Source organism: Pseudomonas pisciculturae, from assembly GCF_015461805.1.
GTDB lineage: Bacteria > Pseudomonadota > Gammaproteobacteria > Pseudomonadales > Pseudomonadaceae > Aquipseudomonas > Aquipseudomonas pisciculturae.
Genome location: NZ_JACVZE010000001.1, coordinates 458,892 through 689,577, shown reverse-complemented (window position 1 = coordinate 689,577; position 230,686 = coordinate 458,892). Strand labels below are relative to the sequence as shown.

Genomic DNA, 230,686 nt, shown 5'->3' with positions numbered 1-230,686 from the left:
TGTGCCAGGCCTCGGTGCCGTCTTTGTCGGCGGTGCCGGCCCACAGGTCGACCACGGTTTCGCCGCCGATCTGGATGCAGAGCCCGGCGCCACGCTCTTGCGGGTCATCGAACAACGCGGCAAAGGCTTCGCGTACCGCTTCGAACTGAAGTTCGTAATGACCCTGAATCTGCACCTGAACGCCCTCAGAAAACACGCTAAAAAGTGGTCGGCATTGTTCCAGCCCTTGTAGGATTTGTGAACCCATCAAGCCTTAATCAATGGCCATTGCCGGAGTGCCCACCGGCATGCCCAGCGCCCTGCCCCGCGCCCCTGCCTTCATGCCCGCCTTTGCCGCCTTCACCCTCACGCACGGCGCTGGCAGCCTTGGCCTTCTCGGCCTCCTTGCCCAGTTGGTCGACCGCCGCCAGGTTGCTCTTGCGCACGCTATCGACAAAGCCTTGGAACGGCACATCAGTAATACCCACGAGACCGAAATGGCCGTTTTCGCCGTCCAGCAAGCGACCGGTCACAGGCTGGTCCAGGTACTGGAACCAGTGCACGCCGACAATCGACGGTTCGGCCATGGCCTGCTTGAGGAAATTGCCATAGGCCACACCGCGATCATCTTCACGCGCCACTTGCGTGACGCCGCCCCAGAACGGCCCACGGTCGGCCGAGCCGAAGTTGAACTCAGTGATCAGCACCGGTTTATCCAACGCACGCAGGGCGGCGAAGTCGTAGCCGTCTTGTGGCTTGAGTGTGTACATGTTGAAGCTCAGCACATCGCAATATTGCGCGCAGGAGGCTACGGCTTCCGGGGTACTCACCGCATAGCGACCCCCCAGCAGCAACTGGTTGGGCGCATGCCATTTGAGCGAGTCGGAAATGGTCTTGAAGTAGGCGTCGGCGAAGGTCTTCTGGAAGTATTTAAAGTCGGCTTCGATTTCCGGATGCTCGGCACTCGGCATCGGCGGCTCGAAGCCTGGGTCTTCCATCAACTCCCAACCCGCCAGTTCGATACCCCAGGCTTTCGACAAGCCCTCTTCGTTGCGGTATTTGTCGCGCAGTTGCTTGAGGAACGCACGCTTGGCCGGCACGTCGGTGGTCATGCGCAGCGTGCCGTAAGCCAAGGCGTAGCGGGATTTAGGGTCATCCCCAGGGCCGGCCCAAGCCAGTTCGTTATCGGCAAAAAAGCCGATCAACCAAGGGTCATCGCGGTGATCACGAGCCGCAATAGCTACGGCGCGCTCGGTGGCCATGGCGAAGCGCGGGTCGAACGGGTCCGGCATGCCACCCCACCAGTCGGTGCCGGTGCTGATGCTGGCGTAGTCACCGACAATCGACAGCGGCATGGTGTACGGCACGCGGTCGGCACGGGCCAAGTCTTCGTCGCTCCAATTACCGACGGTGTTGAAACCCCAGGCTTGCAGGCGGTCGAGGGTGTGGTTCACCCAGCGCTGCAGGTCAAAACCGTCACCGCCGTAGGTGCGCTGCAAGTTGGCGCCGTAGAAGTCATACCAACGCCCGGCACCAAAACTACGACCTTCGCCTGCACCGTTGCCGGTACGGTTATCGCCGCTGCCATAGTATTTGTCGAAGGGTTCGCCACCCTTGGGCAACGCGGCAAACATCCATTCACGGCCGGCCACGTAGGTCTGGCTGTTGTCCGGCGCCACAGTGTTCACGCCCAGCGAGTAGAACGGATGCCCCTGCGGCGTCACCAGGTACCAGCGACCGTCGCGCTTCTCGGTGCGAAAAAACCCAGTGGCGTCAAACGCGGGGCCTTTGTTCCAGCCGCCGAACTTGTCTAGGGCGGATTTATCCCGCGTGGCCAACCAGCCTTGGAGCTGTTGCTGCTCCTTGGCAGCCGCCGCCTTGAGTTGTTCGTCGCTGCTAACCTTCTCCGGCCAGCGCGCACGGGTGGATTGGCCGTAAGCATCCACCAATTCGCTGTAGGCCGCCTTGAACACCGACTCGCTGTCCTGCACGCCAAAGCGTTCCAACAAGATGCTTTGGGCGGCGTTGGGCTTGATCATCGACAAGGTGACCGAGACCACCTGGCTGCGGTCGACTTCCCCGGCGCTACTGCCCAGCAATACGCGCTGGCCGTCTACGGTGATGGGCATCGGCGGGCCGGCTTTCATGCCCTGGCTGAGCGGTGAGTTGGCTTGCAGCGGGATGAGCAGGGTCTGCGCCGGACCCGCCGGCAGATCAACCCGGCTGACCAACGTGCGACCGTCATTGCTCTGCACCTTGATATAGAGGGTCAACGCCCAATCCATGGCGCTCTGGATACGCAGGCTCATGGCACTCGATTGCGACCAGTCCCACGCGCCGGTCTGCGGGCTGAGTACCAGGCTCGGTTCGGCCGCCGGGTTGAAGGTGATGCGGCGCAGCACTTCGCCTTCGGGGGTTTGTTCGGCGTTGTATTGGGGCAAGCTGGCGTCCAGGGTCGCCACCTTGACCACATCGGCAGGCCGGACGAAGTTGAACAGTGTCTGTTGCCCAGTGGGCGCGGCCATCAAGGGCGCAGCGAATAGCAGGGCAAAAAGAGCGGGCAGCGTGCGAATCATACGAACAAGGTTCTCCCAGACGGCCGGTGAATGGCCTGATGACATGATTGAGATAGACCACGAAGTGGGCGAAACCGCCCACAGTGGTTTAAGAAATTTCGCGCCTGAACGGCGGCAAAGCATTAAGAATAGCTTTGCCATAACGTTGCGTGACCAAACGGCGGTCGAGCAAGGTGATGGTGCCCCTGTCTTCCTCGGTACGCAGCAAGCGCCCGCAGGCCTGCACCAGCTTCAATGAAGCATCCGGCACCGAGATTTCCATGAACGGGTTGCCGCCACGTGCTTCGATCCACTCGGCCAGGGCCGCTTCGACCGGGTCATCCGGCACCGAAAACGGGATCTTGGCAATTACTACGTGCTCGCAGTAAGCGCCGGGCAAGTCCACGCCTTCAGCGAAACTGGCCAGGCCGAACAGCACGCTGGAATCGCCGCCGTCCACCCGCGCCTTGTGCTTGTTGAGGGTTTCCTGCTTGGACAGGTTGCCCTGGATAAACACCTGCTTGCGCCAGTCGCGATCAAGGCCGTCGAATACGTCCTGCATCTGCTTGCGCGACGAGAACAGCACCAGGGTGCCGCGTGAACCTTCTACCAACTCCGGCAGGTCACGGATAATGGCTGCGGTGTGGGCTGCGGCGTCCCGTGGGTCGGCTTTGAGGTCGGGCACCCGCAGCACACCGGCGTCGGCGTGATGGAAGGGGCTCGGCACCACGGCGGTGACGGCCTTTTTCGGCAGGCCGGCTCGCATGCGGAAGCGGTCGAAGGTGCCCAGGGCAGTCAGCGTGGCCGAGGTCACCAGGCAGCCGTAAGCCACGTTCCACAGGTTGCGGCGCAACATCTCAGCGGCAAGGATCGGGCTTGCGTTGACCTCGATATCAAACAGCGCACCGCTTTCAGCCAGGGTCAACCAGCGCGCCATAGGCGGGTTGTCTTCCGGGTCTTCGACGGTGAAGGCGGTCCACAGCTCCCAGTTGCCTTGGGCGCGAGACAAGAGGCTACCAAACAGCGGGTACCATTCTTCGGCCTGGTTGCTGGCGATGCCGATATTGACCTCGCCGTCCATGCCCTCTTTGAGCAGGTCGGTGAGGCGGGTAAACAGGTCGGTCAAGCGCGAGAAGCCCTTCTTCAACTCGATGCCCATTTCGCGCATATGCTCGGGGATCAAGCCGCCGACGAAACGATGCCGTGGCCGCTCGCGGCTCTCCACGTCTTCGCCGGGCTTGAAGTCGGCCACCTGCTCGCACGCGCTGAACATGAACTGCTGCTGGGTCTTGATCTCGCGCGCCAGCTCCGGCACCTGCTCGATCAGCTTGCCCAGGTCGCCGGGCAGCGGGTGCTGGGCCAGCAATTTGGTGAGGTTCTTGGCGGTGGACTCCAGCCAATCGGCAGTGGAGCGCAGCCGGGTGTAGTGGGCGAAGTGGCCGATGGCCTTGTCCGGCAGGTGATGGCCTTCGTCGAAGACGTAGAGGGTGTCGCGTGGGTCGGGCAATACCGCACCGCCCCCCAGGGCCAGGTCGGCCAAGACCATGTCGTGGTTGGTGACGATCACGTCAACCTTGCCCATGCCTTCGCGGGCCTTATAGAAGGCGCACTGGCCAAAGTTGGGGCAATGACGATTGGTGCATTGGCTGTGGTCGGTGGTCAGGCGTGCCCAGTCGGCGTCTTCCAGGGCGGTGGGCCAGCTGTCGCGGTCGCCGTCCCATTTATTGCCCGCCAGTTTTTCGATCATGCTGGTGAACAGCTTCTGGCTGACTTCATCGACTTCGATCTTGAAGCCTTCTTCTTCGAACAGCGATGCCGTGGCGGTCTGTGCGTGGCCTTCTTGCAGCAACACATCGAGCTTGGACAAGCACATGTAGCGCCCACGGCCCTTGGCCAGGGCGAAGGTGAAGTTCAGGCCGCTGTTGCGCATCAGGTCGGGCAGGTCTTTGTAGACGATCTGCTCTTGCAGGGCCACGGTGGCGGTGGCAATCACGAGGCGCTTGCCGGCAGCCTTGGCGGTGGGGATCGCGGCCAGGCTGTAGGCCACGGTTTTGCCCGTACCGGTACCGGCTTCGACGGCCACCACCGCAGGGTCGCCACTGCGCCGGCCTTCGTCGTCGGTGTCGATATCGCCGAGGACTTTGGCCACTTCAGCGATCATCAGGCGTTGACCGTAGCGCGGTTTCAAGCTCTTGGCTTCGAGAAAACGCGAGTAGGCGCCCTGGATCGTGGTTTTGAGTTCAGTGCTGATCATGGATAGTCGGGCGCAAAAAACGCTGGATAAATTTTCAGTGGTTCGGATCGGCCGCTATCATACCCCGCTAATGAATCCCGCGCAGAACGGAGTACCACAATGACCGCGTTTAGCCTCGCTTACACCCTGCATGTACTGGCCGCCCTGATCTGGGTCGGCGGTATGTTTTTCGCCTGGATGATCCTGCGCCCCGCTGCTGTGGCGGCACTTGAGGGCCCTGCCCGGCTCAAGCTATGGGCAAATGTGTTTCAACGTTTTTTCGTATGGGTATGGGTCGCGGTAGCCGTTTTGCCGATCAGCGGCATTGGCCTGTTGCAGCTGCGCTTCAGTGGGTTTGAGACAGCACCGCGTTATGTGCAGGTGATGATGGGGTTGTATCTGGTGATGACGGCGTTGTTTATCCGTATCCAGGCGTTGAAATTCCCGGAGTTGCGCGCGGCGGTAGCGGCTGAGGATTGGCCTGTGGGGGCTGCGGTGCTGGGGCAGATTCGGCGCTTGGTGGGGATTAATTTGATTGTGGGGTTGGTGGTGGTTGCGATTGCTTCTGCTCGGCCGATGTTCTGATGGTGTTTGTCATGGCCTCTTCGCGAGCAAGCCCGCTCCCACATTTGGAATGCATTTCAAATGTGGGAGCGGGCTTGCTCGCGAAGACGTCAGACCAGACGACTCAGAGCCGCTGGATAGTGACAGAACCTGCAGGCCCCGCAGGCCCCGGCTGCCCTTCCAACCCGGCACGGCCCTTCTCGCCGCCATCGGCCTGATACACCAGGCAGCCCTTGGACTGCCCGCCACGCCCAGGTTTACCCGCCGTGCCGGCCAACCCACCGGCACCGCCGTCCACCCAGACCTTGATCTGCTCGGCCGGGAAGCTCTGCGGCAGTTCTACCCGCACCAGCGCACCGGCACCGCCTGGCAGGCCGTCACCGCCGTTATCGCCATTGGCACCGCGCCCCGCCGAACCCCAGGTGCAACCGGGGTCTACGCCATTGGCGCCGTCCAGTCCGGCATACCCCTGGGCACCGGCGCCGCCACGGGCGTCCACCGAGAGTTCTTCTGCCGCCAAAGAATTGATGCGCAACGTCAGGTCACGCCCAGCCTTGGCGGGTTTTTCATGGGTGCCGGGGGCGCCACGCGAGGTGATCTGGCTACCGTGATCCAGTTGCGCATGGCGTACCTGCAATTGCAGTGCGCTGTTGCCGGGGACGATGGCGATACGGGCTTCGCGGCCAAGGTGCAGTTCATCCACGGTGACCTGGCTGATGGTCGCCGGAATCAGCAACGTGCCGTAGTCCGCCACGTCCAGGCGTTCCAGTTGCAGCACGCTGGTGCTGCTGGGCAGTCGCATCAACGAGTTGGTTTCAACACTGACGCTCTGGGCCAGGGCAACGGGGCTGACCAACAGGGCCAACAGTAAAACCTTATGCATCGTGGAGCTCCCCTGAATTTTTTTCGAAGACTGCTTCTAATTTTTTCTTTGGACGCACAGTAACGACTTCTAACGGCGATTTGCCAGTGAAGCTTCAAAAAACTTGAGATGGGAGACGTTCAGCGAGGTTCGCCGGCAATGCCCCTGTGGGTTACACAGGGGCAAGGGCTATCAGCGGTTGATCTGGATTTCCGTACGGCGGTTCAATGCGCGGCCATCTGCGGTTTTGTTGTCTGCTACCGGATGGCTTTCGCCCGCGCCGGTTACCGACACAAAGTTGCTGCGAGGTACGCCTGCACTAATCAGGTAGTCGGTAACGGAATGGGCACGTTTTTCCGAGAGCCTCTGGTTGTAGGCGTCATTACCGACGCTGTCGGTATGCCCGCTGACCCGCAGTTGGGCACTTGGGGCTTCCTGTTTCAGGCGGGTGGCGATGGTGTCGAGCGTGGTTTTATCTGCCGCCGTCAATTTGGCCGAGTCGAACTGGAAGTGCACATCGCGAATCACGATGGTTTCTTCCTTGACCACCACGACCTCCTCGACAACCGCAGCAACCACAGGTGGGCATCCATCGGCATCCACCGGCACGCCTTTAGGCGTGCCCGGGCACTTGTCGCGACTGTCCGGTACGCCGTCGCCGTCTTCGTCACCATCGCCGTGCACCCAGCAATAGGCACCGGCCAAACCGCCGACCACCAACGCGCCGCCGCCGGCCCACGAAGAACTTTCGGTGGCACCCAACGCCGCGCCAGTCACACCACCCAAGGCGGCGCAGGTGGGCCAATCGGTTTTTTGCAAGCCTGCGCAACCTGTCAATACTCCGGTTAGCAGAATCAAGGGTAGAGCTGTTCGCATGATGCTCATCTGATTTCTCCTGAGGGGATCGGCGGGGGCCGATGGGTGGAGTAAAGACGGCTCTTTTCATCTGCGCCAGTCAGCCATACCCCCGGATTCATTGAGGATGACACCGCAAGGCTGGCTTTTCGCGATTACCCGCTCTAGGCCCACACGCTTAGCCGCGCTAGTCTCTACGGTCCTGATGTGAGGATCTCTGATGACCGCCGGTATTTCTGCCCGTACACCCCAGCAAGCGCTGGCCGCCTTGCTCGACCAACACCGGCCCAAACGCCTGCTGCTATTGGGTGCCAGCCAATTCCCGGCGTTGGACGCCTTTCACGCGGCGCACCCGGACACCCAAGTCGCCATCGCCCCACCCGGCCCGTTGCCTGCCGAGCTTGCCGCGCAGCGTTTTGACCTGGCGCTGGTGGTCGATTGCCTGGAGCACCTGTCAAAAATCCAAGGCCTGACCTTGCTCGGCGGCATTCGCAATCTCAATGCCAGCAAAATTGCCGTGCTGGTAGACCTGGGCGCCTGCGACTGGAAAGACACCGACTTCTTCTCCCTGGCCCTGCAGGCCGGCGAGCGCTTCCAACGCGACGAGCAGGTACTGACGCTGTTTACCTACGATCTGCTTGACTATAAACAGGTGCCGGACTGGCTCAACGCCCGTTTCTGGGCCAACCCGGAAAATTTTGGAAAGTATTGGTGGTAACCCAATGAGTACATCCATTTGCCCCTGCGGCAGTGGCAACCTGCTGGATGCCTGCTGCGGCCATTATCACGCCGGCCACCCGGCACCCTGCGCCAGCGCGCTGATGCGTTCGCGCTATAGCGCCTACGTGCTGGGGCTGGTGGACTATCTGGTCGCGACCACCTTGCCTGCGCAACAGGCCGGCCTGGACCGTGATGCCATCAGCGCCTGGAGTGCCCAGAGCACCTGGCTGGGCCTGGAGGTGGAAAGCTCCGAAGTGTTCGGCGGCCAGCCGGAACATGCATTCGTGACCTTCACCGCCCGCTGGCATGACAGCGCTGGCGAACATAGCCACCGCGAGCAGTCTTCTTTCGTACAGAATGAGGGGCGCTGGTACTTCATCGACCCGACCGTGGACGTGAAGGCCGGGCGCAACGACGCGTGCTTGTGCGGCAGCGGGCAGAAATTCAAGAAGTGCTGTTCCAGCTACCTCTAAAGCTCACAGAATTAATAGTTCACAGGACTAACGCCATGCTCCGGATGTACAGCTTGATGCTGGCGTTAACCTTCGGCCTGACCGGGTGCGCATCCTGGTTCGAAGACGACTCACCGCCGCCCCATGTGTCGCTGGTGAAGGTCGAAGTGGTACGGGCCAAGTTGCTGGAGCAGAGGTTCAAGCTGTTCTTTCGCGTCGACAACCGCGACGACTCGGACCTGACGGTGCGCGGCCTGATCTACAAGGTGAGCCTGGGGGACTTCGTGTTGACCGAAGGCGAGTCCAACGAATGGCTGACCGTACCGCCGCGCAGTCATAAGTTTTTCCGGGTGTCGGTGCGCACCAACCTGTGGCCACAGATCCGCGATGTGGTGAAAATGCTGAAAAATCCTGACCGCCCCGTGCCTTATCGCTTGGACGGCGAGCTCAAAACCGGATTATTCATCGGTTATGACGTGCAGGTGGCCCACAATGGCGAGATAATCCCCGGCGATTTTATTCCGGAGCGACATCGATGACCCAGCAACCCCATGTCCATGGTCCTGACTGCAACCACGATCATGATCATGATCATCACGATCACCATGATCACGACCACGGTCATGTCCACGGCCCGAACTGCGGCCACGCTCACCAGGAGCCAGTGCGCAATGCGTTGAAGGACGTTGGCCGTAACGACCCTTGCCCATGCGGCAGCGAGAAGAAATTCAAGAAGTGCCACGGGGCTTGATGGCCTGATCCTGCCAATGCAGGAGCTGGCTTGTGTGGGAGCTGGCTTGCCTGCGATGCAGGCAACTCGGTCTTTCAGTGATACCGAGGTGATGCCATCGCAGGCAAGCCAGCTCCCACATTTGGACCGTGTTTTATCCGTTATTCTTGCGTTGGAACAGCAACTCCACTTCCAAGCCCCCGCCCTCCCTATTCCTCAAGCTCAACCGCCCCTCATGCGCCCTGGCGATGGTGTGAGCAATGCTCAACCCCAACCCATACCCGCCGGTCTCGGCATTGCGTGACCCTTCCACCCGATAAAACGGCTCCATCACCTGCTCCAGCTGTTCCTGGGGAATCCCCGGCCCTCGGTCGCTGATGGTGATCGTCAAGCTGTCCGCCACGTCCTCAACCCGTACCACCACATCGCTGCCATAGCGCACTGCGTTTTCCAACAGGTTCTGCACACACCGCTTGAGACTGCGGGCATACCCCGGTAACGGTTGTTTCGCCCGGCCTTCGATTCGCACGCTCTCGCCCACGTCTTCCAGATCCGCCTGCAGGCTTTGCAGCAAGGCATTGATGTCGATGTTCTGTCGCGCCTCGTTGATTTCGCCGCTGCTGACAAAATCCAGGGTGCTGGCGACCATGTGCTCCATTTCTTCCAAATCACTGCGAAAACGCTCACGGGTGCGGGTGTCGTCAAGCATCTCGGTGCGCAGGCGCAGGCGTGTGATGGGTGAACGCAGGTCGTGGGAAATCGCCGCAAGAAAACGCGTGCGCTCGGCGATGTTGGCGATCAGGCGTTGTTGCATTGCGTTGAACGCCTGGGCTGCGCGGCGCACTTCGGTGGGGCCATCCTCCGATAATGGCGGGCGCTGGATGTCCCGGCCCAGCGCTTCGGCTGCCTTGGCCAGGGCGTTGAGCGGGCGGATGGCCAGGCGCACGGCCACCAGGGCAATCACCACCAGCACCAAGACCCGCAGCAGATAAATGCGCATCACATAGTCGAACAATAGGTCCAGCGGCGAGGTGCTGGTCCAGCCCTGTTCCTCGCGCGCATCCACTTGCAACCAACGCCCATCCGGCAGGCGCAGGTCGATAAGGAATTGCCCCACCACCGGCTTGGAGCCGAGCAAGGTGGAGAGCCCAGCGGTTTGGCCTTCACCGTCCACCAGGGACAGCTGCAAAAGAATCAGGGTCTGGGCGTAACCGGTTTTCTCCGACAGCACCTTTTTGAGCAACCGCTCAGTGGGCCGGTCACTGTCGTGCAAGCTACTGGGCACTGCGCTCGCCTGCTCGCTGAGGGTCAGATGAAAGTGTGGGCTGTCGAGCAACTTGATCAGTTGATCAGCCTGCTGCGGGTCGCTGTGCACCAACCGCACCACATCCGCCAGCCGCGTGGCGATCAGCCGCGCAGGAATCTCCAGCACCTGGCCATGGCGCCGGTCGTACCAGATGCTGCTGGTCAGGGCCTGGGCCGCGAGCATGCCGCTGACCAAAATCAGCACCAACCGCCCAAACAGCGAACGCGGCAGCAGTCTCACGACTCCAGCGCCACGTCGTCGGCGGTTAGCATGTAACCCTCGTTGCGCACGGTCTTGATCAACCCGGCCGGCAGTTGCGAGCGCAAGCGGCTGACGCACACGTCGATGGAACGGTCGAACGGCGTGCTGTCTTTGTCGAACACATGGTTAAGCAAAAAGTCGCGGCTCAAGGGCCGATTGGGGTGCTGCAACAACAAGCGCAGCACGCGGTAATCCGAGTTGCCCAGGCTGACCACCACCCCGTCCGGCGACAGCAATTGCCGCGCCCGCGTGTCGAGTTGCCAGCCAGCAAAACGAATGCTCGGCGCCTCATCCAAACGCGCACGGTCGGGAAAACTCTGCACCCGGCGCAGCACCACCTTGATCCGCACCAACAACTCGCGGGGGTCGAACGGCTTGGGCAGGTAATCGTCGGCACCGATTTCAAGCCCGACGATGCGGTCGATCAACGAGCCCTTGGCGGTGAGCATCACCACCGGCGTGTTGGAACTTACCCGCAGTTCGCGGCACAGGCTCAGGCCGTCTTCGCCGGGCAGCATCAGGTCGAGGACGATCAGGTCGATAACATTCAACTCCAGGCGCCGGCGCATCTCCTTGCCATCGGCGGCGGTGGATACCTGAAAGCCCGCATCGCTCAGGTAGTCGCAGAGCAACTGGCGAATTTGCGGGTCGTCATCAACGATCAGGAGGTGGTCTTGCTTGGCCATGGGCAGTCAATCCGAAAAACTATAAAACGCAGCAAATAGCCGAAAGTTCAGCCAGCCGTGTACGCAAATGTAATGGAATGTTGTAGGAACCGATAATCACGCATTAGCGATACAAAGCCAGGGCATGGCAGGGGAAATCGCTCTTTAGACTACCGAACCTAAATGAGAGTAATTGTAATTTAGACTCGGATGTATCCTATGCCACCGTCCATCACATTGCCCACACCCCGTAGCCATGCGCTGCAAAATACCCTGGCGCCGATGTTCGGCTTGCTGGCCGCCGGCAGCGTAACCCCGGTTGCCTGGGCCGACGCGAGCAGCGCCACCACTAACGATTCCGTGCTGAGCCTGCCGGAAATCAAGGTCGACGGCGAAGCCACTTCCACCTTCAAGGTCGACCGGGTCACCTCGGCAAAAATCAGCCAGCCGCTGTTGGATGCGCCACAAAGCGTGACCATCGTGCCCCAACAAGTGCTCAAGGAACAAAACGCGCAAACCCTGCAGGAAGTGCTGCGCAACGTGCCGGGCATCACCTTTATGTCCGGTGAGGGCAACCTGGGCTGGGGCGATCTGTTTTCGATCCGCGGCTTCTCGTCCGAACAAAGCCTGACCGTGGACGGCGTGCGCGATGCCGGCATGTCCACCCGCACTGACACGTTCAACCTGCAACAGGCCGAAGTGTTCAAGGGCACAGGGTCCATCGAATCCGGGGTTTCCGCCGTGGGTGGCAGCGTCAACCTGGTGAGCAAAGAAGCGCACCTGGGTGACGCCAATCGAGTGTCCGCCGGTATCGGCACCGACGCGTACCGTCGCCTCACCGCCGACCTGAATAAACAGCTGAACGACACCACCGCCGTACGCGTCAATCTGATGAAGCACTACAACCAGGTGTCCGAGCGTGACGACGTGGACTACGACCGCTGGGGCATCGCCACCTCGTTCGGCTTCGGCTTGGGCACCGACACGCGCTTTTTTATCGACACCTTCTACCAGAAAGACACCAACACCCCGGACGGCGGCGTGCCCATCCAGCGCGGCACTCACGGTGACCGCATGCCCGGCGTAAAGCGCTCCAATTGGTACGGTGACTCCAGCCTCTACACGCAAGAGAACGAGACCACCTCGCTGACCGCACGTTTCGAGCACGACTTCGACTGGAACGACGCCAACCTGCGCAACCAGACCCGCTGGGAACGCAGCGACAACTTCGCCGTGCTGTCCCCGGCGCGCTTCTTTGCCGCCAGCGCCAGCGGCGATAAAACTTGCACCGGCGCCCGCTGTGCGACGTTGGGCTACACCGGCGTAGGCCCGATCAGCCAAGTGCCGGGCAGCACGGTAAACGCCTACACCGATTACGTGAACAGCAGTAACACCGCCTACGGCATCCTGCGGGGCAGCGACTTCGGTTTGTCCAAGCGCTACACCATCCTGGATAACCAGACCGACTTCAGCTTCACGTTCAATACCGGCAGCCTGCAACACGCCGTGGTCTCGGGCCTGGAGTTCTACCACGAGACTTACGGCGGCCTGAAACGCAACGCCGAAGTGCCGGACGGCAACATGCTGTTCGACATGAGCAACCCCAGCCATAGCTTCGCCAGCACCTATGTCACCAAAGGCGTCGGCGAGCCACGCTCGGTGATCGACAACGCTGGCATCTACCTGGGCGATACCGTCACCCTCAATGACCAATGGCAAGTGTTGGGCTCGCTGCGTTACGACAACTGGCAGGCCGAAACCCGCCAACGCGGCAAGGCCACTACCCGCAGCAGCGACGGTGCGGTCAGCGGTCGGGTGGGCGCAGTGTTCAAGCCGTTGCCCAACGGCAGCATCTACGTGTCCTACAGCGAAGCGGCACAACCCTCGGCACTCGGCGCGTCCACCAACAACCAGATCTACGGCGCCGCGAGCACCAGCAATTACAGCCCGGCCAAATCCAAGACCTACGAGTTGGGCACCAAGTGGGACATTGCCCACGACATGCTCAATGTCACGGCGGCGATCTTTCGCACCGAGCTGGAAAACTCCTGGGAATATCAGGACGGCGAATCCGCCCCGGTACGTGCGCTGCCGGCCAAGCGTGTAGACGGTATCGAGTTGGGCCTGCAAGGCAATATCACCCCGCGCTGGACCGCCTACAGCGGTTTCTCGGCGCTCAAGAGCGTGCAGACCAAAGGCATCAACAAAGGCGCCGAAGCCAAGAACGTGCCTGACCTGACGGCCAACCTGTGGACCACCTACGCCGTCACCGACGCCCTGAGCCTGAGCTATGGCGAGCAATACGTGGGCCGACGCCGCTACACCGACAACAAGTACGTCGGTGGCTTGAACAACAACAGCAGCTATGCGAGCGGCGCCTCCGGTGTGTACGCGATCTACACCCGCGACCACGAAAAAGCCCCCGGCTACTGGCTGAGCAACGTGGCCGCGCAATACAAGGTGAATAAAGACACGACGGTCAACCTCAACCTCAACAACCTGTTCAACAAGTTCTATTACAGCCAGGTCGGCGCCTCCCTCGACGGCTTCCAGCTTTACGGCATTCCGGGCGCCGGGCGCACCCTCACCGCCAGCGTCGATTATGAATTCTAAATTTCCCGTCTCAGGAGCCCTCGCCATGTGCACACCCCGTCAACTGCTCAAACTCGGCGTGCTGTTTGCCGCGCTGGTCCTTGGCCATACCGAAACCGCTGCGGCCCAGCAAATCACCGATGTGCTGGGCCGCAAGGTCGAAGTCACCGACAACGTAAAGCGCGTTGTCCTCGGTGAAGGCCGGCTGATTTCGGCCTTTGCCTTGCTTGACCGCGATGCGCCGTTCCAACGCATCGTCGGCTGGCAGAACGATATGAAGCTGCTGGACCAGCACACCTATAACGCCTACGTCGCGAAATTCCCGACAGTGAAAGACATCCCCCTGATCGGCCAGGCGTCGGAACAAAGCGTGAGCGCCGAGGAAATCCTCTCGCTTAAACCGGACCTGGCGGTGTTCAGCATTTCCGGCCACGGCCCCACCGAACACAGCCCGGTCGCCGATGTGTTGGCCAAGGCCGGCATTCCGGTGTTGTTCGTCGACTTTCGCATCAACCCGGTGCAAGGCACCCACGCCAGCATGAACGCCCTGGGCCAGGCATTGGGGCGTGAAGATCAGGCCAAGACTTTCTTGGCGTTCTATGACCAACACATCAAGGTCATCACTGAGGCTGTCGCCACCTTGCCCTCTGGCACGCGCCCAAGCGTCTTTCTTGAGCTGCTGGCCGGTGTCTGGCAAGCGCCCGGGCATACCACGGGCAAGAGCGGCATGGGCGAACTGATCACACTGGTCGGCGGGCGCAATATCGCCGCCGGCGTGGTGCCGGGTGCACTGGGGGATATCAGCGTGGAGTACGCGCTCAAGGCCGACCCGGATGTGTACATCGCCACGGGAAACCGCAAGCCGGGGTTGATCCTGGGGGCTGGCGTACCCACCGATGAAGCACGCGAAGCGTTTGACCGGGTGCTGGCACGGCCGGAGTTCGCCAACCTTCGTGCAATCCGCGAAGGCAATGCCCACGGCCTGTGGCATGACTTCTACAACTCGCCGTACAACCTGCTGGCGATTGAAGCGTTGGCCAAGTGGGTGCACCCGCAGGTGTTCGCCAAGCTCGACCCGCAGGCGACCATGGAGCAGATAAACGAGCAGTTTTTGGGGATGCCGTTGCAGGGTGCTTACTGGATTGACAGTAAGCACCCTGTAGAAACGCGGTAAAAACTGTGGGAGCGGGCTTGCTCGCGAATGCGGTGTATCAGTCGATATATCCAGTGACTGACACCCCGCATTCGCGAGCAAGCCCGCTCCCACATTTGGACCTTCATCGTTCTCGAAAATGTGTGAGTTAAATGACCACTCAAACCCTCGACCTCGCCAGCGCCACCCATGGCTACCGTCGCCTGCTGGCGAGGCGCGCCTGGCTGCTGGCGCTGCTCGGCACCGCACTGGTCTGCGCCATCCTGGTGGACCTGGCCAGCGGCCCATCGGGCATGGGTCTCTTGGCCTTGCTCGACGGAATCCTGCACCCCTCCCACCTAAGCCCCACCGACCAGGTGATCATCTGGAACGTACGCCTACCCTACGCGCTGATGGCGGTGCTGGTCGGCTGCGCACTGTCGTTGGCCGGGGCCGAGATGCAGGCGATCTTGAATAACCCGCTGGCCAGCCCCTTCACCTTGGGCGTGTCGTCGGCAGCCGCGTTGGGCGCGTCCCTGGTCATCGTATTTCCGGTGACCACGCTGTACGTGTCGGCCAACACCGCAATCTCCATCTCAGCCTTCATCTTCGCGGCGGCCTCAGTATTTTTGCTGCAAGCCATGTCGCGCCTGCGCGGTGCCGGGGTAGAAAGCCTGGTGCTGTTCGGCATCGCCTTGGTGTTCAGTTGCAATGCGGTGGTGGCCTTGCTGCAACTGGTGGCCACCGAAGATGTGCTGCAACAACTGGTGTTCTGGACCCTGGGCAGTGTCACCCGCGCCAACTGGGACAAACTGGGCATCCTGGCCCTGGTGGTGGCGGTGGTGCTGCCGTTCTCCTTCTGCGCCGCGCCACGTCTGACCCTGTTGCGCATGGGCGAAGATCGCGCCCAAAGCTTCGGCGTGGATGTGAAACGCCTGCGTTTTTTCTCGTTGCTGCGCATCAGCCTGTTGTCAGCCACCGCCGTAGCCTTTGTAGGCACCATCGGATTTATCGGCCTGGTAGGTCCGCATATCGCGCGGATTCTGGTGGGCGAAGACCAACGCTTCCTGCTGCCGGCCAGCGCCTTGACCGGGGCGTTGCTGCTGTCGCTGTCGTCGATTGCCAGCAAGTTGATCATGCCCGGCGTGATCGTACCGGTGGGCATCGTCACCGCGTTGGTGGGCGTGCCGATTTTTGTAGTGCTGGTGTTCAAGCGCGGGAGGCAGTTATGAGCAAAGGGTTGAGCATCCACAACGCCAATGTCAGTTATGGCCGTCGACAGATCGTGCATGACCTGAGTTTGCCCACCCTGCCCCACGGCAGCCTGACCGCCTTGATCGGCCCCAATGGCGCTGGCAAGTCGACCTTGTTACGGGCGGTGGCCGGGCTGGAAAAGATGCAAGGCGCTGTGCGACTGGGTGACCTCGACCTGTCGGCCATGTCCGTGGCCGAACGTGCACGGCGCGTCACCTATATGCCGCAAAACTTGCCGCCGGGGTTGAGCCTCAGTGTGATGGAAAGTGTGATCGCCGCCTTGCGCGTAGCCAATGTGGACGGCATTCCACTGTCCAGCGACGCGTGCCTGCGTGAAGCGTTCGAGGCATTGCAGCGCATCGGCATTGCCCATCTGGCCGATCAACTGTTGAGCACGTTATCCGGTGGCCAGCGCCAACTGGTCAGCCTTGCCCAACTGATCGCGCGCCGCCCCCAAGTGATGTTGCTGGACGAGCCCACCAGCGCCCTCGATCTCAATTACCAATTGAAAGTCATGGACTGCGTGCGCGACCTGGTACGCGAACACAACCTGATCGCCGTGGTAGTGCTGCACGACATCAACCTCGCCGCGCGTTTTGCCGACCGTATCGCCGTGCTGCGCCAAGGCCGCCTGTACGCCAGCGGTACAGCAGATGAGGTGCTCGACCCGCTGCTATTCGCCGAGGTCTATCGCGTACGGGCGCGCATCGAGCACTGCTCCCAGCAGTCGTTGCAGGTGTTGGTGGACGGCGCTGTGTGAATTGCTTCTAAGGGTATGCGCAAATGTTTCATTGAATTTTCTTACACCCAGCATCACCTATACCTACAGGCATTCGCTCAATTGGAGAGCTTCATGATCGACCTGTATTACTGGACAACCCCCAACGGTCACAAAGTATCGCTGTTCCTGGAAGAAGCCGGCCTGCCCTACGAGGTACACCCGATCAACATCGGCCAGGGCGACCAGTTCAAGCCAGACTTCCTGAAGATCGCTCCCAATAACCGCATCCCCGCCATCGTCGATCACAAACCGACCGACGGTGGCGCGCCGATTTCACTGTTTGAATCCGGGGCGATCCTTTTGTACCTCGCGGAAAAAACCGGCCAGTTCATTCCACAAGACCTACGGGGTCGTCAGGAAGCGCTGCAATGGCTGTTCTGGCAAATGGGCGGGTTGGGGCCGATGGCTGGGCAAAACCACCACTTCAGCCAGTTCGCACCGGAGAAGATCCCCTACGCGATCAAGCGCTACGTCGATGAAACCGCCCGCCTGTATGGCGTGCTGGATCGGCGTTTAGCAGATCGCGCATTTGTGGCGGGCGAGGCCTACAGCATTGCCGATATGGCGATCTACCCGTGGATTGTTTCCCACAAGTGGCAGAGCCAGCGGCTGGAAGACTTCCCACATTTGCATCGCTGGTTCAATAGCATCAAGGAGCGGCCGGCGACGGTGCGGGCGTACGAGTTGGTGCAGAAGGTCAACCCGCCGAAGTCCTGATCTCCAGGCAAATGAGATCCAAATGTGGGAGGGGGCTTGCCCCCGATGAGGGTGTGTCAGTTGAAACATCTGTGACTGACACCCTGCGATCGGGAGCAAGCCCCCTCCCACATTGATCTGCACAAGTCTTAAGTTCTCACGTTTATCCAAAAACTCCCGCTTGCGTCGTATCGCCGCGCTCACTAACGTAGCGCCTTTACTGACGCTACCCCCGCAGGAGCTTTGCCATGGCCTCGCCAGCCCTCTCACATTTTCTTCCCCGGTTCGGCGTTGCCGCGGCAGTGGCCAGTGCGTTAAGCCTGGCCGGTTGCCAACTCCAGAGCACCCAGGACACCCTGCCGCCGGTTGCCGGTGTGCAACCGCTCAAAGGCCTGGCACAAAACGTGTTGGTGCGTCGCAATGCCCAGGGCATGCCGTTGATCGAAAGCAACACGTTCCACGACGCGCTGTTCAGCCTCGGCTATGTGCACGCCAGTGACCGCATCACCCAGATGGTCACCCTGCGCCTGCTGGCCCAGGGCCGTCTGGCAGAGATGTCGGGGCCTGAGGTGCTGGATGTCGACCGTTTCATGCGGGCGGTCAACCTGAAAAAAAGCGCCGGCGAGCTGTACAACGCCTCAAGCCCGCGCCTCAAGCGCTTCTTTGAGGTATACGCCCGTGGCGTCAATGCCTACCTGTTCCGCTACCGCGACAAGCTGCCGCCAGACCTGGCCCAGACGGGCTACAAGCCTGAGTACTGGAAGCCAGAAGATTCGGCGCTGCTGTTCTGCCTATTGAATTTCAGCGAGTCGGCCAACCTGCAGGAAGAGATTGCGTCTCTGGTGCTGGCGCAAAAAGTCGGTGTCGACAAACTCGCCTGGCTCACCCCAAGCGCCCCGGATGAAGCGATCCCGCTGGCCGAAGCTGACAAACTCAAAGGCGTGGCCCTGAGCCAGATCACCGGCCTGGCCGGGTTGGATGCGGTCACCCAGCAACTGAGCGGCCTCAATTCCCTGGCGGTTACCACATCGAGCAACTGGGCCATCGGCCCGCAACGCAGCCGCAGCGGCAAAAGCCTGTTGGCAGGCGACCTGGCCGCCCAGCCGCAAGCACCGTCGCCATGGAACTACGTGCAGATTCGTGCGCCGAAATACCAGGCCGTCGGTGCCTCGATTGCCGGTTTGCCAACCCTGCTGTCCGGTTTCAACGGCAAAGTGGCCTGGAGCATGAGCACGGTCAAGGGCGACACCCAGGACCTGTTCCTGGAAAAGGTCAAACGCCAAGGCAGCGCGTTGTACTACGAGAACAACGGCAAATGGCTACCGGCCGGCGTGCGTAACGAAACCTTCTTCGTCAAAGGCCAACGCTCGATTCGCGAAGTGGTGTACGAAACCCGTCACGGCGCCCTGCTCAACAGCAGCCAGGCGCTGACCACCGGCTTGGGCCTGGCCCTGCAAACCGCCGACTTCAAGGACGACAAGAGCCTGGATGCGTTCTTCGACCTGTCCCGCGCACAAAACGTCGCCAAAGCCTCGGACGCCACCCGCGAAATTCGCGCGATCCCGCTGAACATGCTGTTCGCCGACGCCAGCAATATCGGCTGGCAAGTCACCGGTCGCTTCCCCAACCGCCGCGAAGGCGAAGGCCTGCTGCCGTCGCCGGGCTGGGACACGCGCTTTGACTGGGACGGCTACGCCGACGCCATGCTGCACCCCTACGACCAGGACCCGGCCCAAGGCTGGATCGGCACCGCCAACCAGCGCACTGCGCCACGGGGTTACGGCATGCAGTTGTCCAACTCGTGGGATGCACCGGAGCGCAGCGAGCGCCTGGCCCAATTGGCCAATGCTGGCAAACATGACAGCCGCAGCATGATTGCCATGCAGTACGACCAGACCACCACCTTTGCAGCCAAACTCAAGACCATGTTCCAGGCGCCGGGCATGGCCCAGCCGCTGAAACAGGCGATTGATGCGCTGCCAGCGGCCGAGCAGGCCAAGGCACGCGAGGCGTTTAATCGCCTGATGGCCTTCGATGGCCGTCTGGTATCGACCTCGGCCGATGCCGCGCTGTACGAATTGTTCCTGCAAGAAAGCACCAAGCAGATTTTCCTCGACGAACTCGGCCCGGAAAACAGCGCCAGCTGGAAAGCGTTTGTCAGCAACGCCAGCTTGTCCTACGCCGCCCAGGCCGACCACCTGCTGGGCCGTGAAGACAGCCCGTTCTGGGACGATGTGCGCACAGCACAGAAAGAAGACAAACCGACGATCCTGGCCCGCAGCCTGGCCGCCGCGATCACCGCCGGCGACAGCCAACTGGGCGCTGATCACAAGGCCTGGCAGTGGGGCAAGTTGCACACCACCACGTGGAAGAACAGCAATGGCCAAGTGATTCGTGGCCCGCTGGCTTCCGGTGGCGATCACAACACCTTGAACCCGGCGCCGTACAACTGGGGCCAGGATTTCACTACAAGCCAGGTGCCAGCACTGCGCATGATCGTCGACTTCGGCCAGGTAGAACCGATGATGGGCCAAGGCGGCATCGGCCAGTCCGGCAACCCGGCCAGCCCGAACTACGCCAATGGCATCGACCCGTCGCTCAAGGCGCAGTACCTGAGCTTCCCGATACAGCCGCAGAACTTTGAGAAGGTGTATGGCAAGGCTCGGTTGACACTGACCCCCGGTAAGTAACTGCATAAACCGGATCAAAATGTGGGAGCTGGCTTGCCTGCGATGAGGCCCTGTCAGTCACTCTTTCAGTGACTGATACACCGCCATCGCAGGCAAGCCAGCTCCCACATTTGTTCTGCATGCAATCAGATAGAACTTCTCAAGTCTCACTCCCCTCATACCTGATAAGCCCATCGCCCCCGGCACGCCCATGGACCTTGTCATCGCCCGCCCCGAAGGCCTCTACTGCCCCGCCGGCGATTTCTATATCGACCCCTGGCGCCCGGTGGATCGTGCGGTCATCACCCACGCCCATGGCGATCACGCCCGCACCGGCAACCAGCACTACTTGGCCGCCGCCCCCGGCGAAGGCATCCTGCGCTCGCGACTGGGCCAGGACATCAACCTGCAAACCCTGGCCTACGGCGAACGGTTGGTGCATCACGGCGTCACCCTGAGTTTTCATCCCGCCGGGCATGTCCTGGGCTCGGCCCAAGTGCGCCTGGAATATCAAGGCGAGGTCTGGGTGGCCTCCGGCGACTACAAGGTCGAACCCGATGGCACCTGTGCGCCGTTCGAACCGGTGCGCTGCCACACCTTTATCACCGAATCCACCTTCGGCCTGCCGATCTATCGTTGGCAGCCTCAGGCGCAGATCTTTGCCGGGATCAACGATTGGTGGCAGGCCAATATCGCCGCCGGCAAGGCCAGCGTGTTGTTCTGTTATTCCTTCGGCAAGGCACAGCGCATCCTGCATGGCATTGATGCCAGCCTCGGCCCGATCCTCAGCCATGGCGCGGTCGAGCCCTTGAACCGGGTGTACCGCGAAGCTGGCATCTATATCCCCGAAACCCTCTATGCCAGTGACTTCCAAAAAAACGACCCCCTGCTGCGCCAAGCCCTGATCATCGCCCCGCCTTCCGCTGGCGGCAGCAGTTGGATCAAGCGCTTTGGCGACTACAGCGATGCCTTCGCCAGCGGTTGGATGCGCCTGCGTGGCACGCGCCGACGCCGTGGCGTCGACCGTGGCTTTGTGCTGTCGGACCACGCCGACTGGCCCGGCCTGCTGTGGGCCATCGAGCAAACCGGCGCCGAACGAGTCATGGTTACCCACGGTTCTGTGGGGGTGTTGGTGCGCCACCTGCGGGAAAAAGGCTTGGACGCCCAGGGTTTTACTACCGAATACGGCGATGACGAAGAAGAGGCCAGCGTATGAAAGCCTTCGCCGAGCTGTACGCCAACCTCGATGCCACCACCTCCAGCAACGCCAAGCTTGCCGCGTTGCAGGCCTATTTCCGCCAGGCGCCGCCGCAAGATGCCGCGTGGGCGGTGTACTTCCTCTCCGGCGGACGACCTCGGCAACTGGTGCCCACGCGCTTGCTACGGGATATGGCCACCGAAGCGTCCGGTATCGAGCCGTGGTTATTTGAAGAGAGCTATCAGTCGGTAGGTGATCTGGCAGAGACCATTTCCCTGCTGTTGCCGGAATCCCCCTACACCTCGGAAGACGGTCTGGCCGTCTGGCTGGAAGAAAAACTGCTGCCGCTGCGCGGCCTGCCGCCCCTGGAATTGGCCGAGCGCTTGCCTGCGCTGTGGGCACAGCTGGATCAACCGAGCCTGATGGTGTGCATCAAGTTAATCACCGGCAGCTTTCGTGTAGGGGTGTCCAAATTGCTGGTCACCCGCGCCCTCGCCGCCCTGGCCGACCTCGACAGCAAGCGCGTGGCCCAACGACTGGTGGGCTACACGGATTTGTCCAACCGTCCTACGCCTGAGGGTTACCTCAAGCTGATCGCCGCTGAATCGCCGGACGAGCATGCGCAACGGGGCGGGCAGCCGTATCCGTTTTTTCTCGCCCATGGCCTGGCGCAACCTGTGGAGCAGTTCGACACGCTGCTCGGCTCCCCCGCCGACTGGCAGGTGGAGTGGAAGTGGGACGGCATCCGTTCACAACTGGTCAAGCGAGACGGCCGCCTGTGGATCTGGTCCCGAGGCGAAGAACTGGTGACCGAACGCTTCCCCGAACTTCACGGCCTGGTCAGCGGCCTGCCGGATGGCACGGTGATCGACGGCGAAATCGTGGTGTGGAAAAACGCGGTGCAACCCTTTGCCCTGCTGCAACAGAGGATCGGGCGCAAGACGTTGAGCAAGAAAGTCCTCGAAGAAGCGCCGGTGATCGTCCTGGCCTATGACCTGTTGGAGCATCAGGGCGACGATTGGCGCAACCACACCCAAGCCGAACGCCGCACCCAGCTTGAACAGGTGATTGCCCAGTGCAACCAACCGGTGCTGCAACCCTCACCACTGTTGAGCGGCGCTACCTGGGACGATCTGGCCGAACAACGCGAAGCCTCCCGCAGCCTGGGCGTGGAAGGCATGATGCTCAAGGATCGCAAAGGCCTGTATGGCGTGGGCCGCACCAAGGACATGGGCCTGTGGTGGAAGTGGAAGGTCGACCCGTTCAGCGTCGATGCCGTGTTGATCTACGCCCAGCGTGGCCACGGTCGGCGTGCCAGCCTCTATAGCGACTACACCTTTGCCGTGTGGGACGGCCCGCCCGGCAGCGAACGTACGCTGGTGCCGTTCGCCAAGGCTTATTCCGGGCTCACCGACGAAGAAATGCGCAAGGTCGATGGGATTGTGCGCAAGACCACCGTGGAAAAATTCGGCCCGGTGAGCAGCGTGACGCCCAGCATGGTGTTTGAGTTGGGGTTCGAGGGGATTGCCCTGTCCAAGCGGCATAAGAGCGGGATTGCGGTGCGGTTTCCGAGGATGTTGCGCTGGCGGCAGGATAAGCCGGTGGAAGAAGCCGATAGCCTGGCCACACTGCAAGACTTACTGACCTGACACAAAACACCTGTGGGAGGGGGCTTGCCCCCGATTGCAGTGTGTCAGTCAAAATATCTGGTGGCTGACACACCGCCATCGGGGGCAAGCCCCCTCCCACATTTGGATCTTCAACTGAGCTGAAATGGTGCGCTGGATTTTCAGTGCCCACTTTCGGGCATCTCCTACACTCAGCTTTCCTTATTCCCACCTTTTAAAACGATCATTCGGAACTACTTTCGGAACTATGGTGCAGAAATTGCTACCTGTGTTGCGTCTGACACCGTTCAGTAACAGTCCTAAAAACGCGCCACAAGCGCTTATCTTGGTTTCCAGGGATTACATAATGAAAAAAGCATTGCTGACCCTTTCTGCACTGGCTCTGTGCATGGCCGCAGGTTCTGCGCTGGCCAAGGAATACAAGGAATTGCGTTTTGGTGTCGATCCGTCCTACGCGCCGTTTGAATCCAAAGCTGCCGACGGCAGCCTGGTGGGCTTCGATATCGACCTGGGCAATGCCATCTGTGCCGAGCTGAAAGTGAAGTGCAAGTGGGTCGAAAGTGACTTCGACGGCATGATTCCAGGCCTGAAAGCCAACAAGTTCGACGGTGTGATTTCGTCCATGACCGTGACCCCGGTGCGTGAAAAGGCCATCGACTTCTCCAACGAACTGTTCTCCGGCCCGACTTCGCTGGTGTTCAAGAAAGGCGCGGGGTTCTCTACACCTGAGTCGCTCAAGGGTAAATCGGTGGGCTACGAGCAAGGCACCATCCAGGAAGCCTACGCCAAGGCCGTGCTGGATAAAGCCGGTGTGACCACCAAGGCCTACGCCAACCAGGACCAGGTGTACGCCGACCTGACTTCCGGCCGTCTCGACGCCTCGGTGCAGGACATGCTGCAAGCCGAACTGGGCTTTTTGAAGTCGCCAGCCGGCGCCGGCTACGAAGTCAGCGCTGCCATTGACGACCCGTTGCTGCCGTCGAAAACCGCCATCGGTATCAAGCAAGGTAACACTGAGCTGAAGGCGCTCCTGGATAAAGGTATCAAAGCGTTACACGATGATGGCACCTACGCCACCATCCAGAAGAAACACTTTGGCGATCTGAACCTGTACAGCGGCAAGTAATGCCCTGGGCGCCCCTTCGAAGGGAGGGGCGCCTTTTTATCGCCATAGGTCCTGATTTATGTTCGAAGAACTGTTGCAAACCCTCGGGCTGAGCGCGCTCAGCTTGAAGGGTTTCGGCCCGCTGTTGCTGCAAGGCACCTGGATGACCATCAAGTTGTCGGTGCTGTCGTTGGCCGTCAGCGTATTGCTGGGCCTGCTCGGCGCGAGCGCCAAACTGTCCAGCCTGCCCTTCTTGCGCATCCCCGCCCAGCTCTACACCACCCTGATTCGCGGTGTGCCTGACTTGGTGCTGATGCTGCTGATTTTCTACAGCCTGCAAACCTGGCTGACCGGTCTTACCGACTTTATGGAATGGGAATACATCGAGATCGACCCGTTCAGCGCCGGGGTGATCACCCTGGGCTTTATCTACGGTGCGTATTTCACCGAGACCTTTCGCGGCGCGATCCTCGCGGTGCCCCGTGGCCAACTGGAAGCCGCCACGGCCTATGGCCTCAAGCGCGGGCAGCGGTTTCGCTACGTGACCTTCCCGCAGATGATGCGTTTTGCCCTGCCAGGCATCGGCAATAACTGGATGGTGATGCTCAAGGCCACGGCCCTGGTGTCGATCATCGGCCTGGCCGACCTGGTCAAAGCCGCCCAGGATGCGGGCAAGAGCACCTATCAACTGTTTTATTTCCTGGTACTCGCCGCGTTGATCTACCTGTTGATCACCAGCGCGTCGAACTTTGTGTTGCGTCGTCTTGAACGCCGCTACTCCGCAGGCTCACGGGAGGCGGTGCGATGATCGAACTCTTGCAGGAATACTGGCGCCCGTTCCTTTACAGCGACGGCCAGCACATCACCGGCCTGGCCATGACGATGTGGCTGCTCAGCGCCGCGCTGGTCATCGGCTTTCTGGTGTCGATCCCGCTGTCCATTGCCCGTGTATCGCGCAATCGCCTGGTACGCTGGCCGGTGCAGTTCTACACCTACCTGTTTCGGGGCACACCGCTCTATATCCAGCTGCTGATCTGCTACACCGGCATCTACAGCATCGCCGCCGTGCGCGAGCAACCGCTGCTGGATGCGTTCTTTCGCGATGCGATGAACTGCACGATCCTGGCCTTCGCCCTCAACACCTGCGCCTACACCACGGAGATTTTCGCCGGGTCGATCCGCAGCATGGCCCACGGCGAAGTCGAAGCAGCCAAGGCCTACGGCTTGAGCGGCTGGAAGCTATACGCCTACGTGATCATGCCGTCGGCATTGCGCCGCTCGCTGCCCTACTACAGCAACGAAGTGATCCTGATGTTGCACTCGACCACAGTGGCCTTCACCGCAACGATCCCCGACATCCTCAAAGTGGCGCGGGATGCCAACTCGGCCACCTTCATGACCTTTCAATCATTTGGCATCGCTGCGCTGATCTACCTGACCGTGACCTTTGCGTTGGTCGGGCTGTTCCGCCTGGCGGAGCGCCGCTGGCTGGCCTTTCTCGGGCCGAGTCATTAAGGAGTTTGTATGCGTCATCAGGTACATGAACTGATCGCGCCAGTGCCAGGTACGGCGCGGCAGATTCACAGTTTTCACTTCGGCCCCGAACAGGCCGCAGGCAAGATTTACATTCAGTCGTCGCTGCACGCCGATGAGCTGCCGGGCATGCTGGTGGCGTGGCACTTGAAGGTGCGCCTGGCCGAGCTGGCAAAGGCCGGACGCCTGCGCAGCGAGATCGTGCTGGTGCCCATCGCCAACCCGGTAGGGCTGGAACAGGTGTTGATGGATATCCCGCTGGGTCGTTATGAACTGGAGAGCGGGCAGAACTTCAATCGCCTGTTTGTCGACCTCAGTGAAGCGGTGGGCAACCAAGTCGAGGACAGACTCGGCGATGATCCCCAGCGCAACATCAAGCTGATCCGCGACGCCCTCTGCACTGCACTTGCCGCGCAAACCGCCAGTACTCAATTGCAATCCCAACGCCTGGTACTGCAACGCCTGGCCTGCGACGCCGATATGGTACTGGACCTGCATTGCGACTTCGAAGCAGTGGCGCACCTGTACACCACGCCTGAGGCCTGGCCCCGGGTGGAGCCGCTGGCGCGCTACATCGGCTCGGAGGCGAACCTTTTGGCCACCGACTCCGGCGGGCAATCCTTCGATGAGTGTTTCACCCTGGTGTGGTGGCAGTTGCAGCAACGCTTCGGCGAGCGCTTCCCTATCCCCATGGGCAGCTTTTCGGTGACCGTCGAGTTACGCGGTCAGGGCGACGTCAACCATGGCCTGGCCGCCCTCGATTGCCAAGCGATCATCGACTACCTGATTCACTTCGGCGCAATTGCCGGCGACGTGGCACCGCTGCCCGACCTGCCCTACCCGGCCACGCCATTGGCCGGCGTTGAACCGGTGGCCACGCCCGTAGGCGGCCTGCTGGTGTTCAGCGCGCTACCGGGGGAATACCTGGAAGCCGGGCAACTGATCGCCGAAATCATCGACCCCATTACCGACCGCGTAACGCCGGTGCACTGCCAAAAGGCCGGCCTGCTTTACGCCCGTTCGCTGCGCCGCATGGCCACTGCCGGGATGGTCATCGGCCATGTCGCAGGCCTTGATGCCTACCGCAGCGGCTATCTACTTTCGCCTTGAGGATGCACGCCCCATGTACAAACTGACCGTTGAAGGCCTGCATAAAAGCTATGGCGACAATGAGGTGCTCAAAGGTGTCTCGCTCAAGGCCAAGACCGGTGACGTGATCAGCCTGATCGGCGCCAGCGGCTCGGGCAAAAGCACATTTTTGCGTTGCATCAACTTCCTGGAAACCCCCAACGACGGCGCCATGACCCTCGACGGCAAGCCGATCCGCATGGTCAGCGACCACCATGGCATGCGCGTAGCCGACGACGCCGAGTTGCAGCGCCTGCGCACACGGCTGGCGATGGTGTTCCAGCATTTCAACCTGTGGAGCCACATGAGCGTGCTCGAAAACATCACCATGGCCCCACGCCGGGTGCTGGGTTGCAGCAAGAAAGACGCCGAAGACCGTGCCCGTCGCTACCTGGACAAAGTCGGCCTGCCGGCCCGCGTGGCCGATCAATACCCGGCGTTTCTCTCCGGCGGCCAGCAGCAACGGGTGGCCATCGCTCGCGCGTTGGCGATGGAGCCGGAGGTGATGCTATTCGACGAACCCACCTCGGCCCTCGACCCCGAGCTAGTGGGTGAAGTGCTCAAGGTAATTCAGGGCCTGGCCGAGGAAGGCCGCACCATGATCATGGTGACCCACGAGATGAGCTTTGCCCGCAAGGTATCGAGCCAGGTGTTGTTCCTGCACCAAGGCTTGGTAGAGGAGCAAGGCGCGCCGGAGGATGTGCTCGGCAACCCCAAGAGCGAGCGCCTGCAACAGTTCCTCAGTGGCAATTTGAAGTAAACCTTTGCGCTGCCTGAAGGGTCTCTGCAATAGACCCTTCAGAGCGTCAGCGCACGCATGGCAAAACCTCACGACTTCGCCAAGCAATGGTTTGCCGCCAAAGGCTGGAAGCCGTTCGCCTTTCAGAAAGCCGTGTGGGCGGCGGTCAAGGCTGGCCAATCGGGTTTGCTGCACGCCAGCACCGGTGCCGGTAAAACCTATGCGCTGTGGTTTGCCGCCCTTAACCGCTTCGCCATCACCCGCCCACCCACCAGTGGCAAACGCAAACCGCCCACCGAGCCCCTGACGGTGCTGTGGATCACCCCCATGCGCGCGCTGGCGGCCGACACCGCCCGCGCCCTTGAAGCGCCACTGGGGGCGTTAGAGATTCCCTGGAGCGTCGGCCTGCGCACCGGCGATACCAGCAGCAGCGAGCGGGCACGCCAAACACGGCGCCAACCCACTGCCCTGGTCACCACCCCGGAAAGCCTAACCCTGATGCTCGCCCGCGCCGACAGCGAGGTGAGCCTGGCGAACGTGCGCATGGTGGTGGTGGACGAATGGCACGAGCTGATCGGCAATAAACGCGGTGTGCAGTTGCAACTGGCCTTGGCGCGGCTGCGGCGCTGGCACCCTGATCTGATGGTGTGGGGGATTTCGGCGACGCTGGGTAATCAATCCCACGCCTTGGACGTCTTGATCCCACAAGGCGATGGCATCAACGTGCAAGGGCAGACGGCCAAAGAGCTGCGTGTCGACACCTTGTTGCCGCCGACTGCCGAACGGTTTCCCTGGGCCGGGCATATCGGCTTGAAGATGCTGCCCAACGTGGTGGCCGAGGTTGACGCCAGCAGCAGCTGCCTGGTGTTCACCAACACGCGGGCGCAATCGGAAATCTGGTACCAGGCACTGCTGGATGCCCGCCCGGACTGGGCAGGGGTGATTGCGCTGCACCATGGCTCGTTGTCGCGGGAAACCCGTGACTGGGTCGAGCGGGCCTTGAAAGAAGGCCAGCTCAAAGCGGTGGTGTGCACGTCGAGCCTGGACCTGGGGGTGGATTTTCTGCCGGTGGTGCGGGTGTTACAGATCGGCTCGGCCAAAGGCGTGGCGCGCCTGATGCAACGTGCCGGGCGCTCGGGGCATGCGCCGGGGCGGCCGTCGCGGGTGACGCTGGTGCCGACCCATAGCCTGGAGTTGGTGGAAGCGGCTGCCGTTCAGGATGCAATTGCCCTGCGACATATCGAGGCGCGGGAATCGCCTTACAAGCCGCTGGATGTGCTCGTACAACACCTGGTAAGCATGGCGCTGGGCGGTGGCTTTACGCCCGATGCGCTGCTGGCCGAAGTGCGCGGCGCCTGGGCTTATCGCGACCTGACGGATGAGGATTGGGCCTGGGCCTTGGGTTTTGTGCGCCACGGCGGTCTGTCGCTGACCGCTTATCCGGATTACCGACGCGTGGAGCCCGACGAACACGGCATCTGGCGCGTGCCCGATGCACGGCTGGCGCGCCGCCATCGCATGAGCGTGGGCACCATCGTCAGCGATGCCAGTATCCAGCTGAAATTCTGGAGCAAGGGCGGTGGCGGCAAAAACCTCGGCAGTGTCGAGGAAGGGTTTATCGCCAGGCTCAAGCCCGGTGATGGGTTCCTGTTTGCCGGGCGTTTACTGGAATTGGTGCGAGTGGAAAACATGACCGCCTACGTGCGCCGCAGTACTGCGAAAAAAGCCGCCGTACCGCGCTGGAATGGCGGGCGCATGCCCCTTTCCAATGAACTCGCGCAGGCGGTCGTGGAGCGCTTGGATGCGGCAGCCCACGGCCAGTTCGCGGGGCCGGAGATGCAGGCGGTGCGCCCCTTGTTGCAGACGCAGTTGCGCTGGTCCGGGCTACCGACGCGCGAGCATCTGTTGGCTGAAACGTTGAAATCCCGTGAAGGGTGGCACTTGTTTCTCTACCCATTCGCCGGGCGTCAGGTTCATCTTGGCTTGGCCAGCCTGTTGGCGTGGCGAGTCAGTCAACAGCAAGCGGTGACCTTCTCGATTGCCGTGAATGATTACGGCCTGGAGTTGTTGAGTGCCACTGAGGTGGAATGGCCTGCATTACTGGTAGACGGTGCGCTGCTGAGCCCTGACCACTTGCTGCATGACGTGGCTGCCAGCCTGAATGCCGGGGAACTGGCCTTGCGCCGCTTTCGCGAAATCGCACGCATCGCCGGGCTGGTGTTTGCCGGCTACCCCGGCGCGCCAAAGAGTACGCGGCAGGTGCAGGCATCCAGTGGCTTGTTCTTCGAAGTGTTCAAGCAATATGACCCGCAGAACCTGTTGCTGACCCAGGCCGGGGAAGAAGTCCTGCGCGATGAGTTGGATATTCGCAGGCTTGAAGAGACGTTAAGCCACCTGTCGGCGCTGAAACTCGACCTGCGCCTGATCGAACGACCGACACCGCTGGCCTTCCCACTGCTGGTTGAGCGTATGCGCGAGAGTATGAGTTCGGAAAAGCTCTCAGAGCGCATTGCGCGGATGGTCAAAGACCTGGAAAAAGTCGCAGATAACGGGAAGCGTTGATGCACTATTCACTGATACTTGAGGGCGAGGAGCTGTGGTTGCTGGCGGACAAGGCCATCTACTGGCCCGCGCGCCGCTGCCTGCTGATTGCCGACGCGCATTTTGGCAAGGCCTCGGCCTATCGCAGCCTCGGGCAACCGGTGCCGCAGGGCACCACTGCCGCCAATCTGGAGCGCCTGGATCGGTTGCTGTCGGCGTATGCCTGTGACCAGATGATCTTTCTCGGGGACTTTTTGCACGGCCCTGGCTCACACGCCAGCGGCACCTTGGGCGCCCTGCGCGCCTGGCGTGAACGTCATTCGGGGCTGGTGATGACCCTGATTCGCGGCAATCACGATAAACGCGCAGGCGACCCGCCCGCAGACTTGCGGATAGAGGTCGTGCCTGAGCCGCTGCTGATGGGCCCCTTTGCGTTGCAGCACGAACCGCACGCACATCGTAGCCACCACGTACTGGCTGGGCATGTGCATCCGGTGTACCGCTTGCGCGGCAAGGGGCGGCAGAGCTTGCGGCTACCGTGCTACCAAATCGGCACGCAGATAAGCCTGCTGCCGGCATTTGGCGCGTTTACCGGGGGGTACGCAGTGGAACAGGGCAATGACCGCCGAATCTTTGTGATTGGCGATCATGATGTCTGGCCGATAGCCTAAGAATCAGGCGACTGGAGCGGGAGGTGGCTCGTCCGGCAGGGTTGGCTCACCGGGCTCGGTAGGCTGTGGGTAATCCGGCTCGGGTTGGCCGGGAATGCCGCCCGCGTAGGCGGGATCGGCCATCAGGGACCAGGCCAGAACACCAATCTGGTTGGGTTCAAGCCGAGCAAGTTCTGCGCTGATTCGCGGGTCGATCTTCATACGGTACTCCTCAAGCGTGGCTCGACGCGTTTTGCACGCGCCGAGGCAGTACACCCAATAGAGTCACTTCCCGCAGACAAATTCCCTTCGCGTGTAAGACCTTTCGATCAAGCGCGCGGGAGAGTGACGCCGCGCTGGCCCTGATACTTGCCTGCACGATCTTTATAGGACACTTCGCAGGCCTCGTCAGACTGTAGGAACAGCATCTGCGCCACGCCCTCGTTGGCATAGATCTTCGCCGGCAAGGTGGTGGTGTTGGAGAATTCCAGGGTCACGTGGCCTTCCCACTCGGGCTCAAGCGGCGTCACGTTGACGATAATGCCGCAACGCGCGTAGGTGCTTTTACCCAGGCAGATGGTCAGCACGTCACGGGGAATACGGAAGAATTCCACGGTGCGCGCCAGGGCGAAGGAGTTTGGCGGGATGATGCACACGTCGCTCTTGACGTCGACGAAGCTCTTTTCGTCGAAGTTCTTAGGGTCGACGATCGCCGAGTTAATATTGGTGAACACCTTGAATTCATCGGCGCAGCGCACGTCGTAGCCGTAGCTGGAAACACCGTAGGAGATCACCGGGGCATCGCCCTGGCCACGGATCTGGCGCTCGACGAACGGTTCGATCATGCCGTGCTCTTGCGCCATGCGGCGAATCCACTTGTCCGATTTGATGCTCATGGCGGGTGTCCTGAATAGCGAGGTGGAAAAATTCTGTGGGGCATCTTACCGGGGCCGGCGTTGGGGTTCAAAGGCCATACGGCTTTTCTTGACGAATGCGCCGCTGGCTATAAGCCACAGCCCGCGGGGCGGGCACTCGTATTGCCCCGCCAGGGGACGGTAAATACCACCGCCAGTCACGAAAATAGAGAAACCTTCGGAAATACCATTGGCACGTTCCGGAAAAAGGGTTAAGGTGGCGCCACTGTGCTGCTTGTGTCACTGAGAATCTCTACACGATATGTTGAATTTCGATCCAACCATCTCCAAGAATTTTTCCTGCTCTTTGCACTCAGTCTCGGCCAGGGCTTTTCCTGAGTCGCAGTTAACTTTGTCCAAGGAGATACACCATGTCTAATCGCCAAACTGGTACCGTTAAGTGGTTCAACGATGAAAAAGGCTTCGGCTTCATCACTCCACAATCCGGTGACGACCTGTTCGTTCACTTCAAAGCTATCCAATCCGACGGCTTCAAAAGCCTGAAAGAAGGCCAACAGGTTTCTTTCATCGCTACCCGCGGTCAGAAAGGCATGCAAGCTGAAGAAGTTCAAGTTATCTAACTTGTACTGACTTAGTCGAAAAAACCCCGCCCTTAAAAGCGGGGTTTTTTTATGCCTGGGATTTGGCTTTGCGCCAATAGATCGCCAGACACAAAACAATGTGGGAGGGGGCTTGCTCCCGATAGCGGTGATTCAGTTGATACTTTCATCACTGATACACCGCTATCGGGAGCAAGCCCCCTCCCACCTTTTGTACTGCGTCGTTCTTGCTCTTATTGGAACAACGACTCACTCGACAAGCCATTCTTCTCCAGGATCTCACGCAAGCGCTTGAGCCCTTCTACCTGGATCTGCCGCACCCGCTCACGGGTCAAGCCGATCTCCAGGCCTACATCCTCCAGGGTGCTGCTCTCATGGCCGCGCAGGCCGAAGCGGCGAATCACCACCTCACGCTGCTTGTCGGTGAGCTCAGACAACCACTGGTCAATACTTTGGGAAAGATCATCGTCCTGCAACAGCTCGCAAGGATCTGTAGGCCGATCATCGGTGAGGGTGTCCAGCAGGGTTTTATCCGAATCCGGACCCAGCGAGACATCGACTGAAGACACGCGCTCATTCAAACCGAGCATGCGCTTGACCTCCCCTACCGGCTTCTCCAGCAGGTTGGCGATTTCTTCAGGCGAAGGTTCATGATCGAGTTTTTGCGTAAGCTCACGCGCTGCCCGCAGGTAGACGTTGAGCTCCTTGACCACATGGATCGGCAAACGGATCGTACGGGTCTGATTCATGATCGCCCGTTCGATGGTCTGGCGGATCCACCAGGTGGCATACGTTGAAAAGCGGAAACCCCGCTCAGGGTCGAACTTCTCCACCGCCCGGATCAAGCCCAGGTTGCCCTCCTCGATCAGGTCCAGCAGCGACAGCCCACGATTGACGTAGCGTCGGGCGATTTTCACCACCAGCCGCAGGTTGCTTTCAATCATGCGCTTGCGCCCAGCCGGGTCGCCCTTTTGCGACAAGCGCGCAAAATGGACTTCTTCTTCGGGGGTAAGCAGAGGGGAAAAGCCGATTTCATTGAGATACAGCTGGGTCGCGTCGAGCGCCCGTGTGTAATCAATGTACTTGTGTTGCTTTAACGCGGTGGAGTTCTTGGATTTGGTGCGAACTGAAGGTACAGCAGGTCCCTCATTCGACATCGAATCCATATCGATACCGGTCTCCACAAGGAGAACCTCATCGTCGATGTCAAACTCCGGCGCTTCTTTACTGAGAGCCATTGTTATAGTCCTTTGGTGAGTTCGACCTCAAGCTCTAGCGACGCCTATATCCTTGGCAACGCTCGAGCCTGTTCCTTCTACGTGAGGGAACAGGCTGGCAACACATCAACGACGGGGTAGGAATTGCAGCGGATCTACAGGCTTCCCTTGGCGGCGAATCTCAAAGTGCAGTTTCACCCGGTCTGTACCCGTTGAACCCATTTCGGCAATTGTCTGTCCGACTTTGACCTGCTGCCCCTCCCGAACCAACAGCCTACGGTTATGACCGTAAGCACTGACGTAGGTATCGCTGTGTTTGATGATGACCAGCTCGCCGTAGCCCCGTAAACCACTCCCGGCGTACACCACTGTCCCATCAGACGCAGCTAAAACAGGCTGTCCCAAATCCCCGGCGATATCAATGCCTTTATTCAAACTACCGTTTGAAGAGAATTTTCCAATCAGCACCCCGTTTGAGGGCCATCCCCAACCTGTCGGAGCAGGCCCGGCAGGGGGCAAAGGAGCCGGTGCCGGCTTGCTCGCAATCGTTGGCGAGGCAGTGCCTGCGGGCCTGGTGATGATCGTGGTTTTGCTCGAAGACGACGGCGAAGACGTGCTGTTTGTCACGACCGCAGGGGGCGTTGAACCGGTGCGCCCGTCGAAGCGAATTGTCTGACCCGGATGTATCGTATAAGGCACAGGAATATTGTTACGAGCTGCAAGCGCCTTGTAGTCCCAGCCATAACGGAAGGCGATCGAGAACATCGTATCGCCCTTGCGCACCACATATTGGCCGGTGGTCACCGTGGGCTTTTGCGGCGCAGCATTATTGCGGTCAACCACCCGCGCGCCGCTGCTCGGCGAGCTGGAACACCCTACCAACACGGAGCTGAAGACGAGGCCAAGCACCAGTCGCTGAAAGCTTGTTTTACTCATACGCTGCGCAAGACCTGTGAGACTCACCCGCCGCTCCCTTTATGGTGGCTGAACATGAACGCCTGTATCAGGCTTGAAATATGACGCAAGTATAACTGGGCATTGACGTTTTACCGGCACACGACTGAAACGAAAAATTCATCATGTTTAACGCCGGCGTTCGACCATGTTGACTCAATAGACCCCGCCGTAAGACACATCCCCACCCACAGAATTCACTGCCAGCGAAAAATGATCATGCCAGCGGGCCATTGAGCAACGGTACAAAGCGCACGGCGCCCAGCACATGCCGTGAAAAGCCTTCGGCCTCACGGATAATGAGCATCAATTGTTGCACTTCGCCGGAGCCCACCGGGATGACCAGCCGCCCGCCAGGGGCCAGTTGGTCGAGCAACGCTTGCGGCACATCGGTGGCCACGGCGGTGACGATGATGCCGTTGTAAGGTGCCAGCGCCGGCCAACCCTCCCAGCCATCACCCCAGCGGAATACCACGTTGCGCAGGTTCAGCTCTGTCAGACGTTCCTTGGCGCGATCTTGCAGCACCTTGATACGCTCGACCGAGAACACCCGCTCAACCAATTGCGACAACACGGCCGTCTGGTAACCGGAGCCGGTACCGATTTCCAGTACCTTGTCCAACGGGCCCGCCGCCAACAGCAGCTCGCTCATGCGTGCCACCATGTACGGCTGGGAGATGGTCTGGTTATGGCCGATAGGCAGCGCCGTGTCTTCGTAGGCACGGTGGGCCAGGGCTTCATCGACAAACAAGTGCCGAGGCGTACGCCGGATGACTTCCAACACCTGGGCGTTGGACAAGCCCTCTTCGTACAGGCGCTGGATCAAACGCTCACGGGTTCGCTGGGAGGTCATCCCGATGCCACGGCGCAACAGGTCGTCTTGTTCGCGAGCCATCAGTTCAGCGCCTCCAGCCAGCCATCGAGACTACTGAAGGCATCACTGAAGGTGCGATCGAGTTGCAACGGGGTAATCGAGATATAGCCTTGCATCACCGCATGAAAGTCTGTGCCGGGGCCACCGTCCTCGGCGTCGCCCGCCGCAGCGATCCAGTAGCCTTCCTTGCCACGCGGGTCAACCAGCTTCAATGGCGCAGCCGCGCGGGAACGATGCCCGAGGCGCGTCAATTGAAACCCGCGAATGTGTTCAAAGGGCAAGTTGGGGAAATTAACGTTCAGCACCGTGCGCGGTGGCAGGTCCAGGGAGCTATGGGCCTCCACCAGCTTGCGTGCGAAATAGGCAGCGGTGGGCAGGTTGTCCAATTGGCGCGAAGCCAACGAGAAAGCAAACGAGGTTCGGCCCAGAAAACGTCCCTCAAGTGCAGCCGCAACAGTACCGGAATACAGCACGTCATCGCCCAGGTTGGCGCCGAGGTTGATGCCCGATACGACCAGGTCCGGCTCCCGATCCAACAAGCTGTTGATTGCCAGGTGCACGCAGTCGGTGGGCGTACCGTTCACGCTGATAAAGCCATTGGCCAGAACCTGCGGGTGCAGGGGACGGTCGAGCGTCAGCGAACTGCTGGCGCCGCTCTTGTCCTGGTCGGGGGCAACCACCACGCACTCGGCGTAATCTTCCAGCGCTGCATGGAGCGCGGCAAGGCCGGGTGCGGTGGCACCGTCATCGTTTGATATCAGAATACGCATGGGCTGTCCGTCTGCCCCACCGGCACCAGATCAACAAGCTCGCGCACCAGTACAGTGGCGAAGCATCCGGCCGGCAGGACGAATTCCAATTGCAGAATGTCAGGACCGGGATAATGCCACGTCAACCCGCCAATGGGCAGTCGCAGAATGCGCCGTTCCTGGCTCATGCCGGCATTCACCAGCCAATCGCGCAGGTCAGCCTCACCTGCGGCAACCGCTTGTTCCAACGCGTGGGTGGCACCGCTGGCCGGCGAGTCGCCTTCGCCCCACTGCGGGCCGGTGGGGTGCAGGTCCAGGATCGCCAGGCGCGGGTCGCTGCATTCAGCCTCCCCCGCCGGGAAAAAACTGCGACTGTCAGTAAACGCCAGCAGGTCGCCGACCTGGGCGCGCTGCCAGGAGCCGTCGGCAACCCGCGCCGCCAGCACTTTGTTGAACAGAAAGCTGCGGGCGGTGGACAGCAGACGCGAACGCACATTGCGCTGCTCCGGCAAGGCCTTGCGGGCAGCCCATTCGCGGGCATCCACCACATTGCCGCCGTTATGGCCAAAGCGCTGGGCACCGAAGTAATTGGGAATGCCCTGCTGTGCAATCAGTTGCAAGCGCGCGTCGATGGCGGCGGTATCACCAGCCAGTTGCGTCAGGCGCAAGGTGAAGCCGTTGGCCGAATGCGCACCGCGTTGCAGCTTGCGCTTATGGCGAGCGGTCTTGAGGATCTTGAGGGTGTCGTTTTCAGCCGCACTCATGTCCGGGTCGGCCTTGCCTGGCAGCTGTACGCTGAACCACTGGCGGGTCAACGCCTGGCGGTCCTTGAGCCCGGCATAGCTGACGGTGCGCAACGGCACGCCAGCAGCCTTGGCGATACGCCGCGCCGCCTCTTCAGTGTTAAGGCCGCGCTTCTCCACCCACAACCACAGGTGCTCACCTTCGCCGGTCAGCGGGATGTCGAGTACTTCATCGACCTGGAAGTCTTCAGCGCTAGCTTTCAGTACAGCGCTGCCCAAGGCCTCGCCATAGGCCCGCGGGCCCAGCAGTTGCAGGTCGTTCATGCGCGCAGCAACAGGGCGACGGAGTGCACCGCAATGCCCTCTTCACGACCGGTAAACCCGAGCTTTTCGGTGGTGGTTGCTTTCACGTTCACTTGATCCAATTCAATGTGCAGATCCGCAGCGATCAGCGCGCGCATCGACTCAATATGGGGGGCCATTTTCGGCGCCTGGGCGACGATGGTGTTATCGACGTTGCCAACCTTCCAGCCCTTGGCATGGATCAGGCCGACCACATGGCGCAGCAATACCCGGCTGTCCGCACCCTTGAAGGTTGGGTCAGTGTCCGGAAAGTGCTTGCCGATATCGCCCAACGCCGCCGCGCCGAGCAAGGCATCGCTCAAGGCATGCAGCACAACGTCGCCGTCGGAATGAGCCAGCAACCCATGGTGGTGTGCAATGCGCACGCCGCCCAGGGTGATGAAATCGCCTTCGGCGAAACGGTGCACATCATAGCCGTGGCCAATACGCATAAAAAAACGCCCCGATTTAATTCAGGGCGTGATTCTACCTACTTTTGCCTCACATTAACCGAGCAAAGCACGGCCATGGTGTCGCAAATGGTCTTCGATGAAGCTGGCGATAAAGAAGTAGCTGTGGTCGTAGCCGGGTTGCAGGCGCAGTTCCAGCGGATGGTTGGCCGCTTTCGCCGCTTGCTGCAAGGCTTCTGGCTTGAGCTGCACGGCGAGGAAGTCGTCGCGATCGCCCTGATCCACCAGCAGCGGCAGCTTTTCGGCGGCTTCGCTGATCAGTACGCAGGCATCCCATTCGCGCCATTTCGAGCGCTCTTCTCCCAGGTAACGGGAGAAGGCTTTCTGGCCCCAAGGGCAATCCATCGGGTTGTTGATCGGCGAAAACGCCGACACCGACAGGTAACGCCCCGGGTTGCGCAACGCACACACCAACGCACCGTGGCCGCCCATGGAGTGGCCGCTGATACCGCGCTTGTCCGAAGCCGGGAAATGCGCTTCAACCAATGCTGGCAATTCCTGCACCACGTAGTCATGCATCCGATAATGCTTGGCCCAGGGTTCTTGGGTGGCATTCAGATAGAAGCCCGCGCCAAGACCGAAGTCCCACGCGTTGTCCGGATCACCCGGCACGCCGGGACCGCGCGGACTTGTGTCCGGCGCGACGATGATCAGCCCCAGCTCGGCGGCCATGCGCTGGGCACCGGCCTTCTGCATGAAGTTCTCATCGGTGCAGGTCAAGCCGGACAGCCAGTACAGCACCGGCAACTTGCCGCCCTGCTCCGCTTGCGGCGGCAGGTAGACGGCGAAGGTCATGTCGCAGCCGAGCACTTGCGAGTGATGCTTGTAGCGTTTATGCCAGCCGCCGAAGCTCTTCTGGCACGACAGGTTTTCCAGACTCATGGCCGACCTCAGAAGTGGATGACGGTACGGATGCTCTTGCCTTCATGCATCAGGTCAAACGCTTTGTTGATGTCTTCCAGGCCCATGGTGTGGGTGATGAAGGTGTCCAGCGGGATCTCGCCGGTCTGGGCCATTTCAACGTAGCTTGGCAATTCGGTACGGCCGCGCACGCCGCCGAACGCCGAACCGCGCCAGACGCGACCGGTGACCAGTTGGAATGGGCGGGTAGCGATTTCCTGGCCGGCACCGGCCACGCCGATGATCACCGACTCACCCCAACCTTTGTGGCAGCACTCAAGGGCAGCACGCATCAGTTGCACGTTACCGATGCACTCGAAGGAAAAGTCCACGCCGCCGTCAGTCAAGTCGACAATCACGTCCTGGATTGGGCGATCGTAGTCTTTCGGGTTGATGCAATCGGTGGCGCCCAGTTGCTTGGCGATTTCGAACTTGCCTGGGTTAATGTCGATGGCAATGATGCGACCTGCCTTGGCTTTCACCGCACCGATGATGGCCGACAGACCAATACCGCCGAGACCGAAGATGGCCACGGTGTCGCCCGGTTTGACCTTGGCAGTGTTGATCACTGCGCCGATACCGGTGGTGACGCCACAACCCAGCAGGCAGACTTTTTCCAGGGGGGCTTCTTTAGGAATCTTGGCCACGGAGATTTCCGGCAGCACGGTGTACTCGGAGAACGTCGAGGTACCCATGTAGTGGAAAATCGGCTGGCCCTTGTAGGAGAAACGCGTAGTGCCGTCTGGCATCAAGCCTTTGCCCTGTGTGGCGCGAATGGCCTGGCAGAGGTTGGTCTTGCCCGACAGGCAGAATTTGCACTTGCCGCATTCCGGGGTGTACAGCGGAATCACATGGTCGCCCACGGCCACCGACGTCACGCCTTCACCGATGGCCTCAACCACCGCACCGCCTTCATGGCCGAGGATCGACGGGAAGATGCCTTCCGGATCGGCGCCCGACAGGGTGTAGGCGTCGGTATGGCACACGCCGGATGCGACCACGCGCAACAGCACTTCGCCAGCCTTGGGCATGGCGACATCCACTTCAACGATTTCCAGAGGCTTCTTGGCTTCGAAGGCTACAGCAGCGCGGGACTTGATCATCCGGGTTTCTCCAAGGAATTAAAAACTGAGGCGCAGAGTGTAAAACATGGCCCAGTGATTAATAATCCGAACAAAAGCAAAACATTATTGCTGTACAGGGATAATCCTCATGCTGGAAAACCGCTGGGAAGGCATCGATGAGTTTGTCGCGGTGGCTGAATGCAGCCAATTCACTGCGGCGGCGGAGCGCTTGGGCGTGTCTTCGTCCCACATCAGCCGGCAAGTGGCGCGCCTGGAAGAACGCTTGCAGACTCGCTTGCTGTATCGAAGCACTCGCAAGGTGACCCTGACCGAGGCCGGGCAGACTTTTTTGCAACATTGCCAACGCCTGCAAGACGGCCGCGAAGAAGCATTGCGTGCGGTGGGCGACCTCACCAGTGAGCCCAAGGGCATGTTGCGCATGACTTGCGCCGTGGCTTATGGCGAGCGTTTTATCGTGCCGCTGGTCACGCGGTTCATGGGGCAATATCCGCAGTTGCGGGTGGACATTGAGCTAAGCAATCGCCAGTTGGACCTGGTGCACGAAGGCCTCGACCTGGCGATTCGCCTGGGGCGCTTGCAGGACTCACGCATGGTCGCCAGCCGCCTCGCGCCGCGACGCATGTATCTGTGCGCGTCGCCGTCCTACCTGGCACGGTACGGTCGGCCACATAGCTTGTCGGAACTGAGTCGGCATAACTGCCTGATTGGCAGTACGGATATCTGGCAACTGGCCCAGGACGGGCGCGAATTTTCCCAGCGGGTGCAGGGAAACTGGCGCTGCAACAGTGGGCAGGCGGTGCTGGATGCAGCGTTGCAGGGGGTTGGGTTGTGTCAGTTGCCGGATTATTACGTGCTGGAGCATCTGCACAGTGGCGCGCTGGTGTCGTTGCTGGAGGCGCACCAGCCGCCGAATACGGCGGTGTGGGCGCTGTATCCGCAGCAGCGGCATTTGTCGCCGAAGGTGAGGAAGTTGGTGGACTTTTTGAAGGAGGGGTTGGCTGGGAGGCCGGAGTACAGCCGGTGATTATGGGCAGCCTGGTCGGGCCCCATCGCGGGCAAGCCCGGCTCCCACAGTTGACCGAGTCGTCAGGGGAAAGGGCGATCCAATGTGGGAGCTGGCTTGCCTGCGATGAAGTCGACTCGGTGTCACGAACTAGCGCCGGTTAGCCCACCGCAACCGCAACCACTCCAGATCCTCGGGCCGAGTCACCTTGATATTGTCCGAGCGCCCTTCGATCAAACGCGGCGCCTGCCCGGACCATTCCATGGCGGAGGCTTCATCGGTGATCACCGCATCAGCCACCAGGCTGTCGGCCAACGCGCGATGCAAGGCGCCCAGGCGGAACATCTGCGGCGTATAGGCTTGCCAGATCAGGCTGCGATCGACAGTTTCCACCACACGCCCATGCTTATCGACGCGCTTGAGGGTGTCGCGGGCCGGCACGGCAAGCAATCCGCCTACCGGGTCATCCGCCAACTCCACGAGCAATTTATCCAGATCATCGCGACTCAGGTTCGGCCGCGCTGCATCGTGCACCAACACCCAATCATCATCACTGGCCCCCTGGGCGTTCAGTTGTAGCAGCGCATTGAGCACCGAACCTGAGCGCTCCGAGCCACCGTCCGCACGCTGTATACGCGGGTCGCCAGCACACGCCAGGCCAGGCCAATAAGGATCGTCAGAAGCAACACTGACCACCAAGCCCTTGAGGGAAGGATGGTCGAGAAAACAGCCAAGGCTGTGTTCGAGAATTGTGCGCCCGCCCAATTGCAGGTACTGCTTGGGACGGTCCGCAGCCATACGGGCACCGACGCCCGCGGCAGGAATCACGGCCCAGAAGGCCGGCAAACACGTGTTCATTTGGCCAACTGGTAGAGGGTCTCGCCCTCCTTGACCATGCCCAACTCATGGCGAGCCCGCTCTTCAACGGTCTCGGTCCCCTTTTTCAGCTCAAGCACTTCAGCATCAAGGACGCGGTTGCGCTCCAGCAGGATCTCGTTTTCGGCGTGCTGTGCAGCAATTTGCTCGGTCAGGTCTTTCACCTGCGCAAAGCTGCCATTACCGACCCAAAGGCGGTATTGCAGGCCAGCCAGCAACAAGAGCAAGACGAGGAACAACCAATTGGGACTGCGCATCGAAATCCGGGTATCCAGTAAAAAAAGACAGCCATGTAAAACTTTTGAAGCAACTGATAGCACGAAGCCTGGAAGAACCAGGCTTGTGCTAGGTAGCCATCAGATTAGCGTCGAAATCTACACTGTCGTGAGTTTTCCGACGCAATCCGCCGACTTTTTACCATTTACGAATCAGCCGCGAAACTCACCGCGACCGTTGTACTTGGCCTTGCCAGCCAGTTGCTCTTCGATACGCAGCAATTGGTTGTACTTGGAAACGCGATCAGAACGGCACAGGGAACCGGTCTTGATCTGGCCCGCCGAAGTGCCCACGGCCAGGTCGGCAATGGTCGAATCTTCGGTTTCGCCGGAGCGGTGCGAGATCACGGCGGTATAGCCCGCAGCCTTGGCCATCTGGATGGCTTCCAGGGTTTCAGTCAGCGTGCCAATCTGGTTGAACTTGATCAGGATCGAGTTGGCGATCGACTTGTCGATGCCTTCTTTCAAGATCTTGGTGTTGGTCACGAACAGGTCGTCGCCCACCAGTTGGATCTTCTCGCCGATTTTGTCGGTAAGGATTTTCCAGCCGTCCCAATCGGATTCGTCCAGGCCGTCTTCGATCGAGATGATCGGGTAGCGTTCGGTCAGGCCCTTCAGGTAGTCAGCGAAACCTTCGGAGTTGAACACTTGGCCTTCGCCGGACAGGTTGTATTTACCGTCCTCGTAGAACTCGCTGGCCGCGCAGTCCAGCGCCAGGGTCACGTCGGTGCCCAGCTTGTAGCCAGCGTTAGCCACGGCTTCGGAGATCACTTTCAGCGCATCTTCGTTGGACGCCAGGTTGGGTGCAAAACCACCTTCGTCACCCACCGCAGTGCTCAGGCCACGGGCCTTCAGTACTGCCTTGAGGTGATGGAAAATCTCGGTGCCCATGCGCAGGCCTTCGGAGAAGGACTTGGCGCCAACCGGCTGAACCATGAATTCCTGGATGTCGACGTTGTTATCGGCGTGCTCGCCACCGTTGATGATGTTCATCATCGGCACCGGCATCGAGTAAACACCCGGAGTGCCGTTCAGGTTGGCGATGTGGGCGTACAGCGGCAGGTCCTGGTCCTGGGCAGCGGCCTTGGCAGCAGCCAGGGATACGGCGAGGATAGCGTTGGCGCCCAGGCTGCCTTTGTTTTCGGTGCCGTCGAGCTTGATCATCGCAAGGTCAAGGGCTTTCTGGTCAACCGGGTCTTTGCCCAGCAGCAGGTCGCGGATCGGGCCATTGATGTTGCCTACGGCCTTGAGTACACCTTTGCCCAGGTAACGGCTCTTGTCGCCATCACGCAGTTCCAGCGCTTCGCGCGAACCGGTAGACGCACCGGACGGCGCGCAGGCGCTGCCGATGATGCCGTTATCGAGAAGCACGTCGGCTTCGACGGTGGGGTTGCCACGGGAGTCGAGAACTTCACGACCTTTGATGTCGACGATTTTTGCCATTGTTGTAAACACTCCAAAGTTGACGAAAACGACGCAGCTGAAGGGAAACTTTTGACCGACCGCAAGGGTGGAACAACGGGGCAGGCTTGCAGGCGACAAGGCTCAGGCCCGGGGGCCTGAGCTCCTTGCGTGGGATACTTTACCGGAGAAACACTGCTTACGCGGTTTCTACCGTCGGAAAACTCTTGACCAGTTCGTCCAACTGCTTGAGCTGGGCCAGGAATGGCTCCAGCTTGTCCAGGCGCAGGGCGCATGGGCCGTCGCACTTGGCGTTGTCCGGGTCCGGGTGGGCCTCCAGGAACAGACCAGCCAGGGACTGGCTGATGCCGGCCTTGGCCAGGTCCAGCACCTGGGCACGGCGCCCACCCGCAGAGTCGGCACGACCACCCGGCATTTGCAGCGCGTGGGTCACGTCGAAGAACACCGGGTATTCGAACTGTTTCATGATGCCGAAACCGAGCATGTCCACCACGAGGTTGTTGTAGCCGAAGCTCGAACCACGCTCGCAGAGGATCAACTGGTCGTTACCCGCTTCGACGCACTTGTTCAGGATGTGTTTCATCTCCTGGGGCGCGAGGAACTGGGCTTTCTTGATATTGATCACAGCGCCGGTCTTGGCCATCGCGACGACCAGGTCGGTCTGGCGCGACAGGAAGGCCGGCAACTGGATGATGTCGCACACCTCGGCGACCACGGCAGCCTGTTCAGGCTCGTGGACGTCGGTGATGATCGGCACGCCGAAGGCTTGCTTGATGTCCTGGAAGATCCGCATGCCTTCTTCAAGGCCTGGGCCGCGATAGGAGGTCACGGACGAACGGTTGGCCTTGTCGAAGCTGGCCTTGAACACGTAAGGGATACCCAGTTTCTGGGTGACCTTTACGTACTCTTCACAGACCTGCATCGCCATGTCGCGGCTTTCGAGTACGTTCATGCCGCCAAACAGCACCATGGGCTTGTCGTTGGCAATCTCGATGTCGCCGACGCGAATGATCTTCTGGGCCATCAGGTTTACGCCTTCTTCTGGTGTTGCGTCAGTGCAGCTTTGACGAAACCGCTGAACAACGGGTGACCGTCGCGTGGAGTCGAGGTGAACTCTGGGTGGAACTGGCAAGCGACGAACCATGGATGATCCGGAGCTTCGACCACTTCAACCAGCGCGCCATCACCGGAGCGACCGGAGATTTTCAGGCCAGCCTCTTTGATTTGCGGCAGCAGGTTGTTGTTCACTTCGTAGCGGTGACGGTGACGCTCGACGATCACGTCCTTGCCGTAGCAATCGTGAACCAGCGAGCCCGCTTCCAGCAGGCAATCCTGCGCACCAAGGCGCATGGTGCCGCCCAGGTCAGAAGTTTCGGTACGGGTTTCGACCGCGCCGGTGGCATCTTCCCACTCAGTGATCAGGCCCACGACCGGGTGACCGCTCTTGCTGTCGAACTCGGTGGAGTTGGCGTCTTTCCAGCCCAGCACGTTACGGGCGAACTCGATAACGGCCACTTGCATACCCAAGCAGATACCCAGGTACGGCACCTTGTTCTCACGGGCGTACTGCACGGCAGTGATCTTGCCTTCCACGCCACGCAGGCCGAAACCGCCAGGCACGAGGATCGCGTCCACACCTTCGAGCAAGGCGGTGCCTTGGTTCTCGATGTCTTCGGAGTCGATATAGCGCAGGTTGACCTTGGTACGGTTGCTGATACCGGCGTGGCTCATCGCTTCGATCAGCGACTTGTACGCGTCCAGCAGCTCCATGTACTTGCCGACCATGGCGATGGTGACTTCATGCTCAGGGTTGAGCTTGGCGTCGACCACGGCTTCCCACTCGGACAGGTCCGCGCCGTTGCATTGCAGGCCGAAACGCTCGACCACAAAATCGTCCAGGCCTTGCGAATGCAAGATGCCCGGGATCTTGTAGATGGTGTCGGCGTCTTCCAGCGCGATGACCGCACGTTCTTCAACGTTGGTGAATTGCGCGATCTTGCGACGCGAGGAAATGTCGATAGGGTGATCGGAGCGGCACACCAGCACATCCGGCTGCAGGCCGATGGAACGCAGTTCCTTGACCGAGTGCTGGGTAGGCTTGGTTTTGGTTTCGCCAGCAGTGGCGATGTACGGCACCAAGGTCAGGTGCATCAACATCGCGCGCTTGGCGCCGACTTCGAAACGCAACTGGCGGATGGCTTCGAGGAACGGTTGGGATTCGATGTCACCCACGGTGCCACCGATCTCGACCATCGCCACGTCGGCATCGCCTGCACCCTTGATGATGCGGCGCTTGATTTCGTCGGTGATGTGCGGGATCACCTGGATGGTTGCACCCAGGTAGTCACCACGGCGCTCTTTGCGCAGCACGTGCTCGTAGACACGGCCGGTGGTGAAGTTGTTGTTCTGGGTCATGGTCGTGCGGATGAACCGCTCGTAGTGGCCCAGGTCCAGGTCGGTTTCAGCGCCGTCGTGGGTGACGAACACTTCACCGTGCTGGAACGGGCTCATGGTGCCCGGGTCAACGTTGATGTACGGGTCCAGCTTGAGCATGGTGACCTTAAGTCCCCGCGCCTCCAGGATGGCCGCCAATGAAGCCGATGCGATGCCTTTCCCCAATGAAGAAACAACACCGCCCGTGACGAATATGTAGCGCGTCATGAAAAACCCTAGAAGTCTGCGTTAAAGCGGTCCGAGCCGCCGGGGAAAGCGAAGGAAGGCCGAAGCCCCCGATCACCTGCATTAATCACAGTGCACCTTTCAAAAAAACCGCCGCGTTGTGACAGACCAGCAATGAAACACCGGTACGTTGATCGCTACACATTTTTTGGAATCGCCCAGCAAAGACTGCTTGGTAATCGGCAACTGCTGCGATTCAGGAGAATCCACAGAAGTTGTATCAAGAAGGGAGCGTAGTCTACCGGAAAGGCTCTATCAGCTCAAACCTTGATCGCACGTCTGTGGCATCCAATGTAATTGCCCGTCGGTTGCCGGGTTGGGCCATAGCCCGGCCAGGGTTGGCACAACCAGCAATTGCTCGCCCCTGTACAGCAGCGGCAATCTGCCACGCACAAAGCCCGGCAGCCCGCATTCATTGAGCAGGCGCTTCAAGTCTCGCCGGCCGCGGCCTGGCACTTCGACCATTTCGCCGCCCTGTCGATATCGGATATGCAAAGGGCCCTCAGGGGCCTTGCCGCTGAATTCGAGCCGACCATTGCCGGGTAACTCTAGTGGGTTTTGCGCAGAGGGCCAGCTAACTGTTGCGTGGGAGAATTCCGACCAAGTGGCAGGCACCCACCAGATACGCTCGCCACATCGGTGCAATTCACCGTCGGCCAAGCGCCATTGCGGCTGGGCGTCACCCTTGGCGTCACGCAAGGAATACCAACCAGCCCAGTGGTCGCTATCGGGCAAACGAGTCAGTGAAATCAGCCAATGACGCAAGGCATTACGCTGGCGAGGATCAGAAAGCTCGCGCAACGGCGCGAGCTTCAGGGACGGTAATTGCAGCCAAGGAAACGGTGATGATTGATCGGCGGCCTGCAAGTCCATGCATGCCAGCTCATCAAGCAAGCCCTGAGCCTCGCCGAGGTGTTCAGCGGTGCGGGCCAGGCTCGAGACGGCTTGGGGCCAGCGCTCCGTGAGGGCTGGAAACACGCGGTGGCGCAGGTAATTGCGGGAGAAGCGTGGGTCGACGTTGGAAGGGTCTTCGATCCACTTGAGCTGATGCTCGTGGGCGTAGGCTGCCAACTCTGCACGCGAGACATGCAGCAACGGCCGCACCAGATGGCCACCGGCCAAAGGGCGATGGGCCGACATTGCCGCCAGCCCACGCACACCCGCGCCTCGCAGCAGGCGAAACAACAGGGTTTCGGCCTGATCATCGCGATGCTGGCCCGTCAGCAAGACCTCACCTGCCCCGATCATCTCGGAAAATGCTTTGTAACGCGCGTCACGGGCGGCACGCTCAACGCTGGCGCCGGGCAGAACCTGCACACGCACGACGCGCAGGGGCACGCCCAGGCTGTCGCAAACTGACTGGCAATGGGCTGGCCAGGCATCGGCGGCGGCTTGCAGGCCGTGATGGATATGGATTGCGCTGAAGGCGGGAAGCCCTTGGGTGTTGGCCAGAAGGTGCAGCAGGACAGTCGAGTCGAGACCGCCGGAGAAAGCGATATGCCAAGTCGGGGCACTCCGCCAAGGGGCCAGGGTTTGCAGAAGTTTGGCGGGCAAAGTTGGTTTCATCACACATCATCGCCGCAAAGCTGGAATACATTGACCAAGCATACACAAAGCAAATGTGGGAGCTGGCTTGCCTGCGATGCAGTCACCTCGATACATCAGTTGTACCGAGGTGACTGCATCGCAGGCAAGCCAGCTCCCACAAAAGCCAGCTCCCACTTTGAAGGCTGCGTAGACCTTACAGGCCGTAGCTCATCAGACGCTCATAACGGCGCTTGAGCAGCGCTTCGTTATCCAGCTTCTTGAGCATCGCCAGTTGCGAGCCCAGTTCTGCACGGATAGTCGCGGCAGCAGCAGCCGGGTCACGATGGGCGCCGCCCAACGGCTCGGCGATCACTTTGTCGACGATACCCAAGCCTTTGAGGCGATCGGCGGTAATGCCCATCGCTTCAGCAGCATCCGGCGCTTTATCTGCGGTTTTCCACAGGATCGAAGCGCAACCTTCCGGCGAGATCACCGCATAAGTCGAATATTGCAACATGTTCAGTTGGTCGCACACGCCAATGGCCAGTGCACCGCCCGAACCACCTTCGCCGATCACAGTGGCAATGATCGGGGTTTTCAGGCGGGACATGACACGCAGGTTCCAGGCAATCGCTTCGCTCTGGTTGCGCTCTTCGGCGTCGATACCTGGGTAAGCACCCGGAGTGTCGATGAAGGTCAGGATCGGCATCTTGAAGCGCTCGGCCATTTCCATCAGGCGGCACGCCTTGCGGTAGCCCTCTGGGCGAGGCATGCCGAAGTTGCGACGCACTTTCTCACGCACTTCACGGCCTTTCTGGTGACCGATCACCATCACTGGCTGGTCGTCCAGGCGAGCGATACCGCCCACAATGGCTGCGTCGTCGGAGAAGTGGCGGTCGCCATGCAGCTCGTCGAACTCGGTGAAGATGTGCTGGATGTAATCCAAGGTGTACGGGCGGCGCGGGTGGCGGGCCAGGCGCGCGATCTGCCAGCTGGTCAGCTTGCCGAAGATGTCTTCGGTCAGGGTGCTGCTCTTGTCCTGCAGGCGGGCGATCTCATCGCCGATATTCAGCGAATTGTCATTGCCGACCAGGCGTAGTTCTTCGATCTTGGCTTGCAGGTCAGCGATCGGCTGTTCGAAATCAAGAAAATTCGGGTTCATAAGCGTCCGTCTTGGGTCGACGGCCAAGGAGTGCCTGGCCAGCCGGTTGTCTATTCGCGCCCTACCTTAAGGGAGAGGCGCGTCTAGGTCGAGATTAAATGTTTGGTTGAGAACAGGCGTTTTGCTATCAGCTGTCCGTCAACGGTATTGGAGGAAGACGTTGTCACGCCCGAACTGGTCACGCAAAGCTTGAATCAAGCCATCAGCGGGATCAATTCGCCAGGTCTCACCAAACTGCAACATGGCCTTGGCATCGCTGCCGGTGTACTCCATGGTCACCGGGCACGCGCCACGGTGGCGCTTGAGCAGGTCGCCCAACCAGCGTAGCTGATCGCCCTTGAGCGCTTCGGTTTTTACCTTCAGGCGCAGGCTTTCGGCCAGGTTGGTGCGGGCATCTTCCATGCTCATCACCCGTTTGATCCGCAGCCGCAGGCCGCCAGAGAAGTCATCGTTGCTCACCTCCCCTTCTACTACCACCATGGCGTCTGTCTGTAGCAACGACTGCGCGGAGTGGAAAGCGTCGGCAAACAGCGACGCTTCAATCCGCCCCGAACGGTCGTCGAGGGTGACAAAGCCCATCTTGTCGCCCTTTTTGTTCTTCATCACCCGCAGGGCGATGATCATGCCGGCAACGGTCTGGGTATCACGCGCAGGCTTCAGGTCGATGATGCGCTGGCGGGCGAAACGGCGAATTTCGCCTTCGTATTCGTCAATCGGGTGACCGGTAAGGTACAGGCCCAAGGTGTCTTTCTCACCTTTGAGACGCTCCTTGAGGGTCAGCTCCTTGGCCTTACGGTGGTTACCGTACACATCCGCATCTTCTTCGACGAACAACCCACCAAACAAGTCGGCGTGGCCGCTGTCGTGGGTGCGGGCGGTCTGCTCGGCGGCCTTGATCGCTTCTTCCATGGCGGTGAGCAGCACCGCACGGTTACGGTCGATATTGGCCTGGTAGGCCTTCGGCTCATCGTGGAAATACGGGCCGAGACGGTCCAGTGCGCCGCTGCGGATCAGGCCGTCGAGGGTCCGTTTATTGATGCGTTTGAGGTCAACCCGTGCGCAGAAGTCGAACAGGTCGGCGAACGGCCCGCTCTGGCGCGCTTCGACGATGGCCTCCACCGGGCTTTCGCCCACGCCCTTGATCGCGCCGAGGCCATAGATGATGCGGCCTTCGTCGTTCACCGTGAACTTGAACTCCGAGGCGTTCACGTCCGGCGCGTCGAGGCGCAGCTTCATGGTGCGCACTTCCTCGATCAAGGTCACGACCTTGTCGGTGTTGTGCATATCCGCCGAGAGTACCGCGGCCATGAACGGCGCCGGGTAGTGAGCTTTCAGCCAGGCAGTCTGGTACGACACCAGGCCGTAGGCGGCGGAGTGGGATTTGTTGAAGCCATAACCGGCAAATTTCTCTACCAGGTCGAAGATGTTACCCGCGAGGTCGGCGTCGATATTGTTGGTGGCACACCCTTCAATGAAACCGCCACGCTGCTTGGCCATTTCTTCGGGTTTTTTCTTACCCATGGCGCGACGCAGCATGTCTGCACCGCCAAGGGTGTAGCCCGCCATCACCTGGGCGATCTGCATCACCTGCTCTTGATACAGGATGATGCCGTAGGTGGGCGCCAATACCGGTTTGAGGCCTTCGTACTGGTAGTCCGAGTGCGGGTAGGCCAGTTCGGCCCGGCCGTGCTTACGGTTGATAAAGTCATCCACCATGCCCGATTGCAGCGGGCCCGGACGGAACAGGGCCACCAGTGCGATCAAGTCTTCCAGGCAGTCGGGCTTGAGCTTTTTGATCAGCTCTTTCATGCCACGGGATTCAAGCTGGAACACCGCTGTGGTTTCAGCTTTTTGCAGCAACTGGTAGGTCGGCTTGTCGTCCAGCGGGATAAACGCAATATCCAGCGGCTCTTCGTCGACCTTGGCACGCTCGCGGTTGATGGTCTTGAGTGCCCAGTCGATGATGGTCAGGGTCCGCAGGCCCAGGAAGTCGAACTTCACCAGGCCGGCCGCCTCGACGTCGTCTTTGTCGAACTGGGTTACCAGGCCGTCACCGGCTTCGTCGCAATAGATCGGCGAAAAATCGGTGAGCTTGGTAGGGGCGATAACCACACCACCGGCGTGCTTACCAACGTTACGCACCACGCCCTCGAGCTTGCGGGCCATGTCCCAGATTTCGGCGGCTTCTTCATCGATCTTGATGAAGTCGCGCAGGATTTCTTCCTGCTCGTAGGCCTTTTCCAGGGTCATGCCGACTTCGAATGGGATCATCTTCGACAGGCGATCCGCCAGTCCGTAGGACTTGCCCTGCACCCGCGCCACGTCTCGGATTACAGCCTTTGCGGCCATGGAACCGAAGGTGATGATCTGGCTAACCGCGTTGCGGCCGTATTTTTCGGCCACGTATTCGATCACGCGGTCACGGCCGTCCATGCAGAAGTCGACGTCGAAGTCGGGCATGGAGACCCGTTCCGGGTTCAGGAACCGTTCGAACAGCAGGTCATATTCAAGCGGGTCGAGGTCGGTAATCTTCTGTACATAGGCCACCAGCGAGCCAGCACCCGACCCTCGGCCAGGACCTACCGGTACGCCGTTGCTTTTGGCCCACTGGATAAAGTCCATTACGATCAGGAAGTAGCCGGGGAAGCCCATCTGGATAATGATATCCAGCTCGAAATTCAACCGATCGACGTACACCTGGCGCTTGGCTTCGTAGTCTTCGGTAGTGTCTTTGGGTAACAGAACGCTGAGGCGATCTTCCAGGCCATCAAACGACACTTTGCGGAAATACTCATCGATGGTCATGCCATCGGGAATCGGGAAGTTGGGCAAAAAGTGCTTGCCCAGCTTCACTTCGATATTGCAGCGCTTGGCAATCTCGACCGAGTTCTCCAGAGCCTCAGGCAGGTCACTGAACAGCTCAGCCATCTCATCGGCGCTTTTGAGGTACTGCTCTTCGCTGTAGTTTTTTGAACGACGCGGGTCATCCAGGGCCCGGCCTTCGCCGATGCACACCCGGGTTTCGTGGGCCTCGAAATCTTCTTTCTTGATAAAGCGCACATCGTTGGTCGCCACCAAAGGTGCGCCCAGCTTGTCGGCCAGGGCCACGGCGGCGTGCAGATGCTCTTCATCATTGGGACGGTTGGTGCGCTGGACTTCCAGATAGAAACGCCCTGGGAAAACCTGCATCCACTCGCCGGCCAGCACTTCGGCTTCCTGGGGGTTGCCACCCAGCAGCGCAAGGCCGATCTCGCCCTCTTTGGCGGCCGACAGCATGATCAGGCCTTCGCTGGCCTCGGCGACCCATTCGCGCTCGATGATGATCGAGCCATTGCGCTGGCCGTCGATAAAACCACGGGAAATCAGTTCGGTGAGGTTGCGATAACCCACGCCGTTCATCGCCAGCAGGCTGATGCGGCTCAGGGCATTGTCCGGGTCTTTGTTGGACAGCCACAGGTCGGCGCCGCAGATCGGCTTGATGCCGGCACCCATGGCGTTTTTGTAGAACTTGACCAGGGAACACATGTTGTTCTGATCGGTTACCGCGACGGCAGGCATGTTCATGCCCACCAGGGTTTTGACCAGCGGTTTGATCCGTACCAGGCCGTCGACCAGGGAGTATTCAGTGTGCAGGCGTAGGTGAACGAATGAAGCCGGCATAGTGATCTCTTATACGTGGAAACAACAAGGCCCGGATTGTACCGGGCCTTGGCAAAAACATCAGCCTCGCGACTACACCTCGCTCAGACTCTCCCGTGCCTCGTAAGCCAGGCGAACCGGGGCAAACGAGCGGCGGTGGATCGGCGTCGGGCCCAGGCGAGCCAAGGCTTCCAGATGAACGGGCGTCGGGTAGCCTTTGTGGCCGCCAATGCCGTAGCCGGGGTAGATCAATTCGAAAGCAGCCATTTCACGATCGCGACTGACCTTGGCCAGGATCGACGCAGCGGCAATGGCGGGCACCTTGCTATCACCCTTGACCACCGCTTCCGCCGGCATTGCCAGCTTGGGGCAGCGGTTGCCGTCGATCATCGCCATTTTTGGTGTGATGTGCAGGCCCTCAACCGCGCGCTGCATGGCGAGCATGGTGGCGTGGAGGATGTTCAGCTCGTCGATTTCTTCGACTTCGGCGCGGGCGATATGCCAGCTCAAGGCTTTTTCGCAGATCTCGTCGAAGAGCTTTTCGCGACGGGCTTCGGTGAGTTTTTTCGAATCGTTGAGGCCGAGGATCGGGCGGTTCGGGTCGAGAATCACCGCCGCCGTGACGACCGCGCCGCACAACGGGCCGCGCCCTACTTCGTCAACGCCGGCGACCAACTCGTGAGCTTGTGCGACCAGGCTGAAATCCAGGCCCATTTGCGTCGTCATAGGGTTTCCTGCTTTTTACCGATCAAGGTCAGCACGGCATCGGCCGCTTGGTTGGACGCATCACGACGCAGGGTGCGGTGAATGTCGTCAAAACCACGGGTCTGCTCTTCGCCGCCGTCGATCAAGGGGAGTACGGTTTGCGCCAGGGCCTCAGGCGTTGCATCGTCCTGCAACAACTCCGGCACCAACAGGCGCTGTGCCAACAGGTTGGGCAAGGAGATATACGGGCTTTTGACCATGCGCTTGAGAATCCAGAAGGTCAGCGGCGCGAGGCGATAGGCCACAACCATCGGGCGCTTGTACAGCAAGGCCTCCAAGGTTGCAGTGCCGGAGGCGATCAGTACCGCATCACAAGCCGCCAGGGCCAGGTGCGACTGGCCGTCGAGCAAGGTCAGCGGCAAGTTGCGGCCTTCCAGAAGCGTTTCGATCTGGGCGCGGCGTTGCGGGCTCGCACAGGGTAATACGAAGCGCACGCCAGGCTTGAGGACCATCAGGCGTTCGGCCGCGTCAAAAAACACGCTGGCTAGTCGCCCGACCTCCCCCCCGCGACTGCCTGGCATCAGCGCAACCAGAGGCCCATCAGCCAAGCCCAGTTCAGCTCGAGCGGCAGCGCGATCAGCCTGCAATGGAATCGTGTCAGCCAGGGTATGCCCGACAAACCGCACCGGCACACCCTTCTCTTCGTAGAACCTGGCCTCAAACGGCAACAGGGTCAGCATTAGGTCGCAGCCTTCGCGGATCTTCAGCACGCGCTTCTGCCGCCACGCCCACACCGACGGGCTGACGTAGTGCACGGTCTTGATCCCGGCCTGACGCAACTTGAGTTCGATAGTGAGGGTGAAGTCCGGGGCGTCAATGCCGATGAAGACATCGGGTTTTTCTTCGATCAGGGTCTGTATCAGCAGCTTGCGGCGAGCCAGCAGCTCACGCAGGCGGCCCAACACTTCCACCAGCCCCATGACCGACAGGCGCTCCATAGGGAAGTAAGAAGTGAGCCCTTCGGCCTGCATCAGCGGGCCGCCAACGCCAATAAACTCTACCGCAGGGTGCTGGGCCTTGAGGGCTCGCATAAGACCTGCGCCGAGAATATCGCCGGAAGCTTCTCCGGCCACCAGCGCAATACGCAGATTGGCCATGATCAGCGGGTGATGCCGCGAGTCGACGCCTGGATGGAGTCACGGAATACCGCAACTTCCGGGAACAACGCTGCCGGCTCGGCCAATTGGGTCAACGCCTGGTCCACGGTGAGCCCTTGGCGGTAAACCACTTTGTAGGCTCGGCGCAGGGCGTGGATTGCCTCTTCGCTGAACCCACGACGGCGCATGCCTTCGAAGTTCATGCTGCGGGCCTCAGCCGGGTTGCCGAACACGGTGACGAACGCCGGAACGTCCTTACCGATGGCGGTACCCATGCCGGAAAAGCTGTGGGCGCCGATATGGCAATACTGATGCACCAGGGTGAAACCAGACAGGATCGCCCAGTCATCCACGTGCACATGGCCAGCCAACGCGGTGTTGTTGACCAAAATGCAGTGGTTGCCAATGACGCTGTCGTGGCCGATGTGGGCATAGGCCATGATCAGGTTGTGATCACCCAGGGTGGTCTCGGCACGATCCTGCACAGTGCCACGGTGAATGGTCACGCCTTCACGGATGATGTTGTGGTCACCGATTACCAGACGTGTCTCTTCACCCTTGTACTTCATGTCAGGGGTGTCTTCGCCTACCGAGGAGAACTGGTAGATGCGATTGTGTTTGCCAATGCGGGTCGGACCTTTGAGGATCACGTGCGGCCCGATGACAGTCCCCTCGCCGATTTCAACACCTGCGCCGATGATCGACCAAGGGCCGACCTCGACGTCGGCGGCCAGAACGGCCGACGGATCGATGATTGCGCGAGGGTCAATCAAACTCATAGTTTGCGTTCCGCGCAGATGATCTCGGCAGAGCACACCGGCTTGCCATCCACCGAAGCCTGGCATTCAAACTTCCAGATCTGGCGCTTGCAACTGATGAACTTGGCTTCCAGGATCAACTGGTCACCTGGGGTAACCGGGTTGCGGAAACGCAACTTGTCGGAGCCCACGAAATAGTAAAGCGTGCCATCGGCAGGCTTGAGGTCGAGCATTTTGAAACCAAGGATACCGGCAGCCTGGGCCATCGCCTCGATGATCAACACGCCCGGCATGATTGGATGCGCAGGGAAGTGACCATTGAAGAACGGTTCGTTGATGCTGACATTCTTGTAGGCACGAATGCGCTTTTCCTCGACGTTGAGGTCCACTACGCGGTCCACCAGCAGGAACGGGTAACGGTGAGGCAGGTATTCGCGAATCTCGTTGATGTCCATCATTTCGGGGGGAAGCCTGTAATAAAGATTGGGGGCGGGCGAACTAAAAGCACGCCCCGCTAGCAAATCAAGGAGGCAAGTCTAGCGGCTGTGCACACTTGATATGGAAATGGTATCAGCCTTCTGATGAAGCATTACCGCCAGGGGTCACGTCCACAACACGCTTTTCCAGCTGTTTGAGACGTCGAGCCATGTCGTCGAGCTGCCTCAACCGCGCTGCACTCTTGCGCCATTCAGCCGCGGGCTGCATGGCAGTACCGGAAGAGTAGGCCCCTGGCTCGGTAATCGAGTGAGTGACCATGGTCATGCCGGTGATGAAAACGTTGTCGCAGATATCGATATGCCCCACCAACCCAACGCCACCGGCGAGCATGCAATGCTTGCCGATCTTGGTGCTGCCGGAAATGCCGACGCACGCCGCCATGGCGGTGTGATCGCCAATCTGAACGTTGTGGGCGATCTGGATCTGGTTGTCGAGCTTCACGCCGTTACCGATCACGGTATCGGCCAAGGCCCCGCGATCCACAGCGGTGTTCACGCCAATTTCCACGTCGTCGCCGATCAATACGCCGCCGACCTGGGCAATCTTGTTCCAGATACCCTTGGAATTGGCAAAGCCAAAGCCTTCACCGCCGATCACAGCACCCGATTGGATGACCACACGCTCACCGATACGCACATCGTGGTACAGGGTCACGCGTGGAGCCAACCAGCCATCAGCGCCGATCTGGCAACGCGCACCGATAAAGCAGTGCGCGCCAACCGTCACGCCGGCCGCGATGCGCGCGCCACTCTCGATCACCGCAAAGGCACCAATGCTGGCCGCAGGGTCAACCTGGGCATCATCGGCGATCACCGCTGACGGATGAATCCCGACAGCTGCCTTGGGTTTTGGATCGAACAGGTGCGATGCCTTCGCATATGCCAGGTACGGGTCAGCCACCACCAGCGCATCCCCGGCAAACCCCTCAGCGTCAGCGGCTTTGAGCAACACGGCTGCGGCTTGGCTGTCGACGAGGTATTTACGGTATTGGGGGTTTGCAAGGAAGCTCAACTGAGCTGGGCCAGCCTCCTGCAAGGTGGCTAGCCCAGTGATTTCTTTCTCCGGGGAGCCGCGCAAGTCGGCCCCCAGGAACTCGGCCAACTCGCCGAGCTTGATAGTCGCGGTCATGGCTTACTTCAGCTGGTTCATGCGCTCGATCACCTGGCGGGTGATGTCGTATTGAGGCTTGACGTCGATCACAGCGCCACGCTCGAACACCAGGTCAAAGGCACCTTTCTTGATGACTTCTTCCACAGCGCTGTCGAGTTTCGGCTTCAGCTGTTTCAGCATTTCGCGGTCGGCTACAGCCTTGGCTTCGTTCAGCTCTTTGGACTGGAACTGGTAGTCACGGGCCTTTTGCTTGAATTCAAGCTCCAGACGCTCGCGCTCGCCTTGCTGCATCTTGTCGCCACCGGCTACCAGACGATCCTGGATGCCCTTGGCGCTGCTTTCCAGCGTCTTGAGCTTGGTCAGTTGCGGGCCAAATTTCTTCTCGGCATCCACGGCGTATTTCTTGGCCGCGTCGGATTCAAGCAGAGCCATCTGATAGTTCAGGACGGCGATTTTCATTTCGGCGAAGGCCGGGGTGGTTACCAGCACGGTGGCCAGCAGAACCAATTGAGTCAACTTACGCACGATGTACTCCTACAGAATCCGTTGTCGTTATCTTGGGTCAGACGCTTAGAACGTCTGGCCGAGGGAGAATTGGAAAATCTGGGTTTCAGCGTTATCCGGTTTCTTGATCGGCATGGCCAGAGCAAAGCTCAATGGGCCAAGCGCAGTCACCCAGGTCACACCTACACCTACCGAACTTGCCAGGTTGCTCAGGCTCACGTCGTTGCATTGGGTGTTGGACTTCACGCCACTCGGGTTACGGATTTGCTCGCACTTGGAGTCGAACACGTTACCCACGTCCCAGAATACCGACGTACGCAGCGAGCGTTGATCCTTCACGAACGGCAGCGGGAACAGGATCTCTGCACCACCCTGGATCAACACGTTACCACCGAACGGCAGCGGGTCGTTGTCAGAGTCAGCCACTGTACCTTGGTTACCGGTGACACCTACACCACGGCTCGGGGTACCACGTGGGCCCAAGGTACTGTCTTTGAAACCACGTACAGAGTTGAAACCACCTGCGTAGTAGTTCTCGTAGAACGGCAGACCATTGGTCGAACCATAACCATCACCATAGCCCAGTTCAGTGTGCAGGCGCATGGTGTAGTTGTCGCTCAACGGCTGGAACAGCTGGCCGCGGTAGTCGAGTTTGAAGAACGACAGGTCGCTGCCCGGCGTGGTGGTTTCCAGGGTCAAGCTCTGGGAATGACCACGAGTTGCCAGTACACCTTTGTTCAGGGTCGACTCGGACCAGCCGGCAGACGCCTTGAAGTTCAGGAACTTGTCGCCTTCACGACGGGTGAAGTCAAAGATTTCGTCCACGGTGTAGACGCCGGTCTTGATCTCATCCTGTTGCGCAGTCAGGCCAAAGGTCAGACGCGAGGTCTCACTGATCGGGTAACCGATGTTCACGCCAGCACCCAGGCTGTCGATCGCATAGCTTGCAACGTCAACGTCGAGGTCTTTGTAGTCGGTGGTGCGGTAGAAGGCGTTGTAGCCCAGGCTCACACCGTCAGCAGTCCAGTAGGGGTCGACATAACCGAAGTTATAGCGGCTCTGGTATTCGCTGCGGGTCAGGCCGATGGACACCTTGTTACCGGTACCGAGGAAGTTGTTCTGGGTAATCGAACCACCCAGGATCAGACCAGCACTCTGTGCAAAGCCGACGCTGGCGGTGATGGAACCCGACGCTTGTTCTTCAACTGCGTAGTTCACGTCAACCTGGTCGTCCACACCCGGTACAGCCGGGGTTTCGACGTTCACTTCTTTAAAGAAACCCAAGCGCTCAAGACGGGTCTTGGACTGGTCGATCAGGTAAGTCGACGCCCAGCCACCTTCCATCTGGCGCATTTCACGACGCAGCACTTCGTCTGCAGACTTGGTGTTGCCACGGAAGTTGATGCGGTTCACATAGGCACGCTTGCCCGGGTCGACAACGAAGGTGATGTCTACGGTGTGATCATCATCATGCGGCGTCGGCACGCCGTTGACGTTGGCGAAGGTATAGCCTTCGTTACCCAGGCGGCGGGTGATCAGCTCGGAGGTGGTGGTCATCAGCTTGCGCGAGAATACTTGGTCTTTCTGCACCAGCAGCAGCGCCTTGACCTGGTCTTCAGGTACTTTCAGGTCGCCACTCAGCTTGACGTCACGAACCTTGTACTTCTCGCCTTCGTTGACGTTGACAGTGATGTAGACGTGCTTCTTGTCCGGGGTGATCGACACCTGGGTCGAAGCGATATCCATGTTGATATAGCCACGGTCCAGGTAGTAGGAACGCAGGCGCTCCAGGTCACCAGAGAGTTTTTCACGGGCGTACTTGTCGTCGTTCTTGAAGAACGACAGCCAGTTGGTGGTCTTGAGCTCGAACAGGTCGATCAGGTCATCATCGGAGAACTTGGTGTTGCCCACCACGTTGATGTGCTGGATCGCCGCCACAGTGCCTTCGTTGATATTGACCTTCAGGCCAACACGGTTACGCGGCTGTGGCACCACTTCCGTTTCCACGGTCGCGGAGTAGCGCCCCTGGGCAACGTACTGGCGTTGCAGCTCGTTACGCACACCTTCGAGGGTGGCGCGCTGGAAGATCTCGCCTTCGGCCAGGCCGGATTGCTTCAGACCTTTCATCAAGTCTTCAGTAGAGATCGCCTTGTTGCCTTCGATCTCGATACTGGCGACGGAAGGCCGCTCGACGACGGTGATGACCAGGACGTTGCCTTCGCGACCCAGTTGGATGTCTTGAAAGAAACCGGTTTTGAACAGCGCACGAGTGGATTCCACCAGGCGACGGTCATCAGCCTGTTCACCGACGTTCAACGGTAAGGCACCAAAGACGCTACCCGCGGAAACCCGCTGGAGGCCGTTGACGCGAATATCGGAGATGGTGAAGGACTCGGCGTGAACTTCGGCGATCATCAATACGGTGAGAACCGCAGTTAGCAGCAGACGTTTCATGAAGTCCTTTCTTATTCCAACTGGCAATAAACAAACTGCCGCAAAATGCGGCAGATTCGCAATTCAGCGAAGCGTTACAGACGTCCCAGATCGTTGACCAAGGCTAACAACATCACCCCGACCACCAAACTGATACCGATCTGTATCCCCCAACCCTGCACCCGATCTGACAAGGGGCGACCACGCACCCACTCGACCAGATAAAACAACAGATGCCCCCCATCCAATACTGGAATGGGCAGCAAATTCAGAACACCCAGGCTAATACTCAGATAAGCCAGGAAATTCAGGAAATCCGCGACACCCGACTGGGCAGAAGCGCCCGCCACTTTAGCAATGGTTATCGGTCCACTCAAGTTTTTTACCGAGAGCTCGCCGAACAACATTTTCTTGAGGGATTCGAGGGTCAGCACGCTCATGGTCCAAGTGCGTTTTGCACCCTCGCCAATCGCTGCCAACGGCCCGTAACTCACCTCTCGCAACATCGAAGGCGGCCACTCCGGGCTCTTGACGCCGGCACCGAGGTAACCCCCAGCCGCCTTGGCCTCCCCACGCACCGCCAGGGTGACAGGGACGTCGATTTGAGCACCATCGCGCTCAACCTTCAGCACAATTTTGGTATCAGGGCGTACACGCACCAGATCAACCACTTGCTGCCATTCGTTCACCGCTTGACCATCGAGGGCCAGCAAGCGGTCGCCGGTTTTCAGGCCCGCGGCCTGTGCAGGGCCTTTCGGGTCCAGCTCGGCCAGCACCGGCGCCAGCGCCGGACGCCAAGGGCGAATACCCAGGGACTTGATGGGGTCAGGCTCATCGGCTCCTTTGAGCCAATGATCCAGGGTCAGTGTACGCGGCGTCTCGGCGGTGGAATCCTGCTCGCGCACCACGACATTGACCGTGCCGCTTTCACCCAGGCGACGCACCAACTGCAAATTGACCGCACCCCAACCCACCGTGGGCTCGCCATCAATCGAAACAATTTCCTGACCCGCGAGCAAACCAGCCTGCGCCGCCATGCTGCCCGCCTCAACCGCGCCGATCACAGGGCGCAGTTGCTGGCTGCCCATCATGGCCAGCACCCAGAAAAACACGATTGCCAGCAGGAAGTTGGCAATAGGGCCGGCGGCAACAATGGCAATACGCTGACGAACGGTCTTGCGATTGAACGACTGGTCCAACTGATCAGCCGGCACTTCGCCTTCGCGCTCATCAAGCATCTTGACGTAGCCACCCAACGGGATGGCGGCGATCACGAACTCGGTGCCGCGACGGTCGTGCCAGCGCAACAGCGGCATGCCGAAACCGACGGAAAAGCGCAATACCTTGACGCCGCAACGACGCGCCACCCAAAAGTGGCCAAATTCGTGGAAGGTAACCAGCACACCCAGAGCAACCAGGGTGCCGACAATCATGTAAAGCGCACTCATCTAATTTCTCCGCATTCCAATCCAGTGCCTGCCAGGCTCAAACACACCAACAGACTAACGCGCGTTGCGACCCAACCATTGTTCGGCCAGGGCCCGGGCCTTGGTATCCGCCTCGAACACCGCCCCGAGATCGCTCACCGCGACGACAGGCTCAAGCCCAAGGACGTCCTCGATGATACTCGCGATCTGCGGGAAACGGATGCGCCCGTCGAGAAACGCCGCCACGGCTACCTCGTTGGCCGCATTAAGCATGGCCGGCGCGCTATTCCCCGCCTCGGCCGCTTGCCGCGCCAGACGCAGGCAAGGGAAACGCTGCTCGTCCGGCGCTTCGAAGTCCAGACGGGCAACCGCAAACAGATCCAACGGCGCTACGCCGGAATCAATGCGTTCCGGCCAGGCCAACGCGTTGGCGATCGGCGTGCGCATATCGGGATTGCCCAATTGGGCCAATACCGAGCCGTCCACATAATCAACCAGGGAATGAATCACACTTTGTGGGTGGATCACCACCTCAACCTGATCAGGGCGCGCATCGAACAACCAGCAGGCCTCGATCAACTCCAGGCCTTTGTTCATCATGCTCGCCGAATCCACGGAGATTTTACGCCCCATAGACCAGTTGGGATGCGCGCACGCCTGGTCAGGCGAAACCTGCTCCAGCTCTGCCAACGGCGTCTGTCGAAACGGCCCGCCGGAAGCAGTCAGCAGGATGCGACGCACGCCCACCTGGCTCAAGCCACGCGCGTAGTCGCCGGGCATGCACTGGAAAATTGCATTGTGCTCGCTATCGAGCGGCAGCAGTACGGCGCCGCTTTTGCGTACCGCCTGCATAAAGAGAGCACCGGACATCACCAGCGCTTCTTTGTTGGCCAGCAGGATCTTTTTGCCTGCATCGACGGCTGCCAGGGTCGGGCGCAGACCTGCTGCGCCAACAATGGCAGCGACGACGGTGTCCACATCGGCATCCGCCGAAACCTGGCACAACCCCTCCTCCCCCACCAACACCTGGGTGGCAAGGCCCGCAGCCCGCAGATCATCCTGCAAGCCTCGCGCGGCCGCTGCCTCAGGCACCACGGCAAACCGTGGCGTATGGCGCACGCACAAGGCCAGCAGCTCAGCCAGACGGGTGAAACCGGTCAGCGCGAACACCTGATAGCGATCAGGATGGCGCGCAATCACATCCAGGGTGCTCAGCCCGACCGAGCCGGTCGCACCCAGCACGGTCACTTGTTGCAGGCGGCTCACGAAGCGGTCATCCACAACAGCACGGCGAAGATCGGGATTGCAGCGGTCAGGCTGTCGATGCGGTCCAGAACGCCACCGTGACCTGGCAGCAGGTTGCTGCTGTCCTTGATCCCGGCCTGGCGCTTGAACATGCTTTCGGTGAGGTCGCCCACTACCGAGATAAACACGACGATGGCAGTACCCAACAAGGCCAGGAAGATTTCCTTCACCGACCAATCACGCACCACACCGACAACCAGCGTAATCACCAGCGTCAGCGCCAGGCCGCCGTATACGCCTTCCCAGCTCTTGCCCGGGCTGACAGCTGGCGCCAGCTTGCGCTTGCCGAACGCACGGCCGGAGAAGTAGGCGCCGATATCCGCGCCCCACACCAGCACCATGACCGCCATGATCAAATAGTTGCCCAGAGGATAACGCTTGATCTCCACCAGACCTTGCCAGGCCGGCAGCAGTATCAACAAGCCAATCACCAGCTTGCAGGCCACACTCGACCACTTGCCGCTGGTGCCCGGATAAGTGAGCACCAGGAACGTCGCCAATGCCCACCACAAGACCGCCGCGCCCAACACCCAAGGTGCAAGCTCCGGCAGGATGTACATCAGGAACAGCAAGAATGCGACGACGGCGGCATACACCACCCGTGGCAACTGCGCATTGAAACCCGACAGACGCGCCCATTCCCAGGCACCCAAGGTCACGACCAGGCCGATAAACAGCGCAAAACCGGAACCATCGAGCAGGAAAAACCCGCACAAGGCGATCGGCAACAGGATCAGTGCTGTGATGATTCGTTGTTTAAGCATTTAAACCCGGGCTCCAGCTTCGATCTGCTCGCTCGTTTTACCGAAGCGACGCTGACGGGAAGCGAAATCAGCCAGCGCATTACGCATGGCATCGTGTTTGAAGTCCGGCCAGAACAGGTCGGAGAAGTACAGCTCGGTGTAGGCCAACTGCCACAGCAGGAAATTGCTGATGCGGTGCTCGCCACCGGTACGGATGCACAAGTCTGGTAGCGGCAGGTCGCCAGTGACCAGGCAGGTTTGCAGCAGTTCGGGGGTGATGTCTTCCGGTCGCAGATGACCGGCCTGCACTTCGCGAGCCAGTCGCTGTGCAGCCTGGGCGATGTCCCACTGGCCGCCGTAGTTGGCTGCAATCTGCAGCACAAAACGATTGGCACCTGCGGTAATAGCCTCGGCTTCGCGCATGGCGGCCTGCAATTCCGGATGGAACCGCGAGCGATCACCAATGATACGCAGGCTGATGTTGTTGTCATTGAGGCGTTTGGCCTCACGGCGCAACGCCTTGAAGAACAGGTCCATCAAGGCACTGACTTCTTCGGCCGGCCGCTGCCAGTTTTCACTGGAGAAGGCGAACAAGGTCAACACTTCAACCTTGGCCTCGGCGCACACCTCAATCACAGCCCGCACCGCATCGACACCCGCTTTATGCCCGGCAACACCCGGCATAAAGCGTTTCTTCGCCCAGCGATTATTCCCATCCATGATGATCGCGACATGGCGCGGCACCACAGAGGGTACAGTCTGCTTGGTCTTTTCCATGAAGGCGTCCTGACCCCTTATACGGCCATCAGGTCCTTTTCTTTTTCTTCGGTGGCCTTGGTGATCTGGGCCTCGGCATCTTTGGTCAGTTTATCGATATCGGCGACGGCACGACGCTCTTCGTCTTCGCTGATTTCTTTGTCCTTGACCAGTTTCTTCAGGTCACCCAAGGCATCGCGACGGATATTGCGCACGGCAACACGGGCGTCTTCGGCAGCGCTGCGCGCTTGCTTGGTGAAGCCCTTACGGGTTTCTTCGGTCAGGGCAGGCATGGAGATCAGCAACAACTCGCCCAGGTTGGTCGGGTTGAGGTTCAGGCCCGCGCTCTGGATGGCCTTGTCGACAGCGCCCAGCATGTTGCGCTCAAACGCCACGACTTGCAGGGTGCGCGAGTCTTTAACGGTGATGTTGGCGACGCTGCTGATAGGCGTATCGGAACCGTAGTACGGCACCATCACGCTGCCCAGGATGCTTGGGTGAGCCTTGCCGGTACGAATCTGGCCAAATGCGTGGCTCAGAGACTCCAGGGATTTTTGCATACGCGCTTGGGCGTCTTTCTTGATTTCGTTGATCATTGTTGGCCTTCCTCGATCAGAGTCCCTTCTGCGCCGCCGTGTACGATATTCAGCAGGGCGCCGGGCTTGTTCATGTTAAATACGCGCAGCGGCATCTTGTGGTCGCGGCACAGGCAAATAGCCGTCAGGTCCATCACGCCCAGCTTGCGATCCAGTACTTCATCGTAGGTCAGATGATCGAACTTCTCGGCATGCGGGTCTTTGAATGGGTCTGCGGTGTACACACCGTCTACCTTGGTGGCTTTGAGCACCACGTCAGCATCGATCTCGATGGCACGCAGGCAAGCGGCCGAGTCGGTGGTGAAGAATGGGTTACCCGTGCCGGCGGCGAAGATCACCACTTCCTTGGCGTTCAGGTGACGCATGGCTTTGCGGCGATCATAGTGATCGGTCACGCCCACCATGGAAATAGCCGACATCACGATAGCCGAGATATTGGCGCGCTCCAGCGCATCGCGCATGGCCAGGGCGTTCATCACAGTGGCCAGCATGCCCATGTGGTCGCCGGTGACCCGATCCATACCGGCCGCACTCAGTGCTGCGCCGCGGAACAGGTTGCCGCCGCCAATCACCAGGCCGACCTGAACGCCGATGCCGACCAGTTGGCCAACTTCCAGCGCCATGCGGTCGAGCACCTTGGGGTCGATCCCGAACTCTTCGGAGCCCATCAGGGCCTCGCCGCTAAGCTTGAGTAGAATGCGTTTATAGCGAGCCTGATAACCACTGCCCTGCTGAGCCATTGCGAATCTCTCCTGCGGCGTATTTTTAAAAATTCTTTGCGAGCCGTTTACGGCTTGCGTTCACTCTAGCTGGACGCTGCTACAGCGCCATCGGAACACGGCTTTGTAAGCCAGTTCCGAAGGGAAACCAAATAAAATCGGCCTTCCCATTTGAAAAGAGGCTGCGCGCGTGAGCGGGCAGCCTCTTTCGGGCGACAGTTGAAAACTGTCTTATTGCTTGGCGGCAGCCAGCTGGGCAGCAACTTCTTCAGCGAAGTTGTCGACCGGCTTCTCGATGCCGTCGCCTACTTTGAAGTAGGTGAAGGAAACGATTTCAGCACCGGCTTTCTTGGCCAGTTCGCCAACCTTGATTTCAGGGTTCTTGACGAACGCCTGCTCAACCAGGCTCGCCTCAGCCAGGAACTTGCTGATACGGCCTTTGATCATGTTTTCAACGATGTTTTCCGGCTTGCCGGCGATCTTGTCAGCGTTCAGGCTCAGGAACACGGCTTTCTCGCGCTCAACAGCTTCAGCGGACACTTCCGATGGCAGCAGGAACTCAGGGTTGCTGGCCGCTACGTGCATAGCGATGTCTTTGGCCAGCTCGACGTTGCCGCCTTTCAGGACAACTGCAACACCGATCTTGTTACCGTGCAGGTAACCACCAACAACATCACCTTCAACGCGGACCAGGCGACGGATGTTGACGTTTTCGCCAACCTTGCCGACCAGTACCAGACGATCAGCTTCTTGAGCTTCGATCAGAGGCTCAACAGTAGTCAGCTTCTCGTCGAATGCTTTCTGAACGCTGGCAGCAACGAAGGCTTTGAAATCGTCTTGCAGGGCCAGGAAGTCGGTCTGCGAGTTCACTTCCAGCAGAACGGCGGATTTACCGTCTTCAACCAGAGCGATCGCGCCTTCAGCAGCTACGTTGCCTGCTTTCTTGGCAGCCTTGATGGCGCCGGAAGCACGCATGTCATCAATGGCTTTTTCGATGTCGCCGTCAGCCTTTTCCAGGGCTTTCTTGCAATCCATCATGCCTTCGCCAGTACGCTCACGCAGTTCTTTAACCAACGCTGCAGTAATTGCTGCCATTTTCAAATTCCTCTTGGATAGGTTTTCAACCATTCCACCCGATCGAACGGGGGATCAATTCTTCCCGAATCACCCTTGTAGGCCGCTGCACGTTACAGATGATGTAGCTGCGCTGCCGACAAATGGTTTTCGAGGTGGCAAAAAGGGGGCCAAGCCCCCTTTTTGCTTACTGAGTCAACGCCAGGGCGCTAATTACTCAGCGGCAGCTACCGGAGCTTCTTCAACGAACTGCTCGGTACCGCCAGCAACGTGGTTGCGACCACGGATTACAGCGTCAGCCATCGAACCCATGTACAGCTGGATAGCGCGGATTGCGTCATCGTTGCCTGGGATGATGTAGTCAACGCCTTCCGGGCTGCTGTTGGTATCGACTACGCCGATAACAGGGATGCCCAGCTTGTTGGCTTCGGTGATCGCGATGCGCTCGTGATCAACGTCGATAACGAACAGTGCGTCAGGCAGACCGCCCATGTCCTTGATACCACCCAGGGAACGATCGAGCTTTTCCAGGTCACGGGAGCGCATCAGCGCTTCTTTCTTGGTCAGCTTGGCGAAAGTACCGTCTTCGGCTTGCACTTCAAGGTCACGCAGACGCTTGATGGAAGCACGGATGGTTTTGAAGTTGGTCAGCATGCCGCCCAACCAGCGGTGGTCGACGTACGGCGAACCGCAACGTGCTGCTTCTTCAGCAACGATCTTGCCAGCGGAACGCTTGGTGCCGACGAACAGGATCTTGTTTTTGCCCTGGGCCAGGCGCTCAACGAAAGTCAGAGCTTCGTTGAACATTGGCAGGGTTTTTTCAAGGTTGATAATGTGAATCTTGTTACGCGCGCCGAAAATGTATTTACCCATTTTCGGGTTCCAGTAACGGGTCTGGTGACCGAAGTGCACACCGGCCTTCAGCATATCGCGCATGTTGACTTGGGACATGATAGTTCCTTAATAAGTCGGGTTTGGCCTCCACGTATCCCAATGACCAACCAGCGGCATCAAGGCCTCCGGCACCCAGGTCATCGTGTCGACACGTGTGTGGATTTAAGCTTTGCGGGGTATCCCCGGAAAGCGGCGCATTTTATACCACAGCATCGGCAAAAACGAAACCAGCAATCACATTTGTCGCCGACCGCATTCTCGTAAGCCCTTGAATAGAGCCCATATACCCCTACCTTATAGAGAGAAGCGATCATCAGAGGCTCATGATTTGACGCCAGCGTCTGTTAGAATCGCGTTTTTTGTGGCTTGTGCGAATTCTGTAACCTTTTGTCGCGCGCCCGTAAACCGTATTGATTTCAGCGCGTCGCGCTAGAGAGAGCCTGTATGACCGTTAGTTTGAAAACCGCCGAAGACATCGCCGGCATGCGCATCGCCGGTAAACTGGCAGCCGACGTGCTGGAAATGATCGCCGAGCACGTCAAGCCCGGCGTCACTACCGAAACCCTGAACCAGATTTGCCACGACTATATAGTCAACGTGCAAGGCGCCATTCCTGCACCGCTGAACTACAAGGGCTTCCCCAAGTCGATCTGCACCTCGGTCAACCACGTGGTCTGCCACGGGATTCCGGGCGACAAGCCATTGAAGGACGGCGACACCCTGAACATCGACGTCACCGTGATCAAGGACCGCTACTTCGGCGACACCAGCCGCATGTTCCACGTCGGCACCGTGCCAGTCTGGGCCGAGCGCCTGTCCCAGGTGACTCAGGAATGCATGTACAAGGCCATCGAAATTGTAAAACCCGGCTGCCGCCTGGGTGACATCGGTGAAGTGATCCAGAAGCATGCTGAAAAGAACGGCTTCTCGGTGGTACGTGAATTCTGCGGCCACGGCATCGGCACAGTGTTCCACGAAGAGCCTCAAATCCTGCACTACGGCCGCGCCGGCACCGGCATGGAGCTCAAAGCGGGCATGACCTTCACTATCGAGCCGATGATCAACCAAGGCAAGGCCGACACCAAGGTGCTGGGCGACGGCTGGACCGCCATCACCAAGGACCGCAAGCTCTCCGCCCAGTGGGAACACACCCTGCTGGTCACCGAGACCGGCTACGAGATCTTCACCCTGCGCGCCGACGACACGATCCCACGCGTTTCAGCCTAAAGGCTGTACAGGTTTTCCCAACGGTGTAATGACTGACTGACAGATAGAAAGGAAAGCCGATCAATGCCCCAGGTGGATCCCGAACTCTTCGACCGTGGCCAGTTCCAGGCCGAACTGGCCCTGAAGGCGAGCCCCATCGCCGCTTTCAAGAAGGCGATCCGCCAGGCCCGCGAGGTGCTCGATGAGCGCTTTCGCAGTGGCCGGGACATACGCCGCCTGATCGAGGACCGCGCCTGGTTCGTCGATAACATCCTGCAAAAGGCTTGGGAGCAGTTCAACTGGAGTGAAGACGCCGATATTGCCCTGGTGGCGGTCGGCGGCTACGGGCGCGGTGAACTGCACCCCTACTCCGACATCGACCTGCTGATCCTGCTGGACAGCGCCGACCATGAGATCTTTCGCGATTCCATCGAGCGCTTTCTCACATTGCTGTGGGACATCGGCCTGGAAGTCGGCCAGAGCGTGCGCTCGGTGGACGAGTGCGCCCAAGAAGCCCGCGCCGACCTCACCATCATCACCAACCTGATGGAAAGCCGCACCATCGCCGGCCCAGAGCGTCTGCGCCAGCGCATGCTCGAAGTCACCAGTACCGCGCACATGTGGCCAAGCAAGGACTTTTTCCTCGCCAAGCGTGCCGAGCAGAAGGCTCGTCACCACAAGTACAACGACACCGAATACAACCTGGAACCCAACGTCAAAGGCTCGCCTGGCGGGCTGCGGGACATCCAGACTATTTTGTGGGTAGCTCGTCGCCAGTACGGCACCCTGAACCTGCGGGCACTCGCCGGCGAAGGCTTTCTGGTGGAGAGCGAAAACGCCCTGCTGGCCTCGTCCCAGGAGTTCTTGTGGAAAGTGCGCTACGCCCTGCACATGCTCGCCGGGCGCTCCGAAGACCGCCTGCTGTTTGACCATCAACGCTCCATCGCCACCTTGCTGGGCTTTGAAGGCGAAGACGCCAAGACCAGCATCGAAAGCTTCATGCAGCAGTACTACCGGGTGGTCATGAGCATCGCCCAGCTCAGCGACCTGATCATCCAGCACTTCGAAGAAGTGATCCTGGCCCCTGAAGACGAAGCGCCGCCGCAACCGATCAACGCCCGCTTCCAACTGCATGACGGCTATATCGAGGCGCGTAACGACAATGTGTTCCGCCGCACGCCGTTCGCCATGCTGGAAATCTTCGTGCTGATGGCCCAGCAGCCCGAAATCAAAGGCGTGCGCGCCGATACCATCCGCCTGCTGCGGGAAAACCGTCATTTGATCGACGACGAATTCCGCAACGATATCCGCAACACCAGCCTGTTTATCGAACTGTTCAAGTGCAAGATCGGCATCCACCGCAACCTGCGGCGGATGAACCGTTACGGCATCCTCGGGCGCTACCTGCCGGAGTTCGGTTTTATCGTCGGGCAGATGCAGCACGACCTGTTCCACATCTATACGGTAGACGCCCACACTCTGAACCTGATCAAGCACCTGCGTAAGTTGCAATACATCCAGGTGTCAGAGAAATTCCCGCTGGCCAGCAAGCTCATGGCCAAGCTGCCCAAGCCCGAGTTGATCTACCTGGCCGGGCTGTACCACGACATTGGCAAGGGCCGCCATGGCGACCATTCGGAAGTTGGCGCGGTCGACGCCGAAGCCTTCTGCCAGCGCCACCAGTTGCCCGTGTGGGACAGCCGCCTGATCGTCTGGCTGGTGCAAAACCATCTGGTGATGTCGACCACCGCCCAGCGCAAGGATCTGTCCGACCCACAGGTGATCCACGATTTTGCCGGCATCGTCGGTGACGAGACCCGCCTGGACTACCTGTACGTGCTGACCGTCTCTGACATCAACGCCACCAACCCGACGCTTTGGAACTCGTGGCGCGCCAGCCTGCTGCGCCAGCTCTACACCGAGACCAAGCGCGCCCTGCGCCGTGGCCTGGAAAACCCGGTAGACCGCGAAGAGCAGATCCGCCGTACCCAAAGCGCTGCCCTGGACATCCTGGTACGCGGCGGCAATGACCCGGACGACGTTGAGCAACTGTGGTCGCAACTGGGGGACGATTACTTCCTGCGCCACACCGCTGGCGATGTGGCCTGGCACAGCGACGCGATCCTGCAACAACCGGTCGACGGCGGCCCGCTGGTACTGATCAAGGAAACCACCCAGCGCGAATTCGAAGGCGGCACGCAAATTTTCATCTACGCACCCGACCAACACGACTTCTTTGCCGTGACCGTGGCGGCCATGGATCAGCTCAACCTGAACATCCATGACGCACGGGTGATCACCTCCAGCAGCCAGTTCACCCTCGACACCTATATCGTGCTCGACACTGAAGGCGAGTCGATTGGCGACAACCCGGCGCGGGTCAAAAAAATCCGCGAAGGCCTTACCGAGGCCCTGCGCAACCCTGACGACTACCCGACCATCATCCAGCGCCGGGTACCGCGCCAGCTCAAGCACTTTGCGTTTGCGCCCCAGGTGACCATTTCCAACGATGCCCAACGGCCGGTGACGGTACTGGAACTCAGCGCACCGGATCGTCCAGGCCTGCTGGCACGTATCGGCGGGATTTTCCTGGAGTTCGACCTGTCGTTGCAGAACGCCAAGATTGCGACCCTCGGTGAGCGCGTGGAAGACGTGTTCTTCATCACCGATGCCGACAACCAGCCGCTGTCCGACCCAGAGCTGTGCGTGCGGTTGCAGGAGGCGATTGTCGAGCAGTTGAGCGTGACCCAGGAGCCGGGCGTCGAACTGACCCGCCTGACCATTTGATTATTTAACTTTGTAAACACGACCCCTGTGGGAGCTGGCTTGCCTGCGATAGAGACACCGCGGTGTCACTGATACACCGAGGCGATGCCATCGCAGGCAAGCCAGCTCCCACCAGGTCTGCGTACACCGTGATAGAGGCTTACATGAACAACGCCCTGAACCAGCTCCAGCCCTACCCGTTCGAGAAACTGCGTGCCCTGCTGGGCAGCGTCACGCCAAACCCGGACAAGCGCCCGATTGCCTTGTCCATCGGTGAACCAAAGCACAAATCCCCGGCGTTCGTGGCCGAAGCACTCAGCAATAACCTCGACCAGATGGCCGTCTACCCGACTACCCTCGGTATCCCGGCCCTGCGCGAGGCCATCGGCGCCTGGTGCGAACGCCGCTTCGACGTGCCCAAAGGCTGGCTCGACCCGGCGCGTAATATCCTGCCGGTCAACGGCACGCGCGAAGCACTGTTTGCCTTCACCCAAACCGTGGTCAATCGCGGTGACGATGCGCTGGTGGTGAGCCCGAACCCTTTCTACCAAATCTATGAAGGCGCCGCGTTCCTGGCCGGGGCCAAGCCGCATTACCTGCCCTGCCTGGACGCCAACGGCTTTAACCCGGATTTCGACGCCGTGACGCCGGACATCTGGAAGCGCTGCCAAATCCTGTTCCTGTGCTCCCCCGGCAACCCGACCGGCGCGTTGATTCCTGTCGAGACCTTGAAAAAACTCATCGCCCTGGCCGACGAATATGACTTCGTGATCGCCGCCGACGAGTGCTACAGCGAGTTGTACTTCGACGAACAAACCCCGCCGCCGGGCCTGCTGAGCGCCTGCGTCGAACTGGGCCGCGAAGACTTCAAACGCTGCGTGGTGTTCCACAGCCTGTCCAAGCGCTCCAACCTGCCGGGCCTACGCTCCGGTTTTGTAGCCGGCGACGCCGAGATCCTCAAGGCCTTCCTGCTGTACCGCACCTACCACGGCTGTGCGATGCCGGTGCAAACCCAGTTGGCGAGCATTGCTGCCTGGCAGGATGAGGCCCACGTACTGGCCAACCGTGACCTGTATCGCGAGAAGTTCGACGCCGTGCTGGCGATTCTCAAGCCGGTGCTGGACGTACAAAGCCCGGATGGCGGTTTCTACCTGTGGCCGAATGTGAAAGGCGACGACGCGGCGTTCTGCCGTGATCTGTTTGTGGAAGAGCATGTGACCGTGGTGCCGGGTTCGTACCTGTCTCGTGAAGTGGACGGTTTCAACCCAGGTGCCGGGCGCGTGCGACTGGCGCTGGTCGCGCCGTTGGCGGAGTGCGTGGAAGCGGCGCAGCGGATTCGGGATTTTATTACCCGTAACAAGTAAATAGCGCGCAATTTCTCACAACCAAGATCTGAACCCTTCCTGCGTCAGGGACGAATAAACCTTCAGGTTCGTCTCTGCCCGCGGAAAGGAAAACCGCCATGATCTCCGCTTCTGCCATTACCAACACTATCGCCCTTTGCGTTAATCACTCAGACCCTGCGCCCCCTCAAACCCAAACCTTCTCCAGAAGTCGGCGCAATGTCGGTGAGCTGGCTACATACTGGCCACAAAACAGCACGATCAAGATCGCGATGTACGATTACAAAATAGATGACCCCTACGAGTTGGCAGTCAAGAAAGCTGCCAGCCAATGGTTGCCGCATATCAATCTCAAGTTCGACTTCGTAACGGGTGAAGAAGGTGACGTGAGAATCGCTGCGAACCCGCACCATGGCGGCCAATCGACCGTGGGTACCCATTCGCAGAGCGTCGCCCCCTGGGAACCAACAATGATACTGCCGAGCAACCACACAACCGCCACCTTCGACAGCACTGTATTGCACGAATTCGGGCATATGCTGGGGGCACACCACGCGCATCAACATCCAGATGCCAACATTCCTTGGCACCAACCCAGCCTTGACCAGCACTTTTCTGCCGCCCGACAGCAAGTCAACTGGCTGCCCCTGCCGCGCAGCGATCAATACGAGTTATTGCCCTATGACCCAGACTCGATCATGCATTACTCCATCAACCCTGAGCTGACCACTGAAAACACGTTCCACTCAAGAAACGCAATGCTCAGCGAGGACGACATCGCCTGGGCAAAAAAAACTTACCCCAAGGCACCAACCGAGTAGATACCAGGGATCACCTCTGTGGCGCCAGGCCAGCCTCACTCATATCCAAATCAGCCAGCACCTCACGTAACACATCATCACCAATCTCGTGCTGACGGCTCAGCCTGTAGAGCTCCAATCGCTGGGCTCGCAAGGCTTTAAGCCGCAGCTTGCTTTCCAGTTGGTCCATCTGGAAGGCCAAAGCCTGGGCTTCAGCCGAGTCATTGAACACCTCGAGCTGGTGACGATACTCCGACATGATCCGCGCCTTGAGCTCCGTAGCCAACGCCGCCTGCGCAGCGTCCTGAGAGTCACCGGCCTCCTCAACCTCCAACGCGTGGATTGCCGCAACGGCGGTTTTCTTCCAAGCCTCGCGCACTTCCTTGTGGCGCTTTTCATCGGGACTTTTTTCGATGCCACGCAGCAACAGCGGCAAGGCGATGCACGCTGCAATCAGCGACAGCAGGATTACGCCGGCAGCGATAAAGATCAGCAGGTCGCGCTCGGGAAAGTCCTGGCCTGGCGCCAACAGCAACGGCACCGACATCACCCCCGCCAGGGTCACGGCACCACGCACACCGCCGACGGTCAGCAGCCAGCAGGAACGGGCGGTCGGCACCAGCGTCAGTTCACTTTTCCCACGCAGTTTTCGCAGCAAGCCCGACAGCCGCCAGATGCTCTGTACCCAGATAAAGCGCAACACCACCAGCACCAGGAAGATCGCGAGTACATCCAGGCACCGATAAAACAGGGCAGGCCATAGTGTCGGCTCATGACTGACCACGGCCTTGATGATGTCCGGCAGTTGCAGGCCCAGCAGCAAAAAGATCAAACCATTGAACGCAAATTCCAACAGCGACCAGACACTGCGGTTGAGCAAGCGTGTGCTGGTCTGGCGCGGCAGCAGGTCGAGCCAGCTTTGCATCATGCCGGCCGCCACAGCAGACAGAATGCCCGACGCCCCCAGGCGTTCAGCCAGGACGTAGGCGGCAAACGGCAGCAGCAACATGAACACGACATGTGTGGCCGGGTCATCCCAGCCGCGCGCAATCATCCACGCGCGCAGCCGCCCGACCAGCCAGCTCAATGCCACGCCGACAGCCAGGCCACCTACCGCCACCAAGACAAACGTAAGACTGGCATCTGCCAGGGAAAACACCCCGGTTAACGCCGCCACCAGGGCAAACTTGAAGGTCACCAGGCCCGACGCGTCGTTCATCAACGCCTCACCCTGCAACATATGCATCAACGGCGTGGGCAGACGGTTCTGGGCAATGGCCGACACCGCCACGGCATCCGTTGGCGACAACACGGCCGCCAGGGCGAAGGCTACTGGCAGCGGGATTGTCGGCAAAATCCAGTGAATAAAGTAACCAGCACCGACAACCGTAAATAGCACCAGCCCCACCGCCAGGGTCAGGATCGGCCCTCGCAAGCGCCACAGTTCACGCTTGGGCATACGCCAGCCGTCGGAGAACAATAGCGGCGGCAGGAACAGAAACAGGAACAGCTCCGGGTCCAGCGCTACATGCAGCCCCAGCGTGGGCCAGGCCAGCAGGGCACCGGCGGCAATCTGCACCAGCGGCAGCGGCAAGGGGATGACACGCCCAACCAGACGCGAAACGCTGACCAGCATCAGCAGGATAAGAACGGTGTAGGCGGTTTGCATAAAGCGGGGTTCCCGGACAATCGACTTGCTACGACACACTTGAGGCAACGCTGCGCCTTTGAAGTGCCATATTAGCCGGCTATGTTACCGCCTGGCATTTGCACATAAGTCGCACGCCAGCATGACGAGCGGCACCACAGGCCGCTGGTCGTGGCATAATCCCGATCCTTTCGTTTTCATTGGTCCAAAGGGGGGCAATTCCTTGACCGCTTCAAGCAAAACCTTGCACCTTTTCGGCATCAAAGCCTGCGACACCATGAAAAAAGCGCGCACCTGGCTCGATGAGCACGCGGTGAGCTATGAGTTCCACGACTACAAAACGGCCGGTATCGACCGCGAACACTTGACCCAATGGTGCAATGAGCACGGTTGGCAGGTGGTTTTGAACCGTGCGGGCACCACCTTTCGCAAACTCGAAGACGAACGCAAAGCCGATCTCGATCAGTCGAAAGCCATTGAATTGATGCTCGCACAACCCTCGATGATCAAGCGCCCGGTGCTTGATCTCGGTGACAGAACCCTGATTGGCTTCAAGCCAGATATTTATTCGGCGGCCCTCAAGTAGGCCAGCCCTTTCCATTTTTGTAGAGGTAACAGCATGTCCAATTCCCTGTTCAGCCTGGGCTTCGGCGTCGGCACTCAGAACCGCCAAGGTGCTTGGCTGGAAGTGTTTTACGCACAACCGTTGCTCAACCCATCGGCCGACATCGTCGCCGCCATCGCGCCGATCCTGGGTTACACCGAAGGTAACCAGGCCATCACCTTTACCGTTACCCAGGCCCTGCAACTGGCCGACGCACTCAAAGGCGTCGACGCTACCCAAGCCGCGCTGCTGAGCCGCTTGGCTGAAAGCCACACGCCGTTGGTCGCCACCCTGCTGGCCGAAGACGCCGCGCTGACCTCCACCCCTGAGGCCTACCTCAAGCTGCACCTGCTCTCCCATCGCCTGGTCAAGCCTCACGGCCTGAGCCTGGCCGGTGTGTTCCCGCAGCTGCCGAACGTAGCCTGGACCAGCCAAGGCGCGATCGACATCGGTGAGCTGGCCGAACGCCAGCTGGAAGCGCGCCTGCGTGGCGAGCTGCTGGAAGTGTTCTCGGTGGACAAGTTCCCGAAAATGACCGACTACGTGGTGCCGGCTGGCGTGCGTATCGCTGACGCCGCGCGTATCCGCCTGGGCGCCTACGTGGGCGAAGGCACCACCGTGATGCACGAAGGTTTCGTCAACTTCAATGCCGGCACCGAAGGCCCGGGCATGATCGAAGGCCGTGTATCGGCTGGCGTGTTTGTTGGCAAGGGCTCGGACCTGGGCGGCGGTTGCTCCACCATGGGCACCCTGTCGGGTGGCGGCAACATTGTGATCAAGGTCGGCGAAGGCTGCCTGATCGGTGCCAACGCCGGTATCGGCATCCCGTTGGGCGACCGCAACACCGTTGAATCGGGCCTGTACGTCACCGCCGGTACCAAGGTTGCGCTGCTGGACGAGCAAAACCAACTGGTCAAGGTGGTCAAGGCACGTGACTTGGCTGGTCAGCCAGACCTGCTGTTCCGCCGCAACTCCGAGACCGGTGCCGTGGAGTGCAAAACCCACAAATCGGCCATCGAACTGAACGAAGCGCTGCACGCTCACAACTAAGCAGCCACTCGATGCCACTAGCGGGCCCCGACCCTGGGGCTCGCTTATACGAGTCTTGAACACCATGCTTGTGCCCTCCCCCTGGCGCGCCGATTTCCCGGCCATCGCCACCCTGCAACGGCAAGACCAGACTTATCTGGACAACGCCGCGACCACGCAAAAACCCCAGGCCCTGTTGGACGCCATCAGCCATTACTACGCCAATGGCGCAGCCAATGTGCACCGTGCCCAGCATTTGCCAGGCGCCCACGCGACCCAGGCTTTCGAAGACAGCCGCAGCAAGGTCGCGCAGTGGTTGCACGCAGGTGACAGCGGGCAGATCGTGTTTACCCACGGCGCGACCTCTGCGCTGAACCTCTTGGCCTATGGCCTTGAGCACTTATTCAATGCGGGCGATGAGATTGTCATCAGCGCCCTGGAACATCACGCCAACCTGCTGCCGTGGCAGCAACTGGCCAAGCGTCGCGCTCTGGAGCTGGTGGTATTGCCGCTGGGCGATGACGGCGTGATCGACCTCGCCGCCGCCGCCGAATTGATCGGCCCGCGCACACGGCTGCTAGCGGTGAGCCAGTTATCCAACGTGCTGGGCGCCTGGCAACCGTTGGAGGCCCTGCTGGCACTGGCCCGGCCACACGGAGCCCTGACAGTGGTCGATGGCGCCCAAGGCATCGTCCATGGCCGTCACGACGTGCAGGCCCTGGGTTGCGACTTCTATGTGTTTTCCAGCCATAAGCTCTACGGCCCGGACGGCGTTGGCGTGCTGTTTGGGCGCAATGAAGCCCTGCATCACCTGCGCCACTGGCAGTTTGGCGGCGAGATGGTGCAACAGGCGGACTACCACAGCGCCAGCTTTCGCCCGGCACCATTGGGCTTTGAGGCCGGCACCCCGCCGATTGCCAGCGTGATCGGCCTGGGCGCCAGCCTGGATTACCTGAGTTCGCTGGATCAGCAGGCCGTAATCGCCCATGAAGCGGCCCTGCACGATTACCTGTTGCGCGGGCTCAAGGCACGCAATGGCGTGCAGGTGCTGGGCTCACCTCAGGTGGCGTTGGTCAGTTTTGTGGTCGAAGGGGTGCACAACGCCGACCTTGCGCACCTGTTGACCGAGCAAGGGATTGCCGTACGCGCTGGCCATCACTGCGCGATGCCATTGCTCAAGGCGATGCATCTGTCAGGGGCGATTCGGGTATCGCTGGCGCTGTATAACGACTCCGATGACGTGGAGCGTTTCTTTGAAGCGCTGGATCAAGCGCTGGATATGCTCCGATGAGTTTGCCCGTTGATGCGGCGAATGCACTTGAAGCGTTCCAGGCTGTCGGCAGTTGGGAGCAGCGCGCGCGGATGTTGATGCAATGGGGCGAGCGCATGCCGCCGCTGGCGCCTGAAGATAAAGTCGACGCCAACCTGGTACAGGGTTGTGAAAGCCTGGTGTGGTTGGTGGGAAGGTTGCAGGATGGGCATTGGCAGTTTGCTGCTGCCAGTGATGCACGGTTGATTCGCGGGTTGGTGGCGTTGTTGCTGGCGCGGGTCAATGGACTTTCTGCCGCCGAGTTGCAGGCGGTTGATCTGCCGGATTGGTTCAATCAACTGGGCCTTTCGCGCCAACTGTCGCCGTCCCGAAGCAATGGCCTGAATGCGGTATTGCAGCGCATGCGTGAATTAAGCCAGGCACAAAACTAAATGTGGGAGGGGCTTGCTCCCGATAGCGATGGATCAGTCAACTTATTCAGTGACTGACACTCTGCTATCGGGAGCAAGCCCCCTCCCACATTTGAATTGTGTAAGGCCCTGAGATTTAGGCAGGCTTGACCCGCTCAGAAGGCCTGCGCACCCCGGCCACAATCTTGTCCACCGCCTTGGTCGCCGCCACCATGCCAAACGTGGCCGTGACCATCATTACCGCGCCAAACCCGCCGGCGCAGTCCAGCTTCACCCCATCCCCGACAAAACTCTTCTGCAAACAAATGCTGCCATCCGGCTTGGGATAGCGCAGTTGCTCGGTGGAGAACACGCACGGCACGCTGTAATGGCGGGTCACGGTGCGTGAGAAGTTGTAATCACGGCGCAAGGTAGAGCGCACTTTCGACGCCAGCGGGTCATTGAACGTGCGGTTCAAATCGCACACCTGGATCAGCGTCGGGTCGATCTGCCCGCCAGCGCCGCCGGTGGTGATGATTTGGATCTTGCGGCGCTTGCACCAGGCAATCAGTGCCGCCTTGGCATTCACCGCATCAATGCAATCGATCACGCAATCGATATTCGGCGTGATGTATTCGGCCATGGTGTCGCGGGTCACGAAGTCAGCCACCGCATGCACGGTGCAATCCGGGTTGATCGCGCGCAGGCGCTCAGCCATCACCTCGACCTTGGGTTTGCCCACGGTGCTGTCCAGCGCGTGCAACTGGCGGTTGCTGTTGCTGACACACACATCGTCCAAGTCAAACAGCGAAATCTCACCCACCCCGCAACGGGCCATGGCTTCCGCCGCCCACGAGCCCACGCCGCCGACACCGACGATCGCCACATGAGCGGCTTTCAAGCGTTCCAGGCCTTCAATGCCATACAAGCGGGCGACGCCTGCAAACCGCGGATCTTCTGTACTCATGACCATTACCCCAAAAACCGGCGCGCATTATGGGCTACGCAGCGGCAAGTTTTAAGCTACAAGTGACAAGTAAAGAACTTAGATGACCTTTCGCGGACTAAAGTCCGGCTTTTCTCTGTCTGCTATACGCTTAAGGGAAGCGTCGGTGTAGGATGCGCGCCGTTCGGCGCAGGCCGACACCTCTTTTCGTTCCACACCCTTTGGAACCCGAAATAACCATGGCATCGCGTAAATTTGGACTCAACCTGGTGATCGTGCTGGCAATTGCCGCGCTGTTCACCGGTTTCTGGGCGCTGATCAACCGCCCGGTTACCGCCCCCAACTGGCCTGAGCAAATCTCCGGTTTTTCCTACTCGCCGTTCCAGCAAGGCCAGTTCCCACAGAAAAACCAGTTCCCGACTGACGAGCAGATGCGTCAGGACCTTGCGATCATGAGCAAGCTGACGGACAACATCCGTACCTACTCGGTCGATGGCACCCTGGGTGACATTCCCAAGCTGGCGGAAGAGTTCGGCCTGCGAGTGACCCTGGGCATCTGGATCAGCCCAGACCTGGAACGCAACGAGCGCGAAATCCAGCGCGCCATCGAAATCGCCAACAGCTCACGCAGTGTGGTGCGGGTGGTGGTGGGTAACGAAGCCGTATTCCGCAAAGACATCACCCCTGAAGCGCTGATCGTGTTGCTCGACCGAGTACGCGCCGCCGTCAAAGTGCCGGTCACGACCTCCGAGCAATGGGACATCTGGGAAAAAAACCCACAGCTGGCCAAGCACGTCGACCTGATCGCCGCGCACATCCTGCCGTTCTGGGAATACATTCCGATGGACAAGGCCGGCCAATACGTACTCGACCGCGCCAAGGATCTGAAGAAGCTGTTCCCGAAAAAGCCGCTGCTGCTGTCGGAAGTGGGCTGGCCGAGTAACGGGCGCATGCGCGGAGGCAATGAAACGTCGCCGGCCGACCAGGCGATTTACCTGCGTACGCTGGTAAATAAACTCAATCGCCAAGGCTATAACTACTTCGTGATCGAGGCATTCGATCAGCCGTGGAAAGTCAGTGACGAAGGCTCAGCCGGCGCTTACTGGGGCGTGTTCAACGGCGCGCGCCAGCAGAAATTCAACTTTGAAGGCCCGGTGGTGGCGATCCCGCAATGGCGCGTGCTGGCCATCGGTTCGGTGGTGCTGGCGCTGTTGTCGCTGACGCTGCTGATGATCGACGGCTCGGCCCTGCGCCAGCGTGGCCGCACCTTTCTGACCTTTATCGCGTTCCTGTGCGGTTCGGTGTTGGTATGGATCGGTTACGACTACAGCCAGCAATACAGCACCTGGTTCAGTCTCACCGTGGGCATCCTCTTGGCCCTCGGCGCCCTGGGCGTGTTTATCGTGCTGCTGACCGAAGCCCATGAGCTGGCGGAAGCGGTATGGACCCACAAGCGCCGGCGTGAATTCCTGCCGGTGGAAGGCGAATCAGACTACCGCCCGAAAGTGTCGATCCATGTGCCGTGCTACAACGAGCCGCCGGAGATGGTCAAACAGACCCTCGACGCCCTCGCCGCACTGGATTACCCGGACTACGAAGTCCTGATCATCGACAACAACACCAAAGACCCGGCTGTTTGGGAACCGGTGCGTGATTACTGCGAGACCCTGGGCCCGCGCTTCAAGTTCTTCCACGTCGCGCCCCTGGCTGGTTTCAAGGGCGGTGCGCTGAACTACCTGCTGCCGCACACCGCCAAGGATGCCGAAGTGATCGCGGTGATCGACTCGGACTACTGCGTGTCGCCAAACTGGCTCAAGCACATGGTGCCGCACTTCGCCGACCCTAAAATCGCCGTGGTGCAGTCGCCACAGGACTACCGCGACCAGAACGAAAGCACCTTCAAGAAGCTCTGCTACGCGGAATACAAAGGCTTCTTCCATATCGGCATGGTCACCCGCAACGACCGTGACGCGATCATCCAGCACGGCACCATGACCATGACCCGTCGCTCGGTGCTAGAGGAATTGGGTTGGGCTGACTGGTGCATCTGTGAAGACGCCGAACTGGGCCTGCGGATATTCGAGAAAGGTCTGTCGGCAGCGTATTACCACGATAGCTACGGCAAGGGCTTGATGCCGGATACCTTTATCGACTTCAAGAAACAGCGTTTCCGCTGGGCCTACGGTGCGATTCAGATCATCAAGCGTCACACCGCCAGCCTGCTGCGCGGCAAGGGCACCGAGTTGACCCGTGGTCAGCGCTACCACTTCCTTGCGGGCTGGTTGCCGTGGGTGGCGGACGGCATGAACATCTTCTTCACCGTGGGCGCACTGTTGTGGTCGGCGGCGATGATCATCGTGCCGACGCGGGTTGACCCGCCGTTGCTGATTTTCGCGATCCCGCCGTTGGCGCTGTTTGTGTTCAAGGTGGGCAAGATCGTCTTCCTGTACCGCCGCGCCGTGGGCGTGAACCTCAAAGATGCGTTCTGCGCCGCCTTGGCTGGCTTGGCGTTGTCGCACACCATCGCCAAGGCGGTGCTGTATGGCTTCTTCACCAGCAGCATTCCGTTCTTTCGTACGCCTAAAAACGCCGATAACCACGGCTTCTGGGTGGCGATTTCCGAAGCACGCGAAGAAATGTTCATCATGCTGCTGTTGTGGGGCGCCGCGCTGGGGATCTACCTGGTGCAGGGCCTGCCGAGCAATGACATTCGCTTCTGGGTGGTGATGCTGCTGGTGCAATCGCTGCCGTATGTGGCGGCGTTGATCATGGCGTTCCTGTCGTCGCTGCCTAAACCTGCGGCTATGCCTGAGCCTGCACCTGCGGTGTAAAAACTTGCGCAATGCACTAAACGGCGGCCTCTGGCCGCCGTTTTGCTATAAGATAACGGCCGTTTTGCACGACTTGGCCTGCCCTTATGCTCTATGTGGGAGGGGGCTTGCCCCCTCCCACATTGGATCTGAGCCACATCAGAGTCCTCATACGTCCTGCGCCCATTACACGCTTCCGGAGTTTTTCATGACGGCCCATGCCGACCTTTCGCCGACCCTTCAACTTGCCATCGACCTGATCCGTCGCCCCTCGGTGACGCCGATCGACGCCGATTGCCAGAAGCTGATGATGCAGCGCCTGGGCGATGCCGGTTTTGCGCTGGAGCCAATGCGCATCGAAGACGTGGACAACTTCTGGGCCACCCACGGCAAGCACGAAGGCCCGGTGCTGTGCTTCGCCGGTCACACTGACGTTGTACCCACCGGCCCGGTGCAGGCCTGGCAGAACGACCCGTTCGACGCGTTGATCGATGAAAACGGCATGCTCTGCGGGCGTGGCGCAGCCGACATGAAAGGCAGCCTTGCGGCCATGCTGGTGGCGTCCGAGCGTTTCGTCACCGACTACCCGGACCATAAAGGCTCGGTGGCTTTCCTGATCACCAGCGACGAAGAAGGCCCGGCGCACCACGGCACCAAGGCCGTGATCGAACGCCTGGCGGCCCGCAAGGAGCGCCTGGACTGGTGCATCGTCGGTGAGCCGTCGAGCACCACCTTGGTGGGCGATGTGGTCAAGAATGGCCGTCGCGGCTCCCTCGGCGCGACGCTGACCGTACGCGGTGTACAGGGCCACGTGGCCTACCCGCACTTGGCGAAGAACCCGATCCACCTGGCCGCTCCGGCCCTGGCCGAACTGGCCACCGAGCATTGGGACGACGGCAATACCTTCTTCCCGCCGACCAGCTTCCAGATCTCCAATCTCAATTCCGGCACCGGCGCCACCAATGTGATCCCCGGTGACCTGACGGCGGTGTTCAACTTCCGTTTCTCTACCGAGTCCACCGTTGAGGGCTTGCAACAGCGCGTTGCGGCGATCCTCGACAAGCACGGCCTGGACTGGCACGTGGAGTGGGCGCTGTCGGGCCTGCCGTTCCTCACTGAACCGGGCGCGTTGCTGGATGCGGTTTCCGCGAGCATCAAGGCGATCACCGGTCGCGAAACCAAGGCGTCCACCAGTGGTGGCACTTCGGATGGGCGCTTCATCGCCACCCTGGGCACACAAGTGGTCGAGCTGGGCCCGGTCAACGCGACGATCCACCAGGTCAACGAGCGCATTCTGGCCAGCGACCTCGATGTGCTGACCGAAATCTACTACCAGACCCTGATCAAGTTGCTCGCCTGATGCTGGCTTGCCCCATTTGCAGCGCCCCGCTCAACGCGGTGGACAATGGCGTGGCGTGCCCGGCCGGGCACCGCTTCGACCGCGCGCGCCAGGGTTACCTGAACCTGTTGCCGGTGCAGCACAAGAACAGCCGCGACCCGGGCGACAACCTCGCCATGGTCGAAGCGCGCCGCGACTTCCTCAACGCCGGGCACTACGCCCCGGTGGCCAAGCGCCTGGCGGAATTGGCTGCTGAACGCGCGCCGCAGCGCTGGGTAGATATCGGTTGTGGCGAGGGTTACTACACCGCGCAAATCGCCGACGCCCTGCCCCAGGCCGACGGTTATGCGCTGGATATCTCCAAGGAAGCGGTCAAGCGCGCCTGCAAGCGCAACCCGTCGCTGACGTGGTTGATCGCCAGCATGGCCCGTGTACCGTTGGCCGACGCCAGCTGCCAATTCCTGGCCAGTGTATTCAGCCCGCTGGACTGGCAAGAGGCCAAGCGTCTGCTCAGCCCCGGCGGCGGTTTGATGAAAGTCGGCCCCACCAGCGGCCACCTGATGGAATTGCGCGAACGCCTCTACGACGAAGTGCGTGAGTACACCGACGACAAGCACTTGGCCCTGGTGCCGGACGGTATGAGCCTGGCACACAGCGAAATGCTGGAGTTCACGCTAAGCCTGGCCGAGCCCCAGGACAGAGCCAATTTGCTGGCGATGACGCCCCACGGCTGGCGCGCCAGCGCCGAGCGCCGCAGTGAAGTGATCGAGGCGCCCGAACCGCTGCTGGTCACCGTATCGATGCGCTACGACTATTTCGTGCTTCAATAATCGACTTTTAACTATCCGCGAATGGATTTTCGAATCCCGCAACGAGGAACATCCATGCGCCAACCCGATATTGAGATTTACCTGAAGGACGCCGACGTCGACCACCGCGCCGTCGCCGCCTGGCTAGGCGCAGCCCTGGGCCCGTGCACCGACTGGGTTCAAAAAGGCCAAACCTACAAGTGCAAGGCCGGCAATGTGCCCGTGACCTGGCTGCCTAAAGCCGTCGGCAAGTGGAACAGCCTGTACCTGGAAAGCGACCAGACCCCGTGGGACGACGACATCGCTTGCGCCCGTGCAGCGTTTGCTTCGCTGAACGTGGAAGTGCGTTGCGCGCCGGGGACGTGGGTTGAGGAAGAAGGTGAAGAAAGCGCCGACACCTGGATTCGTATCAGCGCCGACGGTGAAGAGCAGATCACCTGGAAAACTGCCTGATTTTGAACTGCAAACCCAGATCAAAATGTGGGAGGGGGCTTGCCCCCGATGAGGGAGTGTCAGCTAAACATTTATGGCTGACACACCGCCATCGGGGGCAAGCCCCCTCCCACATGGGTTCAGCAGTGATGCAGGAATAGGGGTTCAGAGCCCCACCACATCCTCCGCCTGCAACCCCTTCTCGCCGGTTACCACGGCGTATTCCACCTGCTGGCCCTCGGCCAATGAGCGGTGGCCGTCACCGCGAATGGCGCGGTAGTGCACAAACACATCCTTGCCATCATCGCGCTGTATAAAGCCATAGCCCTTCGCATCGTTGAACCACTTCACATTGCCGGTTTCGCGCGTTGCCATCTGTTTTACTCCCACATGCATTTTTATTGTTGAGTGCCGCATTGAACTGCCGAGTATATGGCAGGCTCAAAAACGATCAACTCAAGTTTACTTCGCTGCTTTTTTGCCGATTTTCGGCGAATACGGCACACTACCCGCCCGAGCGCCTGCTCGGTTTTACCCACTTGAAGCAGCTCGCCTATGACCCGCTCCCCGTTCCGCCGTCTGGTGTTTGGCACCTTGCGCCGACTGTTGTACCTCTGGGTTCGCTCAGAGACGATCAACCAGTCGTCCCTTACCCTCAACCTGGACCGCAGCCGGCCGGTGTTCTACGTCCTGCAATCGCCCTCCCTCACCGAATTGGCCGTGGTCGATGCCGAGTGCACCAAGGCCGGCCTGCCGCGCCCGGTGCTGCCGGTATCGGTAGGCCCGCTGATGGAACCCGCGGCGTTCTTCTACCTCACGCCGGAGCCAGACTGGCTCGGCCGCCAGGACAAGCGCGGCGCGCCGCCAACCCTGACCCGCCTGGTCAATACCCTCACCGAGCATGCCGAAGAGAATGCACAAATCATTCCCGTCAGCGTGTTTTGGGGCCAGTCCCCCGCAAGCGAGTCCAGCCCGTGGAAGCTGCTGTTTGCCGACAGCTGGGCCGTTACCGGCCGCCTGCGCCGGTTGCTGAGCATCCTGATCCTGGGTCGCAAGACCCGCGTGCAATTCTCTGCGCCTATCAACCTGCGTGAATTGATCGAGCACAATAAAGGTCACGAACGCACCGTGCGCATGGCCCAGCGCATCCTGCGTGTGCACTTTCGTAACCTGAAAACCGCTGTGATCGGCCCCGACCTGTCCCATCGCCGTAACCTGGTGAAAGGCTTGGTGAATATGCCGCTGGTGCGCCAGGCCATTGCGGATGAAGCCGAAAGAGAAAAGATCAGCCCCGAAAAAGCCAAGGCCCAGGCCCTGCGCTACGGTAACGAGATCGCCTCGGACTACACCTACACCGCCATCCGCTTCCTTGAAGTGGTGCTGAGCTGGTTCTGGAACAAAATCTACGACGGCATCAAGGTCAACAACATCGAAGGCGTGCAAAAGGTTGCACAGGGTTACGAGGTGATCTACGTACCTTGTCACCGCAGCCATATCGACTATCTGTTGCTGTCCTATCTGCTGTTCAAAAATGGCCTGACCCCACCGCACATCGCCGCCGGCATCAACCTGAACATGCCAGTCATCGGCAGTCTGCTGCGCCGTGGCGGTGCGTTTTTCATGCGCCGCACCTTCAAGGGCAACCCGCTCTACACCTCAGTGTTCAACGAATACCTGCACACGCTGTTCACCAAGGGCTTCCCGGTGGAGTACTTCGTCGAAGGCGGACGCTCGCGCACCGGGCGCATGCTGCAACCAAAAACCGGGATGCTGGCGATTACCCTGCGCAGCTTCTTGCGCTCGTCACGCATGCCCATCGTGTTTGTGCCGGTGTATATCGGCTATGAGCGCGTGCTCGAAGGCCGTACCTACCTCGGCGAACTGCGCGGTGCGACCAAGAAGAAAGAATCGATCTTCGATATTTTCAAAGTGGTCGGTGCGCTCAAGCAGCGTTTTGGCCAGGTGGCGGTCAACTTCGGCGAGCCGATCAAACTGGCTGAATTCCTCGACCGCGAGCAACCGGATTGGCGCGCCCAAGAGCTGGGCCCGAACTACAAACCGGCGTGGCTCAACGAAACCACCAACCGTCTCGGCGAGCAGGTGGCGCGCCATCTGAACGAAGCCGCAGCGGTGAACCCGGTCAACCTGGTGGCGCTTGCGTTGCTGTCCACCACACGCCTGGCCCTGGATGAACAAGCCATGGCGCGCCAACTGGACCTGTACCTGGCGCTGCTGCGCCGCGTGCCTTACTCGCCTCACACCACCTTGCCCGAGGGCGATGGCCTGGCGCTGATCAAGCACGTTTTGGACATGGACCTGCTGTCGGAACAGAGCGACGCCCTCGGTAAGATCCTGTACCTGGACGAGCAGAACGCCGTCCTGATGACCTACTACCGCAACAACGTGTTGCATATCTTCGCGCTGCCGGCGTTGCTGGCGAGCTTCTTCCAGAGCAGTTCGCGCATGAGCCGCGAGCAGATTCTGCGCTACACCCACGCGCTGTACCCGTACCTGCAATCGGAACTGTTTATCCGCTGGTCGCTGGACGAGTTGGACACGGTCGTCGACCAATGGCTCGAAGCCTTCGTCGAACAGGGCCTGCTGCGCTTCGAAAACAACATCTACCTGCGCCCGGCGCCGAGCTCGCGGCACTTTGTGTTGCTGACGCTGCTGTCCAAGAGCATCGCCCAAACCCTGCAACGCTTTTACATGGCGATCTCGCTGCTGCTCAACAGCGGGCAGAGCAGCATCAGCGCCGAAGAGCTGGAAGACCTGTGCACGATCATGGCCCAGCGCCTGTCGATCCTGCATGGCCTGAACGCACCGGAGTTCTTCGACAAGAGCCTTTTCCGACATTTCATCCAGACATTGCTGGAGCAAGATGTGCTGCGCCGCGATGAAGCCGGCAAATTGAGTTACCACGATATGCTCGGCGAACTGGCCGAGGGCGCGGCCAAGCGCGTACTGCCGGCGGAGATTCGCTTGTCGATTCGCCAGGTGGCGTTACATCGCGTGGATGATGAGCCGGTCGAAGCACAGGCCCCCAAAACTGAATAAAGCCGCTAGATTGAATAAGGCGCCGGGAGGTTTCCGGCGCCGCTTACAAGGAGCCACACCATGAAAAAGATCATCCTCTTCGGCCTTACCGCCCTGCTTGGAGCTTGCCAGTCCATGAGCCCTGCGCCCAAAGCCAGCCTTGATGGCGAAGTGTTCTACCTGCAACGTATCGCCCTGCCGCCGACCGCCACCTTGAGCGTCAGCCTGCAAGACGTCTCCCTGGCCGACGCACCGGCGGTGACCCTCGCCGAGCAGAAAGGCCCGGTCAAAGGCCAGGTGCCGTTGCCCTTCCACCTGAGCTACGACCCCGCCCAGGTCAAGCCCGGCCACAGTTATTCGGTGAGTGCTCGCATCGAGCTGGATGGCAAGCTACTGTTTATCACCACCGAACGGCACTCTGTGCAGCTCAACGGCCAGGACCCACAACCTTTGCGCCTGCGCGTTGATGCTGTGGCCCACTGAATTCGATTAAAAGGAAGTGCCCATGCTCCGTAACTCTCTTCGCTTTACTGCCCTGTGCGCTGGCCTGCTGCTCGGCGCCAACGCCATGGCCCTGGACTTGAGCAGCCTGTCCCAAGGCGATGCCAGCGGCGGCCTCAAGGACGCACTGACCCAGGGCGCACAGATCGCCGTGAAACAACTGGGCGTACCTGGAGGCTTCAGCAATAACCCTGAAGTGAAGATCGGCCTGCCCGGCAAGCTGGGTAACGTCGCCGACAAGCTGAAAATGTTCGGCATGGGTGATCAAGTCACCCAGCTCGAAACCAGCATGAACAAAGCCGCTGAAACCGCCGTGACCCAGGCTCAGCCGATCCTGGTGAACGCCGTGAAGAACATGAGCGTGACCGACGCCAAGGGCATTCTCAGCGGCGGCCAGGATTCGGCCACCCAATACCTGAACAAAAGCAGCCGCGAACAAATCCGCGCCAAGTTCCTGCCCATCGTCAAAGCTGCCACTGACAAGGTTGGCGTGGCCCAGCAATACAACGCCCTGGCCGGTAAGGCGGCAGCCTTTGGCGCAGTGGACGCCAAGAGCGCCAACGTCGAAAACTACGTGACCGAAAAGGCGCTCGACGGCCTGTTCAAAATGATCGCGCAGCAGGAAGAAACCATTCGCGAGAACCCAGCGGCTGCGGCCACCAGTTTGGCGAAGAAAGTGTTTGGCGCGTTGTAATACCCACAATGCCCGCGGTTTCGAGGACCGTGGGCATTCATCAAATCAACGAGACGTCTTTAACCAATTCTTTTGTATTTCTGCCTGATCTCGCATTGAAAATATCCACTCGCGACCCTGCTTCTTTTTGACAAAAATATTCAAATCAACCAGTCCGTTGAGCACGGCAGACGCCGTATTGTAAGAACAGCCTAGATTTTCCTTCACATTAACGGCTGTGAACTGCTTGGCAGTACCGCTCTTGGCGACCTGAAATACAGTCTTCTGTTTCTCATTGAGTTTCTTATAAAGCCCCGACTCCCACAGCCAGCGTTCGAACACCTCGGCCTCTCGAACACTTCTCTCGTAAGACTCCTTAAAGCCATCAACTGCGCGTTGCACGACGGAACACTGATAGTCGATGAAGTACGTCAGGTCGAGTTCATCCGTCTCGGTATACAGATAAGACGTGCCGTATTGAACAGCTGCATTCTTCAGCAGGACACTGATGGAGATGTACCTGAATGCCGCGTAATCGCTTTTAAACATAAACCAGTAAAACAATGCACGCGCTACACGACCATTGCCATCCCGAAAGGGGTGCTCGTAACCCAAGGCAAAGTGTAGAGAAATTCCTTTGATCAGTGGATGCAGATACCGATTGGTCGTTGCATCGTCGTGACAGGTATTGATCCAATCCGCCAATCGCTCCAACCGCTTGATAATCCCCGCTGCGGGAGGTGGCGAATGTACAACATTGCCATCGCCATCCTGGACAACCACGTCATCATTTAGACGAAAGCTACCGGGAGAATATTTATCATCTGCAATGCCCTCAACACCGACCTCGTGCATTTGCGCGATGAGGCCCACACTGAGCGGTTCGTTTCTCTTCTCCCATGCGAACCGCATCATCTGGTAATTACCGATGATCATTTTTTCATCGGGAGTTCTGGGTAGCCGTTCGCGTTTCAACATGTCTTTTGCAACGAGCGTCGTAGTTGCCGCTCCTTCCAACTGACTGCTGCTGATGGCCTCATCTTCGATCAAATCGTTAAGCAAATACTTGATATGAGCAGCTTTCCCGACCTTACTGCTCATGTACTCAAGCGCGGCGGTTGAGGCATACCTGTCGACCGTGGAGACCACACGTTGTGCGGTCGGCGTTAATACAAAGTTGCACCAGGCCACTGGAGTGCCTACTGGCAGTATTTCCTGATACAGGCGCGAGCGTTCGAACTTTACGATCCCCCAGCATAGGGTCTGATCCAGATGCTGAGGGAAACGATGCCGTAGCTGATCAAAGTGCAAATAGCGTCCCCGACTATCCGTTGGCTGAGACAGCCTCATATAGTCAGTAAGATGCTGAAGGTGAGGCTCCCGGGTGATGAGTTCGAAAACCCCTTCCGGCACCTTCGGTGGAAATTTGATCATCTATGTCTCAAATTTATGATTTCTGAGACTTGAGTACAGCAGAAAAACCAGACTATCTCAATAACCGTAAAAACTGAGACACAGATTGCTTCAATGCAGCACCGACTCAGCCAACCGCCCCACCATCAACGTGGCAAAGCAACCAATGGCAATCGAGGTTGCGCGATTGATCTTCAACGGCGTCAACCAGGCCTTTTGAATCCCTTCGAAGCGACTACCCAGCACAATCCACGCCGCCCCCACAGGAATCACCACCAGCGCCAACGTGGTCATGAACCCGACATAACCTGACAGCGTGGCAAAGGTGCCGACCGGTGCGATAAACGACACGATCAACAACCCCTTGGGGTTCATTACCGTCAGCCAGAAGAAATACAGGCCGGAGAAACGATCGCGGCTGGGATCGATAGAGCTGTTCTTGCGCTGCCAGAGCTTGTACGAGACATACAGCAGGTAGCAGGCCGCCGCCAATTGCGTGGCCTTCATCGCCCACGGCGAATACGCCGCCAGATACAACAGCGCCACGCCCCACAGCGAAACCTGCAGCAGGTAGGCCAGGCACTCGATAAACGCCAACTTCCACGAAGCCCGCAGCCCAAACAACACGCCTGCGCGGAACAGCAGGGTGTTGGTCGGGCCGGGGGCAAGCAATAACAGCAGCAGGGCTGAAACAGTGGCCAACATGATTACGCGACGTCCTTCCTCACTCGGAACCACGCAGCATACAGGGCCGGCAGGAACAATAGGGTCAACGCCGTCGCCACAATCAACCCACCCATGATCGCCACGGCCATCGGCCCGAAGAACACGCTGCGCGACAGCGGGATCATCGCCAGCACGGCCGCCAGTGCGGTCAGCACAATCGGGCGGAAGCGGCGCACGGTGGCTTCGATGATCGCTTGCCATGGCGCCAGGCCAGCCTTGATGTCTTGTTCGATCTGGTCCACCAGGATCACCGAATTACGCATGATCATCCCCGACAGCGCGATGGTGCCCAGCATGGCCACGAAACCGAATGGCTGGCGGAATATCAGCAGGAACAACGTCACGCCGATCAAGCCCAACGGCGCCGTCAGAAACACCATCGCAGTGCGTGAGAAGCTGCGCAGTTGCAGCATCAGCAAGGTCAACACCACCACGATAAACAGCGGTACACCGGCTTTCACCGAGTTCTGGCCGCGTGCAGAGTCTTCGACGGTACCGCCTACGTCCAAAAGATAACCGTCCGGCAATTCGGCGCGTACCTCTGCGAGCGTCGGCAGAATTTGCTGAACCAGCGTCGCCGGTTGCTCCTTGCCGTAGATATCGGCGCGAACGGTCACGGTGGGCAGGCGGTTACGGTGCCAGATAATGCCTTCCTCAAAGCCGTATTCGAGGGTGGCGATTTGCGACAGCGCCACGCTTTTACCATTGTCGGTCGGCACTGCCAGGCTCGGCAGCAGCGACAGTTCAGTGCGTTCATGCACAGTCCCGCGCAGGAGGATCTCGATCAATTCGTTGTCCTCGCGGTATTGGCTGACGCTGGAGCCGGTCAACGAACTCTGCAGAAATTTCGACAGGTTGGCCGTGCTCACGCCAAGGGCGCGGGCGCGGTCCTGGTCGATATTGAGGTAGACGATTTTGCTCGGCTCTTCCCAGTCCAGGTGCACGTTGACCACGTGGGTATTTTCGCGAACCTTGGCCGCGACTTTGCGTGCCAGCGCGCGGACTTCTTCGATGTGCTCGCCGGTCACGCGAAACTGCACCGGATAGCCCACGGGCGGGCCGTTTTCGAGGCGGGTGACGCGTGAACGCAGGTCAGGGAATTGCTCATTGAGGGTTTCGATCAGCCAGGTGCGCAGGCTTTCTCGTTCTTCGATCGTCTTCGCCAGCACCACGATTTGCGCGAAGCTGGCGGCCGGCAGTTGCTGGTCCAGGGGCAGGTAGAAACGCGGCGAACCGGTGCCGACATAAGCCACGTAGTTTTCGATCCCGGTGTGGTCCTTGAGCAGGGCTTCCAGGCGTTTGACCTGATCGGCAGTGTTGCTAAGAGAGGCGCCTTCGGCCAGTTTCAGGTCGACCATCAGCTCCTGGCGACCGGAGGCCGGAAAGAACTGCTGCGGCACGAAGCGAAAGAGCGCCACCGAGCCGATAAACAGCAGCAGGGTCAGCACGATTACGGTTTTGCGACGGTTCACACACCACTCCACCAGACGCCTTACACGCTGATAGAAAGGCGTGCCGTAGGGATCTGGCCCGTCGGCGCCGTGTTTGGCTGCGTGAATTTTCGCCAGGTCTGGCAGGAGCTTTTCGCCCAGGTACGGCACAAACACCACCGCAGCGACCCACGACGCCAGCAGCGCGATAGTCACCACCTGGAAGATCGAGCGGGTGTATTCGCCAGTACTGGATTGCGCGGTGGCAATCGGCAGAAAGCCGGCTGCGGTGATCAGCGTACCGGTGAGCATCGGGAACGCAGTGCTGGTCCAGGCGAAACTGGCGGCCTTGAGACGGTCGTAGCCCTGCTCCATTTTGATCGCCATCATTTCCACGGCAATGATCGCGTCATCCACCAGCAAACCGAGCGCCAGTACCAGTGCGCCGAGGGAGATCTTGTGCAGGCCGATGCCGAGGTAATACATGCTGGCAAAGGTCATCGCCAGCACCAGCGGAATCGCCAGGGCCACCACCATGCCGGTGCGTACGCCGAGGGAGAAGAAGCTCACCAGCAACACGATGGCCAATGCCTCGGCCAAGACCTGCACGAATTCGCCGACGCTGGTTTTCACCGCCGCTGGCTGGTCTGACACCTTGCGCAGCTCCATGCCGGCCGGAAGGTTCTTTTGCAGGCGTGCGAATTCGCCTTCGAGCGCCTTGCCCAATACCAGGATATCGCCGCCGTCGCGCATCGCCACGGCCAGGCCAATGGCATCGGCGCCCATGTAGCGCATACGCGGCGCCGGTGGGTCGTTGAAACCGCGATGGATGTCGGCCACGTCGCCGATACGGAAGGTGCGGTCGCCGACACGTATCGGGAAGTTGCGGATCTCTTCCACCGTCTTGAAGTTACCTGACACGCGCAGTTGCACGCGCTCACTTGGGGTTTCGAAGAACCCGGCGGTGGAGACTGCGTTCTGCTCTTGCAGTGCCTGCTGTACGGCGGCCAATGGCAGCCCGAGGGTGGCGAGCTTGAGGTTGGACAGCTCGATCCAGATCTTCTCGTCCTGTAGGCCGAGTAACTCGACCTTGCCCACATCCGCAACCCGTTGCAGCTGAATCTGGATACGGTCAGCGTAGTCCTTGAGCACGGCATAGTCGAAGCCGTCGCCAGTCAGGGCGTAGATATTGCCGAAGGTGGTGCCGAACTCGTCATTGAAAAACGGGCCCTGGATATCCGGAGGCAAGGTCTGGCGGATATCGCTGATCTTCTTGCGCACTTGGTACCACAACTCGGGAATCTGCGCCGAGTGCATGGAGTCGCGGGCAATGAAGGTCACCGTGGACTCACCAGGGCGCGAGAACGAAACAATGCGCTCGTACTCGCCGGTTTCCATCAGCTTCTTTTCGATGCGCTCGGTGACCTGGCGCGAGACTTCCTGGGCCGTGGCCCCTGGCCAATTGGTCTTGATTACCATGGCCTTGAAGGTAAACGGCGGGTCTTCGCTTTGCCCCAGCTTGGTGTAGGACAAGGTGCCAACCACGGCCAGCAGGATCATCAGGAACAGTACGATCTGGCGATTACGCAACGCCCATTCGGAAAGATTGAAACCCATCGGGGATTACTCCTTGGCCGCCAGATTGACCACTCGGTTGGAGCGATCCACCGGGCGCACTTGCTGGCCCTCATGGAGTACATGCACGCCGGCGGCGATCACCCAGTCGGTGGGGGCCAAGCCTTCCAGCACCGGCACGGTTTTTTCACCGAAGGCGCCGATACGCACGGGTGTGCGCTTGAGGGTGTTGTCCGGCTGCACGCGCCAGACGTAGGACGCGCCGTTCTCTGCACTGAGGGCAGACAGCGGCACCGACAATGGAATAACGCCGTCGGCCTGTATGAAAACCCGTGCGCTTTGACCCAGTTCAGCCGGGACTTTGCCGCCGGTGAACGCGACACGGGCAGCGAAGGTGCGTGACTTCGGATCAGCCGCCGGTGATAGCTCACGAATGCGCCCGGTAAAGCGCTGGTCGGGCTGGCTCCACAACTCAACCGCCACCGGCTGGCCGATCTTGAAGCGGCCAAAACCTTGCTCCGGCAAGCTGATCAGCACTTCGCGCTCGCCATCGGTGGCCAGGGTGAAGACGGTCTGGCCGGCGGAGACCACTTGGCCGACTTCCACCGCACGCTTGGCGACCACGCCATCCTGGGGCGCGCGCAGTACGGAGTAACCCGCCTGGTTGCTGGCGACGTCGAACTCGGCCTTGATCTGCTTGAGGCGTGCTTCGCCGGATCGGTAGAGGTTTTCGGAATTGTCATACTGGGAGCGGCTGACCATCTGACGGTCCAGCAAGGTCTTGTAGCGGTCACGTTCGGCGCGCACCAGACTCAGGTTGGCCTCGGCGGCGGCAACCTGGGCTCGGGTGGCCTCAAGTTGCAGGCGCACGTCCTGAGGGTCGAGTTCGGCCAGCGGCTGGTTGGCCTTCACTCGCTCGCCCTCCTCCACCAGGCGTTTACTGACCTTGCCGCCAATGCGAAAGGCCAGGTCCGGCTCATAACGAGCGCGCACTTCGCCGGGGAAGCTGTCGGCCGACTGTGCCGACGGCTGTGGCTGCACCACCATGGCCGGGCGGACGGTAGTCTGGGCCGCGTCTTCATGGCCGCAGGCGGACAGGAAGAGAACCAGGCTGACAGGCAACGCAAAGGGCAGAAAAATGCTGCGCATGCTGAAGGACCTTTCGCTAATGGAGCTAGGAATAATTATACTGGCCGGTATGTTATTAATACCAAACTCACCAGTCCAGTAATAAACATCACAATGTCCGACAATCCTGTAAACACCAACAGCCCTGGGCGTCCCAAGGACATGGCAAAACGCCAGGCAATCCTCGAAGCAGCGAAAATCCTGTTTTTGAGTAATGGCTATGCCAGCACCAGCATGGACGCGGTGGCACTGCAAGCGGGCGTGTCGAAGCTGACCGTCTACAGCCACTTCACCGACAAGGAAACCTTGTTCACCGCCGCTGTCGTGGCGACGTGCGAGGAACAATTGCCGGTGATGTACTTCGAACTGCCGATCGGCATGCCCGTAGAGACGGTGCTGCTGAATATTGCGCGGGGGTTCCATCGCCTGATCAACAGCGAGGAGTCGGTAAACCTGCATCGCCTGATGATGACCACCGGCAATCAGGACGTGAAACTCTCACAGATCTTCTTTGAAGCCGGGCCGATGCGCATGCTGCAAGGCATGGAGCGCTTGCTCGGCAAGATCCACCAGAGCGGTGCGTTGAGCATAGACAAGCCGTTTACGGCAGCCGAGCACTTCTTCTGCTTGCTCAAGGGCACGGCGAATTTTTGCTTGCTGTATGGCTGTGGTGGGCAGTTGAGTGAAGAGGCCGCCGAGGCGCATGTGCAGGATGTGGTGGGGTTGTTTATGCGGGCTTATCGGGGCTGAAGCCTTGTGTTGCCTGGGCTGACGCTATCGCAGGCAAGCCAGCTCCCACATTTGAAGGTATTCACAGATCAAAATGTGGGAGCCGGGCCTGCCCGCGATGAGGCCCGCAAGACTCACAAAGGCCTAAGGCTTGAGCGCTTTCTTGGGGTAGATATCATACCGACTGGACTTCCCATCCAACGCATGACTCGGCTTGGCCCCTTCGATACACGGCGCCTTGCGCGGGCGCTTGACCACCACCCGGTGGCTGGCCAGGGCCAACGCCGCTGCCAGCAAGGCCGGCGCATCCGGATCATCGCCCACCAATGGCCGGAACAGGCGCATTTCCTTCTTCACCAGCGCCGTTTTCTCACGGTGCGGGAACATCGGGTCCAGGTAAATCACTTGGGGCGGCTCGCCTTCCCAATTGCGCATCACCTCGATGGAATTGCCCTTGAGCAGTTTCATCCGCGCCACGATCGGCGCCACTTCAAAGTCATCCGCACCGCGTGCCAGGCCGTCTTCGAGCAAGGCGCCGATCAGCGGCTGGCGCTCGATTAGGTTCATCTCGCAACCCAGGCTAGCGAGCACGAAGGCGTCCTTGCCCAGGCCGGCGGTGGCGTCCAACACCCGTGGGCGCACGCCTTGGGCGACGCCTACGGCCTTGGCGATCATCTGCCCGCTGCCCCCGCCGTACAGGCGTCGATGCGCTGCGCCGCCTTCTACGAAGTCGACCCGCACCGGCCCCGGCGCGTCAGGTCCGAGCTGTTGCAGCTGTAGGCCATGCTCGCCGACTTGCAGGGAAAACTCCGCGTCGTCCAGCTGTAGCGGCAGACCGAGCTGCAATGCCCATTGCTCGGCACGCGCCTTAAAACCTTCGCCCATGGCCTCGACCTGGATGCGGCTGGCTGCTGGTTGTTCGCTCATCAATCACTACGCTCAAAAATATTAAGGATCGGCAAACATCGGCCGATAAAAAAAACAGTCAGGTATTTTGCCAGAGCTGAGCGTCGACCGAGAAAAATGTCAGACATTCTTCCCCTAACCATCGGTGTACTGCCGACCCACAACCACTACGGCCTGCGCAATACCCAAGCGCTGGCCGGGGTGAGTCATGTGTGGCAGGACTTCTTCGCCCGCGCGCTGGCCGAGCAGCTCGGCGATACGCCGCTGGCGCTGGCTGCCCAAGCGCCAGAACCGCTGGACCCGGCAATAGAGCCCAGCGCTGGCGCCGACCTGCTGTCACAGATCCTCACCCAGCGTGAGTGCGATGTGACAGAGACCGAAATCGCCCCACCTGAGCCGCTGTTCCTGCCGATTGCCGAATTCGAGACCGAGTTGCTGCCACCGGCCGCGACGCCGTTCCCGGGCGAAGAAATCGTCGCCCAACAGCGCGAGCAAAACTTCGACAGCGGCTGGGTTCGCCCCATCGTGCTGACCGCCGGCCAGCCGCTGCCTGAACCTGGCGCGGCGCCGCAACCGCGCCCACTGCACCTGCCCATCGCCGAGTTCGAACTGGACCTGCTGCCACCAGCCGCCGAGCCGTACCCAGCCGAAGAGCTGGTCGCACAGCAGAAGGCCCTGGACTTCGACTACTACTGGGCACGCCCACTGATTACCCAGAACCTGCGCCTGGCCGCCTGACACTCAGCGACACACCCACCAACGCCCCATATCCAGATGAAAGTGGTTACGGTGCGCGGCGTTGTAATCCGGGCTCAACACCACATTGAAATCATCGCAGGCGCTGTCACGCACCTGTCGCAGAAACCGCGCATTCGCCCCATCCCCCGGCCAATCCTTGAGCACGCTGATGCTGCGCCCGTCCGCCAGGCGGAAACCGGCAATATCCAGCGCGTTGGCCGAAGCGTGCTGGCTGAGCCTACCCTCAGCACGGTTATACATATTGCGACAGGCAAAGCTGCCCAGGTGATCGACCCGCGTCACCGCCTGGCCGAATACCGCTTGAGCCGCCGGTTGCAGGCTATGGCGCTCGAACAGGGCAAAGGCCACGGCCAGTGGGCAACTGGCGAGAAAGCTGCTGCTTAAACCCACGTCTGCACCTTGCACGCGCAACGTATTGCGCAAGGGGCAGGCCGCATCGGGGGGCGTATCGGCTTGATGGCTAACGCGCAACCCGGAGGTTTTCAGCACTTGGTCGCACAGCGCCGGGTCATCCTGCAAACGCCCAAGCTTGTAACGCGTCAGCAGGTTGGGGCTGGCGCGCACATCCAGCGGCGCCCACGGGTTCCATTCTGCGCGTAACGGGACCCAACCACGCCATACGCCAATCGCTAATGCACCCACCAGCAACAGCAGCACACTCACCACTTTGAAAAAGCGCACTGCTTAGTCCTTGAAAAACTGATTGGCCTGGCTGAACGGCATCTTGCGCTCAGTAAAGGTAAAGGTGCCCAACTCATACACCTCCTGCGCCGCCCGGTAGAACTCGCCATACGCTGCCAATGCCAGGGCCGAACCGACGCTGATCCGCCGCACGCCCATCTCGCTCAACTGCGCCACGCTGAGGTTCAAACCGCCAGACATCAACACGTTCACCGGCTTGGGTGCGACCGCCTTGACCACCGCCAGCACCTCTTCGGCACTGCGCAGGGCCGGTGCATACAGCACGTCGGCACCGGCTTCGGCGTAGGCTTGCAAGCGGCGGATGGTGTCGGGCAAATCCAGGCGACCATGCAGGAGGTTTTCGGCGCGGGCAGTGAGGGTGAAGGGGAATGGCAGGCTGCGGGCGGCGGCGACAGCGGTTTGCACACGCTCGACGGACAAATCAAACGAGTAGATCGGGTCTGCCGCGATACCGGTAGCGTCCTCGATGGAGCCGCCGACGACGCCCGTAGCCGCCGCGCGCAGGATAGCCTGGGCGCAGCCTTCGGGGGTGTCGCTGAAACCGTTTTCCAAATCTGCGGCCACCGGCAATGCCGTGGCCTGCACGATCATCGACGCATTGACCAGCGTGTCTTCAAGCGACAATGCCCCCTCGGCATCCGGCCGCCCCAGGCTGAACGCATAACCCGCACTGGTAGTAGCCAATGCTTCAAAACCGAGGCTGGCCAGCATGATGGCCGAGCCCGCGTCCCACGGGTTGGGCATCACGAATGCGCGATCGCGCTCATGAAGGGCCTTGAAGGTTTCGGCGCGAAGGGTTTGAGCATCCATGTCTGACTCCAGGCGAAAAAAGGAGCCCTAGAGTAACCCCAGTTGCTCCGCTGCGGGTTGCCGGGCCAGGGTCGGCAGCGCTGGCAGGCCAGGCAGGCGAGCCATCAGCTTGTCGTGAAAGCGCAAGGCTAGCTGGGCGGCGAGGCGGTTATCCGAGGTGTGCAGGAACACGTAGGGCGTGCGGCCCTCTTCAATCCACCCGGCGACTTTTTCCACCCAGGGAATCAAGAACGGGTCGTTGGCCTCCAGTTCCGGATGGCCGATAAAACGCACCTGGGGAAACAACGTCAGTGCGGCGGGCCGGGGCGGCACCTTGGGTTTCTTCGATTGGGCATGCAGCACCGCCGCCGAGGTGGACGTGCAACTGAACAGCGGGCGTGAATCCAGGCAGATCCGTTCAACGCCGCGGTCACGCAGCAAGCGGTTGAGCGTGCGCTCGGCATCGCCCTTGGCGAAGAATTCAGGATGGCGCACTTCTACCGCCAACGGGCGCTCAAGGCCATCGATGAAACCGGCCAGTTCGCCCAGACGCTGGGGTGAAAAACTTGCCGACAGTTGCAGCCACAGGGGTGAAACACGCTCACCCAATGGGCTCATCAAGCCGACAAAACTCTCGGCCGCCGGCAACTGTTCGCGCAGGTCACCCGCGTGGCTGATGTCACCGGGAAACTTGGCCGTGAAGCGAAAATCGGCGGGCATTATCTCGGCCCAGCGTTGCACCGTGGCGGCCGAAGGCCGGGCATAGAACGTGGTGTTGCCTTCAACGGCGTTGAAAACCTGGGAATAGAGGGCGAGGTAGTCGCTGGAACGGGCGTCGGCGGGGTAAAAGTACTCGCGCCAGGCGTTTTCACTCCAGGACGGGCAGCCGATGAAGTAAGGCAGGCGCATCAGATATGGATGTCGAGGCCCAGCACTTCCATATCCCATTCGACAAAGCCGGCGGTGGTCAGGTAGCTGGCCAGGGCGGTGGCAACGCTTTTGCTCATGGAGCGCGGGAAGACCATGTCTTGCTGTCGGGCAGGAAGGCCGCTGATGCGTGCCTGGGAACTGGCCTGGGCGTCGGCTTGGACTTCGATGAAGTCCGGCGAATCCTCGACGGAATCGTCCACCGTGGCGTTTGCCTTGCGTGGCTTACGCTTGATTGGGTACGACTGTGAGGAAAAGCCATCAATACGCATGGGCGCGAACTCGCTATCAGTAGTGGCATTTTAGTGGCGCCATCCATAACGCGCAAATGCTCTGGTGATAACTAGAACACATAATTTGAAAAAGGTTTAAAAGCGGGGGCAAATTCTGACGATTGGTGAATTTAACCCCAAATTTCCAGCATTTTTGGCGTCAAATAATCCCGCGCTCAGCTTTGGTCTGAGCGACTTTATCGCGCAGGTAAACCGGTGCAGCCTGGTCGGCAGGAATCGCTTCGCCGCGCTCAAAAGCAAATCGCGCAAGGGTCAACAAGTCTTCAGCGTGGGGCAGCATTGAGGCGTCCTGGCCCACCAACGGTACGGCGATGCGCTCGCCATAACCCCAACCGGTGCCCGCACCGAACCAGTCACCGCTGGCATCCTGCGGCAATACGGATGCTTCGGGTGGTTGTACCGCTTCGACGCCTACCAGGCGCATCTCGCCGGCGATTTCGCGATAACAGCCCCAATACACTTCATCCATGCGTGCATCGATGGCCGCCGCCACCTGATGAGCGCCGTGCTCACGCAGGGCGCGTTGGGCCAGTACAGCCAAATTGGACACCGGCAATACCGGGCGCTCCAACGCGAACGCCAGGCCCTGCACCACGCCGATGGCGATGCGCACGCCGGTGAAGGCGCCCGGCCCACGGCCAAAGGCGATGGCATCTACCGCAGCCAAGGTAGTACCGGCGTCTTCCAGCAGTTGCTTGATCATCGGCAACAGCTTCTGCGCGTGCAGACGCGGGATCACCTCGTAGTGGCTCGTGACCTTGCCATCATGCAGCAGGGCAACGGAGCAAGCTTCAGTCGCGGTGTCCAGGGCCAGCAGGGTGCTCATCGGTGTAGGTGTCCAAGTCGAAAAAAAGTGCGCCAGTATAAACAACAACGGCCCGCAAGCGGGCCGTTATACGTGAAGCGAGTCAAGCAATCAGCTCAGTGCTTGCAGCACTTTGGCAGTGATCGCTTCAACCGAGCCAACACCTGGGATGTGGCTGTACTTCGGCTTGCCCTGTGCAGCAGACAGGTCCTGGTAGAACGCCACCAGCGGCTTGGTCTGGGAGTGGTAGACCGACAGGCGATGACGCACGGTTTCTTCAGTGTCGTCTTTACGCTGTACCAGCTCGTCGCCGGTGACATCGTCCTTGCCTTCCACTTTTGGCGGGTTGTAGATGGTGTGGTACACGCGGCCCGAGGCTTCGTGAACGCGACGACCGGCAATGCGCTGCACGATCTCTTCATCTTCAACGGCGATTTCGACTACCGCGTCCAGCTCAACGCCCGCCTTCACCAAGGCTTCAGCCTGGGGAATGGTGCGTGGGAAGCCGTCGAACAGGAAACCGTTCTTGCAGTCTTCCTGGCTGATGCGCTCTTTGACCAGGTTAATGATCAAGTCATCGGAAACCAGGCCACCGCTGTCCATCACGCTCTTGGCGATCAGGCCCAGCTCGGTGCCGGCCTTGACGGCAGCACGCAGCATGTCGCCGGTGGAGATTTGTGGAATGCCGAATTTTTCAGTGATGAACTTTGCCTGAGTACCTTTACCGGCCCCGGGAGCTCCCAGCAGAATGACGCGCATTGATGTGCTCCTCAATTTTTTATAGAGATGACGCTCGGATTCGCCGCGTGGGGCCAATCGCGTAAAAAATAGTGTGGTTCCAGGCCGATCAAACGGCCAAAGGCTGATCAAGATACACAGCGGGCCCTATCCATACAAGCCGCCAAAAGTCGCAGGAACCCGCGCAGGGCATGCTTCATAGGTAGGGTGTGCCTGAGTGCAACCCACTCGCTCAAACGCCGACCGCCTTTTTTGGGGCGGCCGGCGCCGTTGTTCTGCAAGCCATTGAGAACACGCAAAAAACTTCAGCCCGTGTTGCGCAACCCAGCGGCAATACCTGCTACAGACACCAGCAGCGCCTGTTCCAGAGGGCTGTCCTGTGCTGCTTCCTGCTGACGCGAGCGCGCCAGCAACTCGGCTTGCAGCAAGTGCAACGGGTCCAGATAGGTGTTGCGCAGGCGGATGAACTCCAGAGTGTCCGGGCTGTGGGCAAGCAGTTGCGACTGGCCGGTCAGGCCAAGCACCACATCGCAGGCCTGCGACAATAGGTCGCGTAAGTGCGCGCCCAATGGCAGCAGGTCTGGCTGTACCAGGCGCTCGTCATAGAGCTCGGCGATATCGGCGTCGGCCTTGGCAAGCACCATCTCCAGCATGTCGATACGGGTGCGAAAGAACGGCCACTGCTCGCGCATCTGCCCCAACAGGTCACCTTCGCCACGCGCCAACGCCTTGGTCAGAGCGGCTTCCCAACCGAGCCAGGCCGGCAACATCAGGCGGGTCTGGGTCCAGCCGAAGATCCACGGGATGGCGCGCAGGCTTTCAATCCCGCCCGCACGGCGCTTGGCGGGGCGGCTGCCCAAGGGCAAGCGACCCAGCTCTTGCTCTGGGGTGGATTGGCGAAAGTATTCGACGAACTGCGGGTTTTCCCGCACGACGGCGCGATAAGCGCTGACACCGTCTGCCGCCAATTCATCCATCAAATGGCGCCAGGCCGGCTCCGGTGGCGGCGGTGGCAGCAAGGTGGCTTCCAGTACCGCGGCCAGATAGAGGTTGAGGTTTTGCTCGGCGATATCTGGCAGGCCGAATTTGAAGCGGATCATTTCACCCTGCTCGGTGGTACGGAACCGCCCCGCCACCGAGCCCGGCGGCTGCGACAGGATCGCCGCGTGAGCCGGGCCGCCGCCACGGCCCACGGTGCCACCGCGACCGTGAAACAGCAGTAATTCCACTTGTTGCTCGCGGCAGATTTCCACTAACCGTTCCTGCGCCCGGTACTGCGCCCAAGCGGCTGCGGTGGTGCCAGCGTCCTTGGCAGAATCCGAATAGCCGATCATGACTTCTTGCGGGCCATGCAACCGCGCGCGGTAACCCGGCAATAGCAACAGTTGCTCGATCACCGGGCCGGCGTTATCCAGGTCGGCCAGGGTTTCGAACAGCGGCACGACACGCATGGGCCGCAGCACGCCCGACTCTTTAAGCAGCAGTTGCACGGTGAGTACGTCTGACGCAGCGCCAGCCATGGAGATGACATACGAACCCAGGGAGGCGGCCGGCGCAGCGGCGATTTCCTTACAGGTGTTCAAGACTTCTGCGGTGTCTGCCGAGGGTTTGAAATAACCCGGCAACAACGGTCGACGGTTGGCCAGCTCCTTCATCAGGAAGCTGATGCGCGCGTCTTCATCCCAGTCTTCATAGCGGCCCAGGCCGAGGTAATCGGTGATCTCGGTCATGGCCGCCGAATGCCGACTGGAATCCTGGCGTACGTCCAAACGCACCAGGAACAGGCCGAAGGTCACGGCACGCCGCAGGCAGTCGAGCAGTGGGCCGTCAGCGATAACGCCCATGCCGCATTCATGCAGCGACTGGTAGCACAGCTCCAATGGGTCGAGCAGGTCGCGGTTGTTTTGAAGCACATCGGCAGGCGCCGGGGTGCTGCTGCTCAACGCGGTGTGCGCCCATTGGCGCGTGGCGCGCAGGCGTTCACGCAGTTGCTTGAGCAAGGCGCGATAAGGTTCAACACTGTCGCCTACCTTGGCCTGCAAGGCCGGACTGGCCTGTTGCATCGACAGCTCGGAGGCCAGGTGGTCGATATCGCGCAGGTACAAATCAGCGGCCATCCAGCGCGCCAGCAGCAGCACTTCGCGGGTGACCGGTGCGGTGACGTTCGGGTTGCCATCACGGTCGCCGCCCATCCACGAGGCGAAGCGAATCGGCGCCGCTTCCAGGGGCAGACGCAGGCCGGTAGCGGCGTGCAGGGCCTGGTCGGCCTTGCGCAAATAGTTGGGGATGGCGTGCCACAGCGAGTGTTCGATCACCGCAAAGCCCCACTTGGCTTCGTCTACCGGGGTGGGCCGGGTGCGGCGGATTTCTTCGGTGTGCCAGGCTTCGGCGATCAGGCGTTGCAGGCGCTCGCGAATCTGTTCGCGCTCGGCCGTGGTGAGGTCGCGGTGGTCCTGCAACGCCAGTTGGGCGGCGATGGCATCGTATTTCTGGATCAGGGTGCGACGCGCCACTTCGGTGGGGTGCGCGGTGAGCACCAGCTCGATCTCCAGGCGCCCCAACTGGCGGGCCAGGGATTCGTTGCTGTGCCCTTCGCTTTGCAGGCGGGCCAGCAACTCGGGCAACACACGCGCCTCGAACGGCGCTGGCTGCGACTCGTCGCGCCGGTGAATCAACTGATACTGCTCAGCGATGTTGGCCAGGTTGAGAAACTGGTTGAAGGCCCTGGCCACCGGCAGCAGCTCATCTTCCTGCAACTGATTGAGGCTGGCGCTCAGTTCATCACCAGCACCGTGACGGTCGGCCTTGGCGCCTTTGCGAATCTGCTCGATCTTGTCGAGAAATTCATCGCCGTACTGCTCTCGAATCGTATTACCCAACAGTTCACCCAGCAGGTGAACATCCTCACGCAAGCGTGCATCGATATCACTCATCAGCCAATCTCCAGCCAGAAATCCGGGACGCGCAGGTCTGCCAGAGTGCCGCCAGCGTCGTTTTATGACAAGACTTTAAACCTTGTGACTTGCAGCTAGTCTCAACACTTGAGTCGCCTGTGTTTATCCACACCTGCGACCGGTCACTCATCACCGCCTGCCATCCCGGGCTTTATTGAGGTTGCCATGAAAATTCGAGAACTGGCCCAGCATTGGGAAGAGAACGCCAAGGGTCGCTTGACCAAGACTGAATATGCCATTCATTTGGATATGGAGTCCGCCGCAAGGCTAGCGGCCATCGCCGAGATGTACCCAAAACGCAGTACCGAAGAACTGCTCGGCGAACTGATCGGCGCCGCCCTGGAAGAGCTGGAAGCGAGCTTCCCGTACATCAAGGGCCAGCAGGTGATTGCCACCGATGAAGAGGGCGACCCGCTCTACGAGGACGTCGGCCCTACCCCTAAATTCCTCACATTGTCGCGCCGCTACCTGCATGATTTGTCGGCCAGCGCCGACGAACAAAAGCACTGATACCGCGTTCAAACCCCTTCTATTCCGGGCCAAAACCAGGCCCGGCGTACCCCTGCGCAACGCAGAAGTTCCAACTTTTTAGCACTGACCGATCAGTCAGATATTTTTTTAGGCAAATCGCCATCTTCTCTGAACTATTCAAAAAAGCCTCCGGTCACAACCAGTAAGCCATCACTTGGAACGGCCGTTTGAACTGGCGTCATGTGCCTTACCCGCCGGGCCCGCAGCCGACCTCGCACGATGGATTTTGAAGTTTTTCAGGAGTTATCCAATGGAGTTGAAGACGATGAAGACCAGCACTGCCAAATCCTCGTTTAACCACCTGCGCGGGCTTAAATTGGCCGCGCTGGCGATCGGCACCAGCTTCGTTCTGGCGGGCTGCGCCGGCAACCCACCGACCGAGCAGTACGCCGTGACCCAATCGGCCGTGAACAGCGCCGTCAGCGCCGGCGGCACCGAGTACGCGGCCGTAGAGATGAAGTCGGCCCAGGACAAGCTCAAACAAGCCGAAATCGCCATGCACGACAAGAACTACGACGAAGCCCGTCGCCTGGCCGAACAAGCTGAATGGGACGCTCGCGTTGCAGAGCGCAAGTCCCAGGCCGCCAAGGCTGAACAGGCTGTGAAGGACTCCCAGAAAGCTGTTCAGGAGCTGCGTCAGGAAGGCATGCGCCCCGCTGTGATCAAACAGCCATAACCCGCCGCCACTGACTGCATTGCACCCGATATCGAATTGAAAGGACGACACGACTATGCGTAAACAATTGATGATCCCTGCCCTGCTGGCGATGAGCGTTGCCCTGGCGGCCTGCTCCACCCCGCCGAACGCGAACCTGGAAAACGCACGGACCAACTACTCGGCCCTGCAAGCCAACCCGCAAGCCACCAAAGTTGCGGCGCTGGAAACTAAAGACGCCAGCGAATGGCTGGATAAAGCCGACAAGGCTTTTCGCGATAAAGAAGACCAGAAGAAAGTCGACCAACTGGCCTACCTGACCAACCAGCGCGTTGAAGTGGCCAAAGACACCATTGTGCTGCGTGAATCGGAAGCCAAGCTGAAAAACGCTGGCGACGAACGTGCCCGCGCACTGCTTGAAGCCCGTGACGCGCAGATCAAGCAGCTGCAAGACAGCCTCAATGCCAAGCAGACCGATCGCGGCACGCTGGTGACCTTTGGTGATGTGCTGTTCGCCACCAATAAGTCCGACCTGAAATCCAGTGGCCTGGTGAACATCACCAAGCTGGCGCAGTTCCTGCGCGATAACCCGGACCGTAAAGTGATCGTCGAAGGCTATACCGACAGCACCGGTTCCGATTCGTACAACCAGAGCCTGTCCGAGCGCCGTGCGGCTTCTGTGCAACGCGCACTGGCTCAGCAAGGTGTGGACATTTCGCGCATCGTGACCCAGGGTTACGGCAAGGAATACCCAGTTGCCGATAATGGCAGCGTGTCGGGCCGCGCCATGAACCGTCGCGTTGAGGTGACCATCTCCAACGATAATCAGCCGGTTGCGCCACGGTCTTCTGTCGCTAACTGATCGTTTGATGCAGTAAAAAAGAACCCCGCCTGAATGAGCGGGGTTCTTTTTTATTTAGCGTTAATCAGAAACCGATCGATGCCTTGGTTTGCTCCACTACCGCCTGAATTTTGCCGCCTCCACTTTCTGCGCCAGCGGAGTCACCGGCGCCTTGGCCGCCCGTGAGTTTCTCCAGTGCCTCTTTCAACATCTTCAGCAACTGCTGCAACGGGTCTTCTTCACCGCCACCGCCTTGAGCGCCACCCGAACCCTGCTCACTTTTGGCGGCTATCTGCTCCTCCAAGCCCTTGATCTGTTTCTTTAGAGCATCGATCTCTTTCTGGTTACCGCCTGACTCACCGGCGCCGCCCACACTGCCCTGAGAAAACTGGGGGTTAATGCTCATATTCATACTTGCTGACTCCAAATTGGAAAACACCGTGGTCCGATCAGCGCTGCCGATCAGTCCGAAATCTGTGGTGTTCAATCCAACTTGGTTCCGCTGCAATATTCCCCTGACATTCCTTGAACCAGAAATCGACAAGAGGCCACAGCCTTCACGCACGACCAATGTGCATGTTTCGTACGTGGGTGTCGCTATTGTGCCAACTGCGGTGTTTCCTGCCCCAGACAACGAACGGCCTGTTTCTTGTTGTTCACCAACACACCGCTCAGGCCTTTCTGCTCGGTATCAAACATCACCAGCACACCGTCGACACACTGTGCGACCTGGGCGGCCGGCGTCAGTGAAATCTTGTAGTCCTCGCCCGGCACCGTCTTGAGCATCGTGAAGTCACTCAGCAGCAGCGCATCTTGCGGTTTGGCGAAGTGCAGGTAACCGTAGAACCACAGGCAACCGACGGTGCCGATGATGGTGCCAATGCCAGTGAGGATCAGCGGGATCATGTTGCGTTCTTCGCTCATTGCGGGCTCTCTGATGAATCGACTTTAGGAATGGGGTAATTCGGAACTTCGCCCAAGCGGCGTAGGCCGTTGAAGTGCTGCGGGTCGTCCAGATACCGCAGCATCACGGTTTGCCAGGTCTTGTCGGCAAACGTCTGCACATGGCCGCCGCGGGTCAGTTGCAACACCCTTGGCGGCGGCGCGGCCTGGTACAGGCGGATGCCGTTGGCCAACGGAACGATCGGGTCATCCAGGCTGTGGAACAACAGTTTGGGCACACCGGTCAGCTGGGGAATGGCGTAGATCGCACTGTCGGCGTCCGGCACCAGCCAGGACAAGGGCACCTGGAAGGGCCATGTTAACCAGGAGGTGCTCAGGGCGAATTGTCCTACGTCACGATAACTGGCGGGCACGCCGTCCAGCACCAAGGCCTTGAGCTGGGATTGGCGTTGCGGGTGCTCTGCCAGGTAGTGCACGGCCAACGCGCCGCCCAGGCTCTGGCCCAGCACAATCAGCGGCTGGCCTTGAGTCTCGGGCGCGTTGTCGACCCACTTGAAGGCTGCATCGATGTCCTGATAGACCGCCGGCAATGAAGGCTTGCCTTCGGACAGGCCATAGCCGCGATAGTCCACCAGCAATACTTGGTAACCCTGTTCGGGTAGCCACCAACTCCCCCCCAAGTGCCAGGCCAGGTTGCCGCCATTGCCATGCAGGTGAAGCACCGTGCCTTTAAGCGGCACGCCGGGTTTTGCTGGTAGCCACCAGGCATGGAGCTTTACGCCGTCGGCAGTGGTGAGGGTGACGTCGCGGTATTGCAGGCGGGCCTTTTCGGGCGTGAACGGCAGGCCCGGCTCGGGGTAGAACAGCAGGGAGCTGCAGCCGTGCAAAGTGAGTAGCAGGCACAGAATGCCGAGGATTCTCATCCGTTGAAGCCTCTTGATTGACTCGAAATATCCGAGCAAATGGAGATCCCTATGTGGGAGGGGGCTTGCTCCCGATTGCGGTGAGTCAGACACATATCAATTGACTGACACACTGCAATCGGGAGCAAGCCCCCTCCCACACCAGCCTCCCACAGTTCTGATCCGGTTTCTTCAGGAAAACCGATCAAAGAATATTGGAGTAATCCGCCTCAATCCGATCCAGGCTCAGGTGGTTAAGGAAGTTGGAGAAGCACATCCACGCCGCCAACGCGTTCATGTCGCGGAACTGGTCGGGCAGGTACTTGGGCGGCACCACCAGGCCTTCGTCCACCAGTTGGCGCAGGGTGCGCATGTCTTCCAGGGTGGTCTTGCCGCAGAACAACAGCGGCACTTGTTCCAGCTTGCCTTTGCGTACGGCCAGCTGGATGTAGTTGTAGACCATGATAAAGCCCTTGAGGTAGGACAGATCCTTGGTAAACGGCAGACCGGTCGGCACCGAGCCACGGAATACGCGACTGGCATTGCCGTAGCTTTCAGCCATTTCAAAGCCTTGCTCGCGGAAGAATTCAAACACCTGCAGGAAGTCGGCGCCCTCCTCCACCATATGGATGGCACGGGTGCGGTTGGTCAGTTTGCGCAGGCGGCTGGGGTAGGAGGCGAAGGTGATGATCTCCATCAAAATCGCCAGGCCTTCCTGGGTCACGGTAGAAGACGGCGGGCCTTTGGACAGGAAGGTGCAGATCGGCTGGTTCTGGCCGTTGAGGGTGGTGCCGACGTGCACCAGGCCTTCGTGGACCTCCAGCGCGCGTACGTCACGGTCGTTGAACATCGCGTCGGCGCGGATCTTGATGTAGTCGGCGCCCGCTGCGGCGTCGGCGACGATACCGTCGGACTCGAACACACGAATGGTTTCTTCGGCCTCGCCAAACACCTTGTTCAGACGGGTTTGCAACAAGGCGACGGCATCTTTGGCGGTGAGGGTCTTGGCCTCATCTTTCAAATCGCCACGGCCGTCGATGTTGTTCAGGTAATCGGAGAGCATCAGGCCCAGGTCGGCCAAGGTCGGGTCGCCGGCGTGGAATGCATCGGAGGCGGCGCCGTACAGCTCCTGGGAGATCAGGCCGAAGTCCTCGGTGCCCCGCGCTTCGAGCATGCGCACCACCATGCGGTATTCCCGGCACATGCGACGCATGATCTGCCCCACCGGGCTGAACTGGCCGAGGCGGCGGGTGATGTCGCGCTCGATGTTCTGGAACTCCAGCTTTACCGCGCTGGAGTCGAAAGATAGCGGCCGGTTGAGGTAATAGTCGCGGCTAACGGCCGGCATTTCCTTGCCCTTGGCCTTGAGGAACCCTTGGCGAATGCTTTCGTCCCACTTCACGGCGTCGAGGACGCGAATCGGTGTTTGCGCCAGCACAATGCGATCAGACAAGGTGCGTATCGTCTGCTGGTAATCGTCCACCCGGTGCTTCCTCTTTAAACGTTATTTGCCCGCGCGCTGGTAGCGCACGGCTTCAACGAACACATCGGCATTGGCCGGGTCATCCAGGTAGGTGAATACCTGGTCCATGGGGCTGTCCACCCTTACGCCGTCGCCTTCGACGGTTTCCACAGGGCTGCCCTGCAAGCGCTTCTGGTCGATGGCCTGGTGGATCGCGTCCAGGTCCAGGTTGTAGACCACCAATTCGTGTTTTTCGTTGAATTCGAAGCCGCCCAGGATGAACTGCCCGCCGAGTTTGGCCGGCAATGGCGCCGAGAAATACCAACGACTGCCATGGCGCGACACCGTAAACAGGTACTCATCACGCTGGTCGGGTTTGGCTGTAGGGTAGCTTACGGCTTTATAGCGCTGGCCACCGGCGCTGGTGATGTGCAGGTTGAGCGGCTCACCCCAGGCGTTTTTGCTCGACCATTGGCCCAGCAAGCCTTTCGGCGCGGCTTCATGGGCTGGCAGTGGTTTTTTGAAGGTCACCAGGCAACCGCTCAGTAGCAGGAATGACAAAGCGATGACCGCAATACGCCAGCTTTTCATCGAGTACTCCACGCCAGTTTTTTGTAGAACCGCTTTATGTGGGAGGGGGCTTGCCCCCGATAGCGGTGGGTCAGTCACCTGATTCATCAACTGACAGGCAGCTATCGGGGGCAAGCCCCCTCCCACACAAAGCAGATGCTGTAAATAGCTACACCGAAGCCAACACCAACTGCATATAACGCTTGAGGATCTCAAGCATCTCTTCACCGGTCAGTGACTCTGCGCTGCCCAGCAGGCCCTGATATTCCATCCGACTGATTATCGCCGTCAACACTTTGGCATCCTGCTGTGGCTCCCGAGAGCCTAGCACTTGGAAAAACTGCTCCGTGCCCTGCAACAGAATCTGTTGGTGGGAGCGCACCAATTCCGCCAGGCGCGGGTTCAACAGCGCCTCCTGGCGGAAGGCCTGCTCGGCCATCAAGTGTTCGCGACGGTTGATCAGCTGGCGCAGCACATAGTCAGCGGTCAACCGAGCAATGTCATCGGCCAATTGGGAACGCGACTCCGTGCTGCCATCGCCATAGGCGACCATCTCCCGCAGCAGGCCTTCGTTGCGCACCCACAGCTTGCCCATAAAGGCAGCGCTGCGTTCGACGTATTGGGCAAAGGTATCGGTGAGCAGGTCATCGATGTCCTTGAAATAGTAGGTGGTGGCCGACAGCGGCACCCCCGCCTCCGCCGCCACCGCCCGATGGCGCACGGCGCGCACGCCATCGCGCACCACGATGCGCATGGCCGCATCGAGAATGTCCTGCCTACGTTGCTCGCTGCCCCGACGACTGGCCTTGCGGCCCTGGTACTGGACGCTTTCAACCACGGCGGCGGCAATGCCGGCGGCGCCTTCCTGAGCGATTACGCGGTTCACGACACACATCCTTGAATAGATCAAAACCTGGCGCTGTTTGCTTGACGCTTAATAACGCCACATAAAAAAGCCGCCTTATAAAAGGCGGCTTCGGATTTCGCTACGCTTACGCTTGTGGCCGCATGTGCGGGAACAAGATCACGTCGCGGATCGACGGCGAGTTGGTCAACAGCATCACCAGGCGGTCGATGCCGATACCTTCACCGGCCGTTGGCGGCATGCCGTATTCCAGGGCGCGTACGAAGTCGGCGTCGTAGTGCATGGCTTCGTCGTCGCCGGCGTCCTTGTCGGCCACCTGGGCCATGAAGCGCTCGGCCTGGTCTTCCGCATCGTTAAGCTCGGAGTAGGCGTTGGCGATTTCGCGGCCGCCGATGAACAACTCGAAACGGTCAGTGACGTTCGGGTTGTCATCGTTGCGACGGGCCAGCGGCGACACTTCGAACGGGTACTGGGTAATGAAGTGCGGCTGCTCCAGCTTGTGCTCCACCAGTTCTTCGAAAATCATCACCTGCAGTTTGCCCAGGCCTTCGAAGCCCAACACCTTGGCGCCGGCTTTCTTGGCGATGGCGCGGGCCTTGTCGATGTCGTTCAGGTCGTCAGCAGTCAACTCAGGGTTGTACTTGAGGATCGAATCAAACACCGACAGGCGCACGAACGGCTCGCCGAAGTGGAACACCTTGTCGCCGTACGGCACGTCGGTGCTGCCCAACACCAGCTGCGCCAGCTCGCGGAACAGCTCTTCGGTCAGGTCCATGTTGTCTTCGTAGTCGGCGTAAGCCTGGTAGAACTCCAACATGGTGAATTCGGGGTTGTGACGGGTCGAAACGCCTTCGTTACGGAAGTTGCGGTTGATCTCGAACACTTTCTCGAAGCCGCCAACAACGAGGCGCTTGAGGTACAGCTCCGGCGCGATACGCAGGAACATTTCCATGTCCAGCGCGTTGTGGTGGGTTTCGAACGGCTTGGCTGCGGCACCACCCGGGATGGTTTGCAGCATCGGGGTTTCGACTTCGAGGAAGTCACGCTGCATCAGGAAGGTGCGGATGTGCGCAATGACCTGCGAGCGCACACGGAAGGTGTGGCGCACGTCTTCGTTGACGATCAGGTCAACGTAGCGCTGGCGGTAGCGCTGCTCGGTGTCGGTCAGGCCGTGGTGCTTGTCTGGCAGTGGGCGCAGCGACTTGGTCAGCAGGCGCACTTCGGTCATTTCAACGTACAGGTCGCCCTTGCCGGAACGGGCCAGGGTGCCGACGGCGGCAATGATGTCGCCCATGTCCCAGGTTTTCACCGAGGCCAGGGTCTCTTCAGATAGGGTCTTGCGGTTGACGTAGACCTGGATGCGACCGGTCATGTCCTGGATCACCATGAACGAGCCACGGTTGAGCATGATGCGACCGGCAACCTTGACCGGGATTGCAGCCTCTGCCAGCTCTTCCTTGGTCTTGTCCGCGTATTTCTTCTGCAGGTCTTCGCAGTAGTGTTCACGGCGGAAGTCGTTCGGGAAGGCATTGCCCTTGGCGCGCTCGGCAGCAAGCTTTTCCTTGCGCAGGGCGATCAGGGAGTTTTCTTCCTGTTGCAGGGCTTGCGGGTCGAGTTGTTGGTCGCTCATGTCTTTAAATTTTCCATCAGGTTCGTTGCCCCAGCCTGCGGCTGGGGATCGCGGGCAAGCCCGCTCCCACAGGGATCGGGGGTGTCAGCCAATCCCGCATAGCATGTGTTACAGGCCCGATTTCAGGCTGGCTTCCAGGTATTCGTCGATGTCGCCGTCGAGCACCTTGTCGCAGTCGCTGCGTTCGATGTTAGTGCGCAGATCCTTGATCCGCGACGCATCAAGCACATACGAGCGAATCTGGTGACCCCAGCCGATATCCGACTTGGTGTCTTCCAGCGCCTGGGAAGCCGCGTTGCGCTTCTGCATTTCCTGCTCGTACAACTTGGCCCGCAGCATTTTCATGGCGGTGTCTTTGTTGGCGTGCTGGGAACGTTCGTTCTGGCAACTGACCACGGTGTTGGTCGGTACGTGGGTGATACGTACGGCCGAGTCGGTGGTGTTTACGTGCTGACCACCGGCACCGGAGGAACGGTAGGTGTCGATACGCAGGTCAGCCGGGTTGATCTCGATTTCGACCTTGTCGTCGATCTCTGGCGAGACGAACACCGCGCTGAACGAGGTGTGGCGACGGTTACCGGAGTCGAACGGGCTTTTACGCACCAGGCGGTGCACGCCGATCTCGGTACGCAACCAGCCAAAGGCGTATTCACCCTTGATGTGCACGGTCGCGCCCTTGATACCGGCGACTTCACCGGCGGACAGCTCCATGATGGTGGCGTCGAAACCGCGTTTATCCGCCCAGCGCAGGTACATGCGCAGCAGGATGTTGGCCCAGTCCTGGGCCTCGGTGCCGCCGGAGCCGGCCTGGATGTCCAGGTAGGCGTTGTTCGGGTCCATTTCATGGCTGAACATGCGGCGGAATTCGAGTTTGGCGAGGTTTTCTTCTAGACGGGCCAGCTCGGCGACGACATCGCCCACTGCGCCTTCATCGTCTTCTTCGACGGCCATGTCCAGCAGGTCACGGCAATCGGCCAGACCGGTGTTCAGCTCGTCGAGGGTATCGACGATCTGCGCCAGCGCAGCGCGCTCGCGGCCCAGTTCCTGGGCGTATTCAGGTTTGTTCCAGACAGCAGGATCTTCAAGCTCGCGATTGACTTCGGTCAGACGCTCATGCTTTTGATCGTAGTCAAAGATACCCCCGAATAGTTTCGGAGCGCTCGGACAGGTCCTTGATGGTGTTAAGGATCGGGTTGATTTCCATGGCGGGCAGCACTCGTTGGCGAACTTTTGAAAGCCGGCGAGTATAACGGCAAACGGGGGGCAGCGGCAGCCCGCTTGGCGAAAAGGCGGGGGTTAATCGGCAACCTGATAACCAATGAAGATCCAAATGTGGGAGGGGGCTTGCCCCCGATTGCGGTGCATCAGCCAGCACATTTGCCACTGAACCACCGCTATCGGGGGCAAGCCCCCTCCCACATTTTGACCTGCGGTGAATTCAGACTATTCGATCCCCACCTGATTGCGACCATTGTGCTTGGCCGTATACAACCCCTTGTCCGCCGCCAATATCACCTGCCGGCAATCGCTGCCCTGTTGGGGCACCACCGTGGACAGGCCAATGCTGACGGTCAGGCTGGAACCCTCGGTCGGCGCGATGTGCGGGATTTTCAGCGCCGCAACGGCCATGCGCAGCTTCTCGGCCACCAACCGCGCGCCCCCCGGCGAGGTATTCGGCAGCACCAGCGCAAACTCTTCACCACCGTAACGCGCCGGCAAATCCGAAGGCCGGCTGCTAGCTTCACGGATGGTGGCAGCAACTTTGCGCAGGGCTTCGTCACCTTCGACATGGCCAAAGCTGTCGTTGTAGGTCTTGAAGAAATCCACGTCGATCATCAGCAACGACAACTGGGTCTGGTCACGCATGGCGCGGCGCCATTCCAGTTCCAGGTATTCGTCAAAGTGGCGGCGGTTGGACAGCCCGGTGAGGCCGTCGGAGTTCATCAGCCGTTGCAGCACCAGGTTAGTGTCCAGCAGCTGTTGTTGGCTGACCCGCAGCGCGCGATAAGCCGCATCCCGTTGCAACAGGGTCATGTAGGAGCGCGAGTGATAGCGGATGCGCGCCACCAGCTCGATATTGTCCGGCAGCTTGACCAGGTAATCGTTGGCCCCCGCCGAGAACGCGGCGCTCTTGATCAGCGGATCTTCCTTGGTAGAAAGCACGATGATCGGGATGTTCTGCGTCGCCGGGTGGTTGCGGTATTCGCGCACCAGGGTCAGGCCGTCGAGGCCGGGCATCACCAAATCCTGCAGGATCACCGTCGGCTTGATGCGGATCGCCTGGGCAATTGCCTGGTGCGGGTCGGCGCAGAAGTGGAAGTCGATGTTTTCTTCGTGGGCCAGGCCACGCCTTACGGCTTCGCCGATCATGGCCTGGTCGTCGACCAGCAACACCATGGCGGCGTTTTCGTCGGTCTTGATGTCGTCGATCTGTAAATCATTCATGTGCAGTCACCTGAATTACTACCTGCAAGCCAGCACTGCGGAGGGCAGACATCATTTTGCAAAGACCTCCAACAGTCGGGGCGCAATTCTATCCAGTGGGCGAATTTCAACAGCAGCATCAATCGCCGCCGCCGCTTTGGGCATGCCATACACCGCGCAGCTCTGCTGATCCTGGGCGATGGTCAAATAACCTTGTTCACGCAACAACTTGAGGCCCTGGGCCCCGTCGCGGCCCATGCCGGTGAGCAGCACACCCACAGCGTCGCCATTCCAATGGCTGGCCACACTCTCAAAAAACACATCGATTGAAGGCCTATAAATCTCGTTCACCGGTTCTGCGGTATAGGCCAGCGTGCCATTTTTTAATAACCGTATGTGGTGATTGGTGCCGGCCAGCAGCACCACACCGCTTTGCGGCGGTTCACCCTCGCGGGCCAGACGTACCGGCAGGCCGGAGGCACTGCTCAGCCATTCGGCCATACCGGCGGCGAACACCTGGTCCACGTGCTGCACCAACACAATGGCGGCGGGAAAGTCCCGGGGCAAGCCCTTGAGCAGGGTTTCCAGCGCCGCCGGGCCACCGGCCGAAGAGCCGATGGCCACCAGGCTTTCGCGCTTGCCGGTGATGCGCTGGGGCGCGGTTTCTGCGCGTACGCGGCTGCCGCGCTGGCCGATAAGCCAGCCGATATTAAGGATCTTGCGCAACAACGGCGCCGCTGCATCCTTGGGGTTGCCCACGCCTAAAGGCGGCGTATCGACCACATCCAGCGCGCCGTGGCCCATGGCCTCGAACACGCGACTGACGTTGGCCTGGCGGTCAACGGTCACGATGACGATGGCGCACGGTGTCTCGGCCATGATCTGGCGCGTGGCCTCCACGCCGTCCATCACCGGCATGATCAGGTCCATCAGGATCAAGTCCGGGGTCAGTTCGGCGCAGCGCTGCACGGCTTCCAGGCCATTGCTCGCGACCCACACCACTTGATGGGCTGGCTCGAAACTCAAGGCGCGGCGCAAGGCCTCGACCGCCAGGGGCATATCATTGACGATCGCAATCCTCATGCCCGCGCGCCTCCGATCAGTTCCACCACGGCGTCCAACAGGGCGTCATCGTGGAAACTGGCTTTGGCTAAATAATAGTCGGCGCCGGCATCCAGGCCACGGCGTCGATCTTCTTCACGGTCTTTGTACGACACCACCATCACCGGCAACGATTGCAGGCGAGTATCACGACGCAAGAGTGTGACCAATTCAATACCGTCCATGCGAGGCATATCAATATCAGTGATCAACAGGTCGAAGTCTTCGGAGCGCAACGCGTTCCAGCCGTCCATGCCATCGACCGCCACCGCCACTTCGTAACCGCGATTAAGCAGCAATTTGCGTTGCAGTTCACGCACGGTGAGTGAGTCATCGACCACCAGCACGCGCTTGCGCGGCGCTTCGCTGGCCTGCTGGCTGCGCCGGGCGATGCGTTCCAGGCGGCCGGTGTTGAGCAGCTTGTCTACCGAACGCAGCATGTCTTCAACGTCGACAATCAACACCACCGAGCCGTCGTCGAGCAAGGCACCGGCGGAGATATCCTGGACCTTGCCCAGGCGATCATCCAGCGGCAAGACCACCAGGGTGCGCTCGCCGATAAAGCGTTCAACGGCGATCCCATAGACCGCATCGCGCTCGCGAATCACCACGACCTTCAAGGTCTCCTGGTTATTTTGCCCCGGTGGGCGCTGCAACAATTGGCTGGCGGCCACCAGGCCGACGTGCCGACCTTCGTGCCAGAAGTGCTGGCGGCCTTCCAGCTGCACGATGTCGTCCGGCGCCAGGTCGCACATGCGTTCGATGTGAGCCAGCGGGAACGCGTAGGCTTCTTCGCCGACTTCCACCACCAGGCTGCGCACCACCGACAGGGTCAATGGCACTTCCAGATGGAAACGACTGCCCTGCCCCGCCGTTTGCTCCAGCACCACCGCGCCGCGCAGTTGGCGCACCATATGCTGCACCGCATCCAGGCCAACACCACGCCCGGACACTTCGGTGACCTTGTCCCGCAGGCTGAAACCCGGCAGGAACAGGAACGTCAGCAGCTCTTCTTCGCTCAGGCGCAACGCCGTTTCCAGCGGCGACAAGTGGCGGTCGACGATGGTGCCGCGCAGGCGCTCCAGGTCGACACCATTGCCGTCGTCACTCAGTTCCAGCACCAGCAAGCCGGCCTGATGGGACGCGCGCAGGCGGATCAGGCCTTCAGCCGGTTTGCCCGCCAGCACGCGCTGCTCGGGCATTTCGATGCCGTGGTCGACGGCATTGCGCAATAAGTGGGTGAGCGGCGCTTCGAGTTTTTCCAGTACATCGCGGTCGACCTGGGTTTTTTCACCCTCGATCTCCAGGCGCACTTGCTTGCCCAGGCTGCGGCCGAGGTCACGCACCATGCGCACTTGCCCGGCCAGCACGTCGGCGAACGGCCGCATGCGGCAGGCCAGTGCGGTGTCGTAGAGCACTTGGGCGCGCTGCCCGGCCTGCCAGCCGAACTCGTCCAGCTCGGCGGTTTTTTCCGCCAGCAGGGCTTGGGCTTCACTGAGCAGGCGACGGGTATCGGCCAGGGCTTCCTGGGCTTCGAGGTTCAGGTCCAGGGTCTTGAGTTGGCCGTCCAGGGTGTCGAGGGCGCGTACGCTTTGGCTTTGCATGCGCTTCAAGCGTTGCAGGCTGGCCAGGTAAGGCTTGAGTCGCTGGGTTTCCACCAGGGACTTGCTCGACAGGTCCAACAGGCTGTTCAAGCGCTCGGCGGTCACCCGCAGCACGCGCTCGCCGCCTTCGGTCATGCGTTTGTTTTGGCGCGGCGGCTCGGCCACAACCGGCGGCGCGGGCTCGGGTTCTGGCGGCAGCTCTTCAACGACTGGGGCTTGGGCTGGCGGCGGCGCAGCTTTCACCGGCGCCTGGGACGGGTCGAGCAAGCGCTCCATCAACGCCACATAGGCCTCTATGTCCGCCGGGCCGACATCATTGCCGGGCGTGGCGATGCGCATCAGCAGGTCGGTGCCTTGCAGCAGCGCGTCGATATGCTCAGGTTGCAGGTACAGCCGGCTTTCCTGGGCGCTGACCAGGCAGTCTTCCATCACGTGGGAGACGCTGACCCCAGCATCTACCCCGACAATCCGCGCCGCGCCCTTGAGGGAGTGGGCGGCGCGCATACAGGCTTCGAGTTGGTCGGCCTGGGTCGGGTTGCGTTCCAGGGCCAGCAGGCCCGCGCTCAATACCTGGGTCTGCGCGTCGGCTTCCAGGCTGAACAGTTCCAGCAGCGAGGCATCGCGCATCTGGTCGGGGGTCATGTGAGGCTCCGGGTCACGGCGGACAACAATTGCGCCTCGTCCAACCAACGCAGGCTGCGGCCTTTCCACTGCAACACGCCTTGGGTGAAGCGCGCGCTGGCCTGGGTGCCGGAGGCCGATGCGGCCTTCAAGGTGCGCTCATCGATGGCGTGGATACCGTCGACTTCATCCACCGGCACCACCACCGGACCATCCTGGGCGGCAATGATCAGCATGCGCGGCATGATACGCCCACCGCTGGCGCCACTATTTGTGGCATCCAGGCCCAGCAGTTCGACCAGCGACAGGCACGCAACCAAAGCGCCACGCACGTTGGCCACACCCAGCAAGGCACGGGAGCGCTGGTGTGGCAGGGAATGAATCGGTTGCAGCGGGGCGACTTCCACCAGGCAGCGGGTGGCGATGCCCAGCCATTCCTCGCCAAGCCGGAACATCAGCAGCGAACGGGTGACCACCTCTTCGCCACGCTCAACGGCGGCCTGGGGGCGATGATCGTCCTGCTGCAAGGCATAGCGGTCCAGCAGGCGCGTGGCGGCGGCGGAATACACCGAGCAGTTGCGGCAGTGGATGTGGTCCACCAGCAGCGGGCACGACTTGTCGCCATGAATGCCAATGCGGTTCCAGCAGTCATCGATGGCTTGGGTGTCGGCCAGGGTCAGGTCCAGGCCTGCGGTATTGAGCGCGTCAGTGCTACTCATCGTTTGGACTCACTGTCAGCTCGCTCGCTACGGGCGGCCCGCGCCTGTAAACGGCGCGCCCCCGCACTGTCGCCCTGGGACTCAAGCAACGCGGCCAGGTGCATCAAGGCCTGCGGGTGCTGCGGCTCCAGGTATAAGGCTTTGCGGTAAAACCCCTGGGCCTCCAGGGCACTGCCAGCCACATCGCTGAGCAGCCCGAGCCAGTAAAACACCTGGGCGGACGGCGGGTGGCTGTTCAAGTATTGCTCGCACGCGGCACGGGCCTCGGCGCTTTTGCCTTCGTTGGCGAGCGTGGCGATGCGGCTGAGCAACGTGTCTGCATCGGACGACAGCGCCTTGATCGGCACCACCTGGGCAGTGACCGTACTGAACGGGCGTGGCTTGACCGGAACCGATGCCGCCGTACGCACGGGCGGCGGCATCGGGACCGGCACATACGCCGGCTCAGGCTTGTGCGGCGCCCCCTGACGACTGAACGCGAATGACTGCGGCGCCCCAATCGAACGCATGCCATGACGCCCCAACAGGCTACCCTCGGCGGGGCCGATAAACAGCACGCCATCGACGTGAGTCAGGCCCTTGAGCACATCGAACACTTGCTTCTGGGTCGGCTGATCAAAGTAGATCAGCAGGTTGCGGCAGAACACGAAGTCGTAGCTCGCCTCATTGGCCAGCAGCGCCGGGTCGAGCAGGTTGCCGACTTGCAGGCGTACCTGTTCGCGCACGCGATCGACAATATGGAAGCCGTCGGCAGACTCGGTGAAGTACCGGTCACGAAACTCCAGATCACCGCCACGGAACGAGTTTTTGCCATACACCCCACGCCGCGCACGCTCCACCGACAACGGGCTGACATCCAGGCCCAACACCTTGAACTGATGCGGCGCGAGGCCGGCGTCCAGCAGGGACATGGCAATCGAGTAGGGCTCTTCGCCGGTGGAACACGGCAAGCTGAGGATACGCAATGCGCGCATCTGCTTGATGTCGACGAGCCGCGCCTTGGCCAGCCGGGCCAGGGTCGCAAAAGATTCGGGGTAACGGAAAAACCAGGTCTCGGGGACGATCACCGCTTCGATCAGCGCTTGCTGCTCATCGTGGGAGCTTTGCAGTTGCTGCCAGTACTCGCCCGCCGTCTGCCCGGGGGTTGCCTGGATACGTTGGCGCACCGCACGTTCGATGATGGCCTCTCCCACGGATGCCACGTCCAGGCCGATGCGCTCCTTCAAGAAGGCAAAGAACCGCGGGTCGTTGCTCATACGCTCAACTCGGCAGAAAACAACACGGCGCGCACATCGTCGGTGAGCAACTCATTCACGCCGATCCATTGCATCAGGCCCAACGCGTCTTCGCGCACCGGCCCCAGGTAAGGCGCCTGACGGTTCTCCAGGCCGTAGGGCTGGAACTGCGCCGGGTCGCAACGCAGGGTGTCGGTGGCTTGTTCGAGAATCAGCCCCAGCCAGCGCGGCTCACTCCACGGCTCGGGTTGGTAGTTGACCAGCACCAGCCGCGTGCTGGTGCGAGCCTGGGCCGGTGCGCCAAAGGTCAGCGCGCTCAGGTCGATCACCGGCACCAGCGTGCCACGATGGGCAAAGATGCCGGCCACCCACAGCGGCGCATGGGCAATGGGCTTGAGCGGCAGGCGCGGCAGCACTTCGGCCACTTCGGTGGCTTTGAGGGCATAGCGTTCGCTGCCGATGTGAAACACCAGGAACAATGCCTTTTTCGCTGCCGGGACGGCGCCGCGTTTAGCCGCGAGGTCGCTCATCAGACTTTGAAACGCGACACGCCGCTGCGCAGACCGACCGCAACCTGGCTCAGTTCATCAATGGCAAAGCTGGCCTGGCGCAAGGACTCCACCGTCTGGCTGCTGGCATCGCCCAGTTGCACCAGCGCGTGATTGATCTGCTCGGCACCGGTAGCCTGGGCCTGCATGCCTTCGTTGACCATCAACACCCGCGGCGCCAGGGCCTGTACCTGGTGGATGATCTGCGACAGTTGCTCGCCCACTTGCTGCACTTCGAACATGCCGCGACGTACTTCTTCGGAGAATTTGTCCATGCCCATCACACCGGCCGACACCGCCGACTGGATCTCGCGCACCATCTGTTCAATGTCGTAGGTGGCCACGGCGGTCTGGTCAGCCAGGCGACGCACTTCGGTGGCGACCACGGCAAAACCGCGCCCGTACTCACCGGCCTTCTCGGCCTCGATGGCGGCGTTGAGGGACAACAGGTTGGTCTGGTCGGCAACCTTGACGATGGTCACCACCACCTGGTTGATGTTGCCGGCCTTCTCATTGAGGATTGCGAGCTTGGCGTTTACCAAGTCCGCAGCGCCCATCACCGAGTGCATGGTTTCTTCCATGCGCGCCAAGCCTTGCTGGCCGGAACCGGCGGCTACCGAGGCCTGGTCGGCGGCGGTGGACACTTCAGTCATGGTGCGCACCAAATCCTTGGATGTGGCGGCGATCTCGCGGGAAGTGGCGCCGATCTCGGTAGTCGTGGCGGCAGTTTCAGTGGCGGTGGCTTGTTGTTGCTTGGAGGTGGCTGCGATTTCAGTCACCGAGGTGGTGACCTGCACCGACGACCGCTGAGCCTGGGATACCAGGGCCGTGAGCTCGGTCATCATATCGTTGAAGCCGGTTTCCACCGCGTTGAATTCGTCTTTGCGCTCCAAATTCAGGCGCTTGCTCAGGTCGCCGCCACGCATGGTCTCGAGGATTTCCACGATGCGCTGCATCGGCGCCATGATTGCGCGCATCAGCAGCAGGCCACACAGGCCAGCAGCGAAGATCGCCACGGCCAGGGACAGGAACATACTGATTTTCGCCGCCGATACCGCGTCATCGATGGCGTTGGTCGCCCGATCAGCGACGTTCTTGTTTTCGGTAATGATGTCGTTGAGCTTCATGCGGCCTGCGGTCCACGTCGGCGTCAACTGGGTGTCGAACTCTTTGCGGGCAGCGGCCAGGTTACCGCTCTGCAAGTTGTCGAGCACCGTGGTCAGGCTCTTGTTGTAGGTCTGGTGCAACGCTTCGAATTTATCGAACTCAGAGCGATCGTTGCCGGAGGCGATGGTTTTTTCGTAATTGCCCATCTGCTGCAGGATGCGCGCTTCGAAAGACTTGAAGTCGGCCTTGTCGGCATCGCTCAGCTTTTTGTCTTCGCGCAGGCCCAGCAATTCGAGGGTTTGCAGGTAACTGTCGACCCACGCGCTGCGGATCATGGAACTGAGGTAAACCCCCGGCACTGCGTCGTCGCGTACCGCCACTTCGCTGGTTTCGATCTTCAGCAACCGTGAATAGGAGACCACAACCATTAACAGCATGATGGCGATAATGACCGCAAAACTTGCCAAGATGCGTTGGCGCAAGGTCCAGTTCTTCACAGTAATTCCTCGAAGGGCCATTCAAATGGGGGGAGTATAGCTGAGCAGAAGCCCTCATTAATCAATGGGTTTTGATCGAGTGCTCACAGAATACGAATGTGGGAGGGGGCTTGCCCCCGATAGCGGTGCATCAGCCAGCTGTAACTTGACTGAAACACCGCCATCGGGGCATGGATATCTACACAACTTTGAGCATTGCTGCTGGACCTGTGGCGAGGGAGCTTGCTCCCGTGACGACCTGGCAGTCGGCTGAGTTTTACCGGGTGTAAACCGGCTCGAGTGTGGGAGCTGGCTTGCCTGCGGTAGCTATGTGTCAGGCGCTGGAGGGGGTTTTGTCGGAGTACATATCCGTTATTTGGGTGAGGGCTGATATGGGTTCCGCCCTTACGGCGGGTCACTTTGGAAAAGAGCCCCAAAGTAACCAAAGGGCTCTTGCCCCACCACTCGGCACCTCGCTTAGGCTCGGTGTGCCCTCACTCCGGCTTGAATCCGTGGGCCGCCGTCATGGGCCATCCTTGGCCCAGGACGGCTAACCCGGCGTCCTGCCGGGTTACCCACGGATTCAAGCCTGCGTTCGGCCAGCGTGGTTAACGGGGCGCCTAAGATCAAGATCAAAAGCCAAATCAAAAACCACAGCCACAGCCACAGCCACAGCCAGGGGGATGCGGGTGGCAGTGGTTGTGTAGATACCTATGCCCCGATAGAGGTGCGTCAGCCACATGTAACTTGACTGAAATACCGCCATCGGGGCAAGCCCCCTCCCACATGTTGATCAGCGTACAGCAGGTACTTAAGTGTTCAGCCGCACCTGTTTTTCCAATTCAGCCTTTAGGCCTGGCTCAAGCTTGAGCTGGCGGGCCAACTCGTCGAGGTAGGCCTTTTCCATGAAGTTTTCCTCATCCACCAGCATCACGCTGGCGATGTACATCTCTGCAGCCATTTCCGGGGTGCCGGCGGCGCGAGCGACATCGGCAGGGTCGAGGGGTTTGTTAAGTTCGGCGTGTAGCCAGCTTTGCAATTCACGGTCGTTATCGAGCTTAGTGAACTCGCCTTCGATCAGCGTGCGTTCGCGCTCGTCTACATGACCGTCAGCCTTCGCGGCAGCGACCAGGGCCTTGAGGATGGCCTGACTGTGTTGTTCGACCTCGGCCGGTGGCAAACGGTCGATGGTTTGCGGTTCGCCTTTTGGCGCCGAGGCTTGTTGGGCCTGCCAGTTGCCATAGGCCTTGTAGGCGATCACACCTAACGCTGCCAAGCCGCCGTAAGTCAGAGCCTTGCCACCGAATTTGCGCGCCTTTTTATTCCCCAGCAGCAGGCCCATGGCACCTGCGGCCAATGCACCGCCACCGGCACCGCCCAGCAGACTGCCCAAGCCACCACCGCCGAGCAAACCGCCCAAAGCGCCTTTGTCTTCCTGTTTACGCTGGCCGCCAGCCTTGTTTTGCAGCATGTCCTGACCAGACTTGAGCAATTGATCGAGCAATCCACGGGTATTCATTCGTAGCCTCCAGACACTAAAGTTCATAGGACCAATAGGCCCCCAGCGTAAAACTAAGTGCCAAAAAGCCCCGAGCTATAGTGCTTCCAGATGTAACGCAGTGCGGACTGATACATATCTTGTTTCACATGCGGAGCCATCACCCCGCTATCAATCATTTTTCCTACGTCATCGAACCGCTTAAGCTATCCGGCGTCTGTTTATTGTCCGTTGCGTTTGGCCGAAGGCATGTCCGAACCGTAATTTCTTATCCGCTACGCGCCAGGAACGGCTCGGGATTTGCTCACGACAGGTTGTCTCTATGCACCGCAGGAATTTGCTCAAAGCCTCCATGGCCATTGCGGCTTACACCGGTTTGTCCGCCAGCGGCCTGCTCGCCGCGCAGGCGTGGGCCGGGAACCGCGCCGCTGATGGCAAGGCCGTGTCGTTCGATTTTGAAACGCTGAAGGCCCAGGCCAAGCAACTCGCCGGGACCGCCTATAAAGACACCAAACAGGTGCTACCGCCGACCCTGGCGACCATGACCCCGCAGAATTTCAACGCCATCGGCTACGACGGCAAGCATTCGCTGTGGAAGGAACTGAACGGCCAACTGGACGTGCAGTTCTTCCACGTCGGCATGGGTTTCAAGACACCGGTGCGCATGCACAGCGTCGACCCCAAGACCAGAGAGGCCCGCGAGGTGCACTTCCGCCCTTCGCTGTTCAACTATGAAAAAACCACGGTGGACACCAAACAGCTGACCGGTGACCTGGGTTTCTCCGGTTTCAAGCTGTTCAAGGCACCGGAACTGGATCGCCACGACGTGCTGTCGTTCCTTGGCGCCAGCTACTTCCGTGCGGTGGACAACACCGGGCAGTACGGCCTTTCGGCCCGAGGCCTGGCCATCGACACCTACGCGAAAAAACGCGAGGAATTCCCCGACTTCACGCAGTTCTGGTTCGAAACCCCGGATAAAGACGCCACCCGTTTCGTGGTGTATGCCCTGCTCGACTCGCCAAGCGCCACCGGTGCCTACCGCTTCGATATCGACTGCCAGGCCAACCAAGTGGTGATGGCCATCGACGCCCATATCAATGCACGCACCGCCATCGAGCAACTGGGCATCGCACCGATGACCAGCATGTTCAGCTGCGGCACCCACGAGCGCCGCATGTGCGACACCATCCACCCGCAAATCCACGACTCGGACCGCCTGGCGATGTGGCGCGGCAATGGCGAGTGGATCTGCCGCCCGCTGAACAACCCGGCCAAGCTGCAGTTCAACGCCTTCGCCGACAAAGACCCGAAAGGTTTCGGCCTGGTGCAGACCGACCATGAGTTCGCCAGCTACCAGGACACCGTGGACTGGTACAGCAAGCGCCCAAGCCTGTGGGTCGAGCCCACCACGCCATGGGGTGAAGGCTCCATCGACCTGTTGGAGATCCCTACGACCGGCGAAACCCTGGACAACATCGTGGCCTTCTGGACGCCGAAGAAACCCGTGGCCGCCGGCGAATCGCTGAACTACGGCTACAAGCTGTACTGGAGCGCGTTGCCACCGGTGAGCACACCGTTGGCGCAGGTCGATGCGACCCGTTCCGGCATGGGCGGTTTTACCGAGGGCTGGGCACCGGGCGAGCATTACCCGCTGGTTTGGGCTCGTCGCTTTGCGGTGGATTTCAAAGGCGGCGGCCTGGATCGTCTGCCAGCCGGCACTGGGATCGAGCCGGTAGTGACTTGCTCCCACGGCGAAGTAAAAGACTTCAGCGTGTTGGTGCTCGATAACATCAAGGGCTACCGGATTCTGTTCGACTGGTACCCGACCAGCGACAGCGTGGAGCCGGTGGAACTGCGGTTGTTTATCCGCACCCAGGATCGCACCTTGAGTGAGACCTGGCTGTACCAGTACTTCCCGCCAGCGCCAGAGCTGCGTAAGTACACTTGATGCTCTGAACCTGGAGCCGGTATAGGTGGGAGCTGGCTTGCCTGCGATAGCATCACCGCGGTGTGACTGACACACCGAGGTGCCTGCATCGCGGGCAAGCCCGCTCCAACAGGGTTTAACCGCCCACTAAAACCGCGACACGCTCTTCATCGCCCCAATCAAATACCGCATTGCCACCTGATCGTTTTCGGTCAGGGCGCGGTACTGCGCCAGCAATTCAGCCTCATCCGAACTCAGCTTTCGAGGCCTCGGCAGCACACTGCGAGTCAGAAAAGACACCACCACACACGCAACACCATTGGACTTGGCCATGGACTGTTTCTCCTGATAACGATCAAATACTCCTTTCGCCCATTACCCGCCTCCCGTGAAGCGCAATGCCTCCGTGGACAAACAGACTGACTCCCTGGGCCAGAAACCAGACCTACCCTAAGCGTAGAAACTATCTCGCCGTTTGTGGGGTTTTTTTAGAGTATTTACTTAAAAAAACTATCGCGGTAACAAATACCTACAGGGTTTTCCCACCCTGCAGGCGATAAAAAACCCACCGGGTCAGGGTGGGTTCTGGTGGCGTGCCTAGAGGTTTAGTCCCTCAGATCTGACTCATGAATCGGCTGGTCGCGATGGGTGGCCCGTTGGTACTGCGCCGGCCAGATTGCCTTGCGCCCACCCAGGTCATCGTCGGCATGTAATGGCCAGTACGGATCACGCAACAGTTCCCGGGCAAGAAAGATGATATCGGCCTGGCAGGTGCGCAGGATGTGCTCGGCCTGGGCTGGCTCGGTGATCATGCCAACGGTACCAGTGGCCATCCCCGACTCCTTGCGCACCCGCTCGGCAAAACGCGTCTGGTAACCAGGGCCGGTGGGGATTTCGGCATTCGCGGCGGTGCCGCCGGAGGACACGTCGATCAGGTCCACGCCGAGGTCTTTCAGGCGGCGCGCCAGCTCTACGGTTTCATCGGGGTTCCAGCCGTCTTCCACCCAGTCGGTGGCCGACACCCGCACAAACAGCGGCAGCTCCTGGGGCCACACTTCGCGCACGGCCGCAGTCACTTGCAGCACCAGGCGGATGCGGTTTTCAAACGAGCCGCCGTATTGGTCCTGACGCTGGTTGCTGATGGGCGACAGAAATTGATGCAGCAGGTAGCCATGGGCGGCGTGGATTTCTACCACTTCAAAACCGGCGGTCAGGGCGCGCTTGGCGGCGGCGACAAAGTCGGCGATCACTTGCTGGATATGGTCTTCATCCAACGGTTTGGGTTGGGTGTGCTGCGGGTCGAAGGCTATCGGCGAAGGCCCGACCGGTGTCCAGCCGCCGTCATCCACCTTGACGCTGCCATGCTTGCCGATCCACGGCCGATGGGTGCTGGCCTTGCGCCCGGCGTGAGCCAGTTGAATACCGGCTACAGCGCCTTGGGCCGCGATAAATCGAGTGATGCGTTGCAGCGGTTCGATCTGGGCGTCGTTCCACAGCCCCAGGTCCTGGGCGGTGATGCGGCCGTCGGCGGTCACGGCGGTGGCCTCGGTAAAAATCAGCCCGGCGCCGCCCACGGCACGGCTGCCGAGGTGCACCAGGTGCCAGTCGTTGGCCAAGCCATCTTCGGCGGAGTATTGGCACATCGGCGACACCGCAATGCGGTTGAGCAGGGTCAATTGGCGCAGGGTGTAGGGTTCGAGCAGCTGACTCATGGCGCACCTCTTCTGAGTTCTATGGGCACTGTTCAACAGTGCCTAGAGCCTAGTCGACAACGGTGGATTGCACAGGGTTCAGACACAAAGCGGGAGCCGATTGCCGGCTCCCGTGCTGCTGGCGCTTACATTTCGACCTGGGTGCCCAGCTCAATCACCCGGTTTACCGGGAGCTTGAAGAAGCGCAGGTTGCCGTTGGCGTTTTTCAACATAAAGGCAAACAGACTTTCACGCCAGCGCGCCATGCCCTTGATGCGCGAAGCAATCACCGTCTCGCGACTGAGAAAATAGGTGGTGCGCATTGGGCTGAAGTCCAGGTCATCCAAGTGGCACAATTTCAGCGCTTCGGGCACATCCGGCTCATCGGTAAAACCGAAATGCAGAATGACACGGAAGAAGCCGTCACCGAAGGAGTCCACCTCGAAACGCCGCGCAGCCGGCACCCGTGGGATGTCTTCGTAAACCACCGTGAGCAACACCACTTGCTCGTGCAACACCTGGTTATGCAGCAGGTTGTGCAGCAGCGCGTGGGGCACTGCATCCGGGCGCGCCGTGAGGAACACCGCCGTGCCCTGCACGCGATGGGGCGGTTGCACGCGAATGCTGCTGATAAAGATCGGCAACGGCAAGCCGCCTTCGTCGAGGCGCTCCACCAGCAATTGCTTGCCGCGCTTCCAGGTGGTCATCAGCACGAACAGCACAATCCCCGCCAAGACCGGGAAGGCGCCGCCCTGAATGATCTTCGGCACGTTGGCGGCAAAGTACAGGCCGTCCACCAGCAGGCAGCAGACCAGCACCGGCACCGCCAGTATCGGCGGCCATTTCCACAGCAGCAGCATGACGGCCGACACCAAGATGGTGGTCATCAACATGGTCCCGGTCACGGCTACGCCGTAGGCCGAGGCCAGTGCGTTGGAGGACTCGAAGCCGAGCACCAGCAAAATCACGCCGACCATCAACGACCAATTCACCGCGCCGATGTAGATCTGGCCCTGCTCGGCGCTGGAGGTGTGCTGGATATGCATGCGCGGGATGTAACCCAGTTGGATCGCCTGGCGGGTCAGGGAGAATGCGCCCGAAATCACCGCCTGGGACGCGATCACCGTGGCCAGGGTCGACAACACCACCAGCGGGATCAGCGCCCAACTCGGCGCCAGCAGGTAGAACGGGTTGCGGGCCGCTTCCGGGTCGCCCAGCAGCATAGCGCCCTGGCCGAAGTAGTTGAGCACCAGCGCTGGCAGCACCAGGATGAACCAGGCGCGGGCAATGGGTTTGCGGCCGAAGTGGCCCATGTCGGCGTACAGCGCTTCGGCGCCGGTCAGTGCCAGCACCACCGCACCGAGAATGGCCACGCCAATGCCAGGGTGAGCCTCGAAGAAGCGCACGGCCCACATCGGGTTCATCGCACTGAGCACTTCAGGGTGCAAGGTGATGCCATAAATGCCCAGGCCGCCCAGCACCAGAAACCAGGTCACCATCACCGGCCCGAACAGCTTGCCGATACGGTCTGTGCCGTGCTTTTGGATAAGGAACAACGCCACCAGCACGACCAGGGCAATGGGCACGACCCATTTCTCCAGGCCATCGAACGCCAGTTCCAGGCCCTCTACGGCGGACAATACGGAAATCGCCGGGGTGATCATGCTGTCACCGTAAAACAGCGCCGCGCCGCACAGGCCGCACACCACCAGGAAACTGCGCAGCTTCTTGCGCTCCCCCGCCGCTCGCCGCGCCAAGGCGGTGAGGGCCATAATGCCGCCTTCGCCCTGGTTATCGGCGCGCAGTACAAACAGCATGTATTTGATCGACACGACCCAGATCAGCGACCAGAAAATCAGCGCCAGAATCCCCAAGACGCCGTCATGGTTGACCTGCACCCCGTACCCGCCATTGAACACCTCTTTGAGGGTGTAGAGCGGGCTGGTCCCGATATCGCCATAAACCACCCCGACCGCGGCCACCAACATGCCAATCGGCTTCGCGGTGGAATGCTCGGCGCCTGCCGCCGGACTACTTGCCTGACCCATCAACCACTCCTGCCCTTTGACCTGAGGTCTTTTATAAACAGCGCGCCTTAGCTGACCGTAGCATGCGCTGTTTTACTTCTCGTAACAGACGTTTTATTGACCTCGGGGGAATACCCGTGTGCAACGGCGCGAAGCATAGCGCAGCGGTGAGAGCATTTCCCTGCATAAAGCGGATCAAGTGTGTTGCCCGTCGCTAGAATTGCGCACTTTTTGATCAGAGGCATACCAAGTGCCCGCCTACCGCCTTGTCGTGTCCGACTGGCAGCCTCATTCAATACCGAGGTTAGACATGTCAACCATTCCCACAAAAGCCAACCCCAACTGAGGACTTCAAACGGTGCGGCCTGAGCACGCACAAAGTAGAGCGCGGCAACGCCGGCAAAGACTTAGGCCTAGCATTCATGGGGAAGGAAAAACAGGATAAGTCGGTCGGTGGGAGGGAGATAAGTACTCTTTCGCAAAAAAATCCTTACCAATGGAGATTCCGAGGGCTAGTTACGATCGCCCCAACGGCCTCCACCTCAAGCATCGATGATGGCAAATTGGTTTATTAACGCCCAATCATCAGGCATCATGCGCGCCGGATTCCCACCCGCTAAATGACATGGATAAGTCACAGTGCAGAAAGCTACCTTTCGAAAAGATATCAATGGTCTCAGAGCGGTCGCTGTGATCGCGGTAATTTTATATCACTTTGGCGTCAGTGGCTTTGGAGGGGGGTTCGTAGGCGTTGATGTGTTTTTTGTTATTTCAGGTTACTTAATGACTGAAATAATCACTTCCAAAATAAAGCACGAAAAATTTAGCCTCTTCGAATTTTACTTGGCTCGGGCCAAGCGTATATTCCCAGCGCTGGTAGCCTTGTGTACGGTGCTCTTGATATTGGGATGGTTCTTTCTGCCAGCAGCGGAGCTAAAAGAGCTTGGCAAGCAAGTAAAATCAAGTGTTCTATTTTTCTCCAACCATCAATTCATGAAAGACTCTGGATACTTTGATAGCGCTTCACATGAAAAATTCCTACTGCACACATGGTCACTTTCGGTTGAATGGCAGTTTTACTTACTGTACCCAATATTAATTATGGCAGTGTCGAAATTTTCAAAACGACAATCGACACTAGTCGGCGCTATCACATTACTCGCCCTCACCTCCTATTTAGCTTCCAGCTTGATAGCTGAAAGCAGAGCCGCTATTAACTTTTACTCTATAGGCACCCGAGCATGGGAAATGGCTGCTGGAGGATTAGTTTACTTACTCCCAAGCAAGACCCTTCAGAAGAAGGCCAGATACGCTTTAGGGCTTCTAGGGCTTGCGGCCGTCGTCCTGTCCAGCATATTTCTTACAGAAAGTGGAGTGTGGCCAGGAGCGCTAACGTTAGCACCGGTGCTTGGCTGCGCTATTGTCATATGGGCAGCCGGTAACTTCTGGCTGCTTGAGAACAGGCTGATGCAGCTCTGTGGGAAAATCTCATACTCGCTGTACTTGTGGCACTGGCCAATTGTCGTATCACTTGTGTTCTTCCAAGTCCAAGAGGAACCAAGGTGGATTGTAGTCGGTATCATTTTAACCGTCGCTCTCGGCGCCGCGTCCTATCATGCTTTTGAGCGTACCCCTCAAAACTATCTAAGACAGAATACCGCTTTCAAAAATACGGCATTGTTAGCCATTGCAATACTCTGTATCGCTAACGCGGGCCAGCTATTTAAAAAGAAAAGCTTTCCCGACCGTTTAAATACGGACACTACCTTGACGGAACAGGAAGCGCTTAACAGCAACCCGAGACGCGACGAATGCATGCTGGGGCAAGGGGTTGAATCACCCGCTTGTAATTATGGCGGTGAAGGCGATATCGCGGCCATCGTTTGGGGTGACAGTCATGCCAACTCTGTAGTGACCGCTGTAGAAGCAGCATTACCCGACAAAAGCTTAAAAGTACAAGAGTGGAGCTATGCCAGCTGCCCAACAATCTTCAAACTAAACCTGGTCGTTAATGACCGACAATGTCGTGAGTTTAATGATTGGGCATTCGAAAAGCTCAAAAACCTAGACGCTAAAATCCCTGTAATCATCGTCAACCGCTCCTCCTCTTACCCGCTAGGCGATGAAGGCGGACCAACATTACCCAAAGACTCGCCTTATATTTATTTCAGCAAGCCTTACAAGCACCCGGTACCTGCATTTCTACAAGAATACTCCGATAACTACGTAAGTACGATTTGCAAGATTTCAAAAACTCGCAAGGTGTACTTGGTTAGGCCTTTCCCGGAAATGTCATTCAATGTACCCAAGTACCTTGCACGCAGGCTCACGGTAAACTCGAACGCTGAAATCTCTATAACGATGGACGCCTACAAAAAAAGACATGCCTTCGTCTATCAAACACAGGACGCTGCTGCTAACGAATGTGGTGTAACGATCCTTGATCCCGTCCCTTACCTTTGCCATGACGACAGGTGCAGCGGAAGTGAATCAGGACGTCCATTTTACTATGATGCGAGCCACTTAAGTGAGTTTGGAAACAGAAGGCTCATACCTATGTTTCAAACGATGCTTTAAACCCATCAAAGGGCACTGATTTAAGCTGTATGCAAAACTCCTGAGCAACAGCTTCCTTACGGCGTACAACTCGACCGGCAGCTGCAGCGGCAAGCGAATGCCAAAAGTAGCTGTCGGCCCAGCGGCCCACAAGCACTTCGCCGCGGTCTTGCGGCTGCCAGATAAAATCGGGCTATCGAAGAGGCTTGCGGGGGAGTAGAGAGTCAAAGCACTCGTCGCATTTCCCCGCATAAAGCTGGTCAAGTGCCCCGCCCGCCGCTAGAATTGCGCACTTTTTGATCAGAGGCACACCAAGTGCCCGTCCACCGCCTTGTCGTGCCCGACCGGCGGCGTCATTCAATACCGAGGTTAGACATGTCCACCACTCCCGCAAAAGCCAACCCCAAGGTTGGCTTTGTTTCCCTGGGTTGCCCGAAGGCGCTCGTTGACTCCGAGCGCATCCTCACGCAACTGCGTATGGAAGGCTATGACGTTGTGTCCACTTACCAGGACGCGGACGTGGTGGTGGTCAACACCTGCGGCTTCATCGACTCGGCCAAGGCTGAATCCCTGGAAGTGATCGGCGAAGCCATCAAGGAAAACGGCAAGGTCATCGTGACCGGCTGCATGGGTGTGGAAGAAGGCAATATCCGCAATGTACACCCAAGCGTGCTGGCCGTGACCGGCCCGCAGCAATACGAGCAGGTGGTCAATGCCGTGCACGAAGTGGTGCCGCCGCGTCAGGACCACAACCCGCTGATCGACCTGGTGCCGCCGCAAGGTATCAAGCTGACCCCGCGCCACTATGCATACCTGAAGATTTCCGAAGGCTGCAACCACAGTTGCAGCTTCTGCATCATCCCGTCGATGCGCGGCAAGCTGGTGAGCCGCCCGGTCGGCGACGTGCTGGACGAGGCCCAGCGCCTGGTCAAATCCGGCGTGAAAGAGCTGTTGGTGATCTCGCAAGACACCAGCGCCTACGGCGTCGACGTAAAGTACCGCACCGGTTTCTGGAACGGCGCGCCGGTGAAAACCCGCATGACCGAACTCTGTGAAGCCCTGAGCAGCCTGGGCGTGTGGGTGCGCCTGCACTACGTTTACCCGTACCCGCACGTGGACGAGCTGATCCCGCTGATGGCCGCCGGCAAGATCCTGCCGTACCTGGACATCCCGTTCCAGCACGCCAGCCCGAAAGTGCTCAAGGCCATGAAACGCCCGGCCTTCGAAGACAAGACCCTGGCGCGCATCAAGAACTGGCGCGAGATCTGCCCGGAGCTGATCATCCGCTCCACCTTCATCGTCGGCTTCCCTGGCGAGACCGAAGAAGACTTCCAGTACCTGCTGGACTGGCTGACCGAAGCGCAGCTGGACCGCGTGGGTTGCTTCCAGTACTCCCCGGTTGAAGGTGCCCCGGCCAACCTGCTGGACCTGGCCGTAGTGCCAGACGACGTCAAGCAAGACCGTTGGGAGCGCTTCATGGCCCATCAGCAGGCCATCAGCTCGGCCCGTCTGCAACTGCGCATCGGCAAGGAAATCGAAGTGCTGATCGACGAAGTTGACGAGCAAGGTGCGGTTGGCCGTTGCTTCTTCGACGCGCCGGAAATCGACGGTAACGTGTTTATCGACGATGCCAGCGGTTTGAAGCCGGGCGACAAGGTCTGGTGCACTGTGACCGACGCTGACGAATACGACCTGTGGGCTGAAAAGCGCGACTAAGTCGGTAACAATCTAAAAAGCCCTGCCTCTGGACAAGATGCGGGGCTTTTTTACGTCTATCGTTTTGCCAATCATCGGTAAAGGACGGCGGGCATGCGTCAGCATTCGGTTATCTATACACCTAAAACCAGCGACTACGCAGAGTTGGCGCGAATTTGGGAGGCATCGGTACGGGCCACCCATGACTTTCTGCCGGACAGTTACATCGTGTTGCTGAAAGACTTGGTGCTCACGCGTTACCTCGATTGCGTGATGCTGATCTGCACCAAAGACGTACGCCAGTGCATCACCGGGTTTGCCGGCGTGGCGGCAGGCAAGGTGGAGATGCTGTTCGTCGACCCGCAACACCGAGGCCAGGGGCTTGGCCGGCAGTTGCTGCGTTATGCCATCGAGCACATGAATGCCGATGAGCTGGACGTCAACGAACAGAACCCGCAGGCCCTGGGTTTCTACATCAAGCAGGGCTTCGAGGTGATCGGACGGACGGAGCATGATGGTTTAGGCCAGCCTTATCCGTTGCTGCATCTGCGTTTGCGCCAGCAACAACAAATATGTAGCGGCTGACTCAACGCCGCTCCCACATTTAGACCGAGTTGAGCCAAATAACGCCATTGCCCTGAAATGGGTCCGGGATTAACCGGCCCCACACAGGTACAATAGCCGCCCCCTTTTGCTACGGCCCTTGTCATGACTGACCCCATACGCCTCTCCAAACGCCTTATCGAACTGGTCGGTTGCTCCCGTCGGGAGGCTGAGCTGTTTATCGAAGGCGGCTGGGTCTCGGTGGACGGTGAAGTGATCGACGAGCCGCAATTCAAGGTCACCACTCAAAAAGTCGAACTGGACCCGGACGCCAAGGCCACTGTGCCTGAGCCGGTGACCATCCTGCTGCACGCCCCCGTGGGTGTGGATGCGGAAACGGCGATGGCGTCGATCAGCGCCGAGACTTTGTCCGAAGAGCACCGTTTCAGCAAGCGCCCGCTCAAGGGCCACTTCCTGCGCCTGACCGCCAGCGCCGACCTGCAAGCCAAGGCCAGCGGCCTGCTGGTGTTTACCCAGGACTGGAAAATCCTGCGCAAGTTGACCGCCGATGCCGCCAAGATCGAGCAGGAATACGTCGTGGAGGTCGAAGGCGACATGGTTGCCCACGGCCTCAACCGCCTGAACCACGGCCTGACTTACAAAGGCAAGGAGCTGCCAGCAGTCAAAGCCAGCTGGCAGAACGAAAACCGCCTGCGTTTTGCGATGAAGAACCCGCAGCCGGGCGTGATAGCACTGTTCTGCGAAGCGGTTGGCCTCAAAGTCATTGCCATCCGTCGTATCCGCATCGGCGGCGTATCTATCGGCAAAGTGCCGGTCGGCCAATGGCGTTACCTGTCCGGCAAAGAGAAGTTCTAAGCCGCTCCCCTTTTCTCGGCACCGCCTGATTTGGCGGTGCCCTCAGTTGAATATCAGGATTGCCCACCATGATTCACAACGACGTACTGCGCAGCGTGCGCTACATGCTCGACATCAGCGACAACAAGATGGTCGAGATCATCAAGCTCGGCGGCATGGACGTGACCAAGGAAGACCTGCTGACCTACCTCAAGAAAGATGAGGAAGAGGGCTTCGTGTTCTGCCCGGATGACGTCATGGCGTATTTCCTTGATGGCCTGGTGATCTTCAAACGCGGTAAGGACGAGAGCCGCCCGCCGCAGCCAATCGAAACGCCGGTGACCAACAACATCATCCTCAAGAAGCTGCGCGTGGCCTTCGAGCTGAAGGAAGACGACATGCACGCGATTCTCAAGGCCGCCGAGTTCCCGGTGTCCAAGCCTGAGCTGAGCGCGTTGTTCCGCAAGTTTGGTCACACCAACTACCGTACGTGTGGCGACCAGTTGCTGCGTAATTTCCTCAAGGGCCTGACCCTACGGGTTCGTACTTAAGCCATGAGCTACAGTGTCTCGCCCGTCGGTTTTGTGCGCTCCTGCTTCAAGGAGAAGTTCGCCATCCCGCGCCAACCGCAACTGGCGCCGGCCGCCCGTGGCGTGCTGGAGCTGGTGGCGCCGTTTGACGGCGGCGAGGCAGTGCAGGGGTTGGAGCAGGTCAGCCATGTGTGGCTGCTGTTCCTGTTTCACCAGGCCCTGGAAGACAAGCCACGCTTGAAGGTGCGCCCGCCGCGCCTGGGCGGCAACACGTCCATGGGCGTATTTGCCACCCGCGCGACCCATCGACCAAATGGTATTGGCCAGTCGGTGGTGAAGCTCGACAAGGTGGAGCCTGGCAAGCTGTGGATTTCCGGGATCGACCTGCTGGATGGCACGCCGGTGCTGGATATCAAGCCGTACGTGCCGTACGCAGACATCATCGACACCGCGACCAATGACATGGCCAGTGGTGCGCCCGCGCTGATTCCCGTGCAGTGGCTTAAGACCGCCCTGCATCAGGCACAAGGCCATGCTCAGCGGCTGGATGAGCCGTTGGTGGCGTTGATTGAGCAGTGTTTGGCGCAGGACCCGCGACCGGCGTATCAGACGCCAGGGCCTGAGCGGGAGTATGGCGCGCAGTTTTGGGATGTGGATGTGCGGTGGCACTATCCCGAGGCGGGGCTGATTTGTGTGCTGGAAGTGCTTCCAGCCGGATAAACGCCAGAAACAACTGCGGGAGCTGCTTGTGTGGGAGCTGGCTTGCCTGCGATGCAAACGCCGCGGTCATTCAGTTGAACCGAGGTGATGCTATCGCAGGCAAGCCAGCTCCCACACAAGCCAGCTCCCACAATTTTTTGTAGCAGTGCTTACTTCTCGACGAACGCACGCTCGATCAAATAATCACCCGGCTCACGCATGCGTGGCGAAACTTTCAGGCCGAAGCTGTTCAGCACTTCGCTGGTCTCGTCCAACATGCTTGGGCTGCCGCACAGCATGGCGCGGTCGTCCTCGGGGTTGATCGGAGGCAGACCGATATCGGTGAACAGCTTGCCGCTGCGCATCAGGTCGGTCAGGCGGCCTTCGTTTTCAAACGGCTCGCGGGTCACGGTTGGGTAGTAGATCAACTTGTCACGCAGGGCCTCGCCGAAGAATTCGTTCTGCGGCAGATGCTCGGTGATGAATTCGCGGTAGGCGACTTCGTTGACGTAACGCACGCCGTGGCACAGGATCACTTTTTCAAAGCGCTCGTAGGTTTCCGGGTCCTGGATCACGCTCATGAACGGAGCAAGGCCAGTACCGGTGCTGAGCAAGTACAGGTGTTTGCCCGGCTTCAAATCGTCAAGCACCAGGGTGCCTGTCGGTTTTTTGCTGATGATGATCTCGTCGCCTTCCTTCAAGTGCTGCAATTGGGAAGTCAGCGGGCCATCCGGCACCTTGATGCTGAAGAACTCCAGATGCTCTTCCCAGTTCGGGCTGGCAATGGAGTAAGCGCGCATGAGCGGGCGGCCGTTGGGCTGTTGCAGGCCGATCATCACGAACTGACCGTTCTCGAAGCGCAGGCCCGGGTCACGGGTGCACTTGAAGCTGAACAGAGTGTCGTTCCAGTGATGAACACTGAGGACACGCTCGTGGTTCATGTTGCTCATGTACGGGGAACTCCTGGAAATGGGTCTGCGCAGTATTGAGGCGCGCAATTGCACCGCATTCTAATCGCGGCGACAATATCTGTTAACTGGATTATTAAGATAAGGGTTATCGGTTATATCGATATGCGATTTACTCTCCGTCAACTGCAAGTCTTCGTCGCCGTCGCCCAGCAGGAAAGCGTTTCCCGCGCTGCTGGCCTTCTGGCCTTATCTCAATCCGCCGCCAGCACCTCGATCACCGAGCTGGAGCGTCAATCCAGCTGCCAATTATTCGACCGCGCCGGTAAACGGCTGAGCCTCAACGCGCTCGGTCATCAGCTCTTACCGCAGGCAGTGGCGCTGCTGGATCAGGCCAAGGAGATCGAGGACCTGCTCAACGGCAAGTCCGGCTTCGGTTCCCTGGCGGTCGGTGCCACCCTGACCATCGGCAATTACCTGGCCACCCTGCTGATCGGCAGCTTTATGCAACAGCATCCCGAGAGCCAGGTGAAGCTGCATGTGCAGAACACTGCGCATATCGTGCACCAGGTAGCGCACTACGAAATTGACCTGGGTCTAATCGAAGGCGACTGCAGCCACCCGGATATCGAGGTGCAAACCTGGGTCGAGGATGAGCTGGTGGTGTTTTGCGCGCCGCAACATCACCTGGCCAAGCGCGGGGTGGCGACGATGGATGAGTTGACCCATGAGGCGTGGATTTTACGGGAACAGGGCTCGGGCACGCGCCTGACGTTTGATCAAGCCATGCGCCATCACCGCAGCGCGCTGAACATCCGCCTGGAGCTGGAACACACCGAGGCGATCAAGCGGGCAGTGGAATCGGGATTGGGGATCGGCTGCATTTCCCGGCTGGCACTGCGCGATGCGTTCCGCCGTGGCAGCCTGGTGCCGGTTGAAACGCCAGACCTGGACCTGGCCCGGCAGTTCTACTTCATCTGGCATAAACAGAAGTACCAGACCTCGGCGATGCGCGAGTTTCTGGAGCTGTGCCGCGCGTTTACCGCCGGGGTTCAGCGCAGCGACGAGATCGTGCTGCCGAGCATTGCCTGAGGCTTAGATCAGGATGACGGCCCACACCAGGGTAATCATGGTCAGTGCCACGAATTGCGCGGCGCTGCCCATGTCCTTGGCATTCTTGGACAGCGGGTGGCGATCCAGGGAAATCCGGTCGATAGCGGCCTCCACCGCCGAGTTGAGCAACTCGACGATCAGGGCCAGCAAGCACACCGCGATCAGCAGCGCACGCTCGACCCGGCTGACGTTCAGGAAAAAGCTCAGCGGGATCAAGATAACGTTGAGCAACACCAACTGACGAAACGCCGCCTCGCCGGTGAAAGCCGCACGCAGGCCGTCCAGGGAATAGCCTCCCGCATTGAAGATACGCTTGATACCGGTTTGACCCTTGAAAGGCGACATAGAAGTAGGCAACTGAACTGAAGGAGTGGGGGGAAACTAGATCACGCAAAGTCAAAAAAGCGTGAATCGGTTCCATCTTAGTGCTGTGAAATTGACTCAAGTTGTTGCAACAGCAGCGCAGCCTGGGTGCGAGTGCGTACGCCCAGCTTGCGGAAGATCGCCGTCACGTGGGCCTTGATGGTCGCTTCCGACACACTCAGCTCATAGGCAATCTGCTTGTTCAGCAAGCCTTCGCAGACCATGGTCAAAACGCGGAACTGCTGCGGCGTCAGGCTGGCCAGGCCATCACGTGCAGCCTTGGCTTCGTCGGAGACGTTGATTTCTTCAAACGCCTGCGGCGGCCAGGACACATCGCCATCAAGCACGGTGCGCACAGCGTTCTGAATATCTTCCATGGCGCTGGATTTTGGGATGAACCCGCTGGCGCCAAACTCCTTGGAGCGCACCACCACGTCGGCTTCTTCCTGGGCCGAGACCATCACCACGGGAATCTGCGGGTATTGCCCGCGCAACAGCACCAGCCCCGAAAAACCATAGGCGCCGGGCATGTTCAGGTCGAGCAGCACCAGGTCCCAGTCGGATTTTTCGGTGAGGCGGGCTTCCAGCTCGGCGATGCTGGCCACTTCGACCAGGCGCACGTCCGGGCCAAGGCCCAGCGTCACTGCTTGGTGCAGGGCGCTGCGAAACAGCGGGTGGTCATCGGCTATCAGGATTTCGTATGTGGCCATTGATTAAATGATCCTGTTTTTTATGGGAGCCCTGATGGGTTCAGGGTTCGCCAGTACACAAGGTAATAGCCAGGCAGCTATCACCCGTGGGCACGCTCAACGTCAAACGCACTGCAAACGACGTCGAAAAATCACGGTTGCGCCCTAATCGGCGCCCAGAATGCCCAGCGTAGCCTGGGGGGTCAAGCACTACGCCTGCGGGCATTTTAGCGGGTTGCGGGTTTGCGGTGCCATCATGCAAACGTCGTCTGGCTATACCGCCGGGATATAGGGCGCAAGACGAGTATGGACGCTGTCTGTCGGGGCCAGGGGTAATTGGAACTTGGCCGCCAAATAATGCGTACTGAACACATCGAGGTAGGCGTCCAGGACTTCGCTGGCGGTGGTGTCATCGGCCAACTCCAGGCACAGGGCGGCGACTTCGGCCGTGCAGAAATGATCATCACGCTTGGAGCGGCGCAGCTTGTAGCGCGACAGTTGCTCGGGCGCCAGGCTCAGTACCGGCAAATGCTCCAGGTACGGGCTCTTGCGGAACATCTTGCGTGCTTCGCTCCATGTGCCGTCGAGCAGGATGAACAGCGGGCGCTTGCCCTCGCTTACCGTCACTTCGCTGACCACCCGTTCGGGCGTGACGAATTCACCAGGGAACACGATATAGGGCTGCCACTGCGGGTCGGCCAACAAGGTGAGCAGGTCAGGGTCGACTTCGGTGCGAGACCAAGCGAATGCTGTGGTGTCATCGATCACGTCCGCGATCAGCCAGCCGGTGTTGCTGGGTTTCATCGGCTCGACATCGTGCATCAACAGGCACATGGCGGAGCGGGCCTCGACCTTCGGGCGCCACGCGCACAGACAGTATTCGGGGATCACTCGGCAACCGGTACAGCGTTCGGCGCGGGAACCCCGATTGAGGAACGGCCGGACGGCGCGGGCCAGGCGCTGAGTGCGCAGGCGGGAGACGGCGTGGCTCATAGGATGCGCCGTGGGTGCGGGTAAATCGACACGGTGAAAACTCGTGGAAGGCTTAAGTGGCCGCAGTTTACCAGCGATACGCCTGGCTGTAGTGGCAAGGCGTCACCTATAATTGCGCGCCACTGAACGCACAGCGCAGTGGCTGGTCTATGCACCAGTAACCGAATCAGGAGAGTTTCATGCTGCGTTCCATGCTGCGTCTTGCCGCCCCATCCATCGCCCTAGCGCTGGTAGTGCCCGTGGGCGCCCAGGCGGCCTCGCTGCTGGAGGCCCAAATGAACAGGAAACTGCAAAGCGTCGCGGCAGAAAGCAACAAAGACTTACCCCGGGAAATCGACGAAAAGACCCTGGAAGTCGCCTATACCGTTGAAGGCATGCAGTTGATCGACCACCTGAGCGTCATGCCGGATCGCGCCGAGCAGATGCGTGCGAACCCCAAGGCTGTGTATTTCCAGCTGGGTCAAAGTGTGTGTTTGAACAAGGGCTACCGCGAGCTTATGGCCAAGGGCGCAGTGATGCGCTATGAGATCACTGAGAACAAGACAAACCGTCCTGTCGCCTCGGTGAAATTCGTTGAAGCCGATTGCCCTGCACCGGCTGCGGCGAAGAAGAAAAAGTAAGAACGTTACCCTCACGCACTGCCGTCCGGTGGTGCGCACCTCCCTCGCGTTACCTTCCTCTAAAACGACTAAACTCCAGCTCAACAAGTGGTTGCCAGACAAGGGTTTTCCAGCCCATGATCAAGTCATCCCGACCTTTCACTTACAGCGCTTCCCACGCTGTTCTGTCATATTTTCAGGGCAAAAGAAGGTTGCCCCCTGCGGCAAGCAGCGACACATGCAGTGTCGTAGCCTCCGGCGAATGGCTCGTCGGCCACCCGGGCCCTGCAAGAAGGAGACGTTGAATGCCTTACGAACCGAATGACCGCCTGCTCCAACATTTTAAAGAGAACGGGGCCGACCTCACGCAGCAAGTCGAGGCGCAACTTCAGCTGATCGCCCCCAACAGCAAGAATATCCCCCTGTATCGCGACATGATTCTCACCGTGCTGCGCATGGCCCAGGATGACCGCGACCGCTGGAACGCCAAGATCACCCTGCAAGCCATCCGAGAGCTGGACAACGCCTTCCGCGTGCTGGAGCAATTCAAGGGGCGTCGCAAGGTCACCGTATTTGGCTCAGCGCGCACGCCTATTGAAAGCCCGCTCTATGCCTTGGCTCGGGAAGTTGGCGCGCTGCTCGCGCGATCAGACCTGATGGTGATTACCGGCGGCGGTGGCGGCATCATGGCAGCGGCACACGAGGGTGCCGGGTTGGAGCACAGCTTGGGGTTCAACATTACCCTGCCGTTCGAACAGCATGCCAACCCCACCATCGATGGCACCGACAATCTGCTGTCTTTCCACTTTTTTTTCACGCGCAAACTGTTCTTCGTCAAGGAGGCCGATGCACTGGTACTGTGCCCTGGCGGCTTCGGCACACTGGACGAGGCACTGGAAGTGCTGACCTTGATCCAGACCGGTAAGAGCCCCCTGGTACCCGTGGTACTACTGGACGCGCCGGGGGGTGGTTTCTGGCAAGGCGCCTTGGACTTTATCCGTAGCCAACTGGAAGCCAATCGCTACATCCTGCCTACCGATCTCAAGCTGGTGCGGCTGGTCTACAGCGCTGACGAGGCGGTGGACGAGATCAACAGGTTCTATGCCAACTTCCACTCCACACGTTGGCTGAAACGCGAATTTGTAGTGCGCATGCATCACCCACTCAGTGATCGAGCGTTGACTCACTTGCAAAATGAGTTTGCCAGCCTGCGTCTGAGCGGGGACTTCCAGCAGCTTGCCTATACGGGTGAGGAGCATGACGAACCGAAGTTCAGCCATTTGACGCGGCTGGTGTTCAACTTTAACGGGCGCGATCAGGGCCGGTTGCGAGAATTGGTGGATTACATCAACTTACCCGAGAACTGGGCGCAGGCTCAGGGCAAGGCACAACAACGGGTAGCACCGGAGCCGGCTTGATACTTTGAGCGCAAAAAAAGGCCCGCTATTTTCATAGCGAGCCTTTTTTGCGGGGGCTGTCTGAAGCAGGTGGGGGCTGCTGCGCAGCCCAGCGCGGGGCAAGCCCGCTCACCACAGCAAGCCTGCTAACCACGGCAAACCTGCTCGACATAACCAAGTTGCCCTGGATCTCAGTCGTCCATGTCTCGACCGCTCAACAAGCGGCTGATCATCTCCATAGAAAAACCACGATAGCTCAGGAAGCGCCCTTGTTTTGCTCGCTCCCGGGCATCAATGGGCAGATGGCCAGAGAACTTGCGACGCCAGGTATCTTCCAACTGCGACTGCCAGCTAATACCGCATTCACGCAGGGCAAGATCGATATCAGCACGTTGCAAGCCGCGCTGGCTCAGCTCTTCGCGAATTCGCGCCGGGCCGTAGCCAGAACGGGCTCGGTAGGAGACAAAACTTTCGAGGTATCGGGCCTCCGACAACAGCCCTTCTTCCGTCAAACGGTCGAGAGCGGTGTCGATCATCTCGGGCTCTGCGCCGCGCTGACGCAGTTTACGCGTCAGCTCGACTCGACCGTGCTCGCGGCGAGCGAGCAGGTCCATAGCAGTGCGCCGAACGGCGACGAGTGTATCCAGCACAACTGTCATCGTTAATATCAGATGTCAGTGTCGGCTTCTTCTACTTCTTCAACAGGCTCACGATTGGCAGCCGCTTTCACGTCTGGCGCTGCAGTCAGCAGCTTGTCGCGGATCTGCTTCTCAAGCGTGGCGGCGATATCCGGGTTCTCAGCCAGGAACTTGGCCGAGTTAGCCTTGCCTTGGCCGATCTTGCTGCCGTTGTAGGCATACCAGGCGCCGGACTTCTCGACGAAACCGTGCAGTACGCCCAAGTCGATCATCTCACCGTTCAGGTAGATGCCCTTACCGTAAAGAATCTGGAACTCAGCCTGACGGAAAGGCGGGGCCACTTTGTTTTTCACGACTTTGACGCGGGTTTCGCTACCGACAACCTCATCACCTTCCTTCACCGCGCCAGTGCGACGGATGTCCAGACGGACCGAAGCGTAGAACTTCAACGCGTTACCACCGGTGGTGGTTTCCGGGCTGCCGAACATCACGCCGATCTTCATACGGATCTGGTTGATGAAGATCACCAAGCAGTTGGCGTTCTTGATGTTACCGGTGATTTTACGCAGTGCCTGGGACATCAGACGGGCTTGCAGGCCCACATGCATGTCACCCATTTCGCCTTCGATTTCAGCTTTCGGCACCAAGGCTGCCACGGAGTCGACCACGATCACGTCGATGGCGTTGGAGCGCACCAGCATGTCGGTGATTTCGAGGGCTTGCTCACCTGTGTCCGGCTGGGAAACCAGCAGGTCGTCAACGTTGACGCCCAGCTTGCCAGCGTATTCAGGGTCCAGGGCGTGCTCGGCATCGACGAACGCACAGGTAGCGCCCATTTTTTGCGCTTGGGCAATCACCGACAGGGTCAGGGTGGTTTTACCGGAAGATTCAGGACCGTAGATTTCAACGATACGGCCTTTTGGCAGGCCGCCAATGCCGAGCGCAATGTCCAGACCCAGAGAGCCAGTGGAAATAGCCGGGATCGCCTGACGGTCGTGATCGCCCATACGCATTACGGCACCCTTGCCGAATTGACGTTCGATCTGACCCAGGGCCGCAGCCAAGGCTTTCTTCTTGTTGTCGTCCATTAAAGTCCTCACGTAATCAATAAGGCCTGACGGCCAACACCTGTATAAGTAGACAGTATTGTTCCACAAAGATCTGAAATCGCCTACCCCTGATTTTCTATTTCTACTGCAGCTCGTCGCAACAAGCCCTCTAGGGCGGCCTTTACCGTTTGTCGGCGGACCTCGTCGCGGTTACCGGTGAAGTGCTGGAGCTCGGCGGTCACCTCCTCGCCAACACCGAAGGCCAGCCATACGGTGCCGACCGGTTTGTCCGGCGAACCACCATCCGGGCCCGCCACACCGCTGACCGCCACGGCGAATCGCGCCAGGCTTTTTTCCTGGGCTCCGCGGACCATCGCCTCCACCACTTCCTGGCTGACAGCCCCGACTTTGGGAAACAAGGTTTCCGGCACATTCAATTGCCGGGTCTTCTGTCGATTGGAATAGGTGACATAACCCGCCTCGAACCACGCCGAGCTCCCCGGGATTCGCGTAATGGCTTCCGCAATACCGCCACCGGTGCAGGACTCGGCGGTGGTGACATGGGCATTGAGCACCTGTAGACGGCGCCCCAATTCGGCAGCCAGTTGAGTGATTTCCTTCACGGTAGTCTCCGGAGGTGGGCGGGGAATTTGCCCACCCTACAGGAGCCAATCGCACGTGCAAGCGGCGGGAAGATTCAAAGTGTTTGCACGCCCAAGCATCAAGGACGATCCTGCGGCTCGTTGACCCCAATCCGCTTGGCAGACCAGCGCTCATAAAGCCCGATGGCCGCATCAGCACCCGCCATGGCAGTCATGCAACCGATTGCTGCTGCCGTCCACGCCGACAGCCCGGCGGCATACAACAACATCACCGCCGAAACCCCGCAGACCATGCACGCACCCGAACGCAATGCCAGCCGTCGAATCAAGGCCCAGCCACGCGCGCCCTCCTTGTCGGCGCGCCACATTTCCCCGCACACGCCGCCAATCAGTGCAAGCAAGATGACCAACCAAATGGGGAGCTCTGCTACTACTTGCTGATCAATCGCCATGCTGCACCTCCTGGAGTGAATGCGGCTTAACTGTCTGTTAAGCAATGAAACTAAAAAGCGTCGGCGTCCTTGCCGCTGGTAACTGACGTCCTTGCCATCGCTCTGATGGCGTCCTTGCCGATATTGCATGTCTTCCTTGTTTTGCTCGGCGGCATCCTTGCCACCTCCACCAGGCCTTGTTGGCTGGTGTGAGATGGAGAATATGCATGTATGGATATACAGTCAATGCATAAATGCATTTTATCCACCAAATGAATGCACCATTGCATTTTTAGCCTTGCTGGCAGAGGGATTAGCGGCTTTTTACGGACAAAAAAAAGCCCGCGTATTGGCGGGCTTTACCTTACGTATTGGAGTTAACGAGCGTACATCCCCCACCAGAACACATGACCGAGGATGCTGATCTGCTCATCCTGGATTTCCTGGAAACTGTAGTCTTCGTCCGGGTGCTCATCGCGATTAAAACTGCGCAGGCGAATCCCGGAAGGCAGGCGATAGAGCTGTTTTACCCGCAATTGCCCATTGTGATTGATGGCATACAAGTCGCCATCGACGATATCGCCAATCCCGCTCTTGCCTGCGTTCACACCCACCGTCGCGCCATCACGCAGCACGGGCAACATACTGTTGCCGCGCACCGTCACACACTTCGCCTGATCGAACTGAACCCCGTTGTGCCGCAGGCTGCGCTTGCCAAAGCGAAGGCTGGCCTTCTCGCTTTCTTCGATAACGAATCGACCTGACCCAGCCGCCAATTCAACCTCGCGCAGAAAAGGGATCGACACCTCGTCGTCATTGACGGGGGTGTCGTCATCCCAGAGGCTTATATCCTTGAGTTCCGAATGCATCGGGTCACGGGTATCTTCTCGCAAAACACCCAGTGCCACACGCCCGCGCAGTTGGTCGGTGCTGAGGCTGAAGTACTCGGCGATACGAGAAATGTGCCTGTCCGAGGGATCAACGATCTTGCCGTTGAGAATCCGCGACAGTGTGGATTGAGGCACGCCGGTACGCCGGTGAAGCTCCGTGGGGGAGATCCGGTCGCGGTCCAGCAGCTCTCTTAAAACGATAGAAACGTTGCGTTTTTGCATAGCGCGCATAGTGACGCGGGCTGTAGAGCTTGGCAAATGCCAAATTGCATGAATTATGCATCGCGGCCGCATTTTTCCGGGCCTGCGAATGGCTGAGCTTGCGTGTTAACCTTGCCGCCATCGCAAAATCAGCAGGGCCAAGTGCCCCACCTTTGCCCCACTCCTTTCAACGAATTTGCTAACTATCTGATGAGTAAAAACACTTCCGATCTGTCCTCCCACACCCCGATGATGCAGCAGTACTGGCGCTTGAAAAACCAGCACCCTGACCAGTTGATGTTCTATCGCATGGGCGACTTCTACGAGATCTTCTACGAAGACGCGAAGAAGGCCGCCAAACTGCTGGACATCACCCTGACCGCACGCGGCCAGTCGGCGGGGCAGTCGATCCCGATGTGTGGCATTCCTTACCATTCGTTGGAAGGTTACCTGGTCAAGCTGGTGAAGCTGGGCGAGTCGGTGGTGATCTGCGAGCAGATCGGCGACCCGGCCACCAGTAAGGGGCCGGTTGAGCGGCAGGTAGTGCGCATTATCACGCCGGGCACGGTGAGTGATGAGGCACTGCTGGATGAGCGTCGCGATAACCTGATTGCAGCGGTGTTGGGCGACGAGCGCCTGTTCGGGCTGTCGGTGCTGGACATCACCAGCGGTAACTTCAGTGTGCTGGAGATCAAGGGCTGGGAAAACCTGCTGGCCGAACTTGAGCGCATCAATCCGGTGGAACTGTTGATACCGGATGATTGGCCAAAAGACCTGCCAGCAGAAAAACGTCGTGGGACCAAACGTCGCGCGCCGTGGGATTTCGAGCGTGACTCGGCGCTGAAAAGTCTGTGCCAGCAGTTCTCCGTGCAAGACCTGAAAGGCTTCGGCTGCGAAACCCTGACCCTGGCCATCGGCGCCGCCGGTTGCCTGCTCAGCTATGCCAAGGAAACCCAGCGCACCGCCCTGCCGCACTTGCGCAGCCTGCGGCATGAGCGCCTGGACGACACCGTGGTGCTCGATGGCGCCAGCCGTCGCAACCTGGAGCTGGACACCAACCTGGCCGGTGGGCGCGATAACACCTTGCAATCGGTGGTCGACCGCTGCCAGACCGCCATGGGCAGCCGCCTGCTGACCCGCTGGCTAAACCGCCCGCTGCGGGATTTGAGCGTGCTGCAAGCCCGTCAGACGTCTATTACCTGCTTGCTGGACGGTTATCGCTTTGAAAAGCTGCAGCCGCAGTTGAAGGAAATCGGCGATATCGAGCGCATCCTGGCGCGGATCGGCCTGCGTAATGCGCGGCCTCGCGACCTGGCGCGCCTGCGCGATGCCCTCAGTGCCCTGCCGCAGCTGCAAGCCGCGTTGACCGATCTGGAAACACCGCACCTGCAACAACTCGCTGTGATCGCCAGCACCTACCCGGAACTGGCCGCGCTGTTGGAAAAAGCCATCATCGACAACCCGCCCGCCATCATCCGTGATGGCGGCGTGCTGAAGACCGGTTACGACAGCGAACTGGACGAGTTGCAATCCCTGAGCGAAAACGCCGGGCAGTTCCTGATTGACCTGGAAGCCCGCGAAAAAGCCCGTACCGGCCTGGCCAACCTGAAGGTCGGCTACAACCGCGTACATGGCTACTTTATCGAGCTGCCCAGCAAGCAAGCCGAGTCGGCACCTATCGACTACCAGCGCCGCCAGACCCTCAAGGGCGCCGAGCGCTTTATCACCCCAGAGCTAAAAGAGTTCGAAGACAAGGCGTTGTCGGCCAAGAGCCGCGCCCTGGCCCGGGAAAAGATGCTCTATGAGGCCCTGCTGGAAGACCTGATCAGCCAACTGGCGCCGCTGCAAGACACTGCTGCCGCCTTGGCAGAGCTGGATGTGCTGAGCAACCTCGCCGAACGTGCGCTGAACCTTGACCTGAACTGCCCGCGTTTTGTGAGCGAGCCGTGCATGCGCATCGTGCAGGGGCGCCACCCCGTGGTGGAGCAGGTATTGACGACGCCATTCGTCGCCAACGACCTCTCGCTGGACGACGATACCCGCATGCTGGTGATCACCGGCCCGAACATGGGCGGTAAATCCACCTACATGCGCCAGACGGCGTTGATCGTGCTGCTGGCCCATATCGGTAGCTTTGTACCGGCGGCCAGTTGCGAGCTATCGCTGGTGGATCGCATTTTCACCCGGATCGGTTCCAGCGATGACCTGGCCGGTGGCCGTTCGACCTTTATGGTGGAAATGAGCGAAACCGCCAACATCCTGCACAACGCCACCGAGCGCAGCCTGGTGCTGATGGACGAAGTGGGTCGCGGCACCAGCACCTTCGACGGCCTGTCGCTGGCATGGGCGGCTGCCGAGCGTTTGGCCCACCTGCGCGCCTATACGCTGTTTGCAACCCACTATTTCGAATTGACTGTACTGCCGGAAAGCGAGCCGCTGGTGGCCAACGTGCATCTCAATGCCACCGAGCACAACGAGCGCATTGTGTTCCTGCACCACGTGCTGCCTGGGCCGGCCAGCCAGAGCTACGGTTTGGCCGTGGCTCAACTGGCTGGCGTGCCGAGCGAAGTCATCGCCCGCGCCCGCGAGCACCTCAGCCGCCTGGAAACCACGGCCTTACCCCACGAAACCGTGGTTGCCAGCCCTGCCAAAGCCTCAAGCAAACCGGCTGCGCCGCACCAAAGCGACATGTTCGCCAGCCTGCCCCACCCGGTGCTGGAGGCGTTGGCGAAGCTTGACCTGGACGACATGACGCCGCGCAAAGCGCTCGAAATGTTATATGCACTGAAGGTTCGGATATAACGCTCAGCCTTGCAAACTGGTAGACTCTCGCGCGGTTTGGGATGCTGCTGGCTTTTAGCCTGGCCTGCAGACTATCGCTCCCGAACCTCGCGAGCCCTGCCACAAAGGGTTTCGCTGCCGCCGCCTGAGGAGAGAATTAGAAATGACCTTCGTCGTCACCGACAACTGCATCAAGTGCAAGTACACCGACTGCGTGGAAGTATGTCCGGTGGACTGCTTCTACGAAGGCCCGAACTTCCTGGTCATTCACCCGGATGAGTGCATCGACTGCGCCCTGTGTGAGCCAGAATGCCCGGCCGTCGCCATTTTCTCCGAGGATGAAGTCCCGGCAGAGATGCAGGAATTTATTCAGTTGAACGTCGAGCTGGCGGAAATCTGGCCGAACATCACTGAGCGTAAAGATCCGATGCCCGAGGCAGCGGAATGGGATGGCAAAAAAGGTAAGATTGCAGACCTCGAACGCTGATAGCGTCGCCATCCAAAAAGGCCCCTTGCGGGCCTTTTTGCGTTTCTGGATGGTGCGTTTTACTTTCCTGCAGGCAAAAAAAAGGGGCGGTATGACCCGCCCACATTTTTTCCCTAGTCCCTGTATTCCTTTTCATCATCCTGATGAATCGCATCCTGCGATATTCCTTCAAACCATCGTTCCGTGATGGCTGTGTCAATCCGTGGACACAGGGCTGATCTTAGAGAGTTCCAAAAGATGTTCAACGGGATGCGACTTGAACGCTGACAGGCCGAGCATCTGAAGCAACTAAAAATATTTGTTATATTTCAACCAGATAGAAAACACTCTCGCGCTTTCGAGCGGCCCACGCAGGCTGAAAAAACCATTCACTTACGGGAAAGTAAGTGAATGCTTACACCAGCAATTGCGAATAAGCGTAACCAGCAGCTTTTCTTACTTAGTCGTCGCTCACAGTGATGGTCGGCATCGCTGGCGCAGTGGCTTCTTGCAGGACAATCCGCGCGCCCACATGCCGAGCCAGCTCCTGATAAATCATGGCAATCTGACTGTCCGGCTCGGCAATAACCGTCGGTTTACCACCGTCAGCTTGCTCGCGGATCAGCATCGACAGCGGCAGCGAGGCCAATAATTCAACACCGTATTGAGTCGCGAGCTTTTCACCACCGCCCTCCCCGAACAGGTGCTCGGCGTGGCCGCAGTTGGAGCAGATGTGCACCGCCATGTTTTCCACGACGCCCAGCACCGGGATATTGACCTTGCGGAACATCTCCACGCCTTTTTTCGCGTCGAGTAGCGCCAGGTCTTGAGGCGTGGTGACAATCACCGAGCCGGCCACCGGGACTTTCTGCGCCAGGGTCAATTGGATATCGCCGGTGCCTGGCGGCATGTCGATCACCAGGTAGTCCAGGTCGCCCCAGGCGGTCTGCGTGACCAACTGCAACAGGGCCCCGGAGACCATCGGGCCGCGCCAGACCATTGGCGTGTTGTCATCGGTCAGGAAGGCCATGGACATGACTTCCACGCCGTGAGACTCGATGGGTACGAACCACTTCTGATCCTTCACCTTCGGTCGCGTGCCTTCAGCGATGCCAAACATCACCCCTTGGCTCGGGCCGTAGATATCGGCGTCGAGAATGCCGACGCGCGCACCTTCACGGGCCAGCGCCAGGGCCAGGTTGGCAGCGGTAGTGGACTTACCCACGCCGCCCTTGCCGGACGCCACGGCGACCACGTTCTTGACGTTGGCCAGGCCAGGGATCTGTGCCTGTGCCTTGTGCGGGGCAATCACGCACTGGATATCGACCTTGGCCGAACGCACGCCGTCCAGGCCTTCGATGGCCATTTGTAGCATTTGCGCCCAACCACTCTTGAACAGACCTGCGGCATAGCCCAGCTCCAGCTGGACCGACACCTGGTCACCCTGGACCTCGATGGCACGTACACAGCCGGCACTGACCGGGTCCTGGTTCAAATAGGGGTCGGTGTACTGGCGAAGAACGGCTTCCACCGCTGCGCGATTGACGGCGCTCATGGGCTACTCCCGAAAAAAGACTGACTGAAACAGGCGGCTATCCTAACCGTTCCAGCCGGCCAACGGCATGCTTTCGCAGGAGAGGAAGATGCTGAAACAACGCCACGGGGTGAAATATATTTGCCGGCGCTTTATAGTGGCCGACCTCCGTTTCATCAAGTAGCCGAGCCCCATGTCCGAGCCACGCAAGATCCTCGTCACCAGCGCCCTGCCCTATGCCAATGGTTCCATCCATCTTGGCCATATGCTTGAGTACATCCAGACCGATATGTGGGTGCGCTTCCAGAAGCATCGCGGCAATCAATGCATTTATGTCTGCGCGGACGACGCCCACGGCTCGGCCATCATGTTGCGCGCCGAAAAGGAAGGCATCACCCCGGAACAACTGATCGCCAATGTGCAGGCTGAACACAGCGCCGACTTTGCCGAGTTCCTGGTGGACTTCGACAATTTCCATTCGACCCACGCCGAAGAAAACCGCGAGTTGTCGAGCCAGATCTACCTGCGGTTGAAGGACGCCGGGCACATCGACCAGCGTTCGATCACCCAGTACTTCGACCCGGAAAAGAAAATGTTCCTGGCCGACCGCTTCATCAAGGGCACCTGCCCGAAATGCGGCACCGAAGACCAGTACGGCGACAACTGCGAAAAATGCGGTGCGACCTACGCACCCACTGACTTGAAAGACCCGAAGTCGGCAATCTCCGGCGCCACTCCGGTGCTCAAGGACTCCCAGCACTTCTTCTTCAAGCTCCCGGACTTCCAGCAGATGCTGCAAACCTGGACGCGCAGCGGCACCCTGCAAGACGCCGTGGCCAACAAGATCGCCGAGTGGCTGGATGCCGGCTTGCAACAGTGGGACATCTCCCGCGATGCGCCCTACTTCGGCTTCGAAATTCCAGGCGAGCCAGGCAAGTACTTCTACGTATGGCTGGATGCCCCTATCGGCTACATGGCCAGCTTCAAGAACCTGTGCGATCGCACGCCGGAACTGGACTTCGACGCGTTCTGGAACAAAGACTCCACGGCCGAGCTGTACCACTTCATCGGCAAGGACATCGTCAACTTCCACGCCCTGTTCTGGCCAGCGATGCTTGAAGGCTCAGGCTACCGCAAGCCGACCGGCATTGCCGTGCACGGCTACCTGACGGTCAACGGCCAGAAGATGTCCAAGTCCCGCGGCACCTTTATCAAGGCACGCACGTACCTGGACCACCTGTCGCCGGAATACCTGCGCTACTACTACGCCTCCAAGCTGGGCCGTGGCGTCGACGACCTGGACCTTAACCTGGAAGACTTCGTACAGAAGGTCAACTCGGACCTGGTGGGCAAAGTCGTCAACATCGCCAGCCGTTGCGCCGGTTTTATCAACAAGGGCAATGCCGGTGTACTGGTGGCCGAAAATGCCGCGCCGGAGCTGACCGACGCCTTCCTGGCAGCCGCGCCAAGCATCGCCGACGCCTATGAAGCCCGCGACTTTGCTCGCGCCATGCGCGAGATCATGGGCCTGGCCGACCGTGCCAATGCCTGGATCGCCGACAAGGCACCGTGGTCGCTGAACAAGCAGGAAGGCAAGCAGGCTGAGGTCCAGGCGATCTGCGCCACGGGCGTCAACCTGTTCCGCCAGTTGGTGATCTTCCTCAAGCCAGTGTTGCCACTGCTGGCCGCCGATGCCGAGGCGTTCCTCAACGTTGCGCCGCTGACCTGGAATGACCACACCACCTTGCTCAGCAACCATCAGCTGAATGAATTCAAGCCGCTGATGACCCGTATCGACCCTGTCAAAGTGCAGGCCATGACCGACGCTTCGAAAGAAGACCTGGTCGCCAGCCAGACCGACACCGGCACATCGAAACCGGCAGGCAATGGCGAGTTGGCCAAGGACCCGCTTTCCCCGGAAATCGACTTCGATGCCTTTGCTGCCGTGGACCTGCGCGTTGCACTGATCATCAAGGCCGAAGCCGTGGAAGGCGCCGACAAGCTGCTGCGCCTGACACTGGATATCGGTGACGAGCAACGCAACGTGTTCTCGGGCATCAAGAGCGCTTATCCGGACCCGTCCAAGCTCGATGGTCGCCTGACCATGATGATCGCCAACCTCAAGCCACGGAAAATGAAGTTCGGCATCTCTGAAGGCATGGTGATGGCGGCCGGCCCTGGCGGCGAAGAGATCTACCTGCTGAGCCCTGACAGCGGCGCCAAACCGGGCCAACGTATCAAGTAAGCTGCAAGGTCTGTGGTGTGGTGAGCGGGCTTGCCCCGCGCTGGGCTGCGAAGCGGCCCTGAAACCAGACACTACGGTTTGCCTGACAAATCGAGGCGGCCTTATTGAGGCCGCTTCGCAGCCCTGCGCGGGGCAAGCCCGCTCACCACAACAGGCTCCGTCTACTTAACCGATCGGCATGCCAATGATCCCAGCATGAACCTCATCCAACGTATCGACGCGCTGCTGCCGCAGACCCAATGTGGCAAATGCGGGCACCCTGGCTGCAAGCCTTACGCCGAAGGTATCGCCAAAGGCGAAGCCATCAACAAATGCCCGCCGGGTGGGCAGGAGACTATCGCTGGCCTGGCACATTTGCTGAGCGTGCCGGTGCTGGAGCTGGATATCACCCGCGGCGAAGCCCCTGCACAGGTCGCCTATATTCGTGAAGCTGAATGCATCGGTTGCACCAAATGCATTCAGGCCTGCCCGGTGGATGCGATCGTAGGCGCCGCCAAGCTGATGCACACCGTGATCATTGATGAGTGCACCGGCTGCGACCTGTGTGTAGCGCCTTGCCCTGTAGACTGCATTGAAATGCGCCCGCTGACGACCGTACTGCCAATCGTGGGCGGGCTTGCACGCACTGATCACGAGCATCGTGAGCGCAGCCTCAAGCGTGACCGTGCTCGAAGACGGTTCGAACAACGTAACGCACGCTTGCTCCGGGAAGAAGAACTCAAGCTGGCAGAACGCCTTGCTCGCGCCAAGCGCTCGACACCTGTGCAAGTGCCACAGCGAGCTGGCCATCACGCGGCCAACGACTCGGCAATCAAGCAAGCCAAAATCAGCGTTGCAATGAGCCGCGCCCAATTGCATAAATCGTTAAAGGCGTTCGGCCATCCCCCGACCTTTGAGCAGCAGTCGCAACTGATCGTCCTGCAACAACAGTTCGAAGCCGCCGAGCAAACACTCGCCGCAGTTGAAGCGACCAACCCACCTACGCCAACGACAACCAAAGACCCCGAGCTCAAGCGCGCAAAAATTCAACTGGCCCTGCGTCGCGCCGAACTGAAAAAGGCTCAGGATCTGAACGCGCCCCCACAGCAATTGGCAACGTTGAGCGCCGCGCTGGCAGATGCCGACCAAGCCCTGCATGCTGTTGAAGCCATCTCCGAGCAGCCGCTACCGGATTTACAGCGCGTACAAAAGCGGCCCATCGACAGCCAACTGCGACAACTGAAGACCGCCCTGGCCTACGCTCGCGCCGATGTGAGCAAGCTGCAACGCCAATCAGGGGTCAGCGCGGATGAAGTGAATGCCGCTCAACGCAAGTTTGAAGAAGCACAGCGTCAGGTGGACGCCTGCAAGGAACTATCAGCCCTATGAACGCCGCGAAACGCCTGGAAATCTTCCACAGGTTTCACGAAGACAACCCTGAGCCCAAGACCGAGCTGGCCTACTCAACGCCGTTCGAGTTGCTGATTGCTGTGATTCTGTCAGCCCAGTCCACCGACGTGGGCGTAAACAAGGCCACAGCAAAGCTGTACCCCGTGGCCAACACGCCAGAAGCCATCTATGCGCTTGGTGTAGAGGGGTTGTCGGAATACATCAAGACCATTGGTTTGTACAACAGCAAGGCCAAGAACGTCATCGAGACGTGCCGCCTGTTGGTAGAGCTGCATGACAGCGAAGTGCCGCAGACGCGTGAAGCCCTGGAGGCTCTGCCAGGCGTAGGCCGCAAAACCGCCAACGTGGTACTCAACACTGCATTTCGACAACTGACGATGGCGGTAGACACCCATATTTTTCGGGTGAGCAACCGCACCGGCATCGCCCGTGGGAAGAACGTGGTTGAGGTGGAAAAGCAATTGATGAAATTTGTACCCAAGCCGTATCTGCTCGATTCTCATCACTGGCTGATACTGCATGGTCGCTATGTGTGTCAGGCCCGCAAGCCGCGCTGCGGCAGCTGCCGCATCGAAGACCTGTGCGAATACAAGGAGAAGACCTCCGACGATTGAGGGGTCATTGGTTTTTTTGATGTATCGATTGAAAAAATCTTTTTTACCCGCTCATGGATTATCGTTATAAGGAGCGCCAACGGCAGTCTTAGCCTGGAGTGAACCTTATGAGCACTGGCAAAGAACAATTGGATGTGGAAGACGACCTCGTCGAGTCGGACGATGACGGGGCAGAAGCGCCTGTGGCAGAGGTTGCCAAGACCAATCTGAGCAAACGCCGCACTATCGATAATCTTCTGGAAGAGCGACGCCTGCAGAAACGATTGGCCGATTACGACTTCGACCTCTGAGTCGAGCAGTCGACGACCGGAAGCCTCCCTGACGGAGGCTTTTTGTTGCCGGTGAACCAGGCTATGTGGCGTGCAACGCTCTCCTTTATACCAACCCGTTACGCTGGGCCAACTCGATCAGGTCCACGAGAGAGCGGGCATTGAGCTTGAGCAGCAGGCGTGTCTTATAGGTACTGACGGTCTTGTTGCTGAGGAACATGCCGTCGGCAATCTCCTTGTTGGTCCTGCCCCGAGCCAATTGCTGTAACACCATCATTTCTCGACCTGACAGACGCTCGACCATATCGGCCTCGCTGGCATTGCCCATAGTGGAGCGTACCGAGTTCAACGCTTGGTTCGGGAAGTAGCTGTAGCCCGACAAGACGGCCTTGATTGCACTCAGCAACTCGGTCAGGTCCTGTTGCTTGCATACGTAGCCGGCAGCCCCTGCCTGCATGCATCGCATGGAAAAGTGGCCAGGGGCCTGGGACGTAAGCACCAGCACCTTGAAGGGCACTGCCTGCTTAGTGGATGACAGCCGACAAATAACTTCCAGGCCATCAAGTTTGGGAATCCCAATATCCAGTATGACAATGTCCGGCATATGCTCCCGTGCAAGTTGCAACGCATCGACACCGTTATCGGTCTCGGCAACGACCTCATAACCATGACGCTCCATTAGCATACGCACAGCAAGACGAATGACGGGATGATCATCCACGATCAGCACTTTATTCATGAGAAAGTCCAATTTCGCTGTTCGAATTATTTAGAGCAAGCACAATAGCCTAGTCGTTTCCTAGTTGGCATAGCATTCCCCCCCAAGCAACAGCAAGCAGAGACCCACCCCACAAAGATAAGAGAATTGCCCTACAAAAAAACACCAACTCTGGCGTATTCATTTTTATGCAGCCTTTCAGACCTTTCCGGAGGCTTACATATTTTGAGTGAAATATCCCTAAGGCATGAGGGGCTGGGTGAACGTGCCGCACACAACTATCAGGAAACACCCCTTGCCTCCTTCCTGTGAGCGAGAAACCAGATGGGTAAACCACAGCGATTTTAGTTCCATTAAACATATCCACTTACATCCTTAATTCCTACAGACTATTCAGCGTTTTATATATTTGCCGTACCCGTATGAGTGAATTTTCTGTAAGACTAGTTCCTATACAGCTGTAAAAAATTATTCCAACGCTGCAGGTTTTTAATAAAAACTCGCTAGAAACCACAACCGTGATTATTTCTGACAGAAAGCACCTACACATGTTTAACCGTTATAAACACCCCCCTTATAAATTCACAGGCAAAAAAAATGGCCCCTTGAACAAGGGGCCACTTTTCACAACGCGCTGATACTTAGAACAGCGAACGACCTTTGTTGGCGGCAATGCGCATGCGCAACGCGTTCAACTTGATAAAGCCTGCCGCGTCCGCCTGGTTATAGGCGCCGCCATCTTCTTCGAAGGTGGCGATATTGGCGTCGAATAGCGAATCATCAGACTTGCGACCAGTAACGATCACGTTGCCCTTGTACAGCTTCAGGCGCACAACGCCGTTTACGTGGGCCTGGGAAGCGTCGATCATCTGTTGCAGCATCAGGCGCTCAGGGCTCCACCAGTAGCCGGTGTAGATCAGGCTGGCGTACTTAGGCATCAGCTCATCTTTGAGGTGAGCGACTTCACGGTCCAGGGTGATGGACTCGATGGCGCGGTGAGCGCGCAGCATGATGGTGCCGCCTGGGGTCTCGTAGCAGCCACGGGACTTCATGCCCACGTAACGGTTCTCGACGATGTCGAGACGGCCGATACCGTGTTCGCCACCGATACGGTTCAGGGTCGCCAGCACGGTGGCCGGGGTCATTTCGACGCCGTCCAGCGCGACGATGTCGCCGTTACGGTAGGTCAGTTCCAGGTATTGCGCCTTGTCTGGAGCGTTCTCCGGGGAGACGGTCCATTTCCACATGTCTTCTTCGTGCTCGGTCCAAGTATCTTCCAGCACGCCGCCTTCATAGGAGATGTGCAGCAAGTTGGCATCCATCGAGTACGGGGACTTCTTCTTGCCGTGACGCTCGATTGGGATCGCGTGCTTTTCAGCGTAATCCATCAGCTTTTCACGGGACAGCAGGTCCCATTCACGCCAAGGGGCAATCACTTTCACGCCAGGCTTGAGGGCGTAGGCGCCCAGTTCGAAACGTACCTGGTCGTTGCCCTTGCCGGTGGCGCCATGGGAAATGGCGTCAGCGCCGGTTTCGTTGGCGATTTCGATCAAGCGCTTGGCGATCAGCGGACGTGCGATGGAAGTACCCAGCAGGTACTCGCCTTCGTAGACGGTGTTGGCGCGAAACATCGGGAAAACGAAATCGCGGACGAATTCTTCGCGCAGGTCGTCAATGTAGATCTCTTTCACGCCCATGGCTTGCGCCTTGGCACGTGCAGGTTCGACCTCTTCGCCCTGACCCAGGTCAGCGGTGAAGGTCACCACTTCACAGTTATAAGTATCCTGCAGCCACTTGAGGATCACCGAAGTGTCCAGGCCGCCGGAATACGCGAGAACGACCTTGTTTACGTCGGCCATGCCATCACTCCACGGGTTTTACGGAAAGGCGTCGATTCTACCGACCAAAACCGCGAAATTACAGGGGCGCGACAGCAAATGAAGATAAAGCGACAGATTATGTCGAGTGGGCGACCGATGGTCGCACCTTAGGAAGTCGCCGCAGGGTTGCTCGGCGCAGTGGCTTGGGGTGCCGGTTTCTCGGGGGCTGCTACCCGTTCCAGCTGGATATTGACCCGGCGGTTGCGCGCCCGGTTGGCCGCATTGGTATTGGGTGCCAAAGGATAGCTTTCACCATGGAAACGCATTGTGACCTGCGACTCCTGAATACCATTGGCCTTGAAGTAGTCCATGACCGCCAGTGCACGTCGGCGTGAGACATCGCGGTTGGTCAGGCGATTACCGCTGTTGTCAGAGTGGCCATTGAGCTCGATATGGTTAACCGTGGGATCGGCTTTCATGTATGCCAGGATCACCGACAGTTTCTGCTTGGCCGCTGCATCCAACTCGATGCCACCGCCAGGAAACCCCACCTCGGTCTGTTTGACCTGGTCGTAATTCATCGGCAACAGCTTGGCGGTGCACAGTTGATAGTCGTTGTAGGCCTTGTTGAACTTGACCGGCAGCAGGCGGATTTCCGAGTAGCCGCCTTGGCGCCCGTAATGTCGCACGGTGGGGCTGCGGCCCTCCAGCAAGCCGTTGAACAGGCGCCCGGCCTGAGCCTGGGAGCTGTTGAACAGTACATCGCCACTGCCCGCACGCACAGCACCGAGGTTGATATCGCCCCGACCGGGCTGCCATGGGGCCGCGGCTGCCAACAGGGTCGCCGAACCTGCACCCAATGAACCGTTATAGGCTTTCAGACGAAATGTCGCCTGCTCACCGGCCCGGCGCACGAACTCACCCGAGCCAAAATCGGTGATCGGTTGGGTCAGGCGGCACTCGAACTGGTCGCCCTCTACCTTCCACTCAATATTCTCCAGACGTGTCTGGAACGTGAGGGCCATCGCAGGCAGGCTGGCGAACACACTGAGCAGGGCTAGATATTGCTGGCGCACGGGAGGCTCCACTGGTTTCTACAACACTTCAAAGCGTCATACATCGATAAGGCATACAAAAGGCTATCGGATGCATCCTGCAAAACTTGATAGCGAGTGCCTGCAAGAGTCTTTTCCGGTAGCATTCGCCCCAGATTGACCCGCCTGGAATCCCCAATGTCCGACCGCCTGACCCTGCTGCGTCCCGACGACTGGCATATTCATCTTCGCGATGGTGCTGCGTTGCCCCAAACCGTGGCCGATGTAGCGCGCACGTTTGGCCGCGCCATCATCATGCCTAACCTGGTACCTCCGGTGCGTAATGCCGCTGAAGCCGACGCCTATCGCCAGCGAATTCTCGCTGCGCGCCCGGCCGGCAGCCGCTTCGAACCGTTGATGGTGCTTTACCTCACAGACCGCACCCAGCCCGAAGAGATTCGCGAAGCCAAGGCCAGCGGCTATGTGCACGCCGCCAAGCTGTACCCGGCGGGCGCGACCACCAACTCCGATTCCGGCGTGACCAGTATCGACAAGATCCTGCCCGCCATCGAAGCCATGGCCGAAGTCGGCATGCCGCTGCTGATCCACGGTGAAGTCACCCGTGGCGATGTCGATGTTTTCGATCGCGAGAAGATCTTCATCGACGAGCATATGCGCCGGGTGGTCGAGCTGTTCCCGACCCTCAAGGTGGTGTTCGAGCACATCACCACGCGTGACGCCGTAGAGTTCGTGACTGAGGCTTCGGCCAACGTCGGCGCAACGATCACTGCGCATCACCTGCTGTACAACCGCAACCACATGCTGGTGGGCGGGATTCGGCCGCACTTCTACTGCTTGCCGATCCTCAAGCGCAACACCCACCAGGTGGCACTGCTGGATGCCGCCACCAGCGGCAACCCGAAGTTCTTCCTGGGTACCGACTCGGCGCCCCACGCCCAGCACGCCAAAGAAGCCGCGTGTGGCTGTGCCGGTTGCTACACCGCTTTTGCGGCCATTGAGCTGTATGCCGAAGCGTTCGAACAACGCAACGCCCTGGACAAGCTTGAAGGTTTCGCCAGCCTCAACGGCCCGCGCTTCTACGGCCTGCCGGCGAATACCGATCGCATTACCCTGGTTCGTGAAGACTGGACCGCCCCTGCCAGCCTGCCGTTTGGCGAGCTGACTGTTATCCCGCTGCGCGCCGGTGAAACACTGCGCTGGCGCCTGCTGGAGGAAAGCAAGTGAGTGAAGACCATTACGACGACGAACAGGAGCACGGCGGTGGGGGTGGTTCGCGTCACCCGATGGCCGAACGTTTCCGCGGCTACCTGCCTGTCGTCATTGACGTAGAAACCGGCGGTTTCAATTGCGCCACCGACGCACTGCTGGAAATTGCCGCGACCACCATCGGCATGGACGAACAGGGCTTTGTGTATCCAGAACACACCCACTTCTTCCGCGTCGAGCCATTTGAAGGCGCCAACATCGAAGCTGCTGCCCTGGAGTTCACCGGGATCAAGCTCGATCACCCGCTGCGCATGGCAGTGAGTGAAGAAGCAGCGCTGACTGACATCTTCCGTGGCGTACGCAAGGCGTTGAAGGCCAATGGTTGCAAACGCGCAATCCTGGTGGGCCATAACAGCAGCTTCGACCTGGGCTTCCTGAACGCCGCCGTGGCGCGGTTGGACATGAAGCGCAACCCGTTCCACCCGTTTTCCAGCTTTGACACTGCCACCCTGGCTGGCTTGGCTTATGGCCAGACCGTATTGGCCAAGGCGTGCCAGGCAGCCGGTATCGACTTTGACGGTCGCGAGGCCCACTCGGCCCGCTACGACACTGAAAAGACGGCCGACCTGTTCTGCGGCATCGTCAATCGTTGGAAACAGATGGGCGGTTGGGAAGATTTCGGCGACTGATGTGAGACGGGGCTTGCCCTAATGCCAGTCAGTTAAGAGGCGAAACGGCTAAAAAGTAACCAGTGGCGAGGGAGCTTGCTCTCGCTGAACTGCGCAGCAGTCCCATTCTTTTATACAAAGAGCGGGGCCGCTTCGCGACCCAGCGGGAGCAAGCTCCCTCGCCACAGGTACAGTGTTCGCCTTAACTGACTGGCAAGCCCCCTCCCACATGAATCAAGCGTCGCCAGCAATATTGTGAGCATAAAAAAACCGGCCATCTCAGGCCGGTTTTTTTGTACCGCGATTCTGGCTTACAGCTTGCCAGCGTTCTCGGTCAGGTAAGCCGCAACGCCTTCTGGCGAAGCGTTCATGCCTTTGTCGCCTTTTTTCCAGTTGGCTGGGCAAACTTCGCCGTGCTCTTCGTGGAATTGCAGGGCGTCGACCAGGCGGATCAGCTCTTCCATGTTACGGCCCAGTGGCAGGTCGTTAACGATCTGGGAGCGCACAACGCCTTTGTCGTCGATCAGGAACGCGCCGCGGAAAGCCACGCCGCCTTCGGACTCAACGTCGTAGGCCTTGGCAATTTCGTGTTTCAGGTCGGCAGCCATGGTGTATTTGACTTTGCCGATGCCGCCATCATTGATGGCGGTGTTACGCCAGGCGTTGTGGGTGAAATGGGAGTCGATGGAGACCGCTACCACTTCAACGTTGCGCGCCTTGAAATCGTCCATGCGGTGGTCCAGAGCGATCAGCTCCGAAGGGCACACGAAGGTGAAGTCCAGCGGGTAGAAGAACACCAGGCCGTATTTGCCTTTGATGGCTTCAGACAGTTTGAAGCTGTCTACGATTTCGCCATTGCCGAGGACGGCAGGTACGTCGAAATCCGGGGCTTGTTTGCCGACGAGTACGCTCATTGGGTATCTCCTGATGTAAGGGTGACGATTGAAGTAAAAGGACTGCTCCCAGTCTGCCGTGTATAAGCGACAGCCCTGTGACGCAGTCACGCTTCGTGAAGACCGACCATCATACACTGAAAAAACCGTTCGTCAGTGAGGGCGCTTTACTGGCCAATACCCTACGAATCTACTTTGACAATCATTCTCGTTAACATTAAGATCCATCGCACTTAAGCCTTAAACCCGCGACGGTTCTCCCTTATGTATGTGTGCCTCTGTACTGGCGTCACCGACGGACAAATCCGCGAAGCAATCTACGAAGGTTGCTGCAGCTACAAGGAAGTACGTGAAACCACCGGCGTTGCCAGCCAGTGCGGTAAATGTGCTTGCCTAGCCAAGCAAGTGGTACGGGAAACCCTGACGCAGCTGCAGACAGCCCAGGCCGCGCTCCCCTATTCAGCAGAATTTACACACGCTTAATTTGGCGTGTTTTAAAGAACCGGACTTCGAGTCCGGTTTTTTTATGCCAGTAATTCAATTAGTTAGCTTCAAGACGCGGAACACAAACATTCTTATTCCGATTAATTTTCATTTATTATTCAATAACTTAGGTTTGACACTAGGGTTTTGGCCGCTCAAACTCCGCCCATACACAGCGATTACAGGGCAGGACCCCAGTCATGAAAGGCGACATCTCAGTCATCCAGCAACTCAACAAAATCCTTGCCAATGAACTGGTCGCGATCAATCAGTACTTCCTGCATGCGCGCATGTATGACGATTGGGGCCTGGAAAAGCTGGGCAAGCGTGAATACAAAGAATCCATCAAGGCCATGAAAGACGCCGACGCGCTGATCAAGCGCATCCTGTTCCTCGAAGGCCTGCCGAACGTACAAGACCTGGGCAAGCTGAACATCGGCGAACACACCCAGGAAATGATCAGCAGCGACCTGAAGTTCGAGCACAAGAGCCACAGCGACCTCAAGGCCGCCATCGCTCATTGCGAAACCAAGGGCGATTTCGGCAGCCGTGAGTTGCTGGAAGACATCCTCGAAGACCAGGAAGAACACATCGACTGGCTGGAAACCCAACTGGGCCTGATCGACAAAGTCAGCCTGGAAAACTACCTGCAATCGCAGATGGGCGAGTAAGCCCTCAGCACACAGGTACAAAAAAGCCCCGCTCTCTCACGAGAAGCGGGGCTTTTTATTGCACGCGAATCAAGCGTCAGTCTTGGCTGCCGCGTTTGCCGCTGCGTCTTTGATCAGCGTTTGCAGCGAACCATCAGCCGCCATCTCAACGATGATGTCGCTACCACCCACCAGCTCACCGGCAACCCACAGTTGTGGGAAAGTCGGCCAGTTGGCGTACTTTGGCAGGTTGGCGCGGATTTCCGGGTTTTGCAGGATATCCACGTAAGCGAACTTCTCGCCGCACGCCATGATCGCCTGGGACGCCTTCGCGGAGAAACCGCACTGAGGAGCGTTTGGCGCGCCCTTCATGTAAAGCAGAATGGTGTTGGCAGCAATCTGCTCTTTGATCGTTTCGATGATATCCATGGAACACCTCGGCTGGAACTTTGCGACTCACAGGTCGGCACGGTGGCGCATTGTAACGCAAAATTCCAGCGCGGTGCTCAGGCGGCTGCTACCTGCACCGGCACGCCGTTGAGTGCGGCGTTGCCCGACAACTCGTCCAGCTGCCGCTCGTCGGTCAAGTCATTGGCACTCGCGCCCGGTTGAGCGCTGGCAATGCTCATCTGTACCCCCGCCCGGCCATGGCCCCACCCGTGGGGCAGGCTGACCACGCCGGGCATCATGTCCAGGCTGGCGACCACTTCGACCTCGATCATGCCAATGCGTGAACTTACCCGTACACGCTGGCCATCACTCAACTGCCGACTGGCCAGATCATCGGGATGCATGAGCAACTGATGCCGAGGCTTGCCCTTCACCAAACGGTGATAGTTATGCATCCAGGAATTATTGCTGCGCACATGTCGACGGCCGATCAGCAGCAGTTCGTCGGCTACAGGCATCGGCTGCGCAGCAAAACGCACGAGGTCAGCGAGGATCACCGATGGCGCTGCCTGCACTTTGCCATCGGCGGTTTTCAGGCGCTCACTGAGGTTAGCTTTCAAGGGCCCCAGGTCCACACCATGGGGGTGATCTGCCAGCATCGCGACCGACAGCTTATGCTCAGACGCATCCCCGTACACCCCGGCCCGCAGCCCGAAGTCGATCATCTGCGCCGGCGCCATCGTCGGTTTGAGCGCCACACTCGTCTGCGCTGCAAACGCCTTGGCCAGGCCGACGAAAATCTCCCAGTCATGCAGCGCGCCTTGCGGTTTGGGCAGGATGGCGCGATTAAAACGGGTGACATTGCGCACCGCGAACATATTGAACGTTGTGTCGTAGTGATCGTTTTCCAGTGCCGACGTGGACGGCAGGATCAAGTCGGCATAACGCGTGGTCTCGTTGATATAGAGATCGACGCTGACCATGAACTCCAGTCCGTCCAGTGCCTGTTCCAGCTGACGACCGTTCGGCGTAGAAAGCACCGGGTTGCCAGCCACCGTCACCAGCGCGCGGATTTGCCCTTCACCCTCGGTCAGCATTTCCTCAGCCAGCGCCGACACAGGCAACTCGCCACCGTATTCCGGACGCCCGGAAACCCGACTCTGCCAACGATTGAAATGCCCTCCGCCGGTGGACGCCACCAGGTCCACCGCTGGCGTAGTGCATAACGCGCCGCCGACACGGTCCAGATTGCCGGTGACCAGGTTGATCAATTGCACCAGCCAGTGACACAGGGTGCCGAACGCCTGCGTAGACACCCCCATACGCCCGTAGCAAACGGCCTTGTCAGCGGCGGCAAAGTCCCGAGCCAATTGGCGAATCTGCTCAGCCGGAATCGCGCATTGGCGGCTCATGGCCTCAGCGGTAAACCCGGCAATCGCACCCCGCACCTCATCAAGACCTTCCACCGGCAGATGACTGTCTCGCGTCAGGTTCTCGCTGAACAGGGTGTTGAGCACGCCGAACAACAGCGCTGCATCGCCACCGGGGCGTACAAACAGATGCTGATCAGCCATCGCTGCGGTCTCGCTTCGCCGAGGGTCGACCACCACCACTTTGCCGCCACGGGCCTGGATGGCCTTGAGACGCTTCTCCACATCGGGCACGGTCATGATGCTGCCATTGGACGCCAACGGGTTACCGCCCAGGATCAACATAAAGTCGGTGTGGTCGATATCCGGGATCGGCAACAACAGGCCATGGCCGTACATCAAATGACTGGTGAGGTGATGAGGCAGTTGGTCCACCGAAGTCGCGGAAAACCGGTTTCGCGTCTTGAGCAGGCCAAGGAAGTAGTTGCTGTGAGTCATCAGCCCGTAGTTGTGCACGCTGGGGTTGCCCTGATAGACCGCCACCGCATTCTGCCCGTGGCGCGCTTGAATGTCGGCCAGCCGGTCGGCGACTAGCGCGAAGGCGTCTTCCCACGCAATCGGCTGCCATTCGCTCCCCACCCGCAACATCGGTTGATGCAGGCGATCCGGGTCGTTCTGGATGTCTTGCAAGGCCACGGCCTTGGGGCAGATATGCCCACGGCTGAACGTGTCCAGCGCGTCGCCCTTGATCGAGGTGATCGCCAGGCTACCGTCCTCGGCCTGAGTGGTTTCAAGGGTCAGGCCACAGATGGCTTCACACAGATGGCAGGCACGGTGGTGGAGAGTCTTGGTCATGGCCAGTCTCTTTATTAGGGCTTTGTCAGACTATGGGCCGCGACCGGGACGAGCACCAGTAACGTTCGTCCCGTGAATCCACGGGCATCAGGCCAGGCCATGGCTAAGCGTGAGTAAATGTTTCAAAAACTTCCACACGGCCTCCAAAACCGACGCAACCTAGCCTGCGCCCGCCCCGCCGGATTGCAAAAGGTTGCGGGGCCAGTGTACAAATGGCCCGCTGCTGTCTGGAAACCGTCTTCAAAAGCGCTCAGGCGCCCTTCTTGAACACCCATAAAAACCGTAGCCCTATTGGTAAGACGCGACATTTAATTATAAGATCGCGCCTTCCCCTATTTCGTCGCCCCGTGCGGCTTTCGCCGCAGGTCTCGCCCGTTGTCACAATAAACAAGGCTTTGAGTATCTGCGGTCTGTTGCAAAAAGGTAGTTAATGATGAGCGCAAGGCACTTTCTCTCCCTGATGGATTGCACGCCCGAAGAGCTGGTCAGCGTGATCCGTCGAGGCATTGAGCTTAAAGACCTGCGTAACCGCGGCGTACTGTTCGAGCCTTTGAAAAACCGCGTGCTCGGCATGATTTTCGAGAAGTCGTCGACCCGCACCCGCGTCTCTTTCGAAGCTGGCATGATCCAACTGGGTGGCCAAGCCATCTTCCTGTCGTCGCGCGATACCCAATTGGGCCGTGGCGAGCCGATCGCCGACAGCGCCATCGTCATGTCGAGCATGCTCGATGCGGTGATGATCCGCACCTTTGCCCACAGCACCGTGACCGAATTTGCCGCCCACTCCCGCGTACCGGTGATCAACGGCCTGACCGATGACCTGCACCCGTGCCAGCTGTTGGCCGACATGCAAACCTTCCTGGAGCACCGTGGCCCAATCCAAGGCAAGACCGTGGCCTGGATCGGCGACGGCAACAACATGTGCAACAGCTATATAGAAGCGGCGATCCAGTTCGACTTCCAGCTACGTGTTGCCTGCCCGGAAGGCTACGAGCCTGACGCACGCTTCCTGGCACAGGCCGGCGACCGCGTGACCCTGGTGCGCGACCCGCGTGACGCCGTGGTCGGCGCACACCTGGTGAGCACCGACGTCTGGACCTCCATGGGCCAGGAAGACGAAACCATCAAACGCCTGGCCCTGTTCGCCCCGTATCAGGTCAACCGTGCCCTACTCGACCTGGCCGCGCCGGACGTACTGTTCATGCATTGCCTACCCGCGCACCGTGGCGAAGAAATCAGCCTCGACCTGCTGGACGACCCACGCTCGGTTGCCTGGGACCAGGCCGAAAACCGCTTGCATGCACAGAAGGCCCTGCTCGAATTCCTCGTCCCGCCTTCGTATCACCACGCATGAGCCAGCCATTCCTGCTGAACCTGCGCAATCTGGCATGCGGCTATCAAGATCAACGCGTCGTGCAGAACCTCAATCTGCACCTCAACGCCGGTGATATCGGCTGCCTGCTGGGCTCGTCGGGCTGTGGCAAGACCACTACCCTGCGCGCCATTGCCGGTTTTGAACCTGTGCATGAAGGCGAAATCAGCCTGGCGGGCGAAGTGATCTCCAGTGCCGGTTTCACACTGGCTCCGGAGAAACGTCGCATCGGCATGGTGTTCCAGGACTACGCGCTGTTTCCGCACCTCAGCGTGGCCGATAACATCGCGTTCGGCATTCGCAAGCACCCGCAAAAAGACCGCGTGGTTGCGGAGTTGCTCGAGTTGGTCAACTTGAAAAACCTGGGCAAGCGTTTCCCTCACGAGCTCTCCGGCGGCCAGCAACAACGTGTCGCCCTCGCCCGTGCTTTGGCGCCGGAGCCGCAATTGTTGCTGCTCGATGAGCCCTTCTCCAACCTTGACGGCGAACTGCGGCGCAAGCTCAGCCACGAGGTGCGCGATATTCTCAAGGCTCGGGGCACCAGTGCGATCCTGGTCACCCACGATCAAGAAGAAGCGTTTGCGGTGAGCGATCACGTGGGTGTCTTCAAGGAAGGTCGGCTTGAGCAGTGGGATACGCCCTACAACCTGTATCACGAGCCTCAGACGCCTTACGTCGCAAGCTTTATCGGCCAGGGTTATTTCATCCGTGGCCAATTGAGCTCGCCGGAGTCGGTGAATACTGAGCTGGGTGACCTGCGGGGTAACCGTGCCTATTCCTGGCCTATCGGTGGCGCAGTGGATGTGCTGCTGCGGCCGGACGATATCGTCTATGCGCCGGACAGCGCGCTAAAAGCGCGGATTGTGGGCAAGACGTTCCTGGGTGCGTCGACCCTGTATCGCTTGCAACTGCCGACGGGCGCGCAGCTGGAGTCGATTTTCCCGAGTCATGCTGACCATCAGGTTGGTGCGGATGTGGGGATTCGGGTGGCGGCGGAGCATTTGGTGCTGTTCAAGGCTTCTGGCAGTGTGGCGGCGCAGATTCCGCAAACCGACTCAGGTGTTAGGCGCTACAGCCCAGCTACCTGACGAAACTTGGTTAAACATGTGGGAGGGGGCTTGCCCCCGATGGCGATGGGTCAGTCACCTAATGCAGTGGCTGACACTCAGTCATCGGGGGCAAGCCCCCTCCCACACATTGGTACTGCATAGGCTTTAAAAATGGATTTCAGGCCCGCCCGATCGGCGCAAATTTCGCCTGGGTATGCTCGGCCAACACCGCTGCCGACAACTCCACCTCCAACCCCCGCCTCCCCGCACTCACAAAGATCGTCGCAAACGGCTGCGCCGTCTCATCGATAAAAGTACGCAAGCGCTTCTTCTGCCCCAACGGGCTGATACCGCCCAGCAAATAGCCAGTAGAGCGCTGGGCCGCCGCCGGGTCGGCCATTTCGACTTTTTTAACCCCCGCCGCATGCGCCAAGGCTTTTAAGTCCAGACTTCCGACGACCGGCACCACCGCCACCAACAATTCTCCCTTCTCACTGCTGGCCAGCAAGGTCTTGAACACCTGCGCCGCATCAAGCCCCAATTTTTCCGCGGCCTCCAGGCCATACGATGCCGCCTTGGGGTCATGTTCGTAACTGTGAATACGATGTTCGGCGCGAACTTTTTTCAACAGGTCCAATGCAGGGGTCATGCTGGCTCCAGGCGTGGCAAACAGATGGCCAATTCTAGGCCAAGGCCACGTAAAAGGCTCTAGTACGCCCACTCTTAAGGTGCACGCGCTGTGTGACAAGCGTGATCATTCATCAGGCCAATAGTTTGAATGTGACTGACGGTTCACTTTCGACCTTTGACAGCGGTCATTCTTGTCTATATTTTTTCGTTTCCGAATACTGTAGGAATAGACCTACAGCTTTCAAGCAGCAAGCCGTGTCCGGGATGGGGATCCTTGCCACGGTGAAAATCGCGCAACGTTCCGTTGAGAACGTGCGCCAGACAAGAACAACAATTGAGGTTTTCCATGACAACTGCTCTTCAACAGCCTTCACTTTCGAGCCAATGCATGGCCGAATTCCTGGGGACTGCGCTTTTGATCTTCTTCGGTACAGGATGTGTCGCTGCGCTCAAGGTTGCGGGTGCCAGCTTTGGCTTGTGGGAAATCAGTGTCATCTGGGGGGTCGGCGTCAGCATGGCGATCTACCTGAGCGCCGGTATTTCCGGAGCCCACCTCAACCCGGCGGTGAGTATCGCCCTGTGCCTGTTTGCCGATTTCGACAAGCGCAAACTGCCCTTCTATATCCTCGCCCAGATCGCCGGCGCTTTCTGTTCGGCAGCCTTGGTGTACACCCTCTACAGCAATCTGTTTTTCGATTACGAACAAACCCACCATATGGTCCGTGGCACACAGGCCAGCCTGGAATTGGCGTCGGTATTCTCCACCTACCCCCATGCCCTGCTGAGTACCGCCCAGGCATTCCTGGTGGAAATGGTCATCACCGCCATCCTGATGGGCGTAATCATGGCCCTCACCGATGACAACAACGGCCTGCCGCGTGGCCCGCTGGCACCACTGCTGATCGGCTTGCTGATCGCGGTGATCGGCAGCGCCATGGGCCCACTCACCGGTTTTGCGATGAACCCGGCGCGGGATCTGGGGCCCAAGCTGATGACCTTTTTCGCTGGCTGGGGTGAAATAGCCTTTACTGGCGGCCGCGATATTCCTTACTTCCTGGTACCGATTTTCGGACCGATTGTCGGCGCATGCTTGGGTGCTGCGGCCTATCGCGGGCTGATTGCCCGCCATCTGCCGAGCGCCGCACCTGCTATAGCTGAAGCAACACCTGACACGGCAGTCAATGGCAAGACCCGTATTTCCTGACAGCGCCAGTCTGGGCCTTCCTGCCCGTTTTTAGCCCAGGCTGATTACCGATTTTCTTATTTTCCAAGGCATTCGACATGACCGACATTCAGAATAAGAACTACATCATTGCCCTCGACCAAGGCACCACCAGTTCCCGGGCGATCATCTTTGATCGTGACGCCAACGTGGTCTGCACCGCCCAGCGCGAATTCGCCCAGCATTACCCACAAGCGGGCTGGGTCGAACACGACCCGATGGAAATCTTCGCCACCCAGAGCGCGGTGATGGTCGAAGCCCTGGCCCAGGCAGGCCTGCACCATGACCAGGTGGCTGCCATCGGCATCACCAACCAGCGTGAAACCACCGTGGTTTGGGACAAAATCACCGGCCGCCCGATCTACAACGCCATCGTCTGGCAGTGCCGCCGCAGCACCGAGATCTGCCAGCAGCTCAAGCGCGACGGCCACGAGCAATACATCAGCGACACCACTGGTCTGGTTACCGACCCGTACTTCTCCGGCACCAAGCTCAAGTGGATCCTGGACAACGTCGAAGGCAGCCGCGAGCGTGCACGTAATGGCGAACTGCTGTTCGGCACCGTCGACAGCTGGCTGATCTGGAAATTTACCGGCGGCAAGACCCACGTCACCGACTACACCAACGCCTCGCGCACCATGCTCTTCAACATCCACTCGTTGGAGTGGGACGCGAAGATGCTGGAGATCCTCGACATCCCGCGCGAAATGCTGCCAGAAGTTAAGTCGTCCTCGGAAATCTACGGCCGTACCAAGAGTGGCATCGCCATCGGCGGTATCGCCGGTGACCAGCAAGCCGCGCTGTTCGGCCAAATGTGCGTCGAAGCTGGTCAGGCCAAGAACACCTACGGCACCGGTTGCTTCCTGCTGATGAACACCGGCGACAAAGCCGTGAAATCCAAGCACGGCATGCTCACCACCATCGCCTGCGGCCCCCGCGGCGAAGTGGCCTATGCCCTGGAAGGCGCCGTGTTCAACGGTGGTTCTACTGTGCAGTGGCTGCGTGATGAGCTGAAAATCATCAACGACGCCCACGACACCGAATACTTCGCCGGCAAGGTCAAAGACAGCAACGGCGTGTACCTGGTGCCAGCCTTCACTGGCTTGGGCGCTCCGTACTGGGACCCGTATGCCCGTGGCGCACTGTTCGGCCTGACCCGTGGCGTACGTGTGGATCACATTATTCGCGCAGCCCTGGAGTCGATTGCCTACCAGACCCGCGACGTACTCGACGCCATGCAACAGGACTCGGGCGAACGCCTCAAGGCCCTGCGTGTAGACGGCGGCGCGGTGGCCAACAACTTCCTGATGCAATTCCAGGCCGACATCCTCGGCACCCAAGTCGAGCGCCCGCAAATGCGTGAGACAACTGCACTCGGTGCTGCGTACCTGGCCGGCCTGGCGTGCGGCTTCTGGGGCAGCCTGGATGAGTTGCGTGGCAAGGCGGTCATCGAACGCGAATTCGAACCGCAGTTGGAAGAAAAGGAAAAAGAAAAACTCTACGCCGGCTGGCAAAAAGCAGTCAGCCGCACACGCGACTGGGAGCCCCACGAAGGCGCTGAATAAGGTTGTAACTGGCAGGGAGCAGATTCCTGCGTCATCATGGGCCACTTTTGTATGGCAGCCCAAAGGACGCCCAATGAATCTGCCTCCCCGCCAACAACAAATCCTCGAACTGGTCCGCGAACGCGGCTACGTCAGTATCGAGGAAATGGCGCAGCTATTCGTAGTCACCCCGCAAACCATCCGCCGCGATATCAACCAGCTGGCGGACGCCAACCTGTTGCGCCGCTACCACGGCGGCGCGGCCTATGACTCCAGTGTCGAAAACACCGCGTACGCCATGCGTGCCGACCAAATGCGCGATGAGAAACAGCGCATCGGCGAAGCCATTGCTGCGCAGATCCCCGACCACGCCTCGCTATTTATCAATATCGGCACCACCACCGAATCCATCGCCCGTGCGCTGCTCAACCACAGTCACCTGAAAATCATCACCAACAACCTCAACGTGGCCACCATGCTCAGCGCCAAGGACGACTTCGACGTGCTGCTGACCGGCGGTAATGTGCGCCGTGATGGTGGTGTGGTGGGCCAGGCCAGTGTCGACTTCATCAACCAGTTCAAGGTGGACTTTGCCTTGGTGGGGATCAGCGGCATTGATGAAGATGGCAGTTTGTTGGATTTCGATTATCAAGAAGTGCGGGTTTCACAAGCCATCATCGCCAATGCACGTCAGGTGATCCTGGCGGCGGACTCCAGCAAATTCGGGCGCAATGCCATGATTCGATTGGGGCCGATCAGTTTGGTGGATTGTTTAGTGACTGATCAGCAGCCGGTGCCAGCTTTGGTGCAGTTGTTGAATGAGCATAAGGTTCGGCTGGAAGTCGTGTAGCGCCTGTACCGTCGCCATCGGGGGCAAGCCCCCTCCCACAGTTGACCGAGTTCCAACATGGGAATGCGCTCAAATGTGGGAGGGGCGGTGCGACGACTCGACTTGCCCCCGATGGCGATCTATCTGACAGCCGATTTATCAACGGCTGCCTCACCCCAATGTTCACAATTTTTCCTTTCCCCACCCTTCGATGAGTTTTTTCAATCGAAGTCGACTGGCTGTGCGCGTGTTTATCAGCTACCATTTTCGCAAATGAACATTAATGTTCGAATTCCAAGACGAATAAATCGCGAGGCCAGCCGATGAACCCTTCCACCTTGCCTGCTCCACCGCTTGCCGAAGTCTATGACGTCGCCGTTATCGGTGGCGGGATCAATGGCGTCGGCATTGCAGCAGACGCAGCCGGTCGCGGTTTGTCGGTATTCCTTTGCGAAAAGGATGACCTGGCCAGCCACACCTCTTCGGCCAGCAGCAAGCTGATCCACGGCGGCCTGCGTTATCTCGAACATTATGAATTCCGTCTGGTGCGCGAAGCCCTGGCCGAACGTGAAGTGCTGCTGGCCAAGGCCCCGCACATCGTCAAGCAGATGCGTTTCGTATTGCCGCACCGCCCGCACCTGCGCCCTGCGTGGATGATTCGCGCGGGTCTGTTCCTGTACGACCACCTCGGCAAGCGCGAAAAACTCGCCGGCTCCAAAAGCCTCAAGTTCGGCGCCGACAGCCCGCTCAAAAGTGAAATCACCAAAGGCTTCGAGTACTCCGACTGCTGGGTCGATGACGCCCGTCTCGTGGTACTGAACGCCATGGCCGCCCGCGAAAAAGGCGCGCATATCCACACCCAGACCCGTTGCATCAGCGCACACCGCAGCAAGGGCCTGTGGGAAATGAACATGGAACGTGCCGACGGCAGCCTGTTCTCGATCCGCGCCCGCGCATTGGTGAACGCCGCTGGCCCGTGGGTCGCCAAGTTCATCAAGGACGACTTGAAGCTCGACTCGCCCTACGGCATCCGCCTGATCCAGGGCAGTCACCTGATCGTGCCAAAACTGTACGAAGGCGCCCACGCGCACATCCTGCAGAACGAAGACCAGCGGATCGTTTTCACCATCCCGTACTTGAACCACCTGACCATCATCGGCACCACCGACCGCGAGTACACCGGCGACCCGGCGAAAGTTGCGATCACCGAAGGTGAAACCGACTACATGCTCAAAGTGGTCAACGCGCACTTCAAGAAACAAGTGAGCCGCGACGACATCGTCCACACCTACTCCGGGGTGCGCCCGCTGTGCAACGACGAGTCGGATAACCCCTCAGCCATTACCCGCGACTACACCCTGGCGTTGTCCGGCGGTACGGGCGAGGCGCCGATCCTGTCGGTGTTTGGCGGCAAGCTGACCACTTATCGCAAGCTCGCTGAATCGGCGATGGCGCAGCTGGCGCCGTACTTCACCCAGATGCGCCCGAGTTGGACAGCCACCGCCAGCCTGCCCGGCGGCGAAGACATGACCACGCCAGAAGCACTGGCCGACGCCATTCGCAGTAAATTCGACTGGGTGCCGAGCGAAATCGCCCGTCGCTGGTCCACCACCTATGGCAGCCGCACCTGGCGCTTGCTGGAGGGCGTGCAATCGCTGGCCGACCTGGGCGAACACCTGGGTGGCGGCCTGTACACCCGCGAGATCGACTACCTCTGCGCCGAAGAGTGGGTCACCCAGCCGCAAGACGTATTGTGGCGCCGAACTAAGCTGGGTTTGTTCACCACCCCTGAGGAACAAGACAACGTGCAGCGTTACCTGTCCAAGGTTGAGCAGAACCGCGGCAAGATTGAAGCGGCCTGACAGTTAAAGCCTACAAAAGCCCCTGCGCCGTAAGGTTCAGGGGCTTTTTCATGCCTGCTTTTCCATTCGGTTTTCCGAACGCCATCCCCCTACACTATTCGGATTGCCGTACCCAACAGTTCTGAAACAATAGTCACACAAAGTTAATCTTCATATAAATCATGTGGTTAACCTTTTTATTCAGGTCTGGCACGACTCATGCTCTACACTCTTGGACGATTGCCTGAGACGCCTCAGGAGCCGTCATGGGCATTCGCTGTACAAGAGAGCCGTTTAGCCGGCTTCATAAAAAAAACAAATGTCGAGGAAGTATTGATGCGCATCGTTCCCCATATCCTGGGCGCAGCTATCGCTGCTGCTCTGATCAGCACTCCAGTTTTCGCCGCCGAACTCACCGGCACACTGAAGAAAATCAACGACTCCGGCACCATCACCCTCGCGCACCGCGACAGCTCCATTCCGTTTTCCTACATCGCGGATGGTTCGGGCAAACCAGTTGGCTACTCCCACGACATTCAGCTGGCCGTCGTTGAACAACTGAAAAAAGACCTGAACAAACCCGACCTGAAGGCCAAGTACAACCTGGTTACTTCGCAAACCCGTATTCCGCTGATCCAGAACGGCACTGCGGACCTCGAGTGCGGCTCCACCACCAACAACGCCGAACGCGCCCAGCAAGTTGATTTCACCGTCAACATCTTCGAAATCGGCACCCGTCTGCTGGTCAAGAAAGACAAGGAAGGCAAACCGTCCTATACCGATTTTGCCGACCTGAAAGGCAAAAACGTCGTGACCACCGCGGGCACCACGTCCGAGCGCATCATCAAAGCGATGAACGCCGACAAGCAGATGGGCATGAACGTCATCTCCGCCAAAGACCACGGCGAATCCTTCCAAATGCTCGAAAGCGGCCGTGCCGTTGCTTTCATGATGGACGACGCCCTGCTGGCCGGCGAAGAAGCCAAGGCGAAGAAGCCGGATGATTGGGTCATCACCGGTACTCCACAGTCCTTCGAAGCCTACGCGTGCATGGTTCGCAAAGGTGACCCGGACTTCAAGAAAGCCGTGGATGGCGCCATCACCGCCCTGTACAAGTCCGGCGAAATCAACAAGATCTACAGCAAGTGGTTCGAAAGCCCGATCCCACCTAAAGGCCTGAACCTGAACTTCCCAATGAGTGAAAAGGTTAAAGAGCTGATCGCCAACCCAAGCGACAAGCCAGCGCCTGACGTAAAAATCTGACACTGATCTAACCTTACCTCCTGGGGGAGCCAACCCTCCCCCAGGCGTCTGTTACTACCTGCTGGCTGTACATTGGAACACTCGACCTGGCGGTTTCCGAGCCGATCGCGTGTGCCTGGCGTTCATCGCCGGGTGGGAATGGATTTTCCCCAAGCGGGTGCTTGTACATCGATCGATTTGAGGGGAGACCCTAATGAATTACAACTGGGACTGGGGCGTGTTCTTCAAGTCCACTGGCGTGGGCAGCGAGACCTATCTCGACTGGTACATCGCCGGTTTGGGCTGGACCATCGCCATCGCTGTCGTGGCATGGATCATCGCCTTGTTGCTTGGCTCCGTTCTGGGGGTCATGCGCACCGTGCCAAACCGCCTCGTATCGGGCATTGCGACCTGCTACGTGGAACTGTTTCGTAACGTGCCGCTGCTGGTGCAGCTGTTCATCTGGTACTTCCTGATTCCCGACCTGCTGCCGCAAAACCTGCAGGACTGGTACAAACAAGACCTTAACCCGACCACCTCGGCCTACCTGAGCGTCGTCGTGTGCCTGGGCCTGTTCACCGCCGCCCGCGTGTGTGAGCAAGTGCGTACCGGCATCCAGGCGCTACCGCGTGGCCAAGAGTCTGCCGCGCGCGCCATGGGCTTCAAGCTGCCGCAGATCTACTGGAACGTGCTGCTGCCCCAGGCCTACCGCATCATCATTCCGCCGCTTACCTCTGAGTTTCTCAACGTCTTCAAGAACTCCTCCGTGGCGTCCTTGATCGGCTTGATGGAACTGCTGGCGCAAACCAAGCAGACCGCCGAATTTTCGGCCAACCTGTTTGAAGCCTTCACCCTGGCCACGCTGATCTACTTCACCCTGAACATGAGCCTGATGTTGCTCATGCGCCTGGTCGAGAAGAAAGTCGCGGTGCCTGGCCTGATCTCCGTGGGGGGTAAATAATGGAACTCGACTTCAGCGGCATCATCCCCGCTATCCCGGGCCTGTGGAACGGCATGGTCATGACCTTGCAGTTGATGGTCATGGGTGTGGTTGGCGGCATCGCGTTGGGCACCGTGCTCGCGCTGATGCGCTTGTCGTCCAGCAAACTGCTGTCGCGTGTGGCTGGCGCCTATGTGAACTACTTCCGCTCGATCCCGCTTCTGCTGGTGATCACCTGGTTCTACCTGGCGGTGCCGTTCGTATTGCGCTGGATCACCGGCGAAGACACGCCGATTGGCGCGTTCACTTCCTGCGTCGTGGCCTTCATGATGTTCGAAGCCGCGTACTTCTGTGAAATCGTACGGGCCGGCGTGCAGTCGATCCCCAAGGGCCAGATGGGCGCAGCGCAAGCGATGGGCATGACGTATGGCCAGACCATGCGCCTGATCATTCTGCCCCAGGCGTTCCGCAAGATGACCCCGTTGCTGCTGCAACAGTCGATCATCCTGTTCCAGGACACCTCGCTGGTCTACACCGTGGGCCTGGTGGACTTCCTCAACTCCGCACGCTCCAACGGCGACATCATCGGCCGCTCCAACGAGTTCCTGATCTTCGCCGGTGTCGTCTACTTCATCATCAGCTTTTCCGCCTCGCTGCTGGTCAAGCGTCTGCAAAAAAGGTTTGCCGTATGATCTCTATCAAGAACATCAACAAGTGGTATGGCGACTTCCAGGTGCTGACCGATTGCAGCACTGATGTCAAAAAAGGCGAAGTGATCGTGGTGTGCGGGCCGTCCGGCTCGGGCAAGTCCACCCTGATCAAGTGCGTCAACGCACTGGAACCGTTCCAGAAGGGCGACATCGTGGTCGACGGCACCTCCATCGCCGACCCGAAAACCAACCTGCCGAAACTGCGCTCGCGCGTGGGCATGGTGTTCCAGCACTTCGAGCTGTTCCCGCACCTGACCATCACCGAAAACCTGACCATTGCGCAGATCAAGGTCCTGGGCCGCAGTAAGGAAGAAGCCACCAAGAAAGGCCTGCAACTGCTGGAGCGCGTCGGCCTGTCGGCTCACGCCCACAAGCACCCGGGCCAACTGTCCGGCGGCCAGCAACAGCGTGTGGCGATTGCTCGCGCCCTGGCGATGGACCCGATCGTCATGCTGTTCGACGAACCGACCTCGGCCCTTGACCCGGAAATGGTCAACGAAGTGCTCGACGTGATGGTGCAACTGGCCCAGGAAGGCATGACCATGATGTGCGTAACCCACGAAATGGGCTTTGCCCGCAAAGTGGCTGACCGCGTGATCTTCATGGACGCCGGCAAGATCATCGAAGACTGCCCGAAAGAAGAGTTTTTCGGCGACATCAGCGCCCGCTCCGAACGCGCGCAGCACTTCCTTGAGAAAATCCTGCAGCACTAAGCCCTACACAGCTCCTCCTGCAGAAACAGGGTCCATGTGGGAGGGGGCTTGCCCCCGATGGCGGTGGATCAGTCACCTGATTTATCAACTGACACACTGCTATCGGGGGCAAGCCCCCTCCCACACTGGATCGCGCAGGCTGGCAAGCTCTGGTTGACCCAAGGCATCTGTGATGAAATGCGACCCCAACCAATTTCGCGCCGCGCCGCCATCACTTGCCGTGAAGCCTCGTCTGATTCGCCAACTGTTCCTGCCGCCGTTGATCGTCGCCCTGATGATCGGCCTGGGTTATATCGGCTTCTGGGTCAGTGAGTACTATGGCATCCGCACCCTCAGCGACACTGGCGAGCGCCAATTGGAGCTGCATGCCCGTACCGTCGAAAGCGAACTGAGCAAATACACCTACCTGCCCAGCCTCCTGGAGTTGGAGTCCAGCGTGTCGACGCTGCTGGCAAACCCCAGTCAGGAAACCCGCAAGTCCGTCAACGACTACCTCGAAGGCCTGAACCGGCGTAGCCGCAGCCGCGCTATTTACGTGATGGACACCACCGGCCGCGTGCTGGCCACCAGTAACTGGCGCGATGCCGACAGTTACCAGGGTGAAGACCTGTCCTTCCGCGCCTATTTCCAGAACGCCGTGCGTGGCCAGCCTGGCCGTTTCTACGGTATCGGCAGCACCAACGGCGAGCCCGGCTATTACCTGGCCCATGGCCTCGAAGAGCACGGCAAGATCATCGGCGTCGCCGTGGTCAAGGTGCGCCTCGAAGCCCTTGAAGAACGCTGGCAGCGCGCCCGTCTCGAAGCCTTTGTCAGCGATGAGAACGGCATCATCATCCTGTCCAGCGACCCGGCCCGCCGCCTCAAGGCTGTGCGCCCACTGAGCGATGACACCAAAGACCGCCTGGCCCACAGCCTGCAATATTACTGGGCGACGCTCAACGAGCTGGAGCCCCTGGCCCGCGAACGCCTCAACGAAGGCGCCGAGAAACTCACCTTCCCTGCCAACAGCGAAGTGGTCAACGACGAGCACGAAGTCAGCTACCTGGCGCAAACCCGCCCGCTCAACGACACGCCGTGGAATTTCACCTTACTGACGCCCCTCAATGACCTGCGCCGCGCAGCCATCAACCAGGGCATTCTGGTGGCCGTTGCCTTCGGGCTGGTGGCGTTCTTGCTGATCGCCTGGAACGAACGGCGCAAGGTTATCGCCACACGCCTGGCGGCACGGGAAGCCCTGCAAGAAGCCAACAGCCAGCTGGAACGTCGGATTGCCGAACGCACCGCCGACCTGCGCGCCAGCAACGAGCGGCTCAAGGGCCAGATCCGCGAACGCCGCCAGGCCGAAGAGACCCTGCGCCGCGCCCAGGATGAGCTGGTACAAGCCGGTAAGCTGGCGGCCATCGGCCAAATGTCCACCAGCATCGCCCATGAATTGAACCAGCCACTGGCGGCGCTGCGCACGTTGTCCGGCAACACCGTGCGCTTCCTGGAGCGCGGCGCCCTGGACACTGCCAGCGCCAACCTGCACACCATCAACGAACTGATCGACCGCATGGGCCGCATCACCGCCAGCCTGCGCTCCTTTGCCCGTCGCGGTGACGACCAAGGTGAAGCCAGCCTGATCAAAGCGGTGGATGCCGCATTCCAGGTACTTGGCGCACGCTTGGACAGCCTGCCGCTGACCGTGCACCGCGACTTTTCTCACGCTCAATTGCAGATCGACCAGACGCGCCTGGAGCAGATCCTGGTCAACCTGATCGGTAATGCCGTCGACGCCATGCAGGCCCAACCCGCCCCCGAGCTGTGGTTGGAAGGCAGCAGCAGCGACGGCAAATACCGCCTGCTGGTGCGCGACAACGGCCACGGCATCGACCCCGAAGCACGCAAACATTTGTTCGAACCGTTCTTCACCACCAAGCCCGGAGAGCAAGGCCTGGGCCTGGGCTTGACCCTGTCCGCCAGCCTCGCCGCCGCCACCGGCGGCAACCTCGCCGTGGAACACCCGGCCAGTGGTGGTACTGCCTTTGTCCTGAGCCTGCCGTTGGCGGGCGCTCAAAAAGCTGAGTCGACATGAATACTGACGCTACAGCCCCTAACGACCTCACCGTCCTGATTGTCGAAGACGACCCCCATGTATTGCTCGGCTGCCAGCAAGCCCTGGCCCTGGAAGACATTCCCAGCGTTGGCGTGGGCAGTGCCGAAGAGGCGTTGCAGCGCGTCGGCGAGAACTTCGCGGGCATTGTCATCAGCGACATCCGCCTGCCGGGCATCGATGGCCTGGAGCTGCTGACCCGCCTCAAGGCCCTGGATAAAAGCCTGCCGGTGGTGTTGATTACCGGGCACGGCGATATCTCGATGGCGGTGGGCGCGATGCGCAACGGCGCCTATGACTTCATGGAGAAACCGTTCTCCCCTGAACGCTTGGTAGACGTGGCCCGCCGCGCCCTGGAACAACGCGGGCTGGCGCGGGAAGTCTGGTCGCTGCGCCGCCAACTGGCCGAGCGTGACTCGCTGGAAGGCCGCATCATCGGCCGCTCGCCGGCCATGCAAAACCTGCGCGAACTAATCGCCAACGTCGCCGACACCTCGGCCAACGTGCTGATCGAAGGCGAGACCGGCACCGGCAAGGAACTGGTCGCCCGTTGCCTGCATGATTTCAGCCGCCGCCACAGTCATCAATTTGTTGCCCTGAACTGCGGCGGCCTGCCAGAGAACCTGTTCGAAAGCGAAATTTTCGGCCACGAGGCCAACGCCTTCACGGGTGCCGGCAAGCGTCGCATCGGCAAGATCGAGCACGCCCACGAAGGCACGCTGTTTCTCGACGAAGTGGAGAGCATGCCGATCAACCTGCAAATCAAGTTGCTGCGGGTATTGCAGGAGCGCACCCTCGAACGCCTGGGTTCAAACCAAAGCGTGGCGGTGGATTGCCGGGTGATCGCCGCCACCAAGTCCGACCTCGACGAACTGAGCCGCGCCAGCCAGTTCCGCAGCGACCTCTACTACCGCCTCAACGTGGTCACCTTGGAACTGCCACCCCTGCGTGAACGCCGCGAAGACATCCTGCAACTGTTCGAACACTTTTTGCAGCAGTCATCGCTGCGCTTCGACCGCACCGCGCCGGAGTTGGACAACCAGACCCTGTCGACCCTGATGAGCCACGACTGGCCCGGCAACGTGCGCGAACTGCGCAACGTCGCCGAACGCTTCGCCCTGGGCCTGCCCGCCTTCAAGAAAAGCGGCGCCGGCACGGGCAGCGGTGGCCTGGCCTTTACCGAAGCAGTGGAAGCCTTCGAGCGCAACCTGCTTAACGACGCGCTGCAACGCAGCGGCGGCAACCTGACCCAAGCCAGCCAGGAACTGGGGATGGCCAAGACCACCCTTTTCGACAAGGTCAAAAAATACGGGTTGAGTCACTGATGGATCTTTTCTTGAAGGCCGCCCTGGGTGCGGCGGTGGTGCTGATTTTGGCGGCGCTGGCCAAGACCAAGAATTACTACATCGCTGGCCTGGTGCCGCTGTTTCCGACGTTTGCGCTGATCGCGCACTACATCGTCGGCAAGGGCCGCTCGGTGGAGGACTTAAAGACCACCATCCTGTTTGGGATGTGGTCAATCATTCCGTACTTTGTGTATTTGGCGACGTTGTATGTGATGGTGGATCGAATGCGGTTGGAGGCGTCGCTGGCCGTAGCGGCCGTCGCCTGGCTGATAGCCGCTACCGTGTTGGTCAGTATCTGGGTACGCCTGCACTCCTGACACAACTCGGTAAAAATGTGGGAGGGGGCTTGCCCCCGATTGCAGTGGGTCAGCTAGCTTATTTGTGGCTGACACACCGCTATCGGGGGCAAGCCCCCTCCCACATTTTGATCTCAGTTGTGTCAGCGGACTATTTTGTCGACTTGAATGCCCAGCTTCTTAAGGCGATACCAGAAGCTCCTCTCGGAAATCCCGATCTTTTGCGCCGCGGCAGCCTGCACCCCATTACTCTCCTGCAACGCCGCCAATATGTACGCCTTCTCCACCTCCGCCAGCGCCGCATCCAGGTCCTGGGGAACGCCCGGCCCATCGCTGAGGATCGCCGTCACCCCGCCCTCGCTCGGCTTGGACGCAAACAGATACCCCGGCAAATCGATATCCTCGATCACCGGCGTTGCCGCCACAATCGTCGCCCGCTCCACACAATTTTGCAGCTCGCGAATATTGCCCGGCCAGTGATACGCCGCCATCGCCTGCAACGCCTCGGCACTGAACCCTGTAATGCGTTTACCCGCAGTGGCACTCAGCGTGTGGGCGAAGTGACGAGCCAGCGGCGCGATGTCTTCAACGCGCTCGCGCAAGGCCGGCAAGGGGATCGGGAACACGTTAAGGCGGTAATACAGGTCTTCGCGAAACTCCTTGTTGGCCACCGCCTCCAGCAAGTTCTTGTTGGTGGCAGCGATCACCCGCACATCCACCTTGCGTTCGCGGGGGTCGCCCACCGGTTCGATTACGCGCTCTTGCAACGCCCGCAGGATCTTGGCCTGCAACGCCAAGGGCATATCGCCCACTTCATCCAGAAACAATGTGCCTTTGTCTGCCTGCTGAAAGCGCCCTACCCGGTCCGCCACCGCGCCGGTAAACGCGCCCTTGCGATGGCCGAACATTTCGCTTTCAAGCAGCCCTTCGGGAATCGCCGCACAGTTCACCGCCACGAAAGGCTGGTCGGCACGGCTGCCGTGCTTGTGGATGGCACGGGCGACCATTTCCTTGCCAGTGCCGCTCTCACCGGTGAGCAGGATGGTGGCGGCGCTGTCGCGTACCGAGTCCACCGCTTGCAGCACGCTGCGAAACGCCGGGCTGTCGCCCACCAGGCTGTCGAACTGCGCATGCTCATCCAGCTCGGCACGCAGGCGGGCGTTGTCACGCAGGATGTCGCGAAACTGCAGGGCCTTGGCCACGGTGATGTCCAGCTCGTCGATATCGAACGGTTTGGCGATGTAGTCGTAGGCGCCGTTGCGCATCGACTGCACGGCGTTTTTCACGGTGCTGTAGGCGGTCATCACGATCACCGGCACCTGGGGGTAGCGCACCTTGATCTCGGCCAGCAGCGCCGGCCCGTCCATGCCGGGCATGCGCCAGTCGCTGATGACCAGGTCGATGTCTTCCTGCTCCAGCACTTTGAGGGCGTGCAGGCCATTGCCGGCGATAAACACCTGGACGTTGTTCTGGCCCAGGGCCGAAGCCAGCAGGTCGCAGAGTTTGGGTTCGTCGTCGACTACCAGAATGTTATGCGTCATGACTGTCCTCGTCGTCTTCGCCACTCGCCGGAATGTACAGGCTGAAGGTGGCACCGGCATCTTTTTCGCTGGTGCATTCGATGCGGCCGTCGTGACTTTCCATGATTGAATAAACTTTGGCCAGGCCCAACCCCGTACCCGAAGCCTTGGTGGTGACGAACGGGGTGAAGATGCGTTCGATCATCTCGGCCGGGATGCCCTGGCCGGTATCGGCGATGCTGATCAGGGTGTTGTCATCCACGCTGCGAATGCCCAAGGTCAGGCGCCCGCCTTCGGGCATCGCGTCAATGGCGTTGAGGATCAGGTTTAGGCAAGCCTGCTTGAGCTGCTTGGCATCGGCGTAGATCATCGCGCCCGGCGCCTGGTCATCAATCACCGCATCGATGGTGTGAGTGGCGAGCTCCGGTGCGCAGAAGCCGAGGAGCTCATCCACCAATGGACGGGCCGGCAGCAACACCCGCAACGGCGGGTTGGGCTTGGCAAAATCTAGAAATTCGGTGATCAACTCGTTGATGCGGCTGACTTCGCTGATCACGTATTCCAGGTGACGCTTGTCGGTTTGCGCCAGGTCAGCACGGCGGTGCAGCAACTGCGTGGCGGTCTTGATGATGCCCAGCGGGTTGCGGATCTCGTGGGCCAGGCCCATGGCGACTTCCCCCAGGGCATGCAGGCGGTCACGCCGGCGCAACTGGGCTTCGAGGTGATGCAACTCCCCCAGGCGCTCGGTCATGTGGTTGAACGTGCTGCTCAACTGCGCCAGCTCGTCGCCGCCGCTGACCTGCACGCGGTGCGCGTAATTGCCGGAAATCACCGCGCTCACGCCCTGGGACAAATCCCGCAGCGGCTTGGTCAAGCGCCGCGACACCAACACCCCGGCCGCCAGCGACAGCGCCGAGCTGACCAGGAAGATCAACACGAACAAATTGCTCTGATTCACCAACCCCACCAGGCTGGTGTGACGCAGCAGGCCGCTGAAAATCACGCCTTGCAGGTCGCCGGCGTCGCTGAAGATCGGCCAGTACAACCCGCTGTAGTTATTGGTGAACTGCTCGCTGGGCTGCTTGGTGCTGCGCATCAGGGTTTCGATGTTTTTAGGGATGCGCGAGGGGTGATCCTCAAAGCGCTGGGTCGAGAAAATTTCTGAGAAACCGTCAGGGTTGGCCAGGTACAGGCGCAGGTCGAGGGAGTGCACATCGGCCACGCTGGTGAGGAAACTGCTGTCCAGGTAGGTGGCCACCAGCAGCAAGTAATCCACGCCATCCTGGGTGGTTTCGAAGGTGGAGACCACGATGCCGGTGCTCACACCCGCCACCTGCACGGTCTGCAACACCGCCTTACTGGTGAGGCTGATCTGGTTGACGATATCGTCGGAGGCCGTGCTGAACACGGTTTTGTGATCGCTTACGCGAATCAGCGCCACCACGTCGATGTCGGTGGCATCGGCAATGTCGCTGGTGAGCCGGTCGTGCCTGGCGGCGGTCTTGCTGGATGGCGGGCTGGTGTAGCGCAGGAACAATTTAGCCATGCGCGCGTTGTCGTGAAGGATGTCACCGATCTCGTCCTTGACGATCTTGGTCGACTCTTGCAGCCAGATGCGCACGTTGCTGTCGAAGATCTGCGACAGCGTGGTCGCCGCCAGCTCCGCCGCGATCATGGTGGGAATCACGCTGACCAACCAGAACGCCAACACCAGCTTGCGCTGGACGCTCCAACGCGAAATGGCAAACGGACGGGCTTTCTGGCGGGTCTTGGTGATCATCAGGTTTCGCTTATCGCAGCAGCCATGGCAGGGTCGGAGCGGTCCGGTCGAATAAACAGTTTTACAAGCATGAGCAGGCCGTTGACCAGCCGGTTGCGGTGGCGGAAATACACACGGTTGCCCCGAAACTCGCAGCCCAGGCGCAGCTTACTGGCATACCCGGCCTGCCCGCACTCGTACAGCGCAATATTGTGTTCAATACAGTAGTCGACATTGGTCAGCCAACTGCGAAAGTACAGGTTGTAGTCGCGGGTGAACGCGACGTCATGCCCGAAAAACTTGTCCACCAGGCGGTGTTCGTCCACCAGCACCAGGTTGAACGCCACCAGTTGCTCGTCTACCCAGTAAAGAACACAGGCGGCGCGCTCTGCAAGGCGTTCGAGCACGCCGGTGAAATAGCCGGCAGGCAAGCGTTCGAATTGCAACTCGGCGCGGGTCAGCGTGGCTTCGTACAGGCGCATGATTTCGGGCAGTACGTCGTCGATGTTGCGCCGCCACTCTACCCGAGGCCCTGGCGCACGCAATTTGCGGCGCAGGTCCTTGCGGGTGGATTTGCCCAGTGAACCGAGGTAGGCGTCCACCGAGCCGTAGGGCAACGGCAGAATACCCGTAGGCAGGCTCGGCATCTGTTGAAAACCCGCTGCGCGGCAACTGTCGCGCCAGTGTGGATCGTTGCTCGGCGCATCCTTGATCGCCACCAGGCCGATACCGAAGTCATCGGCATCCTGGCGTGCGGCGGTGAGCAAATGCTTGAGCAACAACGGGCGACGCGCCTCGGGCACATGGCTGGCGAAGCCTGCATCGCAGCGTTCGGCTACCGGAGAACCGAGAGCATACAGCCCCAACTGCAAAAGCCCCGGCCACACTCGCTCCACCCGTTCGGTCCAACGCTTGCCGGCGCCCGACACCGTGGTATCGAGGCGGTAATGGGTGATGAATGCGGCGGCCACGGCCACCAGCGATCCATCCTCGTAGACCGCCAGGTAACGCCACTGGAAATCAGCGATGGCGGCGTGTTCCACGGCGACGTAATAGTCCCAGTCCTCCAGGGCACCGGGGAAGAAGTCGTTCCAGGCACTGCGCTGGATGGCCCTAATAGTCGCAAAGGCTTGCGTCGTAATCACATCGAATCCCTTTGTGGCGAGGGAGCTTGCTCCCGCTGGGCTGCGAAGCAGCCCCATCATCAACACTAAGTTTTTCCTGCTAAAAGGAGGTGGCCGGTTTCAGGGCAGCTTCGCTGCCCAGCGGGAGCAAGCTCCCTCGCCACAACACGGGGTCGTCTGTAGGTGCAGCGTGCTGCTCGATGAATTCGGCGCTGAGCTCTATAACCCGCCGGTATTGCAGGTCGACCGTGATCATGTGGTAGCAGTTGTCCAACAGGATCTTGGTCACCGGCCCGCCGAGGTGGCGTTCCACATAGTCAGCGTTCCAGCGGCTGGTGATGTCGTCCTCGATGGAATGCAGCACCAGCGCCGGTACGTGGATCGACGGCATGCGTTTCTTGACCACGGCGTTCATCCAGTGCAATTCACGCACGGTCACGCCTTCCATCGTCAGCAAGCCCGCTTCGCTGCTTTCGCCCTCTTTCATCTGCCGCTCAACGATGGCACGCAAGCGTTCGTTCTTGATGCCGTAGGGCGGTTTTTCGGTAAACCGAAACAGCCGCACGCCAAACGGAATACGGATCAGCAACGGCGTGATGAACGCCATTTTGTGGATGCTCCAGCCGTCGTACTTCAGCGTGGTGGAGTACATCAACAACCCGGCGACCTGGCCCGGATGCTCCGACGCCAGGTACATCGACATCACCGCGCCCATGGACAAGCCGCCGACAAACACCTGCGCATGCCGCTGCTTGATCTGCACGAAGGTCTTGCGCACGCCCTCGTACCAGTCGCGCCAGCCGGTGGCCTGCAGGTCGCTGTTGTCGCCGCAATGCCCGACCAGGGTGGGCACGTACACCGTGCAGTTGCCCGCCTTGGCCAGGCCTTTGGCGACCTGGCGCAATTCCGTTGGGGTGCCGGTCAGGCCGTGGATCAACAAGACCCCGACCGGACCTTCACCGAGAACGAAACCGGCATCACCTTCACCGAGGTCGATCTCTGCCGGCTTCACCGTGTGGTCGCCCGCACCAGCAGTTGCTCCAGCAACTTCAGGCCCAGGTCGATCTCCGGGTAGCTGATTTCCAGGGACGGTGCGAGGGTGATCACGTTTTTGTAGTAACCGCCCACGTCGAGGATCAGCCCGAGTTTCTGGCCGTCCACTACCATATCGCCTTTCATGCCCTCTTCGACCATGTAGTCCAGGGTCGCCTTGTCTGGGGTGAAGCCGTCCGGCCCGCAGATTTCGCAGCGCAGCGCCAGGCCCAGGCCGTCGACGTCGCCGATGATAGGGAAGCGCTTCTGCAAATCCTGCAAGCCTTCGAGGAAGTATTTGCCCTTGGCCATGACCATCGCGCCGTAGTCGACTTCACTGGTCATCTTGAACATTTCCAGGCCCACCGCCGTGCCCAACGGGTTGGAGGCGAAAGTGGAGTGGGTCGAGCCTGGCGGGAAGATTTTCGGGTTGATCAACTCTTCACGCGCCCAGATGCCGCCCAGTGGGTTGAGGCCGTTGGTCAGTGCCTTGCCGAACACGATTACGTCAGGTTGTACATCAAAGTGCTCGATCGACCACAGTTTGCCGGTGCGGTAGAAGCCCATCTGGATTTCATCCGACACCATCAGGATGCCGTGCTGGTCCAGCACATGCTTGAGCTCGCGGTAGAAGTTCATCGGCGGGATCACATAACCACCGGTGCCCTGGATCGGCTCGACGTAAAACGCGGCGTATTCGCTGGAGCCGACTTTCGGGTCCCACACGCCGTTGTATTCGGTCTCGAACAGACGGGCGAATTGCTGCACGCAATGGCTGCCGTATTCTTCCTTGGTCATGCCTTTAGGGCCACGGAAGTGGTACGGGAACGGGATGAACTGCGCACGCTCGCCAAAGTGGCCGTAGCGGCGACGGTAGCGGTAGCTGGAGGTGATCGATGACGCGCCGAGCGTACGGCCGTGGTAACCACCTTCGAAGGCAAACATCAGGCTCTTGCCGTTGGTAGCGTTACGCACCACCTTCAGGGAGTCTTCGATGGACTGCGAACCGCCGACGTTGAAGTGCACACGACCGTCGAGGCCGAACTTGTTCTTGGCGTCCACGGCGATCATTTCCGACAGCTCGATCTTGCCCTTGTGCAGGTACTGGCTGGCAATTTGCGGCAGGGTGTCGATCTGCTGTTTCAACGCGTTGTTCAAGCGCGGGTTGGCGTAGCCGAAGTTGACGGCCGAGTACCACATTTGCAGGTCGAGGTAGGCCTGGTCTTCGGTGTCCCACACGTAGGAGCCTTCGCAACGGCTGAAAATACGTGGCGGCTCAATGTAGTGAACGGTGTCGCCGTACGAGCAGTATTTGGCTTCTTTATCGAGAAGGATCTGGTCTTCGGCGGTAGCAATGCGGATATCAGACATGGTGGAAGAGTTCCTGATTGTCGGAAGAGGTGTTGAAGGTGGTGGCGTTGGCGGCGATGCCTTGAGGGAGCAGTGCCAGCAAGGCAGGCACTTCGGCAAACGTGTCGAAGCGTGCATGAGCAATGTTGTTGGCGACGCAGTAGTCGGCGAGGCTGCCCTTGGCGAACACGAAGTCGGCGGTGGAGGCCACGCACATGTCGGACTTGCCGTCGCCAATCACCAGCACGCGCTTGTTGCGCGGCGTGGACTTGCACTTGCAGTTGCCCGAGGCGGCACGGCAGGCATCGCTGGAATACGGGAAGTCGATGCGCCAGCTGTTCTGGTCAACCTGGCGCAAGCGGTTGGCGAGGATCGGCAGCAACGTCACGTAGTTGCGCGACAGGATGCGGGCGATGCCTTGCTCGATGCCGTCACTGACCACTTCGATGCTGGCGCCCAGGCCCATGACGTGATCGACGAAGTCGGGAAAGTCCGGGTCGATCTCGACGCTGTCGAAGTACGCCAACAGTTCGGCCGGCGTGGCCTTGATCAGCGCCAGTTGGCGGCTCAGGCATTCGCGGGAACCGATATGCCCATCCAGCCATTGCTGCTCGATGGTTTCCCATTCGGGGCCGGCGAAGCGTTGGAGGACGTTGTCGATGACATCGGTGGGGGTAATGGTCCCGTCGAAGTCACACACGATATGCCAGTGGATCATCGTTGTTTACCTTGGAGGAGCGCGCTGCATGCGCTTGCACAAGGGGTAGAGCAGGGAGTGTGCCAAGTGGCCAGCGCCCAGCGGGGCTGGGCTTGCGGTGGCAAATGTGTCGCGCAAGCTACAATTTTTGTAGCTTGCTACAAACAACATGAGTGCTTGCGCCAGCGGTGCGCTTCGCGCGTTCATGCGCGTATGTCACGAGAAGGAAACCGCTCCATGCGCAACGTCACTTCAGCTGTATTCGCCGGGTTGCTTGGGCTATGGGGCTATTGCAACACCGCGCTGGCAGCGCCGATCACCGGTGAAGTCGGTGCGGGCGTCAGCTACCAACCCCATGACTCGACCGGCAGCCGCTACGAAACACGGCCCGTGCCCTATGTGGACCTGGACTGGGGCGCTGTCAGCCTGAGCACCGATGACGGCCTGACCTGGAGCGCGCTGAACAGCAACGGCTTTACCGCCGGCCCCTACCTCAATTACTTGCAGGGGCGCACCTCGAACGGCGCGTTACAAGGGCTGCGCAATGTGTCGGACATGGCCGAAGTCGGCGGTTTCATCCAGTACGCCCCGGCCGACTTTTGGCGCGTGTATGCGCGGGTGGGCCAGGCCGTTGGTGGAGGGCATTCGCAGAGCGGTGCGCTGGGCAAGGTCGGCGGTGAACTCGGGTACCCGCTGGGTGGCGGGATTATCGGCAGCAGCGGCCTGGCGGCGAACTTCGCCGATGCGCGCCAGACCCAGACGTATTTCGGGGTAGACGCCAATGAATCTGCGGCTTCGGGTATTGGGGCGTACAACGCCAGCGGCGGTTTCCAGAACGTTACGTTGACCCAGAGCTTTGAGTTTCCCCTGGCGCCCAAATGGTCGTTGCTGACCAGTGCCAGTTGGGTGCGCCTGGTGGGTTCAGCCGCCGATAGCAGCATCGTCAAGCAGGCCGGCGATGTGAATCAGGGTCAGGTGCAAACGGCGATCAGCTACACATTCAACTGACTCACCACAGAGCAAAAAATGTGGGAGCTGGCTTGCCTGCGATAGCGGTGGATCAGTCAGTACAGCAATGACTGATCCACCGCTATCGCAGGCAAGCCAGCTCCCACAGGGGTCTGCATTTCATAGCAGGTTGTTCAGTTCTCTTCGCCCTCAGCCAACAGCGCAATGCCGCCGATAATCACCACCACCCCCACCCAATGCAGCGGGCTGATATGCTCCCCCAGCCCCAGCCACGAGCCCAGCAACACCACCACAAACACCAGCGAACTCAGCGGGAATGCCAGGGATAAACTGCTGCGCCGCAGGATCAGCATCCACACGAAAAACGCGCTGATGTAGCAGGCAATCGCGGCGAGTATCCCAGGGTTACGGGCCACCTCCCCCAGCCACTGCCAGTCGAAATCCACCTGCCCCAATTGATCCCCGGCTACCTTGGTAAACAACTGCCCGGCGCTCTCGGTGCAGATCAACAAGGCCCACAGCACCACAGTGCCCAAGCGCCCATGCAACCACGTGTGCGCATTCATGCCTGACTCCCCGCAATCGCCACCACCATCACCCCCAAGGTAATCACCAGCGTGCCCGCCCAACGGCGGCGGCTGATCGTTTCCCCAAGCACTACCTTGCCCGCCAGCACCACCCCGCAATACGCCAGCGCAGCCGCCGGGAACAGCAGACTCAGCGGCGCGCGGGACAAGGCTTCGAGCCACACAAAAAACTCAATCACATAGGCGCCGATGCCCGCCCACAGCAACGGCGCATTAAACACCTGGCCCCAGAACGCATTCAGTCGAAAGCCCCCCTCCAGCTCCGGCAAACGGTCCAGGCCAAGCTTGAAACACAACTGGCCAATCACATCGAGCACGATGGAAAACGCCACCAGCAATACGACGGTCAACATCACGGGAACAGCTCCTCAAACAGGTCAATCAAGGCTTCATTGGTGGCCGCATTGCGCTGCAAATCCTCCGCGCTCCAGCGCTCGGGCGGCGGTTGGTCAGACTTGGCCTCCCAGCGCTTGAACGCGTTGCTGAACGCGGGCGTTGCGAACTCGCCGCACACGTCGATGCCGATGATGCGCTTACCCGCCGCCAACGCCCGCAAGGCTTGCAGCAAGTGGCTCAGGCGCATGCCGCCCTGGTCCCAGTTGGTGGCCGCGTCTTCGCTGGCGAGTACGTCTTTGTCGAGGGTGATCCAGATGGCTTCGGTGGGCAGGCTGGCGATCATCTCGTCGAGAAACTGCGCCCAGTCCAGCTCGGCCAAATTGCGCCAGTGCAGATGATTTTCCTGCTGCCGGTGGCCGGCACCGTCCCCTACCCTGCCCCAGACTTTCGACGGTGGGTGCTGCCAGGGAAACAGCTGCAACTGCCCGCGTTTGAGGGCGGCCAGGTTGCCACCACGCAGTTGCGGGTTGTGCAGGTCGTCGCTGCAGGGCCCAAGGGTGACGATGCGTTTGATCGCCGGCATTTTCAACGCGCGGTTGACCCACGAGCCACAGTGGCGCTTGGGCGCAAAGCGCACCCAGTCGGGGTGGTTGTCGAAGTGGATCAGGCTGATGGGTTCTTTGAGGTCGGCGAGAAAGGCCGGCGTGAGGTGGTGGTAGTCACCGGAGCCGACAAACAGGATCTCTGGCCGCGCATCCACGGGTCGGGGCCGTTGGGCCAGGCGCTCGGCGAAGGACTTCCAGGTTTTTTCGGTGGACCACAGGCGCAGCTTCGGGCCTAGGTCCAGCAGGTCGATGCGCGTGGCCCGGCCGCTGGCCAAACGCCGGGCAATGGGTGCCTGGCAGGTGAGGCTGTGGTCGAGGTCTAGGATGTTCAAGGCAGTGTTCCCCCTAAGGCTTTAGGGGGTCAATGCAAGGGCTGGGCCAGCAGTTATCTCAAGACCAATGAGAAACAAAAGTGGGAGGGGGCTTGCTCCCGATAGCGGTGGGCCAGTCAACAAATACAGTGACTGACACTCGGCCATCGGGAGCAAGCCCCCTCCCACATTTTGAACCGTGTTCGGCTTTAGTTTTTGGACTCGTTGATAATCTGCCGAATCGCGCCCACAAACGCCTCGGCCGGCTGGCCACCGCTCACGGCGTATTGATCGTTGAACACAATGGTCGGCACCGACGTCACGCCACGGGATACCCACAGTTGCTCCTGCTCACGCACCTCGGCGGCGTATTCATCCGAAGCCAGAATCTGGGCCGCGCGCTTGATATCCAGGCCGACGCCCTCGGCAATGATCGCCAGGGTCGCGTGGTCGGAAGGGTCTTGGCCATCAGTGAAGTAAGCCTTGAACAGCGCTTCCTTGAGGTTGTACTGCAAGCCTTCCAAACCCGCCCAATGCAACAGGCGATGGGCATCAAAGGTGTTGTAGATACGGCTCTGGCCATCGGTACGAAAGGCAAAGCCCAGCTCGGCGCCCATGTCGCGGATGCGCGCACGGTTGGCTTGGGATTCTTCGGCGCTGGAGCCGTATTTTTCAGTGATGTGCTCGACGATGTTCTGACCTTCGGCGGGCATGTTCGGGTTCAGCTCGAACGGCTGGAAATGGATCTCGGCCTGTACTTCGGCGCCCAGCTGGTCGAGGGCGTCGGTCAAGCCGCGCAGGCCGATGATGCACCAGGGGCAGGACACGTCGCTGACGAAATCGATTTTCAGGGGAGTACTCATGGTGGGCAACCTCGCTGCATTAATGCGCCGCAAAGGTTGCACGATACACCAATGTCACAGCAGCTTCGAAGGCTCGCCCAAGTCAATCTGCGCCCAGTGCGCCGCGTCTTCACGATGGGCTTGCAGATACGGCAGCACCGCCGTCAGCAGCGGCGCCTTGAACGCCTCCTGAAAACGATGGGCCATGCCCGGAATCAGCCTCAACTCACTGCCCTGGATATGCGCCGCCAGGTGCACGCCGTGCATCACCGGCAGCAACGGGTCGGCAGTGCCGTGTACAACCAGCGTTGGTACTCGCAGTTGGTTGAGTAAGGGTACGCGGCTCGGTTCGGCAAGAATCGCCATGATCTGGCGCTTCACGCCTTCGGGGTTGAAGGCGCGGTCGTAGGACAGTGCCGCTTGGTGCAGCAGTGCCTGGCGATCATCCTGCACATTCGGGCTGCCCAGTGCCGCCAACAGGTCGGCCTGTTGTTCCAATGCGACTTCACGGTTGGGCGCGCTGCGTCGCGACAACAATTGCACCAGCGCCGCATTCGGTGCCGGCAGGCCTTCGGCCCCGGAGCTGGTCATGATCAATGTCAGGCTTTCTACGCGCTGCGGCGCCATGGCCGCCAGATGCTGGGCGATCATGCCGCCCATGCTCACACCCAGCACGTGGAATTGCCGGATCTGCAACGCGTCCATCAACCCGATGGCGTCATCGGCCATGTCGGTCAGCGTGTAAGGGGCCGCCACGGGCAGGCCAAGCTTGTAACGCAGCACTTCAAAGGTCAGGTTGGCGTTTGCCGGCGCCTGGCGCCAGATGGACAGGCCGACGTCGCGGTTGTCATAGCGGATCACCCGAAAACCCTGCTCACATAACGCGACCACCACTTCATCCGGCCAGTGGATCAACTGCCCGCCCAGGCCCATCACCAGCAGCAAGGCAGGGTCGGACGCACGGCCAATGCTCTGGTAGGCAATGCTCACCTGAGCCAGGTCGACCGTTTGAGTCGGGACATTGACATCACATCGAGAAGCCGCAAAGGACGGCAGGCCGAACAGTAGAGCGGCCAGTAAAAACAACGCACGCATGAAAACACCGAAACGCAGAACCCCAGTAGAGCGCGAGTCTGATGAAGTTTGTACGAGCGCGCTGCCACACTTGCGTGACAGTTTCATGAATGCCGCTCAACGGTCGGCTCGCTAACTATCTATCCCTCTGCGTGGCGCTACGCACTTTTAAATAAGGCTGCAACCGGTATTGCACCGTTCTGCCCATTTCTCTGAGTGCCGCCCCATGACTGATACACCCGATATCCCCGTACCGATTTCCGTAAACGACGAGCTCGTTCCTTACTCCGCGGGGTCTAGCCCCGTGAATGAAAGCCTGTTGCTGGAAGCCACACAGCGCTGGCAAGACAGCCGAGCGCAAATGCTCAAGCTCACCACTGACGCACCCAGTGTCCACGCCTCACTCACCACGTTCATCAAAGAAGAACTGGGCCTGGATGGCGATAGCGTACAGTTACATTTCGCGGCCTCCGGCGACACGCCCGAGCGCTACGTCACGCTGACGCAGGCCGTAGCTTTTATGTATCAATTGCCCAACTACGCCGCGCTCTACCAGCGTTGCCGGGTCATTGGCCTGCCAAATGACAAACAACACTACGCCACCCAGCCGTTGGACTTGCTCAAACACTTCACCCAACTGAATGTACACCACGCCTTGAGGACCGCCTGGGTAACCTACTGGTGGTTCACGCGAGCCCCCGGCACCCCGTTGTCGCGCCGCGATCACGCTATCGCGCTCTACAGCAACCATCTCCAGGCCGCTGCGCAGCTAGCCTGCGCCACGGGCAGCATCACGGCCGATCAGCTGAAGCCGTTGCTCAAAGTCCTTGATCCACCGACCGGTGAAGTGCTGCTTGACGGCCAGAAAATCTATACCGAACAACTGCTGCTCAAACGCGTAGGTTTCAACGATGCCGAGATCCCGGGCTCGCTGGTCATCACGCTGGACAGCGACGTCGTCCTGCAGCTGTTGTACCTGCCCACTCAACAGCCGGCGCTGAGGCTGTTCAACAACCGCATCGACATGGAGCAGTGGCTGCTTGGGCAACCCGAGTTGTTTGCAGGTGTGACTGAGATTGAACACGATCATCTGATCGTTTATCACGAGGTGAATGACGCCCTACAGGCCGGCATGACCCAACTGCTGGAGCATCGCCTAAAACTCAAGCAAGAAAGCCTGAAGCACAGTTACGGTCACAACCTTGCCGAACATGGGCACAGGGGTATTGAAGCAGCCAATCAGGTGGACGAGCGACAACGTAACCAGGGTTTTCTTGCCTCAGAACCTGCATTACCGGCCACACAGCCGGAGGATGATGAAGCCCTCGACAGTCCAGCCATGGAATTCGCTGGCTTGACCGCCGACCTGCCATTGCGCCAGCGCCGCTTCGCGCTGTTGCAGCAGCAGCAAGCGTTCAAGACCCTCCTGGGGCCAGACTTCGCGGGTGACCCGAACGACGAGCGCCTGGTTGCTTTTCGCGCCCAACTCGACCTCTTGCACGAGGCGCAAAACGAGGCCTATACCGCAGCAACCGCACTGTGGGAACAACAGCCTCAACACCAACTGCTGGAGCTGTCCCGGCAGACGAACCCCGACTATCAACGCTTACTGCAGGCACGACTCAAGGGTCTGCTCGCCGAAACCCGCCTGCAGCGTCAGCTCAATCAGATATCCCAACACGAATACGACATGCTCATGGCTGCGTTTGCCCCCCTCCAAGCGCCGAATCCCGGGCTGAAAGTGTCAGTGGCCTGCCTGACGCTGTCGCTCACCGAACGCATCAACGGAGAAACCAAAGTCCAAAGTAAAGAGCTGAACGGCGTGCTGCTCATCACGCTGGAGGAGGCACTGATCGACGCCTCAAGCCCCCAGGGCTTGTTGCTGTATTGGCCTGGTAGCCAAGGCGGCCTCCAACGCTTCGACTCGCGCGAAGCACTTGAACAGTGGCTGCAAGTAATGCCTTCGGACACAGAGTTCCTAGGGCTCGCCCTGCTGAATCAAACCCCCTTCGAGTACAGCCTCACGGCGCAACTCGATGGTTGGGTCAGCAACATAGAAGAGATGCTGCAGCGAGCCCCCAACGATACCGCACGCCAAGCCAGTGAACTGGCGCCCATGCGCCTGCAAGCCATCCATGAGCTGGGGGTACCCTTCCACGCCGCACGGGAATTGGCTTATGCGCACCTTCAGGAGCAAAACCGCAGCGGCACGCTGGCTGCCAATTTGGCGCCCTGGCACGGCCACGTGTCGGCAACCGACAAGGCCGAGCTCAAAACGATTCTCGAGGCCTATATCCGGGCGTTCGGGCGCGCCGAAGAGGCGCTGAACCTGAAACTGCCTGAGGTCGGCAGCTTTTGCAAAAAACGCCTGGATGCACGCCTGTCACGGGACTTTTCACTCAAACAACCCTTCAGCATTCAACTTGACTTGCCGGAATCAGTGACGTGGCAGCAGCATTTTATTGAAGCGCCAGGCGCGCAAGGTACGCCCACCAAAAATGTGCCAGTCCCCAGCGCTACCCGGGTAAAAATGTCGTTGGAGAAACTGGCGCTGGGCAATATTGATTCGAGCCTCTACGAGCGGCTGGGGTTTATGAAGGTAGAGGTCAGCGCAGACACTTCTGAAAAGCAGGCACTTACGACCGCGCTCACCGTCAGTTACCTGCGCAAGCTGGTGACTGAACTGGACTTGGCTCAACGCTATGAAGACCTGATTATCGAGACTTACCGTGGCGACTCATCGGGCGCGATCTTCACTCGCGATCATCGACTTGAATGCCTGTTGGAACCACACCGCCTGCTGCTTAAGCTTCAGGGACGTCAGGCATTCTTGCAAAAACACATCAATGCGATCGAGCTACGTACCCTCGACATCACCATTGATGCCGCCACATCTCAAGCCTGGCAGGCCGATGGCAACAACATTGAGCTGATCCCGGCCGTACTGACGGTGGGTGGACCCGATACCGAAGACGGCCCCAGCACTTTATCGGGCATTACATTTATCCATCAGAAAAACTCGGGAAGCACCCTGCTGTATCTGCCCGACAGCCCGGACGGCCAATACCTGCACAGCTACATCAGCCTTGAAGCGGCCCGCATGGCGCTGTTCAATCTGTGCCTGCACAGCAAGATGGTGAACTATCTTGCCGACCGTGCCGTGTCGGGCAGCGAGGCCCATCACGTCGCCCGCATCAACCAGGCGGTGCTCAAGCATTTCGACGCATTGATCGGCGTCGGCACACCTTGGCCAGCTACCACGTCATTGGCCAACCACCTGCTCAATGCGCAAATGGGCCGTGTGATAAAGGCCCACCGTGCCAGCTCTCGTTCGAACAGCGCATTGTTCCTCGAACTGTACGCCGTGAAAGGTACACAGACCTTCAACTACATCAAGATGGCACTCGGTGTTGTGCCGATAGTGGGTACGGTGATTGGGATAAACGATGGCATCGACAGCGCCTTTGCCGCCGTTGATGCTTTTCGGCGCGGTGACCATGCCCAAGGCATGCAGCACATCACTCAGGTACTGCTAGCGTTGATCGATGCCGGCATGGACGTCGCTACTGGGATAGGCATCAGCCCCAGCGCTGTGGTCAGCCGCACCTTGAGCCGCCAACTGCGCAATATCTTCATGAGTGGCGGTTTCTTGCTCACACCCAACAACTGGAAAGCCCGGCACATAGCCCAGCGTTTCAAGGGCTATGAATACGAAAAAGTCATCAATCTGGGCAACGCGAAAACCGCTATCCACGGCCTTTACCGCAACGTCTATCGCCACGCAGATGGCAATTTCATACTGCGTCAGAGCAACGTCTATCAAATCGAACTGCACAACGGGCACTGGCGTTTGAGTGGCAACTCGCTGAAAACCTACAAACAACCGATAGCCCTGGATGAAGCGGGTCAATGGGACACCCACTTTGGTGTCTACGGCACGGCTCAACCTGTCGGTTTGGCTGGCGGCGGCGCAGTGCTCGGGCATGTGGCTGACACAATGGAGCCACTCTGGCCGATGGCTATACGCGAACGCCTGCCCGCCTGGTGGACCAACCGTGCCTATCGCCAGCAGCGAGCACTGGAGTCCAGTGCGAGAGCCACCCATCGCAGCTTTGATCTCAATCGCCAGCGCGTGGAGAGCCTCACTACCCGTCACGATAAAGGCGAAGCCGTTGATCTCGACACATTTGAAAAAGAACTGACAGAAGGCATCGACCTCGCCAAACGGCTCAATCAGGACCTTGCACCACTGGAACAAGCTGCTCACGGCAACAGGGCGAATCGTGCCACTAGAGCCCAAAGTGATGTCGCCTACGGTCTCACGTGGAGAGCGCAATGGCTGGCCAAGATAAGGGCTGAGAAACTCGTGCTCTCCAGTGACGCCATTCAAGAGTTAATCAACCGTCTGGACGCGACCCCGTTTGACCAACTGACGGCACGCTCTGCGCTCAGGCAGCAGATCAGGGATAAGCGTCTTGCCGACTACGCGATGCTTCTTCAGTTAGAAAATGCGATCGAAACGCTCAACACATGGAATAGGCTCGTTACCATCACGAGCCAACGACAGAAATTGGCCGGCGCTTGCGAGGTGATAAACCGACGCATGTCGGCGAAAAACCTTCGTTATACGAAAACAACCACACTGCTGGAGCTTGTAGATCACCGCAAAGAACTTGGCGATGTGTCCTGGCACTATCTGCAAGCGCCCTTGAAAAACACCAAGCATGCAGCCTACCGCGCGCTGTATATACAGAATCACCTGGTGGAAGTAAGCACCAACCGGGTCCAACGCAATGCCCTCCTCAATGCCTGTATCGAGACATACGAGCGTACGCGGCGCAATTTGAACCGCTGGGCAACATCGTATCCTCAACACTTCGACAGCGGTCAATTGCCTGAACTGTATGGGCTGCTGGATGACATGAGCGTGCGTGCCCGAAAGTCTTTGCAAGAAGTGGAGCTTGTCGTCCCCGGGGAAGCGACCCGTAAGGTTTTCGAAACGGAGGACCATCAGTGGCTGATCGGCGTAGAAAACTGGTCGGAGTCTACCCATACGCGGCTCTTTACCCTCACGGGAGCCCAAGGGCGCCTTGAAATATGGGAACAAAGTCCCAGCGGCAGATACCGCTGGGTCAATCCGCCCGCACTGACACCGGTGCCCGCCGCCAAAAACACGCAGGCCTTGATCACTGAGGCTCAGGCGCGACTGGACGCCACAGACGCCTACATCGGCAAAGTCCAGGGATATGCTCGCCAAGACATGCTGCCAGTCGATCTGCAGGAAATGCTGGTCAGGGAGGCCGATGAGTTAAGCGCACGCGCCCAAGCCATTGAGCCACTAGCGCCTGAACACCTGTTGATCAATCAACTACGCGATAAAGCCACGGAGCTGACGACCACCGGACGCACCCTGCGGACCCAGCAGTCGCTGGCGAGCCGCAAACCTACCGATGGAATGCTTGACGACCTGGTAGGACAACACGCAGTCGATATCCGCCGAAATGCCCCGATGGCAGAACTGGCCAGGCAACCGGGAGGACGTCGCGACTTCATGCAGGAGTATGAAGTGTGGAACCTGACGTCGACGCCGCCGAAGCTGTTGTGGTACGCGCACTTCCATTACAACCGCGGGGCCGCAACATTTGGCGAGTTTGAAAAAGCCCATTTGAAACTGCCGGAGCATCGCTACCTGACCCGCGCCGAATACCCGGCGCTGCCGCTTTCCAACATCGGCAGACAGTCGGTGGCACTCCCGCATATTGAACCGCTGTGGGTCGCCTCATGATCACCCTGTAAAAACGCCTCGGTCGACAGCCTTGCCAACATGAGACAAACTCAACGCATTCGCATTATTCATCAAAATTTCTCATGGAGGCCAAGGTGCTGGAAATCCGCCACCTGAAAACCCTGCACGCCTTGCGCGAGGCCGACAGCCTGGTCGAAGCCGCCGAACGCCTGCACCTGACGCAGTCTGCCCTGTCTCACCAGTTCAAAGAGTTGGAAGAGCGCCTGGGTATGCCGCTGTTCGTGCGCAAGACCAAGCCACTGCGTTTCACCAGCGCCGGCCTGCGCCTGCTGCAACTGGCCGACGCTACCCTGCCGCTGCTGCGCGGCGCCGAACGTGATATCGCGCGACTGGCCGGCGGCACCGCCGGGCGTTTGCATATGGCCATTGAATGCCACAGTTGCTTTCAGTGGCTGATGCCGACCATCGACCAGTTCCGCGACGCCTGGCCCGAAGTCGAACTCGACCTGGCCTCCGGCTTCGCCTTCGCGCCGCTGCCGGCCCTGGCCCGAGGCGACCTCGACCTGGTGGTGACCTCCGACCCGCAGGAATTGCCGGGCATCACCTACGTGCCGTTGTTCACCTACGAAGCCATGCTGGCAGTGGCCAACCAACACACCCTGGCGAACAAGTCGTACATCGTGCCCGAAGACCTGCTCACCGAAACCCTGATCACCTACCCGGTGGAGCGCGACCGCCTGGATATCTTCACGCGCTTCCTGGAACCGGCCGACATCGAACCGGCCCAAGTGCGTACCTCAGAACTGACGGTGATGATGATGCAACTGGTCGCCAGCGGCCGTGGGGTGTGCGGCATGCCCCATTGGGCGCTGCATGAATACAGCTCACGCGGTTATGTGAAGGCCAAGCGCCTGGGCGATAAAGGTTTGTTTGCGACGCTGTATGCAGGCATACGTGCAGACATGCTGGATGCGCCGTACATGCGCGATTTTCTGCTGACGGCCAAGGACACGTCGTTTTCGACCTTGGATGGCGTCAGCGCGGTGCGCTGACGTCAACAACAATGAAGATTCAAGTGTGGGGCGGGCTCGGGTTTCACATGTGAATCTCAGTCGATCTTGAGCTCGCGCCACATGTGAATCTTGTCGAAGTACTCGACCCCCACCCGCACCGCCAGCGGCTCCAGGCCGTACTGGATGAACCCGCAGCGCTGGTACAACGCAAACGCCGCCTCATTGCCGGCGGTAACGGTCAGCTGGATCAGCTTGAGGCGCGGTTGTTGACGCGCCTCAGCCAGTGCTGCCTCGACCAACTGGCGACCCAACCCCTTTTGCTGATGGCTGGCATTCACATACATGCCAAACAACGTCACCTTGTGCCTGGCCTTCTCCCGGGGCTCGAAGGCCAGGCCGACTATGCCCGCCAGCGCCTCCTCGTCAAAAGCACCGAGCAACATATCCAGCGGGCTCTCCAAGCGTTTTTCCCACCAGCTCAACGGCATCGCTGCGCGCTCGGCCACACTGGAGGTGAACGCTCGTGGGTACGCACCATAGGCCTCAAGCATCAATGCTCGATAAGCCTCGGCGTCGTCGGCCCGCAGCGGGCGAATGTTCATGCCGTCAGCGATTGACGATAAAACGGCAGGATCACATCGCGCGTCAGCGGCGCCAGTTGCAAGCCACCGTCGCCGGTCGGGTCGATCCAGCGCACTTCTTCGATCTCGGCGGCGGGGGTCACGGCGACGTCGATATTCACCTGGAACAACTCGGCATGCACGGTGAAACCCGGCTCGTTGACGGCGGGCGCAGAGAATTTACCCAGGTACACGGCGGCGCTGGGATCGATGCGCAAGTTGAGTTCTTCGTGCAGCTCACGGGCCAGGGCTTGGGCCGGTTGCTCGCCGGCGTCGATCTTGCCGCCAGGCTGCATGAACGCCTGGGTACCGCGCTTGCGCACCAGCAGGGTCTGGCCATCCTTGCCGATCAACAGGGCGGCAGCGATGCGAATGGTAGAGGGCATGGGATGGCTTCCTTGACTGCAAAGGGCGCAAGGATCACATGACCTGCAGGCACGCCGCAATCAAAGTGGGAGCCCGCAGGCTCCCTCATTCGATCAAAGTATGCCTCACTCCTCTGCTTTTTTCGGGCTCGAACCAAACGCGGCAAAGCGCTTGTTGAACCCTGCAATCCGGCCTTCTGCCTGCGTCTTGCGTTGTTGGCCGGTGTAGATCGGGTGTGAGGCGCTGGAGACGTCCAGCGGGATATACGGGTAAGTGTTGCCGTCGCTGTAGGTGTGAGTGCGGTCGCTGTCGGCGGTGGAGCCGATCAAAAAGAACACGTCGGCAGCGGTGTCATGGAACAGCACAGTACGGTAGTCGGGATGAATACCAGCTTTCATAAGGCCTCCGGGGCGTCTGAGTGCAAAATAAGTGTTATACAGTAACACAAATCATGCGCCCAAACGAGAACGGATTGCAATAAGTCTAAAATGACCTTTCTTCAGGCATCAGCCGCCTCAAGCCGTTAAATCGCCGACCGAACCCAATAGCGTCTTGACGAACTCCGGTGTGGCGTCGTTCTTTCTCAACTGGTTAACGCCCCCTCGCAAGACCGCTCGAAGATCGCCAGTGACGATACCGTTAATCGACTCGCTCAGACCGTCACTCATCGTTTTGTCGATTCCAGCCTTGGCACCCGCGAGGGCAGGGCCAAGACCCGAGGCAGAGTTTCCGATGGCTAACAACACATTGCTGAGTCCGGGCGCAAACCAGAGTTTCCTGCCGGTCTCGCCTGCAGCCCACTGCAGATTGTCTTTGTTGCTGCCGTCAGACCTGACATGGGAGTCACTGGTCGTATCCAGCCGATGGTCTGCCCTCAATGCGCCATAGCCCTGCTCGGTGAAGTCTTTCCACATACCCGCAGGCGTGCCGTGCCGAGCATCTCCGCTGCTCGTGATGCCCTCAAGGTCACCGTTGCCGCTCGCCTCTTTACGGTCTTCGCCCGATGCAGACAGCGAGGCGTCGATGTAATTGAGCACTCGGGCAGCATTGAAAGCCGCATCGGCGCGTGCATCCGAATCGGGATTGTTGGTAGTCCAATCACCCAAGCGTTCGTAAGCCAGGTGCCGGTTGATATCTTTCTGATGACCGAGCCGCTTGAGAATGGGGTTGTCGTCGATGATGCGATCAGCACTGCGGTGATCACCAGGTGGGCGGCCTGTGGCGAAGCCAGGTTTTGAACGTACATCCTGCTCGGCGTTTTCAACCCGTGGGGGGTTGGTTTCTTGCGCCAAGGCCGACGGCAATTGAATCGATTGCGGTAAGTGAATAGCAGCACTCATATGCATGAATAAATTCCTATGGGCATTTTCTTAAACGTTGCAGCCGATGCGTGGCATGCGCAGCCCAAACAGTTCCCGTGCCGACCCAGAGCCTTCAATCCTTGTTCGCGCTCCAAGTACAGGCGCAGAATGGCGGATCGACCTACAGAGTTGAACCTAAGGAAAACCGTATGAGCCTGTCGTTGTTAAGCCGCTACGCCTTCTTTGCCGTGTGCGTCATTTTCACCCTGGCCAGCCTCCCTTTTATCCAACACGAATGGCTGTGGCCGATCACGGTGATCACCGGCGTGCTGAGCCTGATCGGCCTGTTCGACCTGCTGCAAAGCCCCCACGCGGTGCGCCGCAATTACCCGATACTGGGCAATATCCGTTACCTGGTGGAGGCCATCCGCCCGGAAATCCGCCAGTACCTGCTGGAGTCCGACAGCGACGCCCTGCCCTTCTCCCGGGCCCAGCGTTCGCTGGTGTATTCGCGGGCCAAGAACGAAAGCGCCGACAAACCCTTCGGCACCCTGATCGACGTGTACCAGTCAGGCTTCGAGTTCATTGGCCACTCCATGCGCCCCGCGCCATTGAGCGACCCCAGCGCGTTTCGCGTGATCGTCGGCGGCCCGCAATGCACCCAACCGTATTCGGCGTCAGTGTTCAATATCTCCGCGATGAGCTTCGGCTCGTTGAGCGCCAACGCCATTCGTGCGCTGAACCAAGGTGCAAAACTGGGCAACTTTGCCCATGACACTGGCGAAGGCAGCATCAGCCCCTACCACCGCGAACACGGCGGCGACCTGACCTGGGAACTGGGCAGCGGCTACTTCGGCTGCCGCACCAGCGACGGCCGTTTCGACCCGGAGCGCTTCGCCACGCAGGCACAGAACCCGCAGGTGCGCATGATTGAGATCAAGATGAGCCAGGGCGCCAAGCCTGGCCACGGCGGGATTTTGCCCAAACACAAAGTCACCCAGGAAATCGCCGAAACCCGCGGCATCCTGATGGGCGAAGACTGCATCTCGCCGTCACGCCACAGCGCGTTTTCCACGCCTATCGAACTGATGCAATTCATCGCCCAACTGCGCGAGCTGTCTGGCGGCAAACCGGTGGGTTTCAAGTTTTGCCTGGGGCACCCTTGGGAATTCATGGGCATCGCCAAAGCCATGCTCGAAACCGGCATCCTCCCGGACTTTATCGTGGTCGACGGCAAGGAAGGCGGCACTGGCGCCGCGCCCGTGGAGTTCACCGACCATATCGGCGTGCCGTTGCGTGAGGGGCTGCTGTTTGTGCACAACACCCTGGTGGGCCTGAACCTGCGGGACAAGATCAAGCTCGGGGCCAGCGGCAAGATCGTCAGCGCATTCGACATTGCCAGCGTGCTGGCCATCGGCGCCGACTGGGCCAACTCGGCGCGCGGCTTTATGTTTGCGATTGGCTGCATTCAGTCCCAAAGCTGCCACACCAACAAATGCCCAACCGGTGTGGCTACACAAGACCCGCTGCGCCAACGCGCACTGGTGGTGCCCGACAAAGCCCAGCGCGTGTTCAACTTCCACCGCAACACCCTCAAGGCCCTGGCCGAAATGCTTGCTGCCGCGGGCCTTGATCATCCGTCGCAATTGTCAGCCAAGCACTTGGTACGACGCATGTCGGCGACCGAGATCAAGCTGTTTTCGCAGCTGCATGTGTTTCTCAAACCCGGCGAATTGCTCACCGGCGAGGTGAATGGCGAGTTCTACTCGCGCATGTGGCAGATGGCACGGGCCGACAGTTTTGAAGCCAATGAAGTGGCTGCTGCCTAAGGATCGTTACCGTGTTGAAAGTCACCGCCGAAGATTTCATCCAACCCGAACACCTGGAAACCGTGCGCCCGTGGTACGCCGAGCTGGTAGAAAAAACCCGCCTGGAACCGCTGTGCATCGCCTACGATTTATTTGTCGATCAAAAAGACCCAGGGCACTTTATCTTTATCGAGCAATGGCCTGACCAGGCAGCGCTTGATGCACATTGCCAGACCGAACACTTCACCCGGCTGGTGCCGCAGATCAATGCTTACCAAGCCAAACCGTGCCGGGTGCTGCTGATGGATGCATTTTAAACCACTACTTTCAAGCTGAACCGGACCACCGACGGCATCGTTGAAACCAGGAGATTCACATGCCGTTACTCGACTTCACTGCTATTGCCGGGCAACTGCCTGAAAGCTGGAAATCTACACGCCTGGGCCAGGTCGGCCCAGCACGGATCAAAGTGTTGCGCATGGATGAGCAGGCCTATGAAGAAGAAACCCATGATTACAATGAAGGGTTACTGGTGGTCAGCGGCCAGTTGCGCCTAAGCATCGACGATGAAGCGGTACTCGTGGAGGCCGGCCAGATGTATCTCGTTGAAGCCGGCACCGCCCATGGCGTACTCGCCGGCAGCCATGGCTCGTTGGTGATCATTGATGTCTAGAGACATTCAGTAATATCCAACCTTTGCAATTGCTTACAAATACCGCCAACCTGCGCCCGCCCGACGTGCGGCGTATGACAACACCCGCGTTCGCCTGTCCTTACTAAACCCTTTGTACAAGAGCCCGCTGCCATGCTGAACGGACGCGACCCGCGCATCGATTTTTTTCGGGGCCTGGCGTTGATCTTCATTTTCTGGGATCACGTCCCCCACAACCCTCTCGGCCAGATCACCCTGCGTAACATCGGTTTCAGCGATGCGGCAGAAGTGTTTGTGTTCCTCGCCGGTTATGCCGCCGTGCTGGCGTACGGCAAGATCCTGCAACGCGACGGTTATTGGATTGCCTCGCTGAAAATCCTGCGGCGTGCCTGGGTGTTGTACGTGGTGCATATTTTCTTGCTGGCGATGCTGATGGGCATCGTGTTCTTCGCCAACAGCCATGTGGAAACCCGTGACCTCGTCGAGGAAATGGGCCTGACGCACTTTGTCACCCACCCGCAACAGGCGCTCACTGATGAGCTGCTGTTGCGCTTCAAGCCCAACCTGATGGACCCGTTGCCGCTGTACATCGTATTGCTGGGCGGGCTGGCGCTGGTGTTGCCACTGCTGCTGCGCAAGACCTGGGCGGTGGTCGCAGTGTCGGTGACCGTGTACCTGCTGGCACCGTGGATGGGCTGGAACCTGCGAGCGATTGCCGATGGCGTGTGGTACTTCAACCCGGTGACCTGGCAATTGCTGTTCGTGCTCGGCGGCGCGGCGGCGATCCATGCCAGCCAGCCACGCCCGGTCGAGGCCCGTGGGCTGGCCACGCAGCCATTGTTTGTTGCTGCGGCGGTCTACTCGCTGCTGGCCGGGGTCATCACGATTTCCTGGCGATGGCCCGAGGTGCATGACGCGTGGATGCCTTCGGCTATCAGTGACCTGCTGTACCCCATCAGCAAGACCGACCTGTCGCCGGTACGCCTGTTGCACTTCCTGGCGCTGGCCTATGTCACCGCCAAACTGTTGCCCACCGTTGGCTGGACTCGTCACTGGCTGGCGCAACAAAGTTGCCGCATGGGCCGCTACTCACTGGAGGTGTTCTGCCTGGGCGTACTGCTGGCGCCGCTGGCGGACATGCTCAATGCCATGGCGGGCGATGCGCTGGCCATGCAGCTGTTCAGCGCGGTATTGGGCGTGGTGCTGATGGGGCTACTGGCCGCGTGGCTGGAGTTCAACAAACGCCTGGACAAATCATTGCAAGAACGGGCCGCAGCACCCGCGCCGCCCTCATTAAATAGTTAACCCCAACAGCGCGTTCGGCGGTGCTTCCATGGCCTTCCACGTAGTGTGAAAGGTCATGGTCCATGTCAACGCATCAACTGCTCAACGGTTTATCTGGAAACCTGCAATCCAGCACTTCCTGGTCCCGTCAAGAAGCCCTGGAGCTGATTCAGCAGAATGTGAATCAAGCACTGGGCAGCTTGATTCCCACAGAAAAAACCCGCTATCTCGCCCTGCAACGCGAGGCACTGAACGCCTTGGACGCCCTGGAAACGGCCCAACAAAAGCTGACCCAGGACTTCAAGACCCAAGGCCTCGCGCAACTGCAGTCGAAAATCGGCGGGCGCGACCCAGAGCGATACACCCTCTTTACCCGATACAAGGAAAAACGCGAGCGCGGCTTTCCCTGGGACCCGCAAGACCCGCTCGTCCCCGTCGGCTACGTGCCCATTCCTAAAGGCAGACAGCGTACGCGACGGGCCCAGTACGACTTTCACTACATTGAACACCTCAAGCAGATGTCGCTGTGGGAAGCCGCTTGCCTGAACTTCGGCTTCACCCACTCCATCCACGGTGACTCCGGTTTCAGCCTGGTGGAGGCCAGCTACATTGTCGGCCCGGACGATGACCGAAGCCTGGACACTGCCACCTTTATCAAAGCGGCGCGCGAATTGGACCTGGGCGGTCAACTGCGCAATAAAACCCGCACGGCCATGGCCGCAAACGCCCCACTGCAACAATTATTCATCGCGTCGGCAAAAGCCAGCCTGTTGTTCGACGTGATCGACGCCTACCGTAACCGTGCCACCACCGGCGTGACGCTGGAGTACTACAACCGACTGAACGCCGCCCTGTCCGGCACCGGGCCCCAATTGCCCTTCGACACGCTGAATCTGAACTCAGGTGTCACACCCGTCGTCTCCGTGCCCTTCGTGCCGTGGGACACGGCCCTGCCGGTTCCTTTACTGCTGATCCGTGTGGCTAGCCTTGGTGTGTTGTCCTATTTCCCAGCCCGCCCCGGCGGCGCCCTGCAATATCACGCTGATGCGCAAGCTGCCGAACTGGCCTTTCGCCGACAACTGATCAGCAGTCACGACCAAAAAGACCTGGGCTGGTTTTCAAGGCAATTGCCCTTGATTGGCCTGTCGGTGTTCAAGTCACTGATCGACAAAGAGCAGCGGCCCAAAGACCTCAATGCACTCGCCGGCTACTTGTATGATGCCTTCCACAAGGCCTTCCCGAAAAAGACCCTGGACCACATCCGCTTTCATACCGACATCAAATCCGGCCGGGAACTCACCTTGGTGCAGGCGTATGCAGCGCGACAAATCCAACGTTTCCAGGCAGACCTGGACGCCATGGCAGAACAGCGCTCGGAAAAAGATTGGCAAGCCCTCAAGGACGCATCAGCAGCGATTGCCGGCGAAGTGCTGCAACTGCTGCTCACGCCACTGCCTGGCGGGGTGACCGGCATGAATCGGGTCATGCAGCTGGCGGTGATGGGCAGCCTGACCTACAGCACTGCCCAAGGCATTAATGAAGTGGCCAAAGGCGAGGCTAGCGGGTTTGCCTCGGCCCTGGCCGATTTGGCCGACCTGGCGGTCAGCGGCAGGTTGATCTCAACCGCCAGCCGGGTGCACCGCCAACGCATGCACGCTTACCTGGAACAACTCGGCAACCCACAGAAAATCACACGCTCCGACGGCAGCCACGCGCTCTGGAAGGCCGATGCCCGGCCGTATGCCCATGACAATCAACGCTTGGTTAACGGTATCTCCCCTAACGCACTGGGTATTTACACGCACCAGGCCCGGCACTACGCCAAGCTGCGCCAGAGCGGGTTGGATGTACTGGCCGAAGTCCGCTATGACGAGGTGCATAAACGCTATGTGCTCACCAACGGCAGGGACAGATACACACCACCGATTATTTTCGACCCAGCGATTCAGGCGTGGATCTTCGACCTGCACAACGCCCACGTCATGTCCAACCACGAGCTGCTGCAACGCATGCTGCCCAACGGCTCCTCGACCGTCCCGCCGGCCGACCTTGAACATATGCTGCGCAGCACCGCCACCACACGCACGACCCTGGACAAGGTCTGGCGCGGCGAGGCGGCGCCACTGAACCTGATCGAGGGCGTGCGGCGCTTGCAGGTCGACCGGGTGATCCGACAGATCATCACGACCTTTGCCCATGCCGAGCACATGCCAGCACACGCCGACAGCACGGTCTTTTGTCTGCTGACCCAGTTGAGCGGCTGGCCGACCGACAGCCTGCTGCATATCTACGATGCGCGGGGCGTATTGATCGAGACCTATGGCAAAACCGAACAACGTCCGCCTCAGCCGCACGCCATCAACCTCAAGCGCAGGGACGATGGCAGCTATACCGGCCTCAATGACGAAGGCGATGGGCAGTGGCTGCAACGGATCATTCGCCAGCAACCGACAGGCTCGACGCTGGGTAAAGAAGGTCAACCCAACGCCAGCGAAGAGGCGCGCATCAGTGAGGTACGCCAGCAGGTCGCGACACTGGCAAACACCGAGCAACACGCCCTGTTTTCGGCGCTGTTCGATTACTGGGGCTATGAGAAAGGCGACCCCGCCACGGCCATGCAGGCCAGGCGATTTCTGCCGATCAAGGTATCCCCCGCGTTGATCACCGTCACACCCTTGCTGAAAAAACTGCGCGACCTGAACCCGCCGCTAACCGCCGTCAGCCTGGACCGAATCCTCGCCGACCACCCGTTGACCAACCGCGAGCAGGCTGCCTTTCTCAGCGGCGGCACGTTGCCGGCAGCCTTCGCTGAAGTGATCAGCCATCACCGCACCGCGCTGCGCATCGACGCCGTGATCGACAGCCTGTACAACCCCCGTGAATTCAATGCCGACACCGACCTTTGGGCCAGGGAGTTCGCCGGCGCACTGATACGCGACACCCTAAAGCGCCCGTTTGTGGTCACCGATGTAAGCCTGGGCGAAACCTTCGTACCCAGCGGGCTGGACGACAACACCGTGAACCTGCGCTTGCACCACGGCGGTCGCTATTGCGGCTACGACATCCGTAACGACAGTGAGATCCCCGTTTCGCCGGCCCAGGACAGCTTCTATCTGGCCATCGCCTCGGTGCTCCACCCTCACGAGCGAACACTGCTGGGCATGAACAGCGTCACCGACGCCAAGGGCCTGCGCAAAACCCTGGGCGATAACATGAGCGCCCGCCGCAACCCCGAAGGGTTTGTGAGCCTGGTCAATGGCTCACTGGTGCAGTACGAACACCACTTGGCGCTGTCACCGCAACTCAAGCCCAGGGCCGACGGCATCTACCCCATCGAGGGCAAAAACTACCTGCCGCTGTCCGGCAGCCTGTACCCGATTGTCTTCGATAGCACCCGCTTCAAATGGCGGCTCAAGCACCCAACCAAGATCGGTGTCGACACCCCACTGCTGGAGCACAACGGCCACGGCGCCTGGCGACTCGCCAGCGAAAACCCCATGGCCTGGGACACCCATCAGCTGTTCAGCCGCCTGGGCCATCGCGACTACGCCTTTACCCAACAACGGGCCAATCAGATCCTCGCGCTGACCGACACACCAGACCACGTACTGCGTCAGGTTCACCGCGCCGGCCACCCACCGCCGCCGTTGCTGGCCGATACCTGCAAGCGTTTCAAGATCGTGCAACAGATTCAGCACTTCATCAACGCGCTGCAAGTAGACCCGAACACCAAAGAAGCAAACCCTGAGCTGCAACTGTTGGTGATATCCGGGCTGCCAGGGTGGCCGCAAAACCACAGGCTGCAAATCGTCGACGCCCGCAATCAAGTGCAATATCAACATCCGGCCACTGGGGGATCGAACGTCGAAGCCATCGTGGTAACAGAGCAAAGCTACAAAGAGGCCCGGCTGCTGAACGAACTCACCAAAAGCGATTCACTGATCAACGCCCTGCTCGGGGAATTGCCCGCAACGACTGAAGAGCGACTGTTCAAACTGGTGAAAAAAATAAGTGAGTTTGCACAGAAAGAAATGGCCGATCTCTTCGAGTCGCTTTATGCAAAGAGTGAGCAAGGCAGCGCCAATGGGCTACGAGAGCGGTTCAAGACTCAACATGCCGACTTACCCAACCGCGCCGTCGAAGCCATCCTGGACCATGCCACCCAGCGCGAACTCAAGCAGTTGCACGAACACGGCAAGGTCAGCCTGCGCCTGGGCGAACAAGCGCGGTTGACCGCCCATGAGCTGCGCCTGAACCGCGCCTTCGAAGGGCTGTACCTGGACAACCTGATCAACCCCGACAGCGACAAGATCACCCTGCACGTGCTCGGTAAAGTGCCCGGCTGGCCCACCAACCTGCGCGTCGAAGTACGCGAGCGGCACTTCAACGGCCCCAGCATCGAGAGCGCCGGGAACCCGGCCGGGACGTTGCGCAAGGTGCTGGTCAAAAGACACCGGGTCTACCAGGCCTACAACGCTGCGGGAACGGCAATCACAGACGCTGCCAGCAGAGGCAGCAACCTGCTGTCGGCCATCGTCCAGACCTTGAGCGACGCAGAGCGGACTGCGCTGGGCATTAACGATGAGTTCGACCTATCGCCCCTTAAGGAACAGATCGCCCAATTGGCGCTGGCCCGGCGCGTAGAAATCAAAAGCCTGCTCGATCTGCCCCATCTGCAACCCTGGCTGCAACCAGCGATGGGGCTGGACCGTTCGTTCCTGGCTTACCCCATCTGGAGCCGGTTCTGGCCGTTTTCAGGCAATCGTGCGCCGGACCTGGTGAGCCGGGTCCAGAGACTCTATCCAAGATTCGACACTGACAACGCTCGCGCCTACATCCGCCAGCTCAACCTGGATGAGCCCGCAGCGCTGATCGAGCTTGACCGGCGCCAGGCTGAATTCAACTTTATGGACACGGAACTGACCCGCTGGAGCGACACCCCACGCGCAGTTGACGACGTAGAGACAGATCCCTTGGGCATGAATCTGGGCCAGCGTCGCCTTATCGCCAACCAGTTGCGCAAGGCGTGGCGACGTGACGGGCCGCCACGAAGTTTTGTAGCAGGCTTGATTGACGCCACGTCACTGACCTTGCGACTGGACGACAACGACCTGCCTATGGAGGCCTTCAGCACAGGATTCAGAGGCTTCGGGCACATCGAACACTTGAGTCTGGCCGGGAACAGTTTCCCCTCCACAGCCCATGCGTTCCTGGCCCTCTTCCCAGGACTACAGGCCTTGGAAATCGACTGTCAACTGACTGAGCTCCCCACCGCCATCACCGACATGGCGAACCTCTTGCACCTGGATTTGCAGTCCAACAGGATTCGATTAACCACCGAATCTTCTGCACGCCTGTCCACGATGGTCAACCTGCAAAGGCTCAACCTGAGCGGCAACGTCTTGGGAATGACACCGGACATTACCCGAATGACCCAACTGACGACCTTGAACCTCCGGGGCACCGACCTCACTCAATGGCCCATGGGCGCCGCAACACATAGGAGTTTGATCGGGCTGCACCTGCAGGAAAACCGGATATCCGATATTCCCGAGCAAGTGTTCACTCATCCCCACGGCGCTATCCGCAACCGCAATACCTTCCTGCATGACAATCCGCTGTCCCCGCAAACCCGCCAACGCATTACGCAATACATCGTCGACACCAACATCTTCATGGCCGACGCCTTTCCCGGCATCGCCCACGTGCTGCCGGCCGAGCGCAATATCAGCCCCTGGCTCAGCGCCCTCAACAAAACGCAACATGCCCCGGCGACGGACCTGTGGAGCCACCTGCTGAGCCAGGAGGGTGCGCGGCCTGACGATGTGTTCAGAGTGTTGGCAGACCTGACGCATTCCCACGATTACCTAGAGGGCGGCGCAACACGAACCACACTGACACGTCGGGTCTGGAGGTTGCTCAACGGGCTGGGCGAATCCACCGAACTGCGTGAAAAAGTGTTCCTCAATACCAGCGCGGCGGGCACCTGTGGCGACGGCGCCATGTTGCTGTTCAGCAACATGGAACTTATGCACCGAATCCATCAAACACTTGCGCGTTACGGCGAAAATCGCATCGACCAGGAACTGCTCGGCCTGGCCAAGCAGGTTTACTACCTGGAACAGCTGGATCAGTTTGCAGAAAACCAGATCACTCGATTGTCGATCGAAAACCGTTCACCGGACCCCGCCGAAATAGTGCTGTTTTATCGGGTAAGGTTGCGGGAAGAATTCAACCTGCCGGTTCAAGTCGACCAGATGTTGTACTCGGTGCATGGCTACGGTGTGGTCGAAAAGGACGTGCAGGATGCAAGGCAAATGCTGTTGGGACTGGAGGGGTCTGTAGGGCTGGCAAACGCGTACAGGACACGCGATTTCTGGGTCGACTACCTGGAGCGACGTTTTCCCGAACCGTTCCTTACCATCAAGAATGCTATCCGCTACAAGATCGGGCAATTGCAAAAGGAGGTTCCAGACAAGCGCTCCGATGAGCACCTGGAAAAGCTGCAAGCACTGTTCGACAAAGAAACAGAGGAGCGTAATCGACTGATCGACCAATTGACGCAGGCGGCGCTCCACGCCTTGCGCCACGCTTGAGGTGATCAAGGCTGCCTGTCAGCACAGGCAGCCTTGAACTCACATTACACCGAGCGCGCGGTGCCCTGGCCAACCTGGGTCGGTTGCAACTTGAACACGTAGAACACCACCGTCAGCAGCACCAGGAATACCGGCCCTACATACAGCGCCACGCGGGTGTCGGGGAAGTACGCCATCAGGCCTACTACCAGCAACAGGAACGCCAATGCCAAGTAGGAACTGACCGGGTACAGCCACATGCGGTACTTGAGCCCGGCCTGCTCCGCAGGGCTCAGGCCCTTACGAAACTTGAGCTGGGCCAGCAGGATCATCAACCAGGTCCAGATCGCGCCGAAGGTCGCAATCGAGGTCACCCAGACGAAGACTTTTTCCGGCACCAGGTAGTTGAGCAACACACCCAGCAGCAGCGCGAAGATCGACAGCAGCAGTGCCTTGCGCGGCACGCCGTTGCTGGAGGTCTTGGCGAACGTGGCCGGTGCCTGACCGTTCTGCGCCAGGCTGTAGAGCATGCGCCCGGTGCTGAAGATGCCGCCGTTGCAGGACGACAATGCCGCAGTGATCACCACAAAGTTAATGATGCCAGCGGCGGTCTTGATGCCCAGGCGCTCGAACGTCATCACAAACGGGCTGCCCTGGGTGCCGATTTCATTCCACGGGTAGATCGACAGGATCACGAACAACGCGCCCACATAGAACAGCAGGATGCGCCAGAACACCGAGCCGATAGCACTCGGAATGGTCTTCTGCGGGTTCTTCGCTTCACCGGCAGTGAGGCCGATCATCTCCACCCCCAGGTAGGCGAACATCACCATTTGCAGGGACATCAACACGCCTTGCACGCCATTGGGCATAAAGCCGCCGTGGGCCCAAAGGTTGGAGATACCCAGTGCTACACCGTCATTGCCAAAGCCGAACGCGATGATACCGACGCCGCCGATCACCATCGCAATGATGGTGACGATTTTGATCAAGGCAAACCAGAACTCGAATTCACCGAAGGCCTTGACTGCGATCAGGTTGATGCTGCCCATGCTGATCAAGGCCGCCAGGGCCCAGATCCAGCGTGGCGTGTCGGGGAACCACACGCCCATGTACACGGCCACGGCCGTGATTTCCGCCACGCAGGTCACCAACCACAGGAACCAGTAGTTCCAGCCGGTGAGAAAGCCCGCCAACGGGCCGAGGTAATCCTGGGCGTAACGGCTGAAGGAGCCGGCGACGGGGTTATGCACCGCCATCTCGCCGAGGGCGCGCATGATCACCAGGATCGCCAGGCCGCCAATGATGTAGGACAACATGATCGCCGGGCCGGCCATTTCAATGGCCTTGGCCGAGCCCAGGAACAGGCCGACACCGATGCAGGCGCCGAGGGCCATCAGGCGAATATGCCGTTCACCCAGTTCACGTTTGAGCGGGCCGCCTTGAGCGGTCTCGCCATGGGGCAGGTGGTTGCCAACTGGCATAGGGGTACAACCTCGTCTTGTTATTGGATTGAGCCACCGCGTGCTCGGCGCCACGGCGGGTCTGCCATGACGCCCTCACACCGTGCCGGCCTCATGGGCCAACCCGTCTGGCCAGGCCAGTTCAGCGGGGGTGCAGTATAAAAAGCCCAACCCAGGGTTTTTCACTCTATAACAGGCAAGATTCAGCGAGAACTCTCGGCAAAAGCGGCTTTTGCGGAGAGGTATTTCCGGCCTTGTGTAGGAATCATCGCCTATTAAGCGGCGGCGAGTATTGCACAGCTATGGTGCAGCGTCATTGAATGGGCAGCCTGCCCACCTGCCAACGTACTGACTGGCTGCGCGCTGCTGGCGGTATAGAAATACGTCCCGGCTGGAACAGTTCGAGACGGCCACAAAGCACTCGCAACGTTGACTCGACAATTTCCCCCTGACCGCCCACCAGCGTCTAAGCTTTAACCAGGTCCGATCAATCTGCGTAAATGGATCAATCGACTATGGGCGCTTTATGGCAAACCGATTCGAACAAGGCAGCGGTACCCACCGACAGCCCGGATCAGCCGCCATTGCCACAAAGCCCCCGCTCACGAAAGCTGTGGTGGCGGCTGGTGTGGCTGATACTGCTGCTCGCCGTGGTGGCCCTGGCATGGGCCGCCAGCAAAGAGATGCGCACCTCACGACTGCAGGCCGAGCACCTCAGCCCATTTGCCGCTTCGCTGAGTTATCAGGTGGAACCCGGCGCCAGCGCCGCCATCATTTACCCCGGCGACGGCCCATTTGACCAACGCCTGGGCTACAGCGCCCTCGATGAATTCCTGCCGCGCCTGCTCAAGCGCAATTACCTGATCCAGGCCCAGGCACGCTTCTCACCGGCGCTGACGGATTACGCCCAGCGCGGGCTGTTCGTGCCCTACGCAGAAAAAGTCCAGGCCGGCCTGAGCATCACCGATTGCCGTGCCACGCCGCTGTACAGCTTCACCTACCCACAGCAACTCTACGCCAGCTTTGCCGCGATCCCGCCGCTGGTGACGCAGAGCCTGCTATTTATCGAAGATCGTGACCTGCTCGACCCCAGGCAACCCCTGGCCAACCCGGCCGTGGATTGGCCGCGTTTTGCCAAGGCCGCCTGGTCGCAGGTGGCCAAACTCATGCATTTGCCCGGGCAGACCGCCGGTGGCAGCACCCTGGCCACGCAACTGGAAAAGTATCGCCATTCGCCCGAGGGCCTGACCCTTTCCGGTGGCGAGAAGATACGCCAGATGGTTTCCGCCAGCGTCAGGGCCTACCAGGCCGGGCCGAACACACTCGGTAGCCGGCAGAACATCCTGCGCGATTACCTCAACAGTGTGCCGCTGTCGGCCGTACCGGGCCACGGCGAGGTGCACGGTATGGCCGAGGGGTTGCGGGTGTGGTACGGCGCCGATTTCAATCAGGTCAACCAGGCCTTGAGTGATACCGCCCAAGACCCGACAAGCCTGGCCGCACGCGGGCTGGCTCTGCGCCAGATGCTGTCGTTGATGATTGCCCAACGTCGGCCGTCCCATTACCTGAACAAGGGCCGCGCGGAGCTGGCGCAATTGACCGACAGCCATCTGCGCCTGCTTGCGCAGAACAACGTGATTCCAGCCGGCTTGACCGCTGCCGCCCTCGCCGCTCACGTCACCTTCCGCGACTGGCAACAGCAACCCACAACCCAGCCGATGGAAACCAACAAAGCGATCAACGTCGCCCGCAGCCGCCTCGCCAGCCTGCTCGACCGCCCGCTGTATGACCTCGATCGCCTCGACCTGTCCGCCACCAGCACCCTGCAAAGCGAGTTGCAAGCCCAGACCACCGACTACCTCAAGCGCCTGGCCGACCCCGCGTTCGCCGCCCAAATGGGCTTGCTCGGCCCGCGCCTGCTCACGCCACAAAGCACGCCCCAAGTGCGCTACAGCTTCACGCTGTTCGAACTGACGCCCGATGGCGCGCGCGTGCGGGTGCAAACCGACAACACCGACCAGCCCTTCGATATCAACGAAGGCAGCAAGCTGGAACTGGGCTCCACCGCCAAGCTGAGGGTGCTGACCACTTACCTGCAAATCATCAATGAGCTGCACACGCGCTACGGTGCAAAAACACCGGCCGAGTTGAAACACGTCGAGGTACCCGACCAGGACCCGCTCTCACGCTGGGCCTTGGACTATTTGGCCCAGAGCCCTGACCGCGACCTGGCAAAAATGCTCGACGCAGCCCTCAACCGCACCTATTCGGCCAGCCCCGGCGAGGCGTTTTTCACCGGCGGCGGCCTGCACCGCTTTCATAACTTTCGCAACGAAGACAACGGCCGCAGCCCGACCCTGCGCGACGCCCTGCGCGAGTCGATCAACCTGCCGTTCATTCGCCTGATGCGAGACCTGGTGCGCTACACCACGTACTCCGGCGAAGACAACAGCGCGCGCCTGCTCAAGGACGACAACGACCCGCGCCGCCAGGAATACCTGGCCAAATTCGCCGACCACGAAGGCACCGCATTCCTGCTCAAGTTCTGGAAAAAATACCGCACCAAGGACACCCAGGCGCGCCTCGACACCTTCATGGACAGCCTGCACCCCACTGCGATTCGCCTGGCGGCCGTGCATCGGTATCTGTTACCGCAGGCCAGCCAAGAGAGCTTCAACAGCTTCGTGCGCTCACACCTCAAAAACGTCAAAACCAGCGACAAGCTTACCGACGAACGTCTGGGCCGCCTCTACCAAAGCTACGGCCCAGGCGCCTACGACCTGCCAGACCAAGGCTATATCGCCAAGGTGCACCCGCTGGACCTGTGGCTGCTGGGCTACCTGCTCAACCACCCCGAGGCAACCTTTGGTGAGGTGGTCAAAGCCAGTGAATTCGAGCGCCAGGAAGTCTACAGCTGGCTGTTCAAGAGCCGCCATCAGAGCGCCCGCGACAGCCGCATCCGCACCATGCTGGAGATCGAAGCGTTCCTTGATATCCACCAACGCTGGCAGGCAGTGGGCTACCCGTTCGACCATTTGGTGCCGTCGCTGGCCACCGCGATAGGCAGTTCGGGCGACCGCCCGGCGGCCCTGGCAGAACTGATGGGGATCATCCTCAACGACGGCGTGCGCCTGCCGGTGCTGCGCATCGACAGCCTGACATTCGCCAGCGGCACACCCTACGAAACCCGCGTAGTCAATGACCCCAACCGCGGCAAGCGCGTGCTGCCCAGCGAAGTCGCCAGTGCACTGCGCGGCGCACTGTCCCAAGTGGTCGACGCCGGTACCGCCAAACGTGTGGCCGGCAGCTTTACGCTTCCAGACGGCACGCCGCTAGCCATGGGCGGCAAGACCGGCACCGGGGATAACCGCCTGCAGGCAATGGGCACCGGCGGGCGCATGCTGAGCTCCAAATCAATCAACCGCACGGCAACCTTTGTGTTCTACATCGGCGCCCATCACTTCGGCACCCTCACCGCCTTTGTGCCCGGCACATCGGCGCAGAATTTCACCTTTACCTCGGCATTGCCGGTGCAGGTGCTCAAGGGCATGGCCCCGATTCTCAACCCATTATTGCAATCGCAGGGCCCGGCATTGTGCGTGGCCAATCACTGACGGTGCTATCTATCTGCCACACGGCTCGAAGCCCTTTAAACACACTGATGGATCAACCTTACCAGGACCTGATCCATGCCCGATTCAACGACAACCGACGCCTCCTACAACGGTGCCCATCACGCGCATATCCTCGCCACCCTGCCACCCTGGGTGACCCAGACCACACGCACGCGCCTCGCCGCGCTCAAGGCCGTGGGTTTCAAGACTGGCGCCCCAACCCCCTCGTTAAAGGCCGCGCTTGCCGAACACTGGCACCGCCAAAACACGCTGGATAAACGGCTCGCCCCTTTGAACGATGTGTATGCATTCGCCGAACCCTTGCTCAAAAGCGCGTTGCGCCCCGACTACGGCGACATCGACGTACGCAATACCTACCTGCGCATCTATGTCGATGCCGCCAAGGCCTGGTGGACCCTCAACGTCAGTGGCGCACAAAGCAGCAAGACCTTTTCCCTGCTCGACGCGGCGCTGTACAACTTTGCCGCCGGCGACACCTTTCTCGACTTTGCCTTCCTCGGCCCGCAAGACGCCCGCGGCCAACGCGACGTGGTGTCGATCGACCACCGCATCAGCGGTGCACGTCTCACGGCTGAGCGGTTCAAACAGATTTGCCGCACCCTGGATATCGGCGGCCAGTATCAACGACAGCTCACCCACGCCCTCGGCTTCAATCATTCAGCGCTGGCCCGCACCTTGCGCGACGAGGCCGTTGCCCGCCACAAGGCAGCCCTGAAAAGCGCCGCCCATATAGCCCTGCTCAAGGGCGACCTGAAACAACACGGGCATGCCGCGCTGCTCAAATGCGTCGATGATCACGCGGATGCGCGGCTCGACGGCGCTGCGCTACACGCGCACACCCTCAGCCTGATGAATGTGGCCTTGGTGGGTATCGTGTTGTTTATCAACACCCCCGGCACCCGGGTGATCGCCTACGTCGCCGAAGACCCCGATCACCCACTCAAGGAATACCCGTCGCCGTTGGCATTCATGGCGCAGTTGACCCGCCAATTGCGCGACAAGGCAGGCTATCAAGTGTTCTTCAGCCAGTTTGTGCCCCATCGCGAGCGGGGCGCGTTCTTCGCGGGTCTCAATGCGCGGCTGAGCCAGGTCAAATGGCATCAGCAGGCACCTAGCGATAGCAGGCCGAGTTGGAGAGACACGCCCATCAGCCACCCCAACCTGTACTTCAGCGTGCAACGCTGGCAGGACGATTACCAGCAGCGCCCACCCACGCCCGCCACCGATACGCTATGGGATTACCTGTTTCGCACCCAGTTGAACAAAATCGTCAACGACGCGCGCGACATCGCGCTCTCTACCGCAGACGTCGACCGCCGTGCGCGCTGGGCCTGGTGGGACAACCTTGAACAGATGCTCGCCGATATCCTCAACGCGGCGCTGCTGGTGCTGACGCCCTTCGTGCCAGGCCTGGGCGAATTGATGCTTGCCTACAGCGCCTACCAGATCATGGACGATGTGTTCGAAGGCATTCTCGACTGGGCGCAGGGCCGTGGCACCGAAGCCTGGGAGCACGTGATCGGGGTGGCCGACAGCGTGATCCAATTCGCCCTGTTTGCGGCTGGCGGCCATATCGGCACGCTGGTGCGACCTAAACTTTCATCGTTTGTCGAAGGCCTGGTGCCGGTGCAGCGCAGCGAAGGTACCCCGCGTTTGTGGAACCCGGACATCCGCCCCTATGCACAAAAAAACCTGAGGATTATCGAAGGCTCAGCCCCTTCCCCCGCCGGCCTTCACACCCAAGATGGCAAAACCCTGTTGGCCCTGGAGGCCCATCACCTGGAGGTAAAATACGACCCGCTCAACGATGATCACCGCGCCATTCACCCCGACCGCCCGCACGCCTACCGACCGCGTTTGCAATTGAACGGCGACGGCGCGGTGACCCATGAGGGCGAACAGCCGCGCACCTGGGACCGCGTGCAATTGCTGCGGCGCCTGGGCCATCGGGTGCAACCGTTCAGCGATACGCAGCTGGAGCAACTGCGCATCGCCAGCGGCACCGAAGACGCAGACCTGCGCCGGATGTACGTGCATAACGAACCCCCGCCGCCGCTGCTCGACGCCAGCCTCAAGCGCCTGGAGGCCCGACAATCCCTCACGATTGCCAGTGAACGGATTCGCACGGGGCAAGCCTTGAGCCCGGACCCGGCCGCCGACTGGTTTGAGCAAATGGTCACTGAGCTTGAGGGCTGGCCGCAGGACAAAGCCCTGGAAGTGTTTCTCAAGCCCGACCTGACAGGCAGCTCGCACTGCTATGGCGCCAAGGCTGCGCTCCCTGTCGACACGTTGCGCATGAGCCTGGGTGAGGTCTTGTCCGGGCGTTTACCCGAGCGGGTGCTGGGGTTTCTCGACGACACCGCGATCACCACACTGCTGGGCGCCGAGGTGCCCGCTGAACAACGTGTGCAAGCCTTGCGCGACAAGCTGGCCGATTACGTATTGAGCCAGACCGACGACATCGCACCCGCCCTACACCGCGCCGCGCAAGCGAGTGACGACCCGCAGCTTGTCGGCCTGCGCCAGGACCATCCAGAGCTGGACCTAAGCCTGGCACGGCCAGTGTTGGGCACCGCCCGCCCCAACGAGCGACAGGCCTTTACCGACACACAACGCTGGCCACTGCGCTTGCGCAACCAGGCCAGTGAGTTGTACGTGAGCGCCACGTCAGTACGCGCCTACGAAGGCTTTTACCCCCCGGCATTGCCCACCCCGGCGACCGAAAACCTGGTGCTCAAAACCCTGCTGCTCAACACCGATGCGCTGTTCGACCGCCACCTCGAAATTCATGAGGCCAGCCTGAGCGGCCCCCTGCGCAGTGAAGCCGGCCCGGCGACGGCCACCACACACCGGGTGCTGGTGCATAACAGCCTCGGCTATGCGGTGTATGACGGCGAGGGCCAGTTGTTGCACAGCCCTGCCAGCCTGTACGAGGCTGTGCTGCTGAGCCTGGGCGACGAGACCCGCCTGGGTTTCAAGCCCGGTGAGGGTGACACCTTCCAGCGCTGGTTGATGACCACCCTTGAACCCTTGGCCGAGCGACGCCAGGTGCTTGCCACACCTCAAACCCACCGTGTCATGGACCGACACACCCAACACTTGCTCGGTGGGCCGACGCTCAGCAGGTGCCGCGCCAACCCGGCTGCAACCCATCCCGAGCACGCCCGGGACGTGCTGCAGCGCATATTTCCGAGCTTGAACGACCAACGCCTGAATCGCTTTATCAGCGAAATACCCCCTGACCAGTTGGGCACCACCCTGAATGACCTGACCGTTGAGAAACACACCCTGCACGCCCAACTGCGTGCCTGGAAGCAGTCGCCCATCCTGCACCCCAAAGGCAGCCCCGAGGAGTATCAACAACAGATCAGGCGCAAACGCCTGGTGCATGTACTTGAACACTGCTGGGGCGATCGCTTCGCCGAATACACCGACCCTTGGGGCAACGTCAAAAGCGGTGCCCGGCTGGACCTGGACGGCGTGCCGCTGCCCGACTCCCCGCCCCCGCTGACCGTCAACTTCGAGCACGTGACCTACCTGGGCCTGAGCCAGAGCCGCTTCAGCCAAACCCATTGCCCCTTGCTCAAACACTTCCCGTCATTGCGCTCCCTGGACCTGAGCCACAACAGCCTCACGCGTTTGCCGCAAGAACTGGAGGCCATGCGCTTTATGCAGAACTTAAACCTGTCGAACAACCGCATGACGTTGTTTCCTGAAGACGTCCTGCGGCTGAGCGCGCTACGTCGCCTGCACGTGATAAGCCTGAGCCACAACCCGCTGGACCTCCCCCCCAACATCCGCCGCATGCCCCACTTGCGCCGCCTTGACCTCAACCATACGCAGATCAGCCAATGGCCCGCCGGCCTGTTTGCCCACGCCAGAAACGAGGCGTTCGACCTCAACCTGAGCGGCAACCCGATTACAAGCCTGCCCCCGCTGACGCCCGAACCCACCGCAGCCCGCACCGTGGCGCGCACGCGCCTGGACCGCAATGCCCTGAGCGATGATCAACGCGAACTGTACGAACGCTACCGTACCGAAGCCGGGCTGGACCCTTATCGCACCTACGAACCCCAGGGCAACAGCGACCCCTGGATGGAGGACGCCGACTCCGACACCCGCCTTATCCGCGAGCAACTGTGGGACGCCGTTGAAGCCGAACACGGCTCCCAGGGCTTCTTTGAAGTCATCAAGTTCCTGGAGCCTCCCACGTTTTTTGAGCACCCTGAAGACGTGCAGCGCTATGCCCTCAACAAAGGCGAGCAAGCGCAACGGGTCTGGCGCTTGATCAACGCCACCCACGCCGACAGCGCCCTGCGCGAGCGGCTGTTCAGGCTGTCAAGCTTCCCAGGTTTGTGTGGCGATGGTGGCGCACAGATCTTCAATGAAATGGGCATCGAGGTGATGGCCAGCGAAGCCCGGCGGTTTTCAGTATCGCTGAGTGAGCTTGAAGGCCGCTTGGTCACCCTCGCCAAGGGCACGGCGCGCTTCAAGCACCTGAACCAAGTCGCGCAGGAGGACATCGCCCGCCGCTTGCGCGAAAAAAACGCCGGTGGCGAAGGGTTGCGGCTGCGCTCACAGCTGGTCGACGGCGAACCGGGCACGGTGGATGAAGTCGATGTGCACCTCGCCTACCAGACCTCTTTAGCCAAGCGGCTGGACCTGCCCTGGCTGTCGGACCACATGCTGTACCGCGAGACAGCCCGCGTCAGCCCGGCACAAATAGAGCAGGCCTACCTCACCGTGCTGGAGTTGGGCCAGGGTGACGGGCTGGTCAACCAGATGTTGCTGGAAACGTACTGGGAGCACTTCCTGCGGGAAACCCACGACAGCCTCTATCAAGAGAATGTCATTGCGTACACGCAGAAGTTCTACCGCCTGGATGACCTGCAACCCCTGCAGGCGCAATGGCTCGAGACACAACAACCGCAACTGAGGGAACAGCTCAAGGCGCTAGCGCAGGAACTCGATGTACCCGAGACCGTGGCATTTGCCGACGCGCCGATCAGCGACGACACCTACAACCGCCTGCTCAACGACCTGGGCTACAACGAGCAGGAATGGATGCGCCGCCTGACACGCGAGGCCCTCGACAAGGCAAGCGGGCGAACCAATCGTACTTGAACTTCGCAGGTCCAGATCACCTTGACAGTGCCCTCGCAACCGCTGGCGGGGCACCCGTCAGGTGTATCGCCGTATCTCTGAACGGCGGCCATGGCTTAACGACGTACGCCGTACCAGTGTTGAGGGAGCTTACTCACTCGCCACAGGTACGGCGCAATGCCCAACGTTGTGCCAGTTAACGAATGCGCGTGAGTTTGATCACTTGATCAAGCGCCGAAAGCAGACGCTCAAACTCGACAAAACGCTCGTCTTTCAAGTCCGGCCAGCGATCAATGAAGAAACGCCCCTGATCATCGATCTGCACGGGAGTGGAAAGGATGTCGCCGCTGCGCGAGTGGTGAACAATGCTCACGTCGTGAGGGGACAGTTGCTCCACCATGTAATAGCCCTGTCGCGTGAGGCGCGACCGGTCAATCGGCAAATAGGGGGCATAGGGGCGTGCGCCCGGGACAGCGACCGTCATCGTATAATCGCTGCGCACAGCCCTCAGCTTGTCAGGGTACAAAGAGCTCTTGTACCCAACCTTCCAACGCTGCCCTGAGCGCAACTCGGTTGCGGTACCTTGCGGGACATCGGACACACGCAGGCTGATGGCGCCTTGCGTCTGGGCGACGCCTGCAAACCCTTCGTGCGCATGAACGTGGGCATCGCCCATCTGCGCCACCCACCGGTGCGCGCCTTGGGTCGCCTGGTCTTGGCGGATCACTTCATCGGCAAAGAAATTGAACATCGAGATTCTGGACCTATCGCCGTTTGACATGCCTTTGGTGTGGTAACTGGAGACGCAGTCCAGTGCCCGTACACGGATGCCGTGTTTGGTGGCCACCTCCACGACGCTGGAGTAAGTGTGAGGCCCGCTGTATTCGCGCATATGCCCACTGTCCATGCTCCACAGGTAATCCTTGAGCGGTTTGGGCATCACACCGGTTCGGTGGAACGTCTCCAGATCAGCCTGGTGCAGGTCGGTAAACAGGTGTTCCATGTAGAGGGTTTTTACGCCCTGCTCCTTGAGCGTAGCCATCTGGTCGATCAGCATCGCCTTGCTCGCTTGCTCAGCATGACTCTCACAGATAATCAGCCCAGGAGCGTGTTTGTAGCTTTCCTTGATAAACGCTTCTTGGGTGATGGTTTCCGGCAACTGCGCCAAGGTGGGCCGGGGTGGCAGTTCAAGGGTCTTGAAAAAATCGCCTGCGCTTTTATCCAGGCGCTCGCGGGTCTTTTTAAAGGCACCTTCTGCGGCGGCGACATTTGGGTCCATTGAGCCATAACGGGTGTCAAACGCGTACTTTCCGCCCAGTTGCCTGCGTAACTCGTCCTTGAACATGGGATCGATATCGAACTGGCTGTAGGTGACGGCTTGCGACACCGGCTGGGTGACGTTGCTCTGGGGCTGGCTGTAGGTGCTTTCCAGGGTCAGTTTAAAGTCACCTTTGGCCAGTGGGTCGTCGGCGATAGAGCCAGGCGCGTCTTTCCAGATACCTGTCGGTTGACCAGGGGTAACATTCTCGACGCGCAAACCTACAGTCCTTTGCAGGTCAGCCAAACCTGGCGTTGCGTTGTGTGTGCTGATACGGCGACTGTCGGTCAGGGCCACCCAGCTGTCGGTGGGTTGTGCAGCGATGTCGGCGTCGATAAGCCGGTGGGAGTAGAAATTTCTCTGGGCATTGGGGCGAGGGCTGATCGCCGCGCCGTTGCTCAGGTTGAACGCTCTGCCCAAGTCGTAACCGGTGGACGCATCCAGCGCACAGACGGTGATTTTTTCCCTGCGAGCGGCCAGGATCAACGCGCGATAGGAGTGAGCGGAGTCGGTGGGAATACCCAGACCGTTCTCGACGTTTTTCAGGTAGGCCTTGATGTGCCTGAAGTTGCCTCCCGCGTTGAATTTGGCCAATTTACCCCTGAAGACATCACCCGGCAGGTACTCGATGTACAGACGCCTGACGCCTTGCGCGTAAAGGGTTTGCATATTGTCGATCAGTAACTGATTGCCGGCCAGAGAACCGGGGGCCGCGCCCACGATCAGGCCTTTGTTTTCCTTGAGGGCACTTTCCAGAATGTGACGATGGGTCGCCGTGGTTTCGAAGACCAGTACATCGGCTCTGGGCACGATGGGCGCCAGTTCACTGAAGAACGTCGTGGCACTCATTTGCAGCTCCAGGGACGCCTTGGCATAGGGGCCGTGCAGCGGTTCGAATTCCGCGAGCAAACTGACGTCGCCAGTGCCTCTACCGGCCAACGAGTCGAGGTAAGTGCCCCTGTTGAAGTCGAAACTCAAAAGAGTTTCATAGTCTTTCACCTTGTCCGTCGGCACTTCGTAGTTTTGCAAGGCATGAGGCGTCGCCGCAGTTTTTTTGGGCGCCCCGCCCTTGAGGCCCGAGCGTACCCAATGGCCATCGGCATCCTGGTTGACCAGCCGCGCCGTCGAGGCCAGCTTGCCGCTTACCGGGTCCTGGTGATACAGCAGGTAGCGGCCCAGGGCATCGGGAGTCTTCGGTGCCCACAACGGTCGCCCTTCGAATAACACCGCCTGCATGCCGACGGGCGTGGGGGTCGGTGGCTCCAGTTGTTTGATCAGCGCCATGGCCTGGCGTTGCGCGGTGGGGCGCATCAAGTGCCGTATGGGTTTGATCAACGGGCCAATGGACTTGAGCGCCGGGCGCAGGTCGGTGAACACGGCGCCGAGGCTGTTAACCAGGTAGCCGATAAAGTGATGCAGGGCAGCGTCGGTGTCGCCCTGGTTGTAGGCGTGCAGGGCCAGCATGCCGTCCTTGAGCGCCATCAACAGGCCCAGGCTCAGGCTCAGCACCGGGAACGGCGCGGTGGCGACAGCGATCAGTGATTCAACGCAGCTCCAGATCAAGCCCATGATCATGGCGGTACGGTTGACCGTAGTGGCGGCCACATCATCGATCTTGCGTTGCAGTTTCATGTCGTACAGGTCGTGACGTACGTTGAGCAAGGGCGTAATGCGCTTGGTCGAGTCATAGCGTGCCAGGCTAAGGTCGGTACTGTTGAGGCTGTCCGGCAGGCCAGCCTTGGCGGCTTCCAGAAAGCGTTGCACCCGAACTCTGGACTGCACGCCGACACGGCCAGTGAAGTAGTCGAGCATGCCGTCGACTTTTTTCAGCAGATAGTTGAACTGCCTGGCTTCACGCACATACACACCATCCGGTGCTTGCGGGGTATACAGCAGTACCGGGTTGAGGCCGTGACTGAACAGGTAGTTGTCGATCACCCAATCGCCGTCGATAAATAGTCGATGCACCTGGTAGGCGTGGCGGGTCACGGGCGTGCTGTCGTCGAGGCTGTTGATGCAGCGCACCAGCCAGTCAAGGTCCACCTGGGCGATATAGCCTTTGAGGCGTGACTCCAGCGCAGCGTTATGCAACTGCAATTGGTGGATGGCCAGCGTTGCATCGCGGCGCAAGGCGTAGCCCTGGCTTCTGGGGTCTTGCAGTTTGGCTTTGACCTCATCGGCGTAACGCTGGCCGATCCACACGCCGCGCACCGAAAGCGCGACGTTACGTGGCGTGAGCTTGCTCAGGTCGACCCCGGCCGGGCCCATGAAGGTGGCGACAGTTTCGAACTTGGCGTCCAGAAACCCCACCGAATCTTCAAAACCATCCCGATACAAACGGGTATAGGTGACGGACGCCGGGCGGGTTAAGGCCGGGACGTCTTTGGGGTAATGGACCCACACGGTATCAGGGTCGATATCGTTCTGCCGCTGGCGCCCCAGCAGCGCATTCAACTGCTTTTTGGCCTGGGCATGAAGAAAGCGCTCGAACGCCGGGAACTGAGCATCGGACAGCGGGTTCTGCGCAAAGGTGTTTGCGGCGCCTTCGGCATGCTCCGCCAGCTCGGTTAACTGTCGACGCTGGGCCACGGGGGCCGAGCGGTACCAGGCGGGGGTGCCCCAGTTGTAATCGTCGGTCTGCACTTCCAGCAGCCGGGCCCGCAGCGCCTTGAGGCAATCGACCTGGGCGCTGGCGACGCTGAAGGTAACATGCCGGTATTCCTGCTGCGCCGGGATAAAGCCCACGCCAGCCATGAACGTCCGAAGGCTTGCCCGGGACTTGAAAGCGACTTGCTCCAGCAGATACGCACGCATCGTTGGGTTATCGCACCAGGCCAGGATATGCGCCTGGCAGAGGATTTCATCGTCGAATCCATGAAACTGCTGGGGCTGGGGCGCTTCAGGGGTACACAGCAGCAAGCGTTTGACGCGCCCTTGCTCGTCGGTTTCGCGCAGCAGCCACAGGTCTTTGAGTACGAGGCCATTGAGTGAAACCGTACTGGCGCCCAGTTGCGTCGAGCCCCCGCGACGCAGCCGCGTAAAGCGCAGATAGTCGGCCTCGGTGATATGGTTCTGCACTTTTGCCGTGTAGGCCAGGGCGTTGATTCGGCGGTCGAGCATGTGCTCGATGGCGGTATGGATCTGCGGCTTGGCGTAGGACTCGCGCCGCACGGTCTCAAAGCCCACACGCGGTTCAAGCGTGTTCAGCAGCGTCGCCAGATAGGCCGGTGTCAGATCCTCGTAGGCCTCGCCCAACGGTGCGCCGGCATAGGTCATCGTGGTACCGAGCAGGAACGCCGAGCCTTCGCGTTCATCGCCGCTGTGCAGACCGCGCAGCGCCAGTTCGGTCAGGGTATGTTTCTGTTCGTAGAGCCCGACCCTGGCCACGCTGCGACGGGTACAGACAAGCAGACGGTCGGGGTCCAGGTCGTTGATCTCCAGATCACTGGCGAGCTGTTCGAGCATTTGGTAGCGCGCCAGCGCATGCGGCGAGGCGGCAGGGCCGAGCAGGTCCAATAACGTCTGGCGCGCCATATCGTATTCGCCGAGGTGGCGTGCCAGGGCTTCGCGCTGGCTGCTGTGGGCGTTGCGGTACCAGGCGGGGGCGCTGTATTCAAGGCAGCGGTCGAGCAGACGTTGTGCACGAAGCTCCAGGCGCCCACGCAGGTCTGGCAGCGCTGCACGGATCGCCGCGTCCAAGTCGGCGAGCAGTTGTTGCGCGCTATGGCTGGCGTTGTTCTCCAGGCTCAAGGCCCAATCGATATCCTGTGCTCGTCGGGCCAGGCTGGCGTCATAAGTATGCTCGCACAGTGGCTCACCGTTGATCGGCACCAACGCCAAGGGCCATACGCCCATGGCTGACAGCCCTTGGTATTGGCGGGGCAGCAGGCCCATGAACTCCTCACGCCAGGTGTTCACCGCCATGGCCGCGCGCAAGCGGCTGTTCAGGTCGGCCAGCGAGCTGAACGACTCGAAGCCACGGGCCGGGGTAAACAGTACGACAAAACCGACATCCGCCGCAGTCGTCAGTTGCGTGACCACCGGCGTGTTCTTTTCGGTCAGCACAAAGGCCTCGGCGAACTCAAGGGTGCGCGTCTGATAGTGGAATGTCAGGGCGTAAACGCCGGGCCGAAAGGCGGGGCCCAGCCCAAGATTTTCCACCAACTGTGCTTCTTCACGGTGCAGCAGATAGTCCTGGACATTCAGCTTGGCTTCCAGCGCCAAGGCCGCCAGGCCTGCCTCGTTGGCCATGAAGGTACGCAGGCTTTTGCTGCCCAGCAGGCTGACTTCATCCAGGCCGCGCAGTTGCTGCTTGAGGTCACGCTTGAGGGTCGCCAGCAGTTGCTTACCCTCCTCGCTCTGCAGGTCGGCCTGTGCAAGGCCGGCGTAAAGCGCGCGGGTTCGATCGGTATGAACGTGCTGGTGCGCGAGCAGGGTTTCGTTGAGCTGTTCCAACTTTTGCAACTCGACGGGGGGCGTTCGCTTGGACGACAACGGTGTGTCGGTGCCTTGCAGCTGGTGGCCGATCTGATACAGATAGCCGCTTATTTGCGGCGGTGTAGGCGAGTGAGAGGGAGAAATCAATGTGCTCATCGCGCTGGCTCCATGCGCATGGGAAGAGCCATCAGGATGGGGGGCGCAGAACGCAGGGCGGCGGTAGATAAGTAGACTAATGCTGTGAAAAAGCCCCGGCCGCGAACGCGCGACCGAGGTCTTATCGGCGAGTCATGGCACCCCCATTACCAATACGCCACTCCCGGTTACAGGCCCAGCGGTCGGTAGGGCCCCCGCTCGCCGAACCAGGGTAAACGTCACATCGTCGCCGCCCATGCTGTTGTCAATGCGGGTCAAGAACGAACCGCCCACTTGTACCGCAGACCCCGCACGAAGCATGGCCGTGCCCACGTCCGGATTAGTCATCATCAATAGCCGAGGGTCGAAGGAAGACCGGCTGCCTTGGTAGGTAATGGTGATCGGCGTGGTGATGCCGGGGTCTGGGCAGGTGTAAGTCAGCCTATAGTCCCTGCGAATGGTCGTTGTCAGTGGGTCGGTGCCTATTGCCCGTTGGTGCACATCGCCAAAGTTGATCTCGATCGGGTTGTTATTGTTGATCGTGCATGCAGAGGGAGAGATGGTGAAATTGTTGGCGGCGATGTACCTGACCGAGATGCTCGCGACACTTGCGTTGTAGTTGTTCGTGGCGGTGAGACGCAGGGTACCGAGCATATCCCCGGCACGAATATCGATCGGGTTGGTCGGGTCGTTGCGCACCAGAATATAGGGCGTAACGTCGATAGGGTAACCACGCAAATCGTCAGGCAACGAGGCAATTCGAATACCGTGGGCAATAGGAATATTGTAGTGCCCGCCCAGAATTCGCAGGCCGGCGCCTTGATTGGCGAATTTTGGACCCGGTATCCATGGGGTCCCCGTCGCACTGCCGGTCGCCCAGAAATCCACTCGGGAAGATGGGCTCTGCGACCCTCTGGAAAACCCACATTCAAGCCGTGCCCCCTCCATCGTGATCCGGGTACGGTCTGCGGCCAAGGTAACGGTCACGGGGACCTGCAGGGGTAGCTCCCCGAATATTGGCTCCCACGGCCCACCATTCACACGGCATGTGGCTGCCTTCGCGGTCGTAGTAAAACCGATCAGGACGAGCAGCGTCATGACGCCATACAGTCGTTTCATGGCACCCCCATCACGAGTACGCCACTCCCACTGATGGGCCCGGCGGCGGGTAACGATCCCGCGCGCCGTACCAGGGTAAATGTCACATCATCCCCCCCTACGCTGTTGTCGATGCGAGTCAGGAACGACCCACCTACTTGCACTGCAGAACCTGCACGGACCATGGCGGTGCCTACGTCCGGGTTGCTCATCAGCAGAGCGCGGTTGTCGAA

At 59.8% G+C, this 230,686-nt stretch carries 195 protein-coding genes (2 of these 195 only partly in view); 85 read left to right on the top strand and 110 right to left on the bottom strand.

The genetic code is table 11. The annotated features are described in order from the left end of the window. From ICY20_RS03080 to dinG, 3 genes are all read right to left on the bottom strand, one after another. On the bottom strand, positions 1-175 hold the beginning of the coding sequence (locus tag ICY20_RS03080) for a serine hydrolase domain-containing protein (RefSeq protein WP_159962279.1). The gene continues 971 nt to the left of window position 1, outside the view; only the first 175 of its 1,146 coding nucleotides appear in the window; it begins with the start codon at positions 173-175; its stop codon lies off the left edge, out of view. Between the two features lie 82 nt (positions 176-257). Further along, entirely contained in the window at positions 258-2,555 is a 2,298-nt protein-coding gene (locus tag ICY20_RS03075) for a beta-galactosidase (RefSeq protein ID WP_194936895.1), read from the bottom strand. 88 nt (positions 2,556-2,643) lie between these two features. Continuing rightward, positions 2,644-4,788 (bottom strand): ATP-dependent DNA helicase DinG, encoded by a 2,145-nt coding sequence (gene dinG / locus ICY20_RS03070; RefSeq protein WP_159962277.1) that lies wholly within the window; start codon positions 4,786-4,788, stop codon positions 2,644-2,646. A gap of 99 nt (positions 4,789-4,887) precedes the next feature. Here dinG and ICY20_RS03065 point away from each other — a divergent pair, with 99 nt between their 5' ends. After that, the gene (locus ICY20_RS03065) at positions 4,888-5,352 is read left to right on the top strand and encodes a CopD family protein (protein ID WP_194936894.1); all 465 of its coding nucleotides are present in this window, start codon (positions 4,888-4,890) and stop codon (positions 5,350-5,352) included. A 103-nt stretch (positions 5,353-5,455) separates the two neighbouring features. Here ICY20_RS03065 and ICY20_RS03060 read toward each other — a convergent pair whose 3' ends face one another. Next, positions 5,456-6,214 (bottom strand): collagen-like protein, encoded by a 759-nt coding sequence (locus tag ICY20_RS03060; RefSeq protein WP_194936893.1) that lies wholly within the window; start codon positions 6,212-6,214, stop codon positions 5,456-5,458. 171 nt (positions 6,215-6,385) lie between these two features. Further along, positions 6,386-7,078 carry an OmpA family protein gene (locus ICY20_RS03055; RefSeq protein WP_194936892.1) on the bottom strand — a complete coding sequence of 231 codons (693 nt, stop codon included), beginning with the start codon at positions 7,076-7,078 and terminating at the stop codon, positions 6,386-6,388. A 190-nt stretch (positions 7,079-7,268) separates the two neighbouring features. Between ICY20_RS03055 and ICY20_RS03050 the strand changes: the two genes are divergently transcribed. From ICY20_RS03050 to ICY20_RS03035, 4 genes are read left to right on the top strand one after another with little or no spacing between them, the layout of a single operon-like run. Then, the gene (locus ICY20_RS03050) at positions 7,269-7,766 is read left to right on the top strand and encodes a DUF6231 family protein (RefSeq protein WP_159962273.1); all 498 of its coding nucleotides are present in this window, start codon (positions 7,269-7,271) and stop codon (positions 7,764-7,766) included. 4 nt (positions 7,767-7,770) lie between these two features. Further along, on the top strand, positions 7,771-8,241 hold the full coding sequence (locus ICY20_RS03045) for a YchJ family protein (RefSeq protein WP_159962272.1): 471 nt from the start codon (positions 7,771-7,773) through the stop codon (positions 8,239-8,241). Between the two features lie 35 nt (positions 8,242-8,276). Next, the gene (locus tag ICY20_RS03040) at positions 8,277-8,759 is read left to right on the top strand and encodes an LEA type 2 family protein (protein ID WP_159962271.1); all 483 of its coding nucleotides are present in this window, start codon (positions 8,277-8,279) and stop codon (positions 8,757-8,759) included. Next, complete coding sequence (locus ICY20_RS03035; RefSeq protein ID WP_119738801.1) at positions 8,756-8,971, top strand: SEC-C metal-binding domain-containing protein; 216 nt, start codon at positions 8,756-8,758, stop codon at positions 8,969-8,971. The genes ICY20_RS03040 and ICY20_RS03035 overlap by 4 nt, the downstream gene beginning before the upstream one ends. Positions 8,972-9,104: 133 nt before the next feature. Here ICY20_RS03035 and ICY20_RS03030 read toward each other — a convergent pair whose 3' ends face one another. Together ICY20_RS03030 and ICY20_RS03025 are read right to left on the bottom strand one after the other, a co-directional pair. Beyond that, complete coding sequence (locus ICY20_RS03030) at positions 9,105-10,496, bottom strand: ATP-binding protein (RefSeq protein ID WP_159962270.1); 1,392 nt, start codon at positions 10,494-10,496, stop codon at positions 9,105-9,107. After that, the gene (locus tag ICY20_RS03025; RefSeq protein WP_135288028.1) at positions 10,493-11,203 is read right to left on the bottom strand and encodes a response regulator; all 711 of its coding nucleotides are present in this window, start codon (positions 11,201-11,203) and stop codon (positions 10,493-10,495) included. Before ICY20_RS03025 ends, ICY20_RS03030 begins: the two co-directional genes overlap by 4 nt. Before the next feature lie 210 nt (positions 11,204-11,413). On the opposite strand from ICY20_RS03025, the gene ICY20_RS03020 reads away from it, so the two are divergent. From ICY20_RS03020 to pdeM, 15 genes are all read left to right on the top strand, one after another. Continuing rightward, positions 11,414-13,795, top strand: coding sequence for a TonB-dependent receptor (locus ICY20_RS03020; RefSeq protein ID WP_194937096.1), 2,382 nt, complete (start codon positions 11,414-11,416; stop codon positions 13,793-13,795). Positions 13,796-13,820: 25 nt separating this feature from the next. After that, a complete protein-coding gene (locus tag ICY20_RS03015) occupies positions 13,821-14,948 on the top strand; it encodes an ABC transporter substrate-binding protein (RefSeq protein WP_194936891.1) in 1,128 nt (375 codons plus the stop codon). A 131-nt stretch (positions 14,949-15,079) separates the two neighbouring features. Then, positions 15,080-16,138: a FecCD family ABC transporter permease gene (locus ICY20_RS03010; RefSeq protein ID WP_194936890.1), complete on the top strand. Its 1,059-nt coding sequence runs from the start codon at positions 15,080-15,082 to the stop codon at positions 16,136-16,138. After that, positions 16,135-16,920, top strand: a complete 786-nt coding sequence (locus ICY20_RS03005) for an ABC transporter ATP-binding protein (protein WP_159962267.1) — start codon at positions 16,135-16,137, stop codon at positions 16,918-16,920. Before ICY20_RS03010 ends, ICY20_RS03005 begins: the two co-directional genes overlap by 4 nt. A gap of 93 nt (positions 16,921-17,013) precedes the next feature. Then, positions 17,014-17,658, top strand: coding sequence for a glutathione S-transferase N-terminal domain-containing protein (locus tag ICY20_RS03000; protein WP_159962266.1), 645 nt, complete (start codon positions 17,014-17,016; stop codon positions 17,656-17,658). Positions 17,659-17,885: 227 nt separating this feature from the next. Further along, positions 17,886-20,327 carry a penicillin acylase family protein gene (locus ICY20_RS02995; RefSeq protein ID WP_194936889.1) on the top strand — a complete coding sequence of 814 codons (2,442 nt, stop codon included), beginning with the start codon at positions 17,886-17,888 and terminating at the stop codon, positions 20,325-20,327. Between the two features lie 190 nt (positions 20,328-20,517). Continuing rightward, on the top strand, positions 20,518-21,522 hold the full coding sequence (locus tag ICY20_RS02990) for a ligase-associated DNA damage response exonuclease (RefSeq protein WP_194936888.1): 1,005 nt from the start codon (positions 20,518-20,520) through the stop codon (positions 21,520-21,522). Then, positions 21,519-23,153: an ATP-dependent DNA ligase gene (locus tag ICY20_RS02985; RefSeq protein WP_194936887.1), complete on the top strand. Its 1,635-nt coding sequence runs from the start codon at positions 21,519-21,521 to the stop codon at positions 23,151-23,153. Before ICY20_RS02990 ends, ICY20_RS02985 begins: the two co-directional genes overlap by 4 nt. 325 nt (positions 23,154-23,478) lie before the next feature. After that, the gene (locus ICY20_RS02980; RefSeq protein ID WP_159962262.1) at positions 23,479-24,258 is read left to right on the top strand and encodes a transporter substrate-binding domain-containing protein; all 780 of its coding nucleotides are present in this window, start codon (positions 23,479-23,481) and stop codon (positions 24,256-24,258) included. A 58-nt stretch (positions 24,259-24,316) separates the two neighbouring features. Next, positions 24,317-25,045, top strand: a complete 729-nt coding sequence (locus tag ICY20_RS02975) for an ABC transporter permease (RefSeq protein ID WP_053137181.1) — start codon at positions 24,317-24,319, stop codon at positions 25,043-25,045. Beyond that, the gene (locus ICY20_RS02970; protein ID WP_101267306.1) at positions 25,042-25,752 is read left to right on the top strand and encodes an ABC transporter permease; all 711 of its coding nucleotides are present in this window, start codon (positions 25,042-25,044) and stop codon (positions 25,750-25,752) included. Before ICY20_RS02975 ends, ICY20_RS02970 begins: the two co-directional genes overlap by 4 nt. Positions 25,753-25,761: 9 nt before the next feature. Continuing rightward, positions 25,762-26,880: a succinylglutamate desuccinylase/aspartoacylase family protein gene (locus ICY20_RS02965; RefSeq protein ID WP_159962261.1), complete on the top strand. Its 1,119-nt coding sequence runs from the start codon at positions 25,762-25,764 to the stop codon at positions 26,878-26,880. 13 nt (positions 26,881-26,893) lie between these two features. Then, entirely contained in the window at positions 26,894-27,658 is a 765-nt protein-coding gene (locus tag ICY20_RS02960; protein ID WP_159962260.1) for an ABC transporter ATP-binding protein, read from the top strand. 57 nt (positions 27,659-27,715) lie between these two features. After that, entirely contained in the window at positions 27,716-30,199 is a 2,484-nt protein-coding gene (locus ICY20_RS02955) for a ligase-associated DNA damage response DEXH box helicase (RefSeq protein ID WP_194936886.1), read from the top strand. Then, positions 30,199-30,849, top strand: coding sequence for a ligase-associated DNA damage response endonuclease PdeM (pdeM, locus tag ICY20_RS02950; protein ID WP_194936885.1), 651 nt, complete (start codon positions 30,199-30,201; stop codon positions 30,847-30,849). Before ICY20_RS02955 ends, pdeM begins: the two co-directional genes overlap by 1 nt. Before the next feature lie 3 nt (positions 30,850-30,852). On the opposite strand, the gene ICY20_RS02945 is transcribed toward pdeM, so the two are convergent. Together ICY20_RS02945 and dcd are read right to left on the bottom strand one after the other, a co-directional pair. Continuing rightward, on the bottom strand, positions 30,853-31,050 hold the full coding sequence (locus ICY20_RS02945; protein WP_010212420.1) for a hypothetical protein: 198 nt from the start codon (positions 31,048-31,050) through the stop codon (positions 30,853-30,855). A 107-nt stretch (positions 31,051-31,157) separates the two neighbouring features. Then, positions 31,158-31,724 carry a dCTP deaminase gene (gene dcd / locus ICY20_RS02940; protein WP_010212421.1) on the bottom strand — a complete coding sequence of 189 codons (567 nt, stop codon included), beginning with the start codon at positions 31,722-31,724 and terminating at the stop codon, positions 31,158-31,160. A gap of 389 nt (positions 31,725-32,113) precedes the next feature. Here dcd and ICY20_RS02935 point away from each other — a divergent pair, with 389 nt between their 5' ends. Beyond that, entirely contained in the window at positions 32,114-32,323 is a 210-nt protein-coding gene (locus ICY20_RS02935; protein WP_002554837.1) for a cold-shock protein, read from the top strand. Positions 32,324-32,535: 212 nt separating this feature from the next. Here ICY20_RS02935 and rpoS read toward each other — a convergent pair whose 3' ends face one another. The 8 genes from rpoS to ICY20_RS02895 form a co-directional block, all read right to left on the bottom strand. After that, positions 32,536-33,540 (bottom strand): RNA polymerase sigma factor RpoS, encoded by a 1,005-nt coding sequence (gene rpoS, locus ICY20_RS02930; RefSeq protein ID WP_159956536.1) that lies wholly within the window; start codon positions 33,538-33,540, stop codon positions 32,536-32,538. Between the two features lie 105 nt (positions 33,541-33,645). Next, positions 33,646-34,482, bottom strand: coding sequence for a peptidoglycan DD-metalloendopeptidase family protein (locus tag ICY20_RS02925; RefSeq protein ID WP_159956538.1), 837 nt, complete (start codon positions 34,480-34,482; stop codon positions 33,646-33,648). Between the two features lie 208 nt (positions 34,483-34,690). Continuing rightward, the gene (locus ICY20_RS02920; RefSeq protein ID WP_194937095.1) at positions 34,691-35,326 is read right to left on the bottom strand and encodes a protein-L-isoaspartate(D-aspartate) O-methyltransferase; all 636 of its coding nucleotides are present in this window, start codon (positions 35,324-35,326) and stop codon (positions 34,691-34,693) included. Between the two features lie 41 nt (positions 35,327-35,367). Next, positions 35,368-36,117, bottom strand: a complete 750-nt coding sequence (surE, locus tag ICY20_RS02915; RefSeq protein ID WP_159956542.1) for a 5'/3'-nucleotidase SurE — start codon at positions 36,115-36,117, stop codon at positions 35,368-35,370. Next, positions 36,105-37,163 (bottom strand): tRNA pseudouridine(13) synthase TruD, encoded by a 1,059-nt coding sequence (gene truD / locus ICY20_RS02910; protein WP_194936884.1) that lies wholly within the window; start codon positions 37,161-37,163, stop codon positions 36,105-36,107. Before truD ends, surE begins: the two co-directional genes overlap by 13 nt. Further along, positions 37,160-37,633 (bottom strand): 2-C-methyl-D-erythritol 2,4-cyclodiphosphate synthase, encoded by a 474-nt coding sequence (gene ispF / locus ICY20_RS02905; RefSeq protein ID WP_025855145.1) that lies wholly within the window; start codon positions 37,631-37,633, stop codon positions 37,160-37,162. The genes truD and ispF overlap by 4 nt, the downstream gene beginning before the upstream one ends. 54 nt (positions 37,634-37,687) lie before the next feature. Further along, positions 37,688-38,533: an S-formylglutathione hydrolase gene (gene fghA, locus ICY20_RS02900; protein WP_159956546.1), complete on the bottom strand. Its 846-nt coding sequence runs from the start codon at positions 38,531-38,533 to the stop codon at positions 37,688-37,690. An 8-nt stretch (positions 38,534-38,541) separates the two neighbouring features. Further along, positions 38,542-39,654, bottom strand: coding sequence for an S-(hydroxymethyl)glutathione dehydrogenase/class III alcohol dehydrogenase (locus tag ICY20_RS02895; protein ID WP_159956548.1), 1,113 nt, complete (start codon positions 39,652-39,654; stop codon positions 38,542-38,544). 109 nt (positions 39,655-39,763) lie between these two features. Between ICY20_RS02895 and ICY20_RS02890 the strand changes: the two genes are divergently transcribed. After that, positions 39,764-40,660, top strand: a complete 897-nt coding sequence (locus ICY20_RS02890) for a LysR substrate-binding domain-containing protein (protein WP_159956550.1) — start codon at positions 39,764-39,766, stop codon at positions 40,658-40,660. Positions 40,661-40,789: 129 nt separating this feature from the next. On the opposite strand, the gene ispD is transcribed toward ICY20_RS02890, so the two are convergent. From ispD to rpsB, 23 genes are all read right to left on the bottom strand, one after another. Beyond that, positions 40,790-41,497, bottom strand: a complete 708-nt coding sequence (gene ispD / locus ICY20_RS02885) for a 2-C-methyl-D-erythritol 4-phosphate cytidylyltransferase (protein WP_194936883.1) — start codon at positions 41,495-41,497, stop codon at positions 40,790-40,792. Beyond that, on the bottom strand, positions 41,494-41,778 hold the full coding sequence (ftsB, locus tag ICY20_RS02880; protein WP_194937094.1) for a cell division protein FtsB: 285 nt from the start codon (positions 41,776-41,778) through the stop codon (positions 41,494-41,496). The genes ispD and ftsB overlap by 4 nt, the downstream gene beginning before the upstream one ends. A gap of 165 nt (positions 41,779-41,943) precedes the next feature. Then, positions 41,944-43,233 carry a phosphopyruvate hydratase gene (gene eno, locus ICY20_RS02875; protein ID WP_159956556.1) on the bottom strand — a complete coding sequence of 430 codons (1,290 nt, stop codon included), beginning with the start codon at positions 43,231-43,233 and terminating at the stop codon, positions 41,944-41,946. Between the two features lie 157 nt (positions 43,234-43,390). After that, positions 43,391-44,236, bottom strand: coding sequence for a 3-deoxy-8-phosphooctulonate synthase (gene kdsA, locus ICY20_RS02870; RefSeq protein WP_010563535.1), 846 nt, complete (start codon positions 44,234-44,236; stop codon positions 43,391-43,393). A 5-nt stretch (positions 44,237-44,241) separates the two neighbouring features. Next, the gene (locus tag ICY20_RS02865; RefSeq protein ID WP_159956558.1) at positions 44,242-45,873 is read right to left on the bottom strand and encodes a CTP synthase; all 1,632 of its coding nucleotides are present in this window, start codon (positions 45,871-45,873) and stop codon (positions 44,242-44,244) included. A 273-nt stretch (positions 45,874-46,146) separates the two neighbouring features. Next, positions 46,147-47,457, bottom strand: a complete 1,311-nt coding sequence (gene tilS / locus ICY20_RS02860; protein ID WP_194936882.1) for a tRNA lysidine(34) synthetase TilS — start codon at positions 47,455-47,457, stop codon at positions 46,147-46,149. Positions 47,458-47,632: 175 nt separating this feature from the next. Then, a complete protein-coding gene (locus ICY20_RS02855) occupies positions 47,633-48,580 on the bottom strand; it encodes an acetyl-CoA carboxylase carboxyltransferase subunit alpha (RefSeq protein ID WP_159956562.1) in 948 nt (315 codons plus the stop codon). Positions 48,581-48,718: 138 nt separating this feature from the next. Continuing rightward, positions 48,719-52,240, bottom strand: coding sequence for a DNA polymerase III subunit alpha (dnaE, locus tag ICY20_RS02850; RefSeq protein ID WP_159956564.1), 3,522 nt, complete (start codon positions 52,238-52,240; stop codon positions 48,719-48,721). Between the two features lie 72 nt (positions 52,241-52,312). After that, on the bottom strand, positions 52,313-52,945 hold the full coding sequence (gene rnhB / locus ICY20_RS02845; RefSeq protein ID WP_159956566.1) for a ribonuclease HII: 633 nt from the start codon (positions 52,943-52,945) through the stop codon (positions 52,313-52,315). Then, on the bottom strand, positions 52,942-54,081 hold the full coding sequence (lpxB, locus tag ICY20_RS02840) for a lipid-A-disaccharide synthase (RefSeq protein WP_159956568.1): 1,140 nt from the start codon (positions 54,079-54,081) through the stop codon (positions 52,942-52,944). The genes rnhB and lpxB overlap by 4 nt, the downstream gene beginning before the upstream one ends. A gap of 2 nt (positions 54,082-54,083) precedes the next feature. Then, positions 54,084-54,860, bottom strand: coding sequence for an acyl-ACP--UDP-N-acetylglucosamine O-acyltransferase (gene lpxA, locus ICY20_RS02835; RefSeq protein ID WP_159956570.1), 777 nt, complete (start codon positions 54,858-54,860; stop codon positions 54,084-54,086). Then, entirely contained in the window at positions 54,857-55,297 is a 441-nt protein-coding gene (fabZ, locus tag ICY20_RS02830; protein WP_003172281.1) for a 3-hydroxyacyl-ACP dehydratase FabZ, read from the bottom strand. Before fabZ ends, lpxA begins: the two co-directional genes overlap by 4 nt. A 112-nt stretch (positions 55,298-55,409) precedes the next feature. Then, the gene (gene lpxD / locus ICY20_RS02825; RefSeq protein ID WP_159956572.1) at positions 55,410-56,465 is read right to left on the bottom strand and encodes a UDP-3-O-(3-hydroxymyristoyl)glucosamine N-acyltransferase; all 1,056 of its coding nucleotides are present in this window, start codon (positions 56,463-56,465) and stop codon (positions 55,410-55,412) included. Positions 56,466-56,468: 3 nt separating this feature from the next. Then, positions 56,469-56,972: an OmpH family outer membrane protein gene (locus ICY20_RS02820; protein WP_003172279.1), complete on the bottom strand. Its 504-nt coding sequence runs from the start codon at positions 56,970-56,972 to the stop codon at positions 56,469-56,471. Positions 56,973-57,017: 45 nt separating this feature from the next. Then, positions 57,018-59,405 (bottom strand): outer membrane protein assembly factor BamA, encoded by a 2,388-nt coding sequence (bamA, locus tag ICY20_RS02815; RefSeq protein ID WP_159956574.1) that lies wholly within the window; start codon positions 59,403-59,405, stop codon positions 57,018-57,020. 74 nt (positions 59,406-59,479) lie between these two features. Then, positions 59,480-60,832 (bottom strand): sigma E protease regulator RseP, encoded by a 1,353-nt coding sequence (gene rseP / locus ICY20_RS02810; protein ID WP_159956576.1) that lies wholly within the window; start codon positions 60,830-60,832, stop codon positions 59,480-59,482. Positions 60,833-60,886: 54 nt separating this feature from the next. Beyond that, the gene (gene ispC, locus ICY20_RS02805) at positions 60,887-62,077 is read right to left on the bottom strand and encodes a 1-deoxy-D-xylulose-5-phosphate reductoisomerase (protein WP_159956578.1); all 1,191 of its coding nucleotides are present in this window, start codon (positions 62,075-62,077) and stop codon (positions 60,887-60,889) included. Continuing rightward, entirely contained in the window at positions 62,074-62,880 is an 807-nt protein-coding gene (locus ICY20_RS02800) for a phosphatidate cytidylyltransferase (protein WP_159956580.1), read from the bottom strand. The genes ispC and ICY20_RS02800 overlap by 4 nt, the downstream gene beginning before the upstream one ends. Continuing rightward, positions 62,881-63,636 (bottom strand): polyprenyl diphosphate synthase, encoded by a 756-nt coding sequence (uppS, locus tag ICY20_RS02795; RefSeq protein ID WP_071487451.1) that lies wholly within the window; start codon positions 63,634-63,636, stop codon positions 62,881-62,883. 17 nt (positions 63,637-63,653) lie between these two features. Beyond that, positions 63,654-64,211, bottom strand: a complete 558-nt coding sequence (frr, locus tag ICY20_RS02790) for a ribosome recycling factor (RefSeq protein ID WP_122487867.1) — start codon at positions 64,209-64,211, stop codon at positions 63,654-63,656. Next, on the bottom strand, positions 64,208-64,951 hold the full coding sequence (gene pyrH / locus ICY20_RS02785) for a UMP kinase (protein WP_003172271.1): 744 nt from the start codon (positions 64,949-64,951) through the stop codon (positions 64,208-64,210). Before pyrH ends, frr begins: the two co-directional genes overlap by 4 nt. Positions 64,952-65,161: 210 nt before the next feature. Beyond that, entirely contained in the window at positions 65,162-66,025 is an 864-nt protein-coding gene (gene tsf, locus ICY20_RS02780) for a translation elongation factor Ts (RefSeq protein WP_159956589.1), read from the bottom strand. Positions 66,026-66,217: 192 nt separating this feature from the next. Next, positions 66,218-66,955: a 30S ribosomal protein S2 gene (gene rpsB / locus ICY20_RS02775; RefSeq protein WP_003189158.1), complete on the bottom strand. Its 738-nt coding sequence runs from the start codon at positions 66,953-66,955 to the stop codon at positions 66,218-66,220. A gap of 387 nt (positions 66,956-67,342) precedes the next feature. On the opposite strand from rpsB, the gene map reads away from it, so the two are divergent. The 4 genes from map (at position 67,343) to ICY20_RS02755 (ending at position 73,034) form a co-directional block, all read left to right on the top strand. Continuing rightward, a complete protein-coding gene (gene map, locus ICY20_RS02770; RefSeq protein WP_012722594.1) occupies positions 67,343-68,125 on the top strand; it encodes a type I methionyl aminopeptidase in 783 nt (260 codons plus the stop codon). 63 nt (positions 68,126-68,188) lie between these two features. Beyond that, a complete protein-coding gene (locus ICY20_RS02765; RefSeq protein ID WP_194936881.1) occupies positions 68,189-70,891 on the top strand; it encodes a [protein-PII] uridylyltransferase in 2,703 nt (900 codons plus the stop codon). A gap of 143 nt (positions 70,892-71,034) precedes the next feature. Next, positions 71,035-72,234 carry a succinyldiaminopimelate transaminase gene (gene dapC, locus ICY20_RS02760; protein ID WP_159956593.1) on the top strand — a complete coding sequence of 400 codons (1,200 nt, stop codon included), beginning with the start codon at positions 71,035-71,037 and terminating at the stop codon, positions 72,232-72,234. 98 nt (positions 72,235-72,332) lie between these two features. Next, the gene (locus ICY20_RS02755) at positions 72,333-73,034 is read left to right on the top strand and encodes a M12 family metallopeptidase (protein WP_194936880.1); all 702 of its coding nucleotides are present in this window, start codon (positions 72,333-72,335) and stop codon (positions 73,032-73,034) included. 10 nt (positions 73,035-73,044) lie between these two features. Here the strand turns inward: ICY20_RS02755 and ICY20_RS02750 are convergent, their stop codons facing one another. Then, positions 73,045-74,682, bottom strand: a complete 1,638-nt coding sequence (locus tag ICY20_RS02750) for a Na+/H+ antiporter (RefSeq protein ID WP_194936879.1) — start codon at positions 74,680-74,682, stop codon at positions 73,045-73,047. A 202-nt stretch (positions 74,683-74,884) separates the two neighbouring features. On the opposite strand from ICY20_RS02750, the gene ICY20_RS02745 reads away from it, so the two are divergent. The 4 genes from ICY20_RS02745 to ICY20_RS02730 all read left to right on the top strand — a co-directional run bounded on the left by ICY20_RS02745 (position 74,885) and on the right by ICY20_RS02730 (position 77,995). Beyond that, the gene (locus tag ICY20_RS02745) at positions 74,885-75,247 is read left to right on the top strand and encodes an ArsC family reductase (protein ID WP_135288166.1); all 363 of its coding nucleotides are present in this window, start codon (positions 74,885-74,887) and stop codon (positions 75,245-75,247) included. 33 nt (positions 75,248-75,280) lie between these two features. Beyond that, entirely contained in the window at positions 75,281-76,315 is a 1,035-nt protein-coding gene (gene dapD / locus ICY20_RS02740) for a 2,3,4,5-tetrahydropyridine-2,6-dicarboxylate N-succinyltransferase (protein WP_159956599.1), read from the top strand. Between the two features lie 64 nt (positions 76,316-76,379). Next, positions 76,380-77,585: an aminotransferase class V-fold PLP-dependent enzyme gene (locus ICY20_RS02735; RefSeq protein WP_159956601.1), complete on the top strand. Its 1,206-nt coding sequence runs from the start codon at positions 76,380-76,382 to the stop codon at positions 77,583-77,585. Next, positions 77,582-77,995, top strand: coding sequence for a SufE family protein (locus ICY20_RS02730; protein WP_194936878.1), 414 nt, complete (start codon positions 77,582-77,584; stop codon positions 77,993-77,995). Before ICY20_RS02735 ends, ICY20_RS02730 begins: the two co-directional genes overlap by 4 nt. Before the next feature lie 115 nt (positions 77,996-78,110). Here the strand turns inward: ICY20_RS02730 and tcdA are convergent, their stop codons facing one another. Then, positions 78,111-78,926 (bottom strand): tRNA cyclic N6-threonylcarbamoyladenosine(37) synthase TcdA, encoded by an 816-nt coding sequence (gene tcdA / locus ICY20_RS02725; RefSeq protein WP_159956605.1) that lies wholly within the window; start codon positions 78,924-78,926, stop codon positions 78,111-78,113. Positions 78,927-79,138: 212 nt separating this feature from the next. On the opposite strand from tcdA, the gene ICY20_RS02720 reads away from it, so the two are divergent. From ICY20_RS02720 to ICY20_RS02705, 4 genes are all read left to right on the top strand, one after another. Then, a complete protein-coding gene (locus tag ICY20_RS02720) occupies positions 79,139-81,730 on the top strand; it encodes a glycosyltransferase (RefSeq protein WP_194936876.1) in 2,592 nt (863 codons plus the stop codon). A gap of 187 nt (positions 81,731-81,917) precedes the next feature. After that, positions 81,918-83,069 (top strand): succinyl-diaminopimelate desuccinylase, encoded by a 1,152-nt coding sequence (dapE, locus tag ICY20_RS02715; protein ID WP_194936875.1) that lies wholly within the window; start codon positions 81,918-81,920, stop codon positions 83,067-83,069. Beyond that, positions 83,069-83,878 carry a putative RNA methyltransferase gene (locus tag ICY20_RS02710; RefSeq protein ID WP_159956611.1) on the top strand — a complete coding sequence of 270 codons (810 nt, stop codon included), beginning with the start codon at positions 83,069-83,071 and terminating at the stop codon, positions 83,876-83,878. Before dapE ends, ICY20_RS02710 begins: the two co-directional genes overlap by 1 nt. A gap of 54 nt (positions 83,879-83,932) precedes the next feature. After that, positions 83,933-84,310, top strand: coding sequence for a hypothetical protein (locus ICY20_RS02705; protein ID WP_194936874.1), 378 nt, complete (start codon positions 83,933-83,935; stop codon positions 84,308-84,310). 144 nt (positions 84,311-84,454) lie between these two features. Here the strand turns inward: ICY20_RS02705 and ICY20_RS02700 are convergent, their stop codons facing one another. Next, complete coding sequence (locus ICY20_RS02700; protein WP_017738302.1) at positions 84,455-84,664, bottom strand: cold-shock protein; 210 nt, start codon at positions 84,662-84,664, stop codon at positions 84,455-84,457. 180 nt (positions 84,665-84,844) lie between these two features. On the opposite strand from ICY20_RS02700, the gene plsB reads away from it, so the two are divergent. From plsB to ICY20_RS02685, 3 genes are read left to right on the top strand one after another with little or no spacing between them, the layout of a single operon-like run. Next, positions 84,845-87,346: a glycerol-3-phosphate 1-O-acyltransferase PlsB gene (plsB, locus tag ICY20_RS02695; RefSeq protein ID WP_159956623.1), complete on the top strand. Its 2,502-nt coding sequence runs from the start codon at positions 84,845-84,847 to the stop codon at positions 87,344-87,346. A 60-nt stretch (positions 87,347-87,406) separates the two neighbouring features. Next, positions 87,407-87,808 (top strand): YbaY family lipoprotein, encoded by a 402-nt coding sequence (locus ICY20_RS02690; protein ID WP_159956625.1) that lies wholly within the window; start codon positions 87,407-87,409, stop codon positions 87,806-87,808. 22 nt (positions 87,809-87,830) lie between these two features. Then, on the top strand, positions 87,831-88,520 hold the full coding sequence (locus ICY20_RS02685) for a DUF4197 domain-containing protein (RefSeq protein ID WP_159956627.1): 690 nt from the start codon (positions 87,831-87,833) through the stop codon (positions 88,518-88,520). Positions 88,521-88,565: 45 nt separating this feature from the next. On the opposite strand, the gene ICY20_RS02680 is transcribed toward ICY20_RS02685, so the two are convergent. The 4 genes from ICY20_RS02680 to ICY20_RS02665 form a co-directional block, all read right to left on the bottom strand. Beyond that, positions 88,566-89,930 (bottom strand): Fic family protein, encoded by a 1,365-nt coding sequence (locus ICY20_RS02680; protein ID WP_407692614.1) that lies wholly within the window; start codon positions 89,928-89,930, stop codon positions 88,566-88,568. A gap of 93 nt (positions 89,931-90,023) precedes the next feature. Further along, positions 90,024-90,617, bottom strand: coding sequence for a LysE family translocator (locus tag ICY20_RS02675; RefSeq protein ID WP_194936872.1), 594 nt, complete (start codon positions 90,615-90,617; stop codon positions 90,024-90,026). A gap of 2 nt (positions 90,618-90,619) precedes the next feature. Further along, complete coding sequence (locus ICY20_RS02670) at positions 90,620-93,685, bottom strand: efflux RND transporter permease subunit (RefSeq protein WP_194936871.1); 3,066 nt, start codon at positions 93,683-93,685, stop codon at positions 90,620-90,622. Positions 93,686-93,691: 6 nt separating this feature from the next. Continuing rightward, positions 93,692-94,792, bottom strand: coding sequence for an efflux RND transporter periplasmic adaptor subunit (locus ICY20_RS02665; protein ID WP_194936870.1), 1,101 nt, complete (start codon positions 94,790-94,792; stop codon positions 93,692-93,694). 93 nt (positions 94,793-94,885) lie between these two features. Here ICY20_RS02665 and ICY20_RS02660 point away from each other — a divergent pair, with 93 nt between their 5' ends. Beyond that, positions 94,886-95,521, top strand: a complete 636-nt coding sequence (locus ICY20_RS02660) for a TetR/AcrR family transcriptional regulator (RefSeq protein WP_159956635.1) — start codon at positions 94,886-94,888, stop codon at positions 95,519-95,521. A gap of 123 nt (positions 95,522-95,644) precedes the next feature. Here ICY20_RS02660 and ICY20_RS02655 read toward each other — a convergent pair whose 3' ends face one another. Continuing rightward, positions 95,645-96,427 carry a class I SAM-dependent methyltransferase gene (locus ICY20_RS02655; protein ID WP_194936869.1) on the bottom strand — a complete coding sequence of 261 codons (783 nt, stop codon included), beginning with the start codon at positions 96,425-96,427 and terminating at the stop codon, positions 95,645-95,647. Between the two features lie 96 nt (positions 96,428-96,523). Between ICY20_RS02655 and ICY20_RS02650 the strand changes: the two genes are divergently transcribed. After that, a complete protein-coding gene (locus ICY20_RS02650; protein ID WP_194936868.1) occupies positions 96,524-97,144 on the top strand; it encodes an energy transducer TonB in 621 nt (206 codons plus the stop codon). Positions 97,145-97,147: 3 nt separating this feature from the next. Here the strand turns inward: ICY20_RS02650 and ICY20_RS02645 are convergent, their stop codons facing one another. The 7 genes from ICY20_RS02645 to ppc form a co-directional block, all read right to left on the bottom strand. Then, on the bottom strand, positions 97,148-97,846 hold the full coding sequence (locus ICY20_RS02645; protein ID WP_194936867.1) for an extensin-like domain-containing protein: 699 nt from the start codon (positions 97,844-97,846) through the stop codon (positions 97,148-97,150). A 3-nt stretch (positions 97,847-97,849) separates the two neighbouring features. Then, positions 97,850-98,677, bottom strand: a complete 828-nt coding sequence (locus tag ICY20_RS02640) for an isocitrate lyase/PEP mutase family protein (RefSeq protein WP_194936866.1) — start codon at positions 98,675-98,677, stop codon at positions 97,850-97,852. Between the two features lie 27 nt (positions 98,678-98,704). Continuing rightward, positions 98,705-99,565: a DUF72 domain-containing protein gene (locus ICY20_RS02635; RefSeq protein ID WP_194936865.1), complete on the bottom strand. Its 861-nt coding sequence runs from the start codon at positions 99,563-99,565 to the stop codon at positions 98,705-98,707. Continuing rightward, the gene (locus ICY20_RS02630) at positions 99,565-99,855 is read right to left on the bottom strand and encodes a hypothetical protein (protein WP_159956647.1); all 291 of its coding nucleotides are present in this window, start codon (positions 99,853-99,855) and stop codon (positions 99,565-99,567) included. The genes ICY20_RS02635 and ICY20_RS02630 overlap by 1 nt, the downstream gene beginning before the upstream one ends. Positions 99,856-100,015: 160 nt before the next feature. Further along, entirely contained in the window at positions 100,016-100,702 is a 687-nt protein-coding gene (gene tsaB, locus ICY20_RS02625) for a tRNA (adenosine(37)-N6)-threonylcarbamoyltransferase complex dimerization subunit type 1 TsaB (RefSeq protein ID WP_159956649.1), read from the bottom strand. 90 nt (positions 100,703-100,792) lie between these two features. Further along, positions 100,793-101,440, bottom strand: coding sequence for an adenylate kinase (gene adk / locus ICY20_RS02620; RefSeq protein ID WP_159956651.1), 648 nt, complete (start codon positions 101,438-101,440; stop codon positions 100,793-100,795). A 284-nt stretch (positions 101,441-101,724) separates the two neighbouring features. Beyond that, positions 101,725-104,352 carry a phosphoenolpyruvate carboxylase gene (gene ppc / locus ICY20_RS02615; protein WP_159956653.1) on the bottom strand — a complete coding sequence of 876 codons (2,628 nt, stop codon included), beginning with the start codon at positions 104,350-104,352 and terminating at the stop codon, positions 101,725-101,727. Positions 104,353-104,538: 186 nt separating this feature from the next. On the opposite strand from ppc, the gene ICY20_RS02610 reads away from it, so the two are divergent. From ICY20_RS02610 to ICY20_RS02600, 3 genes are all read left to right on the top strand, one after another. After that, complete coding sequence (locus tag ICY20_RS02610) at positions 104,539-104,883, top strand: pilin assembly protein (protein ID WP_194936864.1); 345 nt, start codon at positions 104,539-104,541, stop codon at positions 104,881-104,883. A gap of 286 nt (positions 104,884-105,169) precedes the next feature. Further along, entirely contained in the window at positions 105,170-105,580 is a 411-nt protein-coding gene (locus tag ICY20_RS02605; protein ID WP_185707453.1) for a DUF4398 domain-containing protein, read from the top strand. Between the two features lie 55 nt (positions 105,581-105,635). Continuing rightward, complete coding sequence (locus tag ICY20_RS02600) at positions 105,636-106,421, top strand: OmpA family protein (protein WP_194936863.1); 786 nt, start codon at positions 105,636-105,638, stop codon at positions 106,419-106,421. A 64-nt stretch (positions 106,422-106,485) separates the two neighbouring features. Here the strand turns inward: ICY20_RS02600 and ICY20_RS02595 are convergent, their stop codons facing one another. From ICY20_RS02595 to ICY20_RS02520, 16 genes are all read right to left on the bottom strand, one after another. After that, entirely contained in the window at positions 106,486-106,812 is a 327-nt protein-coding gene (locus ICY20_RS02595; protein WP_194936862.1) for a hypothetical protein, read from the bottom strand. A gap of 185 nt (positions 106,813-106,997) precedes the next feature. Continuing rightward, a complete protein-coding gene (locus ICY20_RS02590) occupies positions 106,998-107,324 on the bottom strand; it encodes a hypothetical protein (RefSeq protein WP_159956667.1) in 327 nt (108 codons plus the stop codon). Next, positions 107,321-108,226, bottom strand: coding sequence for an alpha/beta hydrolase (locus ICY20_RS02585; protein WP_194936861.1), 906 nt, complete (start codon positions 108,224-108,226; stop codon positions 107,321-107,323). Before ICY20_RS02585 ends, ICY20_RS02590 begins: the two co-directional genes overlap by 4 nt. A 184-nt stretch (positions 108,227-108,410) precedes the next feature. After that, a complete protein-coding gene (locus ICY20_RS02580; RefSeq protein WP_194936860.1) occupies positions 108,411-109,688 on the bottom strand; it encodes a flavohemoglobin expression-modulating QEGLA motif protein in 1,278 nt (425 codons plus the stop codon). A gap of 21 nt (positions 109,689-109,709) precedes the next feature. Further along, positions 109,710-110,258 (bottom strand): hypothetical protein, encoded by a 549-nt coding sequence (locus tag ICY20_RS02575; protein ID WP_159956673.1) that lies wholly within the window; start codon positions 110,256-110,258, stop codon positions 109,710-109,712. A 148-nt stretch (positions 110,259-110,406) separates the two neighbouring features. Further along, positions 110,407-111,123 (bottom strand): TetR/AcrR family transcriptional regulator, encoded by a 717-nt coding sequence (locus ICY20_RS02570; RefSeq protein ID WP_159956675.1) that lies wholly within the window; start codon positions 111,121-111,123, stop codon positions 110,407-110,409. A gap of 106 nt (positions 111,124-111,229) precedes the next feature. Further along, entirely contained in the window at positions 111,230-112,732 is a 1,503-nt protein-coding gene (gene lysS, locus ICY20_RS02565) for a lysine--tRNA ligase (RefSeq protein ID WP_159956677.1), read from the bottom strand. Positions 112,733-112,840: 108 nt separating this feature from the next. After that, positions 112,841-113,936 (bottom strand): peptide chain release factor 2 gene (gene prfB / locus ICY20_RS02560; RefSeq protein ID WP_122487826.1). Its coding sequence is split into 2 segments (ribosomal slippage): positions 112,841-113,863 and positions 113,865-113,936, totalling 1,095 coding nucleotides; the frame shifts between segments, so codons are not numbered across the junction. Positions 113,937-114,175: 239 nt separating this feature from the next. Beyond that, positions 114,176-115,177: a diguanylate cyclase gene (locus tag ICY20_RS02555; protein WP_159956679.1), complete on the bottom strand. Its 1,002-nt coding sequence runs from the start codon at positions 115,175-115,177 to the stop codon at positions 114,176-114,178. Between the two features lie 51 nt (positions 115,178-115,228). Then, positions 115,229-116,239 (bottom strand): chemotaxis response regulator protein-glutamate methylesterase, encoded by a 1,011-nt coding sequence (gene cheB, locus ICY20_RS02550; RefSeq protein WP_159956681.1) that lies wholly within the window; start codon positions 116,237-116,239, stop codon positions 115,229-115,231. Next, complete coding sequence (locus tag ICY20_RS02545) at positions 116,236-118,503, bottom strand: hybrid sensor histidine kinase/response regulator (protein WP_159956683.1); 2,268 nt, start codon at positions 118,501-118,503, stop codon at positions 116,236-116,238. Before ICY20_RS02545 ends, cheB begins: the two co-directional genes overlap by 4 nt. Continuing rightward, the gene (locus tag ICY20_RS02540) at positions 118,500-119,201 is read right to left on the bottom strand and encodes a chemotaxis protein CheW (protein WP_159956685.1); all 702 of its coding nucleotides are present in this window, start codon (positions 119,199-119,201) and stop codon (positions 118,500-118,502) included. Before ICY20_RS02540 ends, ICY20_RS02545 begins: the two co-directional genes overlap by 4 nt. Next, positions 119,198-120,457 (bottom strand): CheR family methyltransferase, encoded by a 1,260-nt coding sequence (locus ICY20_RS02535; RefSeq protein WP_159956687.1) that lies wholly within the window; start codon positions 120,455-120,457, stop codon positions 119,198-119,200. The genes ICY20_RS02540 and ICY20_RS02535 overlap by 4 nt, the downstream gene beginning before the upstream one ends. Next, positions 120,454-120,966, bottom strand: coding sequence for a chemotaxis protein CheW (locus ICY20_RS02530; RefSeq protein ID WP_159956689.1), 513 nt, complete (start codon positions 120,964-120,966; stop codon positions 120,454-120,456). The genes ICY20_RS02535 and ICY20_RS02530 overlap by 4 nt, the downstream gene beginning before the upstream one ends. After that, entirely contained in the window at positions 120,966-122,588 is a 1,623-nt protein-coding gene (locus ICY20_RS02525; RefSeq protein ID WP_159956691.1) for a methyl-accepting chemotaxis protein, read from the bottom strand. The genes ICY20_RS02530 and ICY20_RS02525 overlap by 1 nt, the downstream gene beginning before the upstream one ends. A 790-nt stretch (positions 122,589-123,378) precedes the next feature. Continuing rightward, the gene (locus tag ICY20_RS02520; protein ID WP_194936859.1) at positions 123,379-124,086 is read right to left on the bottom strand and encodes a tellurite resistance TerB family protein; all 708 of its coding nucleotides are present in this window, start codon (positions 124,084-124,086) and stop codon (positions 123,379-123,381) included. A 301-nt stretch (positions 124,087-124,387) separates the two neighbouring features. Here ICY20_RS02520 and ICY20_RS02515 point away from each other — a divergent pair, with 301 nt between their 5' ends. Then, on the top strand, positions 124,388-126,013 hold the full coding sequence (locus ICY20_RS02515; RefSeq protein WP_159956695.1) for a glucan biosynthesis protein D: 1,626 nt from the start codon (positions 124,388-124,390) through the stop codon (positions 126,011-126,013). A 126-nt stretch (positions 126,014-126,139) separates the two neighbouring features. On the opposite strand, the gene ICY20_RS02510 is transcribed toward ICY20_RS02515, so the two are convergent. The 3 genes from ICY20_RS02510 to ICY20_RS02500 all read right to left on the bottom strand — a co-directional run bounded on the left by ICY20_RS02510 (position 126,140) and on the right by ICY20_RS02500 (position 129,731). After that, positions 126,140-126,325 (bottom strand): hypothetical protein, encoded by a 186-nt coding sequence (locus tag ICY20_RS02510; RefSeq protein ID WP_159956697.1) that lies wholly within the window; start codon positions 126,323-126,325, stop codon positions 126,140-126,142. Between the two features lie 272 nt (positions 126,326-126,597). Continuing rightward, positions 126,598-127,704 (bottom strand): NADH:flavin oxidoreductase/NADH oxidase, encoded by a 1,107-nt coding sequence (locus ICY20_RS02505; protein ID WP_159956699.1) that lies wholly within the window; start codon positions 127,702-127,704, stop codon positions 126,598-126,600. A gap of 125 nt (positions 127,705-127,829) precedes the next feature. Further along, positions 127,830-129,731 carry a potassium transporter Kup gene (locus ICY20_RS02500; RefSeq protein WP_159956701.1) on the bottom strand — a complete coding sequence of 634 codons (1,902 nt, stop codon included), beginning with the start codon at positions 129,729-129,731 and terminating at the stop codon, positions 127,830-127,832. Between the two features lie 618 nt (positions 129,732-130,349). Between ICY20_RS02500 and ICY20_RS28290 the strand changes: the two genes are divergently transcribed. The 6 genes from ICY20_RS28290 (at position 130,350) to tsaA (ending at position 136,609) form a co-directional block, all read left to right on the top strand. Then, the gene (locus tag ICY20_RS28290; RefSeq protein ID WP_194936858.1) at positions 130,350-132,287 is read left to right on the top strand and encodes an acyltransferase family protein; all 1,938 of its coding nucleotides are present in this window, start codon (positions 130,350-130,352) and stop codon (positions 132,285-132,287) included. A gap of 354 nt (positions 132,288-132,641) precedes the next feature. Next, a complete protein-coding gene (gene rimO, locus ICY20_RS02490; protein WP_122514473.1) occupies positions 132,642-133,982 on the top strand; it encodes a 30S ribosomal protein S12 methylthiotransferase RimO in 1,341 nt (446 codons plus the stop codon). Between the two features lie 93 nt (positions 133,983-134,075). Continuing rightward, positions 134,076-134,546 (top strand): GNAT family N-acetyltransferase, encoded by a 471-nt coding sequence (locus tag ICY20_RS02485; RefSeq protein ID WP_159956707.1) that lies wholly within the window; start codon positions 134,076-134,078, stop codon positions 134,544-134,546. Between the two features lie 123 nt (positions 134,547-134,669). Next, a complete protein-coding gene (locus ICY20_RS02480; RefSeq protein ID WP_159956709.1) occupies positions 134,670-135,380 on the top strand; it encodes an rRNA pseudouridine synthase in 711 nt (236 codons plus the stop codon). 68 nt (positions 135,381-135,448) lie between these two features. After that, positions 135,449-135,910, top strand: coding sequence for a YehS family protein (locus ICY20_RS02475; RefSeq protein WP_159956711.1), 462 nt, complete (start codon positions 135,449-135,451; stop codon positions 135,908-135,910). A 3-nt stretch (positions 135,911-135,913) separates the two neighbouring features. Then, complete coding sequence (gene tsaA / locus ICY20_RS02470; RefSeq protein WP_159956713.1) at positions 135,914-136,609, top strand: tRNA (N6-threonylcarbamoyladenosine(37)-N6)-methyltransferase TrmO; 696 nt, start codon at positions 135,914-135,916, stop codon at positions 136,607-136,609. Positions 136,610-136,758: 149 nt separating this feature from the next. On the opposite strand, the gene fpr is transcribed toward tsaA, so the two are convergent. Further along, the gene (gene fpr, locus ICY20_RS02465) at positions 136,759-137,538 is read right to left on the bottom strand and encodes a ferredoxin-NADP reductase (RefSeq protein ID WP_003231344.1); all 780 of its coding nucleotides are present in this window, start codon (positions 137,536-137,538) and stop codon (positions 136,759-136,761) included. A gap of 123 nt (positions 137,539-137,661) precedes the next feature. On the opposite strand from fpr, the gene ICY20_RS02460 reads away from it, so the two are divergent. Next, positions 137,662-138,588: a LysR family transcriptional regulator gene (locus tag ICY20_RS02460; protein ID WP_003189054.1), complete on the top strand. Its 927-nt coding sequence runs from the start codon at positions 137,662-137,664 to the stop codon at positions 138,586-138,588. 3 nt (positions 138,589-138,591) lie between these two features. On the opposite strand, the gene ICY20_RS02455 is transcribed toward ICY20_RS02460, so the two are convergent. From ICY20_RS02455 to ICY20_RS02445, 3 genes are all read right to left on the bottom strand, one after another. Continuing rightward, positions 138,592-138,954, bottom strand: coding sequence for a diacylglycerol kinase (locus ICY20_RS02455; RefSeq protein ID WP_003172176.1), 363 nt, complete (start codon positions 138,952-138,954; stop codon positions 138,592-138,594). 77 nt (positions 138,955-139,031) lie between these two features. After that, entirely contained in the window at positions 139,032-139,682 is a 651-nt protein-coding gene (gene erdR / locus ICY20_RS02450) for a response regulator transcription factor ErdR (RefSeq protein WP_194936857.1), read from the bottom strand. A gap of 252 nt (positions 139,683-139,934) precedes the next feature. Beyond that, positions 139,935-140,654: a tRNA-uridine aminocarboxypropyltransferase gene (locus ICY20_RS02445; RefSeq protein WP_159956715.1), complete on the bottom strand. Its 720-nt coding sequence runs from the start codon at positions 140,652-140,654 to the stop codon at positions 139,935-139,937. A gap of 179 nt (positions 140,655-140,833) precedes the next feature. Here ICY20_RS02445 and ICY20_RS02440 point away from each other — a divergent pair, with 179 nt between their 5' ends. Then, the gene (locus ICY20_RS02440) at positions 140,834-141,274 is read left to right on the top strand and encodes a PA3611 family quorum-sensing-regulated virulence factor (RefSeq protein ID WP_159956717.1); all 441 of its coding nucleotides are present in this window, start codon (positions 140,834-140,836) and stop codon (positions 141,272-141,274) included. A gap of 284 nt (positions 141,275-141,558) precedes the next feature. Beyond that, a complete protein-coding gene (locus ICY20_RS02435; RefSeq protein WP_194936856.1) occupies positions 141,559-142,671 on the top strand; it encodes an LOG family protein in 1,113 nt (370 codons plus the stop codon). Between the two features lie 170 nt (positions 142,672-142,841). On the opposite strand, the gene recX is transcribed toward ICY20_RS02435, so the two are convergent. The 5 genes from recX to ICY20_RS02410 all read right to left on the bottom strand — a co-directional run bounded on the left by recX (position 142,842) and on the right by ICY20_RS02410 (position 146,491). Further along, positions 142,842-143,309, bottom strand: coding sequence for a recombination regulator RecX (gene recX / locus ICY20_RS02430; protein ID WP_159956721.1), 468 nt, complete (start codon positions 143,307-143,309; stop codon positions 142,842-142,844). A gap of 8 nt (positions 143,310-143,317) precedes the next feature. Continuing rightward, a complete protein-coding gene (gene recA / locus ICY20_RS02425; RefSeq protein WP_003231359.1) occupies positions 143,318-144,376 on the bottom strand; it encodes a recombinase RecA in 1,059 nt (352 codons plus the stop codon). 83 nt (positions 144,377-144,459) lie between these two features. Further along, positions 144,460-144,960: a CinA family protein gene (locus ICY20_RS02420; protein WP_194936855.1), complete on the bottom strand. Its 501-nt coding sequence runs from the start codon at positions 144,958-144,960 to the stop codon at positions 144,460-144,462. Between the two features lie 98 nt (positions 144,961-145,058). Then, a complete protein-coding gene (locus tag ICY20_RS02415; RefSeq protein ID WP_159956725.1) occupies positions 145,059-145,391 on the bottom strand; it encodes a phage holin family protein in 333 nt (110 codons plus the stop codon). A gap of 356 nt (positions 145,392-145,747) precedes the next feature. Next, positions 145,748-146,491, bottom strand: a complete 744-nt coding sequence (locus ICY20_RS02410; RefSeq protein ID WP_194936854.1) for a LexA family transcriptional regulator — start codon at positions 146,489-146,491, stop codon at positions 145,748-145,750. 180 nt (positions 146,492-146,671) lie between these two features. On the opposite strand from ICY20_RS02410, the gene mutS reads away from it, so the two are divergent. Both mutS and fdxA read left to right on the top strand, forming a co-directional pair. Continuing rightward, positions 146,672-149,263 (top strand): DNA mismatch repair protein MutS, encoded by a 2,592-nt coding sequence (mutS, locus tag ICY20_RS02405; RefSeq protein WP_194936853.1) that lies wholly within the window; start codon positions 146,672-146,674, stop codon positions 149,261-149,263. A 142-nt stretch (positions 149,264-149,405) separates the two neighbouring features. After that, positions 149,406-149,729, top strand: a complete 324-nt coding sequence (gene fdxA, locus ICY20_RS02400; RefSeq protein ID WP_078740980.1) for a ferredoxin FdxA — start codon at positions 149,406-149,408, stop codon at positions 149,727-149,729. A 439-nt stretch (positions 149,730-150,168) separates the two neighbouring features. On the opposite strand, the gene apbC is transcribed toward fdxA, so the two are convergent. Then, entirely contained in the window at positions 150,169-151,263 is a 1,095-nt protein-coding gene (gene apbC / locus ICY20_RS02395; RefSeq protein WP_194936852.1) for an iron-sulfur cluster carrier protein ApbC, read from the bottom strand. A 172-nt stretch (positions 151,264-151,435) separates the two neighbouring features. Here apbC and metG point away from each other — a divergent pair, with 172 nt between their 5' ends. From metG to ICY20_RS02375, 4 genes are all read left to right on the top strand, one after another. After that, a complete protein-coding gene (metG, locus tag ICY20_RS02390) occupies positions 151,436-153,487 on the top strand; it encodes a methionine--tRNA ligase (protein WP_159956741.1) in 2,052 nt (683 codons plus the stop codon). Between the two features lie 123 nt (positions 153,488-153,610). Beyond that, a complete protein-coding gene (rsxB, locus tag ICY20_RS02385; protein ID WP_228758303.1) occupies positions 153,611-154,855 on the top strand; it encodes an electron transport complex subunit RsxB in 1,245 nt (414 codons plus the stop codon). After that, positions 154,852-155,490 (top strand): endonuclease III, encoded by a 639-nt coding sequence (gene nth, locus ICY20_RS02380; RefSeq protein WP_159956745.1) that lies wholly within the window; start codon positions 154,852-154,854, stop codon positions 155,488-155,490. The genes rsxB and nth overlap by 4 nt, the downstream gene beginning before the upstream one ends. Before the next feature lie 107 nt (positions 155,491-155,597). Then, entirely contained in the window at positions 155,598-155,780 is a 183-nt protein-coding gene (locus ICY20_RS02375) for a PA3496 family putative envelope integrity protein (RefSeq protein ID WP_159956747.1), read from the top strand. Positions 155,781-155,865: 85 nt separating this feature from the next. Here ICY20_RS02375 and ICY20_RS02370 read toward each other — a convergent pair whose 3' ends face one another. The 3 genes from ICY20_RS02370 to ICY20_RS02360 form a co-directional block, all read right to left on the bottom strand. Continuing rightward, positions 155,866-156,498, bottom strand: a complete 633-nt coding sequence (locus tag ICY20_RS02370; protein ID WP_028619065.1) for a response regulator transcription factor — start codon at positions 156,496-156,498, stop codon at positions 155,866-155,868. A 620-nt stretch (positions 156,499-157,118) separates the two neighbouring features. Continuing rightward, complete coding sequence (locus tag ICY20_RS02365) at positions 157,119-158,336, bottom strand: argininosuccinate synthase (RefSeq protein ID WP_049709749.1); 1,218 nt, start codon at positions 158,334-158,336, stop codon at positions 157,119-157,121. 128 nt (positions 158,337-158,464) lie between these two features. Next, positions 158,465-159,373 (bottom strand): flagellar protein MotY, encoded by a 909-nt coding sequence (locus tag ICY20_RS02360; protein WP_194936851.1) that lies wholly within the window; start codon positions 159,371-159,373, stop codon positions 158,465-158,467. 156 nt (positions 159,374-159,529) lie between these two features. Here ICY20_RS02360 and pyrC point away from each other — a divergent pair, with 156 nt between their 5' ends. Both pyrC and rnt read left to right on the top strand, forming a co-directional pair. Beyond that, positions 159,530-160,576 carry a dihydroorotase gene (pyrC, locus tag ICY20_RS02355; RefSeq protein ID WP_159956751.1) on the top strand — a complete coding sequence of 349 codons (1,047 nt, stop codon included), beginning with the start codon at positions 159,530-159,532 and terminating at the stop codon, positions 160,574-160,576. Continuing rightward, positions 160,573-161,247, top strand: a complete 675-nt coding sequence (rnt, locus tag ICY20_RS02350) for a ribonuclease T (protein WP_159956753.1) — start codon at positions 160,573-160,575, stop codon at positions 161,245-161,247. The genes pyrC and rnt overlap by 4 nt, the downstream gene beginning before the upstream one ends. A gap of 290 nt (positions 161,248-161,537) precedes the next feature. On the opposite strand, the gene ICY20_RS02345 is transcribed toward rnt, so the two are convergent. Further along, positions 161,538-162,140 carry a peroxiredoxin gene (locus tag ICY20_RS02345; protein ID WP_071487543.1) on the bottom strand — a complete coding sequence of 201 codons (603 nt, stop codon included), beginning with the start codon at positions 162,138-162,140 and terminating at the stop codon, positions 161,538-161,540. A 243-nt stretch (positions 162,141-162,383) separates the two neighbouring features. Between ICY20_RS02345 and ICY20_RS02340 the strand changes: the two genes are divergently transcribed. Further along, positions 162,384-162,602, top strand: a complete 219-nt coding sequence (locus tag ICY20_RS02340; RefSeq protein WP_010564137.1) for a bacterioferritin-associated ferredoxin — start codon at positions 162,384-162,386, stop codon at positions 162,600-162,602. 200 nt (positions 162,603-162,802) lie between these two features. Beyond that, complete coding sequence (gene bfr, locus ICY20_RS02335) at positions 162,803-163,273, top strand: bacterioferritin (RefSeq protein WP_159956755.1); 471 nt, start codon at positions 162,803-162,805, stop codon at positions 163,271-163,273. 69 nt (positions 163,274-163,342) lie between these two features. On the opposite strand, the gene grxD is transcribed toward bfr, so the two are convergent. Further along, positions 163,343-163,681, bottom strand: a complete 339-nt coding sequence (gene grxD, locus ICY20_RS02330; RefSeq protein WP_159956757.1) for a Grx4 family monothiol glutaredoxin — start codon at positions 163,679-163,681, stop codon at positions 163,343-163,345. A 77-nt stretch (positions 163,682-163,758) separates the two neighbouring features. After that, positions 163,759-165,867, bottom strand: a complete 2,109-nt coding sequence (locus ICY20_RS02325) for a molybdopterin oxidoreductase family protein (RefSeq protein ID WP_194936850.1) — start codon at positions 165,865-165,867, stop codon at positions 163,759-163,761. 433 nt (positions 165,868-166,300) lie between these two features. On the opposite strand from ICY20_RS02325, the gene argF reads away from it, so the two are divergent. After that, positions 166,301-167,221 carry an ornithine carbamoyltransferase gene (gene argF / locus ICY20_RS02320; RefSeq protein WP_159956761.1) on the top strand — a complete coding sequence of 307 codons (921 nt, stop codon included), beginning with the start codon at positions 166,301-166,303 and terminating at the stop codon, positions 167,219-167,221. Then, positions 167,218-168,327: an ABC transporter ATP-binding protein gene (locus tag ICY20_RS02315; protein ID WP_194936849.1), complete on the top strand. Its 1,110-nt coding sequence runs from the start codon at positions 167,218-167,220 to the stop codon at positions 168,325-168,327. The genes argF and ICY20_RS02315 overlap by 4 nt, the downstream gene beginning before the upstream one ends. 139 nt (positions 168,328-168,466) lie before the next feature. On the opposite strand, the gene ybaK is transcribed toward ICY20_RS02315, so the two are convergent. After that, complete coding sequence (gene ybaK / locus ICY20_RS02310; protein ID WP_194936848.1) at positions 168,467-168,937, bottom strand: Cys-tRNA(Pro) deacylase; 471 nt, start codon at positions 168,935-168,937, stop codon at positions 168,467-168,469. Between the two features lie 327 nt (positions 168,938-169,264). On the opposite strand from ybaK, the gene ICY20_RS02305 reads away from it, so the two are divergent. The 11 genes from ICY20_RS02305 to ICY20_RS02255 all read left to right on the top strand — a co-directional run bounded on the left by ICY20_RS02305 (position 169,265) and on the right by ICY20_RS02255 (position 181,714). Then, positions 169,265-170,122: an MIP/aquaporin family protein gene (locus ICY20_RS02305; protein ID WP_194936847.1), complete on the top strand. Its 858-nt coding sequence runs from the start codon at positions 169,265-169,267 to the stop codon at positions 170,120-170,122. Positions 170,123-170,199: 77 nt separating this feature from the next. Next, the gene (gene glpK / locus ICY20_RS02300) at positions 170,200-171,705 is read left to right on the top strand and encodes a glycerol kinase GlpK (protein WP_122487742.1); all 1,506 of its coding nucleotides are present in this window, start codon (positions 170,200-170,202) and stop codon (positions 171,703-171,705) included. A gap of 73 nt (positions 171,706-171,778) precedes the next feature. Continuing rightward, positions 171,779-172,534, top strand: a complete 756-nt coding sequence (locus ICY20_RS02295; protein ID WP_135287637.1) for a DeoR/GlpR family transcriptional regulator — start codon at positions 171,779-171,781, stop codon at positions 172,532-172,534. 302 nt (positions 172,535-172,836) lie between these two features. Further along, positions 172,837-174,375 carry a glycerol-3-phosphate dehydrogenase gene (gene glpD, locus ICY20_RS02290; protein ID WP_194936846.1) on the top strand — a complete coding sequence of 513 codons (1,539 nt, stop codon included), beginning with the start codon at positions 172,837-172,839 and terminating at the stop codon, positions 174,373-174,375. 315 nt (positions 174,376-174,690) lie between these two features. Continuing rightward, positions 174,691-175,617: a glutamate/aspartate ABC transporter substrate-binding protein gene (locus ICY20_RS02285; protein WP_159956771.1), complete on the top strand. Its 927-nt coding sequence runs from the start codon at positions 174,691-174,693 to the stop codon at positions 175,615-175,617. 193 nt (positions 175,618-175,810) lie between these two features. Next, a complete protein-coding gene (locus ICY20_RS02280; RefSeq protein WP_159956773.1) occupies positions 175,811-176,557 on the top strand; it encodes an amino acid ABC transporter permease in 747 nt (248 codons plus the stop codon). Then, complete coding sequence (locus tag ICY20_RS02275; protein WP_159956775.1) at positions 176,557-177,228, top strand: amino acid ABC transporter permease; 672 nt, start codon at positions 176,557-176,559, stop codon at positions 177,226-177,228. The genes ICY20_RS02280 and ICY20_RS02275 overlap by 1 nt, the downstream gene beginning before the upstream one ends. Beyond that, positions 177,225-177,959 (top strand): amino acid ABC transporter ATP-binding protein, encoded by a 735-nt coding sequence (locus ICY20_RS02270; RefSeq protein ID WP_017526340.1) that lies wholly within the window; start codon positions 177,225-177,227, stop codon positions 177,957-177,959. Before ICY20_RS02275 ends, ICY20_RS02270 begins: the two co-directional genes overlap by 4 nt. Before the next feature lie 172 nt (positions 177,960-178,131). Next, positions 178,132-180,033, top strand: coding sequence for a two-component sensor histidine kinase AauS (gene aauS, locus ICY20_RS02265; protein WP_159956777.1), 1,902 nt, complete (start codon positions 178,132-178,134; stop codon positions 180,031-180,033). Next, positions 180,030-181,376 (top strand): two-component response regulator AauR, encoded by a 1,347-nt coding sequence (gene aauR, locus ICY20_RS02260; RefSeq protein WP_159956779.1) that lies wholly within the window; start codon positions 180,030-180,032, stop codon positions 181,374-181,376. Before aauS ends, aauR begins: the two co-directional genes overlap by 4 nt. Then, positions 181,376-181,714 carry a GlpM family protein gene (locus tag ICY20_RS02255; protein ID WP_122514494.1) on the top strand — a complete coding sequence of 113 codons (339 nt, stop codon included), beginning with the start codon at positions 181,376-181,378 and terminating at the stop codon, positions 181,712-181,714. The genes aauR and ICY20_RS02255 overlap by 1 nt, the downstream gene beginning before the upstream one ends. Before the next feature lie 122 nt (positions 181,715-181,836). Here ICY20_RS02255 and ICY20_RS02250 read toward each other — a convergent pair whose 3' ends face one another. The 6 genes from ICY20_RS02250 to ICY20_RS02225 form a co-directional block, all read right to left on the bottom strand. Next, positions 181,837-183,234: a sigma-54-dependent transcriptional regulator gene (locus ICY20_RS02250; RefSeq protein WP_159956781.1), complete on the bottom strand. Its 1,398-nt coding sequence runs from the start codon at positions 183,232-183,234 to the stop codon at positions 181,837-181,839. After that, positions 183,224-184,993 carry a sensor histidine kinase gene (locus tag ICY20_RS02245; protein ID WP_194936845.1) on the bottom strand — a complete coding sequence of 590 codons (1,770 nt, stop codon included), beginning with the start codon at positions 184,991-184,993 and terminating at the stop codon, positions 183,224-183,226. The genes ICY20_RS02250 and ICY20_RS02245 overlap by 11 nt, the downstream gene beginning before the upstream one ends. Continuing rightward, the gene (locus ICY20_RS02240; protein ID WP_159956785.1) at positions 184,993-186,117 is read right to left on the bottom strand and encodes a GNAT family N-acetyltransferase; all 1,125 of its coding nucleotides are present in this window, start codon (positions 186,115-186,117) and stop codon (positions 184,993-184,995) included. The genes ICY20_RS02245 and ICY20_RS02240 overlap by 1 nt, the downstream gene beginning before the upstream one ends. A gap of 79 nt (positions 186,118-186,196) precedes the next feature. Further along, positions 186,197-187,108, bottom strand: a complete 912-nt coding sequence (locus tag ICY20_RS02235; RefSeq protein WP_194936844.1) for an alpha/beta hydrolase — start codon at positions 187,106-187,108, stop codon at positions 186,197-186,199. After that, positions 187,105-188,499, bottom strand: coding sequence for an aspartate aminotransferase family protein (locus tag ICY20_RS02230; RefSeq protein WP_159956787.1), 1,395 nt, complete (start codon positions 188,497-188,499; stop codon positions 187,105-187,107). Before ICY20_RS02230 ends, ICY20_RS02235 begins: the two co-directional genes overlap by 4 nt. Then, positions 188,492-189,196, bottom strand: coding sequence for an MtnX-like HAD-IB family phosphatase (locus tag ICY20_RS02225; protein ID WP_194936843.1), 705 nt, complete (start codon positions 189,194-189,196; stop codon positions 188,492-188,494). Before ICY20_RS02225 ends, ICY20_RS02230 begins: the two co-directional genes overlap by 8 nt. A 216-nt stretch (positions 189,197-189,412) precedes the next feature. Between ICY20_RS02225 and ICY20_RS02220 the strand changes: the two genes are divergently transcribed. Beyond that, entirely contained in the window at positions 189,413-190,183 is a 771-nt protein-coding gene (locus tag ICY20_RS02220) for a MipA/OmpV family protein (RefSeq protein WP_194936842.1), read from the top strand. Positions 190,184-190,317: 134 nt separating this feature from the next. On the opposite strand, the gene ICY20_RS02215 is transcribed toward ICY20_RS02220, so the two are convergent. From ICY20_RS02215 to ICY20_RS02195, 5 genes are all read right to left on the bottom strand, one after another. After that, positions 190,318-190,710: an EamA family transporter gene (locus ICY20_RS02215; RefSeq protein WP_159956793.1), complete on the bottom strand. Its 393-nt coding sequence runs from the start codon at positions 190,708-190,710 to the stop codon at positions 190,318-190,320. Next, positions 190,707-191,087 (bottom strand): DMT family transporter, encoded by a 381-nt coding sequence (locus ICY20_RS02210; protein WP_194936841.1) that lies wholly within the window; start codon positions 191,085-191,087, stop codon positions 190,707-190,709. The genes ICY20_RS02215 and ICY20_RS02210 overlap by 4 nt, the downstream gene beginning before the upstream one ends. Then, the gene (locus ICY20_RS02205) at positions 191,084-192,004 is read right to left on the bottom strand and encodes an arginase family protein (protein WP_194936840.1); all 921 of its coding nucleotides are present in this window, start codon (positions 192,002-192,004) and stop codon (positions 191,084-191,086) included. Before ICY20_RS02205 ends, ICY20_RS02210 begins: the two co-directional genes overlap by 4 nt. A 188-nt stretch (positions 192,005-192,192) precedes the next feature. Next, positions 192,193-192,846 carry a DsbA family oxidoreductase gene (locus ICY20_RS02200; protein WP_159956799.1) on the bottom strand — a complete coding sequence of 218 codons (654 nt, stop codon included), beginning with the start codon at positions 192,844-192,846 and terminating at the stop codon, positions 192,193-192,195. A gap of 54 nt (positions 192,847-192,900) precedes the next feature. Then, positions 192,901-193,920, bottom strand: coding sequence for an alpha/beta fold hydrolase (locus tag ICY20_RS02195; protein ID WP_194936839.1), 1,020 nt, complete (start codon positions 193,918-193,920; stop codon positions 192,901-192,903). A 205-nt stretch (positions 193,921-194,125) separates the two neighbouring features. On the opposite strand from ICY20_RS02195, the gene ICY20_RS02190 reads away from it, so the two are divergent. Together ICY20_RS02190 and metR are read left to right on the top strand one after the other, a co-directional pair. Continuing rightward, positions 194,126-199,684 carry a dermonecrotic toxin domain-containing protein gene (locus ICY20_RS02190; protein WP_194936838.1) on the top strand — a complete coding sequence of 1,853 codons (5,559 nt, stop codon included), beginning with the start codon at positions 194,126-194,128 and terminating at the stop codon, positions 199,682-199,684. 95 nt (positions 199,685-199,779) lie between these two features. Next, positions 199,780-200,697 carry a transcriptional regulator MetR gene (metR, locus tag ICY20_RS02185; RefSeq protein WP_159956805.1) on the top strand — a complete coding sequence of 306 codons (918 nt, stop codon included), beginning with the start codon at positions 199,780-199,782 and terminating at the stop codon, positions 200,695-200,697. Positions 200,698-200,753: 56 nt separating this feature from the next. Here the strand turns inward: metR and ICY20_RS02180 are convergent, their stop codons facing one another. The 4 genes from ICY20_RS02180 to ICY20_RS02165 form a co-directional block, all read right to left on the bottom strand. Next, entirely contained in the window at positions 200,754-201,260 is a 507-nt protein-coding gene (locus ICY20_RS02180) for a GNAT family N-acetyltransferase (RefSeq protein ID WP_194936837.1), read from the bottom strand. Beyond that, positions 201,257-201,664 carry an NUDIX hydrolase gene (locus ICY20_RS02175; RefSeq protein ID WP_159956809.1) on the bottom strand — a complete coding sequence of 136 codons (408 nt, stop codon included), beginning with the start codon at positions 201,662-201,664 and terminating at the stop codon, positions 201,257-201,259. Before ICY20_RS02175 ends, ICY20_RS02180 begins: the two co-directional genes overlap by 4 nt. A gap of 105 nt (positions 201,665-201,769) precedes the next feature. Beyond that, a complete protein-coding gene (locus tag ICY20_RS02170; protein ID WP_159956811.1) occupies positions 201,770-202,042 on the bottom strand; it encodes a type B 50S ribosomal protein L31 in 273 nt (90 codons plus the stop codon). 117 nt (positions 202,043-202,159) lie between these two features. Then, positions 202,160-202,990: a hypothetical protein gene (locus ICY20_RS02165; RefSeq protein WP_228758254.1), complete on the bottom strand. Its 831-nt coding sequence runs from the start codon at positions 202,988-202,990 to the stop codon at positions 202,160-202,162. 164 nt (positions 202,991-203,154) lie between these two features. Between ICY20_RS02165 and ICY20_RS02160 the strand changes: the two genes are divergently transcribed. From ICY20_RS02160 to ICY20_RS02140, 5 genes are all read left to right on the top strand, one after another. Next, positions 203,155-204,774, top strand: coding sequence for an FMN-binding glutamate synthase family protein (locus ICY20_RS02160; protein ID WP_194936836.1), 1,620 nt, complete (start codon positions 203,155-203,157; stop codon positions 204,772-204,774). Between the two features lie 11 nt (positions 204,775-204,785). Continuing rightward, positions 204,786-205,070, top strand: coding sequence for a putative quinol monooxygenase (locus ICY20_RS02155; RefSeq protein ID WP_159956815.1), 285 nt, complete (start codon positions 204,786-204,788; stop codon positions 205,068-205,070). A 59-nt stretch (positions 205,071-205,129) separates the two neighbouring features. Then, complete coding sequence (locus ICY20_RS02150) at positions 205,130-205,426, top strand: cupin domain-containing protein (RefSeq protein WP_159956817.1); 297 nt, start codon at positions 205,130-205,132, stop codon at positions 205,424-205,426. Positions 205,427-205,558: 132 nt separating this feature from the next. Continuing rightward, complete coding sequence (locus ICY20_RS02145) at positions 205,559-206,710, top strand: OpgC family protein (RefSeq protein ID WP_159956819.1); 1,152 nt, start codon at positions 205,559-205,561, stop codon at positions 206,708-206,710. A 62-nt stretch (positions 206,711-206,772) separates the two neighbouring features. After that, on the top strand, positions 206,773-213,285 hold the full coding sequence (locus ICY20_RS02140) for an NEL-type E3 ubiquitin ligase domain-containing protein (RefSeq protein WP_194936835.1): 6,513 nt from the start codon (positions 206,773-206,775) through the stop codon (positions 213,283-213,285). A 44-nt stretch (positions 213,286-213,329) separates the two neighbouring features. On the opposite strand, the gene ICY20_RS02135 is transcribed toward ICY20_RS02140, so the two are convergent. Next, positions 213,330-214,748, bottom strand: coding sequence for an amino acid permease (locus tag ICY20_RS02135; RefSeq protein ID WP_159956823.1), 1,419 nt, complete (start codon positions 214,746-214,748; stop codon positions 213,330-213,332). A 494-nt stretch (positions 214,749-215,242) separates the two neighbouring features. Between ICY20_RS02135 and ICY20_RS02130 the strand changes: the two genes are divergently transcribed. Both ICY20_RS02130 and ICY20_RS02125 read left to right on the top strand, forming a co-directional pair. After that, positions 215,243-218,341: a transglycosylase domain-containing protein gene (locus tag ICY20_RS02130; RefSeq protein WP_194936834.1), complete on the top strand. Its 3,099-nt coding sequence runs from the start codon at positions 215,243-215,245 to the stop codon at positions 218,339-218,341. A gap of 75 nt (positions 218,342-218,416) precedes the next feature. Continuing rightward, positions 218,417-223,486, top strand: a complete 5,070-nt coding sequence (locus ICY20_RS02125) for a dermonecrotic toxin domain-containing protein (RefSeq protein WP_194936833.1) — start codon at positions 218,417-218,419, stop codon at positions 223,484-223,486. A 175-nt stretch (positions 223,487-223,661) separates the two neighbouring features. On the opposite strand, the gene ICY20_RS02120 is transcribed toward ICY20_RS02125, so the two are convergent. The 3 genes from ICY20_RS02120 to ICY20_RS02110 form a co-directional block, all read right to left on the bottom strand. Next, positions 223,662-229,376, bottom strand: a complete 5,715-nt coding sequence (locus ICY20_RS02120; RefSeq protein WP_194936832.1) for a membrane-targeted effector domain-containing toxin — start codon at positions 229,374-229,376, stop codon at positions 223,662-223,664. A 132-nt stretch (positions 229,377-229,508) separates the two neighbouring features. Beyond that, positions 229,509-230,474: a fimbrial protein gene (locus ICY20_RS02115; RefSeq protein WP_200846275.1), complete on the bottom strand. Its 966-nt coding sequence runs from the start codon at positions 230,472-230,474 to the stop codon at positions 229,509-229,511. Next, positions 230,471-230,686: the 3' end of a fimbrial protein gene (locus ICY20_RS02110; RefSeq protein ID WP_194936831.1), read on the bottom strand. 756 nt of this gene lie beyond the right edge of the window; only the last 216 of its 972 coding nucleotides appear in the window; the start codon falls outside the window, past its right edge — the gene reads right to left on this strand; its stop codon occupies positions 230,471-230,473. The genes ICY20_RS02115 and ICY20_RS02110 overlap by 4 nt, the downstream gene beginning before the upstream one ends.

Bases quoted from the DNA above. Each gene is read 5' to 3' on its own strand.
- ICY20_RS02305 (WP_194936847.1), top strand. From the start codon at position 169,265: ATGACAACTGCTCTTCAACAGCCTTCACTTTCGAGCCAATGCATGGCC.
- rseP (WP_159956576.1), bottom strand. From the start codon at position 60,832: ATGAGTGCGCTTTACATGATTGTCGGCACCCTGGTTGCTCTGGGTGTG.
- ICY20_RS02280 (WP_159956773.1), top strand. From the start codon at position 175,811: ATGAATTACAACTGGGACTGGGGCGTGTTCTTCAAGTCCACTGGCGTG.
- ICY20_RS02270 (WP_017526340.1), top strand. From the start codon at position 177,225: ATGATCTCTATCAAGAACATCAACAAGTGGTATGGCGACTTCCAGGTG.
- truD (WP_194936884.1), bottom strand. From the start codon at position 37,163: ATGAACGACCTGCAACTGCTGGGCCCGCGGGCCTATGGCGAGGCCTTG.
- ICY20_RS02445 (WP_159956715.1), bottom strand. From the start codon at position 140,654: ATGAGCCACGCCGTCTCCCGCCTGCGCACTCAGCGCCTGGCCCGCGCC.
- ICY20_RS02190 (WP_194936838.1), top strand. From the start codon at position 194,126: ATGACTGATACACCCGATATCCCCGTACCGATTTCCGTAAACGACGAG.
- ICY20_RS03015 (WP_194936891.1), top strand. From the start codon at position 13,821: ATGTGCACACCCCGTCAACTGCTCAAACTCGGCGTGCTGTTTGCCGCG.
- dinG (WP_159962277.1), bottom strand. From the start codon at position 4,788: ATGATCAGCACTGAACTCAAAACCACGATCCAGGGCGCCTACTCGCGT.
- kdsA (WP_010563535.1), bottom strand. From the start codon at position 44,236: ATGGCCCAGAAGATCATTCGCGTCGGCGACATCGAGATTGCCAACGAC.
- ICY20_RS02605 (WP_185707453.1), top strand. From the start codon at position 105,170: ATGAAGACCAGCACTGCCAAATCCTCGTTTAACCACCTGCGCGGGCTT.
- ICY20_RS02750 (WP_194936879.1), bottom strand. From the start codon at position 74,682: ATGCAAACCGCCTACACCGTTCTTATCCTGCTGATGCTGGTCAGCGTT.
- bfr (WP_159956755.1), top strand. From the start codon at position 162,803: ATGAAAGGCGACATCTCAGTCATCCAGCAACTCAACAAAATCCTTGCC.
- lpxA (WP_159956570.1), bottom strand. From the start codon at position 54,860: ATGAGTTTGATTGACCCTCGCGCAATCATCGATCCGTCGGCCGTTCTG.
- ICY20_RS02135 (WP_159956823.1), bottom strand. From the start codon at position 214,748: ATGCCAGTTGGCAACCACCTGCCCCATGGCGAGACCGCTCAAGGCGGC.
- pdeM (WP_194936885.1), top strand. From the start codon at position 30,199: ATGCACTATTCACTGATACTTGAGGGCGAGGAGCTGTGGTTGCTGGCG.
- ICY20_RS03065 (WP_194936894.1), top strand. From the start codon at position 4,888: ATGACCGCGTTTAGCCTCGCTTACACCCTGCATGTACTGGCCGCCCTG.
- ICY20_RS02125 (WP_194936833.1), top strand. From the start codon at position 218,417: ATGCCCGATTCAACGACAACCGACGCCTCCTACAACGGTGCCCATCAC.
- ICY20_RS02225 (WP_194936843.1), bottom strand. From the start codon at position 189,196: ATGATCCACTGGCATATCGTGTGTGACTTCGACGGGACCATTACCCCC.
- ICY20_RS02995 (WP_194936889.1), top strand. From the start codon at position 17,886: ATGGCCTCGCCAGCCCTCTCACATTTTCTTCCCCGGTTCGGCGTTGCC.
- ICY20_RS02655 (WP_194936869.1), bottom strand. From the start codon at position 96,427: ATGAGCGAACAACCAGCAGCCAGCCGCATCCAGGTCGAGGCCATGGGC.
- ICY20_RS02275 (WP_159956775.1), top strand. From the start codon at position 176,557: ATGGAACTCGACTTCAGCGGCATCATCCCCGCTATCCCGGGCCTGTGG.
- tilS (WP_194936882.1), bottom strand. From the start codon at position 47,457: ATGAAACCAACTTTGCCCGCCAAACTTCTGCAAACCCTGGCCCCTTGG.
- ICY20_RS02535 (WP_159956687.1), bottom strand. From the start codon at position 120,457: ATGAGCAACGACCCGCGGTTCTTTGCCTTCTTGAAGGAGCGCATCGGC.
- frr (WP_122487867.1), bottom strand. From the start codon at position 64,211: ATGATCAACGAAATCAAGAAAGACGCCCAAGCGCGTATGCAAAAATCC.
- nth (WP_159956745.1), top strand. From the start codon at position 154,852: ATGAACGCCGCGAAACGCCTGGAAATCTTCCACAGGTTTCACGAAGAC.
- ICY20_RS02410 (WP_194936854.1), bottom strand. From the start codon at position 146,491: ATGCGCGCTATGCAAAAACGCAACGTTTCTATCGTTTTAAGAGAGCTG.
- ICY20_RS03050 (WP_159962273.1), top strand. From the start codon at position 7,269: ATGACCGCCGGTATTTCTGCCCGTACACCCCAGCAAGCGCTGGCCGCC.
- ICY20_RS03045 (WP_159962272.1), top strand. From the start codon at position 7,771: ATGAGTACATCCATTTGCCCCTGCGGCAGTGGCAACCTGCTGGATGCC.
- ICY20_RS02635 (WP_194936865.1), bottom strand. From the start codon at position 99,565: ATGCGCCTGCCTTACTTCATCGGCTGCCCGTCCTGGAGTGAAAACGCC.
- ICY20_RS02970 (WP_101267306.1), top strand. From the start codon at position 25,042: ATGATCGAACTCTTGCAGGAATACTGGCGCCCGTTCCTTTACAGCGAC.
- glpK (WP_122487742.1), top strand. From the start codon at position 170,200: ATGACCGACATTCAGAATAAGAACTACATCATTGCCCTCGACCAAGGC.
- pyrH (WP_003172271.1), bottom strand. From the start codon at position 64,951: ATGGCTCAGCAGGGCAGTGGTTATCAGGCTCGCTATAAACGCATTCTA.
- cheB (WP_159956681.1), bottom strand. From the start codon at position 116,239: ATGAGGATTGCGATCGTCAATGATATGCCCCTGGCGGTCGAGGCCTTG.
- dapC (WP_159956593.1), top strand. From the start codon at position 71,035: ATGAACAACGCCCTGAACCAGCTCCAGCCCTACCCGTTCGAGAAACTG.
- ICY20_RS02140 (WP_194936835.1), top strand. From the start codon at position 206,773: ATGTCAACGCATCAACTGCTCAACGGTTTATCTGGAAACCTGCAATCC.
- tsf (WP_159956589.1), bottom strand. From the start codon at position 66,025: ATGGCAGCAATTACTGCAGCGTTGGTTAAAGAACTGCGTGAGCGTACT.
- ICY20_RS02145 (WP_159956819.1), top strand. From the start codon at position 205,559: ATGCTGAACGGACGCGACCCGCGCATCGATTTTTTTCGGGGCCTGGCG.
- ICY20_RS02455 (WP_003172176.1), bottom strand. From the start codon at position 138,954: ATGTCGCCTTTCAAGGGTCAAACCGGTATCAAGCGTATCTTCAATGCG.
- ICY20_RS02660 (WP_159956635.1), top strand. From the start codon at position 94,886: ATGTCCGACAATCCTGTAAACACCAACAGCCCTGGGCGTCCCAAGGAC.
- ICY20_RS02690 (WP_159956625.1), top strand. From the start codon at position 87,407: ATGAAAAAGATCATCCTCTTCGGCCTTACCGCCCTGCTTGGAGCTTGC.
- apbC (WP_194936852.1), bottom strand. From the start codon at position 151,263: ATGAGCGCCGTCAATCGCGCAGCGGTGGAAGCCGTTCTTCGCCAGTAC.
- ICY20_RS02295 (WP_135287637.1), top strand. From the start codon at position 171,779: ATGAATCTGCCTCCCCGCCAACAACAAATCCTCGAACTGGTCCGCGAA.
- ICY20_RS02285 (WP_159956771.1), top strand. From the start codon at position 174,691: ATGCGCATCGTTCCCCATATCCTGGGCGCAGCTATCGCTGCTGCTCTG.
- ICY20_RS02985 (WP_194936887.1), top strand. From the start codon at position 21,519: ATGAAAGCCTTCGCCGAGCTGTACGCCAACCTCGATGCCACCACCTCC.
- ICY20_RS02765 (WP_194936881.1), top strand. From the start codon at position 68,189: ATGCCCCAGGTGGATCCCGAACTCTTCGACCGTGGCCAGTTCCAGGCC.
- ispD (WP_194936883.1), bottom strand. From the start codon at position 41,497: ATGAACACGTGTTTGCCGGCCTTCTGGGCCGTGATTCCTGCCGCGGGC.
- aauR (WP_159956779.1), top strand. From the start codon at position 180,030: ATGAATACTGACGCTACAGCCCCTAACGACCTCACCGTCCTGATTGTC.
- ICY20_RS02115 (WP_200846275.1), bottom strand. From the start codon at position 230,474: ATGAAACGACTGTATGGCGTCATGACGCTGCTCGTCCTGATCGGTTTT.
- ICY20_RS03000 (WP_159962266.1), top strand. From the start codon at position 17,014: ATGATCGACCTGTATTACTGGACAACCCCCAACGGTCACAAAGTATCG.
- ICY20_RS03010 (WP_194936890.1), top strand. From the start codon at position 15,080: ATGACCACTCAAACCCTCGACCTCGCCAGCGCCACCCATGGCTACCGT.
- ICY20_RS02705 (WP_194936874.1), top strand. From the start codon at position 83,933: ATGCGCCAACCCGATATTGAGATTTACCTGAAGGACGCCGACGTCGAC.
- ICY20_RS02755 (WP_194936880.1), top strand. From the start codon at position 72,333: ATGATCTCCGCTTCTGCCATTACCAACACTATCGCCCTTTGCGTTAAT.
- fghA (WP_159956546.1), bottom strand. From the start codon at position 38,533: ATGAGTCTGGAAAACCTGTCGTGCCAGAAGAGCTTCGGCGGCTGGCAT.
- rnhB (WP_159956566.1), bottom strand. From the start codon at position 52,945: ATGACGACGCAAATGGGCCTGGATTTCAGCCTGGTCGCACAAGCTCAC.
- ICY20_RS02220 (WP_194936842.1), top strand. From the start codon at position 189,413: ATGCGCAACGTCACTTCAGCTGTATTCGCCGGGTTGCTTGGGCTATGG.
- ICY20_RS02175 (WP_159956809.1), bottom strand. From the start codon at position 201,664: ATGCCCTCTACCATTCGCATCGCTGCCGCCCTGTTGATCGGCAAGGAT.
- ICY20_RS02945 (WP_010212420.1), bottom strand. From the start codon at position 31,050: ATGAAGATCGACCCGCGAATCAGCGCAGAACTTGCTCGGCTTGAACCC.
- ICY20_RS02980 (WP_159962262.1), top strand. From the start codon at position 23,479: ATGAAAAAAGCATTGCTGACCCTTTCTGCACTGGCTCTGTGCATGGCC.
- ICY20_RS02435 (WP_194936856.1), top strand. From the start codon at position 141,559: ATGCCTTACGAACCGAATGACCGCCTGCTCCAACATTTTAAAGAGAAC.
- ICY20_RS02325 (WP_194936850.1), bottom strand. From the start codon at position 165,867: ATGACCAAGACTCTCCACCACCGTGCCTGCCATCTGTGTGAAGCCATC.
- ICY20_RS03040 (WP_159962271.1), top strand. From the start codon at position 8,277: ATGCTCCGGATGTACAGCTTGATGCTGGCGTTAACCTTCGGCCTGACC.
- map (WP_012722594.1), top strand. From the start codon at position 67,343: ATGACCGTTAGTTTGAAAACCGCCGAAGACATCGCCGGCATGCGCATC.
- adk (WP_159956651.1), bottom strand. From the start codon at position 101,440: ATGCGCGTCATTCTGCTGGGAGCTCCCGGGGCCGGTAAAGGTACTCAG.
- ICY20_RS02920 (WP_194937095.1), bottom strand. From the start codon at position 35,326: ATGACCTCCCAGCGAACCCGTGAGCGTTTGATCCAGCGCCTGTACGAA.
- ICY20_RS02200 (WP_159956799.1), bottom strand. From the start codon at position 192,846: ATGAGTACTCCCCTGAAAATCGATTTCGTCAGCGACGTGTCCTGCCCC.
- uppS (WP_071487451.1), bottom strand. From the start codon at position 63,636: ATGGAAAAGACCAAGCAGACTGTACCCTCTGTGGTGCCGCGCCATGTC.
- fdxA (WP_078740980.1), top strand. From the start codon at position 149,406: ATGACCTTCGTCGTCACCGACAACTGCATCAAGTGCAAGTACACCGAC.
- rpsB (WP_003189158.1), bottom strand. From the start codon at position 66,955: ATGTCCCAAGTCAACATGCGCGATATGCTGAAGGCCGGTGTGCACTTC.
- ICY20_RS02610 (WP_194936864.1), top strand. From the start codon at position 104,539: ATGAAAATTCGAGAACTGGCCCAGCATTGGGAAGAGAACGCCAAGGGT.
- aauS (WP_159956777.1), top strand. From the start codon at position 178,132: ATGAAATGCGACCCCAACCAATTTCGCGCCGCGCCGCCATCACTTGCC.
- recX (WP_159956721.1), bottom strand. From the start codon at position 143,309: ATGACAGTTGTGCTGGATACACTCGTCGCCGTTCGGCGCACTGCTATG.
- metG (WP_159956741.1), top strand. From the start codon at position 151,436: ATGTCCGAGCCACGCAAGATCCTCGTCACCAGCGCCCTGCCCTATGCC.
- ICY20_RS02485 (WP_159956707.1), top strand. From the start codon at position 134,076: ATGCGTCAGCATTCGGTTATCTATACACCTAAAACCAGCGACTACGCA.
- pyrC (WP_159956751.1), top strand. From the start codon at position 159,530: ATGTCCGACCGCCTGACCCTGCTGCGTCCCGACGACTGGCATATTCAT.
- ispF (WP_025855145.1), bottom strand. From the start codon at position 37,633: ATGCGTATTGGCCACGGCTATGATGTGCACCGTTTCGCCGAAGGCGAT.
- ICY20_RS02530 (WP_159956689.1), bottom strand. From the start codon at position 120,966: ATGAGCGACCTCGCGGCTAAACGCGGCGCCGTCCCGGCAGCGAAAAAG.
- ICY20_RS02150 (WP_159956817.1), top strand. From the start codon at position 205,130: ATGCCGTTACTCGACTTCACTGCTATTGCCGGGCAACTGCCTGAAAGC.
- rpoS (WP_159956536.1), bottom strand. From the start codon at position 33,540: ATGGCTCTCAGTAAAGAAGCGCCGGAGTTTGACATCGACGATGAGGTT.
- ICY20_RS02475 (WP_159956711.1), top strand. From the start codon at position 135,449: ATGATTCACAACGACGTACTGCGCAGCGTGCGCTACATGCTCGACATC.
- ICY20_RS02440 (WP_159956717.1), top strand. From the start codon at position 140,834: ATGCTGCGTTCCATGCTGCGTCTTGCCGCCCCATCCATCGCCCTAGCG.
- ICY20_RS02415 (WP_159956725.1), bottom strand. From the start codon at position 145,391: ATGGCGATTGATCAGCAAGTAGTAGCAGAGCTCCCCATTTGGTTGGTC.
- ICY20_RS02960 (WP_159962260.1), top strand. From the start codon at position 26,894: ATGTACAAACTGACCGTTGAAGGCCTGCATAAAAGCTATGGCGACAAT.
- ICY20_RS02600 (WP_194936863.1), top strand. From the start codon at position 105,636: ATGCGTAAACAATTGATGATCCCTGCCCTGCTGGCGATGAGCGTTGCC.
- ICY20_RS02735 (WP_159956601.1), top strand. From the start codon at position 76,380: ATGCTTGTGCCCTCCCCCTGGCGCGCCGATTTCCCGGCCATCGCCACC.
- ICY20_RS03060 (WP_194936893.1), bottom strand. From the start codon at position 6,214: ATGCATAAGGTTTTACTGTTGGCCCTGTTGGTCAGCCCCGTTGCCCTG.
- ICY20_RS02650 (WP_194936868.1), top strand. From the start codon at position 96,524: ATGTCAGACATTCTTCCCCTAACCATCGGTGTACTGCCGACCCACAAC.
- grxD (WP_159956757.1), bottom strand. From the start codon at position 163,681: ATGGATATCATCGAAACGATCAAAGAGCAGATTGCTGCCAACACCATT.
- ppc (WP_159956653.1), bottom strand. From the start codon at position 104,352: ATGAGTGATATCGATGCACGCTTGCGTGAGGATGTTCACCTGCTGGGT.
- ybaK (WP_194936848.1), bottom strand. From the start codon at position 168,937: ATGACCCCTGCATTGGACCTGTTGAAAAAAGTTCGCGCCGAACATCGT.
- argF (WP_159956761.1), top strand. From the start codon at position 166,301: ATGAGCGCAAGGCACTTTCTCTCCCTGATGGATTGCACGCCCGAAGAG.
- ICY20_RS02510 (WP_159956697.1), bottom strand. From the start codon at position 126,325: ATGGCCAAGTCCAATGGTGTTGCGTGTGTGGTGGTGTCTTTTCTGACT.
- ICY20_RS02195 (WP_194936839.1), bottom strand. From the start codon at position 193,920: ATGCGTGCGTTGTTTTTACTGGCCGCTCTACTGTTCGGCCTGCCGTCC.
- ICY20_RS02665 (WP_194936870.1), bottom strand. From the start codon at position 94,792: ATGCGCAGCATTTTTCTGCCCTTTGCGTTGCCTGTCAGCCTGGTTCTC.
- glpD (WP_194936846.1), top strand. From the start codon at position 172,837: ATGAACCCTTCCACCTTGCCTGCTCCACCGCTTGCCGAAGTCTATGAC.
- ICY20_RS02630 (WP_159956647.1), bottom strand. From the start codon at position 99,855: ATGCGTATTGATGGCTTTTCCTCACAGTCGTACCCAATCAAGCGTAAG.
- bamA (WP_159956574.1), bottom strand. From the start codon at position 59,405: ATGAAACGTCTGCTGCTAACTGCGGTTCTCACCGTATTGATGATCGCC.
- ICY20_RS02250 (WP_159956781.1), bottom strand. From the start codon at position 183,234: ATGACGCATAACATTCTGGTAGTCGACGACGAACCCAAACTCTGCGAC.
- mutS (WP_194936853.1), top strand. From the start codon at position 146,672: ATGAGTAAAAACACTTCCGATCTGTCCTCCCACACCCCGATGATGCAG.
- ICY20_RS02965 (WP_159962261.1), top strand. From the start codon at position 25,762: ATGCGTCATCAGGTACATGAACTGATCGCGCCAGTGCCAGGTACGGCG.
- ICY20_RS02540 (WP_159956685.1), bottom strand. From the start codon at position 119,201: ATGAGTAGCACTGACGCGCTCAATACCGCAGGCCTGGACCTGACCCTG.
- ICY20_RS02890 (WP_159956550.1), top strand. From the start codon at position 39,764: ATGCTGGAAAACCGCTGGGAAGGCATCGATGAGTTTGTCGCGGTGGCT.
- ICY20_RS03005 (WP_159962267.1), top strand. From the start codon at position 16,135: ATGAGCAAAGGGTTGAGCATCCACAACGCCAATGTCAGTTATGGCCGT.
- ICY20_RS02700 (WP_017738302.1), bottom strand. From the start codon at position 84,664: ATGGCAACGCGCGAAACCGGCAATGTGAAGTGGTTCAACGATGCGAAG.
- ICY20_RS02505 (WP_159956699.1), bottom strand. From the start codon at position 127,704: ATGAGTCAGCTGCTCGAACCCTACACCCTGCGCCAATTGACCCTGCTC.
- ICY20_RS02180 (WP_194936837.1), bottom strand. From the start codon at position 201,260: ATGAACATTCGCCCGCTGCGGGCCGACGACGCCGAGGCTTATCGAGCA.
- surE (WP_159956542.1), bottom strand. From the start codon at position 36,117: ATGCGTATTCTGATATCAAACGATGACGGTGCCACCGCACCCGGCCTT.
- ICY20_RS02120 (WP_194936832.1), bottom strand. From the start codon at position 229,376: ATGAGCACATTGATTTCTCCCTCTCACTCGCCTACACCGCCGCAAATA.
- ICY20_RS02990 (WP_194936888.1), top strand. From the start codon at position 20,518: ATGGACCTTGTCATCGCCCGCCCCGAAGGCCTCTACTGCCCCGCCGGC.
- ICY20_RS02685 (WP_159956627.1), top strand. From the start codon at position 87,831: ATGCTCCGTAACTCTCTTCGCTTTACTGCCCTGTGCGCTGGCCTGCTG.
- ICY20_RS02345 (WP_071487543.1), bottom strand. From the start codon at position 162,140: ATGAGCGTACTCGTCGGCAAACAAGCCCCGGATTTCGACGTACCTGCC.
- ICY20_RS02730 (WP_194936878.1), top strand. From the start codon at position 77,582: ATGAGTTTGCCCGTTGATGCGGCGAATGCACTTGAAGCGTTCCAGGCT.
- eno (WP_159956556.1), bottom strand. From the start codon at position 43,233: ATGGCAAAAATCGTCGACATCAAAGGTCGTGAAGTTCTCGACTCCCGT.
- rimO (WP_122514473.1), top strand. From the start codon at position 132,642: ATGTCCACCACTCCCGCAAAAGCCAACCCCAAGGTTGGCTTTGTTTCC.
- ICY20_RS02165 (WP_228758254.1), bottom strand. From the start codon at position 202,990: ATGCATATGAGTGCTGCTATTCACTTACCGCAATCGATTCAATTGCCG.
- ICY20_RS02590 (WP_159956667.1), bottom strand. From the start codon at position 107,324: ATGAGCGAAGAACGCAACATGATCCCGCTGATCCTCACTGGCATTGGC.
- ICY20_RS02130 (WP_194936834.1), top strand. From the start codon at position 215,243: ATGGGCGCTTTATGGCAAACCGATTCGAACAAGGCAGCGGTACCCACC.
- ICY20_RS03075 (WP_194936895.1), bottom strand. From the start codon at position 2,555: ATGATTCGCACGCTGCCCGCTCTTTTTGCCCTGCTATTCGCTGCGCCC.
- ICY20_RS02585 (WP_194936861.1), bottom strand. From the start codon at position 108,226: ATGAGAATCCTCGGCATTCTGTGCCTGCTACTCACTTTGCACGGCTGC.
- recA (WP_003231359.1), bottom strand. From the start codon at position 144,376: ATGGACGACAACAAGAAGAAAGCCTTGGCTGCGGCCCTGGGTCAGATC.
- tcdA (WP_159956605.1), bottom strand. From the start codon at position 78,926: ATGGTCATGAGTACAGAAGATCCGCGGTTTGCAGGCGTCGCCCGCTTG.
- ICY20_RS02375 (WP_159956747.1), top strand. From the start codon at position 155,598: ATGAGCACTGGCAAAGAACAATTGGATGTGGAAGACGACCTCGTCGAG.
- ICY20_RS02670 (WP_194936871.1), bottom strand. From the start codon at position 93,685: ATGGGTTTCAATCTTTCCGAATGGGCGTTGCGTAATCGCCAGATCGTA.
- ICY20_RS02215 (WP_159956793.1), bottom strand. From the start codon at position 190,710: ATGAATGCGCACACGTGGTTGCATGGGCGCTTGGGCACTGTGGTGCTG.
- ICY20_RS02515 (WP_159956695.1), top strand. From the start codon at position 124,388: ATGCACCGCAGGAATTTGCTCAAAGCCTCCATGGCCATTGCGGCTTAC.
- ICY20_RS02895 (WP_159956548.1), bottom strand. From the start codon at position 39,654: ATGATCAAGTCCCGCGCTGCTGTAGCCTTCGAAGCCAAGAAGCCTCTG.
- ICY20_RS02720 (WP_194936876.1), top strand. From the start codon at position 79,139: ATGGCATCGCGTAAATTTGGACTCAACCTGGTGATCGTGCTGGCAATT.
- ICY20_RS02340 (WP_010564137.1), top strand. From the start codon at position 162,384: ATGTATGTGTGCCTCTGTACTGGCGTCACCGACGGACAAATCCGCGAA.
- ICY20_RS02555 (WP_159956679.1), bottom strand. From the start codon at position 115,177: ATGAATGATTTACAGATCGACGACATCAAGACCGACGAAAACGCCGCC.
- tsaA (WP_159956713.1), top strand. From the start codon at position 135,914: ATGAGCTACAGTGTCTCGCCCGTCGGTTTTGTGCGCTCCTGCTTCAAG.
- ICY20_RS02800 (WP_159956580.1), bottom strand. From the start codon at position 62,880: ATGCTTAAACAACGAATCATCACAGCACTGATCCTGTTGCCGATCGCC.
- ICY20_RS02640 (WP_194936866.1), bottom strand. From the start codon at position 98,677: ATGGATGCTCAAACCCTTCGCGCCGAAACCTTCAAGGCCCTTCATGAG.
- ICY20_RS02160 (WP_194936836.1), top strand. From the start codon at position 203,155: ATGAGCCTGTCGTTGTTAAGCCGCTACGCCTTCTTTGCCGTGTGCGTC.
- ICY20_RS02460 (WP_003189054.1), top strand. From the start codon at position 137,662: ATGCGATTTACTCTCCGTCAACTGCAAGTCTTCGTCGCCGTCGCCCAG.
- ICY20_RS03055 (WP_194936892.1), bottom strand. From the start codon at position 7,078: ATGAGCATCATGCGAACAGCTCTACCCTTGATTCTGCTAACCGGAGTA.
- dnaE (WP_159956564.1), bottom strand. From the start codon at position 52,240: ATGCCGGCTTCATTCGTTCACCTACGCCTGCACACTGAATACTCCCTG.
- ICY20_RS02955 (WP_194936886.1), top strand. From the start codon at position 27,716: ATGGCAAAACCTCACGACTTCGCCAAGCAATGGTTTGCCGCCAAAGGC.
- dapD (WP_159956599.1), top strand. From the start codon at position 75,281: ATGTCCAATTCCCTGTTCAGCCTGGGCTTCGGCGTCGGCACTCAGAAC.
- ICY20_RS02855 (WP_159956562.1), bottom strand. From the start codon at position 48,580: ATGAACCCGAATTTTCTTGATTTCGAACAGCCGATCGCTGACCTGCAA.
- dapE (WP_194936875.1), top strand. From the start codon at position 81,918: ATGACGGCCCATGCCGACCTTTCGCCGACCCTTCAACTTGCCATCGAC.
- ICY20_RS02975 (WP_053137181.1), top strand. From the start codon at position 24,317: ATGTTCGAAGAACTGTTGCAAACCCTCGGGCTGAGCGCGCTCAGCTTG.
- ICY20_RS02545 (WP_159956683.1), bottom strand. From the start codon at position 118,503: ATGACCCCCGACCAGATGCGCGATGCCTCGCTGCTGGAACTGTTCAGC.
- ICY20_RS02675 (WP_194936872.1), bottom strand. From the start codon at position 90,617: ATGTTGGCCACTGTTTCAGCCCTGCTGCTGTTATTGCTTGCCCCCGGC.
- fabZ (WP_003172281.1), bottom strand. From the start codon at position 55,297: ATGATGGACATCAACGAGATTCGCGAATACCTGCCTCACCGTTACCCG.
- erdR (WP_194936857.1), bottom strand. From the start codon at position 139,682: ATGGCCACATACGAAATCCTGATAGCCGATGACCACCCGCTGTTTCGC.
- ICY20_RS03035 (WP_119738801.1), top strand. From the start codon at position 8,756: ATGACCCAGCAACCCCATGTCCATGGTCCTGACTGCAACCACGATCAT.
- ICY20_RS02245 (WP_194936845.1), bottom strand. From the start codon at position 184,993: ATGATCACCAAGACCCGCCAGAAAGCCCGTCCGTTTGCCATTTCGCGT.
- ICY20_RS02230 (WP_159956787.1), bottom strand. From the start codon at position 188,499: ATGTCTGATATCCGCATTGCTACCGCCGAAGACCAGATCCTTCTCGAT.
- tsaB (WP_159956649.1), bottom strand. From the start codon at position 100,702: ATGAGCACCCTGCTGGCCCTGGACACCGCGACTGAAGCTTGCTCCGTT.
- lpxB (WP_159956568.1), bottom strand. From the start codon at position 54,081: ATGGCCAATCTGCGTATTGCGCTGGTGGCCGGAGAAGCTTCCGGCGAT.
- lysS (WP_159956677.1), bottom strand. From the start codon at position 112,732: ATGAGCGACCAACAACTCGACCCGCAAGCCCTGCAACAGGAAGAAAAC.
- ICY20_RS02520 (WP_194936859.1), bottom strand. From the start codon at position 124,086: ATGAATACCCGTGGATTGCTCGATCAATTGCTCAAGTCTGGTCAGGAC.
- ICY20_RS02595 (WP_194936862.1), bottom strand. From the start codon at position 106,812: ATGAATATGAGCATTAACCCCCAGTTTTCTCAGGGCAGTGTGGGCGGC.
- ICY20_RS02170 (WP_159956811.1), bottom strand. From the start codon at position 202,042: ATGAAAGCTGGTATTCATCCCGACTACCGTACTGTGCTGTTCCATGAC.
- dcd (WP_010212421.1), bottom strand. From the start codon at position 31,724: ATGAGCATCAAATCGGACAAGTGGATTCGCCGCATGGCGCAAGAGCAC.
- plsB (WP_159956623.1), top strand. From the start codon at position 84,845: ATGACCCGCTCCCCGTTCCGCCGTCTGGTGTTTGGCACCTTGCGCCGA.
- ICY20_RS02575 (WP_159956673.1), bottom strand. From the start codon at position 110,258: ATGAAAAGCTGGCGTATTGCGGTCATCGCTTTGTCATTCCTGCTACTG.
- ICY20_RS02480 (WP_159956709.1), top strand. From the start codon at position 134,670: ATGACTGACCCCATACGCCTCTCCAAACGCCTTATCGAACTGGTCGGT.
- ICY20_RS02500 (WP_159956701.1), bottom strand. From the start codon at position 129,731: ATGGGTCAGGCAAGTAGTCCGGCGGCAGGCGCCGAGCATTCCACCGCG.
- ICY20_RS02865 (WP_159956558.1), bottom strand. From the start codon at position 45,873: ATGACGCGCTACATATTCGTCACGGGCGGTGTTGTTTCTTCATTGGGG.
- ICY20_RS02365 (WP_049709749.1), bottom strand. From the start codon at position 158,336: ATGGCCGACGTAAACAAGGTCGTTCTCGCGTATTCCGGCGGCCTGGAC.
- lpxD (WP_159956572.1), bottom strand. From the start codon at position 56,465: ATGACCGCGACTATCAAGCTCGGCGAGTTGGCCGAGTTCCTGGGGGCC.
- ICY20_RS02370 (WP_028619065.1), bottom strand. From the start codon at position 156,498: ATGAATAAAGTGCTGATCGTGGATGATCATCCCGTCATTCGTCTTGCT.
- ICY20_RS03025 (WP_135288028.1), bottom strand. From the start codon at position 11,203: ATGGCCAAGCAAGACCACCTCCTGATCGTTGATGACGACCCGCAAATT.
- fpr (WP_003231344.1), bottom strand. From the start codon at position 137,538: ATGAGCAACATGAACCACGAGCGTGTCCTCAGTGTTCATCACTGGAAC.
- ICY20_RS02255 (WP_122514494.1), top strand. From the start codon at position 181,376: ATGGATCTTTTCTTGAAGGCCGCCCTGGGTGCGGCGGTGGTGCTGATT.
- ICY20_RS02710 (WP_159956611.1), top strand. From the start codon at position 83,069: ATGCTGGCTTGCCCCATTTGCAGCGCCCCGCTCAACGCGGTGGACAAT.
- ICY20_RS02315 (WP_194936849.1), top strand. From the start codon at position 167,218: ATGAGCCAGCCATTCCTGCTGAACCTGCGCAATCTGGCATGCGGCTAT.
- ICY20_RS02935 (WP_002554837.1), top strand. From the start codon at position 32,114: ATGTCTAATCGCCAAACTGGTACCGTTAAGTGGTTCAACGATGAAAAA.